The organism is Micromonospora sp. NPDC048999 (assembly GCF_040649295.1).
Lineage (GTDB): Bacteria > Actinomycetota > Actinomycetes > Mycobacteriales > Micromonosporaceae > Micromonospora.
Window position 1 is genome coordinate 1 of the sequence record NZ_JBEZFI010000005.1, and the last position, 224,357, is coordinate 224,357.

Genomic DNA, 224,357 nt, shown 5'->3' on the forward strand with positions numbered 1-224,357 from the left:
ATCGACCAACTCCACCAACTCGGCTACCAAGTCACGGTCCAACCCGCACAAGCAGCCTGACCTGATCACCACGACCGCCCGATTTTCGTATCAGATGGTGCAGTTGATTAGGACGGGTTCGGGGTGGAGGGTTACGGCGAAGCGGTCGTGGACGGCGTCGCGGATTTCTCGGGCCAGGGCTATCAAGGCGGCGGTGTGGGCGGTGCCGCTGCGGTTGGTGAGGGCGAGGGTGTGTTTGCTGGAGATCGCCACGCCCTCCGGGCCCGGGTGTCCCTTGCCGAAGCCGGCCTTGTCGATCAGCCAGGCGGCGCTGATCTTGACCACGTCTCCGGCGCCCGGCCAGGAGGGTGGCTCACCCAGGTCGGCGGCGCGCTCCCGGAGCAGCTCGTACGCCTCGCGCTCCAGCACCGGATTGGTGAAGAACGAACCCACCGACCAGGTGTCCGGGTCGTCCGCGTCGAGCACCATGCCCTTGCCGGCGCGCAGCCGCAGCACGGTGGCCCGGGCGTCGGCCAGCGGCACCCGGTCGCCCACCTCGACGCCGAGCGCCCGGGCCAGCTCGGCGTAGCGCACCGGGGTCGACAGCGGGGAGCGGGCCAGCCGGAAGTCGACCGACAGCACCACCCAGCGGTCGCTGTACTTGAAGATGCTGCCCCGGTACGCGAACCCGCAGTCAGCCGCCGCGATCCGCACGATCTCGCCGTGGGTGCGGTCGTACGCCTCGACGGCAGTGATCGTCTCGGCCACCTCCTGGCCGTACGCGCCGACGTTCTGGATCGGCGTGGCCCCGGCCGAGCCGGGCACGCCGGAGAGGCACTCCAGCCCCGACCAGCCCCGCTCGATCGTGGCGGCGACCAGGTCGTCCCAGCGCTCGCCGGCCTCGACCCGTACGGTGACCGTGTCGGGGTCCTCGGCGATCACCTGAAACCCCCGGGAACGGATCAGGACGACGGTGCCGGGAAAGCCCTGATCGCCGATCACCACGTTGCTACCGCCGGACAGGATGAGAACCCGTTCGTCCCGCGCTTCCGCTTCCTGAACTTTTTGTACTATTTCTGCGGCACTGGTGGCTGTTTCAAGGCGGGCGGCGGGGCCACCCAGGCGGAGCGTGGTGTAACGGGCCAGGGCGGCCGGGCCGTCCTGGAAGGTTCCGGTCGTCGGTTCGGCGTAGACGTCTGACACGCCTTTCACCCTAGGCTGAGGGGTAGCCGCGGCACCCACTGGTGGCCCGGTCACCCCCGGGAGGATTGCGATGGGCAGACTGCACGTCACGAAGGACTTCTGGATCGGCGCGCTGCGGACCGAGGGCCCCGCCTTCGCCGCCGCCGTGTCGGAGGCGCCCCCGGAGACACCCGTGCTCTCCTGTCCCGGCTGGACGGTCTCCGACCTCGCGCACCACCTCGCCCGGGCCTACGTCTGGACCCGTACCGTCCTCGCCCCCGGGACGACCAGCCGGCCGGAGCGGCACGACCCCGAGCCACCGACCGGCCTGACCCCGGCCGAGTGGTACTTCCGGGAGTACGACCAGCTCGTGGCGGCCTTCGAAGCGGTGGACCCGGAAGCGCCCGCCTGGAACTTCGCCCCGCAGCCGAAGAAGGCCGGCTTCTGGCCGCGCCGGATGGCGCTGGAGACCGCGGTGCACCGCTGGGACGCCCAGCTCGCGATCGGCGCCGGCGAGCCGGTCGAGGCCAAGCTCGCGGCCGACGGGGTGAGCGAGGTGCTCGACACCTGGCTGCCGGCCGGGAGGCGGATCCACTCCGGCCAGTGGCACGGCGTGGTGCAGTTGGCCGCGACCGACGCCGCCCAGGAGTGGTACCTGCGGCTGCGCGGCGACGGGGTGGCCCTGCTGGACACCGCGACCATCCTCGACCACGACGACCACCGGGCCCGGGTGCAGGTCACCGGGACCGCCAGCGACCTGCTGCTGGCCCTGATGGGGCGGATCAGCTTCGACGCTCTCGGCGTGGCCGGCGACCGCCAACTCCTCGACGGCCTGCGGGTGGGGGTGTAAGGAGGGGCCCTTGTTAACACGTCGCGGTCGGGCGGGCCACCCACTACGGTCGGCCGGTGACCGGCAACCTGATCCGCCCCGCCCGCCCCGACGACGCGCCTGCCGTGGTGGCGCTGCGCACGGTGGTCTTTCCATACCTGGTACGCGGGGTCGAGTCGACCCGCCGCATGATCGCCGAACCGCCGCCCGGGGAGGACTGGACCGCCTGGGTGGCCGAGGTCGACGGTCAGGTGATCGGCTGGGCGTCGGCGTACCGGAACGGCCAGACGTCGACGCCGGACGTGGGGGAGGTCTCCACTCTGCACGTGCACCCGGCGCACCGGGGTCGGGGCGTCGGCACGGCGCTCCTGGACACCGCGCTCGGCCACCTGCGCGTCGTCGGCGCGCGACGGGTGCGCACCTGGTCCCAGCCCGGGTCCCTGCCGTTCGCCCGTCGGCACGGCTTCACGCCCAGTCGGGAGCTGCGTTATTCCGCGCTCGACCTACGGCCCACCCCGCCGATGCCCGAGCCGCCGCCGGGCGTACGACTGCTCCCGGCCGCCGAGGTTGATCCGCGCCGGATCTACCAGGTGGACGCCGAGTCGTCGCTGGACGAACCGGGCGACATCCCGACCGACGCCATGGGCTACGACACCTGGCGTTACGAGGTCTGGGACAACCTGGGGCTGGACCGGGACGCCAGCACGGTGGCCGAGGTGGACGGCACGCCGACGGCGATCAGCCTGGTCATCAGGGACGGCGACCGGATGTGGTCGGGATACACCGGCACCGTGCCGGCGCATCGCGGGCGCGGGCTGGCCCGGCTGGCGAAGCAGGCCGCGCTGCACCGGGCCGCGACGGCCGGGGTACGGACCGCGTACACCTCCAACGACGAGGCGAACGCGCCGATGCTGGCGGTCAACGCCCGGCTCGGCTACCGACCGGTGGCCGCCCAGTGGTCCTGCCTGCGCGAGCTCAGCTGAGTTCGGCGGCGACCCGCTCGGCGACCGCGTACGTGTCCGCGCCGAACAGAACCAGCCGTGCCTCGGTGACGTGCCTCGGGGTGGCGCCGGCCAGCGCCGTCAGCGCCTGGCGTACCGCGTCCTCGATCGGCCAGCCGTAGACGCCAGCGGAGATGAGCGGGAAGGCGACGCTCGCCGCCGCCAGCACGTCGGCGACCTGGAGACTGTTGGCGTAGCAGTCCCGCAGCAGCACCGACCGGTCCTCTCGCGGGGAGAAGACCGGGCCGACGGTGTGCACCACCCAGCGGGCCGGCAGGTTGCCGCCGGTGGTGGCCACCGCCTGGCCGATCGGCAGGCCGTCCGGGTAGCGGGAGGCGCGCAGCGCCCGGCACTCCTCGAGGATGGCCGGTCCGCCCTTGCGGTGGATCGCGCCGTCCACTCCCCCGCCGCCGAGCAGCGAGGAGTTGGCGGCGTTGACGATCGCGTCGACGCGCTGGGCGGTGATATCCCCGTCGACCAGGGTGAGCTCCATGTCAGACCTCCTCGGTGGGCTGGCCGAGCGAGCGGCGGGCAAGCAGGGTGGCCCCGGCGACGGCGGCCGGCATGACCAGCACCGCGCCGAGCGGGATCAGGAAGCAGACGAAGACGGCCACCCCGAAGCCGAGCGTGGTGGGCCGGTCGGCCCGCAGCAGCGAACGGCGTTCCGCCAGCCCCATGCCGCGCCGGTAGAAGGGCGCGCCGACCAGTTCCAGGGCGAGGAACCAACCACCCACGGCGGCGCCGATCACCGGGACGATCGTCTGCCCGACCAGCGGGATGAAGCCGGCCGCGAAGAGGGGTACGCCGATCAGCGCGGTGACGGCCACCAGCCGCAGCGAGTCGGCGAGGCTACGGCGCAGCGAGGCCCAGAACGGCACCTCCACCGCGCCCGGGGTGCCGCCGAGCCGGTCCTCGACCCGCTCGGAGATCGCCTCGTAGAACGGGTCGCCGACGATCAGGGTGACCGCGGTGAAGGTGAGCACCCCGAGCAGCCCGCCCAGCCCCAGGAAGGCCAGCTCGGCGACCACCCGGACCAGACCCCGCCAGGTCGTCGACCAGTCGTCGGCGAACGGGGTCACCAGCGCGGCGAGGTCGGCCACGAAATACACCAGGGCGGCGAAGGCGGCGACGAAGAGGGCGCCGGAGATCAGCGCCGGCACGACGCCGAGCAGCATCAGGCCGGGGCTGCGCACGTACAGGCCGATGCCGCGCAGCAGCAGCCCGACGCCGGAGAAGAAGCGGCCGACCGCCCCGGTCACCGGACGCGCGATGCTCGTCACGTCCACGACTGAGAGCGTAGTCAACCGATTGGTGGATCGCTGGGGTCAGCCCACGCCGGTCCTGCTCGTCTCCGGCCGGTCGATGTCCCGCCGGGCTGCCGCCGCGACCCTGAACGGGTACGAAACGCGACGGTGAAGGGCGGCGTGATGCCGGTCATCGAGGTGACCAATCTGCACAAGCGGTACGGCGATCTGGTGGCGGTGGACGACGTGTCGTTCACCGTGTCGGCCGGCGAGATCTTCGGCGTGCTCGGCCCGAACGGCGCCGGCAAGACCACCACGGTGGAGTGCCTGGCCGGGCTGCGCGTCCCGGACGGGGGCGGGGTGTCGGTCCTCGGGCTCGACCCCCGCCGCGACGCGACCCGGCTGCGGCAGCGCCTCGGCGTGCAGTTGCAGGAGAGCCAACTGCCGGACCGGCTCCGGGTGGCCGAGGCGCTGGAACTCTACGCCTCGTTCTACCCGGAGCCGGCCGACCCGGCCCGGCTGATCGACGAGCTGGGCCTCGGCGACAAGCGGAACACCCCGTACAAGAAGCTCTCCGGCGGCCAGAAGCAGCGGCTCTCGGTCGCGCTGGCGCTGGTCGGCAACCCGGAGGTCGCCATCCTCGACGAGCTCACCACCGGGCTCGACCCGCAGGCCCGCCGGGACACGTGGGGCCTGATCGAGCGGATCCGGGACCGCGGGGTGACGATCGTGCTGGTCACCCACTTCATGGAGGAGGCCGAGCGGCTCTGCGACCGGGTGGCGGTGATCGACAGCGGCCGGGTCGTGGCCCTGGACACCCCGGCCGGCCTGGTCTCGCGCGTGGCGCCCACCCAGCGGGTCCGGTTCCGGCCGTCCGCGCCGCTGGACGACCAGTTGCTCACCGACCTGCCCGAGGTGAGCGAGGTGACCCGCACCGGTAGCCAGGTGGTGGTGACCGGCACCGGCGAGCTGCTGCACGCGGTCACCGCGGTGCTCGCCCGCAACCAGATCGTCGCCGCCGACCTGCGGCTGGAACAGTCCACCCTCGACGACGCCTTCGTCGAGCTGACCGGGCACCGGCCCGCCGACTGAGGGAGAAGACCCATGCACGCCTTCGGGCAGATCCTCAAAATCGAGGCGAGACTGTACCTGCGGGACCTGCCGACCCTGTTGTCCACCGTCGGGGTGCCGACCCTGATCCTGGTGGTGCTCGGGCTGATCCCCGCGCTGCGCAAGCCGGACCCGCTCTTCGACGGGCAGTCCTTCGTCGTCTACTTCGCCCCGTCGCTGCTGGTGATCACGCTGGCGATGGCGGGGTTGAACGCGCTGCCCACCGTGCTGGCCACCTACCGGGAACGTGGGGTGCTCCGGCGGCTGGCCACCACCCCGGCCAGCCCGGCGGCGCTGCTCGCCGCCCAACTCGTCATCACCCTCAGCGCGATCCTGGCGAGCGCGGTGCTGCTCGTCCTGGTCGCCCGGCTCGCGTTCGGAGTGCCGTTGCCCCGGCACCCGTTCGGCTTCGCGGCTGCCTTCGTCCTGGGCACGGCGGCGCTGCTCGCGTTGGGGCTGCTGGTGGCGGCGGTCGCCCGGACGACCAGGGCGGCGCAGGCCCTGGCCGTGCCGCTGTTCCTGCTGACCATGTTCTTCGGCGGGGTCTACCTGCCCCGGTTCCTGCTGCCGGACTTCCTGGTCCGGGTCGGGGACTACACGCCACCCGGCGTGCAGGCTCTGCTCGACACCTGGACCGGCACCGCGCCGCAGCCACTGCACCTGCTGACGATGGCGGTGGTGGCGGTCGCCGCGGGTAGCCTGGCGGCCAGATTGTTCCGCTGGGAGTGAGCCGACGCCGATGAGCAGCATCTCCGAACGGGTCGACCGGCTGGCCGCCTGGGAGTCCCGCGAGGTGACCTTCAGCCGCAGGTTGCCGTACTTCGGGCTGGCCGTCGGGACGTTGCTGGCCATCTTCGCCCCGGTACCCGGCGCGCTGCCCGTCGCGCCCACCCTCGCCGTCACCGTCGCCGCCGGGTGCTGGGTCGCCTGGTTCGTCACCCTGCACCCCGACTGGCTGGGCCGGCGGAGGCTGATGGCGGCCTACTACGTCGGGCTGATCGCGTTCGCCGCCGTGCTGGTGCTCGCCAGCCCGTGGTACGCCTTCTTCGCCTGGGTTGGTTTCCTGCACGCGTTTCTCATGCTGCGGGGCGGGTGGCGGTTCGCCGGGGTGGCCGTCACCGCCGCGCTGCTCGCCACCTCCCAGGGCGGGGGGCCGCCCAGCACCCCGGCGCACTGGCTGCTCTGGTGCGTGCTGGCGCTGTTCAACCTGGGGGTGGCCAGCGGGATCAGCTGGGTTACCGACCGGCAGAACACCAATCGGAAACAGCTCATCGAGGCACTCGCCGAGGCCAACCGCCGGCTGGCCGAGACGGCGCGGGAAAACGAGGGACTGCACGCCCAGCTGCTCACCCAGGCCCGGGAGGCCGGCGTGCTGGATGAGCGGCAACGAATGGCCCGGGAGATCCACGACACGCTGGCCCAGGGGCTGACCGGCATCATCACCCAGTTGGAGGCGGCCGAGCAGAGCCGGGACCGGTCGGCCGACTGGCGGCGGCACGTGGACAACGCCCTCGCCCTGGCCCGGGAGAGCCTCACCGAGGCCCGGCGCTCGGTGCGGGCCGTACGCCCGGAGCCGCTGGAGACGGCCCGGCTGCCCGACGTGCTCGCCGAGCTGACCGAACGGTGGTCGGCGCTCAACGGGGTACGGGGTGAGATGAGCACCACGGGCGACCCCTGCCCGCTGCACCCGGAGGTCGAGGTGACCCTGCTGCGCGCGGCTCAGGAAGCACTGGCCAACGTGGCCCGGCACGCCGAGGCGTCCCGGGTCGGGCTGACCCTGTCGTACATGGCGGACGTGGTCACCCTCGACGTACGCGACGACGGGGTGGGCTTCGACGTCGCCGCGCAGTCCGGGACGCCGCAGCGGCCGGACGGCGGGTACGGGCTGACCGCGATGCGGCAGCGGGTCGCCCGGGTCGGCGGCCGACTGGCCGTGGAGTCCGAGCTGGGCGAAGGCACAGCCCTGTCGGCGTCCGTTCCCGCGCTCTCCGGAGGTGCCGGTTGACCACCCCGATCCGGCTGCTGATCGTCGACGACCACCCGGTGGTACGCGACGGGCTGCGCGGCATGTTCACCGGCGATCCCGGGTTCGAGGTGGTCGGCGAGGCCGCGGACGGGGCCGAGGCGCTGGCCCGGGCCGCGACGCTGCACCCGGACGTGGTGCTGATGGACCTGCGGATGCCCGGCATGGACGGGGTGACCGCGATCGGCCGGCTGGTCCGCTCCGGCAGCACGTCCCGGGTGCTGGTGCTGACCACGTACGACACGGACGCGGACGTGCTGCCGGCGATCGAGGCCGGCGCCACCGGCTACCTGCTCAAGGACGCGCCCCGGGAGGAACTGGTCCGGGCGGTGCGGGCCGCCGCCCGGGGTGAGGCGGTGCTCTCGCCCAGCGTGGCCGGCCGGCTGATGGGACGGCTGCGCGCCCCCGCCGAGGAACCGCTGAGCCAGCGGGAGCTGGAGGTGCTGACCCTGGTGGCGCGGGGAGCGTCCAACCGGGAGGCGGCCGCCCGGCTGTTCATCAGCGAGGCCACGGTCAAGACCCATCTGCTGCACGTCTACGCCAAGCTCGGCGTGAACGACCGGGCGGCAGCGGTCGCCGTCGCATACGACCGGGGCCTGCTCACCCCCGGCGGGCGGTGACCGGGCCCGGGGCAGGATGGACGGGTGCGGGCGTCCCGGCTGATCTCGGTGGTGTTGCTGCTCCAGTCGCGGGGCACGATGACCGCGGCCGAGCTGGCCCGCGAGTTGGAGGTCTCGGAGCGGACCGTCTACCGGGACGTGCTGGCGCTCTCCGCCGCCGGCGTGCCGGTGTACGCCGACCGGGGCCGCGCCGGCGGCTACCGCCTGCTCGGCGGCTACCGGACCCGGCTGACCGGGCTGACCCGGGACGAGGCGGAGGCGCTCTTCCTGGCCGGCCTGCCCGGCCCGGCCGGCGACATGGGGCTCGCCGACGCGGTGGCCGCCGCCGAGCTGAAGGTGCTCGCCGCGCTCCCGCCGAGCCTGCGGGACGCGCCGGCCCGGACCGGGCAGCGGTTCCACCTCGACGTGCCGGGCTGGTTCCGCGAGTCCGCCCCGCCACCGTGGCTGGCCGAGCTGGCCCGGGCGGTCTGGCGGGACCGGGTGGTGGAGCTGCGCTACCGGCGGGGCGAGCGGGAGGTGGCCCGCACGGTCCAGCCGTACGGGCTGGTGTTGAAGGGCGGTGTCTGGTATCTCGTCGGCCGGGTCGGCGACGGGTACCGCACCTACCGGGTGGACCGGGTGGTCGGTGTCGAGGTGGGCGAGGAGGGCTTCGACCGGGACGAGAGCTTCGACCTGGGGGCGCACTGGCAGGAGCAGGCCGAGGCGTTCCTGCGGGAGCTGCTGCGGGCCGAGGTGACCGTCCGACTCAGCCCCGCCGGCCGGCGCGCGCTCCGGCACGTGGCGGAGGCCCCCTTCGCGTACGAGGAGGCGATGGCCGGGGCCAGCGAGCCCGACGGAGCGGGGTGGGTGGTGACGCGCCTGCCGGTCGAGTCCGTGGCCGTCGCGTACGACGTGCTGCTCCGGCTGGGCCCGGAGGTGGAGGTGCTCGACCCGCCGGAGCTGCGTGCCCGCTTCGCCGAGGCAGCCCGCCGCTCGGCCACGCGCTACGGCGTTGGGCCGGAGGGTCAGCGGTAGCCGGTGTCGTCCGCCGGTTTGCCGGTCGCCACGATCTCGTCGTGATAGCGGGACCAGTGCGGCCGGGTGCCGTCGAGGTCGGTGAAGCCGTACACCTGGGCCAGCCCGCCGCTGTCCACGGACTGCCCGTTCCAACGGGCCCGGTCCGGGTCGGCGGCCAGGGCGGCCACCGCGCGCCCGACGAAGGCCGGCGTCTCCGACATGACGAAGTGTGGATCCTTCGCCGCGCCGTCGCGCCAGTTGGCCTCGGTGACGCCGAAGTGCGCCAGCATCGCCTCGGAGCGCAGCCAGCCGGGGGTGAGCGCCACCGCCGTGCACCGGTGCGGCGCCAGCTCGTGCGCCTGGGTGAAGGCGAGCCGGTTCACCGACACCTTGGCCAGGTCGTAGAAGACCGAGAGCCGGTACGTGGTGTCGTTGTACTCCTTGGTGCCGTCGCCGATCTCGACGACCAGCCCGCCCGGGTTGCGGATCAGCAGCGGCAGGGCGAAGTGGCTGGTGATGATGTGGGTGTCCACGGCCAGCCGGAGCATGCGGAAGCCGGCGTCGAGCGGCTGCTCCCAGACCGGCTTCTCCCAGGTGATCAGCGGGTCGGCGCCCCAGATGTCGTTGACCAGCACGTCGAGCCGGCCCTGCTCGGCGTCGATCCGCTCGACCAGGCGGCGTACCTGGTCGGGGTCGAGGTGGTCGACCGGGACCGCGATGCCGGTGCCGCCGGCCGCGGTGACCAGCTCGGCGGTCTCCTCGATGGTCTCCGGCCGGTCCATCTCGGAGCGGCGCTCGCGGGTGCTGCGGCCGGTGGCGTAGACGGTGGCCCCGGCGGCGCCGAGCTGGACGGCGATCTGCCGGCCGGCACCCCGGGTCGCCCCGGCGACGAGCGCGATCTTCCCTGTCAGCGGTTGCGTCATGCGGACGACGATGGCAGCAATACCTGACAGCCGAAGTCCGGTTTTCCGGCCGATCGGGATCCGCCATCATGGCCGCATGCGCCTACTGCTCTCCGGGATCGTCGGCTCGGTCGCGTACGGGCTGGCCGGCCCCGGCTCGGACGTGGACCGGATCGGCGTCTTCGCGGCGCAGACGATCGCCTTCCACGGCCTGCACCCGCCCCGGGAGTCGGTGGTCACCACCAACCCGGACGTGACTTCCCACGAGGCCGGGAAATACTGCCGCCTCGCGCTGAGCGGCAACCCGACCGCGACCGAGCTGATGTGGCTGCCGGACGACTGCTACGAGACCCGGACCGAGTTCGGCGAGCGGCTGATCGCCATCCGGTCGGCGTTCCTCAGCGCGAGCCGGGTCCGGGACGCCTACCTCGGGTACGCCTCGCAGCAGTTCCGGAAGCTGACCACCCGCGACTCCAGCGTCGGGGGCCGGACGCGCTCGGCGAAACACGCCCGGCACCTGGCCCGACTGCTGCACCAGGGTCGGGTGCTCTACGCGACCGGGGTGCTGGAGATCCGGCTGGCCGACCCGGAGTGGTTCCGCGCCTTCGGCGAACGGGTCGCGGGCGGCGCGCTGGACGAGGCGGAGTCGCTGGTGGCGGCGGCCGAACGAAACTTCGACGAAATCCGCACGCCACTGCCGGACCGCCCGGACGAGGAGACCGTGGAACGCTGGCTGCTCGACGTCCGGGCCGCTCACCTGCCGCCGGCGTGGTACCGGGACTGAGCCCCGACCGGTTGGCGCGGCGAGGGGCCGGTCAATCCGCCAGGCGTACGCGGACCCGGCGGTTGGCCCGGCCCTTGCTCTCCACCTTGACCACCTGGACCTTGCCGATCTGGGCGGTGGAGGCGACGTGGGTGCCCCCGTCGGCCTGCACGTCCAACCCGACGATGTCGACGATCCGGACCTCCTGCTCGTCCGGCGGGATCAGGTTGGACTGGGTACGGATGATGTCCGGCAGGACCAGCGCCTCTTCCCGGGGCAGCACCCGCACGGCGACCGCCCGGTCGGCGACCACCTCGGCGTTGACCAGCTCCTCGATCCGGGTCTTGAAGTCGGGCGGCACCTCGGGCAGGTTGAAGTCCATCCGGGCCTCACCGGGCTCCATGTTGCCGCCGGTGACCAGGGCGCCGAAGTCGCGGAACACCACCCCGCAGAGCACGTGCAGGCCGGAGTGGGTGCGCATCAGCATGGTCCGGCGGGCGTCCTCGACCGCGCCGGTGACCGCGGTGCCGACCCGCGGCAGCGGGTCACCCTCGGCCGGGATCAGCCACAGGTCGTCGCCCTTGCGGGTGCCGACGATCCGGGTCTGCGCCCCCTGCCAGAGCAGCACCCCGTGGTCCGGCGGCTGGCCGCCGCCGCCCGGGTAGAAGGCCGACCTGTCCAGCACGATGCCCTGCTCGGGATCGGCCGCCAGCACCGTGCACGCCCACTCGCGCAGGGTGGGGTCGGCGAGGTCGAGGCGGTGCGTACGGCCGTGATGTGTGACGCCCATGACAGGGGAGGTTACCTACCCGTTGAGGAAGGTGGAGATCCGCTCCCGCAGGTCGGCGCGTTCCGTCCAGAGCACGCCGGGCCGGTCGTACACGTGCAGGGTGGCGTGCGGGAGCGCGGCGGCCAACTGCTCGGCGACCGCCACCGGGTGCAGGTCGTCGCCGGCGCAGCCGATCACCAGCGCCGGCGCGGTGACGGCGGCCAGCGCGCCGGCATCCCGCAGCGGGGCCTGCTCCGGCAGGCTGGCCAGCCCCGGCGCGAGCCCGTCGCGCAGCAACTGGTCCAACCGCTGCCGCAGGTACGCCCACCCCGCAGGAGTGTCGCGCACGTCCGGCGGCAGCTCCAGCGACACCGCGTCGGCCAGCGCCGCGGCGTCCCCGTCCGCCACGGCGTCGAGCAGATTGGACAGTCGAGCCCGGGCCGTCTCGCCCCGCGGGGTGTCCAGCACGGCGGGCAGGAAGAAGACGAGCTTCTCGAAACGTTCCGGGCTCTCGGCGAGCAACCGGCACAGCGCACCCGCGCCGAGGCTCACCCCGAAGGCCCGGGTGGCACCGCCGAGGTCGGCTATCGCCCGCAGGTCGCGGGCCAGGTCCAGGTAGGTCCACGGCCCGGGCGGCGAGTCGGAGCGGCCGTGCCCCCGGAACTGGAAGAAGATCTTGCGGCCGGTGACCGCACTGCCGAACGGCCGGGTGGTGGCGATGCCGCTGCCGAGCCCGTGCGCGAACACCGTCACCGGAGCACCGACGCCGGTGACCAGCCGTTCCAGTCCAACGCCGTGTGGGGTGGCGACCAGTTCGGTCTCCGGCTCGGGCAGCGCCGGCCGGCCGGTGCGGGGCGCGCCGGGGCCGGGGCCCCACGTGCGCGGGCCGCCGTCCGGCGGCGGGGGCCAGCGAAAGCTCCTCACCAGGAGCCTCGGCCGTCCTGCAGGTCGCGCAGCCCGACCCGGACGTCCAACAGGTAGATCAGTGCTGCCGCGATACCGACCAGGCCGAAGATGCTCAGCGGGCCGAAGCCGAACGCCGGCAGCGTCAGGATCAGGCAGACCGCCAGGATCGCGATCCAGCCGCCCTTGGGCAGGGTGCCGATCGCGGCGAACGCGTCGGAGCGCTGGGTGATCGCGTGCACCAGGGAGACGCCCTCGATCACCAGGGCGAAGACGAGCACGATCAGCTCGATCACGGCGGTCACATGGAACACGAAGATCGGCGCGGCGTAGGCCATGTCGGCAAGCTTATGCCCAGACCCCGGAAACGTCCGAGAGGACGCTGTCCGGGGTCCGGGTCGAGGATCGACCTACTCGACGGCCGGGCGGGCCCGGCTGGTCGTCTCGATGTCGGTGTTCACCGTGTCGGCGGCCCCGAGCACGCCGGCGCCCACGACCCGCTCACCCCGGGCGACCAGCTCGGCGTAGGCGGCCAGGGCACGCTCCTGCGCCTCGGCAACGGCGCGCCCGGCCCGGGCCTGAGCGGCCTGAGCGCCGGCCCGCACCGCGGCCGCGTTACGGGTCGCCGCCTTGCGGAGCTTGTCCAGGTCGAGGTCGGCGGTGGTGGCCTTGCCGCCGAGGTCGGCGGCGACCCGGGTGCCCAGTTCACCGACCACCGTGGGCAGCTTGCGCAGCTGCCGCAGGGCCAGCTCACCGGCACCGGCGGCGGCGTAGAGCGGGGCCGGAATGCGGTTGGTCTTCGGCTGGGTCATGACTCCTCCTCGTCAGGGACGGCGGTGGTCGGGGCGGGCGTGGCACCCGCCTCGGTGACGGCGACCGACTCGAGGACCGCCTCGGTCGGGCTGCCGCCCGGCGTGGTGGGGCCGGTCGCGGCCGGCGTGACGGTGGCCGGGGCCTGCGGTGCCTCGCTCGGCGCGCTGGCCCTCGCGGTCGGCTCGGTGGCCGCCTGCGCCGCGGCGGTCGCCTCGGCGAGCCGGGCGTTCTCCCGGCGGAACGTCTCGTAGATCTGGGTGAGCGACTGCTTCTGGGCCATGGTCAGCTCGGGGTCGACAGCGATCGCCGCGAGCACGCCCTGCCCCTCCTTGGCATCCAGCAGCCCGGCCCGCAGGTACATCGCCGGGGTGGAGACCCGCAGCGCGCTGGCGAGTTGCTGGAGCACCTCGGCGCTCGGTTTGCGCAGGCCGCGCTCGATCTGGCTGAGGTACGGGTTGCTGACGCCGGCCTGCTCGGCGAGCTGGCGCAGCGAGATCTTCGCATTGCGGCGCAGGTCGCGAATGAACCCGCCGACATCGGGAAGGTCTTTGCTGGTGGCCATGCTTCCAGCGTAACGGGCCCTGCTAGCTATTGCAAGCAGAACGCTAGCCAGAGTTAGCGGCGGAGCAACTTGCCGGTTGCGCGCCCGGTGTCCGGTCCGTACCGTTCTCCCGTGGCCAAGATCGAAGTCAACGGCGCTCTGCTCGCGTACGACGAGGCCGGCAGCGGCAGCCCGGTGCTGCTGGTGCACGCCGGGATCGCCGACCGGCGGATGTGGCAGGCTCAGCTTCCCGCGCTCGCCGCCCGGCATCGGGTGATCGCCGTCGACCTGCGCGGATACGGCGACTCCGAACTGCCGCCCGCGCCGTTCGCACACCACGACGACGTAATCGGGCTGCTGGACGCCCTCGGCATCGGGCAGGCCGCCCTGGTGGGCTGCTCGTTCGGCGGCCGGGTCGCGGCGGACACCGCGCTGGCGTACCCGGAGCGGGTCTCCGCGCTGGCCCTGTTCGGCGCGCCGGTCTCCGGCAACGAGTGGTCCGAGGAGACCGAAGAGCTCTGGGAGGAGCTGGTCGGCGAGGTGGACCCGGAGGACTTCGCGGCGACCGCGGCCGGCGAGGTGCGATTCTGGGTGGTCGGCCCGACCCGCCGCCCCGAGGACGTCGATCCGGAGCTGATCCGGTTCGCCGAGGAGATGGACCGGCGGGCGCTCGCCGCCGAGCTGGCGCTCAGCGCCGTCGACGCGGGCGAACTCGACCCACCGGCGATCGAGCGGCTGGCCGAGCTACGGATGCCGGTGCTGGTCGCGGTCGGCGCGGACGACCTCGGGGACATTCGCCGGCTCGCCGACCGGATCGCCGCCGAGACCCCGCAGGGCGTACGCCTACCGGACGTTCCGGACGCCGCCCACCTGTTGCCGCTTGAGCGCCCCGAGCCGGTCAACGCCGCCCTGCTCGACTTCCTGCCCTGAAGGCTGAACCGGCCGAACCCAACGTCACCAGACCGGACGGACCGCGCCGACCGGGAGTCCACCGCCGAGCAGCGGCACCTCGGCGTACTCGGTCAGCACCGGGGCCTCCACGCCGAGCCGGCGCAGCGCCGACACCAGCACCGGCATCCGGGCCCGGCCGGCGCCGTCGTCGATCTTGAGGGCGACCGCGCCGACCCCCGGGACCGCCGCCGCGATCACGCCCTCCGCGCCGATCTTGGCCAGCAGCCCGGGTACGCCCCGCATCAGCCGGGTGTCGTCCGCCTGGGTACCGCCCACCAGCTCCGGGAACGCCCGCATCGCGTCGGCCACGGTTCGCTCGACCGTGCCGGGCTCGGCCGAGACCAGCCGCAGGAACGCCCGCGCCAGCCCGGTCAGCGAGACGGCGAGCACGGGCGCGCCGCAGCCGTCCACCCCGACGGCTGCCGCCCGTTCCCCGGTGAACTCCTCGATCGTGGCGGTCAACCGCTGCTGGAGCGGGTGCTCGGGCCGCCAGTAGCCGTTCACCGGCCAGCCGGCGGCGAGGCAGGTCAGCAGCATTCCGGTGTGCTTGCCGGAGCAGTTCATCTGGATCCGCCGCGGACCGCCGCCGGCCCGTAGCACCGCCTCGCGGGCCGCCTCGCCGACCGGCAGGTCCGGCGGGCAGTGCAGCGCCTCCTCGGTCAGGCCGGCGCCGCGCAGCAGGGCGGTCACCCGCTCGACGTGGAACTCCTCACCGGCGTGGCTGGCCGAGACCAACGCCACGTCGGCCCGGTCGGTCAACGAAAGCCCGGCCCGGAGCATCCCGATCGCCTGCATCGGCTTGTTGGACGACCGGGGGAAGATCGGCGAGGTCGGGTCCCCCGCACCGGCCACCGGCGCGCCGGCCACGTCGAGCACCACCACGGATCCGCGGTGGAAGCCCTCCACGAATCCGGACCGGACCACATCGGCGAGCGGCACGCCGCCCTCGTACGTCTTTCCCACGAAATGGACGGTACCGACGGGTCCGGCGGGCCCGACACCGGGGTGACCAGCAACTTCGGCCGGAGGCGTACAGGGCCGCCGGCCGGGGCCGCGGCTTACAGGCCGAGCAGCTGCCGGGCCTCGGCGGTGGTCAGCGGCGGGCGCTGGGCGAGCTGGGCGAAACCGACCGCGCGGGCGACCAGCTGCATGTTCGACTCGACAGGCTGCCCCTTGGCGTAGGTGACGGTGTCCTCCATGCCGACCCGCAGGTGCCCGCCGGTCGAGAGCGACGCCAGCATCACCGGGATCGTGCTGCGGCCGATCCCGGTCGCCGAAAAGGTGGTGCCCTCCGGCAGGTCGCGCAGCATCTGCTGAGCGGCGACCAGGGTCGCGGTGGTGCCCGGCATGCCGCCCGGCACACCCATCACGAAGTCGACGTGCACGTGCCCACCGTGCGGCAGGCCGTACTTGCCGAGCAGGCGCTGGAGGGCGGTGAGGTGGCCGAGGTCGAAGATCTCGTACTCGGGGACGACGCCCTTCTCCTGCATCCGGGTGTGCAGGTCGACGATGAACTCCGAACGGTTCAGGAAGACGTCGTCGCCGAAGTTGACCGTGCCCATGGTGCAGGAGGCCATGTCCGGGCCCGCGTCCAGCACGGCCAACCGGTTGGCCTCCGGGTCGGTCACCGCGCCGCCGGAGGAGAGCTGCACGATCAGGTCGGTGCCCTCCCGCAGCGCCGCCACGGTCGCCCGCAGCCGGCCCTGGTCGAGGGTGGGCTTCGCCTCGTCGTCCCGGATGTGGACGTGGATCACGGCAGCGCCGAGCGCCTCGCACTCCTTGGCGGTCAGCAGCAGCTCGTCGAGGGTCACCGGCAGCGCCGGCACCTCCGACTTGGCCGACTCCGCGCCGGTGGGGGCAACCGTGATCAACGTCCCTGTCGTCATGTCGGCGATCCTAGACCGCCGGCCCGTCTCCGGTCGACGGCCGTAGCGCGTCGCGACGGAAGATCGCCCGCATCCGCCACCAAAGACGGAAAAATTTCCGCCTTACCAGCGTCAGCCCGGCACCCTTACGCCGGTTCGATGGCGGCGGCGGACTCGCCCACCAGCAGGCGGGCATCGTCGGGGACGTTGCGCTTCACCACGGCGAGGGCGATCTGCCCCAGCTCGTGATGCTGCACCGCGGTGCCGACGAACCCGACCGCCCGGCCATCGAGGGTCACCGGCGTGCCGGCGGCCGGCGGCTGGTCGGTGGTCACCCCGTCCAGGTGCAGGAGTACGAGGCGACGCGGCGGCTTGCCGAGGTTGTGCACCCGGGCCACCGTCTCCTGCCCCCGGTAGCAGCCCTTGTCCAGGTGCACCGCCGGCGCAATCAGGTTCACCTCAGCGGGGATGGTGCGGTGGTCGGTATCCACCCCGGCCCGGGGCCGCCGGGCGGCCACCCGGACCGCCTCGTACGCCCACAGCCCGGCCACCGGCACGCCCGCGCCGCGCAGCTCGGCCACCACCTGGGCCATCGCGTCCCTGGGCACCAGCAGGTCAACGCCGAGCGCCACCCGCCGGGCCCACCCGCCGATCGGCAGCGGCTTCACGTCGTACACCACGGTGGGCCGTGGTGGCAGCTCGCCGGAGCGGAACTTCGGGCCGGGCACCGCGACCTGGTCCGGCGCGGCCAGCCCGGTGACGCCGAGGGTGTCGAGCGCGCCGGTGGCGTCGGGCCCGACCAGCGAGAGCAACGCGTGGTCGGCGGTTGCGTCCCGCGGGTCGACCTTGCTGAAGAACCGCATCCTCTCCAGGTACGACAGGAGCCCGTCGGTCATCCCGGGTTCGGTGTCCAGCCAGGTGGTCTCGCCGTCCTCGACCACCAGGGCGTGCTGCTCGACATGCCCGTGCGGGGAGAGCACGAGCAGTTCGGTGCCCTGCCACGGGCCCAGGGCGGCGAGGTGCTGGCTGGTCAGCGTGTGCAGCCAGCCCATCCGTTCCTCGCCGGGCACCGCCACGACGCCCCGGTGCGACCGGTCGACCAGGCCGACGCCGGTGTCGAGGGTGCGCTGCTCCCGCAGCGGGTCGCCGTAGTGGGCGGCCACCGGCCCGACCCCGGCCGCCCGGTGGGCCGGCTCGGGCTGGTCCCGGGTCTCCTCGTCGATCGCCTCGGCGGCCACCGCTCCCGCGATGTCGATCATTTGGCCTCCCCGTTTCTGCACCGGCCGCAGACGCCGAAGAGCGCCACGTGCCCGATGTCGACCTGGAATCCACGCTGCGCGGCCAACTGGTCGGCGAGCGGGTGGAACAGCTCGGGCTCGATCTCGTCGATCGCGCCGCACTCCCGGCAGACCAGGTGGACGTGCTGGTGCTCACCGGCCGCGTGGTAGGTCGGCGAGCCGTGCGACAGGTGGGTGTGCGTCACCAGACCGAGCCGCTCCAGCAGCTCCAACGTCCGGTAGATGGTGGTGATGTTGACCCCGGCGGCCACCTCTCGGACCGCCGTGTGCACCTGTTCCGGCGTGGCGTGCCCGAGCTCCAGCACCGCCTGCAGGACCAGCTGCCGCTGCGCCGTCAGCCGCAGCCCACGGGAGCGGAGCAGTTCCGCGAGGGAGGATTCGGACACCATCCGATCATAGTTCGGCGGCCGCGCCGGCCCGGCCGCCGCCGTCGTACCCGGCTACCCTCGGCGCTCATGGAGACGTCGCGGGTGGCCGTGCTCGGCCGGGGCCTGGTCCCGTCCGGGGAGGCGGTGCTGCGCGGCGACGACCGGGGCGTGCTGCACGGGGACGGCCTCTTCGAGACCATGCACCTGCGCGGCGGGGAGCCCTGGCTGCGCGACGCCCACCTGGCCCGGCTGCGGTCCGGCGCGGCGGCACTCGAGCTGACGCTGCCGTCCACCGACGCGCTGGTGCGACTGATCGACGAGGTCCGGGCCGGCTGGCCGGCCGAGGTGGAGGGTGCGCTGCGGCTGGTCTGCACCCGGGGGCCGGAGGGCGGCGGGTCGCCGACGGTCTACGCCACGCTGGGCGAGGTGCCGGCGATCGCGAAGCAGGCCCGGTGCAATGGGGTGACCGTGGCCACCCTGCCGCTCGGGGTGGCCGCCCGGTCCCGCCCCGAGCTGGGCTGGCTCCCGGTCGGCGTCAAGTCCACCTCGTACGCGGTGAGCACCGCCGCTCGCCGCTGGGCGGCCCAGGCCGGGTTCGACGACGTGCTCTGGGTCTCCACCGACGGGTACGCGCTGGAGGGGCCGAGCGCGAACGTGGTCTGGCTGGCCGGGGGGACGCTGTGCACGGTGCCGGCGACGGCCACCGGCGTGCTGCCCGGAGTCACCGCCCGCTGGCTCCTCGACCACGCCCCCAAGCTGAACCTGACCCCCGACGAACGCCTGATCACCCTGGCCGAACTGGCGGCCGCAGATGGCGTCTGGCTCACCTCGTCCCTACGCGGCCTAGCGGAGATCCGATCCCTGAACCGAACCCCCCTGCCCCCCTCCCCCCACACCCCCGCCCTGCAGACCCTCCTCGGCTTCCCCCTCCCGGCCCCCGATCCACAGCGTTGATCAAGGAGTTTGCGTCGACACGGAGATCAACTCCGACGCAAACTCCTTGATCAACGGGACTGGGTGGGGGGTGGGGGGTGGGGGTTAGCCGGCGGTGCGGGTTAGGCGGGCGGAGAGGTGGGGGCTCAGGGCATGGCCCATGGCGGCCATCTCCTGGGCGTAGAGCAGGGCGCCCTCGACGATGCCGAAGAGCCGGGCGCCGGCGGTGACCTCCTTGGCGGTGGCCGTACGGACCACCGCGTCGGTGGCGAACTCGATCTGGGTGCCCCGGCGCTTGCCGATGTGCAGCTCCATCACGCCGGTCGGCGTGGACATCAGGGCTTCCAGCTCGTCGGTGACCCGGTCGCCGTCCATCACCGGGCGCCACCAGCCGACCTCACGACCGGCCGGACGGACCGGACGGCTCTGCTCGTCGAGGATCCAGGCGCGGGACTCGTAGAACAGGAACGGCCGGCCGTCGTGGCTGATCCGGATCTCCTGCGCGTAGTCGAAGTCCTCGATGGTCGGGAAACCGCCCCGGCCGCGCCCACGCCACACCCCGATGTACGGCAGCAGGCCGTCCAGGCTCGGGTGCAGCTTCGGGCCGACGCGCAGGTCGTGGCTCTCCTCGTACGGGTACGGGTCGACCGGCGGCGCGTTCAGCCACGGCGGCTGCAGCGGATTTTCGCTCACCGGGCCACCTTCGTTCGCGACTGCGGGGCTCGCAGACCCGGCTCACTCCTCGCGCTCACCATTTTCCTCTCGAAATCCTCACGGCCAGATAGACCAGGCCACCGGCGAGCGCGCCCAAGCCGGCGACCAGCAGGCTGACGAACCCGATCTCGGTAACCATCCCGGCCATCCTATGCTGGCGCCATGGCCCGCTTTCTCGTCGTCAAGGCCACCGCCGGCGCGGACTCTCCCGAGCGCTGCGCGCAGGCCTTCACCGTCGCCGCCACCGCGGCGGCCGCCGGAGTCGACGTGTCACTCTGGCTCACCGGGGAGTCGACCTGGTTCGCGCTGCCCGGGCGCGCGAAGGAGTTCGAGCTGCCGCACTCCGCGCCGCTGGCCGAGCTGCTGCACGTGATCCTGGCGACCGGCAGGGTCACCGCCTGCACGCAGTGCGCGGCCCGCCGGGACATCGGCCAGGACGACGTCATCCCCGGCGTACGCATCGCCGGCGCGGCGGTCTTCGTCGAGGAGGCGATGGCCGAGGGCGCCCAGGCCCTGGTCTACTGACGCCCTCCCGGCGGGGGCGTGCCGGCGGTACGGGTCAGCCGGCGCAACCGGTCGAGGCGGCCACTTGGAGCTGATCCCCGCTGCCGTCGACCAGCACGACCACCGGCCCGCTCCGGTAGGCGTACGTCTCGGGGCGGTCGACCAGGGCGGTGCCGAGCTGGCGCAGCGGCGCCAGCGACAGCGGCTCGGCACCGGCCGCGACGCGGATCGTGTTTGCCGTCCCGCCAGCCGGGCAGCGCGTCACCACGACCGCATCGGCACCCGCCGGGGCCGGCCGGCCCAGTGCGCGCAGCGCCGCCTCCAGGTCCGATCCGAGCGGGTACTCGGGCAGCAGGTCGGCGTAGTCGGTGTCGGCGGGTCGACAGCCGGTCGTCGCGGAGAGCCGCACCCGCCCGTCGGTCACCACCCGCCCGTCGACCGCGATGAACTCTCCCGCGTCGGCGCGCAGTCGGGGGCCTTCCGGATCGGTGTGGACCCCGGCCCGCCAGTCGGCCGGCAGTCGTTGGGCCACCCGCTCCAGCAGTGCCCGCTCGCTTCCCCCGGCGACCAGCACGTCCAGGCCCCGGGTCAGGGTCGCCCCGTCGGCCAGCGGGGTGAGCCGGCAACCTCGCCGCATCCGGGCGGGGGTCAGCTCCCAGGCCTCGCCGTCCACGGCGGCCACCAGGCGCCCCACCGCGCCGTCCACCATCGGATCCGCCTGGCTCAGGCTGCGCTGCTCCTTCACGGTCGGCGGGTCGTGCCGCACCGACCACCAGGTCAGCCCGGCGAGCAGCACCCCCCACGCCACCGTCGCGGCCACCAGCCGGCGCAGCCCGCGCCGCCCCGGCGCCGGCTGATCGGGACGGGTCGGCGGGGCGTACCCCGCCTGAACAGCACCACTCACCGGGCCATCGTGTCACGCGCCGCCGACCCCCACTCACGGCGCTCGGCGGGCAATGGCGTGGCCCGCCGCCCCCGGCGGGGGGACGGCGGGCCACGGTCGGAGCGTGGGTCAGTTGGCGACCGTGACGGTCACCTCGTTGATCCCCCGGGCGGCGGTGACGGGGGTGTCGCCGTTGCCGTGCCGGGAGAGCGCCCGCAGGGTCCAGGCGCCCGGCGCGGCGAAGAACCGGAACTGACCGGCCGGAGAGGTCACCACCTCGGCGGTGAACTCGCCGGTCGAGTCGAGCAGCCGGACGTAGGCACCCGGCACGACATCGCCGGAATCGGCCTTGACCAGGCCGGTGATGACGGTCTCCTTCTCCAGGTCCAGGCTGGCCGGCAGCGGGGCGGCCTGGTCCGGAGCGGCGCAGCCGGCGGCGGTGGGCGCGGTCATCACGCCTCCCCCGGCTCGTCGCCGAGCGCGACCGGCACGCCGACCAGCGAGCCGTACTCGGTCCAGGAGCCGTCGTAGTTCTTCACGTTGCGGTGGCCGAGCAGCTCCTGGAGCACGAACCAGCTGTGCGAGGAGCGCTCGCCGATCCGGCAGTAGGCGATGGTCTCCCGGCTGTCGTCCAGCCCGGCGTCCGCGTAGATCTTGCGCAGCTCGTCGTCGGACTTGAACGTGCCGTCCTCGTTGGCCGCCTTGGACCACGGGACGCTGATCGCGGTCGGCACGTGCCCGGCCCGCTGCGCCTGCTCCTGCGGCAGGTGGGCGGGGGCGAGCAGGCGGCCCGCGTACTCGTCGGGGCTGCGCACGTCGACCAGGTTCTTGACGCCGATCGCGGGGACGATCTCGTCGCGGAAGGCGCGGATCGAGGTGTCCGGCTCCTGCGCGACGTACTGCGTCCGCTCGCGCTCCACCCGGTCGGTGACCAGCGGGCGGCCGTCCAGCTCCCACTTCTTGCGGCCGCCGTCGAGCAGCTTGACGTCGCGGTGGCCGTAGAGCTTGAAGTACCAGTACGCGTACGCGGCGAACCAGTTGTTGTTGCCGCCGTAGAGGATCACGGCGTCGTCGTTGGCGATGCCACGCTCGGAGAGCAGGGCCTCGAACTGGGCCTGGTTGACGAAGTCCCGGCGCACCGGGTCCTGGAGGTCGGTCCGCCAGTCGAGCTTGACCGCACCGGCGAGGTGGCCGGTGTCGTAGGCCGAGGTGTCCTCGTCGACCTCGACGAAGACGACGCCCGGGGCGCCGATGTTTTTCTCGGCCCACTCGGCCGAGACGAGTGCGGTGTCGCGACTCATCAGATCACTCCCTGGTGAGGATTGGATGGTGAGCCAGCGCGTGGGGATCGAAGTCGGTGATTGTCGCACCACGCGCGGGACCCAGAGCTAGAAACGGATCACGGGTACGTGCGACGGCGCCGCTGCCGGGCGATCAGGGGAAACACCGGAGGGTACGCGGACCCTGCGTGCCGGTGGCCGCTAAGCGGCCGAGGACAGCCCCGCCGTCAGATGACGGGGCGACACAGGCAGGTGGCCACGCGGCACAGGTCGACCGCGCGCCGTTTGGTGAGGAGCGTCCCCATGGGCAGGGAGCCTATCAGCCACTTCGGCCGTTGCCACCGGTCCGACCAGCATCCGGGACGCGGCAGGGTCACCCGGCGGCGTTGATCGGCACGTCCTGCGCGTCGGCGGTGACCAGCAGGCCGTCCGGCTTCGGTTCCACCTTGCGGACGGTCAGGTCGAACGGCAACTCTGGCAGGGGCACGTCGATCGAGATCGCCTTGGCGTAGTTGGTCAGCAGCGTCCGGGCCAGCGGCAGCTTCGGCAGCCCCTCGGCGGTCAGGTCCTTGAACTTCAGCGCCACCTCACCGTTGGCGATCGTCACGTCCGCGGTGCCGTTGACGGTGAGCTTGTTGCCGAGGATGTCCACCGGCGCGGTGACGCTGAGCTTGCCGTCCCGCTCGCCGAGCGTGAGCCCCGGTCGGTCGAGGAGCTTCGCCACGCTGTCGTAGGAGATGGTGGCGCGGCCGTCGACGCTCTCCGCGACCACGTCGCCCCGGCGGGAGCGGAGAGTGTCCAGCGACGCCCGTACGTTGTGGGCCTCCACGTCGAGCCGGGGCACGCTGACCGTGTCGCCCCGCACGGAGCCCTGCACGTCGGTCAGCACGATCGAGATGCGCTCGTACCTACCGGCGACCACCTGGGTGAGGAAGGGGAAGCCGCCCACGTCGACCCTGGGCGGCGCGGACTGCACGTCCTGCCGGGCGACCTCCTGCCGCACCTGGTCGGCGATGGCCCGCTCGGCCACCCCGGCCGCCACCCGGTCGGCGACCACCAGCAGCCCGGCCAGAACCAGCAGCAGCACGACGAAACCGATCAGCACCTTCCGGCCACGTCGCCGAGGCCGGCCTTCGTACGCCGGGTACGCCTGTGCCACGCCGCCTCCTCCTCGCCGGGTAGCGCGCGATCCTCGCCGTGCGCCGCCGTCTCGCGGCGCAACGGTACTTACCCGAGACGTGAAATCCCCAACCGTTCGGTCAGAGGAAGAACACACACATCGCGTACGCGGCCGGCGCGGCGAGCGCGAAGCCGCCCAGCGGCCCCTGCATGTGCCGGGCGATCCACATGGTCGGCGGCTCGCCGGCCATCAGTCGGCCCGCCTCGGCGTACCCGACGGCGAGGTCGGCCAGCACGGCGGTGGCCGCGGTGACCAGACCGACCAGGGCAGCGCTGGTCGGGCTGAAACCGACCAGGTAGACGCCGAGCACCGCGCTGGCCAGGGTGCCGAGCATGGCGCCCACGACCACGCCGGCGGCACCCCGGGGCACCTGCGGGGCGAGCCGGGGCCAGGGCGCCACCGCGTCGGTCAGCCGGGCCACGAGCAGCGCGACGCCGGCGGCGGTGAGGCAGACCGTGATCGCCTGGGTGCCCTTCGGGATCCGGCCGAGCACGATCAGGCTGGCGAACGCGACCACGCCCACCACGATCAGCAGGGTGCTGCCGAGCGAGTCGGTCACCCGGACCCGGTCCACCCGGCGGACGAGCTGGCCGAGCACGCCGAGCACGAAGCCGGCGGCTGCGGCGTACCCGAGCGGGGCCAGGCCGGCGATCTCGGACTGCACCGCCGCGGCGTCGGCGATGACGGCCACCCCGGCGCTGATCAGCGCCACCACCAGCAGCGCCGGCGGGCGCATGGCCATCGTCCAGGCGAGTACGAAGAGCAGTTGCACGCCGAAGACGATGAACGCGAAGGGCAGCCGATGCCCCGGACCGGCGGTCTGCGCGCCGAGCACCAGGCCGACGCCGAGCAGCGCGGCGAAGCCCGCGATGGTCAACGCCAGCGGCCGGCGTACCGGGACGGGCGGCTCCTCCTCGTCGACCTCGTCGGCGGACTCGTCGTCCGGGCGGCGCCCCGGGCCGCCCTTGCGCAGCCGGCGCGGCCCCTTCCGCTCCGGCCGGTCCCCGTCGTCGTCGGCCGGGCCGGTGCGCGGGCCCGGCGGATAGCCACGAGACGGGCCGGCCGGCCCCGGAGGCGCGTTGTCGGCCCACGGGTCGCGGCCGGTGTCGGGCGAGGTCGAGGGAAACACGCCCCGATCGTGCCAGACCGGGCCGCGCTGGCGGAGGTCACGGTTTCGGCAATGTTAAAACCTGAGCCGGGAGCGGGGGCAGAACGGACAAACGGGAAATGCGGCGGAGGTGAAGGACGGGCGATCCGTTACGCTCGACCCGCTACCCGCCCCCGCCAGCGACGCCGGGACCACGCAAGTTCTCAGCGCCGCCCTACCTGAGGAGTGCCGCTGGCCACGCGCGGCCGGAGGGCCGCCGGGACGGAGGTGATCGTGTGGAGATCCTGCTGCTGGTGACCGCACGGGCTGGTGAACCCTCCGCGGTGCTGCCGGCGCTCGACCTGCTTCCGCACTCGGTCCGCACCGCGCCGCGCGACGTCCGCACGCTGGTCTCCGGACCGACCCCGGACGCCGTGCTGGTGGACGCCCGCTCCGAGCTGAGCGAGGCCCGGGCGACCTGCCGGATGCTGCACGCCACCGGGCTGGGCGTGCCGCTGGTCGCGGTGGTCACCGAGGCCGGCCTGATCGCACTGAACGCCGACTGGGGCGTGGACGACGTGATCCTGGCGTCGGCGGGGCCGGCCGAGGTGGAGGCCCGGCTACGGCTCGCGGTGGGCCGGCGGAACAACGCGACAGCCGGGGCCGGTGGCTTGATCCGGGCCGGCGAGCTGACCATCGACCCGGACACCTACGCGGCCAAGCTCAAGGGCCGTCCGCTCGACCTGACCTACAAGGAGTTCGAGCTGCTGAAGTTCCTGGCCCAGCACCCGGGCCGGGTGTTCACCCGGGACCAGTTGCTCCGCGAGGTCTGGGGGTACGACTACTTCGGCGGCACCCGGACCGTCGATGTGCACGTCCGGCGGCTGCGCGCCAAGCTCGGCTCGGAGTACGAGTCGATGATCGGCACCGTACGCCAGGTCGGCTACAAGTTCGTCGTGCCGCCGTCGCGTTCGCTGCCGGAGTCGGAGCCCGCCCCGCTGCCCACCTGAGCTCACATCCCTTTCGTGAGATTCGCTTTTATTTAGCCCGCCCATCCGCCCGATCCGCCCTACTGTGAGGCAAATCGGGCGAAGGGGGAGACAGTGGGCACGGGGACAGTAGGGGAAACGGCGAGCCGGCACCAAGAGCCGAACGGGCGGTGCCGCTGATGTCGAACAGGACGATGCGGGGTCTCGGGCTCGTGACCCTGGTGCTGGCCGCACTGCTCGGCTCGGCGTACGCGCTCGGCCGGGGCCTGGTGGCGGAGATGGGGGTCATGCCCAACGGTTCACCCGCCAACGCCAACGTCAACAGCACGCGATACGCCGACCAGCCACCCGCCACCCCGCCCACTCCCACGCCGTCCGCCAGCCCGAGCCCGTCCCCCCGGGACCGCGAGCTCGTCAACAACGGCGAAGGCGACGGGCCGAACGGCAGCATGATGAGCACGGGGTCGTCGGGGGTCGCCCTGACCTTCGACGACGGACCCGACCCGCAGTACACCCCGCAGGTGCTCGCCCTGCTCAGGGAGTACGGGGTGAAGGCGACCTTCTGCATCGTGGGAGAGAACGCGGAGAGCAACCCGGATCTGGTCCAGGCGATCGTGTCCGAGGGACACACCCTCTGCAACCACTCCTGGGACCACGACGAGAACATGGGCAAGCGGTCACCGGAGGCGATCCGGAACGACCTGCTCCGCACCAACGCGGCGATCCGGGCGGCGGTGCCGGACGCCCGCATCGCGTACTACCGGCAGCCCGGCGGCAACTGGACGTCCCCGATCGCGTCGATCGCGCAGGACATGGGCATGACCCCGCTGCACTGGGCGGTGGACCCGTCCGACTGGCAGGCGCCCAGCGCGACGCGGATCATCCAGACGGTGCTGAGCCAGACCGAGCCGGGCTCCATCGTGCTGATGCACGACGCTGGCGGCGATCGGCGGGGCACGATCACGGCGCTGGAATACCTGCTGCCCGAGCTGCTGAGCCGGTTCAAGCTGGAGGCCCTGCCCACCGGAACCACGTGACGACCGCCACCGGCCGCTGCCCGGGTCCGGCCCGACCGGCGACCGACCGGCCGCTACCTTGATGGGATGAGCAGCACGGAGCCGACCGCCGACCGAGTCGTCCGCGCCGACCGGCTGGCCCCGGTCGAGGTGGCCGAGGTGCTGGCGCTGGCCCGCGTCGCCGGCGACATCGACGGCGCGGACCCACTCGACGAGCACGTGCTGCTGCGGCTGCGGGACCCGGAGGCGTCGGCCGTGCACCTCACCGCCCGGGCCACCGACAACACCCTCACCGGCTACGCCCACCTCGACACCACCGATCCGACGAACGGCATCGGGGTGGAGCTGGTGGTGCACCCGACGTACCGGCGACGCGGCACCGGTCGGGCGCTGGCCCGGGGTGTGCTGGCGGCGGCGTCCGGACCGCTGCGCGCCTGGGCGCACGGCGACCACCCGTCCGCCGCCGCGCTCGCCGTGGACCTGGGCTTCGCCCGCGCCCGGGTGCTCTGGCAGCTGCGCCGCCCGCTGACCGCGGCGCTGCCCGAGCCCGCGCTGCCCGACGGCGTCCAGCTACGCGCGTTCCGCCCGGGCGAGGACGACGAGGCCTGGCTGGCGGTCAACAACGCCGCCTTCGCGCAGCACCCGGAGCAGGGCCGGTGGACCCCGGCGGACCTGCGAGTACGCCTGACCGAGCCGTGGTTCGACCCGGCCGGCTTCCTGCTCGCGGTGGACTCGGTCACCGGCCGGCTGCTCGGCTTCCACTGGACGAAGGTCCACGAGCGACCCGGCTCGGCCCGGATCGGCGAGGTCTACGTGCTCGGGGTGGATCCGTCCGCGCACCGGGGCGGGCTCGGCCGGGCGCTCACCACCGCCGGCCTGACCTACCTGCGGGACCGGCGGGGGCTGGACCGGGTGATGCTCTACGTCGACGAGTCGAACACTCGCGCGGTCGCCCTCTACGAGGGCCTCGGCTTCGCCCGCTGGTCCGCTCACGTCAACTACCAGCTCGGCTGACCGACGAGCCGGCTCCGCCAGCCGGATATGAATGGATAAAGGGGACACCTCCCCGCCCGTTCATGTAGTGGACAACACACCCTCAGCAGACCGTCGACTGACGGAGTGGGCCTGTTCACCCCCCGTTCATTTTCCGCGGGCGAGCCGGCTACCTGGGACTTTTAGCTTCATGTCAGCCGGTCAGCGCCGGCACCCGGGCCAGCCCCGGGCGTCCTGACCAAAGACGTGAAGGGAAACCCCTCAGGTGAAGCTCCAGCGGCACGGCGCCATTGCCTGCCTCGCTCTTACCGCGGCGCTCGGTCTCAGCGCCTGCGGCTCGGACAACAACGAGCCGGGGGCCGGCGCGTCCGCGTCCGCCTCGGCCGCTGACTGCGGCAAGGGCACGCTGAACGCGCAGGGCTCCTCCGCGCAGAAGAACGCGATGGCCGAGTGGATCAAGGCGTACCAGCAGAAGTGCGCCGGCACGACGATCAACTACGAGCCGACCGGTTCGGGCGCCGGCATCCAGGCGTTCATCGCCGGCACCGCCGACTTCGCCGGTTCCGACTCCGCCCTGAAGGAGGAGGAGCAGCCGCAGGCCGACGCCAAGTGCGCCGGCGGCCAGGCCCTCAACCTGCCGATGGTGATCGGCCCGGTGGCGGTCGTCTACAACGTCGACGGCGTGGACAACCTCCAGCTCACCCCGGCCACCCTGGCGAAGATCTTCGCCGGCAAGGTCACCAAGTGGGACGACGCGGCGATCAAGGCCGACAACCCGGACGCCAAGCTGCCGTCGACCGCGATCCAGACGGTGCACCGCTCCGACGAGTCGGGCACCACCGACAACTTCACCAAGTACCTCTCCAAGACCGCCGAGGCGGACTGGACCTTCGACCACGCCAAGGCGTGGATGGCCCCGGGCGGCGTCGGCGCGGCCAAGTCCGACGGTGTGGCCGGCAAGGTCAAGAGCACCGAGGGCACCATCAGCTACGTCGAGTGGTCGTACGCCGAGAACGCCGGCCTGAAGAAGGCCAAGATCCAGAACGGTGCCGGTGAGTTCACCGAGCTGACCGCCGAGTCGGCCGGCAAGACCATCGCCGGGGCCACGATCGAGGGCCAGGGCAACGACCTGAAGATGTCGATCGACTACAACACCAAGGAGGCCGGGGCGTACCCGATCGTCCTGGTGACCTACGAGATCGTCTGCAGCACGGGCCTCCCCGCCGACAAGCTGCCGCTGGTCAAGGGCCTGTTGACCCACGCCGCCAGCGCCGAGGGCCAGGCCGACCTGGTCGAGCTGGGCTACGCGCCGCTGCCCGACTCGGTCCGCACCAAGGTCGAGACCGCCGTCAAGAGCCTCTCCTGACGCACTGACCGACACCACCACCCTTTCCAATACGAAGCGAGCGAGCAGATGGGTGACGACCCTCACCGCTCGGCAGACGCCGGCACCGGCGGGACCCGCGTGGCCACGAGCCACGAGTGGCCCGCCGGTGCCTCGGCGCGTGTGGCCGAGACCTCCGGTAACCCCCGTACGACCGACCCTGGCCTGGGTGGCGGCGGGGCGCTGCCCCGGGCCCGGGCCTTCGGCGCGGAACGGGCGTTCCGCGGCCTGACCCTGGCGGCCGGCACCACGGTGCTGGTCATCATCGCGGCAATCGCGATCTTCCTGATCGCCAAGGCGATCCCGGCGCTGCGGGCGAACACCGAGTCGTTCTGGACCTACGAGGGCTGGTTCCCGAACGAGAACCCGCCGAAGTTCGGCATCGGCGCGCTCGCCTTCGGCACCGTGCTCAGTGCCGCGCTGGCGCTGCTCATGGCGGTGCCGGTCGCGCTGGGCATCGCCCTCTACCTCTCGCACTACGCCCCCCGCCGGCTGGGCAACGGCCTCGGCTTCCTGATCGACCTGCTGGCCGCCGTCCCCAGCGTGGTCTTCGGGCTCTGGGGCCGGGACTACTTCGCCAAGCCGGTCGCCGACCTGTCGGCCTGGCTGCACGAGTACTTCGGCTGGATCCCGATCTTCGGCGAGGGCCCGTACGGCAGCTCGGTTCTGCTCGGCTCGGTGGTGCTGGCGATCATGGTGCTGCCGATCGTCACCTCGCTCTCCCGCGAGGTGTTCCGGCAGACCCCGACCGCTCACCAGGAGGCCGCCCTCGCGCTGGGCGCCACCCGCTGGGAGATGGTCCGCACCGCCGTCCTGCCGTACGGGCGGCCGGGCGTGATCGCCGCGGTGATGCTCGGCCTGGGCCGCGCGCTCGGCGAGACCATCGCCCTGGCGTTGACCCTCGGCTCGACGTACGCCATCTCGTTCAACCTGCTGCAGAGCGGTGGCAACAGCATCGCGGCGAACATCGCGCTTCGGTTCGCCGAGGCGAACGACACCGGCCGGGGCGCGCTGATCGCCTCCGGCCTGGTGCTCTTCGCGATCACGCTGATCGTCAACATCACCGCCCGCGTGATCATCCACCGCCGTCGCGAGTTCACGGAGTCGGCCGCATGACCTCCACCGTCACCAGCCACCGCCCGCGGCCCCCGGCGCAGCCGATCACGCTGCGGGCCAAGCGGCTTCCCGGGTACGCCGCGCCCGCCATCGCCGTCGCGGCCCTGCTGGTCTCCACCGGCATCGTGTACGGCGCCGGCATCGGCGGCCCGGTCCTGGTCGTGGTCGTCGGCGCGCTGCTCTACCTGGCCGGTCTCTTCCTCGCCACGAACGCGGTGGAGGGCCGGCGGTCCGCCCGCAACCGGACCTGGAGCGCGCTGATCCACTCCGCCTTCGTACTGGCGGTGCTGCCGCTGGCGTCGGTGGTCTGGACCCTGGTCAGCAAGGGCGCCGAGCGGCTGGACGCGAACTTCTTCTTCACCTCGATGAACAACATCGGGGCCCGGGACGCGAACGGCGGCGCCTACCACGCCATCATCGGGACGCTGGAGCAGGTCGGCATCGCCACCCTGATCACCGTGCCACTCGGCGTGCTCTGCGCGATCTACGTGGTCGAGTACGGCCGGGGCCGGTTCGCCTTCACCATCCGCTTCTTCGTGGACGTGATGACCGGCATCCCGTCGATCGTCACCGGCCTGTTCGTGCTGGCCTTCTGGGTGCTGATCGTCTCCCCGGTCTTCAACAACGGCCGGCCGGGCTTCTCCGGCTTCGCCGCCGCGCTGGCGCTGAGCGTGCTCATGCTGCCGACCGTGGTCCGCTCCACCGAGGAGATGCTCCGCCTCGTCCCGGCCCCGCTGCGCGAGGGCGCGTACGCCCTCGGCGTGCCGAAGTGGAAGACCATCCTGCGGGTCGTGCTGCCGACCGCGCTGCCCGGCATCGTCACCGGCATCATGCTCGCCGTCGCGCGGGCCGCCGGCGAGACCGCCCCGGTGCTGCTCGTCGCCGGTGGCGGCGCGGCGATCAACTTCAATCCGTTCGAAAACAACCAGTCGTCGCTGGCCCTCTACGTCTACCAGCAGGCCGGCGAGGCCTCGAAGTACTCGCCGGCGCGGGCGTGGACCGCGGCGCTGACCCTGGTCGCCCTCGTCCTCATCCTGACCGTCGCGGCGAAGTTGCTGGCCCGCCGCAACCAGCTCAGCCGATGAACCCCGGAGGTACCACCACCATGGCCAAGCGCATCGAAGCCACCGACGTCACCGCCTACTACGGCGGTTTCAAGGCGATCGAGAACATCAGCCTGACCGTCGAGCCGAAGACGGTCACCGCCCTGATCGGGCCGTCCGGCTGCGGCAAGTCCACCTTCCTGCGGTCGATCAACCGGATGCACGAGGTGCTGCCCGGTGCCCGGGTCGAGGGCAGCCTGACCATCGACGACCAGGACATCTACCACCGGGACGTCGACGTCACAGCGGTCCGCCGCGTGATCGGCATGGTCTTCCAGCGGCCCAACCCGTTCCCCACCATGAGCATCTTCGAGAACGTGGTGGCCGGTCTGCGGCTCAACGGCGTCCGCAAGAAGTCGATCCTGGAGGAGGCGGCCGAGAAGGCGCTGCGCTCGGCCAACCTCTGGAACGAGGTGAAGGACCGGCTCGGCAAGCCCGGCGCCGGCCTCTCCGGCGGCCAGCAGCAGCGGCTCTGCATCGCCCGGACCATCGCGGTCGAGCCGCAGGTGGTGCTGATGGACGAGCCCTGTTCGGCGCTGGACCCGATCTCCACGCTGGCCATCGAGGACCTGATGTTCCAGCTCAAGGACAAGTTCACCATCATCATCGTCACGCACAACATGCAGCAGGCCGCCCGGGTGTCGGACCGGACCGCGTTCTTCTCCATCGAGAAGACCGGCGACCCGGGCCGCCTTATCGAGTACGACAACACCCAGAAGATCTTCAGCAACCCGAGCATGAAGAAGACCGAGGACTACATCACCGGCCGCTTCGGCTGAGCTGTCAACGGGGCAACCGCCGGGTGCACGGCCCGTCATGGTCGGGCCGGAGCAGACAGCGGCGGCCGTTGTGCGAGCAGCAGGGCGACCAGCAGGCCGCCGAGGCCGAGACGCCGCGGGCAGAAGGCAGGATGCCGTACCTCCGGGTTGTTCTCCGCCGCGACGTGCGCGTCGTCGCACTCGACCAGCCCGTGGAAGCTGAGCGAGCGGGCAACGACGCGTACGGCGGTGGCCAGGTCGTCGGCGGCCACCGGTAGCTGGATGACGTAGCGCTGGTCAGTCACCAGGGTGTCGCCTCTCGGTTCGCATCGCGGGTCTGGAAGGGGCGGGCCCGTCCCACGGCCGGCTGCGGACGGACCCGCACCGGCCCCACCACCGCAGCTTCAATCAGCGGTACGGCAGCAGAGCTGGTCCGGGTGGGGGCTGGTAGCTGATCGGGCGCTGGTTCGCGTTCCGCGATTGGTCACGATTGCGTGCCTGCTCGGACTGCCAGCTACGAAGGGCGTCCTTGATCCGACGGGTCTCGTCGCGCGCCCGTTCGGCTGCGGCATGGGCGGCAGCCAGTTCGGCGGCGACGCGGTCGAGGAAGACCCGTACGTCGGCGGGGTCAAGGCCGCGCCGGCCGAGGCGGGTGCGACGGAACCGGCGGGTCCGCACCTGGGCCGGATGCAGGGGTACGCATGACACCGACCAGTCGGCTTGTTCAGACAGGGCGAGGTGGGCAGCGGTCGGTGCGTCCGCCCACGCAGGCCGGGTAGGCGCCGGCTCGGCCGGTGGCGGCATCCGGTGTCGGTCTGGGCAGGTCCGCCAGAGCAGGCCACAGATGCAGCGCCGGGACCAGCGGCGGCGCTGGTGAATTAGATCCGAGGGTATCGGCTTCGTCGCTCGGCGTAGGCGCATGGCTTCGATACTCTCGATCCACCCAGCCCCTTGTCAAGGTGCAGGTTGCTGTTTGACAGGCTGCGGTTTGCCCGGAGCCCGCGTGGCTAACCTGCGCCCATGCCGAGGCACCTGTACGGACGGGGTGAAATCGCCCGTCGCCTTGGTGTGAGCAGGCAGCGAGCGGCGGAGATCATGGCGCGGCCTGAATTCCCTGAGCCGTACGACGTGCTCGGCATGGGCGCGGTCTGGCGCATCGAAGACGTCGAGGGGTGGATCCGCCAATACCGCCCACACCTCGCCGACGACGCGGGCTGACGCCACCAGGCGCTGCGGTCAATGCTCGGCCAAAGGGTCACCCCGTGCCACGTCAGCCGCTACGCGTGATTGGAACCGCTGAGATCGCGGACTATCTCGGCGTATCCCGGCAGTGGGTGGAGGTCCTGAGCAAGCGCCGAGACTTCCCTGAGCCGGCGGCGGTCCTGAAGGCTGGCCGCATCTGGCGGACCGAGGACATCGAGCAGTGGGCGGCTGAGCACCGGCCCCAACCCGAGCCGGACGAGCCCGCGTAAGATATCGACTCAGTTCGTCATGCGGGCCGACCTCAACGGCTTGGACTACGAGATGCCGGTTGAAGACTGACCACCAGGGCGTCACCCGGGCGGGTGCTGCCCGGATGATGGCCTTGGCGCTGCTCTGGGGCTCCAGCTTCCTGTGGATCAAGCTCGCCCTGCGCGGCTTCAGCCCCGTACAGATCGTCTTCGCCCGCCTCCTGCTCGGCTTCGTCGTGCTGGCGCCGCTCGCCCTGTCACGGGGCCTGCGCTTCCCGAGGGGCTGGACCACCTGGGCGCATCTGTTCTTCGCCGCGCTGGTCTCCAACGCCATGCCGTACGTGCTCTTCGGCGTCGGGGAGCAGACCGTCGGGTCGAACGTGGCCGGCGTACTCAACGCCACCACGCCGCTGTGGACGCTGCTGCTGGCCTTCCTCACCGGGACCGACCGGTCCGTCACCGCGCCGAAGGCTGCCGGCTTCGTGCTCGGATTCGTCGGCGTGGTCGTCATCTTCTCGCCCTGGCAGTCGGCCAACGAGATCGCGAGCTGGGGCGGTATCGCGTGCCTCGTCGCGGCGGCCTGCTACGCGGTCGGCTTCATCTACATGGGCCGCCACCTGATCGGGCGCGGCATCAGCCCGCTCATGCTGTCGGCCAGCCAGCTCGGCGCGGCCACGATTCTGCTGGCCGTGGCGATGCCGCTCGCCGGGACGGCACTGCCCGTCTGGCGGGCCGACGCGGTTGCCGGGCTGGTCGTCCTCGGCGCCATCGGCACCGGAATCGCGTACGTCCTCAACTACCGGATCATCCAGGACGACGGCCCGACCGTGGCCTCCACCGTCACCTACCTGCTGCCTGTCGTAGCCGTGATCCTGGGTTGGCTGGCCCTCGACGAAGCCATCACACCCGCCGTCCTGGCCGGCATCACCCTGGTTCTCCTCGGCGTCGCTCTCACCCGGAAGCCGAGCATCGGCCGAGCCACCTGATCGGCGCTCGAAATGCCGATTCTGTGTCGGGCCGGATCCCGATCCGGCCGATAGGTTTGGGCTGCCGCGCCCGTCTATCTGTCGACACCACCTGACTCGAAGGGGAGCACCCGATGGCAAAGGTCATCTCCACGCTGTTCATCTCGGCCGACGGTGTGGCCGAGATCGATCCCGATTGGCACTTTCCGTACTTTGACGAGAACATGGGCCGCGCCGCCGCCGAGGACTATGACGCCGCTGACGTGCTGCTCATCGGCCGTGAGACCTACGACAGCTTCGCCGGAGCCTGGCCCGACCGCGAGGCCGCGGGTGGGGACGACGCACCGTTCGCCAAGCAACTCGGGGACATGCGCAAGGTCGTCGTCTCGCGCCAGCCGCTGAAGTTCTCCTGGCGCAACTCCGAGCTGATCCAGGGCGATCTCCTCGATGCCGTCACCTCGCTCAAGGCCGATGTGGGCAGCAGAGGCATCCTGATCCCCGGGTCGATCTCCGTGGTGCAGCAACTACTCGCCGCGGGCCTGGTCGATGAACTGCGCCTGCTGGTGCATCCGGTGGCGGCGCGTAAGGGTCGCAGGCTGTTCGACGACGGCGACGCGCCGTACCACCTGACCATGACGGCGATGGAGGCGTTTCCGACGGGCGTGATCCGGGTGATCTACTCGCCGGCCGCAGCACCCGCCAAGGTCGGCTACGACGAGGTCACGGACCGCGTACCCGCAGGAAACCAGCCCTTCGGGGAGGGGTAGCCGCAACCGCCGGTCAGTCCAGCACGAACCGGGGTTCGCCGGTGAGGTCGAGGCGGGGGGTGATCGGGGTGGCGGCGTCGCGGGTCGCCGCAGCCTCGGCCACGCCCGGCAGGTCGCCGGCCGCGGCCACCTGGGCCAGGGAGACCATCGTCGGCGGGAGCATGTTCAGCTCCCCGGCCTCCGCCCGGGCCAGGGCGTCCGCCGGCCGAATCCACAGCGTGCGGTCGGCCTCACCGGAGACGTCCCGGGTCCGCTGCCCCTCCGGCAGCAGAGCCACGAAGAAGTACGTGTCGAAGCGGCGCGGCTCGAACTCCGGCGTGATCCATCGGCTCCACGGCAGCAGCCGGTCGGAGCGGAGGGTGAGCCCCCGGCCGGCCAGCAGGTCGGCGAAGCCGGTCCGGCGGGCCTCCAGATCCTGTCGGGCGGTCTCCCAGTCGTCGCCGCTCACGTCACCGACCACGGTGGCCGGGTCCGGGCCGGCCAGCAGCACGCCGGCCTCTTCGAACACCTCGCGGGCGGCGGCGCAGATCACCGCCTGCGCGGCGTCCGGGTCGAGGGCGAGGCGCTCGCCCCACTGGGCCGGTTCCGGGCCGGCCCAGTTCAGGTGTGTCTGCGAGTCGGAGCGGTCCACCCCGCCGCCGGGGAAGGCGTACATCCCGCCGAAGGCCATCGCGGCGACCCGGCGGATGACGTACACCTCGAAGTCGGCACCGGTGGGGCGGAGCAGCAAAACGGTGGCCGCGACCCGGGGCACGGCCGGCACGCCACCCTCGGCGCGGAACCGGCGAGCGTGCTCCACCAGGGCGGGGGGTGCGGCGAAACCGTCGATCGTCATCCCGCGAGCCTAGTTCCCGACCAATGGATCATCCTTCCGAGTGTGGGGCGGGCCGGGATAGCGTGCCGCCATGACGCGTTGGGGCATTCTCGCCACCGGGCACATCGCCGGCCAGTTCGCCGAGGATCTGCGGCTGGTGCCCGGGGCGGAGCTGGTCGCGGTCGGCTCGCGTACCCGGGAGAGCGCCGAGCTGTTCGCGGCCCGGCACGACGTCCCCCGGGCGTACGCCTCCTGGGCGGAGCTGGCCGCGGACCCGGACCTGGACGTGATCTACGTGGCGACCCCGCACGCCGCACACCACGAGGCGACCATGACCTGCCTGGCCGGCGGCAAGGCCGTGCTGGTGGAGAAGCCGTGCACGCTCGACCTGGCCACCAGCACCGAGCTGGTCGAGACGGCCGGCGCCCGAGGCCTCTTCCTGATGGAAGCCATGTGGATGCGGACCAACCCGATCATCCTGCGGGTCGTCGAGCTGATCGCGGAGGGAGCGATCGGTGAGGTGACCCACGTACGCGCCGACTTCGGGGTGGCCGGGCCGTTCCCGCCGGAGCACCGGATGCGGGCCCGGACGCTGGGCGGCGGCGCGCTGCTCGACCTCGGGGTCTATCCGGTGAGCCTGGCCCACCTGCTGCTCGGCGTGCCGCATCACGTGCGGGCATGGTCGAAGCTGAGCCCGGAGGGCGTGGACGAGAACACCGGCATCGTGCTCGGCTGGGACTCCGGCGCGGTGGCGACGCTGAGCTGCGGCATGGTCGGGGCCACCGCGATCACCGCCTCGATCACCGGAACGACCGGCCGGATCGACCTGCCCGAGCCGTTCTTCCGGCCGGGGTCGGCGGTACTGCACCGGCTCGGCGCCGAGCCGGAGATTATCCCGGCCGACCTGACCGGCGGCGGCTACCAGCATGAGGCCACCGAGGTGCAGCGCTGCCTGGCCGCCGGGCTGGTCGAGAGCCCGCTGGTGCCGCACTCCGCCACCCTCGAGGTGATGGCCCTCCTAGACGACATCCGCGCCCGTATCGGCGTCTCCTACGCGTGAGGGCTCCCTGCCCGGCGGCAGGGAGCCCTCACGGCGTCAGCCTCAGAACAGCGGGCGGACCACTAGGTACGCCAGGCAGGCGATCGCCGCTGCCGCCGGGAAGGTGATGATCCAGGCGATCACGATGTTGCCGGCCACGTTCCAACGGACCGCCGAGAGCCGCTTCGTCGAGCCGACACCCATGATCGCCGAGGTGATCGTGTGGGTGGTGGAGATCGGGGCGTGCAGCACCAGGGCGTTGAAGTAGAGCACCGCGCTGGCCACCGTCTCGGCCGCGAAGCCCTCCGGCGGGCCCAGGTCGATGATCTTCCGGCCGAGGGTACGGATGATCCGCCACCCGCCCGCGTAGGTGCCGGCCGCCAGCATGGCCGCCGAGGTCCAGAACACCCACTGCGGGATGTGGGTCTTGTCGGACTGGAAGCCACCGGTGTAGAGGGCCAGCACGATGATGCCCATGGTCTTGGCCGCGTCCTGCATACCGTGACCGACGGACATCGCGGCGGCGGAGAGGGTCTGCGCCCAGCGGAAACCTCGGTTGAGCTTGCCCGGCTGCCCCTTACGGAAGAGCCACAGGATCGCCAGCATCACCAGGAAGCCGAGCAGCAGGCCGACCACCGGCGAGACCACCATCGGGATGATGACCTTGTCGATGATGTTGCCCCACTGCACGACGCCGTCGGCGGCGAAGAGGGTCGCCCCGACCAGGCCGCCGAAGAGGGCGTGCGAGGAGGACGACGGCAGGCCGAAGTACCAGGTGATCAGGTTCCAGGCGATCGCGCCGAGCACGCCGGCGAAGACCACCCCGAGGCTGGTCACTCCGGTGGGCAGGGTGATCAGGCCGTCGCCGACCGTCTTGGCCACCCCGGCGCCGAAGTGCGCGCCGACGAAGTTGCCGACGGCGGCAAGGGCGAGGGCGACCCGGGGGGTCAGCGCGCGGGTGGAGACGCTCGTGGCGATGGCGTTGGCCGCGTCGTGGAAGCCGTTCGTGTAGTCGAACGCCATCGCGACCACGATCACCGCCAGCACGGCGATGAGTTCGGGACTCACGGGCTCAGGACTCCTTGACCGCGATGGTCTCGACCGTGTTGGCCACGTGCTCGAAGGAGTCGCAGGCGGCCTCCAGCTCGTCGGCCACCTCCTTCATCTTCAGCACGGTCAGCGCGTCGTACTCGCCGGAGAAGAGGCGGACGAGCAGCATCCGGTACGCCTGGTCACCCTCGTTCTCGAGGCGGTTGCACTCGATCCAGTAGGGCTCGAGGTTCTTCATCGACCGCAGCTGCGGCATCGCCTCGGCAGTCAGCTTGGCCTGCTGGTCCAGCACGCTCACCAGCTCGTGCAGCTCGCGCGGCAGCGCGGGGAGCTTGGTCAGGCCGTACAGGTAGAGCAGGTTGCCGACCGCCTCCAGGTGGTCCATCACGTCGTCGAGCAGCGAGCCCAGCCGGTAGATGTCCTCCCGATCGAACGGGGTGATGAAGGTAGAGTTGATCTTCTTGTACAGCTCGTGGGTGATCTGGTCGCTGTCGTGCTCGACCTCGGTCAGCCGCTCGCTGACCGACTGCACGTCGACCCCGGGCAGTGCCAGCTCGTTGAGGAGTTCGGTTCCCCGCACCAGGTTCTGCGCAGCCCTGGTGAAGAGCTCGTAGAAGGCGCCCTCGGTGGGACGGAAGGAAAACTTCACAGCACGGACCTCGTCGTGTCGGTGGAAGGGTGGCCGCCGCCCCACTGGGCGCCTGCAGAGGGCATGCTAGGGACCACCCGTGACCTTGCATTAGCCGGCCCACCCCTGGTCAAAGCCGATTTACCGGCCGTTCACCCGCTGTTCACCTTCACCTTTTGGCACGCCTAGGCCCGCAGCCGCTCGCGCTCCCGCTCCACGTCGAAATCGGCGGCCGGATACCCCAGATCGAACGCGTCGAACGTTTCCCGCAGCAGGTGGGCCACCGCCCAGTCGCGGTACCACTTCCGGTCCGCCGGCACCACGAACCAGGGCGCGGCGTCCGTGTCGCACCGCCGCAGCGCCTCGGCGTACGCGGCCTGGTAGTCGTCCCACCGGGCCCGGGAGTCCAGGTCGCTCGGGCTGTACTTCCAGTACTTCGTCGGGTCGTTGAGCCGCTCCATCAGCCGCTCGCCCTGCTCGACGTACGAGATGTGCAGCATCACCTTGACCAGGGTGATCGAGTTGTCGGCCAGGTCCCGCTCGAACGCGTTGATGACGTCGTAGCGGCTTCGCCAGGTGGTCTCGTCCACCAGTGACTCGACCCGGGCGATCAGCACGTCCTCGTAGTGCGAGCGGTTGAAGATCCCGACGTACCCGGGCGGCGGCAGGGCACGCCGGATCCGCCAGAGGAAATCGTGCCGCAGCTCCTCTTCCGTGGGCGGCCCGAACGAGCAGATGTGCAGGCGGCGTGGGTTCATCGCACCGGCCACCCGCTTGATCGTGCCATCCTTGCCGCCGCAGTCGATCGACTGGAGCACCAGCAGCACCCGGCGGGGGCGCTCGCCGGCCAGGTCGACGCCGGCCTGGCTCGGGGTACTGGTCGGCGCCTGCGGGCCGGCTGCCTGTTTCGCAGACGCGTACAGCATCTCCTGCTGCCGGCCGAGCCCCGCGCCGAGCAGCTCGACCTGCCTGCGCGCCCACTTCCGGCGGCGCTGCCCGCCACCGGCCGCCGCCGGCAGCCCCGGCGTCGACCGGGGGTCGACGGCCGTCAGATCAACCACCCCGCTGCCCGGCGCCACCCGCAGCAGCTCCTGCATCGACCCGCCCTCGGGTCGCGCCACCTCATCGACTCCGCTCATCCCCCGATCCTCGCCCACCTCGCCCACCTCCGCCTCCCGAGCATCCGAGTCGGAGGCGGACGCCAGCTGGCCGCCGCGCTGGTGAGGCCGGCTCAGACCACCAGGGCCAGCCATTTTCGGTACGACGTGGCGAACGGCTCGGTGCCGTCGTCGAGCGCGTCGAGGAGCCAACGGGCCGCGGCCTCCGCCTCGACGACCAGGTCGTCCGGGTAGCCGAAGCGGGCCCGGTGCTCGGCGAACTCGTCCTCGTCGCGCAGTTCCACGATGCCGGTCTCCCGGCGGCGCACCACGTCCAGGTCGAGGTCGATCAGGTGGACGGTGCGCTCGTCCTCCCACCGGGCGGGGGTGGTGATGTCGCAGTAGACCTCACTGGTCCGCGGCGGCGGGTTGAACATCCCGGTCCACCAGCCGTGCCGCGGCACCAGCAGGACGAACGGGATCTGCTCGACCGAGGGCCGGCCGTGGTAGACCGATTCGGTGCCCTTCGGCACACCGAGCCAGACGCCGAGGTCGTCCTCGGCGAGCCGGCGGGCCGGGTAGTCGCGGTGGGCGCTGCCGTCGTACTTGCGGTAGATCACGCGGACCACATCGCTCGGCATGACTGGCACCTTAGCCGATTTCGGCCACTCGGCGCTGTCGGCAGGTAACCGGACGCGATCCCACCCCGGGCCGCGCCACGACGCGGATCGGCGCGGCCGCTGTCGGCGGCGGCGGGTACGGTCGCACGGTGACCCTGCCCCGTACCGCCACCGGTCCCGCCCCGAAGAAGAAGCGCCGGGGCAGCCGGCCCAGCGGCGGGGAGCTGCTGGCCGCGGCGATCGGCGCGGTCCCCGGCGGCGCGACCCGCCCGGGCCAGCAGCAGATGACCGAGGCGATCGAACAGAGCATCGCCTCCGGCGAGCACCTGCTGGTCCAGGCGGGCACCGGCACCGGCAAGTCGCTGGCCTACCTGGCCCCGGCGCTGACCGTGGACGGCCCGGTGGTGATCTCCACCGCCACCCTGGCGTTGCAGTCCCAGCTGGTCGACCACGACCTGCCTCGGCTGGCCGATGCGGTGGAGCCGCTGCTCGGCCACCGTCCCACCTTCGCGGTGCTGAAGGGCCGGCACCACTACCTCTGCCTGGCCCGGCTGGACAACTCCGTCGAGGAGGAGCCCGGGGACACCCTCTTCGACGCGCCCCGGCCCGGCGGCGGCACCGGGTGGCTCGGCGAGGCGGGCCGGCTGGGCAAGCAGGTCCAGCGGCTGCGTGACTGGGCGGAGGAGACCGTCACCGGCGACCGGGACGAGCTGGACCCGGGCGTGGACGACCAGGTCTGGCGGACCGTCTCGATGCCGGCCCGGGAGTGCGTAGGCGCGGCCCGCTGCCCGTTCGGTCAGGAGTGCTTCGCCGAGGCGTCGCGGGCCCGGGCGCGCGAGGCCGACCTCGTCGTGACCAACCACAGCCTGCTCGCCGTCGACATGCTCGCCGGCCGGCACATCGTGCCGCCGCACCGGCTGCTCATCGTGGACGAGGCGCACGAGTTGGCCGACCGCGTCTCGTCGGCGGCCCAGGCCGAGCTGGTTCCCGAGCTGATCGACCGGTCCACCCGCCGGGCCCGGCCGCTGCTCCGCCCGGAGCTGGCCGATCGGCTCACCGAGGCCGGCGACGCCCTCGCGGTCGGGTTGGGCGAGACGCCGGCCGGGCGGCTCACCGCCGGCCTGCCACCGGCGCTGCGCGAGGCCTGCACCCTGCTGGACGGGGCGACCCGGGCCGCGCTGGAGGCGATCGGCGACGTCAAGTCCGACGACCCGGACCCGGTCCGCAAGCAGCAGGCCAAGGCGGTGCTGGACGAGCTCTCCGCCACCGCGCAGCGGCTGCTGGAGGAGGCGGACCACGACGTGGCCTGGGTGGAGAAGCCGGAGCAGGGCAACCGCCGAGCCCTGGTGGTCGCGCCGCTCTCCGTCGCCGGCACCCTCGCCGACCACCTGTACGACGAGCGTACGGTGGTCGCCGCCTCGGCCACCCTGGCGCTGGGCGGTCGCTTCGACACGGTGGCCCGCTCGCTGGGGCTGGAGGCGCCGCCGCCCGGCCCGCCGTCCCCGGCCGCCGCCGCGCTGGCCGCCACGGCCGCCGGCCGTCCCCAATCCGGGGTCGCGGACACTGCGGACCAGCGGGCCGCAACCGGCACGGCACCGGCCACCGAGGGTCCCGGCTGGCGTTCGCTCGACGTCGGCTCGCCGTTCGACTACGCCCGGCAGGGCATCCTGTACGTCGCCGCGCACCTGCCCCGCCCCAGCGTCTCCGGGCTGCCCGAGGCGGCCGGCGAGGAGCTGCTGGCGCTGGTCGGTGCGCTCGGTGGGCGTACCCTCGGGCTCTTCTCGTCGCGCCGGGCCGCGCAGCAGGCGGCGGAGCTGCTCCGCGCGCGGACCGACCTGCCGGTGCTGCTCCAGGGTGAGGAGGCGCTGCCGCTGCTGGTCCGTCGGTTCCGGGAGGAGCGGGAGAGCTGCCTGTTCGGGGTGATGTCGCTCTGGCAGGGGGTGGACGTGCCCGGTGAGTCCTGCCAGCTCGTGGTGATCGACCGGTTGCCGTTCCCGCGGCCGGACGAGCCCCTCGCCGCGGCCCGCGCGGCGGCGGTGGACGCCGGCGGGGGCTCCGGCTTCGCCGCGGTCAGCGTGCCGATCGCGGCGGTCCGGCTGGCTCAGGGCGTGGGCCGGCTGATCCGGGCGACCGGCGACCGGGGGGTGGTGGCGGTGCTCGACTCCCGGCTGGAGACGGCCCGCGGCTACGGCCCGTTCCTGCGGCGCTCTCTCCCGCCGTTCTGGTACACCACTCGGGCGGACGTGGCCCGGGGCGCGCTGGAGCGCCTCGCCAAGTCCTGACCACCACCCGCCGGGCCCGGCGTCAGGGGGCCTGGGAGGCGACCACCACAGCGTCCGGCGGGGTGTCCGGCACGGTGCGGGCGGCGAGCCGGCGGACCGCGGTGTTGAGCACCGCGATCAGCGGCACCGCGACCACCGCGCCGGCGATGCCGGCGAGGATCACAGCGGCCGCGATCCCGATGATCACGGCGAGCGGGTGGATGGCCACCGCCCGCCCCATGATCAACGGCTGGAGCACGTGCCCCTCCACCTGCTGCACGGCGATCACCGCACCGAGGATTATCAACGCGGTCACCGGGCCGCTGTCGACCAGCGCCACCAGCACGGCCACCACACCGGAGAGCGCCGCACCGACGATCGGGATGAACGCCCCGAGGAAAACCAACGCGGCCAGCGGGAACGCGAACGGGATGTGGAAGATGACCAGGAAGATGCCGATGCCGACGGCGTCGATGAAGGCGACCAGCACGGTGGCCCGGACATACGCGCCCAGCGTCGCCCAGGAGGCCCGACCGGCGTCGTCGACCTTCCACCGGGCGGCCACCGGCAGCAGCCGGACCAGGAAGCGCCAGATCTTGTTGCCGTCACGGAGGAAGAAGAAGGTCGCGAAAAGCACCAGGACGACCCCGGTCAGCACCTCGGCCAGCGTCGCCGTGGCGGAGAGCGCGCTGGTGGTGACCGTCCTGGAGTTACCGCTTATCCAGGTCTGCACCTCGTCGATGTAGTGGTTGAGCTGATTGTCCGAGACGTGCAGCGGGCCGGTCTTGAGCCAGGTCTGGATCTGCCGGACGCCCTGCGACGCCTTGTCGCTCAGCTGTGGCAGGCCGTCGATGAACTCGTTCACCACCAGGGTCAGCGTGCCGACCACCGCGGCCAGGCCGCCGACCAGCACCACACCGGTTGCCAGTGAGCGCGGAAAACGGGCCTTGAGCAGCCAGCCGACGGCCGGGGCGAGCAGCGCCGAGAGCAGCAGCGCGATCGCCAGTGGGATGATCACGATGCGGACCGTGCCAATGATCCTGAGCAGCGCCCAGGCCACGATGCCGATCGCGATCAACCGCCAGGACCAGGCCGCTGCGATCCGCAGCGCGTGCGGCACGTCCGCATCGTCCTGGCTGATGATCGACGGGTGCGGGGCGAACGGTGGCTCGGCGGCCGGGCTCGGAGCCGCCCCGGCGCCCGAGGAGGCCGGGCCTGGCGCAGACGGCGAGGCGACGTCGGACTCCCCCGACGGTTTACCGGACCCGGCCCGGTCGGCCCGGGCCGACACGCGGCCGGACTCGTACGCGCGGCGGAGCCGTCCGCGCATCCGCTCGAAGCGGCTCAAACGCACCTCCCGCAAACCTGGTCCGCCCACGAACAGGGGGGACAGGATAGTCGTTCGTACCACCCTAGGTCGGCTCCGCCACACATTGCCCGTCTCCGTTCCCACCAACCACGCCGACGATCGACCATGGCGCACGCGGTAGCGTCTTCGCGTGACCGCCGACCAGAACCTCGACTCGGGCCTGCCGATCCGTCTACTGCACGACCGCGTGCTGGTGCGGACGGAGAACGGCGAGGGTGAACGCCGGTCCACCGCCGGCATCGTGATCCCGGCCACCGCTGCCGTGGGCAAGCGGCTGGCCTGGGCGACCGCGGTGGGGGTGGGCCCGAACGTACGCTCCATCGTCTCCGGGGACCGGGTGCTCTTCGACCCCGACGACCGCTCGGAGGTCGAGCTGCACGGCCGGGCGTACGTGCTGCTGCGCGAGCGCGACGTACACGCGGTCGCCGCCGAGCGGGTGGAGAAGGAGCCCACCGGCTCGACCGGCCTCTACCTCTAGATTCGGCCCGACCCACCCCCGGCCGCCGTTTGCGTCACTGCCCGGCGGGAAAACCCAGGCACCTCAGCGCCCTGGGGAGGGACCATGCCGATTGTGCTCAAAAAGCTACTGGCCTGGGGACTCGTCGCGTTCCTGATCTACTTCGTGGCCTTCCGTCCGGACGGCGCCGCCCAACTGGTCCGGACGATCGGGGCGGGCCTGATGGCCATCGCCCAGGGCATCAGCGACTTCCTCAGCACCATGATGACCTGACCGCCCGGCGGGCCCGTTTCGGGCGCCGGGTGGCGGATCAGGCACCGGGTGGCGGATCAGACGCCGGGCGGCCAAGGCGCCCCGGGTCCCGAGCCGTACCAGCCGGGCGGACCGTAGGCGGCCGGGTATGCCGGGGGCGGCGGCGGGGCGAGCACCACCGGGATCGGCACGACCGGCTCGTCCGGGGCCTCCACCGCCCGCCGCGAGCCGTCCGGGAAGCGCAGGTGGTAGCGCTCCCCGTCCCAGACTCCGACCGGCGCCTGCGGATCCCGGCCCACGAAGAACGCCCGGTACGCAGCGATCGAGTCCAGCAGCTCGCGTTCCTCCCGCGCCGTTCGCTCCCGATCGGCCGGTTTCCGGTCCAGCCCCCGGCGCATCCCGTCGCGCAGCAGCGCCAGCCGGGTCGCGGCGAACTGGTAGCCCCGCATCGCGTGCGCCCCGCCGTCGCCGGCCACCCGCCGGGCCCAGGTACGCGCGGCGTGCCGCCGGCCGAGACTGCCCAGGGCCGCCACCTCCGGCGGGGTGAGCCAGCCGGCCCGGACGTAGTCCGGCAGGGTGCGTTCGGTGAGCCGCCCCTCCCAGGCGCGCAACCAGACCGCCAGCCCCACCGTCGCGAAGAAGATCGGCACCATCACGCCGAGGTAGCCGTACAGGGCGATCACCGGCTGCCCGGTGCTGGCGACCAACGAGGGCAGCAGGTTCCAGGTGCCGTGCAGCATCATCGCCACCAGCAGGCCGGCGATCGGGGCGAGGACGCGGACCCGTCGGTCGGCGGTACGGGCGGCGACGCCCAGCCCCACCCCGGTCATCGAGGTGAACAGCGGGTGGGCGAAGCCGAAGAGCAGGATCCGGACGATGAAGATGGCGATCACCTGCTGGGTGCCGGTGGCCGGGCCGTACTCCTGGACGCCGGCGCGGTAGCCGTACCCGCCGAGGTAGAGGATGTTCTCCACCATGGCGAAGCCGATCGCGGAGAGTCCGCAGTAGACCAGCCCGTCGGTGATCCCGGAGAACTCCCGGCGCCGGAAGATCAGCAGCAGGATCGGGCCGGCCGCCTTGGTCAACTCCTCGATGAACGGGGCGACCAGCACGGCGGTCAGCGCCGCCGGCAGCCCCAACTGCTTGAGCAGGCCGACAGAGTTCTCGTTGACCACCAACGCGATCGACGTCGCGACGAACGCGCCCCAGACAAAGCAGAAGATCAGATACGGCATCGGCTCCGGTTCGTACCGGTCCAGCCAGAGGAAGCAGGCGACGAGCACCGGCACCGGCAGGATCGCCGCGATCACACCGACCAGCAGGGCCTGCGGGCCGAGCCCGGTGCCGAGCGTGTAGAGAATGAAGGTCGCGCCGGCGGCGATCACCAGCACCAGCCCGACGAGCGCCACGATCCGCCACCACTTCAACCGGCGCGACGGCCTCCCGGGGGTCGACGACCCCGGCGGCGGCAGCGGGGGCGCGGACGGCGGCGGCAGGGCTCCGCCGGGCGGGGTGTCGGCCATGCCGCCAGCGTAGTCACCCACGGCGCTGCCGTTCGGCCGCATCGCCCACCTGTGGGCGTGGGTCAGCCGACGGGCGGGGCGGTGGGTCGGGGTTCGGGCTGGCCGCCCGTGCGCCGCTCCCGTTCACCGAAGGACTGCCGGATCAGCCGGTTCGCCTCCTCCTGATCGATGCCGGAGGCCACCAGCAGGTCGCTCGCCGCGGTGCGGACCTGCGCGATCACCACGCTGCCCGAGAAGCCGACCCCGTCGACGTACGCGCGGCCGGCCTCGCTGACCGCGCGCAGCGACCGCTCCCGGGCCTTCTCCGGCTCCTGCCCGGCGGCGAACTCGTGCCGGAGCAGGCGTACCGACTCGGCGAGGTGGGCGATCGCGTCGGGCATCGGCTCCGGGATGGGCTCCTCGTCCTCGATCAGGGTGACCGACCGACGGATGAGGGTGCCGCTGTTGCGCATCGCCCGGTCGATCGGCTCGGCCGCGTCGGCGTAGTGCGTCAGCTCGCCGCGCCGGTGCCAGCGGGCCGGCGAGATGGTGGCGGTCTCCTTGGCGCCCTCGATCGCCTCATCGAGCGCGGCCAGCTCCCCCTTGTTCTCCCGAAGCCGGAACAGCGCCCGCTGCGTGGCGTCCCGGTCCCGTCTGCGCAGCGCCTCCGCGCAGGCGTCCAGCTGATCGGCGAGCAGGTCCAACGCCGGCCGGGCGGCCCGGTTGATCACGCGTAACGGGTTCAGCGGCAGCAGGATCGAGGTGACCAGCAGCGCGATGCCGCCGCCGACGGCCGCGTCGATGAAGCGGGGAACCTCCAGGTTTTTCGTGGACGGGCTCAGTGTCACGATCAGCACGGCGGTGGCCGCCGCCTGGATCACCACGGACACGCTCGCGCCGGCGAAGATGCTCAGCACGATCGCCGCGGTCACCACCAGACCGAGCTGCCAGGCGCCGGTGCCGAGGACGTAGACCAGGCCGTCACCGAGCAGCACCCCGATGGCCACCCCGGCGATCAGCTCCACGGTCCGGCGGGTCCGCTGGCCGACGGAGGCGGCCAGGGTGCCCACCGCGGAGATCGGGGCGAACACCGGTTGCGGGTTGCCGAGCACCCGGTGGGAGAACAGGTAGGACAGGGCGGCGGCGAGACCCGCCTGGACCGCGAGACCGGTCACGGTACGCACCCGGTGCAGCCGGTCGTGCCAGGTGGCCTTGCCCCGGTTCCGGAGCTCGTCCATCGCCTCGCCGACCCGAGCCGCGTCGACGTCGACCAGCCCTTCCCGGATCGGGGCACGCCGCAGGAAAGACAGTCGTCGGTCCCGGGCCACGGCCATGGTCCGGGACTACCCGGCCCGCACCCGCTGAATCCTCCGGTGCGCCGTCAGGTCGTCGTGGTCCGGTCCGCCGCGAAGCCGCGGACGTCCGGGGCGCCCAGCCGGGCCGCGTCCGCGGCGATGTCGTCGGGCATCAGCTGCGACCGCCGCTCGGCCTCCACCCGCGCCCGGTAGTGGGCCACCTCGCGGGCCCGGATGGCCTCGTCCCAGCCGAGCACCGCGCCCATCAGCTCCGCGGCGTGCTCCGCCGATTCCAGGCCGCGGTGGCTGGTCTCGAAGGAGATCCGGGTACGCCGGGTAAGCACGTCCTCCAGGTGCAGCGCCCCCTCGGCGCGGGCCGCGTACGTCACCTCGGCGGCCAGGTATTCCGGGGCGCCGGCCAGCGGTGAGCCGAGCAGCGGATCGGCGTCGATCAGGGCGAGCAGGTCGCGGGTGAGGGTGCCGTACCGCTCCAGCAGGTGCTCGACGACCCCGACCGGCAGCCCGTGCCGGCGGGCCAGGTCGGCCCGGTCCCGCCACATCGCCGCGTACCCGTCGGCGCCCAGCAGCGGCAGGTCGGCGGTGCGCGACCGGCGTGCCCCGCCCAGCCGGTGCCCGGCCCGGTCGACCACATCCGAGGCCATCACCCGATACGTCGTGTACTTGCCGCCGGCGACGAGGAGCAGGCCGAGCATCGGCTCGACGACGGCGTGCTCCCGGGACAGCTTCGAGGTGGAATCCGCCTCGCCGGCCAGCAGCGGGCGCAGCCCGGCGTACACGCCCTCGATGTCGTCGGTGGTCAGCGGCCGGTCCAGCACCGTGTTGACCTGCTCCAGCAGGTAGTCGATGTCGCGGGCGGTGGCCGCCGGGTGCGACCGGTCCAACTGCCAGTCGGTGTCGGTGGTGCCGATGATCCAGTGACCGCCCCACGGGATCACGAAGAGCACGCTGCGGGCGGTACGCAGGATCAGCCCGGTCTCGCCGGTGATCGCCGAGCGGGGCACCACCAGGTGCACGCCCTTGGACGCCCGGACCCGCAGCCCGGGGCGCAGCCCGACGTCGTTGAGCATCCGCGACATGTCGTCGCTCCACACGCCGGTCGCGGCGATCACCGTACGGGCGTGCACCTCGAACTCGGCGTCCGGCGAGCCGGCGGGCGCCTCCAGGTCGCGGACCCGGACCCCGGTGACCTCGCGGGCCTGCCGGATCAGGCCGACCGCCCGGGCGCTGGTGACCACGGTCGCCCCGAGGCTGGCCGCCGTCCGGGCCAGCGTCACCACCAGACGCGCGTCGTCGACCTGCCCGTCGTAGTAGCGGATCGCCCCGGCGAGCCGGTCGGCCCGCAGGCTCGGGAAGGCCCGGCGAGTGCCCTCGCGGGTCAGGTGCCGGTGCAGCGGCATGCCCCGCCCGCCGCCGAACACTCCGGCGAACGCGTCGTAGGCGGCCACACCGGCGCCGTAGTAGGACCGGCGGAACACCCGCCCCGGCAGGTCGCGCAGCCCACCCTCGGCGGGCAGCGGGACCAGGAACGGCACCGGGCGCACAAGGTGCGGGGCGAGCCGGGTGGCGAGCAGCCCGCGCTCGGTGAGCGCCTCGTGGACCAGGTGGAACTCCAACTGCTCGAGGTAGCGCAGGCCACCGTGGATGAGCTTGCTGGACCGGCTGGAGGTGCCTGCGGCGAAGTCCCGCGCCTCCACCAGGGCCACCTTGAGCCCCCGGGACGCGGCGTCGAGGGCGGCACCGGCCCCGGTCACCCCACCGCCGATGACCAGCACGTCGAACCGCTCGGCGCGGAGTCGGCGCAGGTCGTCGGCGCGGCGCTCGACGGAGAGCTGACCGGCCGCGGATCGGGACACGTTGGGGTCGCGCACCCGTCCACCGTAGCCGCCCCACCCCCCAGGCGACATGTGCCGACAAGCCGTACGGTGAGGGGTCATGGAGATACCGCCCGCCGCGACGCCGGTACCCGCCCGCCGCGAGCCCGGGCCGTGGCCGGTGGTCGCGGCGGTGCTCGTCGGCGGCTGGGCCGTCCTGGTGACCGTGTCGAGCCAGGTCGTCGGCTGGGCGGTCGATCAGTTGGTGCTGGTCGAAGGCCTGCACCGAGCGGTGTGGATGTGGCCGGTGGTCGCGCTGGCCACCGTGCTGCTGGTAGGCGCGCCCAGCCTCGGGCTCGCGCTGCTGCCCCGCGCTCCGGCGGTCCGGGCGACCGGCCGCGCCTGGCTGGGCGCGACGCTCGTGCTGGGCGCGCTGACCCTGCTGCGCACGGTGCCGCCCGTGCACAAGGAGGCCTACCTGGCGGCACTGGCCGCCACCGCCGCCGCGCTCACGCTGCTCGTCGGTCGGTTGTCGCGCCCTCGCCGGGACGCCGAGACGCCCGCAACTTCGGGGGAGTTGCTGCCTCGGGAAGCCGACAGGCAGCAAGTTCCCCGAAGTTCTGCAGATCTTGGCAGGCCCCGCCTGGGCCCGGTGGCCCTGCTTGCGATCGCCGCCGGGTTGGCGTCGCTGGTGCCCTGGGCGTGGGTGGGCGCGCTCGGTGGGGCGCTGGAGACGCTGCTCGCCGGCCTCGCCGCCGCCGCGCTCGGCGCCCTCGCCGGGGCGCTGCTCGACGCCCCGTTCTGGGCCCGGTTCGCGGTCGGCGCGCCACCCCGACCAGCCCGGCTGGTACTGGTCGGCGGGCTGGTCGCCGGGGTCACCCTGGTGCCGCTGGCCGGCGCGGCCGGGCAGTCCGGGGCGCAGTTGCCGGCCCTGGTGCTGCTGCCGCCGCTCGGTTTCGTGCTGGGCGCGCTGGAGGCCGCGGCCCGCCGCTCCGGCCGGTCGGCGGGTCGCGCCCCGGCCCGCTGGCTGGTCGGGCTCGCGCTGGCCGGGCCGCTCGCCTTCGCCGACCCGGAGGAGATCACCGTTCTGCTGACGGGCAGTCGCGACGTCCCCTACTGGGTCGCCGTGGGGTCCGGCGCCGCGTTCGCCGTCGCGGTGCTGCTCGCCATCGCGTACGGCGTCCTGCTCGCCCGGCCACGCGCGGGCTCGCCCCGGCGCGGGGCGGCCGGCCTGACCGCCGCGGCCCTGCTCGCCGCCGTGGCCGTGGTGTACGTCGTCCCCGGCCACCCCGGCCTGTACGGGGAACGGCTGCTGGTGGTGCTGCGCGAGCAGGCCGACCTGACCGGGCTCCCGACCGGCGCGGCGGGGCGCGAAGGGCGGAACGTCCGCGCCGCGGAGGTCTATCGGCGGCTGGTGGCCACCGCCGACCGTACCCAGGGCGACCTGCGCCGGAAGCTGACCCGGCTGCACCTGCACCCGACGCCGTACTACCTGGTCAACGCCATCGAGACGGACGGCGGCCCGGGGGTCCGCGCCTGGCTCTCCGCCCGGCCGGAGGTGGCCCGGGTGCTGATCAGCCAGCGGCTGCGCCCGCTTCCGGCGATGGCGCCCCCGGCCCGGGGCAGCCAGCCGGCGCCCACCGGTCCGGTCTGGAACGTGTCGTTGATCGGCGCGGACCGGGTCTGGTCGGAGCTGGGCGTGACCGGCTCGGGGATCGTGGTCGGCACGTCGGACTCCGGGGTGGACGGCCGGCACCCGGCGCTGGCCGCCGGCTTCCGGGGCGGCGACGACTCCTGGTATGACCCGTGGGAGCACCGGCGCACGCCCGGCGACCGGGACGGTCACGGCACCCACACGATCGGCAGCGCGGTGGGCCGGAACGGGATCGGCGTGGCTCCCGGCGCGCAGTGGGTGGGCTGCGTCAATCTGGACCGCAACCTGGGCAGCCCCGCCCACTACCTCGACTGTCTCCAGTTCATGCTGGCCCCGTTCCCGGCCGGCGGGAACCCGTTCACCGATGGCCGGCCGGACCGCGCGCCCGACGTGCTGACCAACTCGTGGGGCTGCCCGCCGATCGAGGGCTGCGACCCGGGGGCGTTGCGACCGGCAACCGCGGCGCTCGCCGCCGCCGGCATCCTGCTGGTGGTCGCCGCCGGCAACAGCGGCCCGCACTGCGGCTCGGTCACCGACCCGCCGGCCCCGTACGCCGACGTGCTGACGGTCGGGGCGGTCGACCGGGCGCGCCAACTCACCGGCTTCTCCAGCCGGGGCCCGGCCGCCGGTGGTCTCGCCAAGCCGGACCTGGTCGCGCCCGGGGCCGGGGTGCTGTCGGCGTTCCCTGGGGGCGGCTACGCCACCCTTGACGGCACCTCGATGGCGACCCCGCAGGTGGCGGGGGTGGTGGCGCTGATGTGGTCGGCGAACCCGGCGCTCATCGGCGACCTGGCCCGCACCCGGCAGATCATCCTCGACACCGCCACCTCCGCCGGCACACCCCCCGGCACCGAGCAATGCGGTGGCACCCAAAACCTGACCGGTGCCGGCCTGGTCGACGCCGACGCCGCCGTCCGCGCCGCGATGAAAGCAGGGGCCCCTTCGTAGCGCCTCCGGCCCCTGTTGACACCCCCGACCGGTCAGGCGGTGCCGGACGGGCGCGGGATGGCCTAGGGTCGGCCACCATGGACGTCGAGATCATCGAGCTGGGCCAGGACCGCCTGCCGGCGGTCGTCGACCTCTGCCGGCGGGCCCTCGACCTGCCCGAGGACGCGGCCGAGGCTCCGGCCATCGTGGACGCCCTCGCCGCTCGGGCGCCCGCCGGCCGCCCGGTGCTGCGGCTCGGGGCGGTACGCGGCGCCGAGCTGATCGGCGTACTCATCGGCTCGGTGTCGCAGCGGGATTCGCGCCTCGGCCACGTCGACCTGCTGGCGGTGGCACCGGAGGTGCGCCGCCAGGGCGTCGGGCGGGCCCTGCTGGCCGAGGCGGAGCGGCCCCTGGCCGGGCTCGGCGCGGCCGAACTGCTGCTCGCCGGAAACCCGCCGTACTACGCCTGGCCGGGCATCGACGTGCGGTACACCCCGGCGGTCTGTGCCGCGCTGCGGCTCGGCTACCGGCAGGACCGTACGGCGTGGAACATGACGGCGGACCTAGCGGCGGGGTCGGCGGCGTTGCGCCCGACGGACGCTGCCGAGCGCCGGCTGGCCGACGGGGGCGTGACGGTGCGCCGGGCCGAGTCGGCCGACCTGCCGGCGCTGGCCGCCTTCGCCCGCGCCACCTTCGGCGGGGCCTGGGACGCCGAACTGGCCGGCTCGCTGGGCCGACCGGACGCGGGTGCGCACCTGGCCGAGCGGGACGGCGAGATCCTGGGCTTCGCCGCGTACGGCTCGTCCCGGCCGGGCTGGTTCGGGCCGATGGGCACGGCTCCGGCGGCCGAGGGCTCGGGCATCGGCGGGGTGCTGCTGCGGCGCTGCCTGCGCGACCAGGCGGCGACCGGCCTCGGGTCGGCGCAGATCGGCTGGGTGGGCCCGGTGCCGTTCTACGCGAACGCGGCGGGAGCGTGCATCGAGCGGGTGTTTTTCCTGTACCGCAAGGCGTTGACCGGACAGGAATGACTAAAAGAGCGAAAGGTGCATAGACACCTATAATGCCATTCCGGCCCGCCGGTCATTGACCGCCGCCTACGGTCATGCGTAGAGGAGGCAGGCCATGACGACGGATGACGAATTGACCGGCGACCCGCCGGCGAGCTGGCGCCCGATCGGTGAGCTCCCCGGCCAACTGCCGTTCGACCGGCTCGACTACGGCGACGCCGAGCAGTTGGCGGAGATGGCCCGCGTCGACGAGCCCACCGCCGAGGAACCGCTGCAACTGGTGGACGAGCCGATCCGCATCGCGCCCCCCTACGACCGGACCCACAAGCGGCGCAACCAACGGCCGCTGCCGACGTGAGCAGACGAAGAGGGGCGGACCGCTGACGCGGCCCGCCCCTCTCGGTGGAGCTGGACTCAGAAGTCCATGTCCCCGCCACCCGGGCCAGCCGGGGCGGCCGGGGTCTTCTCCGGCTTGTCCGCCACAACGGCCTCGGTGGTGAGGAACAGCGCGGCGATCGACGACGCGTTCTGCAGCGCGGAACGGGTCACCTTGGCCGGGTCGATGATGCCCGACGCGAGCAGGTCCACGTACTCGCCGGTCGCGGCGTTGAGGCCGTGACCCGGCTCGATGTTGCGGACACGCTCGACGACGACGCCACCCTCCAGGCCGGCGTTGACGGCGATCTGCCGCAGCGGGGCGTCCAGCGCGATCTTGACGATCTGGGAGCCGGTCGCCTCGTCGCCGGTCAGGTCCAGCTTGTCGAAGGCGGTCTTGCCGGCCTGCACCAGCGCGACGCCACCACCCGGGACGATGCCCTCCTCGACGGCCGCCTTCGCGTTGCGGACGGCGTCCTCGATGCGGTGCTTACGCTCCTTCAGCTCGACCTCGGTGGCCGCGCCGACCTTGATCACCGCAACGCCGCCGGCCAGCTTGGCCAGCCGCTCCTGCAGCTTCTCGCGGTCGTAGTCGGAGTCGCTCTTCTCGATCTCGGCCCGGATCTGGTTGACCCGACCCTGGATCTGCTCGGCGTCGCCGGAGCCGTCGACGATGGTGGTCTCGTCCTTGGTCACCACGACCTTGCGGGCGCGGCCCAGCATGTCGAGGCCGACGGCGTCCAGCTTGAGGCCGACCTCCTCGCTGATGACCTGGCCACCGGTGAGGATGGCGATGTCGGCCAGCATGGCCTTGCGGCGGTCACCGAAGCCCGGCGCCTTGACGGCGACCGACTTGAAGGTGCCGCGGACCTTGTTGACCACGAGGGTGGCCAGGGCCTCGCCCTCGATGTCCTCGGCGATGATCAGCAGCGGCTTGCCCGACTGCATGACCTTCTCCAGGATCGGGAGCAGGTCCTTCACCGACGAGATCTTGCTGTTGACGATCAGGAGGTACGGGTCGTCGAAGACGGCCTCCATACGCTCCGGGTCGGTCATGAAGTAGGCGGAGATGTAGCCCTTGTCGAAGCGCATACCCTCGGTGAGCTCCAGCTCCAGGCCGAAGGTGTTGCTCTCCTCGACGGTGATGACGCCTTCCTTGCCGACCTTGTCCATCGCCTCGGCGATGATCTCGCCGACGCTGGTGTCACCAGCCGAGATGGAGGCGGTGGAGGCGATCTGCTCCTTGGTCTCCACGTCCTTGGCGAGCTTGAGCAGCTCCTCCGAGACGCTGGCCACGGCGGCCTCGATGCCCCGCTTCAGGGCCATCGGGTTGGCACCGGCGGCCACGTTGCGCAGGCCCTCACGGACCAGGGCCTGGGCCAGGACGGTCGCCGTCGTCGTGCCGTCGCCGGCCACGTCGTCGGTCTTCTTCGCGACCTCCTTGACCAGCTCGGCGCCGATCTTCTCGTACGGGTCCTCGAGCTCGATCTCCTTGGCGATGCTCACACCATCGTTGGTGATGGTGGGGGCACCCCACTTCTTCTCGAGCACGACGTTGCGGCCCTTGGGGCCGAGGGTCACCTTCACGGCGTCGGCGAGCTGGTTCATGCCCCGCTCGAGGCCACGGCGCGCCTCTTCGTCGAACGCGATCATCTTGGCCATACGGCGTTGTCCTCCTGGACACTCACGGGCCACCCGAGTCTGTGTCCCCGGATGGGCCGCCTGGTGTACGCACCTTGGGACGTCGCCACCTGGCGACGACGACGTCCGTCGGCCGGGCCGGATAGCCCGCGACGACCGGCCTCGTGCCACCCCGGCGCCTTCGAGACACCGGCGTGGCCGTGGCCCTACCGCCCCGACCATTGGCACTCAACGTATGCGAGTGCCAATGACTTGTTTAGCACTCTCCCTAGCCGAGTGCAAGCAGGACGCCTCCGCTCAGCCGAGTTCCGCGGCCAGTCGAGCGGTGTTCACCGGGCCTTCGTGGGCCCGCTGTTCGGCGTACGTGACCAGCAGCCCGACGAGTTGCGCCAGGTAGACGGGGGTGCCCAGCAGGACGGAGAGCACGGCGACCACGACGGCCACCGCCGCCGTGCCGGCCGAGCCCATCGGGTCGGTGCCGTACGCCAGTTGGCCGAACACCTCCACCACCGCGCTGAGCAGGCTGCCGACGACCAACACAGCGGCGACCAACGCGACCCGGCCCACCACCATCCCGAACCGCTGGTGGAACATCTGGAAGGAGCGGCCGACCGGGTTCTCCCGCTCGAACAGGTAGACCGGGCCGGCCAGGGCCAGGGCGAACGCCACGTAGATCCCGGGCAGCACACAGAAGCAGACGCCGACCGAGATCAACACGCCGGCGACGAGGATCCAGCCCCAGAGGCCGAGGGCGCGGCGCAGGCCGTACCGGAGGGCGGCGCCGACCCCGACGGCCTCGCCGGCCGCCTGACGGGTGACCACCCACGAGCCGGCCGCCCAGCCGATGGCCTGCACCCAGGCGAGGAGCAGGCTGGCCCCGAGGAACGCGCCGTAGAACGTGAAGGCGTCCGCGAAATATCCCGTCGGCAGGATCGGGGCGCCGTCCGGCCCGGTGGCGAGCTGTCCCGACGGGGCGAGGGCGAGCGAGAGGACCGAGGTCACCGCCGCCGGAAGCGCCTGGGTGAGCAGCATGATCGGCAGCAGTTGCCGCCAACTACGGCGCAGCGCCCCGGTGCAGCGGGAGAACCAACCGCCGACCCCCGCGTGCGGCGGCGTGACCAGTGGATCATTCGGGTCGACGCCGGGGCCGGAACCCGACGGCGGCTGGTCGAACATGAGCCCTCCTCAGCAGCGGTAGCTGGAACGGCTCACGATCTTCCCTGGTGCGCGCCCGAACCGCAGCCCCTGATCGGGGTGGACGGGCCGCCGGACGGGCAGCGACGGGATCAGGCGATGACCCGGACCCGCTCGGCCTGCGGGCCCTTCTGCCCCTGCGCGATCTCGAACTCGACCCGCTGGCCGTCGTCCAGCGCCTTGTAGCCGTCCATCTCGATCGCGGAGAAGTGGACGAAGACGTCCTGCCCGCCGTCGACGGCGATGAAGCCGTAGCCCTTTTCGGCGTTGAACCACTTGACGGTGCCCTGTGCCACGGTGCACTTCCTCACTCTGCGCGGCGTTCCCACAATCCGGAGACCGGCGGACCGGCACCGGCGAACCACCCGGTTCGGCGATCGTCAGTGGTCGCTGAATCGGTGACCAAAATCGCACGGTACACGAGGCGTGACGAGCGCGCACGACCACAAATCGGGCATAATCCGACCCGTATCCGACCCGGACAGTCGGGAATCCGCCGCTCTCCGGTATGCATGCCACATGACCAGCGCGCCGACCACGACCGCGACCGTCCGCCGGGTACGTCAGGAGGACGCCGCCCGAATGCGGGCGCTCCGGCTGGAGATGCTCGCCGACTCGCCGCTGGCGTTCCTGGAGACCGTGGCCGAGGCCGCTGCCCGGCCGCACGCCGCCTACGCGGCCCGGATCGCCTCAGTTGCCGACGGCCAAGAGACGGCCCAGTTCGTGGCCGATCCGGGCGGTCGCCTGGTCGGCCACGCCGGTGGCTCGGTCGCCCCGGGTGAGCCGGGGCTGACCGTGATCCACGCCGTCTACGTCACGCCGGCCCGGCGCGGCAGCGGCCTGCTCGGCGCGCTGCTGGACGAGGTGGCCGCCTGGTCCAGCGCCTGCGGCCGACCGGAGCTGATGCTGGAGGTGGTGGTCGGCAACGACCGCGCCTACCGGGCTTATCAGAAGCTGGGCTTCGTGGACACCGGGGTGCGCGTCCCGCACCCCAGGTTCCCCGCCCTGAGAGAGCTCCAGATGCGCCGGTCGGCCTGACCACCACCCGCCAGCAGCAGACCGTCAGACGTGCCGGCGGCTCTGCACGATGCGGAACCGGTTGGCCACGTACGCGCCGTCGGTGAGCGCCGAGTTCGCCGCCGGGTTCGCCCCGGAACCGTGGAAGTCGGAGAACGCCGCCGACTGGTTGACGAAGACCCCGCCGGTGAGGTTGCAGGACAGGTGGACCCCGACCTCGACCGCCGCGGTCTCGGCGGCGTCCAGCACCGCCTCGTCGGTGGAGTAGACCCCCGCGGTCAGCGCGCCCTTCTCCCCGACGGTCGCCCGAAGGATCTCCAGGCTGTGTGCGGTGGAGTTGGTCGCGATGGCGAACGAGATCGGCCCGAACCACTCCCGGGAGTAGGTCGCGGTGTCGGTGGCGTCGAGCTTGACGACGGCCGGCGTACGCACCACCGCGTCGGGGAACGACGGGTGCTCGACGGCCCGCGACTCCAGCACCGGCTCGCCGACCTTGGTGACCTCCTCCAGCCGCTCCAGCACGCTGTCGTTGACGATCGCGCCGGTCAGCTCAACCCCACGGGCCGGGTCGGCGGTGAGCTTGGCGACCGTACCGGCGATTCCGGCGGCCACCTCGTCGAAGCTCTTGTGCCCCTGGTCGGTCTCGATGCCGCCCCGGGGGATCAGCAGGTTTTGTGAGGTGGTGCACATCTGGCCGCTGTAGAGGGTGAGCGTGAAGCCCAGGTTGCGGCACATCCCGGCGAAGTCGTCGGTGGAGTCGATCACCACCGTGTTCAGGCCGGCCTTCTCGGTGTAGACCGCGGCCTGCCGGGCGTTCTCCTCCAGCCAGTCGCCGTACTCGGTGGAGCCGGTGAAGTCGACGATCTTGACGGCCGGGTGCAGGGCCAGGGTCGAGGCGAGCTTCTCCCCCGCCGCCTCCGGGGCGAGCTGCACGAGGTTCGGGTCGAAGCCGGCCTCGGCGAGCACCTGACGGGCGTACTTGACGGTGATGGCGAGCGGCAGCACCGCACGCGGGTGCGGCTTGACGACCACCGGGTTGCCGGTGGCCAGCGAGGCGAACAGACCCGGGTACGAGTTCCAGGTCGGGAAGGTGTTGCAGCCGATCACCAGCGCCACGCCGCGCGGCACCACGTGGAACGTCTTGCTCATCCGCAGCGGGTCGCCCTTGCCGGCGGCCTTCTCCCAGCCGGCCGTGCCCGGGTGGCGGGTCATCTCGGCGTACGCGTAGGCGATCGCCTCCAGCGCCCGGTCCAGCGCGTGCGCGCCGCCGGCCTGGAAGGCCATCACGAACGCCTGGCCGCTGGTGAACTGCACCGCGTTGGCCAGCTCGAAGACGTTCTTGTGCAGCCGGTCGAGGATCTCCAGGCAGACGCCCGCCCGGGCCTGCGGGCCGGCGTCGCGCCAGGCCGGCAGGGCGGCGGAGGCGGCGGCCACGAGCTGGTCGGCGGCGGCGTGCGGGTAGCGGACGTTCAGCTCCACGCCGAACGGGCTGACCTCGGTTGCGACGGTTTCGCCGTCGGTCGGCTGGTCGAGCGGGAATTCCTGGTTCAGGTACGCCTCGAAGGCGGCCTTGCCCTCGGCGGCGGCGTTCTCGCCGTACACCCGGGGGCTGGGCGACTCGGGATAGGCGGACCAGTATCCCCGCTCCGTGATCGCGGTCAGGGCACGGTTGAGGGTCTCGGCGTGCCTGTCGTACAGGGGGTGCGGCGTCTCCGTCATGCCGCAATCATGCAACAGGTAGCCACCAGATCAGTAGGGGCGTGTCACAACTCAGATCGTCAGCTGCCAGTCCGTCGAGCCGGCCACCGGGCGGCAGCCGAGCTGCTCGTTGATCGCGATCCTGCGGGTGGCGCCGTGCACAGCGAAGGGGGCCAGCGGTTTCCGCTGGCCCCCTTCGGACGTTGGTCGGGAGGGACGTCCGCGCAACGCCTCCGGCGCTGGGTCGAAAGACCTTAAAGTCTTCGGCGGATGCCCTCCCGCACCGAGCATCTTCCGCCGTCCCATTCCTGCCGTCAAGTCCTTGTCGGTACTTTTTCCACACTCACAGCGAATAGCCAGCTACCCAGCCAAACGCCCCGATCCCCCACCCGGGCGATCCACCCTCCCCCGCCCAGCCCGCCTCCGTCACCCATCCACCCCGTCATGATCAACGCCAGTTGCGGGACATCGTGGTGTCAGGGCTCCGGGACACCCCCATGTACCGCATCCGGAGCCGATCATGGATGGGCGGGACGGGCGGCCGTCCGAGTCGGATCCGGTCGGCCGGCGAGCGCGGGGTCAGCCGAGCAGGCCGGCGTCGCGGGCGGCCCGGAGGGAGGGCTTGATGTGGTGGGTGGGGCCGAGGTGGGGGGCCACGGCGTCGAGGGTCTTGAGGCCCTCGCCGGTGTTGAAGACGACCGTCTCGGCGGCCGGGTCGAGGCGGCCGGACTCGACCAGCTTGCGCAGCACCGCCACGGTGACACCGCCGGCGGTCTCCGCAAAGACCCCGGTGGTACGGGCCAGCAGCCGGATGCCGGCGCGGATCTCCTCGTCGTCGGCGTACTCCATCCAGCCGCCGGTGCGGCGGACCGCCTCCAGCGCGTAGAGGCCGGCGGCCGGGTCGCCGATGTTCAACGACTTGGCGATGCCGGTCGGCTTCACCGGGACGATGGTGTCGGTGCCGGCATGCAGCGCGGTGGCGATCGGGTTGCAGCCGGCGGACTGGGCGCCGAACACCTTCCAGCCCTCGGCCGGCGCCTCGACCAGGCCGATCTCGACCAGCTCCGAGAACGCCTTGTCGATCTTCGTGAGCAGCTCGCCGCTGGCCATCGGGATGACCACCTGCGCGGGGATCCGCCAGCCGAGCTGCTCGGCCACCTCGTACCCCAGGGTCTTGGAGCCCTCGGCGTAGTACGGCCGGACGTTGACGTTGACGAAGGCGGTGTCCTCGAATTCGTCGGTCTCCACCAGCTCGCCGCAGAGCCGGTTGACGTCGTCGTACGAGCCGTCGATGGCGACCAGGTCGCCGCCGTAGACGGCGGTGGTCACCACCTTGCCCGGCTCCAGGTCGCTGGGGATGAAGACCACCGAGGGCGACCCGGCCCGGGCCGCGTGGGCGGCCACCGAGTTGGCGAGGTTGCCCGTGGAGGCGCAGGCGTAGCGGGTGAAGCCGAGCGCCCGCGCGGCGGTCAGCGCCACCGAGACCACCCGGTCCTTGAACGAGTGGGTGGGGTTGGCGCTGTCGTCCTTGACCCAGAGTGGGGCGGTGATGCCCAGCTCGGCAGCCAGGTGCGGGGCGGCGACCAGCGGGGTCAGCCCGGGGTCGAGGGTGACGCGGGTGGCCGGGTCCTGACCGGCGGGAAGCAGGGCCGCGTACCGCCAGAAGTTCTTCGGTCCGGCCTCGATCTGCTCGCGGGTGACCGTGGCCAGGGCGGCGGAGTCGTAGTCGACCTCCAGCGGCCCGAAGCACTCGTAGCAGGCGTGCTGGGCGGCCAGCGGATAGCGTGCGGAACAGCCGCGGCAGACCAGGGCGCGGGCCGGGCTGAGGGTGGTGTCGATGCCGGAGGCGGCGGGAAGCGTCGACGTCATGTCGAGGGTCCTCTCATCTTTCCCCGCATCGCCTTGTGCGGCGGGGACGGAATTGGCACCTACCGGCGTCGCTCGTCATCGAGCGCGCGGGTGGTTGCCGGGGCGTCGTCGGGCCGTATCCCTCAGCCCCTCTGGATGAGGTATGCAGTTGTGCCACCGAGTCTATGCCCGGGTCGCGCCGCCGCCATGGCGGATTCCCACGCTGTGAACTGCCCGGCGCGGCGCGGCCCCAGCTCGCCGGGCGACGGCGGCGCGGGGGTTGACCACCACCGGGCGCGGGCTACGCGCTCCTTCCGGGTACGAGCTTGCGGGGGTGGCTGGGTGTGGTGGGTGGAACGCTATGGAGGTCACGGGGGCCCGGAGACATCCATGGCGTTCCACTGACGGGGTCTGGCGCGCGGGTGCTGCGGGGTGGCGGCGCCTGGCATGATCAACCGGGTGAAGATGACGGCGCGGTTCGGCGCGCTGGCAGGAGTCGCTCTGCTCGCCGCCTGCACCTCCGCACCGGCCGCCGACACCGGCGCACCGACCCCGTCCACCACCGCCGGCCCGGGCCTCACCGCCTGCCCCGCCGAGGGAATACGCATCACCGAGCTCGGCGTGGACGCCGCGATGGGACTGCGGGCAATGGGCCTGGAACTGGTCAACTGCGGGACCCAACCGTACGAGTTGGAGGGGCACCCGGTGCCGCGGCTCTGGGACGCCGACCGGGACCCGCTGGCCGTCGAGGTCGTGCCCGGAGCCCGTTCGATCACCTCGGGCTTCGACTATCCGCCCCAGCGGATCATGCTGCGCCCCGGCGAACGGGCCACCGCCGCCCTGCTCTGGCGCAACCTGGTCACCGACCCCACGGTGGTCGCGAGCAACGGCGCGTACCTGGAGATCAGCCCGGTGGCCGGGCGGCCGGCCCTCCCGGTGGACCTGGACGCCCCGATCGACCTCGGCAACACCGGCCGGCTCGGGGTCAGCGCCTGGAAGCCAAACGCCTGAGGCGACCAAGCCGAGATCTTGGCAGGAATGCGCTCCTCCAGGGGCCTTTTCCCACCAAGATCTCGGCGAGGCGCCAGGGTCAGGCTGAGTGGTGGGCGGGGTGTGGTGGGGCGGGGAGCACATGGCGACGCCACAACATCCTGTCGAGTGCCCAGGCGCCGGGGCCGAGCACCGCGATGAGCACGAACGCCCAGCAGAAGAGGGCGGCCATTTCACCGCCGTTGCGCAGCGGCAACAGCCCGTGCGGCTGGTGCACCACGAAGTACGCGTACGCCATCGAGCCGGAGGCGAGCAGCGCCGCGGGACGGGTCACCAGGCCGACGAGCACCAGGACGCCGCAGACGAGCTGGATCAGCGCGGCCCACCAGCCGGGCCACTGACCAGCCGGGAGCGCCTTGCCGCTCATCTGGTTGCCGCCCAGCACGCCGAAGAGCGACGCCGTGCCGTGACAGAGGAAGAGCAGGGCGATGACCATGCGGAACAGGGAGAGCGCGGGACCGTTCAATCGTGCCGGAACCATCAGAAACCTCCACTGAAGGGGATAGATGTTTCCAGCATGCGCCGCCAGCATATCGATGTTAATAAATTCCTTACTGGTGGGACGGCTCGCAACGCCCCTGTTCAAGGGACTGGGAACGCTCCCATGATATCGCCGTTCGTCAACCGCTCCGGGCGGGGGCGTCGGCGAGGACCGCACGTAGCGGCCGGCGGCCGTTTCGTCGTTGCCGGCGTCGCCGCCCCTGCTGACCGCCCCTCGCCATCCGTCAGTGGAACTCCATAAACGTCAAACTGCGCCGTTGACCTCAATGGTGTTCCACTCACCGCCCGGGCGATGACCTCCACGGCGTTCCACCAGGCGGCAGACATAGCAGTGGTACGCACCCACTAGCTTTCGGGCTCGCGGTCGGCCTCCCGAACGAACACTCCCCGACCAGGTGCGCCAACGACCACGCCCCGGTCACGCAGGAGCGCCACCGCTCGCGCAGCAGTAGAGAACGACACCGAGTAGAGGTCCGCAAGCTGGGAGTAGGAGGGAAGCTTGGCTCCCGGCTCGTACTCACCGGCCTTGATCCGGGCGGCAATGTCAGCGGCAATGTCGGTGTAGCTCAATGGAATCGCGGGCATGTTGATCCTCCCGGGTTGGCGATTCCATCTGATCACGCCACACAAGTTCACCTCAAGCGCTTGGTTGACCTATGTCACTAGGCGCAATAGCGTTGCGATGAACCGCCCGGGTTGGCACCAGGGTGGGTTCACCCTCCGGGAGACGAGGCCCGGACAGCGCCGGGGTGGCGCGTGTACATCACAGCCGGAAACCCCCTCCGGCTGGTCGACGCGCTGCCCCGGCAACCACCCACGATCAGGAGGTTTGACGTGACGGTGTCGGAGGCGAGTTCGGTGGTGCCCGCCGCCAGCGCGATCTGGGCGGTCGAGCAGGTGACCGGTGAGCTGCGGGAGACGTACCTCGCGGTGGCCGCCGCCGCCGTACTGCTGGAACGCACCGGCGCGGGCTGCACGCACCCGGCGATCAGGCTGGCCCGGCGCAGCGGCGAGGACGCGCTCGACCTGGCCGGCGACGCGGAGCGGCAGCTCAGTGACGGGGTACGCCGGCTCCGCGCGGAAGCCGGCCACCAGGATCCCGCCACCATCTGCGACCTGATCGAGGTGCTGGACACCGCCCGGGACCAGTTGGACGCAGCAGCCGCCCGGATCGGCCAGCTCCCGGCCCGGATCACCGCCGCCGGACAGCAACTCCTCAATACCGACCGGGCCGACCCGACCGACCGGGCCAACCCGGCCGACCAGGCCACCGCGACGGCCGCCGGGCAGTGGAACCGCGCGGCCGAACAGCTCGACCTGATGGCGGCGAGCCTGGCGTCGGCCGTGGCCGCGCTGTCGTCGTATGCCGGTGGGTTGTCGGGGGCGGAACCCGCGACCACCTGAAGCCTGCTCGCGGACGCCGCGAGGAGGAGAAGGGCCCGGGGCGGGTGCCGGGCTCCGGCCGGTACGCCACGCGCGGTCGTGCCGGTCGCCCCCGCCCGCCTCGGCGCCGCAACCGGCCGGCCCCTCCAACCCAGGATGCCAGTCCACTACGACACCGACGGACCCGGAAAGGCGAGACATCCGTGATCTACCGAGCCATGCAGCGTCTGCTCCCGCGGCACGTCCGCACCGCCACCTTCGACCGACGCCGGTGGCGCGGCCTCGACCCCGACCAGGTGTACGCCTACCTCGGCCGGGTCGCCGACGAGATGGAACGCCTCACCCGCGACCTGGCAACCGTCGACGCCGAAGGCCAGCGCATCCGGCAGGCGCTGAAGCAGTGGCAGTCCCGGCACACCGAATGCCGACACACGTCGGTGGCCGCGAACAGCCGGTGGTACCGGTGAACGACCCGCACTGGATCATCCACCTGCCGACCACCCTGACCCGGGTCGACGACGCCGCCGCCCTGGCCATGGCGCTGCGCCGCTCTCTGGGCCACGTGCTCGCCGTCGACTTCGGCGAGACGACCCTGTCCGAGGAGGATCGCCAATTCGTGCGTACCCGGGTCTGGTGTGACGCCCCGCTGGCCGGCACCGACCGTTGCCGGCTGCCCGACATCCACGAAGGCCCGTGCACCTCGCTGGGCCGATGACCGCTGCGATGGTGCGGTGAAGTGGCAGCGCTTGGCGGTTAGTAGGGCCGGGCTCCTCGTCCTCCGCATGGAGTGGTACGAGAAGCCCGGCCCGCGTTTCACATCGTGGTGCCCCTGGATCCGGCTACAGACCCGCGCACTGTCCCGTCTTCGGACCGGACACGGTGTTGGGCCGGCCATCGTTGCTGGGCGCCGGGGAGTTCCCGCTGCACGACAACGGCCCGCTGATCTTGTTGCCGGCCACGGTCGGCGCGTCGGTCACCTTGTTGTTCTGCAGGCTGACCGGCCCGCTGATCGACGAGCCGTGGATCGCCAACGTGTCGGTGCTGCCGTTGATCGTCACCGGGCCGCTGATCGTGCTGTCGAGCAGCGCGAAAACGGTGGCTCCGGACGCCGTCACCGGACCGCTGAGCCGGGCGCCGGTCACGTAGAGCCCGGCTCCCTTCTTCACCGTCACCGGGCCGGACACCGTGGCGCCCGCCAGGCATGTCACACCGGACGTGACCTGCAGCGGACCGGAGTAGCTCCCGGTGATCGTCCGCGTGCAGGCCGGCATCGGTACGCTCTTGACGTCCAGCGGGATCTGCACCGTCACCTCGGTGCCGGTGGTCACGCCCGTGACGACCAGGTCCCGAGTCGCCGGCGCTCCCTGAGTCGCTGCCACGGGAACCTCGAAGGTAACCGTGGCCCGACCGACCTCGTCGGTGTTGTCGGTGCTCGCGTCGGCGGTGCCGTTGACCGCGAACACACCGACGTCCTGGCCGGCGAACTTGGCGGAGACCTTCTCGTCCTTCGGCTCGTTCGTGCTGAACAGCAGTGAGGAGAGGTTGACGGTCACGGTGTCACCCGACTTGAACCCGGCCGCCGGCGCGTCGAAGTGGACGCCAACCGCCCGCTGCGCCAGCTTCAGCGATACGGGCGAGTTCGCGCCGAGGTAGGCGACCATCGACTGAAGGTCGACCTGGCCGGTGTCCCGCTTGTCCGCCCCATTGCCGAGGGTGAAGAAGTTGTCTCCACCGGAGGCGAGGAACGAGTTCACCACCACGCGGTAGGCGGCGGTCCGGTCCAGCTTCTTGCCGTTGAGCGTGATCGAGGTGATGTGGTGACCCTTGGGTGCGGTCGGGTCGTAGGTGTAGAAGAGCCCCTTGGACACGCCGAGCTTGAGGAATGGCCGGCTGGCACCGTCCGGCTGCCACTGCTCCTCGAGCACCTGAACGACCTGCTCGCCGGTAAGGGTCATCGTGACCAGCGTGTTGGCGAACGGCTGAACCTCCGCCGCCTCCTTGTAGGTCACCGTGCCGTTGGCCTTACCCGCGGCTGCGTACTTCATATCCGTGCGGAGACCACCGGGGTTCATGAAGGCGATCTCAGTCGACGGGTCGGTGCCCCGCGCACCGGCAAGTTGCGCATCGGCCACGAGGTTGCCCAGGGTCGACTCGCCGCCGCGGTTCTCCGTCGTGCCGTTCGACTGGCGCGCGCGGTTGAAGTCCGCGCTGATCTCACCGAGCTTCTTGCTGCCCTCGACCTGGGCGACGGCCACCGCGTCGTCCACGATCGCCTTGGCCGTCGGGTCCGGGCCGTAGAGCGGCTTCCACGAGCCGTCTGCCTGCAGTTGGGTCAATGGGACGATCTTCGAATCGACCGAGGTGGTCTGATGCTTGTTCTTGTCGTAGGCGAAGGTGACCTTGTTCAGGTTGTAGCCGTACTGGCCGGCCGACACTACGGGCCGCACGGTCACTGGGCGGTTCGCGTCCTGCCATTCCTTCACCGGGATCTGGTGGTTGTAGGCCAGGTGTGTGTGCCCGGAGATGATCGCGTCGAAGTGCCCGTTGACCCCGGTGACGATCTTGCCGAAGTCGCTGTTCGGGTCGGTCGACGACGCCAGCGCGGTGGTTGCGGCCCCCTCGTGGACGAGCAGGACGAGGATGTCGGCCTCACCCTTCTGCTTCATCTCGTCGGCCACCTCGTTGACCGTGCTCGGGATGTCCAGGATGTCGAGCATCGAGATGCCCGCCGGCGTGACCAGCTCATCCAGGTGCTCGGTCACCGCGCCGACGAAGCCGACCTTGACGCCGTCGACCTCCTTGACCCAGGACTCCATGAGCTCCTTGTACCTGTCCTGGAGCTCCTTCTTGACCTTGACGTTGGCACCGATGTATTCCCATGTGGCCCGTGGGATGACGCGGTTCATCAGGTCGTCGTAGCCCTGGTCGAACTCATGGTTGCCGACCGCGCTGACCTCAAGCGATGCCGCGTTGAGGGCGTCGATCGTGGGGTTGTCGCGCTGGATGAAAGAGGTGAACGTCGAGGCTCCGATAAGGTCTCCCGCCGCGGCGAAAACCGTATTCGGGTTCGCAGCCCGCATCTGTTTGACTGCGGTGGTCAACGCCGCAGCTCCCGCTTCCTGGCCGTTCATTTCCAGCCGGCCGTGGAAGTCGTTGATGCCGAGAATGTCGATCGTGACGGGGTCTCCTGCAGCCGCGGCGGGCGTGCCGAGCAAACCGATGCCCGCCGCAGCCATCATCACGGCTGCGACGAGTGGGACGAGACGCCTCTTCAGGCGCATCTGATGCCTCCGAGGGGATTCTGAGGATAGGAATGGCCAAGGCCGAAGTTCGGCCAACCATAAGCGATGATCCTGACCAGGCGAGAACTGGTCAGGTAGCCAAGATCTAACGTTTCATGGCACAGCGGGTGTGGGACGCCGTGCCAGGTCCAGCGCCGCGACGCCCGCTCACTGCCCCGCTGGAGCCGCTCAGCTCGTGATGTCCTTGCGGGTGAAGCGCCAGAAGGCCAGCCCCCAGAATGCGGTGGCGTAGGCGATCGCCGAGATGGCGCCGCGTACCAGGCCGTCGGTCTGCACCGGGGTGGAAAGCAGACCCAGCCAGGCGGTGCTGAAGTGGGTGGGCAGGAACGCGCGCAGCCCGCCCAGCGCGGTGATCTGGTCCAGGATGCTGGACAGGATCCAGAGCAGCACCGCCCCGCCGACCGCACCGAGCGCCGCGTCCGTGGTCACCGAGAGCAGGAAGGCCAGGCCGGCCACGACCAGCAGGACGACCGCCAGGTAGCCGAGCACCGCGAGCAGGCGGAGCAGCCCCTCGGCCGGGGCCAGCTCGGCGGAGACCTGGCTGCGCAGCGGGGACCAGCCGTACCGGAGGGTGCCGGCGAGCAGCGCGGTGCCGGCGAGCAGCAGCAGGGCCAGCGCCGAGTACGCGAGCGCGACCAGCAGCTTCACCGCCAGCAGCCGGGCCCGGGGCACCGGGATGGCCAGCAGGTAGCGCAGGCTCCCCCAGCTCGCCTCGCTGGCCACCGTGTCCCCGCAGAACAGCGCCACCACCACGACCAGCAGGAACGACGACGACACGAAGATCGAGAACAGGGCGAAGTTCAACCCGCCGGATACGGCCAGGTCGACCAGGCTGCCGAACTCGTTGTTCCGGTTCCGGGTCTCGTTGCCGGAGTTGAACTGGAACGCGACCAGGATGACCAGCGGCAGCAGCACCATGAACCCGAGCGCGAGCTGCGTACGCCGCCGCGACGCCTGCCGGCGGAACTCGGCCCGGAACGGCAGGGTCGCCGACGGCCGGTAGCCCGACGCCGCGCCGGGGCCGATCCGGCCCGCACCAACAGACTCCCCCATCACCGGTCTCCGCTTCCCCGAGAGTTCTCGCCGACCAGGGCGAGGAACGCGTCCTCCAGGCGGCGCCGGGGCACCACCCGGTCCACCCCGATGCCGGCCCGGACCAGTTCGGCCACCACCTCGCTGCGGGCCGTCCCGTTGGTGTCCACCACCAGCCCACCGTCGCCGCTCTCCGGCAGCACCCGTACGCCGGTCAGCCGGTCGAGCACGTCGCGCGCCGCGTCCGGGTCGTTCACCTCGAACAGCACGCTCGACGACTCGCCGACGATGTCCTCGACCGGGCCCGAGGCCACGATCCGCCCCTTGTTCACCACCACCGCGTGGGTGCAGGTCTGCTCCACCTCGGCCAGCAGGTGGCTGGAGACCAGCACGGCTCGGCCGTCGGTGGCGTACCGCTGGAGCACCCGGCGCATCTCGGCGATCTGCGGCGGGTCCAGGCCGTCCGTCGGCTCGTCGAGCACCAGCAGTTCGGGCAGGCCGAGCATGGCCTGCGCGATGGCGAGCCGCTGTCGCATGCCGTGGCTGTAGTTTTTCGTCCGCCGGTGCACCGAGTCGCCCAGTCCGGCGATCGCCAGCGCCTCGTCGAAGTGCGCGTCCGCCCAGGGCCGCCCGGTCGCCCGCCAGTACGCCTTGAGATTTTCCAGGCCGGACAGGTGCGGCAGGAAGCCCGGCCCCTCCACCAGCGCGCCGATCCGGGAGAGCACCGGCGAGCCGGGCACCAGCCGGTGCCCGAAGACGTAGATCTCGCCGGCGGTGGGCTGGGTCAGCCCCATCAGCACCCGCAGCGTGGTGGTCTTGCCGGCGCCGTTCGGGCCGAGCAGGCCGACCACCTGACCGGGATGCACCTCGAAGTCCACACATGAGACGGCGACGAAGCCGTCCGCGTACTCCTTGCGGAGGCGGCGGACGGCGAGCGGGACGCCCGCGTACTCCGGGTGGACCGAGCTGTCCTGGCGGCGGTGCCGGCGGCGGACGAGCAGGACGACCACGACGAGCCCGACCGCGATCGCGGCGAGCAGGCCGGCCAGTGCCCAGCGCCAGACCGTGGCCGTGGTCGGGATCGGCTGGGCGGCGACCGTGGGCAGGGTCAGCGGGCCGCCGCCGAGGGCGACGGTGTGCACGGCCGGCTCGGCCGGGGTCGTGTACGCCTGGTCGGAGGTGGCCACGACGACCCGCAGCCGGTGCCCGGACTCGATCCGGCGGACGATCGCCGGCAGGGTGACGGTGACCGGCTGGGCGGCGTCGATCGTCGCCGGCAGGCCGGTCAGTCGGACCGGGGCGACCAGGCCGTCGGGGAGGGTGGCCGCGCCCTTCGGGTCCACGTCGTAGAGCTTGACGAAGAGCACCGCCTCGCCGGTGGGCGAGGCCGCCCGGATCCGGACGGTCGGCGTGCCGACCACGTCGACCGGTTCGGTCAACGGCGCGGACTCGAACCGGGCGTGCTGGCCGGGAATGTCGCTCGCCACCCCGCTCAGCAGCGAACCGATCGCCCCGGCGAACGGCACCGAGGAGATCGCCGCCGGGTTGCCGTTGGGCGGGTTGGCGACCGGCTGGGCCGACCCGGTCAAGTTGACCTCGCGGTGGCCCTGCCCGGCCAGGCCGGGGTAGTCGTCGGTGTGGTAGCCGGTGGCCACCAGTCCCCGGTCGAGCGCGTCGAAACCGGCGATCCGGGAGAACGTGAATGATTCGCCCGGCGCCGGGCCCTCGCCCTTGACGTAGTGGTCGAGCCACTGCGCGGTCAGGAACCGCACCCGGTCGGAGTCGGAGGTGGGGCCGGTGCCGCCGTCGTGGCCGCCGGTGAACCAGGCGACCCGGACGGGGGTGCCGGCGGCGGCGATGCCGCGCGCGTTGGCGTCCGCCTCGGTGAGTGGGAAGAGGGTGTCGGCCTCACCCTGCACCAGCAGGGTCGGCGCCTTGATCTGGTCGAGCACCCCGGCCGGGGAGGAGCGGCGCAGCAGGTCGACCGCCTGGTCGTCGGCCCGCCCGGTGGTGGCGATCCGCAGGTACGCGGCGCAGACGTCTTCGGCGAACCGGCCGCAGGAAGGGTTGGCTGCGCCGCCGGGTGCGCGCCCGGAACTGGTGCCGGGGCCGGCGCCGGGCTGCGGACTGGGCGCGCCGGCCGACGCGGGAGCGCCCTCGGGCTGGCCGCCGGTGGTGCCGGAGACGCCGGCCGGGCCGGAGCCGACGGTGCCGCCACCGCCGAAGAAGAGGCCGGCCCAGCCCTTCTTGAACACGCCCTCGGCGGGCGCCTTGCCGGTGCTCTCGGGCAGGAACGCCCGGGACAGGTCGTTCCAGGTGATCATCGGGACGATCGCGTCGACCCGGTGGTCCTGCGCGGCCAGCAGCAGGGCCAGGCCGCCGCCGTACGAGCCGCCGACCACGCCGACCCGGGGATCGCCGGCGGAGTCGAGGAGGATGTCCGGACGGGCCGCGAGCCGGTCGAGCAGGCGTTGCGCGTCGCGCACCTCATAGTCCGGGCTGTCCAGATGGATCTCGCCGCCGCTACGGCCAAAGCCCCGCGCGGTCCAGGTGAGCACGGCGTACCCCCGGTCGGCCAGGTCCTCCGCGTCGGCGCGGACCGACTCCTTGGTGCCGCCGAAGCCGTGCGCCAACAGCACCGCCGGGACCTGGCGCCGGGCCGAGGCGTCCCGGGGCAGGTAGAGCGTGGTGTCCAGCTCGACCGGCTCGTCGCCGGCCGGTCCGGAGCGGACGGTCACCAGCGCCGACTCGGTCCGGAAACCGGGCCGCTGCGGCTGGGCCGCCCAGGCCACGGCGGCGGCCACCAGGACGACCGCCACCACCCCGGCGACCACCCGGCGACGGCGGGTGGCCAGGGCACGCCGGATCCGCGTGGCGGCGAGCGGTGATCTCATGCGGCACACGGTACGGCCCGAACGCTGAGTGGTACCTGAGATCCGCCGCACGCGAGAACGGCCGGCGTGGCACAGGCGGCTACTGTCGGGCGGGTGGCGGAACCCGAACTGACCCTGACCGCGAGCCTGCGGCCGGCCGCGCTGGACGCCCGGCGCGGCGTCGTCCGCCTGCATCCGAAGGTGCTGGCCGCGCTGGCGCTGCGCCCCGGCGATCCGGTCCGGCTGACCGGCCGGCGGGTGACCGCCGGCATCGTCGCCCCCGCCGAGCCGACCGCGAGCACCGCCCTGCTCTACGCCGACGACCTGATCCTCGGCAACCTGGGCCTGCGGGACGGCGGGCAGGTGCGGGTGAGCCCGCTGCCGGTGGTCCCGGCCCGCACGGTGACCCTGGCCGGCCCGGCCGGGATCGTCGCCGTGGTCTCCCCGGAGATGCTCCGCCTCGCGCTGCTCGGCAAGCCGGTCACCACCGGGGACGACGTCTCGCTGCTGCCGCAGGACGTGCTCCCCGACGCCGCGCTCCGCGGCCTGGTCGAGACCGCGCGGCGCACCCTCGCCAACACCGTGGGATACGCCTGGACCAGCACCCTGCTCACCGTGGTCGGGGCCGAGCCGGAGGCCGGCGCACTGGTCACCATGGACACCGTGGTCGGCTGGGAGCACGGCCCGGTCAACCGACCGGCCGGGGCCGGGACCGAGTGGGCCGCGCCCGAGCCGGAGCCGGCCGAGCCGGTGCCGGCACCGGACCTCGACGAGCTGCCCGGGCTGCGGACCCAGGCCGAACAGCTGACCGAACTGCTCGACCTGGGCTTCCACCACCAGGAGGTGCTGGGGCGGCTCGGCACCACCGTCTCGCTGGGCGTCCTGCTCGCCGGGCCGGCCGGTTCGGGCAAGGCGACGCTGGTCCGGGCGGTCGCCGCCCGGGTACGCGCCCGGGTGTGCTCGCTGTGGGCGCCGGAACTGGCGGCGCTGAGCAACGACGCGGCGGCCCGCCGGCTGCGCGAGGCGGCCGAAACGGTACGTGCGGACGGCCCCGCGGTTCTGCTGGTCACCGACGTCGAGGCCCTCGCGCCGGCCGACGAGCCGGGCCCGGTGGCCACGGTGTTCCGACAGGTCGTCGCCGAGACGGTCCGGGCCGGGGCGGCCGTGGTCTGCACCACCGGCCGTCCGGAGGCGGTGGACGCCGCCCTGCGCGCCCCGGACCTGCTCCCGCTGCGGATCACCGTCCCGCTGCCCGACCAGGCGTTGCGCCGGGAACAGCTGACCGTGCTCACCCGACACGTGCCGCTCGCCGAAGACGTCCGGCTGGACGAGGTGGCCGCCCGTACGCCGGGGTTCGTCGCCGCCGACCTGGCCGCGCTGATCCGCGAGGCCGGCGTGCGCGCGGCCCTGCGGCAGAAGACAACCGCGTCACCGACGGTGGCGATGACCGACTTCAGCGCCGCGCTGGAGGTGGTCCGCCCCACCACGATGGCCGGGTCCACCCTGGAGCTGGCCTCGGTGACCCTCGACGACGTCGGGGGCCTGCACGAGGTGAAGGGGACGCTGACCGAGTCGGTGCTCTGGCCGCTGAGCTACCCGGACACCTTCGCCCGGCTGGGCGTGACACCGCCACGCGGGGTGCTCCTCTACGGGCCGCCCGGCTGCGGAAAGACCTACCTGGTCACCGCGCTGGCCGGCTCCGGGCGGGCGAATGTGCTGTCGGTGAAGGGCGCGGAGTTGCTCTCCAAGTGGGTGGGCGAGAGCGAACGCGCGGTCCGCGAGCTGTTCCGCCGGGCCCGCGAGGCGGCCCCCACGCTGGTCTTCCTGGACGAGGTGGACGCGCTCGCCCCGGTTCGCGGCCAGGCCACCGACGGAGGTACGACCGATCGGGTGGTGGCCGCCCTGCTCACCGAGCTGGACGGGGTGGAGGCGCTGCGCAACGTGGTGGTGGTCGGCGCGACGAACCGGCCGGACCTGGTCGACCCGGCGCTGCTGCGCCCCGGCCGCCTGGAACGCCTGGTGTACGTGCCGCCGCCGGACGGTCCGGCCCGGGCCGAGATCCTCAAGGCGGCGTCCCGGAACGTCCCGCTGGCGCCCGACGTGGATCTGGCCGCGCTCGGCGGGGAGCTGGACGGCTTCTCGGCCGCCGACTGCGCGGCCCTGGTCCGGGAGGCGGCGCTCGCGGCGATGCGTGAGTCGCTGACCGCCACCACGGTCACCGCCGCCCACGTCGAGGCCGCCCGCACCCGCGTCCGCGCCTCCCTGGACCCGGGCCAGGTCGCCCACCTCGCGGCGTACGCCGAGAAGCAGACGGGCTGAGCCGGCGCCGTCCTCCTGGCTGCGTCAGCGGGCCGGCAGCACGGAGTCCAGACACATCCGCGCGTGCAGCTTCCCGCTCTCTTCGCGCAGTTCCGCGCCGCATTTCCGCAGCACGGAGACGGCACCCTGGTTGTCCGGCGTCGTCTCGGCCACGACGGTGTGCATGCCGGCCGCGGCGGCGACGTTCAGCAACTCGCGCAGGGCCGCCGCGCCGAGCCCACGGCCCCGCGCCGAGCGCCCCAGCCACATTCCGGTCTCCACCGTCCCGGGCTCGTCGCGGCGGCTCATCCGGACCATGCCGACCACCTCGCCACCCGCGACGATCGCGTACATCAGGGTGCGGGTGGGGCCGTCCAGGCCACCGAAGCTGGCCCGGTGGAACTCCCGGAACGCGTCCCGACGGGCCAGCGACCAACCGGCCGGGGCGTCCACCGGGGGCATGACGTGCTCCGGCTCCGCCTCGGCAGCCGCTACGGAGAGCAACGGCTCCAGGTTCTGCTCGTCCACCGGCTCCAGTCGTACCGCACCCGTCACGAGCCGCAGTCTGCCGGCCGAACCGGCCCAAGTCCACCCCTTTGGCCCCGGACTGCCGGTCCGGACGAGCGGACCGGCCGGTCGTACCGCGTCCGGGTTCTACCTCACGCTCCGTTGTCAGCCGACCGGGTCGAACTCGCAGAACACCACCGAGGCGTCGTCGGTCCGCTTCTGCCGACGCAGCCGGTCCGGGTGGTCCCGCTCGGCGGCCCGGACCCGGCCGATCAGCCCTTCCGGCCCCTCCGCCGCCGTCACGTCGAGCAGGCCGGCCCAGTCGAAGAGGCCGAACTGCTCGACCGCGCAGGAGGCCCCGTCGCTGAGCAGCGCCGCCCGCCGAAGCGCCCCCGGTCCGCGCAGCGGCAGGGTCCCGGTCATCGCGTGGTAGGCAGCGTCCGGGTCGGCGGCGGCGACCCAGTAGCCGTGGGTCCGGTTCATCTGCTCCCGCTGCACGAGCACCGACTGACGGAGCCGGGTCGCCGGGTCGACGTCGGACCCGGGCAGCAGCCCGGCGGTACGACGCAGGTCCGCCATCGCCGCGTCGAGCCGCCCGTCGGAGATCACGCTGACCTGCCCACCGGCGTCCAGCACCAGCGGGCTGTCGCAGAGCACCAGGTAGTCCACCTGGTCGCCGCCCTCGCGGAGCAGACAGACGGTGGAGGACGGGGTACCCGGGTGGTCGAGGTCGCACTCCCCGCCGTGATCCGCGCGGACTGCCAGGATGGCCGCCGCCAGGCTGCTCATCAGCGTCGCCGCCGGCCGGGCCGCGACGGCCAGGCCGATCCGGGCCGCCAGGTGCCGGACGTACCAGGCCGGCCCGTGCACGCAGCCGGTGTCGAAGCCCTCCGGCACGGTGGCGCCGTCGAGGACCCCGACCAGCGGACCGAATCCGAAGACCACGTCCTCGTTCGCCAGCCGCCCGGGGGCCGGGTCGGAGGCGGAGCGTACCCGCATCAGCGGTGCCGTCCCGATCGGCCGCGCCGGCCGGCTGCCGGTCGGATACCGGCGATCTGGTGCCCCCATCCGTCGACTCCCTCCGTCGCCGCCGCCTACCCGCAACCGGCGGACGCCATGCCCGGGACCCGACCGGAGCCCGTCCCGCAACTCACCAACGCGGACCGCATCCCGCCGGTAGCGTCGGGAGCGGTCGTCCTTCTGCGGGGGCCGTACGACGCGACAGGGGGATCGCATGTTGGCACGTCTGCACGAGTCAGGGATCAAATCCGAGCACGCCTACCTGGCCGGATTTGTGAGCATCGGCCTCGCCTTCGGCAGCTGGTTCCTGTCCCGCCAGCTGGAGCGGGCCGGAATCGACCGGGCGGACCGCTGGGGCATCTTCGTCGGCGAGTGGGCACCCACCTTCTTCGCGATCGGCAACGGGCTGCGCAGTTACGAGAAGTAACCGGTCAGCGCCGCCGGATGCGCGTACGCGAAGAGCGCAGCCGACGCAGTCGGCCGACCAGCACCGGCTCGGCGGCCAGCGCAGCCGGATGATCGAGCAACGCGTTGAGCAGTTGGTAATACCGGGTCGCGGAAAAGCCGAAGGTGTCCCGGATCGCCTGTTCCTTGGCACCGGCGTGCTTCCACCACTGCTGTTCGAAGGCGAGGATCCGCTGGTCCCGTTCGGTCAGCCCGGCCGGCCGCCCATCCCCCGAGGCCGGCTCAGCGGCCGGCACCGCCTCGACGGCCGGGGCGGGGCGAGGCGGGGGGACGGCGGTCTCCCGGCGCCCGACATCGACGCGTCCGGACGACTCGAGCCGGTCGGCGGCGTCGGCGGGCATGGCCCTCCTCAGGTCCTCGGGGCGGGCGGCCGGCAGGACGGCGCCGGACCGGGGGACCCCCAGCCTAACCAGGGCCCGCCCCAGCCGCATTCGACGCGGCGGCCGGGGCGGGCCGGTGTCAGGCGATGTCCCGGCGCCGCATCGTCCAGAGCGCCGCGCCGAGGAACACCGCCACCCCGACCGCCATCAAAATGGAGGAGTGCTGCCAGGTGATGTCGAGGATCTCCGGCTTGCACTCCCCGGTGTAGGTGGCCTGGCAGGCCTGCCAGTTCTCCAAGGTGACCTTCTGCCGCATCCACGCCGCCAGGTAGGTGGGCAGCAGCCAGGCCGCCGCGAATTTCACCCCGGCCATCTGGAGCAGAATGCCGAGTCCGGCCTGGCCGACCACCACCGCGCCGATCGACCCGCCCAGGGCCATCGCGGTGTGCCGGCCGAGCGAGGCCAGCGCGAACCCGGCCGTCGCCATGACCAGCACCAGCACGATGCCGCGCAACCCGGTCAGGGCGAACGACTGCCAGACACCGGAGGTCATTTTCTCCGTGTTACCCCGGTAGGTGCCGGCCAGCCAGAACCCGCCGAGCCAGAGCAGCGCAGTGGGCAGCGCCACCGCGAACGCACCAGTCAGCAACGCTGCCAGCTTGGTCAGCAGGACGGTCAGTCGCTTCGGCCGCCAGAGCAGCAGGTTCATCATCCCGCCGGTGTTCCATTCGGCACCGACGAAGGACGCGCCGACCACGAACCCGACCAGCGCCAGGATCGCGGCGAATATCGTCAGGCTGTCGCCGAACTGCTTGCGGAAGTCGAAGGTCGGGGGTAGGTACCACCGCGCCTCGAACGCCTCCCGAGGCGGCGGCGAGATCACCGAACAGTCCTCGGGGTAGCGGCCCTCCTCCGCCGTGCCACCGGCCTTGGCCTGCTCGCACGCGGTGCGTTCCTGCTCGCTGTAGCGCACCTGCTGCTGGTAGTCCTGCTCGGCCTGGCGTTCGGCGCGCGCCATCGCGGTGGCGTCAATCTTGTGGTTGGTGGCGAAGATCCCGACGACCACGGCCGCCAGGATCAGCAGGCCTGCCGCGGTCATCCAGCGGGTGAACCGCCGCTTGGCCAGCCTGCGCAGCTCCGCACGGTAGAGACTCACGCGCCCCACCCTCCCGTGGTGGCACCGGGCTGCCCCGCGTCACCGACCTTCGTGGACTGGTCGACCTGCCGGTGCTGGCCGGGTACCGGCGCGGTGGCGGTCAATTCGAGGAAGACGCTCTCCAGGTCGACGGCGACCGGGGCGAGCTCACTGACGTAGAGGCCCTGTTCGGCGAGGAGCCGGGTGACCGTGGCCGGCTTGTCGACCCCGGCGAGCATCAGGTGGTCGGGGTGCCCGGTCACCCGGATCCCGGCCCGGGTCAGCGCGTCGGCGGCGGCCGGCAGGTCGGTGGCCGCCTCCAGCCGCACCCGGACGCCGCCGGTGGCGTGCTGCGCGAGCACCTCGTCGACCGGGCCGAAGGCCACCCGCCGGCCCAGCGAGATGATGGTGACCGAGTCACAGATCAGCTGGATCTCGCCGAGGATGTGGCTGGAGAGCAGCACGGTCATGCCGGATTCGGCGAGGTTGCGCACCAGCGTACGCATCTCCCGGATGCCGCCCGGGTCGAGGCCGTTGGCCGGCTCGTCCAGGATGAGCAGCTTCGGGTTCTTGAGCAGCGCGGACGCGACGGCGAGCCGCTGCTTCATACCGAGCGAGTACGTCTTGACCCGCTCCCCGGCCCGGTCGCGCAGCCCGACCAGCTCGAGCACCTCGTCGATCCGCTGCCGCGGCACCTCGCCGGCTTCGGCGAGCAGGGACAGCGTGTCCCGGGCGGTGAAGTGCGGGAAGAACTGCGGACTCTCCACGATGGCGCCGACCTGGCCGGCCACCGCCGGGAGCGCCGCCGGCACCTCCTGGCCGAGAATCGTCATCCGACCACCGTCGGGCCGGATGAGCCCGAGCAGCGTACGCAGGGTGGTGGTCTTGCCCGAGCCGTTCGGGCCGAGGAAGCCGTGCACCTGGCCGGCCTCGACCCGCATGTCGAAGCCGTCGAGCGCGTGGCGTGTCCCGCGCTTTCGACTCCGGTATGTCTTACGGAGACCCTCGATCTCCAGGACAGCCGTCAAGCTGACCTCCCCCGATGAGTAGGTGTCGCCGGACACCATACGCGGTATGCAGCCGCACATGATACCCGGTATGCATCGGGGTTTTCCCTGATTCGGCCTCAGGCACAGACGACGTGTACGCCGGCGTCGCGGAACGCCTGCACCACCGCCGGGGCGGCACCGGAGTCGGTCACCAGCGTCTCGATCCGGTCCACCGGGCAGATCCGGGCGAAGGCGTGACCGCCCAGCTTGGACGAGTCGGCGATCACCACCACCCGCTTGGCCCGGGCCACCATCAGGCTGTTCATCGCCGCCTCGCCCTCGTGATGGGCGGCCGCGCCGAGCTGCGGGTCGATCGCGTCCACGCCGAGCAGCGCGACGTCGAGGGTCACCTCGCGCAGCAGCGCCCCGCCCAGCGGGCCGACCAGCTCGAACGACTTGGGCCGGACCACGCCGCCGGCCACCACCACCTTCATCCGCGAGCGCACCAGCAGCTCGTTGGCGATGTTCAAAGCGTTGGTGACCACGGTGAGCTGGGCACCCTCGGCGCTGGTGTTGAGATCCGGCCGGACGGCGAGCGCCCGGGCCACCTCGGTGCTGGTGGTACCGCCGTTCAGGCCGACCACGGTGCCCGGGGAGACCAGCGCCGCGGCGGCGGCGCCGATCCGCTGCTTCTCGGCCGAGTGCTTGGCCGTCTTGTAGCGCAGCGGCAGGTCGTACGAGACGCCGTTGGCGACCGCCCCGCCCCGGGTACGGGTGATCATCTGCTGCTGGGCGAGCTGGTCGAAGTCACGCCGGATGGTGGCCTGGGAGACGTCCAGGCGCTCGGCCGCCTCCTCGACGCTGACCCGGCCGCTGTCGGTCAGCATCTCGAGCAGCGCGTTCCATCGGGCGTACCGGTCCACCGCGGGAACCTCCACTGACTCTGCACGAACGGTGATTGATTGCGTGCACAGTAGTGCGCGAAACTACGAAGGCGCAAAACCCTGACCTGCGCGATCTCGGGGCCGGTTGCCACGGCCACCCGACTTCGCGCACAATAACGCGCGAAAGATGGCCCTAACGCGCCGAATTGCGCAAGGTCTCCCCCGGGAGGAGTTGTCATGGCGTACGTGCCCACGGAAATCGCGAGCCAGCCCGACTGCTGGCGGGAGGCGGCCCGACTCGCCCCGACCGCCGCCGACCGCCTGCCGCGCCCCGGCGAGCGGGTCGCCGTCGTCGGTTGCGGCACGTCGTGGTTCATGGCGATGGCGTACGCCGGGCTGCGCGAGCGCGCCGGCCAGGGCGAGACCGACGCCTTCCAAGCCAGCGAGTTCCCCACCGGCCGCCACTACGACCGGCTCATCGCCATCACCCGCTCCGGCACCACCACCGAGGTGCTGGACCTGCTCGCCGCACTGCGCGGCCAGGTCCCGACCACGGTCCTGGTCGGCGATCCGGCCGCCCCGGCGATCGAGGTGGCCGACGCCGCGGTCCCCATGCCCTTCGCCGACGAGCGCTCGGTCGTGCAGACCCGGTTCGCCACCACCGCGCTCGCCCTGCTCCGCGCCCACCTCGGCGACGACCTGGGCCGGCTGGCCGCCGACGCCGAGGTGGCAGTCCGGGCCCCGCTGCCGATCGACCCGGCCGGCATCGAGCAGGTCACCTTCCTCGGGCGCGGCTGGACGGTCGGGCTCGCCCACGAGGCCGCCCTGAAGTGCCGCGAGACGGCCACCTTCTGGGCGGAGGCCTACCCGGCGATGGACTACCGGCACGGCCCCATCTCCGTCGCCGGCCCGGGCCGGCTGGTCTGGGCGTTCGGCGCGATCCCGGAGGGGCTACCCGAGGACGTGGCCGCCACCGGCGCCGCCTTCGTGCACAGCCGTACGCACGGCTGGCGCACGGTGCTGACCAGTTGGGCGGCCGGGCGCACCCCGGTCGACCCGATGGCCGACCTGATCCTCGCCCAGCGCTTCGCCGTCGCGCTGGCGACCAGCCGCGGCCTCGACCCGGACGCGCCCCGGCACCTGACCCGCTCCGTGGTGCTCGCGTGAGGCCAGGCGACGAGGTCGTCGTCGCGCTGGATGTGGGCGGCACCGGGATGAAGTGCGCCCTGGTGCACCCGGACGGGACAACCGCCCACGCCGAACGGCACGCCACCGACGCGGCGCGCGGCCCGGCGGCGGTGGTCGACACGATCCTCGACGTCGCCGAGGGGCTGGCCGGCAAGGCCCGCGCCGCCGGGCTGACCCCGACGGCCTGCGGGATCGCCGTACCGGGGGTGGTCGACGAGGCCCACGGGGTCGCGGTCTGGTCGGCGAACGTGGGCTTCCGGGACGTACCGCTGCGGGAGCTGGCGCGGGCGCGGCTCGGGCTGCCGGCGGCGCTCGGCCACGACGTGCGGGTGGGTGGCCTGGCGGAGGCGCGGCTCGGCGCCGGCCGCGACGGCGGCCACGTGCTCTTCGTCGCGATCGGCACCGGCATCGCCGCCGCCCACGTGGTGCACGGGTCGGCCGCCGCCGGCGCGCACGGCGCCGCCGGCGAGATCGGCCACATCCTGGTACGCCCCGACGGTCCGCCCTGCGGCTGCGGCCGCCCCGGCTGCCTGGAGGCGGTGGCCTCGGCCTCGGCGATCGGCCGCCGGTACACCGAGCTGTCGGGTGTTCCGGTCACCGCGGCCGAGGTGGCGGACCGGGCGGCGGCCGGTGAGCCGCTGGCCGGTCAGGTCTGGCGGTACGCCGTCGAGGCGCTCGCCGACGGGTTGGCCACCGGTCAGGCGCTCTACGACGTCGAGACGATCGTGGTCGGCGGCGGGCTGGCCCAGGCCGGTCCCCGGCTGTTCGATCCGCTGCGCGCGGCACTGCGCGCACGGCTGACCTTCCACCGGGAGCCGCGCCTGGTGGCGGCGTCCCTCGGCGACGAGGCCGGCTGCCTCGGCGCCGCCCTGCTGGCCCTGGACACCCTGAAGATGGAGAGCCGATGACCCTGCGCGTGACCGGCAAGGTGGTGACCCCGACCGGCGTGGTCCGGCAGGGCTGCGTGGAAATCCGGGCCGACCGGATCAGTGCGGTCGCCGAGTACCCGTCGGTACACGACGGGCACTGGATCGTGCCGGGCTTCGTGGACATGCACACCCACGGCGGCGGCGGGCACACCTTCACCACGGGCGACGCCGACTCGGCCCGCGAGGCGGCCGCGTTCCACCTGCGGCACGGCACCACCACCCTGCTCGCCAGCCTGGTCAGCTCCCCGTTCGCGGTGATGCGGGAGGCGACCGCCGCGTACCGGCCGCTGGTCGAGTCCGGGGTGCTGGCCGGGGTCCACTTCGAGGGGCCCTACCTGTCGACGGACCGCTGTGGCGCGCAGAACCCGGAGTTCCTCCGCGATCCGTCCACCGACGAGCTGGCGGAGCTGATCGAGCTGGGCGGGGGCGCGATCCGGATGGTCACCCTGGCCCCGGAGCGGGACGGCGCGCTGGAGGCGATCAAGCTGCTCGTCTTGCGGGGCGTGGTGGCGGCGGTCGGGCACACGGACGCCACCTGGGAGCAGACCCGGGCGGCCGTGACGGCCGGGGCGAGCGTCGGCACCCACCTGTTCAACGGGATGCGCCCGCTGCACCACCGGGAGCCGGGGCCGGTGGTGGCCCTGCTCAACGCCCCGAGCGTGGTCTGCGAGTTGGTCGCCGACGGGGTGCACCTGCACGACGGCATGCTGGGATTCGCCGCCTCGGTGGCCGGCCCGGAGCGGGCGGCCCTGATCACCGACGCGATGGCCGCCGCCGGCATGCCCGACGGCGAGTACGAGCTGGGCGGCCAGGCCGTCTCCGTGGCCGACGGGGTGGCCCGGCTTAGCCGGGACGGCGCCATCGCCGGCAGCACGCTGACCATGGACGCGGCCCTGCGGCACGCCGTCGCGGCGGGCATCACGCTGCCCGACGCCTGCCGGATGGCCGCGACCACCCCGGCCCGGGCGATCGGCCTCGGTGACCAGCTCGGAGCGCTGCGGACCGGCCTGCGGGCCGACCTCGTCGTGCTGGACGACGACCTCAACGTGGTCCGGGTGATGCGCGGCGGCACCTGGGTGAAGTGAACCCGGCTGTGGGGAGCGGGGAGCCATACTTGTCGCTCCCTTTGGAGCTGACATCACGAACGAATCGCCGCGCCTGCCGGGTCCGCCCGGCCGGCCCCGCGCCGCGTCCCGGTGATTCGTCTACGACATCAGCTCCGAAGGCGCGCGGAACCCATGTCCCCGCTCAGCCGGGACCCGGAAGGCCGGGTCGCGGGGCACAGCGCCGCAATCCGTCGGCAGCCGACTCGGCCGTCAGCCGGCGGTGGGGACCGCGACGCCGAGCACGGCCTGCTCGTCGGGGCGGTGCACAAGCACGTCCGACAGGTACGACTGCACGGCGTGGCGCATGCCCACGTCCCGGCCAGCCCCCTCGGAGAGCAGCCACTTGTGCTCGATGATCTGGGTGAACAGCTCCTGCGGCTCCAGCTTGCTGCGCAGGTGCGCGGGCACTGCCCGGACCACCGGCTCGAACACCTCGGTGAGCCAGCGGTGCGCCGCCTGCTGCTCCTCGGTCAGGTCGCTCTCCGACCGGTACGCGTCCAGGTCGTTGAGGAGCTTGCGGGCCTGGTTCTCCTCGGCGTCCAAGCCGGTGAGGCGGAGCAGCCGGCGGGTGTGGTAGCCGACGTCGACCACCTTCGGCCGAAGCAGGTACCGCCCGTTGTCGGCGGTCGACATGGCCACCTCGGCGACGTCGAAGCCCAGCTCGTTGAGGCGGCGGATCCGCCCCTCGATGTCGTGCCGGGCCTCCCGCTCGACCTGCTGCTCGTAGGTGATCTCGTGCCAGAGCCGCTCGTACCGCTCCACGACCTCCTCGCAGACCATTTCCGGGTCGATCGACTCGTGCAGCAGCCCGGCGGCCGCGAGGTCCAGCGCCTCGCCGAAGATGTTCACCCGGGCGATCTCCAGGTCCTCGCCACGCTGGCCGTTGGAGAGCGCGCGGTGCAGCGCCCCGGTCTCGGCGTCCACCAGGTAGGCGGCGAACGCGCCGGCGTCCCGCCGGAACAGCGTGTTGGACAGCGAGCAGTCGCCCCAGAAGAAGCCGGTCAGGTGCATCCGGACCAGCAGCACCGCCAGCGCGTCGAGCAGCCGGTTCATGGTCTCCGGCCGCAGCATCCGGGAGAAGAGGGCCCGGTAGGGCAGCGAGAACTGGAGGTGCCGGGTGATCAACACCGGGTCCAGCGGCCGGCCGTCGTCGGTCTGGCGGTCTGCCACGATCGCGACCGCCTCTACCGACGGGAAGTCGATCCGCTCCAAGGCCCGGAGCAGGTCGTACTCCCGCTCGGCGACCCGCTCGCCGGTCTCCTTCACCGCGTAGACGTAGTCGCCGAGGCGGACGAAGCGCACGATGTGCCGCGAGATGCCCTGCGGCAGCGCGACCAGGTGTTGTGCCGGCCACTCCTCCAACGGGGTCGACCAGGGTAGGTCGAGCAGTGCCGGGTCGACGAGGGCCGAGGTGATCCGCACGGAGACAAGTGTGACTGCTGACCCCAACCGAGCGCCTCTCATCGTGGGCGGGCACACACAGCCGCCGATGCCCGCGAGGGGTCGGGCGCCGCCGGCGGCCGGTAGCGTGGTCGCGTGCGGCAGACCACTGGGGTACGCGAGAAGCTGCGGCTCCGGCCCGTCCGGCCGGCCGGCTGGTGGTTCGACGGGCTGCTGCTCGCCGCTCTGGTGGGCCTGACCGTGGCGCTCGCCACCGGTCACCTCTTCGGCCTCGACCGGGCCACCGCCGACTGGGCCGCCCAGCACCGACCGACGGCCGCCCGGTGGACCGCGATGATCCTCAACTACCTGGGCCAGGGCACCCCGCTGACGCTGCTCGCGGCCGGGCTGGGGGTGCTGGTGGCGATCCGGCTCCGCTCGGTCCGCGCGGTGCTGCCACCGGTCGTCGCGTTCGTGCTGACCTTCCTGACCATCGGGCCGTTGAAGGTGTGGACCGCCCGGCCGGCGCCCAGCGCCAGCGTCAAGGAACCGTTCCTGCCACCCGACCAGACGTTGCCGCTGTTCCAGCACGACCTGCCGGTGCGCTTCGCCCAGTCGTACCCGTCGGGGCACGTGGCCAACGCGATCGTCTGGTACGGGGTGCTCGCCCTGCTCGTGGCGCCACTGTTGCGCACCTTCGGCCGGGCCGTCCCGCCCCGCCTGGTCACCGTGGTCCGGGTGCTGCCGCCGCTGATCGTGCTCTGCACCACGACGTACCTCGGCTGGCACTGGCTGACCGACTCGGTCGCCGGTCTGCTGCTCGGCCTGCTGCTGAACCGGCTGCTGAGCCGGGTGCCCTGGGACGACGTGCCGCTGCCCCCCGCGCTGCGCAACTGGAACCGCCCGTTCACCTCCACCCCGTAGCCTGCGCCCGTGGTCGAACTGGCGCGGCGGCTGGCCGTACCCGACGCGGTGGTCATCGGTCTGGGGTCGATGCTCGGCGCGGGCGTCTTCGTGGTCTTCGCCCCGGCCGCGGCGGCGGCCGGCGGCCTGGGGCTGCTGATTGCGGTGGCCCTGGCCGGCTTCATCGCCTACTGCAACGCGACCAGCTCGGCCCGGCTCGCCGCCCGCTACCCGGAGTCCGGCGGCACCTACGTCTACGGCCGGGAACGACTGCACCCGTTCGCCGGGTTCCTCGCCGGCTGGGGGTTCGTGATCGGCAAGACCGCGAGCTGCGCGGCGATGGCGCTCACCATCGGGGCGTACCTCTGGCCGGGACAGGCGCGGCTGGTCGCGGTCCTCGCGGTGGTGGCGGTGACGGCGGTGAACCTGCGCGGCATCGGCAAGACCGCGACCGTCACCCGGGTACTGGTCGGCCTCACCCTCACGGTGCTCGCCGTGGTGGCGGTGGCCGGGGCACCGCACGTCACGCTCGGCCGGCTCGACGGTCTCAGCGGGACCGGGGGGCAGGGCGTGCTGACCGCCGCCGGCCTGCTCTTCTTCGCCTTCGCCGGGTACGCCCGGATCGCCACCCTCGGCGAGGAGGTCCGCGACCCGCAGCGAACCATCCCGCGCGCCGTGCCGCTGGCGCTCGGCATCGTGCTGGTCATCTACCTGGTGCTGGCCGTGGTCGCGCTCGGCGTGCTCGGCGAGGAGCGGCTGGCCGCCTCCGCCGCGCCGCTCGCCGACGTGGTCTCCGCCGCCGGGCTGCCCGGCCTGGCCTGGCTGGTTCGGGCCGGGGCGACCGTGGCCGTGACCGGGGTGCTGCTCTCCCTGATCGCCGGGGTCGGCCGGACCACACTCGCCATGGCCCGCCGCCGAGACCTGCCCGGCGTGCTGGCCGCCGTGCACCCCCGCCACCGGGTGCCGCACCACGCCGAGCTGGCCGTCGCCGCCGTGGTGGTGGTCGTGGTGGCCCTCGGCGACATCCGGGGCGCGATCGGCTTCTCCAGCTGCACGGTGCTGGTCTACTACGCGATCGCCAACGCCTCGGCGCTCACCCTGGGCCGCGAGCCGGCCCGGAAGGTTCCGGTGCAGTTGCTGGCCGCGCTGGGGCTGGTCGGCTGCCTCGTGCTGGCGGTCAGCCTGCCGCTGGGCAGTGTGCTCGCCGGGTTCGGCGTGCTCGCCCTCGGCGCCCTCGGGTACGCGCTTCGCCACGCCGTCGGCCGCGCCTGACCCCGGTCACTCCTCGGATTGCCGTGGGGCCGGTGCCCCGGACGGCTCCGGCGGGACCGGCGTGGTCTCCCGGAGCAGGGCGGTCAGCCCGGCCCGCCGGGCCACCACGGTCAGCCGGTCCCCCGCCTGGATCACCATGCGCGGGTCGGCGGACCAGTCGGTCCGCTGCCCGGCCCGGGTGTACGCGAGCAGGCGCACCTCGCCGGGGCGGGCCACCGCGGCCAGCGGGCGGCCGTCCAGTGGCGAGTCGGCCACCACCGGCACCTCGCTGACCAGCAGCGCGTGCCGGTCGACCGGAATGGTGGCGATCACCGCGCGGTCCAGCAGCGCCGCCGCGAACGCGGGCGCGGCCAGGTACGACACGCTGCGCGAGATGCCGATGCCGAACGCCCGCTGGATCCGTTCGGCGAAGTCACCGTCGAAGAGGCGGAGCACCACCCGCAGATCGGGGTCGAGTGCACGGGCGTTCAACGCGGCGCTCAGGTTGGCCCCGTCGTCGGTGGAGACCACCACCAGCGCCTGGCAGGTCGCCACGGAGGCGGCCCGCAGCGTCTCTTCCAGGCCGGCGTCCCCGACGATCAGCGGTACGCCGAGCCGGCGCGCCAGCGACGCCCCGCGCGCGTCGGAATTCCGATCGACGGCGACCACCTCGACCCCGAAGTCGCGCAGCTGGGCCATCACCCGGGTGCCGATGTTGCCCAGCCCGACCACCACCACGTGGCCGGAACGGTCGAGTTGGATCCGGCCGTTGTGCAGGGCGATCCGGGCGTTGACGATCCCGTCGATCACGGCGGCCGTGATCAGCGGGATCAGCGCCAGCCCGGCCAGGTTGAGCACCACCTGCATGACCTGGGCGGCGGCCGGCTTGGTGACGTCCGGATCCTGGCCGGTGAGCGTGGTGACCAGGGTGAGGTAGAGCGACTCGTTCCAGCTGACGTCCGCCGCGCGGCCGTTCAGCCAGCCGAGCACCGCGATCATCGCCAACAGCAGGAGCACCGCGATGCCGATCTTGCGGGTGGCGAAGCTGCGGATCGCCCGGAGCAGCACCCTGACCGGCTGGCGTCGCCGCCGGGCCCGGGCCAGCCGGCGGGCGGCCAGCTCGGTGCCGGCCGGCTGCCCGGTCGCCTCCGCCAGCACCAGGTCGGCCGTCGCCTCGTCGGCGGGCAGCACCCGGACCAGCTCCGGCTCGGTAGTGACGGCCAGCCCGCAGACGACATCCTGGGGACGCACGTCGACGCGCCGGGCCAGGTAGAGGATGCGGCCGGCGTGCCGGAAGTAGGTGGGCGCCAGTTCCCCGAGCGCGGCGGCGACGAACGCCGGGGCGGCGATCGAGGCGTCGGAGAGCACCGCCGAGTCGGGGAAGAGCTGCTGCACCCCGTTGGCGAGGCTGGTGTTGAACATCCGTACCACCAGGCGCAGCCGGGGCTCGACCTCCTGGGCGCAGAGCGCGGCGTGCATGTTGCCCACGTCGTCCTGATGCAGCAGGGCCAGCCCGTCCGCACCGGCCAGCCCGGCCCGGCGGAAGGCGGCCTCATCGAGCCGGTCGGCCAGGACCACCTGGACGCCCTCGATGTCCCGGCCGTCCGGCCCCTCGGAGCGGCGGCGCTTGGGCACGACCAGAGTGACCCGGACCCGCCCGGTGGGCGACTGGGTGGCGAGCAACGACCGGACCACCCAGTAGGCCAGCGGGTCCGATCCGCAAACCACGTAGTGCGGCCGGGCATCAGCGTTCATCCGGAGCCGCTCGGCGGCGCGGCGTGCGCGCTCACGCAGGGGCTCGACCATGCCCGGATGGTAGTCAGCCGCTCGCGGTACGCGCAGCCCTTCGATCATGAACGCATGGTGTCGCCGAGTGCGGGTAGAGCAGCCGCATGCAGACCTTCCTCCCGTACCCGGACTTCCTGGCCAGCGCGCGGGCGCTGGACCAGAAGCGGCTGGACATGTGCGCCGTGTGGTGCGAGCCGGGCCGGGCGGACACCTGCGCGGCCACGATGACCACCGATCTCGCGACCGCCTGCGGCATCGACCTCGTGCGTACCCAGGCGGAGCTGGCCGAGGCCGGCGAGCTGCCGCCCTGGCTGGGCCGGGAGGACCTGCACCGCAGCCACCGGTCGTCGCTGCTGCGCAAGGACCCGGGGCACTACGGCCCGCGGTTCGGCGACGTCCCGCCCGACCTGGAGTACGTCTGGCCCCCTTCCGACCGGGACCGGCGTTGTCGGCTCTGATCGGTCGGCTCGTCGGCGTACGTCGGCATGTGGTGGACCCGGGCGGCAGTGGTGCCTCCCGCGTGCCGCGCCCGGTGCGGGCGGTGGTGGTCGGGGGCGGGATCGCCGGCATGTCGGCGGCGGTGGTGCTGGCCGAGCGCGGGGTGGAGGTGACCGTGCTGGAGGCGGCGCCGACCCTCGGTGGCCGGCTCGGCGCCTGGCCGGAGGAGCTGCCGGACGGCACGCAGCGCAACGAGCACGGCTTCCACGCGTTCTTCCGGCAGTACTACAACTGGCGGTCGATTCTGCGGCGGATCGACCCGGCGCTGGGGTTCCTCAGGCCGGTCCCCGGCTACCCGATCCTGTCGGTCGAGTGGCCGACGGAGGAGTTCGGCCGGCTGCCACCCGCGCCGCCGGCCAACCTGCTCGCCCTGCTGCTGCGCAGCCCGAGCCTGCGGCTGGCCGACCTGCGCGCGATGGACCGGGACGCCGCGCTGCCGCTGCTCTCCTACGACCCGGTTGGCACCTACGCGGAGTTCGACGGGCGGACGGCCGACGAGCTGCTCACCGCGCTGCGGCTGCCGGACCGGGCCCGGGCGATGCTCTTCGAGGTCTTCGCCCACTCGTTCTTCAACCACGAGGCGGAGATGTCGGCCGCCGAGATGATCGCCCAGTTCCACTTCTATCTGCTCGGCAACCCGGAGGGGCTGGCCTTCGACTGCCCGGATCGGGACTACGCCACGGCGATCTGGGAGCCGCTGACCCGGCACGTGTGCCGGCACGGCGGCCGGATCCACCCCGGCACGGCCGCCGCCCGGCTGGACCGGATCCCCGACGGCTGGCGGGTGACCAGCGCCGACGGCGCGGGCCACGACGCCCGGCACGTGGTGCTCGCCGTCGACCCGCCCGCGCTGGCCGCGCTGGTCGCCGCCTCCCCCGGCCTGGTCGCGGCGGCACCCGAGCTGGTGGCGCGGATACCCGCGTTCGGCCGGCCCGGCCCGCCGTACGCGGTGGCGCGCTACTGGGCGGACGGGGACGTACGCCCGGAGCGGGCGGTGTTCAGCGGGGTGTCCCGGCAGCCCACCCTGGACTCGGTCACCCTCTATCACCGGCTGGAGGACGAGCCGCGCCGCTGGGCGCGACGGACCGGCGGCTCGGTGATCGAGCTGCACGCGTACGCCTGCGAGCCGGACGTGCCGGCGAAGGAGCTGGCCGAACGGATGCGGATCGAGCTGACCGCGCTCTGGCCGGAGGCGGCCGACCTGCGGGTCCGTGAGCTGCGCGCCCGTGTCGAGGCGCGGGCACCGGCGTTCGGCCCGGGCAGCCACGCCGAGCGCCCCCGGGTACGCACCGACGCCGACGGGCTCTACCTGGCCGGTGACGGGATTCGGACGGGCTTCCCCTGCGCGCTGATGGAACGGTCGGCAGCGACCGGGATCCTCGCCGCCAACCACATCCTGCGGTCGGCGGGCGTCGCAACCGAGCCGGTCCACTCGGTCCGCCCGCGCGGGCTGCTGACGTAAGGAAGGGGATCGAAATGCGTTGCCCGCCTTTCTGCCACCGATCTACCGTGAGCGCGCAAGGTCAACCACCGCTCCGGGAGCCGTCGATGTCGCTGCGACACGCCACCACCGTGCCGTCGTGGCTGCTCAGCGACGGTTGCCGAGCCGAAGGTCCCCGCGCCGGATGGCCCGACTGACGCGTACCGCGTAGCCGTCACAGCCGCCCGTCCCGTGGACCAGGGCGGCTTTTTGCTGCCGTACCGATGATCGTGAGAGGAGAAGCCCGGTGGACGCCGTCCTCGTCATCAACGCCGACCTCGGCCCGCTGCACCGGGTCACCGTCCAGCACGCGATCCGGATGCTCTGCCGGCGGGTCGCCGAGATCCACGAGGCCGAGCCGGACCGGGTGATCGGGATCTTCCCGGTCCCCCGGGTGGTCCGCCTCGTCCGCTACGTCGTCACCCGCTGGCGGTTCAACGCCGGCCCGGCCTGGTCCCGGGGCGCGGTGCTGCGGCGCGACGGCCACCGCTGCGCGTACTGCGATCGCGCGGCCAGCACCATCGACCACATCCTGCCCCGCTCGCGCGGCGGCCGGAACACCTGGAAGAACACCACCGCCGCCTGTTACGAGTGCAACCAGCGCAAGGGCGACCGGACGCCGGCCGAGGCGGGCATGCCGCTGCGGCGCGAGCCGGCGACACCGAGCTGGGCGGTGCTCGCCGCGCGGTAACGGGCCGGCCGGCGGGCACAGGGGGTCGCGTCGGGGGTACGCCTCCGACGCGGCGTCCGCCGGCCCCGGGCAGCGGTCAGGGGCGTACGGACGGCTCCCAGCCGAAGCGTGGCGGCCGGCGCTCGTTGGCCGCCGCCACCCCCTCGCGGGCCTCGCCGCTGGCCCGGACCTGCCCGTGCCACCAGGCGACCCGCGCGTCGTCGGCGCGCCCGTCGATGATCTCCTTCGCCGCCGCGACGGTGAGCCGCGACCGTTCGGCGATGGCGGCGGTGACCGCGTCGACCCGAGCGGCCAGCGCCTCGGCCGGCAGCACCTCGTCCACCAGCCCGATCCGCAGCGCCCGCTCGGCGTCGACCAACTCGCTGGTGAACAGCAGGTGCTTGGCGGCGGACGGGCCGACCAGCCGGGCCAGCCGCCGGGTGGTCGGCGCGGGATAGACCAGCCCCAGCCGCGCCGGGGGTACGCCGAACCGGGCGTCCGCCGTGGCGAGCCGCAGGTCGCAGGCGACGGCGAGCTGGCACCCGCCGCCGACGCAGGCCCCCTCGATCGCGGCCACGGTGGGCTTGGTGAAGGCCGCCAACCGCTCCTCGGCGGCGACCGCGATGCTGTCGTCACCCGCATCGAGCAGCTCGTCCAGGTCACCGAGGTCGGCACCGGCGCAGAACGTGCCGTCGGCGCCGGTGAGCACCAGCGCGCGCACCGCCGGGTCGGTCTCCAGACCGTCGAGCAGCACCGGGAGCTGCCGCCACATGGCGCTGGTCATCGCGTTGCGGCGGGCCGGGTTCCGGATCACCACGATCGCCACCGGGCCGGTCACCGTGACGGTCAGCTCCGCGTCCGACATGTGTCCTCCATCAGGGTCCGGCCCGACCATAACGGCGCGGGCCCGACGACCACCCGGATGGGGTGGCCGTCGGGCCCGCCGACGGTACGGCCAGGTCAGGAAACGTCGACCGCGGTGTCGTCAATCACGAAGGACGTCTGGTACAGGACGTCCTCGGTGGCGGTGAACTTCAGGGTGACGGTCTGCCCGGCGTACGCGGCCAGTGAGAACGACTTCTGGCTGTACCCGGCGGCCTTGTTCAGGTTCGAGTAGTTGGCCAGGGTCGCCAGCACCGTTCCGGAGGAGTTGAGCACCTGCACCGTGAGCTTGTCGTACGCGGTGGTGGTGGTCGTCTCCGAGCTGTCGATGTGCAGCCAGAAGCTGAAGTTGTACGACGTGCAGCCGGCCGGCAGGCTCACCGACTGGGAGAGCGTGTCGGTGTGCGTGGTGCCGTAGCCGTCCATCCAGGCGTTCCAGGTGCCACCGTGGGTCGGCTGGCCGCTGGAGCCGTACTGGCCGATGACACCGGACGACGCCGTCCAGACGGTGCGGCCGGACTCGAAGCCGGGGTTGCCCAGCTTCTGGCCGGCGCCGGTGCAGCCACCGCTGCCGCCGTTCACGGTCAGCGTGTACGCCGCCGTGCGGTTCCCCGAGGTGGCGGCGCCGGTGACGGTGACGGTGTAGGTGCCGGCCGGCGTGCTGGTCGAGGTGGTGATGGTGAGGGTGGACGAGCCGCCCGAGGTCACCGAGGCCGGGCTGAACGACGCGGAGGCGCCGGTCGGCAGGCCGGACGCGGAGAGCGTCACGGTCTGCGCGGTCCCGCTGGTGGTCGCGCTGGACACGGTGATGGAGACGGCCCCGCCCGTGGTCACCGAGCCGGAGGTCGGCGAGAGCGAGACGGAGAAGTCGTTGCCGGTCGACCCGCAGGCCGCGTCGCTGCCGGCCACGTTGACCGCGGTCCACGCCGCCTGGACGGTCTTGTACTCCGTGGAGCAGTTGCCGTACAGGTCGGTCGCCGCCTTGAGGGTGTACGCCCGGGCGGTGTTCCCCGGGTTGGTGGTGTTGACGTACGTGGTGTTCGAGGTGAAGTACAGGTCGAGCGCCCGGTACCAGATCTTCTCGGCCTTGGCCCGGCCGATGCCGGTCACCGCCGGGGCCGATCCGCAGACCGGCGAGGTGCCGTACGCGGTGGCCCCGGTGCCCTCGGCGAGGTTGAAGAAGAAGTGGTTCCCCGGGCCGGACGAGTAGTGCACGTCGACGTTCTTGGTCGTGCTGGACCAGCAGGAGTGCGACGAGCCGTCCAGCGCCGGGTTGTACATGTAGCGCAGCGGCTTGCCGTTGCCGTTAATGTTGATCTTCTCGCCGATGTCGTAGTCACCCGGGTCGCTCGGCGCGTCGGCGTAGAACTCCACCATCGTGCCGAAGATGTCGCTGGTGGACTCGTTGAGGCCGCCGGACTCGCCGGAATAGACCAGGCCGGCGAGCGCCTCGGTGACGCCGTGGCTCATCTCGTGGCCGGCCACGTCGAGCGACACCAGCGGACGGGCATTGCCGGAGCCGTCGCCGTAGGTCATCTGGGAGCCGTCCCAGAACGCGTTGACGTAGTTGCTGCCGTAGTGGACCCGGCTCGGCACGCCGGTGCCGTTGCCGAAGATGCCGTTGCGGCCGTGCACGTTCTTGAAGTAGTCGAACGTCACCGCGGCGCCGAAGTGCGCGTCGACCGCAGCCGACTGCCGGTCAGAGTTGGTGCCGTTGCCCCAGGTGTTGGTCGAGCTGGTGAACGTCGTGCAGGTGCCGCTGGTCTTGTTGTTCATGTCGCAGGTGCGGCCGTTGCCGTGCGACGGGTCGACCATCTGGTAGGTGCTTCCGGAGAGCGTCGTGTCGATGCTGACCGTGCCGGAGTAGATGCTGTTACCGGTGCCCGCGACGGTCTCGATCTCGTCGTACGAGCCGATCAGCCCGCCGGTGGTGGCATCGGTGACCACGTGCAGCCTGGACGGGGTCTGCTTGTCGGCCTTCCAGCCGAAGGCGACGGTTTCCCAGGCCAGGCGGCCCCGGCCCGAGCTGGCGTCGACGAAGAGCTCCGGGGAGCCCACCGAGGTGAGGGTGCCCGAGAACACCTTGCGCGCGCTGGCTGCGGCGGCGGCCGAGCTGACCTTGGCGGTGGTGCCCAGGGTGAGCGGCGCGGTCAGACCGACCGAGGTGCCGGACATGGTGCCGTTCGGGGCGGTGTGGATGACGAAGTCACCGCCGTAGACGCGCAGGCCGTGGTAGGTCCGGGTGTACCGGGTGTGGGTGGCACCGGAGGCGTCGACCTTCGTACGCACGGCCTGGTAGGCCTCTCCGCCGGCACCCTGGACGGCACCGGGGTTGGCACGGAGCAGACTGTCCGCTCGAGCCGCCGCGGTCTGCGGGGCCGGGGCGGTGGGTGTTGCCGCATGCGCCGTGGTGGTGACGCAGGTCAGCACGCCGCTGGTGAGCAACGCTGCACTGACGGCGGCGAGGGATCTCTTCACGGGCCCTCCTGACAGGGGAAGTGTGACAGGTAGAGTCACCCATGTAGATATAGCGATACATCGAAGAAAGGGGAAGGGGGTCCGGCGATTCCTGCCGGGGCCACTGGCCGTTCGGAGGAGTCAACGCAGGTGGGCGGAACCGAATGGCCCCGCCGTGCGTCCGATCGGCATGAGAACCACCCCGTACGCGGCAGCCCTCCTCGCCGCGTTCCTCGTCCCCGTCGCCGCGTGCGCCCAGACCGGCGAAACCAGTGCCACTCCGACCAGCACGGCGACCAACGCGTCGGCGAGCACGCCGAGCACCGCACCGACCGACGCCGCCGATGCCGGCACCGAGCCGCCCGGCAGGGCGGGCGTGGACGTGGTGCTGGTCACGTCCGGCGGCTTCGCCGGGTTGAACGACACCCTGACCGTGACGCCCGACGGCCGCTGGGCCAAGGTCGACCGGGCAGGTGCCACCCGTACCGGCCAGCTCGACCCCGCCGACCTCGACCGGCTCCGGCAGCTCACCGCCGATCGGCGCCTGCTCACCGAGCCCACCGCCACCACGTCGGCCACGTGCGCGGACGCCTTCACCTACCAGCTCGCCGTGGGTCCGGTCACCTCCGGCTACGTGGACTGCCCGGCGGACGGGGCGCCACCGGCCGCCACCGCCGCGGTGGTGGAGCTGCTCACCCGGGCCACCGACTGACCGCGCCGGTCAGATCAGGTAGTCCGGCGGAAGACCGGTGGCCCGCAGCTCGGACGGCAGATGGGCGACGTCGTTGACGGCGATCAGGCTCGGCGGCCGGGTCGAGCTGTAGCGGATGACGGTCAGCCCGCAGTTGTGGTGGTTCAGCCCGAGCCAGCGTCGCTCGGGGGCGTCCAGCGCGTGCCGGACAAGCCAGCCGATCAGGAAGTTGTGGGTGATCACCAGCTCCCGGACGTCGCCCTCCGCGGGCGCGGTCGCGAACCGGGCCACGGCCTCCGCCGTCAGGCGCGGCCCGTCGGCCCGTTCCTGCTGGGTGAAATCGGCCAGGAAGTCCGCGTACGCCGGGGGCAGGTCGGCCGGGTCGGTGTCGTGCGGCAGGTGGTCCCCGACGCTTTCCATGCGATGTACGGCCACGCCCGGCAGCGCGGCGGTGACCAGCTCCGCGGTCTCCACGGCCCGGCGCGCCGGGCTGTGGAGGACGGCTGCGAACGACGTGCCCCGCAGCCGGCCCCCCAGCAGGGTCGCCTGCCGCCGTCCCCGCTCGGAGAGGCCGGTGTCCCCGCCGGCCTCCGCCCCGTCCTGCTCACCGCGCCGGACCAGGTAGAGAAGTCGACTCGCCACCACATACCTCGCCATCGTCGGGCGGCGCGAGCCTAGCCCGCGCCGCCCGACGACCGCTGCCCCGCAAGCCTCGGCGAACCGCCCGCAGCAGGGTCACCGGCACCGCCCCTCAGGACTGCGGGAACATCTGGCCGATACGGATCTTGTTGCCGAACGGGTCGCGGACGCCGAAGTCGATGCCGTACGGCCGCTCGGTCGGCTCGTCGTAGGCCTCCACGCCCTTCGCCACCAGTTCCTCGTACGTCTTGTGGGCGTCGTCGGTGGTCATGAAGAGGTGACCGCCCAGCGCGCCCTTGGTGAGCAGCTCCCGGACCTGCTCGGCGGTGGCCGGGTCGAGGGCCGGCGGCCCCGGCTTCTCCAGCAGGATCTCGCGCTCCGGGTCGCCCGGCAGGTTGACCGTGAGCCAGCGCATGAAGCCGAGATCGGCGTCGGTGTTGACCTCCATGCCGAGCTTGCCCACGTAGAAGTCGAGGGCCTCGTCCTGGTCGAGGACGTAGATCTGGGAGCGGGAAATCGCGTTCATCGTCATGCCGGAAACGTTAGAGCAGGGCGGTGACCTGCTGCTTATCCAAAACTGATCAGTTGGCCGCGCTCGGCCGCATCCACGCCTTGATGAAGCAGCTCGGTACGTGTGCCGTGACCGCCTTCCGCCGCCGGTATTCCGACGGCGGCTCGCCGACGATGTCCCGGAACGTACGGCTGAACGTGCCGAGGCTGCCGAAGCCCACCGCGTAGCAGATCTCGGTGACCGACTGGTCGGTCTGCACCAACAGGTACATCGCCCGTTCGACCCGACGGCGCTGCAGGTAGCGGTGCGGGGTCTCGCCGAAGGTGGCGCGGAACGTGCGGATGAAGTGCGCCTCGGATACAAGCGCGATCCGGGCCAGCGCCGGCACGTCCAGCGGTTGCGCGTACGCCCGGTCCATGGCGTCCCGGGCGCGCAGCATCGCCCGGTTGGACTCCTCGGCCGCCCGACTCACCGAGCCGCCTCCCTCGACGCCTGCTGGGCGGCCTCGATGACCTCGGTCAGCGCGGCGTGCAGCTTCCGCAGGTCGGCCAGGGGCATGCCGAGCCGTTCGACGATGGCCGGCGGAATCCGCTCGGCCTCGACGCGCAGGGCCCGCCCCTTGGCGGTGAGGGTCACCGCGAGGCTGCGCTCGTCGGCGGGGTTCCGCTCGCGCTGGAGATAGCCGATCGCCTCCAAGCGCTTGAGCAGTGGCGACAGGGTGCCCGGGTCCAGCTGCAACAGGCGGCTCAGCTCGCGTACGGACAGCGGCGCGTGTTGCCAGAGGGCGAGCATCACCAGGTACTGCGGGTGGGTCAGGCCCATCGGTTCGAGCAGCGGACGGTACACGGCCACGACGCCTCGGGCCGCGACGGAGAGGGCGAAGCAGACCTGCTGTTCGAGCGCCAGCGGGTTGTAGATCTGGCTCAGGTCGCCTTCACCGGTTTCTGCCACGGTGCTACCGTACCAATCGTTGGGGCACCAACCATTTGACCACCAACGAGCGGTCGCGGGACGGAGAGTGGACGATGGCTGCCGACGAGAAGAAGGTGCCTGGTGAGGGTGGACGCCTCCTGGGCTGGGTGTTCCGCAACCTCGCCGGCCCGCCGACCGTGGATGGTGCCGTCCAGGGCGGCTCCCGGCAGGCCCGTGACCTGTGGAAAGAGGACCTTGAGCGGCGTAAGCAGTGGAGCCGCGAGCAGCGCGAACGCAAGCGCGCCGAACGCGAGGCCCGCCGCGGCCACTGACCGTACGGCGGGATCGAACCGGCTGGATCAGCATCCGCGCCTGGCCCACGGATCGGTTGCAGCTCAGCTGGGTTCGCCTCGGCGTGTCGGCCTGCTCAGCCGTCACTGATCCACGGGTCGAGCCATCCGGCCGCCGCGCGGCGGCCACCATCGCGAAACGCCTGATGGAATTGGAGCCCCCGGCCGGGATCGAACCGGCGACATCTCGCTTACAAGGCGAGTGCTCTGGCCAGCTGAGCTACAGGGGCGCGTGGTGCCGGGGTCAGCATAGCGACTGACGCTCGGTAATCCCGCTCGGCAGGGCTCCCGAGCATGGAAAACGTCAATTTTCTGGCCACGGCGCCGACGTATCGCCGCCGCCGCGAGGGCGAGCCGTGAGGATTGCTGCCTCACCGTGCTCGTGTGACCGTTTTGCGGTATGCGATCCATCCCACCCGATGATCCCCATCTTGGCAGGGTCGGAAAACCCGTTTACCGTGCAGTGACACGGACGACACCTCGGGCAGTCTCAGCTGCCCCCGGCGGCGCCCGTTGACCGGCACCGTGGGTGCCGGTCGCTCCTTCACTCGGATCGTCCGGCACGTTCCTGCCGGTGAAAGGAAGCGCTCCACCATGGCTACGGTCACCTACGCAAAGGCGTCCCGCATCTACCCGGGCACCGAACGCCCCGCGGTCAACAAGCTCGAGCTGGAGATCGGCGACGGCGAGTTCCTCGTCCTGGTCGGCCCGTCGGGCTGCGGCAAGTCCACCAGCCTCCGGATGCTCGCCGGTCTGGAGGACGTCGACGACGGCGCCATCTACATCGACGAGCGGGACGTCACCCACCTGCCGCCGAAGGCTCGCGACATCGCGATGGTCTTCCAGAACTACGCCCTCTACCCGCACATGACGGTGTACGAGAACATGGCGTTCGCGCTGAAGCTGCGCAAGACCTCGAAGACGGAGATTGACCGTCGGGTCAAGGAGGCGGCGGCGCTGCTCCAGCTCGAGGACTTCCTCAACCGCAAGCCGAAGGCGCTCTCCGGTGGCCAGCGTCAGCGGGTCGCCATGGGCCGCGCGATCGTCCGCGAGCCGCAGGTCTTCCTCATGGACGAGCCGCTGTCGAACCTCGACGCCAAGCTCCGGGTGCAGACCCGTACGCAGATCGCGTCGCTGCAGGCCAAGCTGGGCGTCACCACGGTCTACGTCACCCACGACCAGGTCGAGGCCATGACCATGGGCCACCGGGTCGCGGTCATGCTCGACGGCGTCCTGCAGCAGGTGGACACCCCGCGCGCGCTCTACGACACCCCGGCCAACGTCTTCGTCGCCGGCTTCATGGGCTCCCCCGCCATGAACATCAAGACGGTGTCGCTGAACGAGCAGGGCGCGGCGTTCGCCGAGCTGCAGGTCCCGCTGACCCGCGAGCAGGTCGCGGCGGCCAGGGCCGAGGGTGGCGACGGCAAGGTCACCGTGGGCTTCCGCCCGGAGGACTGCGACCTAGTCAGCCCGACCGAGGGCGGCATGCCGGTCGTGGTCGAGCTGGTCGAGGACCTGGGCTCCGACGCCAACATCTACGGCCACGCCGCGCTCGACGGGCACAACGAGCGCTTCGTCGTACGGACCGACCGGCGCTCCATGCCGAACATGGGTGACACCGTGTTCGTCAAGCCGCGAGCGGGCCGCAGCCACGTCTTCCACGCCGCCACCGGCAACCGGATCTGACGTACGCGAAAAAGGGCGGTCCGTCTCGGCGGACCGCCCTTTCCGTGTCTGTGAACCCCGGGTTATGCCTCGACGGCGCGCCGGCGGGCGACCTCGGCGAGGGTGACCGCGGCGGCGACGCTGGCGTTGAGCGACTCGACGTCGGAGACCATCGGGATGCTCACGGTCAGGTCGCAGGTCTCGCCGACCAGCCGGGACAGCCCGCGACCCTCCGAGCCGACCACCACGACCAGCGGGCCGACCGCGGCCTCCAGGTCGTACAGGTCGGTCTCGCCGTCGGCGTCCAGGCCGACCACCATGAAACCGGCGTCCTTGCACGCCTTCAGCGACCGGGTCAGGTTGGTGACCTGGGCGACCGGCACCCGCGCGGCCGCGCCGGCACTGGTCCGCCAGGCGGTCGCGGTGATCCCGGCGGCCCGCCGCTCGGGTACGAAGACCCCCTGCGCGCCGAACGCGGCGGCGGACCGGATCACCGCGCCGAGGTTGCGCGGGTCGGTGACCCCGTCCAGCGCGACCAGCAGCGGGGCGGCCTGCTCCAGCGAGGCCGCCACCAGGTCCTCGAACGGCTCGTACGCGAACGGCGGCACCTGGAGGCCGACGCCCTGGTGCAGCACGCCGCCGGTCATCCGGTCCAGCTCGGCCCGGCTGACCTCCAGGATCGCGATGCCCCGGTCGGCGGCGGTCCGGACGATCTCGTTGACCCGGTCGTCGATCTCGATGCCCTGCGCGGTGTAGAGGGCGGTCGCCGGCACCTGGGCCCGCAGCGACTCCAGCACCGGGTTGCGCCCGACCAGCAGCTCCGGGCTGTCCTTGGACGGGGTGGACTTGCGGCCCGGGGCGACCCGGGGGCCACCTCGGCCGGCGGGCTTGCCCTTGCCGCCCTTCAGCGGCACGCCAGCCCGGGTGCCCTTGCCCCAGGTGGTGTCCTTGGTGCCCGGCTGGCCGATCTTGGGGGCGCGCCCCTCCTCGGCCGCCGCGCGCCGCTCCTTGTCCTGCTTCCAGGCGGTGCGCTGGGGCAGCTTCTCGGTGCCCGAGTACCCCTTGTGCCAGGGTCGTTCGTCGGCGGGCAGGGTGCGGCCCCGGCCCGCGAGGGAGTCCTTGTTCTTGCCACCGGAGCCCTTCGGGGCACCCGCCTTCGGCGTCAGTCGCCGGCCACGGCGCTGCGAGTTGCCGGCCATCAGTCCTGCTCTCCAATAGTCCAACGGGGGCCCTGGGGGGTGTCCTCGACCACCACGCCGGCCTGCTTGAGCTGGTCGCGTACGGCGTCGGCGGCGGCCCAGTCCTTGCGGCTGCGGGCCTGGGCACGCTGCTCCAGGGCGAGCGCGATCAGGGAGTCCACCACGCCGCGTAGGTCGCTCGCGTGGCCGCCACCGGTCCAGGCCGGGTCCAGGGGGTCGACGCCGAGGATATCCAGCATCGCCCGCACGGCGGCCAGCGCCGTGCGGACGGTCACATCGTCGTCGGCGGTCAGCGCGGTGTTGCCGTCGCGCAGGAGGTCGTGCAGCACGGCCAGAGCGGCCGAGGTGTTCAGGTCGTCGTTCATGGCCGCCACGAAGCCGGCCGGCAACTCGCCGAGCTGCCCGGGGCCGACCCGCTCGGCGGCCCGCTGCACGAAGCCCTCGATCCGCCGGTACGCGACCGCGGCCTCGCGCAGCGCGTCCTCCGAGTAGTCGATGCGGGACCGGTAGTGCGCGGCGGCGTAGTAGTAACGCAACTCGACCGGGCGCACCCCGAGGGCGGCCACGTAGTCGAGGTCGAGGGTGTTGCCCAGCGACTTGCCCATCTTGGTGCCGCCGATGCCGAGCAGGCCGTGGTGCACCCAGTAGCGGGCGAACGGCAGGTCGGCCGCCTGCGACTGGGCGATCTCGTTCTCGTGGTGCGGGAAGGTCAGGTCGAGACCACCGCCGTGAATGTCGAACTCGGGCCCGAGGTAGCGCCAGCACATCGCCGAGCACTCGATGTGCCAGCCGGGCCGACCCCGGCCCCACGGCGACGGCCAGTACGCGTCGGCCGGCTCGTCCGGCTTGACGCCCTTCCAGAGCGCGAAGTCCCGCGGGTCACGCTTGCCCCGCTCCGGGGCGTCCCCGGCGGACTGCATGTCCTCCGGGGACTGGCCGGAGAGCGACCCGTACGCGGGCCAGGATGCCACGTCGAAGTAGACGTCGCCGGAGCCGTCGGTGGCCGGGTAGGCGTGCCCGGTCTCGATCAGTCGGGCGATCAACTCGTGCATCTCCGGGATGTGCCCGGTGGCCCGCGGCTCGTACGTCGGCGGCAGCACGTTCAGCGCCCGATAGGACTCGGCCAGGATCTGCTCGTTGGCGTACGCGATCGACCAGAACGGGTGGCCCCGCTCCATCGCCTTGACCAGGATCTTGTCGTCGATGTCGGTCACGTTACGGATGAAGGTGACCTCGAAACCGGACGCGATCAACCAGCGGCGCAGCACGTCGTAGTTGACGCCGGAGCGAAGGTGACCGATGTGCGGCGGGGCCTGGAGGGTGAGACCACACAGGTAGACGCCCACCTTGCCGGCTTCCCGGGGGACGAAGTCCCGGACCGTTCGAGTGGCGGTGTCATACAGGCGTAGCGTCACCGTACAAGGGTAGCCGCACGCACGATTCCGGGTCGCTCGGTGCCGGGTCGTACGCTGCGTGCTGTGGACACGGCGGCGCGCACGGGAGAGACGGCTCAGACCCTGGACCGGGGCCTGCGCCTGCTGCACCTGGTCGCCGACGCGCCCGGCGGGCTGACCGTCACCGAGGCGGCGAACCGGCTGGGCGTCGGCCGGGCGGCGGTCTACCGGCTGGTCGGCGCGCTGACCGACCACGGCATGCTGCGTCGCGACGGTACGGGCCGGCTCCGGCTCGGCGCGGGCGTGCTGCACCTGGCCCGGCGCGCCCAGCCGCTGCTCGCCGAGGGGGCGTTGCCCGCGCTGCGCCGGCTGGCCGAGCAGGCCGGCGCGACGGCACACCTGACCGTGGTCGAGGGCGGCGAGGGGGTCGCCCTAGCGGTGGTGGAGCCGAGTTGGACGTCGTTCCACGTGGCGTACCGGACCGGCTCCCGGCACCCGTTGGAGCGGGGAGCGGCGGGGCGGGCCATCCTCGCCGGCCGGGCGGGCGTCGCCGGCCCGGTCAGCACCAGGGGAGAGCTGCAGTCCGGGGCGTACGGGGTGGCCGCGCCGGTGCTCGGGGTGCCCGGGCTGGAGGCGAGCGTCGGCGTGGTGTCCCTGGCCCCGCTCGACGTCGAGGTGGTCGGGGCCCAGGTGGCCGCCGCCGCTGCCGCCATCACCACCGCCCTGGCCTGACCCCATGGCCGGGCTTGATCGACTCTGTGTGCGGCAACGTGTGGTCTCAGGCGGCCCGGAGACCACCATCTGCCGCACATTGAGTCGATCTCGCATAGCACGGCCGACGGCTGTGGTGCCGGTTGTCCACAGGCCGGCGGGGACGGCCGGGCGGCGGTTGTCCACAGGCCGGCGGGGACGGCCGGGCGGCGGTTGTCCACAGGGGTATCAGTAGGCGGTCCCAGGTCGGCAGGCTGGTCGGCATGCCTCCTCAGCCACACCGGCCCGACCTCCTGGCCTGGCGGGTGTTCCGTGGCTCCGACGTGGTTCGGCGTGGTTTGCTCACCCGGTATCAGCTCCGCAGTTCGGCGTGGATACGCGTGCGCCACGACGTCTACGCCGACGCCCGCCTCGATCGGGATCATGCGCTCGCCTGTCGGGCGGCAACGCTTCAACTGCCGCCGGAAATACTGATCGCCGGGCCGTCGTCCGCGTACCTGCACGGCATCGAGCACGCCGCCGATTTCACCGACGACGTCCATGTTCTCGCGCCCCGCCCGACCGGGCTGCGTAGTCAGCGCGGGCTCCGGGTTCACTCGACGCTGCTCACGGTGCCGCCGCCCGCGCCGGTCCAGCCCGGTCAAGGGCCGCGCGCACCCTCGCGACTGCTCCGGGTGGCCGACGCGCCCCTGATGTCCGCGGCTGACCCAGCGGCGGAGGCCGGGCCGGTGCCCACAGCGGCGGAGGCCGGGCAGCTGCTCGGCCCGCCCCTGACGTTCGCGGCAGACCCAGCGCCGCCCGCCGGGCAGTTGCTCGACGCGCCCCTGACGTTCGCGGCCGACGCACCGATGCGGACCGGGCCGGCGGAGGCTGCCTGGGAAACCGCCGCCTGGCTGGATCCGATCCGCGCGGTCGGGATCATCGACACGTTGCTCGGCCGGGGCCTCACCAGCCCGGCGGCGCTCGCCGAGATCGGTGACCGCAATGCCGAGCGTCCGGGCGGGCGGCGGGCCCGTTGGGTATTCGGCCTGGCCGACGCACGAGCGGAGTCTCCGGCCGAGTCGGCGCTGCGGGTTCGCCTGGTGCTCGCCGGGCTGCCCAGGCCGCTGGCACAGCACCCAGTTTGCTTGCTCTCCGGTCTGGTGCTGCATCCGGACCTGGCCTGGCCCGAGTTCCGGGTCGCGGTCGAGTACGACGGCCACTGGCACGCCGACCCGGACCAGCTCCACCGGGACCGGCGGCGACTGAACCAACTCGTCACGGCCGGCTGGCTGGTGCTGCACGTGACGAGCCGCCGCCTGCATCACGAGTTCCCCGCAGTCGTCCGTGAAGTCCGCGCCGCCCTGGCCTCCCGCGGCTGGCGCCCCTGAGATCAACGCGGTGTGCGGCATGTTGGGGTCAAATCCGATGACGAGACCACGTTTTGCCGCACACCGAGTTGATCAGGAGGGCCGGGAAAGCCGGAGAGCGAGCCCCGCGATCCGGGCGAGCGCCTCGGGCAGCTCGGTCAGCGTGGGCACCTCGGCGTCCGGGACCAGCCCGGACGGGCGGGGCAACCCGGCGCGGTTCAGCCAGATCGCTCGCAGTCCGGCCCGCTGCGCCGCCACCACGTCGTGCGCCGGCGAGTCCCCCACGTAGACGATTCGCTCGGCCGGCACCCCGGCCGCTGCCACCACTGCGGCGTAGAACTCCGGCGCCGGTTTCTTCGGCAGGCCGTCCTCGTGCGCGTACAGCTCGAACGAGAACTGGCCGGCGAGCCCGCAGCGCGCGGCGCGGCTGTTGCCGTTGGTGGCGAAGCCCAGCAGGTGGTGTGGGCGCAGCGCGGCGAGCGTGGGCACCGCGTCCGGGAATGGCCGGCTCAGCGCGAACCGCCGGGCGAAGAAGATCGTCGCGAACCTTTCCAGTTGGTCGCCGAGCCCGACCCGGGCCAGCGACCGGGCCAGCGCCGCCCGCCGGATCTCAAGCACCGGCGCGGCGAAGAGCGCGCCGAATGCCTCATTCCAGTCCGACTCCAGGTCCGCGAGGGATACCCCCGCCGCCGCCGGACTCCACCGCCGCATCTCGTCGAGCACTGCCACCAGCGCACCGGTGACCGCCGGCCGCAGGTCGACCAGGGTCTCGTCGGCGTCGAAGACGACCGTGGTACGTGGTTCGTTCATCGCTCGCAGGCGAGGGCCGGCTCGGCCGGGGCGGGCGGGACCACCGCCGGCGTGGCGCGCAGTTCGTCCAGCCGGACCACGGCGACCCCGATCACGATCAGCGCCCCGCCGAGCAGTTGAACGGCGCTCGGCAGCTCGCCCAGCACCAGCCAGGCGATCAGCACGGCGAACATCACCTCGGTCAGCCCGACGAACGAGGAAAGCCGCGCGCCGAGCAGCCGGGCCCCGGCGACGCCGGTCAGATACGCGACCACGGCCGCGATCAGCGACAGGCCGGCGATCGGCACCAGCCAGCTCACCCGGTGCCCGGCGAAGGTCACGTCGGCGGCGCTCGCCGTCAGCGGCAGCACCCCGAGCACACCGAGCAGGATCAGCGCCAGCGCACCGACGGCCATGCCCCCGCTCGCCATCACCACGGACGGCAGCGCGGCGTCGAGCCGGCCGGCGATGACGTAGTAGCCGGCCAGGCCGACCCCGGCGCCGAGCCCCCAGAGCACCCCGACCGGGTCGAGCCGCTCGGCCCCGGTCAGGTCCAGCACGAACACCAGCCCGCCGAGCGCGGTCAGCGAGCCGGCCACGGTGAGCAGCCGGGGCCGCTGGCCGTGGACCAGCCACATCCAGCCGACCACCAGCACGATGCCGAGGTATTCCAGCAGGAGCGCGACGCCGACCGGCAGGTAGCGGACCGCGTTGAAGAAGCACGCCTGAGCGACCGCCACACCGAGCACTCCGAACACGACGATCGTGCCGGCGTTGCGGCGCAGCACCGGCCGCCGACCGCGCAGCGCCAGCACGGCCGGTACGGCCAGCACCAGCGCCGCGATGCCGACCCGGGCCACCACGACGGCCTCGGCGGACCAGCCACCGTCGATCAGCGAACGGGCGAAGGTGCCCGAAGTGGCGAAGGTGACCGCGGAGATCAGGGCCAGGCCGAGGCCGACGCCGGACCGTTCACGCATCAAGGCTCCTAGATCAAGGCCACCGGTCATCGGTGAAACAAGGTTATGCTGATGACGCTAGGCCGGCATCCTGACAGGAGTCAAGTTGCTTTTCGCCCATGACACCGAGTGCAGCCTGGTCGCCGCCGCGGGGCTGGTCAACACCGCCGGTCCCGACCGCGAGGGGCTGCCGGACGTGGCCGCCCTCGACGACTTCGTCGCCTCGCACGGCTGGACCGGCCGGCACGAGCACACCGACGGAGAGTTGGTCGAGGTCCGCACCCTGCGCCCCCGGCTCCGCCGGATCTGGTACGCCGACACCGACGAGGTGGTGGCCATCGTCAACGGGCTGCTCCGCGAGTCGCACGCGCTGCCGCAGCTGATCCGGCACGACGACGAGCCGTACCACGTGCACGCCGTGCCCCGCGACGCGCCGCTGGCGACCCGGATGGCCGTCGAGGCCGCCATGGCGCTGGCCGACCTGGTCCGGATGGGCGAGCTGAGCCGGCTGCGCATCTGCGACCACCCGGACTGCGACAACGTCCTGGTCGACCTGTCGAGGAACCGGTGCCGCCGGTTCTGTGACGCCGGCTGCGGCAACCGCGCCGCGGTGAGCGCCTACCGGGCTCGCAAGGCGGCGTCCCACCCCTGACGCACCGCAGGCCAGTCCTCCCGGCGCAGCTCGTACTCGACCTCGCCGTGCTCGGTGCCGGGGATCGGGTCGTCGAAGGTCAGGTGAAAGGTACGGACGTAGCGCAGGCCGGCCTTTCCCATGACGGCCCGGGACCGGGCGTTGACCGCCATCGTCTCCGCCCAGACCCGCCGGACGCCCACGGTCTCGAAGGCGTGTCGGACCAGGGCCCGGGACCCCTCGGTGGCCAGACCGTGCCCCCAGGCCGACCGGCGCAGCCGGTAACCCAGCTCCGCCTCGGTCCCGTCGGCGGACGGATCCAGCGCGAACCAGCCCAGGAACTCCCCGCCCGCGCCGTCGAGGGCCGCCCAGCGGCCGAGGCCGGGATGGCGGTCGTACTGCGCGAGGGCCCGGGGCAACTGCTCGTCCCGTACGGCGGCCAGCGGCGTCGGTTGCCCGCCGGTCAGGAAGCGCATGACCTCCGGGTCGCTGTCCAGCTCGACCAGGTGATCCACGTCGGCCGTGGTGAACCGGCGCAGCCGCAACCGCGCGGTCTCCAGCAGCATCCCAGCGTCGTCAGGCACCGTCGGATCATGCCGACCCCGACGCCGCCGGTCGACGGATTTAGGCCGCTTCGGCATGGCAGCCGCCCGACGGACGCCCCTCGTTCCGGCCGAATATGGGCCAAGTCTGATATGCCTCTCAGGCATAATCATGACTCCGAGGCATATCGCTCTCAGGTGGACTCTGTAGCTGGGCCGTCAACGATCAAGGGCTGAGCCGGAAGCGTCCAGCAGGTTCGCGTCAGGAGGGCTGCTCGCTACGCCGCGGCGCCGCAGTCACAAAAACCCGCCAGGCGTACGGGTCGAAGGTGAGCACCGGACCAGCCGGATCCTTACTGTCCCGCACCCCGACCACCCCCGGAAGATTCGTCGCCACCTCGACACAGTCGTTGGTCTGGGCGCTACGCCTGCTCTTCCGCCAAGTGGCACCCGTCAAATCCATGACTCCGCCACTTCCCTCACCAGCTCGATGGACTCCTGCGGGGGCAATGCCTCGCCAAGGGTAGCCTCCCAGACCCGTTGCAGCCGACCGAGATCCGCCGGTTGATCAAGCTCCTGCCCACCCACCTGCGTGCCGAGGAACGCCAGGTCGATTCCCTCGCGGAGAGTCGCAAGGATGAACGGGCCACCGAGCCCCGGATACTCCTGGGCGGACAACGGCACGACGTGCAGCCGGACGCGGGGGTGCTCGGTCGCGATCCGGGCGAGGTGTGTCGTCTGGTCACACATGACCTTGCGCATGCCGACTTGACGGCGAAGAGCGGCCTCGTCCACCACCGCCATCAATCGTGGCGGCTGCTCCTCGTAGAGGATGCGCTGGCTCGCCATTCGCTCGTTGAGTCGGCGCTCGACATCCTCCGGTTCGAGCAGCCCACCCGCCTCGAAGACGGCACGGGCGTATGCCTCGGTCTGGAGCAGGCCGGGCACGTAGAGCGGCTCGAACCAGCGCAGCACCTTCGCCTGCGCGACGATCGCGCCTCCGCCGCGTAGCCAGGGTTGGGCTCGGTCCAGGCTGACCAGGTCGGTGAGCATGCGACCGAAGAGGCCGCCGGTGTCGAGGGCCTGGTCGAAGAGTTCCAGGTATTTCGGGGTGGGTGGCTGCTGGCCCAGCTCGACCGCGCTGACCATGGACGGCGAGTAGTTCATCGCCTTGGCCAGCTCCTCCTGACTCCAGCCTCGTCGGGTCCGCGCGCGGCGCAACTCCGCCACCAGGAACGCCGCCGCTGTCATCCGACCGTCCGCCATCTCCAGCCGCCCTCCACCATCGCGGTGATCGACTCCAGTGCCGCGCCACCGGCCACCCGGCTCCGCTCCACAGGGCCTCGGACAGCGCGGGCAAACCCTTCCGACCGTAGTCGTGTCGTCAGCAGACTGTGAAACGCGACGCTCGCCGCTCAATCCCCCGAGCGCGGGTTCGCGGTGGGACCGCCCGCTCCCCCGGCTGGGCGGTCCCACCAGCCGGGGTGATGTCGCAGACGACTCAGCTCCATAGGAGGGGCAACAGACATGCCTCGAAACCAACGCCCGATCCCGCTCGCGCCCCGGCACCGCCGCATCTGGCGGGGGTTGCGGCTCTACTGCTCCTGCGGCCTGCGCTGGCGCACCTGCCCGGACCGGCACACGGCCGTGCCGACCGAGCCCGCCACGCCGCCGCCCCCGAACCGTCCGCCCTGGGCTCAGGCCACCGTGGCGAACCCACAGGTCGGCCGCGCCGGGTGGCTCACCCTGGCCCAGTCCTGGCGGGCTAACGGCGGCCGGTGGTGACCGGTGCGGGGCTGCCGGCCCGGCCGCACCTGCCGCTGCGCCCGCTCTGGCTCTGCCGGGTGTGCGCCGCGCCCTGGCCGTGCGCCGCCGCCCGGCTCTCCCTGACCGCCGAGTACGCGGCCGACCCGATCGGGCTCAGCGTCTATCTCTGCGGGGTGCTGTACGAGGCGACGGCCGACCTGCACCGGCTGAACCCGGACGACGCGCCCGACCCGGCCGCGCTCTTCGACCGCTTCCTCGCCTGGGCGCGGCGGCGAAGCACCCGGTGAACCGGGTCAGGGATGGGTCATCCGGAGCAGGTCGAGGGCCTCGTCGAGCTGGGTCTCGCTGAGCTTGCCCGAGGCGACGTGCCCCCGGGAGATCACCACCTCGCGGATGGAGACCTGCTTGGCCAGCGCCTCCTTCGCGATCGAGGCGGCCTCGTCGTACCCGAGGTGGCGGTTGAGCGGGGTGACGATCGACGGCGAGCCCTCGGCGTACGCCAGGCAGACCTCGGCGTCCGCGACCAGGCCGACCACGAGGCGGTCGGCGAAGAGCCGGCTCGACGCGGCGAGCAACTTGATCGACTCCAGCAGGTTGCGGCCCATCACCGGGAGCATCACGTTCAGCTCGAAGTCGCCCTGCGAGCCGGCGAACGCCACCGTGGCGTCGTTGCCGATCACCTGGGCGCAGACCTGGCGCATCGCCTCGGCCACCACCGGGTTCACCTTGCCCGGCATGATCGACGAGCCGGGCTGAAGGTCGGGGATGCGCAGCTCCCGCAGGCCGGCACGCGGGCCGGAACCCATCCAGCGGATGTCGTTGGCCACCTTGTAGAGGCCGACCGCGATGGTGCGAAGCTGGCCGGAGGTTTCCACCAGCGCGTCCCGGGCACCCTGCGCCTCGAAGTGGTTACGCGCCTCGGCCAGCGGCAGGCCGGTGGAGGTGCGCAGCTTCTCGATCACCTTGCCGGCGAAGCCCAGCGGGGTGTTGATGCCGGTGCCCACGGCCGTGCCGCCGAGCGGCAGCTCGGCCAGCCGGGGCAGCACCGCCTCCAGCCGCTCGACGCCATAGCGGACCTGGGCGGCGTACCCGCCGAACTCCTGGCCGAGGGTGACCGGCGTGGCGTCCATCAGGTGGGTACGGCCCGCTTTGACCACCGTCTCGAACTCGGCCGCCTTCTCCTCCAGCGCACCGGCGAGGTGCTTCAAGGAGGGGATCAGATCTTCCACCACGAACTGGGTGGCGGCCAGGTGGATCGACGTCGGGAAGACATCGTTGCTGGACTGCGAGGCGTTGACCTCGTCGTTGGGGTGCACGTCCCGGCCCAGCTCGCGGCTGGCCAGGGTGGCGATCACCTCGTTGGCGTTCATGTTCGACGAGGTGCCGGAGCCGGTCTGGAAGACGTCGACCGGGAACTGGTCGTCGTACCCGCCGTCGGCAACGTGGGCGGCGGCGGTGGCGATCGCCTCCGCCACGTCCGCCCCGATCACCCCCAGCTCGCCGTTGACCTGGGCGGCGGCCCCCTTGATCTGCGCCAGAGCCTTGATCTGGGCCGGTTCGATGCTGCGCCCGGAGATCGGGAAGTTCTGCACCGCACGCTGGGTCTGCGCCCGCCACAGGGCCTCGGCGGGCACCTCCACCTCGCCCATCGAGTCGCGTTCGATCCGGTAGCCAGCCGCCTCTGGAGTCGTCACGCGTACCATCCTGCCGCGCCCCTCGCCGACGCGCAGATGATCGCTCAGGCCAGCTCGGCCAGCAGCTTCTCGACCTCGCCCTGATCGGGTGACTCGACCTGCCGGAACAGCGCCAGCGCCCGGGTCCAGTGCGAGCGGGCCGCAGCCTGGTCGGTGGCTCGCAGGCAGCGGGCGATGCCATCCAGCGCCCGGGCCTGCTCGTAGCGGGCGGCGAGTCGGGTGGCATCGGCGAGCACCCGGCGGTGCAGGTCCAGCGCGCTGGCTACATCACCCTGATCGAGGACGGCCCGGCCCAGCAGGTTCCGCGAGGCGAGCTGACCGATCCAATCGCCGGACTCGCGCATCGCCACCAGCGCCTCGCTGTGCAGGAGCACCGCCTCCCCGGGATGGCCGGCCTGGCGCTCGAGCACGCCGATCTCGTTGAGCACCTCACCCTCGCCGAAGCGGTTGTGGCCCCTGCGCTTGAGGAGCAACGCCAGCCGCAACAGCCGCCGGGCCGGCCCCAGATCGCCCATCCGGTGCCGGATCATCCCCAGGTGACCGAGGGCGTTCGCCGACCCGCGAAGGTCACGGGCGACCCGGGCCAGCAGGAGGTGCTGCCGGGCCACGCGCAGCGCCTCCTCGTACCGGCCGAGTTGCATCAGCGGGACCGCCAGGTTGTTGCACATGTTTCCCAGCACCGTGGCCTCGTCGGGATACCGGGTCAGCCGAATTGCTTCACGGATGTGCTCCACAGCGCGGCAATACTCGTCGGCACCGATGTAGGCACCGCCCAGGTTGCCCACGCTGTTCCGTATGCCGCGACGCAGTCCGAGTCGGCGGTAGCGGTCGACCACGGCCTCCATCAGACGGGTCACCTCGGAGAACCGGGCCAGCCGGTAGTGGGCCGACGCGAGATAGTTCATGGCCATCGCCACCGCCTCGTCGTCGCGCAGCGTCTCAGCGGCGCGTAGAGCGATGGTGTGAGTCTCGATCAACTCGTCGAGATGTCCCCCGTCGAAGTGCGACCGCCAGCACGCCCGGGTCAGCTGCCAGCAGTGCCGGAGGAAGCCCTCGGCCTCGGCAAGCCGGACCAGGGCGGTCAGCGCCGACCGGTTCTCGTCGAACCAGCTACAGCCCTGGTCCACGGTGGCCTCGACCAGGTCCGGACGGGCCGGCGGAGGGAAGCGGTGGAGGTCGTAGCCGGCCTCGATCGTTCGGGCGATCGCGGCCGCCACCTGCAGGTGGTGATCGAGCAGCCGCTCCACGCCGGCCCGGCGCTCGTCGGCCCGCTCGGGTGCGGCCAGCAGCCCTCGGGCGTACTCCCGCAGCAGGTCGTGCAACCGGTACCGGCCGGGCTCCACCTCATCCGCCAGGTGCGCGTCGATCAGTTCGTCGAGCGGGTCGCGCACGTCCGGTAGGGGCAGCTCGATGAGAGCTGCGGCCACCCGATTCTCGAACCGGACGCCTGGATGCAGCCCGAGCAGCCGGAACAGCCGCTGCGCCGAGGGCGAGACCTGGGCGTACGACAGGGCGAAGGCCTGCCCCACCGAGCGCTCGCCGGCCGCGAGTTCGGCCAACGGGTCCGGCCCGGCGGCCAGCCGCTCGGCCAGGTCGGCGATCCGCCAGCGGGGCCGGTGCGCCAGGCGGGCGCCGGCCAGGCGGATCGCGAGCGGCAGGTATCCGCACCGGCGGGCCACCTCGGCGGCGGCCAACGGCTCGGCGGCCACCCGCTCCCGGCCGGCGACCCGCGCGAGCAGCTCCACCGCCTCGTCCGGATCAAGCACCGGCAACGACGATGGCCGCCCGTCGTCGAGCCCGACCAGCCGGCGGCGGCTGGTGATCAGCACCAGGTTGTCCGGCCCGTTGGGCAGCAGCGGTGCCACCTGCGCGGTGCTGGCCGCGTTGTCCAGGACCACCAGGGCGCGCCGGCTGGCCAGCTCGGTACGCCACATCGCCAGCCGGTCGTCCAGGTCGAGCGGCACCCGCTCGGCTGGCACGCCGACCTGTCGGAGCAACGTGGCCACCGCAGCGGTCGGGGCCAGCGGGGTGCGCTCGCTGTGCCCGTGCAGGTCGACGAAGAGATGCGCGTCGGGATAACGGTCACCAAGGGCGGTCGCCACGTGCACGGCCAGGGTGGTCTTGCCGCTGCCGGGCATCCCGTCGATCAGCTGGATCCGGGCCCCGTCCTCCTCGATCTCCTGCACCAGCCGAGCCACCGTCTGTTGCCGGCCGGTGAAGTCGCCGATCGCCCGGGGCAGCGAGCGGACCGGCACCGTGGCATCGCTCTCCAGGCCGCCCGACGCCACGTCCCCGGCGAGCACCCGCTGATGCAAATCCTGCAACGCCGTACCGGGCTCGATGCCGAGTTCCTCGGCGTAGATGCGGCGGCCCTCGCGGTAGACGACGAGCGCGCCCGCCTGCCGTCCCACTGCGGCGAGGGCGAGCATGAGCTGGCCGCGCAGCCGCTCCCGCAGCGGATGCTGATCCACGGTCTCGGTCAGCTCGTCGATCAGATCGGCCGCCCGGCGCAGCCGCAGCTCGACGTCAACACACTCCTCCAGCGTGGCCAGGCGCTGCTCGTCGAGGGCCTGCGCCCGCCGCCGTACGCTCCGGCTCGCGATTCCGCTCAGCGCCGGGCCGCGCCAGAGCGCCAGCGCGGCCCGGTAGTGCCGGCGCGCCTCGGCCGGCTGACCGGCAGCCACCGCCGCCCGACCGGACTCGACCGCCCGGGCGAAGACCTCGGCGTCCAGATCGGCCGGGTGAACCCGGATGCCGTAGCCCACCGGATCGGTGACGATGGTGTCCGGGGGCAGCCCGAACCCGGTGAGTCGCTGCCGCAGCCGGGACACGCAGATCTGAAGCTGGGTCCGAGCGGTCGCCGGCGGCCGTTCCTCCCAGACCGCGTCGATCAATTCCTCGACGGGCACCACCCGGCCGGAGCGGAGCAGCAGCATGGCGAGCACGGTCCGGTCCCGTCCCGCGGTGACGGTGGCCTCGCCACCGCCCAACTGCAGGGCGCCCAGGATCCGGAAGCGCATCTGTGTGTCCCCGAACGCCTTCCCTGTGTGCAACGTTCAGCAGCGTAGCCCGGCCACCACGGATCGCCGCCGCTGGCCGATAGCGATTTGATAGCGGATCGACAGGGAAAGCCCCGAGACTCGTCCCGGGATGTCGGTGACGGCATCTGACGGGGGCGGTGCGCCCACCGGGGATCCCCCCTCCCGGTTGGGCGCACCGACGTCGCTGGACGGCAGACACACGAGGGGTGCCCCGGGCACCCCTTTCGCGTACGCGACGGTTCAGCGCCGGCCGACGGTGAGGACCGGCTTGGTGACCTCGGCGAAGAAGTCGTCACCCTTGTCGTCGACGACGACGAAGGCGGGGAAGTCTTCCACCTCGATCTTCCAGACCGCCTCCATGCCCAGCTCGGGGTATTCGAGCACCTCGACGTGCTTGATGCAGTCCTGCGCCAGCCGGGCGGCCGGGCCGCCGATCGAGCCGAGGTAGAAGCCGCCGTGCTGCTGGCAGGAGCGGGTGACCTGGGCGGAGCGGTTGCCCTTGGCGAGCATGACCATCGAGCCGCCGGCCGCCTGGAACTTCTCCACGTACGCGTCCATCCGGCCGGCCGTGGTCGGGCCGAACGAGCCGGAGGCGTAGCCCTCGGGGGTTTTGGCCGGGCCGGCGTAGTAGACCGCGTGGTCGCGCAGGTACTGCGGCATCGGCTCGCCCGCGTCCAGGCGCTCGGCGATCTTGGCGTGGACGATGTCCCGGGCCACGACGAGGGGGCCGGTCAGCGACAGCCGGGTCTTCACCGGATATTTCGACAGCTCGGCGCGGATCTCGTCCATCGGCCGGTTGAGATCGACCCGGACCACCTCGGACGAGTCGAGCTGCGCCTCGGTGACGTCCGGCAGGTAGCGCGCCGGGTCGGTTTCGAGGCGCTCCAGCCACACGCCCGACGGGGTGATCTTCGCAACCGCCTGCCGGTCGGCGGAGCAGGAGACGGCGATCGCCACCGGGCAGGAGGCGCCGTGCCGGGGCAGCCGGATCACCCGTACGTCGTGGCAGAAGTACCGGCCGCCGAACTGCGCGCCGATGCCGAAGTTGCGGGTCAACTCCAGCACCTCGGCCTCCAACTCCAGGTCCCGGAAGCCGTGCGCGCTCATCGAGCCCTGCGTCGGAAGCGTGTCGAGGTACTTCGCGGAGGCGTACTTGGCGGTCTTCAGCGCGTATTCGGCGGAGGTGCCGCCGATGACGATGGCCAGGTGGTACGGCGGGCAGGCCGAGGTGCCGATCAGCCGCAGCTTCTCCTCCAGGAACTGCATCATCCGCGTCGGATTCAACAGCGCCTTGGTCTCCTGGTAGAGGTACGACTTGTTGGCCGAGCCGCCGCCCTTGGCCATGAAGAGGAACTTGTACGCGTCCGAGTGCCCCTCCGGGTCCTCGGCGTACAGCTCCACCTGCGCCGGCAGATTGCTGCCGGTGTTCCGCTCGTCCCACATGGTCAGCGGGGCGAGCTGGGAGTAGCGCAGGTTCAGTCGGGTGTACGCCTGGTAGACGCCGCGCGAGATGGCCTCGGCGTCGGTGCCGTCGGTGAGCACGTGCCGGCCGCGCTTGCCCATCACGATCGCGGTGCCGGTGTCCTGGCACATCGGCAGCACGCCGCCGGCGGCGATGTTGGCGTTGCGCAGCAGGTCGAGCGCGACGAACCGGTCGTTCGGCGAGGCCGCCGGATCGTCGATGATCGACCGGAGCTGGGCCAGGTGCGCCGGGCGCAGGAAGTGGGCGATGTCGTGCATCGCCTCGGCGGTCAGCACGGTCAGCGCGGAGGGCTCCACGGTGAGGAACCGACGGCCACCCGGGCCGTTGACGACATCGACGCCCTCGTCGGTGACCAGGCGGTATTCGGTCTGGTCGGGACCGGTCGGCAGCAAGGGGGCGTACGAGAACGCGGCGGCACTGCTCATGACGAAAGAGCCTAGGGCAGAGGCGTCGATCGTGGCACCCGCCGGGGTCGTCCTGGGATACCGCTCTCACCCGCTGCCGGCGCAGAGTTCCCGCTTCGGCCCGCAGCTGCCCTGGCCCGACGGGGGAAAGAGGCTGCCGTCCGGATTCGACCCGGGCGCGCCGCCGGCGGCGGGCGGGGACGCGTCCGAGGTGCCGGCGCCCCAGCGGACGTATCCGATCTCCCGCCCCTCGCCGATGATCATGCCGTTCGGGCCGACCGCCAGGGCGTTCGCCGAGGTGCGCAGCGCCACCAGCTCCCGCCCGGTGCGCGGCTCGACCGCGACCAGCCGGGACGGCTTCTCCTCGACGATCACCGCCGCGTACGGGGTGAGCGCCGCGCCGCTCGCGCCGCCGGTCGGTCGGGTCCACCGGTCACGGTCGACCGACAGCTCCCGCCCCAGGATGGCGCGCTTGTCGGCGCTGCTCACCAGCGCGTAGCGGTCGTCGACGGCGAGCAGCTTCTGCCCGTCCGCGCCGATCTGGAGCAGCCGGCCGTCGTACCCGTCGATCACCACTTCGCGGCCGTCCGGGCCGACCCCGATCAGCACGTTCCGGGCGCCCTGCGGGTCTTCCCGCTGCACGCAGCCGGCGTAGTCCGCGGTCCGCAGGTTAACCCCGGACCGCTTCCACACCTCCTGCCCGGTGCCCGGGTCGACGGCGGAGATCACGAAATAGCAGTTTCCGTCCCGGGAGGTGGCGCCGATCCGCAGCAGCCGGCCGCCGATCACCGCCAGCCGCTCGTCGCGGCCGGGCTCGACGTTCTGCAGCACCCGGCCGGTGGCGGTGTCCACCACGTGCACCCGCCCGTCGGCCGGGAAGCCGAGCAGTGGCGGGACCGGCTCCGGCCCGGCCACCCCGCCGTCAATACGCGACGCGCCCAGCCGTCGGGTGCCGAGCAGTTCGGGGTTGTCGGCGAGCAGTCCGGTGTGCACGCCGGGCAGGAACGCGCTCCACAGCGGCTTCGTGCCGCGCGGCTCCCAGGCGTTCAACGTGCAGTCGGTCGCCTGCACGCAGCGCGCGTCGAGGAGCAGGTCGCGGTATGTCCAGACGGCCACCGCCTGGTCGTCGCGGCGACGGACCGCGCCGGTGGTCGGATCGAGCAGCTCGTATCCCTTGGTCAGGAGCTTGCCCACGGCGACGACCGGGTCCCGGTCGCCGCCGGCTACCGCCGCCCAGTCCGCCTTGCGGTCCCAGAGCTGCGCGCCGGTGGCCAGGCTGCGCGCCTCGACCCGGGTACGCTGCTCGACGACCACCGTGTCGCCGGCGATGGTGACACCTCTCGGCGTGCCGCCGACCCGCTGCTGCCAGGTCACGTCCGGCTCGGAGATCGGTGCACTCCGGTCGATCCAGTCCCACATGCCCGGGAACGGGTTCCAGACGCCGGTGGCGGCGAGCACGACCACGGTGATGAGCCCCAGCAGCAACCAGCCGCGTACGCCAAGGCCCTTCACACCGCACACGGTAGCGACGATCACTGCCGCGCCAAGCCCGTGCGCGTGCGTGTCGCGCCGCTTTCTCCACTGGGCGGCGTGTTAAGAGGGAGCCCCTGCTCTACCGGAGGCGCTAAGAAGGGGCCCGCCTTACCGCTGGGCCGCGGAGCGGACCAGCGGCAGGACGCGGTACGGAATCTGCTCGGCCAACGCGATGATCGTGGAGGCCCGCCGGATCCCCTCGCAGGCGACGATCTGGTCGATCACCCGCTGGAGATCGGTGTTCGACCGGGCCACGATGCGGCAGAGCAGGTCGCTGGAGCCGGTGATGGTGTGCGCCTCCAGCACCTCGGGGATGGCAGCCAGATGGGTGGTCACCGGATCGTGGCCGTGCCGCTGGCTGATCTCCAGGGTCACGAAGCTGGTCACCCCGAAGCCGATCGCGGCCGGGGAGATGTCCGGACCGAAGCCGCCGATGACCCCCCGGTCGACCAGCTTGTCGAGCCGGGCCTGGACGGTGCCCCGGGCCACGCCGAGCCGGCGGGAGCACTCCAGCACCCCGATCCGCGGTTCCTCGGCCAGCAACTCGACCAGTCGAGCGTCAAGCCCATCCAGCTGTACATCCTGACCAGCGCTCATGGGGTTTCACTTTACCAAATGCGCAACCTGACCAGCATTTCGACGAACTATTGCCCAACCGGCAGCGAAACAGAGATCCTCGCCGCACCAGCACCGGAACGGCGGCCCGCGTGGCCGGCCGGTACGCAAGGGAGGCCATCATGACCCAGGCGATCGACCGACCCGAGTCGACCGAGAATGTCGACGTCGACGCCCTCGTCGGCGCCGTCGACCACGACATCACCCGGGACCCGTTCCCGGTCAAGGGGCTCGACCACGTGCACTTCCTGGTGGGCAACGCCAAGCAGGCCGCCCACTACTACTCCACTGCGTTCGGCATGACCTGTGTGGCGTACCGGGGTCCGGAGCAGGGCTACCGGGACCACGCCCAGTACGTGCTGACCAGCGGCTCGGCCCGGTTCGTGCTGACCGGCGCGGTCCGCCCCGACGCCGAGGGCGCCGAGCACGTGGCCAAGCACAGCGACGGTGTCTCCGACATCGCGCTGGAGGTGCCGGACGTGGACGCCGCGTACGCGTACGCCACCGCCCAGGGCGCGACCGGCCTGGTCGAGCCGCACGACGTCGCCGACGAGCACGGCACCGTCCGGATGGCGGCCATCGCCACGTACGGCGACACCCGGCACACCCTGATCGACCGGGCCCGCTACACCGGCCCGTTCCTGCCCGGCTTCGTGGCCCGTGGGCCGATCGTGGACCGGCAGCCGATGATCGACGCCGGCATCCAGCCGAAGCGCTTCTTCCAGGCCGTCGACCACGTGGTCGGCAACGTGGAGCTCGGCAAGATGGACGAGTGGGTCGAGTTCTACAAGCGGGTCATGGGCTTCAGCAACATGGCCGAGTTCATCGGTGACGACATCGCGACCGACTACTCCGCGCTGATGAGCAAGGTGGTCGCGAACGGCACCCGCAAGGTGAAGTTCCCGCTCAACGAGCCGGCCGTCGCCCGGAAGAAGTCGCAGATCGACGAGTACCTGGAGTTCTACCAGGGCGCGGGCGCCCAGCACATCGCCGTCGCCACCAACGACATCCTGGCCAGCGTGGACGCGATGCGGGCCGCCGGCGTCGACTTCCTGGACACCCCGGACTCGTACTACGACGACCCGGAGCTGCGCGCCCGGATCGGCAAGGTGCGGGTGCCGATCGAGGAGCTGAAGGCCCGCAAGATCCTGGTCGACCGGGACGAGGACGGCTACCTGCTCCAGATCTTCACCAAGCCGGTGCAGGACCGGCCGACCGTCTTCTTCGAGCTGATCGAGCGGCACGGCTCCCTCGGCTTCGGCAAGGGCAACTTCAAGGCCCTGTTCGAGGCGATCGAGCGGGAGCAGGAGAAGCGCGGCAACCTGTAACACTGTCCGCGTGACGCAGCCTCCCCCGAACGCGTTTCCGCCGCCCGCCGGACCCCCGCCGGCGGGCGGCGGCTTCGCGCCGCCGTCCCCGCCGCCGTACGTACCCCCCGCGCAGCACACCCCGCCGACGTACGCCGTACCCCCGGGCTATCCCCCGCACCCCGGCCCGCCGCCGCTGGCGCCGAACGGCCAGCCCCTGGCGAGCTTCGCCGACCGGCTGCTCGCCTGGCTGATCGACACCGCGGTGGCGAGCGCGGTGACGGTGGTGCTTTTTGTGCCGGTCTTCATCTGGATCTGGTTCCGGATGTTCAGCGAAGTGATGAGGGTGAACCCGGACGGCACCGTCCCGGCGCCGGACCCGGCAATAATGATCACCGACTTCATCCTGCCGCTGCTGCTGGCCGAGCTCGGGATCCTGCTGCTGCTGTTCGTCTTCTACTGGATCTACCACGTCGAGTACGCCCGCCGGACCGGCCAGACGCTCGGCAAGCGGGTGATGAAGCTCCGGATCATCCCGGTCGATCCGTCCGCCACCCTGACCCGGGGCATGTTGGGCCGACGCTGGCTGGTCGAGTTCGGCGCCGGCTCGCTGGTGCCCTTCTTCAACTACCTCGACGGGCTCTGGCAGCTCTGGGACAAGCCCTGGCAGCAGTGCCTGCACGACAGGTTCGCCGGCACCGTCGTCGTTAAGGTTGCACCGTGAGCGTGAGGAGTGAGATAGCGCCGTGAGTGTGCAGCCCGGCTGGTACGTCGACCCCGCCGACCCCGAGACCCGCCGGTACTGGGACGGCGAGGGCTGGATCGGCGCGCCGATCCCCGTCGACGCCACCCCGCCCGAAGGTCCCCCGCCGCCCGAGCCGGCGCCCGCCGCCGAACCGGCGACCGCCGCACCCGAGCCGCAGCCGGGCCAGCCGGCCGTCGGGCCACAGCCGGGGCAGCCGAGCACGCCAGGGCAGCCGGGGCCCGGGGGGCCGGCCGGTGGACAGTGGCCGGGTTACCCGGCCGCGCCCGGACACCCGCAGGGGCCACCGCCGGGCTGGCCGCACCCGACCTGGCCGGGCCGGCAGCCTCCGCCGCGCCCGCACGGGCTGCCGCTCGCCTCGTACGGCGCCCGGCTGGCCGCCCGCCTGATCGACCTCGGCCTGCTGTTGCTGCTCAACGCGGTGGTGAACGGCTGGTTCGTCTATCGCTTCATCCAGGAGGTCGCGCCGGCCCTGCGCGAAGTGGTAAAGCGGTCGCTGGCCGGGAACAACTCCACCGAAGGGCTGCCCACCTTCGGCGAACAGGCCGACGGGCTCGTGATCGCCATCCTGGTGATCGCCACCGCGCTCTGGTTCGCGTACGACGTGCCCTCGATGGCCGCCCGTGGCCAGACCTTCGGCAAGCGGGTGATGCGGGTACGCGCCCTGCCGGTCGAGGCCGACGAGCCGCTCGGCTTCGGTCGGGCCACCCGGCGCTGGAGCACCCTCGGCATGCCCACCCTGCTCTGGTACTGCTGCGGCTTCGGCCTGCTGCTGCAGTTCCTCGACGCGGTCTCCCCGCTCTTCGACCAGCCGCTGCGCCAGGCACTGCACGACAAGCGGGCGCAGACCGTGGTGGTCCAACTGCCCCGTGAGCGCAAGCAGCACCGCGCCACGCCCGACACCCGTACCACCCCGCGCGACCGCGCCAATCCCCCGGGAGACACCCCATGACCGATACCGGACGTCACCAGCCTTCGCTGCGGCTGACCCGCGCCGACCTGGACGCACTGCCCAACTACGTGCCCGGGCGCAGCCCCGCCGACCTGGCCCGCGAACTGGGCCTGCCGGAGGCGATCAAGCTGGCCAGCAACGAGGTTCCCTACGGCCCGCTGCCGGGCGTGGTGGAGGCGGTCACCGCAGCGGTGGCCGGCTCGCACCGCTACCCGGACATGGGCGTGGTGGCGCTGCGCCAGGCCCTCGCCGAGCGGTACGGCGTGGACGCCGACCGGATCGCCACCGGCTGCGGCTCGGTGGCGCTGGCCGAGCACCTGGTCCGGGCCACCTGCCTGCCCGGCGATGAGCTGCTCTACTCGTGGCGGTCGTTCGAGGCGTACCCGATCATCGCGGCGACCAGCGGCGCGACCAGCGTGCGGGTGCCGAACGACGCCGGCCACGGCCACGACCTGGCCTCGATGGCGGCGGCGGTGACCGACCGGACCCGGATGATCCTGGTCTGCAACCCGAACAACCCGACCGGCACCGCCGTCCGCAAGGCGGAGCTGGAGCGCTTCCTCGACGCGGTGCCGGACGACGTGCTCGTGGTGATCGACGAGGCGTACCGGGAGTTCGTCACCGACCCCGAGGTGCCGGACGCGCTCGGCTACCTGGACCGGCCGAACGTGGCGGTGCTGCGCACCCTCTCCAAGGCGTGGGGGCTGGCCGGCCTGCGGGTCGGCTGGCTGGCCGCCGCCCCGGCCGTGGCCGCGGCCGTGCGCAAGGTCGTCACGCCGTTCTCCACCAGCATGGCCGCCCAGGCCGGCGCGCTGGCCGCGCTGGCCGAGGCCGACGAGGTCGAGCGGCGCTGCGCGCTGGTCGTCGCCGAGCGGGACCGGGTCACCGAGGCGGTACGCAAGCTGGTCCCCGACGTGCCGGCCAGCCAGGCCAACTTCGTCTGGCTGCCGCTGGGCGAGCGGGCTGTGGAGTTCGGCAAGGCCTGCGAGGCGCGCGGCGTGATCGTCCGCCCCTTCGCCGGCGACGGGGTCCGGGTCACCATCGGCACCCCGGCCGAGAACGACGCATTCCTCGCCGCCGCCGAGTCCGCCCTCGCCTGAGATGTAAGGAGGGGCCCCTGTTAACGCCTGGCGTTGTACAGGGGCCCCGTTTCGACAGCGGCAGCGTCACGTCGCGACGAGCAGCACCGGCTCGGGCACCAGGAAGTACGCCTGATCGTCGTCGTCCGGGACGGCCCCCTCGCGGGCCCGCTCCACCGCCACGTAGCCGCCCGTGGCGTACGCCTGGCCGGGCTGCCAGTCGATCCCGTCATGGCCGATGGTCAGGGCGGAGCGGGAGCGCTCGGCACCGGTGGACGGGTCGAGGGTCACGAGTTCCCGCTGCTCGGTGAGCAGGTGCACCCGGCCGGGCTCGACCGCGATGATCCGCACCGGGCCGAGGTCGGCCCGGCGCCACAACTCCGCACCGGTACGCGCGGACCGGCCGGTCACCACACCCGCCGAGGTGCCGACGGCCCGCTCGCCGTCGAGTGCGGTGTCCACCCCGTCGAGACCCGGCGCGGCCTGCGGGCCACCGGCGCCCACCAGCCAGCCCCGGCCGCTGCCCGCACCCTCCGAGATGCGCAGCCCACGGCAGCCGGAGCGGCCCTGCCGGCAGCCGAGCGGCGTCATCACGAACGTCTCCGAGGCATCCGGCGGACGCCAGCGGGCGCGGACCGCACCGGTGACGGCGTCCCGGAACTCGACCGTCTCCGGCCCGTCACACTTTGTCAGCCCGAGCACCTCACCGTCGGCGGTGGTGCCCGCGGCGCCCAGGCAGCCCCGTTCGCGGTCGACCCGCCACAGCCGGTGGCCGTCGACCAGGTCGTACGCGCTGAGCTGGCCGGGCCCGGCCACGACCAGGACGGTCCGGCCGGTCGGGGTGCGGGCCACGGAGAGCCCGGACGGCTCCCAGACCGCCGCGGCGTAGGTGCGGCGGGGTTCCGGCAGCACGCCCGGTTCCACGTCGTCGGCCCGCCAGGCGACCCGCCCGGTTCGGGCGTCCAGCGCCACCAGCTTCCCGTCGGACCAGCGGCTGACCACCGTGGTTCCGTCGGCCACCACGCCGCTCAGCCGCGCCGGCCAGCGCCGGTACGACCAGTACGGGGCGGCCCGGTACCCACGGTCGGCCGGCTGGTCGGCGTACACCTGGCGGGCGGCCGCGTAGACGCGGAGCCGGCCGTCCACGATCAACGGGGCCGCCGACAGCCGGCCCACCACCCCGACGGTCGGCGTGACCGCCGGCGGGTAGCCGGCCCGGGCGACCGTCTCGACCTCGGCCGGGGCGAGCACCCGGTACCCGACGGCCGCGACCGCACCGGCGCCGAGCAGCGCCGCGACCACTGCCGCGGCCACCCGCCACCCCTTCGGGAACCTCATGCCGCACCTCCGGTCGGCACCCTACCGACGGCGGCTGTGGGTGACCCGGTGAGGTCGCGCCGGCTCAGGCGGCCAGCGCGGGGGCCGGGGGTCGGGCGGCGCGGGCGAGGTCGGCGAGGTCACGCCGGAGCGCGGCCTCGACCGCGCGGGCCGCCAGCCCGCCGAAAAGCAGAGCGAGGAGCCGGCCGTACGGGGCGGTGGGCGTCGCCTCCTGCCACACGGTGACGGCGGTGCAGGCGCGGCGGCGGCGCCGCGCCGCACGCAGGGTCCAGGTGATCCGGTAGTCCGTTCCGGTGCCGGGCGAGGTGAGCACCAGGCGCTGGGGCGGGACGGCCTCCAGCACAACGAACTCCTCCACCTGGGTTCCCCCGTCCGGCCGGGTGCGGGTCTCGCGCCAGCTGGTGCCGGTCGCGAGACTGCCCGGCGTGAGCAGCTCGACCGTGCCGACCGTGGAGAGCCAGTCGGCACGGGCCGGCAGATCGACCAGCAGCCGCCAGAGATCGACGGCGGGTGCCTCGATGAACTGGGTGACCGCGACCGTCGACATGGCACCTCCCGTGTCTTTCACCGTACGGGGAGTGAGGGCGCGACGGCACCCCGGCGGCGGAATTCCCGCCGCCGGTGGCCACTTCAGCGAGGTGGCGGGCCGCCTGATCGCCGGCCACGAGGTCAGACCCGGAACCGACCGCCCTGGATCGCCTCGACAAAGGCGGACCAGCCCAACGGGCTCACCGCCAGCGTCGGGCCGGACGGGTCCTTGGAGTCGCGTACCGCGACCACGCCGGCCGTTCGAACCAAGTTGTCCGCCACCTCGACGCACAACCCCTGATCATTCGAGCGGCTGCTGGTGCGCCAGACGGCGTTCGTGAGATCGGTCATGCTCGGTGCCTCCTTCTCCGCTGGGACGTTCCCGATGACGGACCGGCGGCGCCTTGCCGCGCCGCCGGCCCGGGCCGCCGCGCAAGCTGGCGACGGACCCGGCACGATCAACGCGGATGCGCAGAACCCCGGTCGCACAGCGGGTGCGACCGGGGTCGGCGTACGGAAGGACCGGTTCAGCGGGGCGGGAGAATGGTCCCGGTGACCTCGCCGAGGGCGATGGTGGAGCCGTCCGGGCCGGGAGCGGTGGCGGTGATGGTGACGGTGTCGCCGTCCTCCAGGAAGGTCCGGGTGCCCCCGTCGGCGAACTTGACCGGCTCGCTCCCGCCCCAGGTCAGCTCCAGGAACGAGCCGACCTGGCCGCGCTCCGGCCCGGACACGGTGCCGGAGGCGTAGAGGTCGCCGGTACGCAGCGACGCGCCGTTGACGGTGAGGTGGGCGAGCTGCTGGGCGGGCGTCCAGTACATGGTGGCGTAGGGCGGCTCGCTGACCCGTTCGCCGTTCCACTCCACTGCCAGGGCCAGGTCCAGCCCGAGGTGCGGGACGGCATGCAGGTAGTCCTGCACCGGCGGGTCCTGGTCGGGGGCGGGCACGAAGGCGTCGGCCAGCGCGTCCAGCGGGGTCACCCAGGCCGAGACCGAGGTGGCGAAGGACTTGCCGAGGAACGGGCCGAGCGGCTGGTACTCCCAGGCCTGGATGTCCCGGGCGGACCAGTCGTTGACCAGCACCACGCCGAAGACGTGGTCGGCGAAGTCCGCGACGGCGACCCGGTCACCGAGCCGGCTCGGCACCCCGACCACGAAGCCGACCTCGGCCTCGATGTCCAGCCGTACGGAGGCACCGGTGATCGGGCCCTGCGCGCTGGCCCGCTGCCCGGTGGGGCGGACCACCGGGGTCCCGGCGACCACCACCGTGCCGGCCCGACCGTGGTAGCCGATCGGCACGTGCTTCCAGTTGGGCAGCAGCGGCGGCTGACCCGGCCGGAAGATCTGCCCGACGTTGGCCGCGTGGTGCTCGGACGAGTAGAAGTCGACGTAGTCGGCCACCTCGAACGGGAGCAGCAGCTCCACCTCGCGCAGCGGCACCAGCAGCGGCTCCACCGCCGGGCGGTGCGCGGCGTCGGTGAGCAGCTCGGTGACCCGCTGCCGGACGGCGGTCCACTGCGGACGGCCGAGCGCCATGAAGTCGTTGAGCGTGGGGCGGCCCAGCGCCCCGGCGGCCAGCACCAGCCCGGCCGCCTCCGCGCCGGCCAGGTCCAACACGAAATCGCCGATGCGTACGCCGATCCGCGGCTCGCGGTCGCCGTGCCGGAACACCCCGTACGGCAGGTTGGTCACCCCGTACGCCGAGCCGTCAGCACCCGTCACCCAGGTCATTTCTCAAAGGCTCCCGTTCATCAGGCCAAGCCGGATCAGGTCGGTCAGTGGTTCGGAGACGCTGCACGAGCCGTACCCGACCCAGAGCGGGCGCTCGGCATCCCGGTGCGCCCGGACCAGCTCGACCACCCGTACCGCGTCGGTGGCGGCGAGCAGGTCGGCGACGCCGTCCACCTCCGCGCCCCCGGCGGCGGCCAGGGTCGCGGCGAGCACGTTGACGAAGCCGTGGTGGGTGAAGCCGGTCTCCGGGTCCCGGTGGCGGATCGCGTGGTGCAGCCCGGCGGTCAGCTTGAACGGCAGCTCTCGGTCACGGCAGGCGCAGATCACCGCGGCCAACTCGACCGGGGTGGGGAAGAGCTCGGCGGCCAGCCCGCCGGTGCGGAACTTGGCCGCGATCGGCAGCCCGCCGGCCCGCGCCTGCGCCACGGTGTCCAGGGCACCCATCAGCCCGAAGGTCAACGGGATCTCCGCGTAGACCGGGGTGTCGCCCAGCCGCTCGGCGAGGGCGACCAGCTCGGCCAGCCCGGGCTGCGGGTCCTCGCCCCGCTTGGCGACCGGCGCTTCGACCTGCCGGGTGGTCACGCCGTCCGAAGCCAGGGCCGACAGCGCGGACGGCAGTCGCTCGATGCCGGTGTCGCCGATCAGCCCGATCACGAACCCCGCGCCGAGCAGCCCGTTCAGCTTGCCGGTGGCGATCGCGGAGGCGGGCAGCAGCAGCGGGCCGACCAGGTCGGTGTACCACGCGGCGCGATGCCGGTGGTGCGCGGTCACCGCGTCCGGCGGCGACGCGCTGCCGGGCGGGAAGACCGCGGCGTCGTCGACCAGGCCGGCGAGGAGGTGGGGCACCTGCGTTGACACGAGACAAGAATGTACGGGACGCTACGAGGAACGGACAACAGCGTCCGATTATCGGACGTCACCGGCCGGAGAACGGGACATATCGGGAGGCGAGATGCCGTACTACCGCAGCATCGGCGAGGTGCCACGCAAGCGCCACACCCAGTTCCGTCAGCCCGACGGCAGCCTCTACGCCGAGGAACTGGTCGGCCAGGAGGGCTTCTCCTCCGACTCGTCGCTGCTCTACCACCGGTACGCGCCGACCGCGATCGTGGCCGCCGAGGAGTTCACCCCGCCCGCCTTCACCCGGGTGCCGAACCTGCCGCTGAAGCCGCGTCACCTGCGTACCCACAAGCTCGACGGGGCCGGCGCGGACCCGGTGCTCGGGCGGCAGTACCTGCTCGCCAACGACGACGTGCGAATCGCGTACGTGCTGGCCGACCGGCCGTCCCCGCTGTTCCGGGACGCCACCGGCGACCACTGCCTCTACGTGGAATCGGGGTCGCTGCGGGTCGAGTCGCCGTTCGGCGTGCTGGACGCGGTGGCCGGCGACTACGTCATCATCCCCACCTCGACCATCCACCGGCTGGTGCCGACCGGCGACGAGCCGACCCGGCTGCTCGCCATCGAGGCGGCCGGTCACGTCGGCCCGCCCAAGCGCTACCTGTCGGTACGCGGGCAGTTCCTGGAACACTCGCCGTACTGCGAGCGGGACGTCCGGGGACCTGACGCGCCGCTGCTGGTCGACGACGAGGACGTCGAGGTGCTGGTCCGGCACCGCCGCGGCTGGACCCGGTACACGTACGCTCACCACCCGTTCGACGTGGTCGGCTGGGACGGTCACCTCTACCCGTGGGCCTTCTCCATCCACGACTTCGAGCCGATCACCGGGCGGATCCACCAGCCGCCGCCGGTGCACCAGACCTTCCAGGGCCCGAACTTCGTGATCTGCTCGTTCGTGCCCCGCAAGGTGGACTACCACCCGGACGCCATTCCGGTGCCGTACAACCACCACAACGTCGACTCGGACGAGATGCTCTTCTACACCGGCGGCAACTACGAGGCCCGGCGCGGCTCCGGCATCGAGCAGGGCTCCATCTCGCTGCACCCATCCGGGTTCACCCACGGCCCGCAGCCGGGCGCCGCCGAACGCTCGATCGGGGCGGACTTCTTCGACGAGCTGGCGGTCATGGTCGACACCTTCCGCCCGCTCGACCTCTGCGACGCCGCGTCCACCTGCGAGGACGAGGCGTACGCCTGGACGTGGGCGCGGCGCGGCTGACCCCACCGTCCATGTCGGACACCCGACGCCGCAGCGCCTTGAAGCTTCAGCCAGTGACCTGGATCATCGTCGCCACCAACCCCACCAAGGTCCGACCGGACCTATTGACGGAGGCGAAGGATGGAACGAGGCAGGGCAGTGCAGGCTGGCGCGACGGCACTCGTGGTCGCCGTACTGCTGACCGCGTGCGGGCCGGAGGACGTCGACCAGCGCACCCGGGAGGCGGTGGACGCGGCCGCTTCGGCCGGTGTCAAGCCGGACGCACAGCCCGCCGGCGCGGGCACGATCGACATGGTGATCACGGGCGACCTCCCCCGGACCGAGCTGCGCGAATCGATCACGGACACCTTCGGGGAGCACTGCCGGCTGGGGCGTACCCCGCCGTTCACCAGCGGGCGGGGCGCGGACGTGGTCAAGTCGACGGTGGCCATCGGCAACGACCCCGCCGTGGCGCTGAAGGTGTGGTCGCCCCGGCAGGCCGAGGCCGGCGAGTTGCAGGGCGACCCTCAGGTGATCGTCGAGCTTGACCTGGAAACCGCATTCGTCACGGCGCTGCCCGCCGGGGCGGTCGACGGCAGCACGCTCCGGCTCGACCTGGACCTGCCCGGTGTCGACGCGCACGCCGGAAAGAGCGTCCACGTGGCCGGCACGGTCACCTGCGCCGCCGACTGAGAGCGGCCCCGACAACGGCCGGGTGGCCCTGAGCGCGTACTGGGAGCCGGGGGGCGCACACCGCCGGCTTCTACTCCGCCGGCACCTCGTACACCAGGGCCACCGCGATGCCGGTCAGCCCCTCGCCGCGCCCGGTGAAGCCAAGGCCGTCGGTGGTGGCGGCGGAGACGGTGACCGGCGCCCCCACCGCCGCCGAGAGCACGCGCTGCGCCTCCTCCCGGCGCGGGCCGATCTTGGGCCGGTTACCGATCACCTGGACCGACACGTTGCCGATCCGGAAACCGGCCGCCCGGACCCGCCGGGCGCTCTCGGTGAGCAGCGCCACGCCCGAGGCCCCCGCCCACTCCGGCTGGTCGACGCCGAAGTTCGCGCCCAGGTCGCCGAGGCCGGCCGCGGAGAGCAGGGCGTTGCAGGCGGCGTGCGCCGCCACGTCGGCGTCCGAGTGACCGGCCAGGCCGTCCTGGCCCGGCCAGTGCAGACCGGCGACCCAGCACGGCCGCCCGGCCTCGAAGGCGTGCACGTCCGTGCCGATGGCCACCCGAGGAACGATCATGGCCCGAGCGTACGCGTCAGCTGGATGCTCGCCACCCGCAGCGGCGCGAACACCTTAACGCGAGGCGGAGGCCGGCATACCGCGATCCAACCTTGATCAACTCCATGTACGGCACATTGCGGTCACACCTGACGGGTGAGACCACCTTTTGCGGCACACCGAGTTGATCAATGAAGCCGGTTCCGGGGAACGACTTTCGGCCGGGTGGGCGATCTCGACGGCCGACCTTGATGGGACCGGTACGAGTCAGGCGCCGGCGGTCAGCAGGTGCTCGGCGAGGGCCAGGTCGAACGGTCGGGTGACCTTGAGCGCGTACTCGGAGCCGGGGACGCACACCACCGGCACCCCCTGCTTCTCCACGAGGCCGGCGTCGTCGGTGAGCGGGTCGCCGGCGGCCGCGTGCGCGGCGGCCAGCACGGACCGGCGGAAGCCCTGCGGCGTCTGCACGGCCCGCAGGGCAGAACGGTCCACCGTGCCGAGGACCACCTCGCCGGTGCCGACCTCCTTGATCGTGTCGACCACGGGCAGCACCGGAATCACCGCGTCGTGCCCGGCGCGGACCGCCTCGGCGACCGACTCGACCAACTCGGGCGGGGTGAGCGCGCGGGCGGCGTCGTGCACCAGAACGATCTCCGGCCCGGCCGGTACGGCGGCCAGCGCGGCGGCCACCGACGCCTGGCGCTCCGCGCCGCCGGCCACCACGGTCACCGGGGCGACCGGCGCGAGCATCGCCCGGACCGCCGTGACGTCGGCGGCCGGGGCGGCCACCACGATGGTGTGCACCGAGGGCGCCGCCGCGATCCGGCGTACCGCATGTACCAGCAGGGGCTCCCCGGCGAGTGGTCGGAGCGCCTTCGGGGCGCCGGGGCCGAGGCGTACGCCGGCACCGGCCGCAGGAACCAGGACCGCGACGTCACCGCGCGGATTGAGCTGCGCGGTCACGTCGCGGTCCTCGGATTTCCTTGCTATGGGATGGGTACGACGATGCGGTGCGGATCAGGCCTCGGTCAGCACCTTGTCGAGCAGCGTCTCCGCCTCGTCCTTGGTGCTCTTCTCAGCCAGCGCGACCTCGCCGACGAGGATGTCGCGAGCCTTGGCGAGCATGCGCTTCTCACCCGCGGACAGACCCCGCTCCCGCTCCCGGCGCCACAGGTCGCGAACGACCTCGGCGACCTTCAGCGGGTTACCGGAGGCCAGCTTCTCCAGATTCGCCTTGTAACGCCGCGACCAGTTGGTCGGCTCCTCGGTGTGCGGTGCGCGGAGCACGTCGAAGACCTTGCCCAGGCCCTCTTCGCCGACCACCTCACGCACACCCACGATCTCGGCGTTCTCGGCGGGCACCCGGACCGTCAGGTCACCCTGCGCGACCCGCAGGACGAGGTACTGCTTGGGCTCGCCCTTGATGACCCGAGTCTCGATTGCCTCGATGAGTGCGGCCCCGTGGTGGGGGTAAACAACGGTCTCGCCGACACTGAAAACCATAGGTTCGAAACCCCTTTCGCTGTGTCTAGGGTAACACGCTCAGGCACCGATGTCTCACGGCTGTCCTGACCGTTGGCGCAGCTCAGGGGCCCTGTGAGAGGTATTTCTTCAGCTTGACAGGCAGTCAAACCGATGGTTCCGACACGTTCCGTAACCGATAGATGACAACCCGACAAGGGCGGTAGGAGTGTCGATATCTAGGGCGTTGCGCTCCTTCCATGGTAGCCCTGGAATCCCGAGTGCGCCCAGGTGTGGCGGTACGCCGGCCAGTGCGGGACGCTGGAGGTGGACGCGACGTCCGCTCACCGCGACGGTTGCTGGGGGTCCGATGGGCATGCCTGACGCTGAAGGCCAAGGGCCACCGGACGGGCTGCCCGACCTGCCCCCGGAGTGGGGTCGGGTGATCGTCCCCGACGACGCCTCGGCGCTCGCCCACGAGGCGCGACAGGTCCGCCGTGAGCTGCGTCGACTCCGTCGACGGACAGTGTGGCGCGGCCGACTCGGCCTCACCCCGCGGCCGGACGGTCGCCCGCCGCTCGGGCTGCCGGTGCTGATCGTGCTGGTGTCGGTGCTGATCACCCTCGCCGGGCTGGCCACGGTCACCTGGCCCCGCTCGGCGCGCTCCGGTGACGGTCCCACCGTCGTCCCGTATCCGACGGCCGCCCCGGCGGCGGTCGGGCCGCTGCCCGCGTTGGACCTGGTCGACGCCACGCAGTCCCCGGTGCCGCTGCGCAGCCTGCTGCCGGCGATGATCATCCTGGTGGACGCCTGCGCCTGCGCCGATCAGGTGACCCAGGCGGCGGCCGCCGCGCCCCCGGGCGTCACCGTGGTCACCGTCACCGGGGGCCGCACGGTCGGCACGTCGCCCACCCCCGGGGTACGCCCCCTCGCCGACCCGGCTGGCGGCCTGCGCGACTATGTCCGTCTCGCTGCCCACCCGAGCGCGGCCCCCGCCATCCTCGTGGACCGGGAGGGAACCCTGGTCCGGCTGGTGCCGGAGCTGGGCCCGGTCGAGGACTACCGCGCCGACCTGGCTCGCATCGCGGCCTGACCGGGGGTCAGAACATTGACGCGAGCCGAGCGTCCAGGTCAATCGCGCCGTCGTGCGCGGTGAATTGCAGCAGCAACGGCCCGCCGCTGGCGGTGAGCGCAATAGTCAGCTGGGCGGTGGGGCAGGTGACGGCCCCTTCCGACTTGTCCGCGTCGACGCCGGAATACGTCACCATCAGCGTGCCCTCACCGGTGCAGTCAATGGTGAGTAGAAAGGTGTCATCCGGTGCCGCGTTAACCTGCCGGACCAGCGGATCGGCGTCGGGACGCAGGTGGGAGCGGTCCTGCCAGATTGTTCGCGACCGGTTCACCTGGGCAGCGTCGACCTCCTCGGGGAGGATCTCCGGGTCCTCCGGGTCTGTCTGCCACACGCCCACCACCCCTCCGGTCGCCGGGTCGATCTCGAAGGTTCGGCCCATCAGCGGCTCAAGCGTCGACGGGCTCGGCGTCGGGCGGATCGGCCCGGTGGCCGGGGCGGCCTCCCGCCACCACCAGCCGCCGACGGCCAGCGCGGCCACGGTCAGCCCGGCCAGCAGTGCACCCCGCGTTCGGTCGCCGGCATCCATCCGGTGAGCGTAGCCGCGCGCCAGGACCGTCACCGCCCCGACGAATCGGCGGATCCGTCAGTCGACGCGATCGAGCAGGGCCGCGTACAGGGTCAGGCCCGGCCCGAAGGCGAGCATCACGACCCGGTCCGGCGGCGCGTACGCGCGGCATAGCCGGTCCAGGATCAGCAGCACGGTCGGCGACGAGCAGTTGCCGTGCTCGTCCAGGGTGGCCCGGGACGCCGCGAGGGCCTCCGGCGGGAGGGCGAGTTCCCGGTCCACCACGTTGAGGATGCGCGGGCCGCCCGGGTGCACCGCCCAGCCGTCCACCTCGGCGGACGTCCGTCCGTGCCGGGCCAGCAGGTCGTCGACCAGGCCCCGGACGTGATGCGAGAGCACCTGTGGAACCTTCGGCGACAGGCCCATCCGGAAGCCGGTGTCGGTGACGTCCCAGGTCATGTGGTCAGCGGTCGAGGTGTCGGTGACCGAGGCGACCTCGCGCAGCGCGTACCCGGGGCCGCCGGGGAGGAGCACGGCGGCGACCGCGGCGTCCGAGAAGAGCGCGTGCGACACGATCTGCTGGGTGTCCACCCGGGCCCCGGCCGGCTGGATGTGCAGGCTGGTCAGCTCCGCGCAGAGCAGCAGCGCGGGGCGCCCCCGGGCGGTGACGAAGTCACTCGCCGCGCCCAGCCCGGGCAGCGCCGCATAGCAGCCCATGTGACCGACGAACATCCGCTGGGTGTCCGGAGCCATGCCCAGGTCCCGGGCGAGCAGGATGTCCAGCCCCGGGGTGGCGTACCCGGTGCAGGAGCAGACCACGAACAGACCCACGTCGCGGGCGTCCAGCCCGGCGGCGGTGAGCGCCCGGCCCACCGCCTCCTTGCCGAGCGGCAGCGCCTCCACCTGGTAGCGCCGCATCCGGCGTTCGGTCGGCCACTCCGAGACGTCCTCCAGCAGCGGGTTCACCGCGGCCTGCCGGCGGGACACGCCGGAGTTGGCGAAGATGCGCTCGGCCAGCGCCCGGGTGCTGCCGGAGAAGTGCTTCGCGAAGAAGCCCTCCCAGAGCTCGTCCTGCGCCGCGGCCGGCGGCTGCGCCGTACCCAAGCCCGCGATCACCGGCACGGCCATGTCCCCCACCTCTCGCTTCCGATCCCCACGCATCACCAACGAGCGCCCTTCGTTCGCGACTGCGGGGCTCGCAGAACCGGCTCACTCCTCGCGCTCACCGCGCCGCCTTCCGTTCGCGACTGCGGGGCTCGCAGAACCGGCTCACTCCTCGCGCTCACCAACGAGGGGCCGAGCCGTCGCGGTCCGGGTCGCCGCCCAACGCGGCGATGCCCAGCCAGTCGGCGCAGACGTCGGAGGTGGCCGGGTGCAGCGAACCGCACCGGGCGTCCCGGTAGAGCCGTTCCAGCGGGTGGCCCCGGCGGGTGGCCGAGGTGCCGGCGGCCTCCAGCATGGACGCCGCCACGTCGGCGGCGGTGATGCCGGCGAGCAGCTTGGCCCGCCACACCCAGCGGTTGGTCTCCGCGTCGCCGGGCGTCTCGTCGACCCGGCGGGCCGCCTCGGCCACCACCAGCTCGGCCGCCGCGACCGCCGCGTCCGCCCGGCCCAGCCGGGCCCGGACCGCCGGCAGGCCGGCGAGGTTACGCGCGTTCAGGTGCTCGGCTGCGGCGTCGATCGCCGCCCGGGCCACCCCGACGTAGACGGCGGCGTAGCTGGCCACCAGCCAGTGCGGCATGAGCTGGGCGACCACCAGGGCCAGCCCCTCCACCCCGCCGAGCAGCCGGTCGGCCGGGACGGTGACGTCCAGGTGCAGATCGTGCGAGGAGGTGGCGCGCATGCCGAGCGAGTCCCAGGTGGGCTCCACCGTGATCCCCTCGCCGGCCGGGACCAGGAACTGGGAGACCATCGACTGGTCGGCGGCGCTTCGCGCGGCCACCAGGTAGCCGTCCGGGTGCCCGGCGCCGGAGCAGAAGGTCTTGCTGCCCTTGATGTGCCAGCCGCCCTCGACCGGCTCGTAGACCGTGCTGAGCTGCGACAACCGGGCACCGGCCCCGCGTTCGCTCATCGCCACCGCGTACCAGGCACCGTCGGCCGCCGCGCGGAGCAGCCGGTCACGGGCGGCCAGCGCCTCGTCCGGTACGCCGAGCGCCTCCGCCAGTTCCTCGGTCACCGCGCCGAGCGCCCCGGTGACCGAGGCGTGCATGTTGAACACCAGCGCGGTGGCGCCGTTGCCCCGGGCCAGCTCGGTGGCGACGGCGGCGTACTCGGCGAAGCTGGCCCCCGCCCCGCCCAGTTCCCGGGGCACCATCAGCCCGAACAGCCCGGCGTCCCGCAGGTCGGCGAAGTCGTCGACCGGGAAGGAGCCGTCCCGGTCGTGGTCGGCGGCGCGGGCGGCCAGTCGCGGCGCCAACCGGCGGGCCGCCTCGAGCGCGTGCACAGTCATGTAGCTCCCTTCTCGGCGTTCCCTCCGCCCCGGCGGCTCCGGCTGCTATCCGTTCCGGCGCCCGTGGCCCTGGTAGAGCACGGCGGTGGACCGGGTCGGCACGATCCGTGGCTCCCTCCCGCCCGGGCGGCCGGCGGCACCCGCGCGGATGCGGCGCAGCAGCCAGGCCAGCGTCCCGCCCAGCTCGGGGCGGACTCCGCGCAGCCTCAGCTCGACGCCGTGCCGGGCGCACTCGGCAATCAGCGCGCGGGCGTCCACGAACAACCGTGGATCGTGGATGCCGCGCGGCACGGTGGGCAGCCGTTCGCCGATCTCCACCGCGATCAGCCGGGCCAGCAGGGTGTCGTTGAGGGTGTCCAGCACCAGCAGACCGCCCGGACGCAGCAGGCGGCACGCCTCGGCGACCGCTCGGCGCCAGTCCGGCACGTGCTCCAGCACCTCACCGGCGGAGACCACGTCGGCGCAGCCGTCGGCGAGCGGAAGCGCGGTGACGTCGCCGTTGATCACGGTCACCCCGTGCGCGGCGGCCTGGTCGAGGGCCGAGCGGGTGAGGTCCACCCCGACGTGCCGGTAGCCCTTGCCGGCCAGGTGCGGGGCGAGCAGGCCGGCACCGCAGCCGAGGTCGACCAGGAGCGCGTCCCTGGTGGCGGCCGGCGGCACCAGCGCGGCGCGGGCCCGGGCCAGCCAGTGCAGCATCGCGAACGCGCCGTCCGGTCGCCACCACTCGCCGGCCAGCTCGTCGTACTGGCGGGGGTCGTTGGGCGGCAGCACCCGGTACGGAGTGGACACCGGGGCCACTTCTCGCATGAACTGAGCGTGGCACGACTCCCCGGTAACGACCAGACTTCCCTTATGCCGTCTTCGGTGTTAGGGCTGGTCAAGGCGAGCCATCCGGAACCGGCCGCCGCGGTGACCGTGGTGGCCGGGCTGCTGGCGGCCGGGGTCGGGCACCGGCCGGCCGGGGTGGCCGCCGTGGTGCTCACCGTGCTGGCCAGCCAGCTGGCCGTGGGCTGGAGCAACGACGCGCTCGACGCGCACCGGGACGCCGCGGTGGGGCGTACCGACAAACCGGCGGCCAGCGGGGTCGTACAGCGGCGGCACCTGGCGTACGCGGCCGTCGCGGCCGCGGTCGCCACCCCGCTGGTGGCGCTGCTGACGGGCGGCGTCGCGGCGGCGTGCGCGACGGTCGGCCTGGTGTCCGCGCTCCTCTACAACTGGCCGCTGAAGTCGACCCCGGTCTCCGTGCTGCCCTATGCGGTCTCCTTCGGCGCGCTGCCCGCCTTCGTGGTGCTGGCTCTGCCCGGCGCGCCGTCGCCCCCGGTCTGGCTGGTGGCCGCCGCCGCCTGTCTGGGTGCCGGGGCGCACTTCGCCAACGTGCTGCCGGACCTGGCCGACGACGCGCGTACCGGCGTGCACGGGCTGCCGCACCGGCTGGGGCCGGCGGGCAGCCGGCTGGCCGCCGCCGGGCTGCTCTTCGCCGCCACCGTGATCCTGGTCGTCGGGCCGCCCGGGCCGCCGTCGTGGGCGGGCCTGTCGGCGATCGCGGTCGCCGCCGTGGTGCCGCTCCTCGGCTGGTACGCGGGACGCGTCGCGGCCCGGGCCGGCGGCCGACCGGTGGCCGCCTTCCGGGCGGTGATGGTGGTGGCCCTCATCGACGTGGTCCTGCTGGTGGTGAACGGCCGGGTGGTCTGACCGGCCCCCGCAAGGTGGCATTGCCGGGTCGGCGTGCGGGCCCGGATCAGCCCCAACTACCCTGGAGCGCGGTCTGCGCGGGTATGGCCAACCCCGTGCCCGGCGTACGGCCGGGTGGGGATCGTGACGAGGAGGACCGACGTGACGCGCTCGATCAGGGGTTCCGGGCGGGCGGCCCTGCTGCTGGCCGGTACGGCGGCGGCGGCGAGCCTGCTGCTGTCCGGGTGCGGCGCCGGCCAGGTGGCCGAGACCGCCATCAAGGTCCCGTCGGTGCAGGGCGCCAACGTCCAGACTCCGAACAACCTCTACCTGCTGCGCAGCCTGTACGTGCAGTACCCGGGCACCGAGGGCTACCAGCGGGGCAGCAACGCCCCGCTCAACGTCGTGATCTACAACGACAGCAAGGAAGCGGTCACCGTCACGGTCACCACCGACAGCGCCCGCGAGATCCTGCTCAGCGGCAGCGACGCGGGCGGCCCGCAGGCGAGCCCGACCAACTCGCCGACCGAGCCGGCTTCCGCATCGCCCGCCCCGAGCACCCCCAACGCCTCGCCGAGCGAGGCGCTGGGGTCGGGCGAACCCTCCCCGGCCAGCCCGTCGGCCTCGCCGAGCGAGTCGGCCGCGACCGGCCTGCCGGCCCGGATCGAGATCCCGGCCGGGGGTTACGCCCAGCTCGCCCCCAGCAGCGACCGGTTCCTGCAGCTTGTCGGCCTGAACGACAGGCTGCTCACCGGCCAGGAGGTCCGCCTGACCTTCGACTTCGGCAACGGTCAGATCATTCGGACCGCGGCCCCGATCGGCGTGCCGCTCACCCCGGCCCCGGCCCCCACGGCGATCGTCCACCCCCGCGAGGAGGCAGGCGCCGCGACCGGCGGCCCGCACGGCTGACCCGCCGACTCATCGCCTTCGACACCGCCGGTGTGGTTACCGCCACCCGGCGGTGTCGCCGTTTCCGGGTGGGCTTTCGTCGTACCGTCCGGTTAGCGTCCTGGGGTGAGCACGTCCCGATCGACCTCCCCCCGCGCCACCAGCACCGGCCGTGGCCGTGGCGCCGCCCGCGAGCCGCGCCCGGCGTACGAGTGCGACGCCTGCGGCCACCAGCCACCCAAGTGGGTGGGGCGCTGCCCGGAGTGCGGCGAGTGGGGCTCGGTGGTCGAGTGCACCGTCACCGGGCCGCTGGTCTCCGGCCGGGTGGTCAGTTCCCGGATGCCCGCCGAGCCGGCCCGCCCGATCGCCACCATCAGCGCCGCACCGGCCCGGGCCCGGCCCACCGGGGTCAGCGAGCTCGACCGCGTGCTCGGCGGCGGCCTGGTCCCCGGCGCGGTGGTGCTGCTCGCCGGCGAGCCCGGGGTCGGCAAGTCCACCCTGCTGCTCGATGTCGCCCAGCAGTGGGCGGCCAACGCCGGGAGCCCGTCGCTGGTGGTCAGCGGCGAGGAGTCGGTCAGCCAGGTGCGGCTGCGCGCCGAGCGGATGGGCACCCTGCACGAGCAGCTCTACCTGGCCGCGGAGAGCGACCTCTCGGCGGTGCTCGGCCACCTCGACGCGGTCAAGCCGGGGCTGCTGGTGCTCGACTCGGTGCAGACCATCTCCACCACCGGCACGGAGGGCGTGCCGGGCGGGGTGACCCAGGTCCGGGCGGTCACCGCGGCCCTGGTGGCGGTCGCCAAGGAGCGCGGCGTCGCCACCGTGCTGGTCGGCCACGTGACCAAGGACGGCCAGGTCGCCGGCCCTCGGGTGCTGGAGCACCTGGTCGACGTGGTGCTGCACTTCGAGGGCGACAAGCACTCGTCGCTGCGCATGGTCCGGGGGGTGAAGAACCGATTCGGCGCGGCCGACGAGGTGGGCTGCTTCGAGATGCACGAGGGGGGCATCAGCAGCCTGGCCGACCCGTCCGGGCTCTTCCTCACCCGCTACTCGGAGCCGGTGCCGGGCACCTGCGTGACGGTGGCGATGGAGGGGCGACGGGCCCTGGTGACCGAGGTGCAGGCGTTGATCGGCGCCACGGTCGCCGGGTCGCCGAGGCGTACGGTCTCCGGGCTGGACGGGGCACGGCTGGCGATGGTGCTGGCGGTGCTCCAACGGCGCACCGAGCGGCTCACCCTGCACGACCGCGAGGTGTTCGCCGCCACGGTCGGCGGCATCCGGGTGGTGGAGCCGGCCGCCGACCTGGCCGTGGCGCTCGCGGTCGCCTCAGGCGGCCTCAACCTGGCCATCGCCCCGCACCTGGTGGCGATCGGCGAGGTCGGGCTCACCGGTGAGGTACGCCGGGTCGGGGCGGTGCCGCGTCGGCTGGCCGAGGCGGCCCGTCTCGGCTTCCGGCTGGCTCTGGTGCCGCCCGGCTGCGGCCCGGGCAGCAGCGGGGTGGCCCCGGAGAACATGCGGGTGATCGAGGTCACGGACGTGCGCGGAGCGCTCCAGGCTGCCGCCCGCGCTTCCGTCGAGTGACGCACGGTGAGTGTGCGCCGGGATCGGCCGGGCGATACCGGACAGCGGGCGCACCCGCTGGACGACCGGGAAAGCCGGGCATCGTGACACATCACAGTAACCACGAGAGCACCCACCGCAGGGCAGTCCGTAGACTGTGCCCGTGCCGATCGACCGCGATGCCACCAAGTCCGCCGCGGCGACGCCGCACGCCCGCACGGGCGCCGTGGGCTCGTCCGCCCGTCCGATCAGCGTGAGCGTCACCGGGAGCGTCGGCGGGGCCGGCGGTGACCCGCTGCGGGCCAACCTCGCTCTGATGGCGCCGGGCACCGCGCTGCGTGACGGTCTGGAGCGCATCCTGCGCGGTCGCACCGGCGCACTGATCGTCCTCGGCTACGACAAGGTGGTCGACTCGATCTGCACCGGCGGCTTCCCGCTGGACGTCGAGTTCTCCGCGACGCGGGTCCGTGAGCTGTGCAAGATGGACGGCGCGGTGGTGCTCTCCAGCGACGGCACCCGGATCGTGCAGGCGGGCGTGCACCTGATGCCCGACCCGTCCATCCCCACCGAGGAGTCCGGCACCCGGCACCGCACCGCCGAGCGGGTGGCCCGACAGACCGGATACCCGGTCATCTCGGTCAGCCAGTCCATGCGGATCATCAGCCTCTACGTCAACGGTCAGCGGCACGTGCTCGACGACTCGGCGGCGATCCTGTCCCGGGCCAACCAGGCCCTGGCCACCCTGGAGCGCTACAAGCTCCGCCTGGACGAGGTCTCCGGCACCCTGTCCGCCCTGGAGATCGAGGACCTGGTCACCGTACGCGACGCGGTGGCGGTGGTGCAGCGGCTGGAGATGGTCCGCCGGATCGCCGACGAAATCGCCGGGTACGTGGTGGAGCTGGGCACCGACGGCCGGCTGCTCGCCCTCCAGCTCGATGAGCTGATGGCCGGCGTGGACGCCGACCGCACCCTGGTCATCCGCGACTACCTCCCGGTCGGCCGGAAGTCGCGCACGCTCGACGAGGCGCTGGTCGAGCTCGACCTGCTCGGCGCCACCGAGCTGATCGATCTGGTCGCGGTGGCCAAGGCGATCGGCTACCCGTCCGCCTCGGACGCCCTCGATGCCGCGGTCAGCCCGCGCGGCTTCCGCCTGCTGGCGAAGGTGCCCCGGCTTCCTGCGGCGGTGGTGGACCGGCTGGTGGTGCACTTCGGCAGCCTCCAGCGGCTGCTCGGCGCCACCGTGGAGGACCTCCAGGCCGTCGAGGGGGTGGGCGACGCCCGGGCCCGGGGCGTCCGCGAGGGGCTGTCCCGGCTCGCCGAGGCAAGCATCCTGGAGCGGTACGTCTGACCCGCCGCCCGGCCGGGTCGCCGGTCAGTCGGTGATGGTCAGCTTCACCGGGTCGCTGATCTTGGTGCCCACCCGGGCGAACACGCGGTACGTGCCGGCGGGGACGAACTCACCGGCGGCGACCTGGCCCGTGCAACGGTTGCTGTACCGGCCGTTCCACTCCAGCTGGTAGGAACGCTCGAAGCTCGGGGTGAACGACTGGACGTCCGAGTCCCTGGCGGTGCCGCAGATGTCCGACGACCAGACCGTCTCGGCACCCGCCTTGAGGTAAAGCTCCTGCGGGCCGGAGCCGACGTCCCGGCTGCACGTGCGCTCCGACACGTTCTTGATCTTGAGACCCAGGGTGACCACCGTGCCCCGCTGCGCCTTGGCCGGCACCACCACCGGCGTCACCCGGATCTCGGAGTCGGCGCAGGTACCGTCGTCGGCCACCGGGGCGGGTGAGATGTCATCCGTTCCGCTGCCGCCACCCGCCGGACCGCCCTGCACACCCGCCGGACCGCCCTGCCCGCCTGCCGAGCCGTCATCGGAGTCTTCCGGCGTCGGGGACGGGCTGCCGGGCGTCGGGGTCAGCACCGAACTGCTCGGCTGCGGGGCCGAGGCGGCGGAAGGCGTCCCCGAGGGAAGCGTGCCACCCGCGCGGGTCTTGTTACGCTCCGTACCGGTGCAGGAATAGAGCAGCACAATCAGGAGCAGAAGCCCCGCTCCGAGTACGACGGCACGACGCCGCCAGTAAACGGCGGATGGCAGGGGACCGACCGTCAGACGCATGATGCGTTCACCGTAGCGGCGTGGCGTACGGCACGGGGAACGACGCGCCGGTACGGATCCCCCGCGCCCGACCAATCCTCCACAGTCGACCTCCCGTAATCGCCGAACGACTCTGGACGGGCGCGCAGCGCCACCACGACCTCCCTGGATCCGGACCGATCAGAGGTAGACCTTGCGCTGGTAGACGGCGCGCGCACCGGCCACCCGGTCAAGGAAGAGCAAGCCCGCGCAGTGGTCGATCTCGTGCTGCAGCGCCCGCGCCTCGAAGCCGTCGGTGACCAGCCGCACCTGCTCCCCGGTGCCCGGGAGCGCCCCCTCGACCACCAGCCGGCTGGCCCGTTTCACGTCACCGGTCAGGTCGGGCACCGACATGCAGCCCTCCCTCCCGGCCTTCCAGCGGGTCGCCTCGACCACCCGTGCGTTGCAGAGCACGAAGGTGCCGTGCACGGTGACCGCCTTCGGGTGGCCGATGATGTCCACCGCGAACACCTGTGCGCTCACCCCGACCTGCGGCGCGGCCAGGCCCACGCAACCCGGCGAGACCCGCATGGTGGCGACCAGGTCGGCGGCGAGGCGAACCACCTCGTTCGAGGTGGGGTCGACCTCCGGCCCGGGCCGGCTGAGCACCGGGTCGGGGGCGGTCACCACCGGCCGTACCTCACCCGACACCCCCAGCGCCGCCGGCGTCCAGCCGCCCAGGCCGACGTATTCCGCCGTCACAGCAGGTCCGTGTCCGCCGGGCGGAGGCTGACCCCCACGCCCAACTCAGCAGCGGTACGGGCGAGCCGGCCGGCCACCTCGTCGGAGCTGCCCGGCGGCAGCTCCACCTCGGCGACCACCACGTACAGGGTGCCGGTCAGCCGGGCGCTCAGATCGGTCACGTTGCCGCCCGCGTCGGCCAGCACCCGGGTCATCGCCGCGACGATGCCCATCCGGTCCGCGCCGTGCACCGCCATCACGTACGGCTCCCCGGCCGCCGGCGTCTGCCCGTCCGGGGTGACCGCACGTACGGTCGCCAGCAGTTGGCCGTCGGCGGCGAGCGGGGCCAGCGCGGCCTCGACGTCGGCGGCGGCCGGGCCGACGCAGATCAGGGTCATCGCGAAGTGCCCCCTCAGCCGGGTCATCGTGGAGTCGGTGAGGTTCGCGCCGAGCCGCGCGAGCGCCTCGGCGACGTCGGCCACGATGCCCGGCCGGTCCCGGCCGATGACGGTGATCGCGAGCTCGTTCATCCGGACATTCTGCCCCGTCGCTTCCGGACGGCCGGGTCGACCCCACCTCGCCCGCCCATCCTGCGGGAAAGCGACTCGTGACATGATCGGCGGTGCGATGTCCGAGCCCACCTTCGCCACCCTGGTCAGCCGCTGGTACGAGCGCAACGCTCGCGACCTACCGTGGCGCGAACCGGGCGTGGGCGCGTGGGCGATCCTCGTCAGCGAGGTCATGCTCCAGCAGACGCCGGTGGTCCGGGTGCTGCCCGCCTGGACGGCGTGGCTGGACCGCTGGCCCACCCCGGCCGCGCTGGCCGAGGACACCCCGGCCGAGGCGATCCGGATGTGGGGGCGGCTCGGCTACCCCCGTCGGGCCGTGCGGCTGCGGGACTGCGCGGTGGCGATCGTGGAGCGACACGGCGGCGAGGTGCCGGACCGGTTGGACCAACTGCTGGCGCTGCCGGGCGTCGGGACGTACACGGCCCGGGCGGTGGCGGCCTTCGCCTTCGGGCAGCGGCACCCGGTGGTCGACACCAACGTACGCCGGGTGGTCTGCCGGGCGATCGCCGGAAAGCCGGACGCCGGCCCGGCCACCCGTCCCGCCGACCTGGTCGCAACCGAGGAACTGCTGCCGGCCGAGCCGGCCGCTGCGGCACTGGCCAGCGCGGCGTTCATGGAACTCGGCGCCGTGCTCTGCACCGCCCGCGCGCCTCGCTGCACGGGGTGTCCCGTGGAGTCGAGCTGTGCCTGGCGGGCGTCCGGCCAGGAGGCGCCAGCCGGCCCGACGCGCCGGCCCCAGCGCTACGCCGGCACCGACCGCCAGGTACGCGGCCTGCTGCTCGCGGTGCTTCGCGAGGCGACCGGCCCGGTGCCGCACCAGCGGCTGGACCAGGTCTGGCACGACGACGTGCAACGCGCCCGGGCCCTGGCCGGGCTGGTCACCGACGGCCTGGTGGAGTCGGCCGGCGAGGAGTCCTTCCGCCTGATCGGCGACGGTCCCCCGGTCCCTCTCCCCCACGCCTGACCCCGCCAGCACGGCGCGCCCCGCTCGCTGATCCACCTGTGATGTTCCCCGCACGTTGATCCACTCGGGTTACGGCAACTGGTGGTCTCCACGGCCGTGGAAGCCACACCTTGCCGCACAGCGAGTCGATCAATGCCAGGCGGGCAAACCCAGGAAAGGCGACGGCCCCGGCAGGCTTTCGCCTGCCGGGGCCGTCGCCCGGTCACATCTGCCCGGCGTTACGCCGCGTCGTCGGCACCTGCGGTGGCCGCGCCACCGAGGTCCGCCGGGACGGCGTCCGGCACGGCCATTGGCCGTTCGGCGCCCCGGAAGACGAGCTTGGACTTGTCGATGTTGCTCGGGTCGCCCTCGCAGTCCACCACCACGATCTGACCCGGGGTCAGCTCGTTGAAGAGGATCCGCTCGGAGAGGTTGTCCTCGATGTCGCGCTGGATCGTGCGACGCAGCGGCCGCGCGCCCAGCACCGGGTCGAAGCCCTTCTTCGCCAGGTACTTCTTGGCGTTGTCGGTCAGCTCCAGACCCATGTCCTTGTTGCGCAGCTGGGTCTCGATGCGGGCGATCATGATGTCGACGATCGACAGGATCTCGTTCTCGCGCAGCTGGTGGAAGACGATGGTGTCGTCGATCCGGTTGAGGAACTCAGGCCGGAAGTGCTGCTTGAGCTCGTCGTTGACCTTCTGCTTCATCCGGTCGTAGTTGGACTCGGAGTCCTCAGAAGCCTGGAAGCCCAGCGAGACCGCCTTGGCGACATCGCGCGTGCCGAGGTTGGTGGTCAGGATGATGACCGTGTTCTTGAAGTCCACGATCCGACCCTGACCGTCGGTGAGCCGCCCGTCCTCCAGAATCTGGAGGAGCGTGTTGAACACGTCCGGGTGGGCCTTCTCGATCTCGTCGAAGAGGACCACCGAGAACGGCCGACGACGCACCTTCTCGGTCAGCTGCCCGCCCTCGTCGTAGCCGACGTAGCCGGGCGGGGCACCCACCAGCCGGGACACCGTGTACCGGTCGTGGAACTCGGACATGTCCAGCTGGATGAGAGCGTCCTCGCTGCCGAACAGGAACTCGGCGAGCGCCTTGGACAGCTCGGTCTTACCAACACCGGACGGGCCGGCGAAGATGAACGAGCCGGACGGGCGCTTCGGGTCCTTCAGGCCGGCCCGGGTACGCCGGATCGCCTTCGAGACCGCCTTGACCGCGTCCTCCTGGCCGATGACGCGCTTGTGCAGCTCGTCCTCCATGCGCAGCAGACGCGAGGTCTCCTCCTCGGTCAGCTTGTAGACCGGGATGCCGGTCCAGTTGCCGAGCACCTCGGCGATCTGCTCGTCGTCGACCTCGCTGACGACGTCCAGGTCGCCGGCCTTCCACTCCTTCTCCCGCTGGGCCTTCTGGCCGAGCAGCTGCTTCTCCTTGTCCCGGAGCTGGGCGGCCCGCTCGAAGTCCTGCGCGTCGATCGCGGACTCCTTGTCGCGGCGCACCTGGGCGATGCGCTCGTCGAAGTCACGCAGGTCTGGCGGCGCGGTCATCCGGCGGATCCGCATCCGGGCACCGGCCTCGTCGATCAGGTCGATCGCCTTGTCCGGCAGGAAGCGGTCGGAGATGTACCTGTCGGCCAGGGTCGCGGCGGCCACGAGAGCGGCGTCGGTGATGCTCACCCGGTGGTGCGCCTCGTAGCGGTCGCGCAGGCCCTTGAGGATCTCGATGGTGTGGGCCAGCGACGGCTCACCCACCTGGATCGGCTGGAAGCGGCGCTCGAGAGCGGCGTCCTTCTCCAGGTGCTTACGGTATTCGTCGAGGGTGGTGGCACCGATGGTCTGCAGCTCGCCACGGGCCAGCATCGGCTTGAGGATGCTCGCCGCGTCGATCGCGCCCTCGGCGGCACCCGCACCCACCAGGGTGTGGATCTCGTCGATGAACAGGATGATGTCGCCGCGGGTGCGGATCTCCTTGAGCACCTTCTTGAGGCGCTCCTCGAAGTCACCGCGGTAGCGGGAACCGGCCACCAGGGCACCGAGGTCGAGCGTGTAGAGCTGCTTGTCCTTCAGCGTCTCGGGCACCTCGCCCTTGATGATCTTCTGGGACAGCCCCTCGACCACGGCGGTCTTGCCGACGCCGGGCTCACCGATCAGGACCGGGTTGTTCTTGGTACGGCGGGAGAGCACCTGCATGACCCGCTCGATTTCCTTCTCGCGCCCGATGACCGGGTCGAGCTTGCCCTCGCGGGCGGCCTGGGTCAGGTTACGGCCGAACTGGTCCAGCACCAGGCTGGTCGACGGCGCGGCCTCGCCCGGCGCGGTGCCCGCGGCGGCAGGCTCCTTGCCCTGGTAGCCGGAGAGCAGCTGGATCACCTGCTGGCGGACCCGGTTGAGGTCGGCGCCCAGCTTGACCAGCACCTGGGCGGCGACGCCCTCGCCCTCACGGATCAGGCCGAGCAGGATGTGCTCCGTGCCGATGTAGTTGTGGCCGAGCTGCAGCGCCTCACGCAGCGACAGCTCCAGCACCTTCTTGGCCCGCGGCGTGAACGGGATGTGCCCGCTCGGCGCCTGCTGGCCCTGGCCGATGATCTCCTCGACCTGCTGGCGGACGCCCTCCAGGGAGATGCCGAGGCTCTCCAGGGCCTTTGCCGCGACGCCCTCACCCTCGTGGATCAGGCCCAGCAGGATGTGCTCCGTACCGATGTAGTTGTGGTTGAGCATCCGGGCCTCTTCCTGGGCCAGGACGACAACCCGTCGCGCTCGGTCGGTGAACCGCTCGAACATGCCCTCGTGCTCCTCACGTGCCGTGCGCCTTGATGGTCTAGATCTCGGCGGGGCCGGTGCGCGGACGTCCGGGACGGGCGTCCGTGCCTCCTTACTCTATCGCCGCGGACCGGTTCCGCTGAGGTCGTGTGTCCCCGCGAAAGGCCGTTCTCACGTCGTTTCTGACAACCGTCCACGCTCAGGAGGTGTTCCGGTACCCCTGCCTGTACGCGTAGAGCGAAATTCGACCGTCGGTGGAAAAGCCCGGTCGGGGCTTCCCGGAAGGCCTCCGGGGCCAGGACGGGCGGCATCGGCGCCACCGTCGTCATCCACAACCTGTGGACAGCATCTCCACCGCCTGTGGACAACCCGGCCCGAGCCCGTTTTCTTCCCGCGCCCGCCCCGGCCTCACGACCCGTCCAGCCGGCGCGTTCGGCCCTTCCCGCGCAGGCCGGACAGACGGCGCACCCAGGCGAAAACGGCGACGCCGGCCCGGAGTGGCACTCCGGTCCGGCGTCGGTTGTCGCCCGTACGGCCCGTCGGATCAGTGACCCGCCTTCGCGTGGAACTCGTCGACGATCTCCTGCGGGATGCGGCCCCGGTCGGAGATGTCCTTGCCGACCCTCTTGGCCCAGGCCCGGATGGCCTTGTTCTGCTCGCGGTCGGCGGTCGCACCGCCCCGGCCGCGCGCGGCCCGGCCGCCGACGACCACGCCACCGCGACCGACCTTGGTCCCGTGCGCGACGTACTGAGCGAATACGTCACGCAATTTCTCGGCGTTCGCGGCAGAGAGGTCGATCTCGTACTGCACGCCGTCCAGCGCGAACTTGACGGTCTCGTCAGCGTCCCCGCCGTCCAGGTCATCGACCAGCTTGTGAATGATCTGCTTGGCCACGTCCCACATTCCTTTCGAGCAGGGTTGTGCTCCTGCAATACAGGAGCACAATAACCCGCCCGGCGCTTGCCTCGTCAATAGGATGCGGTAACGACCCGCAGCGGTCGGCGGCTACTCTGGCCGGACCAACGGGAACAGGATGGTTTCCCGAATTCCCAGGCCGGTCAGCGCCATCAGGAGCCGGTCGATTCCCATTCCCATGCCGCCGGCCGGTGGCATTCCGTACTCCATCGCCCGGAGAAAGTCCTCGTCCAGTCGCATCGCCTCGTCGTCACCACGGGCGGCGAGCTGCGCCTGGGCCACCAGCCGCTCCCGCTGCACGACCGGGTCGACCAGCTCGGAGTACGCGGTGCCGAGCTCGAAACCGAGGACGTAGAGGTCCCACTTCTCGGCCAGCCCCGGCTCGCCGCGGTGGGCCCGGGTCAGCGGGCTGGTCTCCTCCGGGTAGTCGAACACGAAGGTGGGCGCCTGCAGCGACGGCACGACCAGTTCCTCGAAGAGCTCCTCGGCCAGCTTGCCGGGCCCCCACTTCGGGTCGACCGCGAGCCCGACCTTGTCGGCGTACTCGACCAGGCGGGACCGTTCGGTGCGGACGGTGACCTCCTCGCCGAGCGCCTCGGAAAGCACACCGAACAGCGTGACCGAGCGCCACTCGCCGCCCAGATCGAACTCGTGCCCGCCGGCGTGGGTGACCACCGTCGATCCACTGACCGCGATCGCGGCCTGCTGCACGAGATTTCGGGTCAGCTCGGCCATCGTGTTGTAGTCGCCGTACGCCTGGTAGGCCTCGAGCATCGCGAACTCGGGCGAGTGCGACGAGTCGACGCCCTCATTACGGAAGTTACGGTTGATCTCGAACACCCGGTCAACGCCACCCACCACGGCGCGCTTGAGAAACAGTTCCGGCGCGATTCGAAGATACAGATCAGTGTTCAGGGCATTGCTGTGAGTCACGAATGGGCGGGCCGCCGCGCCACCGTGCAGCAACTGGAGCATCGGGGTCTCCACCTCGATGAAGTCCTGCCCGTGCAGGGTGTCGCGGAGGCTACGCACCGCAGCCGCCCGGGTACGCACCATCTCCCGCGCCTGCGGCCGGACCACCAGGTCCACGTAGCGCTGGCGGACCCGGGCCTCCTCGCTCAGCGGCTTGTGCGCCACCGGCAGCGGACGCAGCGCCTTGGCGGTGACCGCCCACTCCTGCGCCAGCACCGACAACTCGCCACGGCGGCTGGTGATCACCTCACCGGTGATGCCCACGTGGTCGCCGAGGTCGACCAGGCGCTTCCAGTCCTCCAGCCGCTGCGCGCCGACCCGGTCCAGCGAGAGCATCGCCTGGAGTTCGGTGCCGTCGCCGTCCCGCAGCGTGGCGAAGCAGAGCTTGCCGGTGTTGCGTACGAAGATCACCCGGCCGGTGACCGACACCCGGTCGCCGGTGGCGGTGTCGGTGGGCAGGTCGGCGTACTGCTCGCGGATGCGGGCCAGGGTGCTGGTCCGGGGGTAGCCGACCGGGTACGGCTCGACGCCCTCGGCGAGCATCCGGTCCCGCTTCTCCCGGCGGACCTTCATCTGCTCGGGAAGGTCGTCGGCGGGGTCTACTGGCAGGGCGTTCTGCTCGGTCACGGCACGCTTCCTCAGGCCTTGGGGATATCGGCGGGGTCGACCCATGAGCGTACTCAAGCCGCCAGCGGGTCGTTACCGGATAACCTGCCGCCCATGACGGACCCCACTCACGCACTCTCCTTCGGTGCCGCCGCGGCCGAGTACGACCGGTTCCGGCCCCGCTACCCGGAGGCGGCGCTGCGCTGGGCGCTCGACGGCCTGGCCGCGCCCGCCCGGGTGATTGACCTCGGCGCGGGCACCGGCATCCTCACCCGTGACGTGCTGGCGCTCGAACACCGAGTCGTACCCGTGGAACCGGATCCTGGGATGCGGGCGCAACTGGCGGTCGCCACGCCGGGCACGACGGCGCTGGCTGGCAGCGCCGAGGCCGTGCCGCTGCCCGACGACTCGGCGGACGCGGTGCTGGTGGGGCAGGCCTACCACTGGTTCGACCGGGAGCCGGCGCACGCCGAGATCGCCCGGGTGCTGCGGCCCGGCGGCACCTTCGCCCCGGTCTGGAACGTCCGCGACGAGCGGGTGGCCTGGGTGGCGGAGCTGAGCCGAGTGGCCGACCTCCGCGACAACGCCGGCGATCTCACCGAGAAGTACGGCGACTTCGGCCCGGCGTTCGAGCCGGTCGAGGTGGGCGAATTCGCCCATTCGACCACGCTCACCCCGGACGAGGTGATCGACATGCTGCACACCCGCTCGTACTGGCTGACCGCCTCGCCGGAGGAGCGGGACCGGGTCGACCGCGGGCTGCGAGAGCTGTTCGCCACCCATCCCGACCTGACGGGCCGGCAGACCGTCGAGCTGCCCTACCGGACGCTCGTCTTCCGCTCCCGCCGCCACTGAGCACGATGTTAAGAGGGGGCCCCTGCTCTACCGGAGGCGTTAACAGGGGGCCCTTCCTTACACGTTGCGGTCGTAGACCATGCGGAGGCCGATGAGGGTGATCATCGGCTCGTGGTGGGTGATCGTGCGGCACTCGTTGAGGACCAGCGCGGCGAGGCCGCCGGTGGCGATCACCGCCTTCACCTCGCCCAGCTCCTCGGTCATCCGCTCGACGATCCGGTCCACCTGGCCGGCGAAGCCGAAGTAGAGGCCGGCCTGGAGGCACTCGACGGTGTTCTTGCCGATCACCGAGCGGGGCTTCGTGGCCTCCACCTTGCGCAGCTGGGCGGCGCGGGCGGCGAGCGCGTCGAAGGAGATCTCGATGCCCGGCGCGAACGCGCCACCGAGGAACTCGCCCCGGCCGCTGATCACGTCAAAGTTGGTGGTGGTGCCGAAGTCCACCACGATCGACGGCCCGCCGTAGAGGGTGTACGCGGCCAGGGTGTTGACCACCCGGTCGGAGCCGACCTCCTTCGGGTTGTCGATGGCGAGCTGCACCCCGGTGCGTACCCCGGGCTCGACGACCACGCTCGGCAGGTCCGCGTAGTAGCGGGCCAGCATGGTACGCAGCGAGCGCAGCGCGGCCGGCACGGTCGAGCAGGCGGCCACCCCGGTGATCTCCACGGCGTCACCGGCCAGCAGCCCCCGGAACATCAGACCCAGCTCGTCCGCGGTGGACCGGGCGTCGGTCTTGATCCGCCAGGAGTGCACCAGCTTGTCGCCGTCGAAGGTCGCCAGCACGGTGTTGGTGTTTCCGATGTCGATGCAGAGCAGCACGCTGGCAGCCTAGACGGCGCTCGCGTCGCGCAGATCCAGGGCGATGTCCAGGATCGGCGAGGAGTGGGTCAGCGCGCCCACCGAGATGAAGTCGACGCCGGTCGCGCCGTACTCGGTCGCCATCGGCAGGGTCAGCCCGCCGGTCGCCTCCAGCTCGGCCCGGTCGCCCACCGCGGCGACCACCTCGCGCAGCTGCGCCGGGGTCATGTTGTCCAGCAGCAGAAAGTCGGCACCCGCCTCGACCGCCTCCACCGCCTCGGCCGGGGTGTCCACCTCCACCTGCACCGGCACGTCGGGGAACGCCTCCCGGACCCGGCGGTAGGCGGCGGCGATCCCGCCCGCGGCGACCTTGTGGTTGTCCTTGATCATCGCGACGTCGTACAGGCCCATCCGCTTGTTGGTGCCGCCACCGGCGCGGACCGCATACTTCTCCAGGGCGCGCAGGCCGGGGGTGGTCTTGCGGGTGTCGAGCACCATCGCCTTCGTGCCGGCCAGGGCATCGGCCCAGGCCCGGGTGTGGGTGGCCACCCCGGACATCCGGCAGAGCAGGTTGAGCGCGGTCCGCTCGGCGGTGAGCAGCAGCCGGGTCGGGCCGGTCACCGTGGCCAGCACGTCGCCACGCGCCACCCGCTGCCCGTCGTGGGCCACCAGCGACACCTCGACGGTACGGTCCGCCCCGGTCACCTCGCCCACCAACTCGAACACCGCCGCCGCCACGGACAGCCCGGCCACCACCCCGTCGGCGCGGGCGACCAGGTCACCGGTGTCGTGCTGCCCCTCGGGGATGGTGGCGACGCTGGTGACGTCGAGGAAATCCGGGCCCAGGTCCTCGGTGAGCGCGTCGACGATCACCCGCCGTACCCGCTCCGGGTCCAGGCCACCGGCCCGCAACGCCCGCTCCGTCGACGCCCTCATGACAGCTCCTCCCACCGCTCGCTCAGCAAGCCCTCCGCCCCGAACCCCGCGACGAGGTGGCCCAGCCACCGGTCGTCGGCCGTCGGGAAATCCTCCCGCCAGTGGCAGCCCCGGGTCTCCCGACGGGCGTACGCGGCGGCGACCAGCATCGACGCCACCGTGATCAGGTTCGTCGCCTCCCAGTCGGCGGTACGCGGGGTGCCCCGGCCCTGGCCCAGATCGGTGAGAGTGGCGGCGGTCGCGGCCAGGCTCTCCGCCGAGCGGAGCACCCCCGCCCCCCGGGTCATCGCCCGTTGCAGGGCCGAGGTGGTCTCCGCCGGCACCACCCAGCCCTGGCCGCCCACCCAGGCGCCGATCTCGGCCGGCTTCGCCTGCTCGGGCAGCCCGGCGGCGATGTCCTCGGCGATCCGGCGGGAGAACACCAGCCCCTCCAGCAGCGAGTTGCTGGCCAGCCGGTTGGCGCCGTGCACGCCGGTGCAGGCGACCTCGCCGCAGGCGTACAGGCCGGGGATGGAGGTGCGGCCGTGCAGGTCGGTACGGACCCCGCCGGAGGCGTAGTGGGCGGCCGGGGCGACCGGGATCAGGTCGGTCGCCGGGTCCACCCCGATGGCCAGGCAGGACGCCACGATGGTCGGGAAGCGCCGGGCCAGGAACTCCCCGCCCAGGTGGCGGGCGTCCAGCCAGACGTGGTCCGCGCCGGTGGCCAGCAGCACCCGGTGGATGCCCTTGGCGACCACGTCCCGGGGGGCCAGCTCGGCCAGCTCGTGCTGGCCGACCATGAACCGCTTGCCGTCGCCGTCGACCAGGTGGGCGCCCTCACCGCGCAACGCCTCGGACACCAGCGGCTGCTGGGCCCGCGTCGCGCCCGCCGCCCCGGCCGGCACGATCAGCGCGGTCGGGTGGAACTGGACGAACTCCACGTCGGTGACCGCCGCGCCGGCCCGCACGGCGAGCGCCACCCCGTCGCCCGTGGACACCGCCGGGTTGGTGGTGGCCGCGAAGATCTGGCCCATGCCACCGGTGGCCAGCACCACGGCCCGGGCCAGGATCGCGCCGACACCGTCCGCGCTGCCCTCGCCGAGCACGTGCAGGGTGATTCCGCAGGCCGGGCCGAACCCGTCCGGGCCGTCGCCGGGGGCGCGCAGCAGGTCCAGCACCAGGGCGTGCTCGACCAGCCGGATCCACGGGTCGCGGTGGACCGCCGCGTGCAGGGCCCGTTGCACCTCCGCCCCGGTGGCGTCGCCGCCGGCGTGCACGATCCGGTCCGCCCGGTGGCCGCCCTCCCGGGTGAGCATCAGCGAGCCGTCCGGGTTGCGGTCGAACTCCGCCCCGATCCGCATCAGCTCGCGCAGCCGGGTCGGGCCCTCCTCCACCAGCACCCGGACCGCCGCCGGGTCGCACAGGCCGACGCCGGCGACTGCGGTGTCGTACGCGTGCGCCGCCGGGGTGTCGGCCGGGTCGAGCACGGCGGCGATGCCGCCCTGCGCCCAGCGGGTCGAACCCTCATCTATGTTGACCTTGGTGACCACGGTGACGTGCAGGCCCGCCTCGCGCAGGTGCAGCGCGGCGGTCAGGCCGGCGACCCCGGAGCCGACGACGACCACGTCGGTGGTCTCCACCCAGCCGGGTGCGGGCGCGGCGAGCAGCCCGGGCAGGGCCGGCAGGTCGACGGTCGGAAGGTCCATGAGCACAGTCAACCTGAAGGCACCTCACCCCGGGCAGCGGGGGCGGGACGAGTGGTTCCGGCTACTTCGTCCGGACCGGCAGGCCGGCTTCCCCGGCGCCCTTGAGCGAGGCGGTCACCGTGCGGTCGCTGAGCCAGAGATAGCAGCGGACGCCCCGGTCGCCGACGGCCCACCGGCCGCTGCCGGGCGGGCGGACCACCACCCCGCTCCGGAACCGGAGCATCGCATCGTCCGGCACCCCGACGTACCTCGCCAGGATGCTGTTGCAGCCGGCGTAGAGCGGGACCCAGTCGGCGTTCTTCGTCGGGTACGGGCCCTCCGGCGCCGGCCACACGCCGACGAACTCGGCGTCGTGCGAGGTGCCGCAGTCGATTGGGGTCAGCTTCTGCACCCGGAGGTCGCCGCCGGTGCGCTGGCAGCCCAGCCGCAGCGCGGACGGACCCTTGAGCGCGTCGCGCAGGCTGCCCGTCCGGGTCACCACCTGCGCCGCCGTCTCGACCGTGGTCAGCTCGGTCAGGTCACAGCGATACCAGCGCAGACCGGTCGTCCAGCCGGGACCGGTGGGCAGCGCCACCGCCAGCCGCAGCCGCCCGGCCCGCCAGTTGTCGCCGACGTAACCGCTGGCCCGGGTGTCGCAGTCGGCGAACGCCGTACGCAGCTCCACGGAGCCGACGGCGGGTGGGGCGGACCGGTCGACGGTGAAGGCACCCACGTGCACCGTCTCCACCCGGTGCGGCAGGTCGCAGCCCACCGGGTCGTACCCGTCGAGGGTGACCGTCGGGGTGAAGTCGGCGACCTGGCAGACCCCGACCGCCGGAGTGAACGGCCCGGCCTGCGGCAGTGCCGGCCAGTCGTCGGTGAGGTCCCCGTCCAGCCCGTCGGTGGCGCAGCCCGTCAGGGCGGCCCCCACGACCAACGCGGCGATCAGGACCCTCATCGCACCACGCATCGCGGCCTCCCCCAGCCGACGACCGTCAATCCGACGGTGCGCCCAGGGTAGCCGCAACCGGCCTTCCGGTGACAGACCGCGTTGCCCGCCCGGGATCAGTTCAGGGCGGCGGCGAGGGGGTTGGGGACCGGGTCGCCGGCGGTGCCGGGGGCGGCGCTGGTCGGGTCGGCGGTGAGGTCGACCACCTTGTTGTCGGCGTCGACGTGCACCACCCGGGGCTGATACGTCCGCGCCTCGGCGTCGTCCATCTGCGCGTACGAGATGAGGATGACCAGGTCACCGGGGTGCACCAGATGCGCGGCGGCGCCGTTGATGCCGATCACGCCGCTGCCCCGCCGCCCCGGGATCACGTACGTCTCCAGCCGGGACCCGTTGGTGACGTCCACGATCGCCACCTGCTCGCCGGGGAGCAGGTCGGCCGCGTCGAGCAGATCCTCGTCCACGGTCACCGAGCCGACGTAGTGCAGATCGGCCTGGGTCACGGTGGCCCGGTGGATCTTCGACTTGAGCATGGTCCGGAGCATCGAATGCCTTTCCGAAGGGTCAGGAATGCGGGGCGAGAAGAACCGCCGCGTTGTCGATCAGGCGGGTGGTGCCGACCCAGGCCGCGATCAGCAGCCGCGCCGGGCCGGCGACCGGCCCCGGCTCCAGGTCGGCGTCGGTGAGCACCAGGTAGTCGAGGCGGGCGCCCGGCGTACCCGAGTCGAAGGCGCGGTGGGCGGTGGCCAGCACCATGCCCGCGTCCGCGCCCTGCTCGGCGGCCTCGACGCCGGCCCGCAGCGCGGCGGAGAGACTCAGCGCCACCTGCCGCTCCTGCGGGGACAGGTAGCGGTTACGGCTGGACAGGGCCAGGCCGTCCGGCTCGCGTACGGTCGGCACGCCGACGATCTCCGTCGGCACGTCCAGGTCGCGGACCATCCGCCGGACCAGGGTGAGCTGCTGATAGTCCTTCTCGCCGAAGAAGGCCAGGTCGGCACGGGTGAGCTGGAGCAGCTTCAGGACCACGGTGAGCACCCCGTGGAAGAAGCCGGGGCGGCTCAGCCCCTCCAGGTCCTCGCCGAGCGGGCCCGGGTCGAGCCGGACCGCCGGCTGACCGTCCGGGTACATGTCGGCCACCGAGGGGGCGAACACCACGTCGGCGCCGGCCCGCCGGCAGATCTCCAGGTCGGCGTCGAGGGTGCGCGGGTAGCGGTCGAAGTCCTCGTTCGGGCCGAACTGGAGCGGGTTGACGAAGATCGTGACGAGGACGTGGTCGGCCCGCTCCCGGGCGGCCCGCAGCAGCGTCTCGTGCCCGGAGTGCAGCGCGCCCATGGTCATCACCACGCCGACGGTGCCGGTCAGCCGCTCCCGCGCCGCCGCCAGCTCCTTGCGCGTGTGCACCAGCTCCGTCATGCGGCAACCTCCCCGTGGATCCCACTCAACACGTCCAGCAGCGACTCCGCGTCGGCCGGGCGCAGCCGCCCGGCCGCGATGGCGCGGTCCGCCGTCCGTCGGGCCAACGCCAGGTAGGGGGGCAGGGATTCCGGTGCGGCCGCCGCCAGCCGGACCAGGTGCCGGCGTACGGTGCCCGCGTCGCCCCGGGAGACCGGGCCGGTGAGCGCGTCGTCACCGAGCCGCAGGGCGTTCTCCAGGGCGGCCCGCAGCAGCGGGGCGAGCACCTTCTCCGGCCGGTCCACCCCGGCGTCGCGCAGCCGGTCGGCCGCCTCGTTGACGAGGGTCACCAGGTGGTTCGCGCCGTGCGCCAGCGCCGCATGGTAGAGCGGGCGATCGTCCTCGGCCACCCATTCGGGCACGCCGCCGAGGTCGGCGACCAGCCGGGCGGCGAACGGGCGCAGCTCCGCCGGGGCGGTCACCCCGTACGAGCTGCCGGCGAGGCGGGTCAGGTCGTCCGGCGTACCGGTGAAGGTCATCGCCGGGTGCAGCGCGAGCGGCCGGGCACCGACGGCGGCGGCCGGGGCGAGAACGGCCAGCCCGTGCGCGCCGGAGGTGTGCGCGACCACCTGGCCGGGCCGCAGCGCGCCGGCCTCGGCCAGCCCGGCGACCACGCCGGCGAGGGCGTCGTCGGGGACCGCCACGATCAACAGGTCGGTGGCCGCGCGAGCGACGGCGGTCGCGGTGCGGGTCGGGATCTGCGGCAGCAGCAGCGCCAGCCGGGCCTGGGCGGCACCGGACCGATCGGTGACGGCGACCACCCGGTGGCCGGCGGCGGCGAGGGCCGCGCCGAGCACGGCACCGACCCGGCCGGCGCCGATCACGCCGACGGTGAGGGTACGGGGAAAGGCGAGCGGGGCGCCGTTCGAGGCGCCACCCGACGGTACGGCGGCCCCGGGCGGGGCGGCCGGACGCGGGCGCAGCGGTGCGCTCATGGCAATCGATCCAGTCCTCGATGGGGGTACCGGTCGATCGCAAGTATGCGCCGGGGTGACGGAGCCCGAACAAGCCTGTGTGAAAACCTTCACCGACGGCTCGAACAGGGACCTGAGCGAGGAATGAACTGATGGCACTCCGCTGGCGGGCGGCGATGGAACTCGCCCTGTACGGCCCGGATGGCTTCTTTGTCACGGGTATCGGGCCGGCTGCCCATTTCCGCACCAGCGTGCACGCCTCGCCGTTGTTCGCGTCCTGTCTGCTTCGCCTGCTCAACTCCCTTGATCGCGCGCTGGGCCATCCCCCTCGTCTCGACGTGGTGGATGTCGGCGCGGGTCGGGGTGAGTTGCTCCGGGCGCTGTTTTCGGGGGTTTCCGGAGAGTCCGCCCAGCCGTCTCCCGCTGCCCCGATCCCGCTCGCGGATCGAGTACGCCTCACGGCTGTCGAGAAGGCATCCCGCCCCGAGGACCTCCCGGCTGAGATCGACTGGCTGGACGAGACACCCGAGGGGATCACCGGCCTTCTGGTGGCCACCGAGTGGCTGGACAACGTCCCGCTCGACCTGGCCGGGCACACCGGTGACGGCTGGCGCTACCTAATGGTCGACCCGCTGACCGGCGCTGAGTCACTGGGCACCCCGGTGACCGCCGAGGACGCCGATTGGCTGACCCGCTGGTGGCCCATCCCCACCTCCCGACCGTTGATCAAGGAGTTTGCGTCCGTCGGAGGCCCGGAACCAGACCCAAACCTGTTGATCAACAGGGTGGTGGCGCGGGGGGAGATCGGGCGGGCGCGGGATGAGGAGTGGGCGGGGGCCGTCAGCAAGGTTGAGCGGGGGGTGGCGCTGGCGGTGGATTACGGGCATTTGCGCGACGACCGACCGCTCGACGGGACGGTGACCGGGTACCGGGGTGGGCGGCAGGTGCCGCCGGTGCCGGACGGGTCATGCGACGTCACCGCGCACGTCGCCATCGACTCGGTCGCCTCTGCCGGTGAGCGAATTGCCCGGTGTGCGTACACCCTGGTTTCGCAGCGGGAGGGGCTGCGGGCGCTCGGGGCCGACGGCGGGCGACCGCCGCTGAGCCTGGCCTCGCGCGACCCCGCCGGGTATGTCCGGGCGCTGGCCGCCGCGTCGGCGGTGGCCGAGCTGACCGACCCGGCCGGCCTCGGCGGGCACTGGTGGCTGCTGCAACCGGTCGGCGTCACCCTGGATCGGGTCATGGCACGATGACGGTCATGACCACGGACGCCGGCGACCTCCGCGAGCTGACCGTCGGCACCGGCGCCGGCGGGGAGCAGTTGGGCACCGACATGGTGCTGAACATCGGCCCACAGCATCCGTCCACGCACGGGGTGCTGCGGCTGAAGCTGGTGCTCGACGGCGAGCGGGTGGTCTCCGCCGAGCCGATCGTCGGCTACATGCACCGGGGCGCGGAGAAGCTCTTCGAGGTACGCGACTACCGGCAGATCATCGTGCTGGCCAACCGGCACGACTGGCTCTCGGCCTTCTCGAACGAACTCGGCGTGGTGCTCGCCGTGGAACGGCTGATGGGCATGGAGGTGCCCGAGCGCGCCGTCTGGCTGCGCATGGCGCTGGCCGAGCTGAACCGGGTACTCAACCACCTGATGTTCCTCGGCTCGTACCCGCTGGAGATCGGCGCGATCACGCCGATGTTCTACGCCTTCCGCGAGCGGGAGACCCTCCAGACGGTGCTGGAGGAGGTCTCCGGCGGCCGGATCCACTACATGTTCAACCGGGTCGGCGGGCTCAAGGAGGAGGTGCCGGCCGGTTGGACCGGGCGGGCCCGGGCCGCCATCGGCGAGGTCCGCCGGCGGATGCCCGACCTGGACAACCTCATCCGACGCAACGAGATCTTCCTGGCCCGCACGGTCGGGGTGGGCGTGCTGTCGGCGGCGGACGCCGCCGCGTTCGGCGCGTCCGGGCCGGTGGCCCGGGCCTCCGGGCTGGACCTGGACCTGCGCCGGGACGAGCCCTACCTGGCGTACGACCAGCTCGACGTGCCGGTGGTGACCCGGAGCACCGGGGACTGCCACGCCCGCTTCGAGGTGCTGCTCGACCAGGTGTACGTCTCACTAGACCTCGCCGAGCAGTGCCTGGACCGGGTGGACCGGCTCACCGGACCGGTGAACACCCGGCTGCCCAAGGTCGTCAAGGCCCCGGAGGGGCACACCTACGCGTGGACCGAGAACCCGCTCGGCATCAACGGCTACTACCTGGTCTCCCGGGGTGAGAAGACCCCGTGGCGGCTCAAGCTGCGCACCGCCTCGTACGCGAACGTGCAGGCGCTGGCGACCCTGCTTCCCGGCTGCCTGGTGCCGGACCTGATCGCCATCCTGGGCTCGATGTTCTTCGTGGTCGGCGACATCGACAAGTAGGTTCGGCCCGCACAAGATCTTGGCAGAAAACGGCCCCTGGAGGGGCCACCTTCTACCAAGATCTCCGCGAGGGCGGGGCGTCGCGCGGCGGGTCGTCGGAGTATCGGGGTGGGGCAGGGTCGGGCCGCCGGTCGGGGTGGCTGCTGTGGGGTGGGCGCCAGTCGTTCGGCACCGGCACCCCGCCCGCCGGCAGTTCCGGCCGGCGTTCCTCCGCCCAGCCGGGCCCGGCCGTCCTGGGCGCACCATGGTCACGGCGGGGCTCGCGGACGGACGCCCAGCGGTCCTCGACCCGATACTCGGTGCCCGCCTCGGCGGCCTGCACTGCGGCGTGCCGCTCGCCGACCCGGATCTCCCGGCCCCGTTCGTCGTCCCGGACCGAGGCCCAGCGGTTGCCGGCGCGCAACTCCGACCAGTAGTCGCCGTCCGGGTCGTCGGCGGCTACCCGGCCGGCCCGGTCGTCGCGCCGCCCGTCCCGGCCCGCCGACCAGGACTGCTCGTCCCGCCTCGTGTCCCGGCTGCCCGGCTGCCACCGTTCGTCGGCCGGCCCCTCCGCTGCCGCCGGCCAGGAGCGCTCGTCGGCCGGCCCCGACCAGGAGCGCTCGTCGGCCGGCCCCGACCTGGGGCGCTCGTCGGCCGGCCCCGACCAGGAGCCGCCGTGCCAGGACCCGCCGTGGGCGGGCCGGGCGTGGTCGCCGCCGGACCGGTCGCGGTCGTCCGCCGGCTCCCGGTACCCGGGCCGGGGGCGCTCCTGCGAATCCACGCCGTTCCCCGGCCGATCCTCCGAAACCGGCGACCAGCGGCCGGCGTATCCGCCGTAGTGGGTGCCGGCCACCGGGTCGGCACCGCCGTCCACGATGGTGTGCCGGGTGGTGACGTGCACGGTCTCCGTGTGGTGCACCACCCCGACCGGACGGGGTTCCGGGCGGACGTCCGGCTCCGCCGCACGCGAAGCGCCGTAGACGCCGGGCTGCGGGCGGTCGGCGTCGTAGCGGGCGCCCGGCTGCTGGCGGCGGGGCCGCTCCTCCTCGTCCCAGCCGGCGGGTCGCCCCCCGCCGGTCGGTGCCGGCTCCTGGGCAGCACGGTGACGGGACCGCCCCTCGTCGTACGTCTCGGCCGCGGGCACCCGGGCGCGGTCGCCAGGCGGCTGCTCCGCGACCGGCGCGGGCCTGCCCGCGGCGGCGGCCATCCCGGCGGCTGCGGCGTCCAATCGGCGGCGCAGCGCGGTGACCGTCTCCTGCGTACGTTGGGCCTGGTCGAGCGCCTCGTTGCCCCGGTGCGCGGCGGCCACTATCTCGCTGCGCAGCTCGTGGCGGAGCTGCTCGATCTCGTCGCGCAGCTCCTCGGTGCCGGCCGCCCCGTCACCGCTCTCGGCCCGCAACGCGATGGACAGGCCGATCAGCACCACGGCGAGGATCGCCAGCACCACGCCGATCCGCAGCGAACCGCCGCCGTCGGCAACCAGGATGAACAACGCGGCCAGGGGCGCGAGCCCCACACCGACCCAGAACAGGACGGTCAGCGACGACGAGGTGCGTTTCTCGGCGGGAGCGACCGGGGCGGGCATGGCTGAGCAGCGTACCGAGATTTGCCCCGGTAGGGAACGCTTCCAGGCGCAGTCCCGACGAGCCCGGTCGCCGACGGACCGCCGGGGTCCGTCGGCGACCGGCGACTGCTCCGGGTCGCGGCGCGGCGTCTCCCACGCCGAGCCGGAACGGCGCGGGTCAGCTCGCGGCGAGCGCCGCGTCGGAGGAGAGCACCAGGCCGACGCTGGCCGCGCCGGTCTTCAGCGCGTTCTTGGTCTGCGGGCCACCCGCGTCCAGCGAGCTGAACGAGCCGGCCTTGAAGTCGTAGACCTGGACCAGCCCGGCCTGGCATTTCGGCCGCTGCGGGCACTCCGGCGGGCCGGCCAGCACCGTCGCCTCGCCGGAGCACTTGGCGGCGAGGTCGGAGAGCGTGGTGACCTGGTACTTGTCGGCAAACGCCTGGGTGACCGCGAAGGCGTTCTGATCCTGGGCCTGCGACGGCTGGCCGAAGGTGATGCCGGCCTTGTCGCCCGCGGCCTTCAGCGCGCCGACCGTCTTGTCCAGCTCCGGAGAGGAGATGGGCTCGGCGTCCTTGCCGTTGGCCTTGGTGTTGAGGAACTCGGCCATGGTGGCCGCGTACTCGGGAACGATCTGGATCTCGCCCTTCTCGAGGGCCGGCTCGTAGAGCTCGCGGCTACCGATGGTCTGCACCTTCACCTGGTAGCCGGCCGAGGTGAGCGCGATCTTGTAGAGCTCGGCGATCAGCTGGCTCTCGCTGAAGTTGGCGGCCCCGACCGTGACCTGCCCGCCCGGGCCCCTGTCGGCCTGGCCGAGGCCGTTCGCGTCGGCGAACTCCTTCGCCGCGACCTGCGGGGTCTTGCGGTCGACGTCGACCATTCGGTTCAGCTCGATCAGCTTGGTGGTGTCGAGCGCCGCCGAGACCTTGTCCAACGCGGCGACGAGCTCTGGGGTGGCCGCCTTCGCGTTGATCGCGGGAATGACGTTGTCGGTGTTCTGGAGCTTCTTGTCGTCGGTGAGGACGACCAGCTTGTCGCCCGCGACCGGGGCGCAGCCGGCCCCGGAGGCGCCCTGCGCGGGGGCCTCGGTGCCGGAGGAACCGGCGTCGCCGCAGCCGGCGAGCAGTGCCGCCGAGGTGAGGGCGCCGAGCGCCCCGACGGCCATGCGTGTGCGTGCGCGCGCGTGCATCTGTGCCCGCCTTCCGTGTCCCGGCGCGACCCACTCGGGCCGGCCGCGTGTCCGACAGGCGATCCGATCGGCCGCCCGCTCTTGCCTCGGGCGATCCCTTTCGCCACCCGCGACTTCAGCCAATATCCTCCGGACGGGACCGACAAACCCGAAGCGGATTTCGTCACCGGATCGTCACCCGACGCCGATTCACCCGGTTCAGGAACCCGCCGTCGCGTCGGCCGGACGACGGTTCGCCGCTCGCCGGGCCCGTCGCAGCGGACGCGGGGTGACCACCCGCTCCAGCAACGCCAGCGCCCCTTCGACCAGCAGCGCCAGCCCGGCGACCAGCACCCCGCCGGCAAGGATCTGCCCGCCCCCGGCCGCGATGTCCAGCCCGAAGCCGGCTCGGATGATCTGCCCCAGCCCGCCGCCGTTGACGAAGGAGGCCAGGGCCGCGGTGGCGACCACCTGCACTGCGGCGGTACGGAAGCCGGCGGCCAGGTACGGCACCGCCAACGGCAGTTCCACCTGGCGCAGCACCTGCCCGCCGGAGAGGCCCATGCCCCGCGCCGCGTCCCGGGCCTCCGGGTCGGCCTGCCGCACCCCGGTGTACGCGTTGGCGAGCAGCGGCGGCACCGCGAACACCGCGAGCGCGACCACCACCGCCGGTCGGCCGAAGCCGAGGAACGTCAGGGGCAGGATGGTCAGCAGCGCCAGGGTGGGAACGGCGAGGGTGACGTTGGAGACCAGCAGCACCAGACCGCCGCCCCGGCCGGTGTGCCCGAGCCACAGCCCGATCGGCCAGGCCACCAGGCAGCCCAGCAGGACCGCCAGCGCGGACATGCTCAGGTGCTCGCCGAGCCGGTCCAGAATGCCGCCCGGGTTCGTCCAGTTCAGCGGATCGTTCAACCAGACGACCGCCTCGCGGAGGTGGTTCATGAGGCGCGTCCGCGCAGCCAGGGGGTGAGCAGCCGGCCCACCCCGGCCAGCACCAGATCCAGCACCAGCGCGAGCAGTACGCAGAGCACTGTGCCGGTCATGATCTGGGCCTTGTAGAAGTTGTTCTGGAAGCCGGCGAAGATGATCTGGCCCAGGCCACCCCGGCCGATCACCACCCCGACGGTGACCAGGGCCACCGTGGAGACGGTGGCCAGCCGGAGACCGGTGAGGATGCCCGGCAGGGCCAGCGGCAACTCGATCCGGAACAGGCGGGCCCAACGGCCGTAGCCCATTCCCTCGGCGGCCTCCAGGACCTCGGGCGGCACCTGGTGCAGCCCGGCGAGCGCGTTGCGGACGATGGTCAGCAGCGCGTACAACACCACCACGGTCAGCACCGTCACCGCCCCGATGCCCAGGGTCGGTCCGAGGAACGCGAACAACGCGAGCGACGGAATCGTGTACAGCACACCGCTCACCGCGAGCACCGGCCCGGCCAGCGAACGGAACCAGTACGCGACCACCGCCAACGGCAGCGCCACCAGCGCGGCGAGCAGCACGGCCCGGGCGGTCAGCCAGGTGTGCTCGCGCAGCGCGGCCAGGATCGTGTCAGAGTTGTCCCGCACGTACTGCCAGGAGAACCACGGGTTGCCCGGCGCGGTCCGGTGACTCAGGTGAAGGGACACGCGTGAACGTTACCCCGGGAGCCACCACCGGACACGGCGCCGCATCGATCACCCTCGAACACATCCGCAAACGCTACCCGGACGGGACGGAGGCGGTGCGGGAGCTCAGCCTGGAGGTGAAAGCCGGCGAGCTGGTGGTGCTGATCGGCCCCTCGGGCTGCGGCAAGTCGACCGTGCTCCGCATGATCAACCGGCTGATCGAGCCGTCCGGCGGCCGGATCCTGCTCGGCGACGAAGACGTCACCCAGGTCGACCCGGTGAGACTGCGCCGCCGCATCGGATACGTCATCCAGAACGTGGGCCTCTTCCCGCATCAGACGGTGGCCGCCAACGTGGCCACGGTGCCCGGTCTGCTCCGCTGGCCACGGCAGCGGACCCGGGAACGGGTTGACGAGTTGCTGGAACTGGTCGGGCTCGACCCGGGGCAGTTCGGCCGCCGCTACCCGCACGAGCTCTCCGGCGGCCAGCGGCAGCGGGTCGGGGTGGCCCGCGCACTCGCCGCCGACCCGGTGGTGCTGCTGATGGACGAGCCGTTCTCGGCCGTCGACCCGATCGTGCGGACCCGGCTGCAGGAGGAGTTCCTGCGGCTTCAGGCCGAGGTCCGTAAGACCATCGTGCTGGTCACCCACGACCTCGACGAGGCGGTACGGCTGGGCGACCGGATCGCGGTGCTCTCCGAGGGCGGCCGGCTGGAGCAGTACGACACCCCCGCCGCCCTGCTCGGATCACCCGCCGCGCCGTTCGTACGCGAGTTCGTCGGGGCCGATCGGGGCATCCGCCGGCTGGCGGTCACCCCGGTCACCCGGGACGCGCTCGACCCGCTCCCGGCCGGCGCCCCGGCCGGCCTGCCGGCGGTGCCGCTGGGCGGTTCGGCGTACGACGCGCTGGGCACGCTGCTCACCTCGGCCGCCGAGCATGCCGTGGTGACCGAGGACGGCCAACCGGTCGGGTTGCTCAGCCGGTCTCGGCTGCTCGACCTCGGCGCGCTGGCCGACCGACCGGCCCCGCCCGCCGGCGAACGGCCGTCCGCGGTCAGTGCTTCATCAGTCAGTGCTTCATCAGGTAGTCGATGAAGGCGGCCCGCAGCAGCGGCGCGGCCTCCTGGTAGCCGTGGCCGGTCAGCTCCCGCCAGAGGGCGTTCGCCTCGTCGACGGTCGGCCCGACCGAGTTGGGTGCGCCGTCCAAGGCGGCAGCCTCATCCGCGTTGGGCAGGTGCCGCAGCACCGACCAGAAGAACCCGACGTCACGCCGGTGCCGGGCCAGGGCGAAGGCCTGCTCGCGCAGCTCCTCAGTGGAGAGCTTGTCGAGTTCGTCGAAGGTACGGCCGCCGGGCCCGGTGGCAGGAGTCCCGGTCATGCCACCGCCTCGCTTCGCTCGGCGACGGCATGAGGTGCGACCGGCCTGTGCTGATGATTCGCTCGCTGACGCTCGCTCATGCGCCGAGCCTAACCGGCGAGATCAGGTTCGGCCCGCCGGACGCGTCGCGGTCAGCGGTCGTCGGCGTCCCAGCGACGCGGTTCGTGCTCCCAGCGCGGGGTTTGCCACGCATCGAGGGTCTCGGTGGTTTGCACCGGCAGCACCGGTGGCCAGGCGTCGGCCGGCTCCGGCGGCCGGGTCAGCGCCCAGCCGGTGCTGATCGTGCCGTCGCCGGACGGTCCCGCCTCCAGGTCGGCGGCCGAACGCGGCCGACCGAATCTCTCGACCAGCCGGGTGACCAGCAGCCCTACCCCGAGCACGGCGCCGCCGATGGCCCACCGGTTGATCGTCCAGCCCCCGGCCCGGGACCAGATCAGGAAGACCGTTACCAGGCTGACCGCGAACAGGGTGCCGAAGATCCCGCCGCGCCGGCCGTACGCGCTGGTGCCGGCGAGCAGCGCGGTGCCGACCGCGAGCACCGACCAGTTCAGCCCGGAGCCCGGCGTGATCGGGCCGCTCCGGTTCGCCGCGAGGAGCACCCCGCCGAGCATCGCCAGGACGGTGGAGCCGATCAGGGCAAGCGTGGCCACCGTGGCGGCGACACCGCCCCGGCGGCGGGCCGGGTCGGCGACCGCCCGGAACCGTCCGACCAGCCGTCGGATCGGCCGCATCGCGCCGAAGAGCCCGCCGAGGACGGCCAGCGCGGCAAAGCCGACGAAGAGGTAGATCGCGGTGGGCCGGGGGTCGTAGCCACCCTGGACCGGCACCGGATCGGTACGCCGCTCGATGTACGCGATGACGCCCGCCGCGCCGGCCAGGCTCGCCGCCCAGCCGGGCACGTGCAGCACCACCACCGCCAGCCCCAGCGCCAGCCCGCCGAGCGCCGCCACCGCCAACGCCGGGAGCAGCACCTCCCCGAGGCCCCGGTCGCCCTGCTCGGCGAAGTGCAGCGCGGCGGCCAACGCGACCGGGCCGATCGCCAGGTTCACCACGGCCGTGCGCAGGCTCAGCCCGGCGGCGAGGGCGAGCAGCCCGAACCCCGCCACGTCGACCAGGAGCGACCGGAGGGCGTCCCCGCGCAGCGCGTCCGCGTCGTCCCGCCACAGCAGCCAGGTGACCGTGGCCAGCCCGACCAGCAGCAGGACCTCCCAGACCACGTGTACGGCGACCCGGTCCCGGCCCGGCTCGCCGTGCGCCGGGTCGTCGAAGACGTTCTCCAGTACGGCGGCCGGCACATTCGACGACGACTCCGCCGGCGCGCCCCGGCCCGTCTCGTCGTACCCCATGGCCGCGCCTCCCACGTCGCCGGCCGCACAGGGTCCGACGCGCGGCGGACCGGCGGCGGCCGTTGCTCTCCGGTCGCCAGGGACGGTACCCGCGGGGTGGGGTGGGTGGGAACCCCTCCCGGATCAGCGCTGCCCGGGCCGGCTCTCGCGGTCGCCGGAGGGGTGGTCCTCGTCGTCCTTCTGCTCCGGCACCCGGCAGGCCCGTTCCAGCCAGAGCGCCGCGGCGACCAGCGCGAGTGAGGCGACGGTCCCGCTCAGGCCGGCCGGCCGGTCACCGACGGCCGCGTTCGTGTGTTCGATGAAGAGCCAGCCGGTCAGGCCGGCGTAGAAACCGGCGAAGATCGCGCCGGCCAGCGCGGATGCCTTGGCCAGCACCACGAACCGGGCAACCAGCAGCGGGTTGAGCGGCTCCCGCCCGGGGCGGCCCTCGATCTTGCCGCGGGTGTTGACCGCCGCGTATCCCTCCAGCACGGCCAGGCCGGCGAGCGTGACCACCGGCAGCCAGGGCAGGCTGGGCGCGACCTCGTAGTAGAAGGTGCTGATCAGCAGCCAGGCCACCGCCGCGGCGGCCAGGCCGGCCACGAACAGCGTCGAGATCCGGGTGGGACCCATCCGGAAACGGTCGGGGTCGCGCGGGGATTGCGCCTGACTCATGCGTCCGACTCTAACGTCAGATCCGGTCGAGGGCCGAGTTCCAGGGCGTCGGAGGCCAACGGCTCGGCGTTGAGCAGGTCGGTCAGCCAGCCGTGCCCGGGCAGCTGGCCGTGCGGCTCGATGTCGATCCACGGCCGCAGCACGAAGGCCCGCAGCTGGGCACGGGGGTGCGGGAGGGTCAACTCGGGGTCGTCGCTGAGCACCGGCTGCCCGTCCTCGTGCCACACCGCGATGACGTCGACGTCGAGGGTGCGCGGCCCGTACCGGCGCTGCGGGTCGCGGGTCCGCCCGGCCGCCGCCTCAGCGGCGTGTGCCCGGGCCAGCCAGTCGCGCGGGCCGGCCGCCGGGTCCGCGACCATGAGGGCCGCGTTCAGGTACGCGGGCTGGTCGGCGTCCCCCCACGGGGCAGTCTCGTAGACACCGGACACCACCAGCACCGCATCGCCGAACGCGGCCACCGCCGTGCGCAGGTGGGCGAGCCGGTCGCCAAGGTTGCTGCCGATCGACAGCACGGCCCGGGTCACCGGGTACGCCGCATCGTCACGGCCACGTCCCGGAAGGCGTGCGGGATCGGGGCCTCGGGCTTGTGCACGGTGACCGTGGCGGCGGCGACCAGCGGTTCGGCCAGGCAGACCGCGAGCAACCGGTCGGCGAGCGTCTCGATCAGGTTGACCGGCTCGCCGGTGATCACCGCGACCAGCTTCTCGGCCAGTTCGCCGTAGTGCACGGTGTCGGTCACCTCGTCGGAGCGCGCGGCCGGGGCGAGGTCGAGTTCGAGCACCGCGTCCACCACGAACTCCTGCCCCTGGGCGCGCTCGAAGTCGTAGACCCCGTGCCGGCCGTGCGCGCGGAGACCGGTCAGCTCGATCCGGTCGGTCACCGGTCTCCCTCCCCGGCGGCGGGCAGCATCAGGCGCGGGCTGCCGGTGGCCCGCCAGACGGCCAGCGCGTCGGCCGTGCCCCGAACGTCGTGCACGCGTACGCCCCAGGCGCCGGCCGCCACCGCGAGCAGACTGGTGGCGATGGTGGCCGCCTCGCGACCCGAGGTGGGCCGCGGGGTGCCGTCGGAGTCGGCGAGCAGCCGGCCCAGGTATGACTTGCGGCTCGCCCCGAACAGCAGCGGGAAACCCAGGTCCGCCAGTTCGGGAAGGCGGGTGCTGAGGGCCCAGTTGTGCGCCGCGGTCTTCGCGAAGCCGAGCCCGGGGTCGATGATGATCTTCTCAGCGGCGACCCCGGCGGCGAGCGCCTCGTCGACCCGCTGGCTCAACTCCGCCCGGACCTCGGCCACCACGTCGGTGTAGGTGGCCAGGTCGCGCATCTCGCGGGCGTGTCCCCGCCAGTGCATGAGCACCCAGGGGCAGCCGGCGTCGCGGACCACCCGGGCCATGTCCGGGTCGGCGAGACCGCCGGAGACGTCGTTGACCACGTCGGCGCCGGCGGCGAGGGCCGCCTCGGCCACCCGGGCCCGGCTGGTGTCGATGCTGGTCGGGATGCCGGCTGCGGTCAGCGCGCGGATCACCGGCAGCACGCGCGCGATCTCGGACTCCGCGTCGACCCGGTCGGCGCCGGGCCGGGTGGACTCGCCGCCCACGTCGACCAGGTCCGCGCCGTCGGCGCGGAGTCGCACCCCGTGTCCGACGGCGGCGTCGAGATCGGCGTATCTGCCGCCGTCGGAGAAGGAGTCGGGCGTGACGTTGAGGACGCCCATCACCACCGGGGCCTGCGCCCCTACCAGCTCGGTCACGACCCGACAGTACCGGGCGCTGGCGGGGCTTCCGGCGGCCCGGGGGATCGCCACCAGCGAAGGCCCTGACATGCGAATTGGAACAGGCGTACGGTCGGTCGTCCGGGCCACTTCCGGTCGAGTCTTCGCGGCTTGTCGCAAAGGTGCCCGGCCCGTACGCTTTGGAATTGCCCGGCATCGACATGGCGAAGCCTGGAGGGAGGGCCGAAGCGGGAGAAATCCCCCCAAAGCCCGCCACTCTCCGTGGTGGCTGACGAACGCAGCGTTGGGGGACACTGTGCGCCCATTGAGCACCATCCCGCCGGGTTTGCCTACTGCACCATGCGGCACCGCCGGCCGCGACATGGGGAGGTTTCAGTGATCGCCATCGAGCTCATGGGGACGGTGACCGCAACCGTCGACCACGCGCTCCACACCCTGGCGTCGACTCCACTCGCCGAGCCGGCCCCCAAGGGCATCAACACCGAAGGCGTCGTCACCTTCTTCGCCAGCAAGATCGCGCCGATCCTGCTCGCGGTACTCGGCGTCATCTTCATCGGGCGGGCCGGCCGGGGCGAGATCTCCAAGGTGCTGACCAGCTCCGCCATCGCGATCGTCGGTCTGGCCTTCATCGCCGGCGCCGCCACACTCTTCTTCGTCGGCGACTACCTGATCAACCTGATCTTCCAGTAGGCGCGGGCGACCATGCGGCTGCGCACCGACGACGACATCTACCGGGCTCGTCTCGTCTACCTCGGGCCGCCCGGCTACACCCTTCCCGTCCACCTGCCGTACGCCCAGTACGGCGTGTTCATGCTGCTCGTACCCCTCTACATGTTCGTCCACTGGTTGTTCACGCTGCAGGTCGAGCTCTTCCCGGCCTGGGAGATCGCCCTCGCCATCGTGACCACCTCGTTCATCTTCCGGCACGTCGACCCGGACCGGCCGGCGCGCATGGTCATCCGGACCGCGCTGACCGACTGGCGACGCACCCGGGAGCCGGCGGCCGAGCAGCGCGACCCGCGCCTGGTGGCGAGCCGGATCAGGATCCGGGAGGAACTGGCATGACCGGGCGTACGCCGATGGCGCAGCCGAACGACGCGGGTGAGGCGGTCGCATGAGTCGCTCTTCCACGCCGGGTTCCCCGGCCGGACGTCCGGCCGGCCCGCACGGTCACCGAGCGCGATCGTTCGACTACCCACAGGGTGAGGAGTTGGACGAGGCCACCCTGGATCCGGCCCTGGTGACCAGCCCTGGGCACGGTCGGGTCGGGGTCTTCCAACCGCCCCGACCGGCGGCGCCGCGCGCGTCCGGCCATGAGCAGCGGGTGCCGACGGTCGGCGACAACCCCGACATCGATTCGCCGTTCCTCGACCTCTTCGGCGGCGCGCAGCCCGGCGTACGGCGTCCCGCCAGCCGCCCCCCGAACCAGAGCCCGCCGGTCGCGGCCGAGCCGACCCCGGTGGTGGCGCCACCCCGTCGCGGCATCGGGCGGGAGGCGCCGCCGATTCCGCACCAGCCCGCAGCCCCGGCCGAGCCGGTCACGCCGCCCCCACCCGCCGGCCGCGACGAGCCGCCGGACGAGCCGCCCGCCGCCCGACCGGGGGAAACCGCCCCCGGCGTACGCCCGGTGAGCCACCCCCGCGACGGGTCGGACGCCGGGCACCGTGCCGATCCGCCGGACCGGCCCACCGGACGCACCGCGCCCGATCCGGAGCCCGCCACCCGCGCCCGGGTGCCGCACCAGCCCGGCGAGCGGCTCCCCTCGCTCCGGCCGACCACCGAACCCGAGCCGGCCGACCCGGAATCCACGGTCGACGTTCCGGCCCGCCGAGGCGATCGGGGCACGGTGGAGGGGGTCCGGCCGCGCGGCCGCGAGGTCACCACCTCCGCCACCCGGGAGATGACGCCGCCACGGCAGCGATCCGCGGAGCGCAGCGGCAAGCCCGTGAAGCCGGTCCGGGTACGCCCACCAAAGATCAAGTTCGGCGACCGCGACCCGTCGGTCGAGCTGGCGATCACCGAGATCGCCGGCCACCTCACCTTCACCCCGAACACCGTCACCGCCTGGTACTGGCTGCCCGAGGTGCGCTGGGCGTTCCGCCCCGACGCCGAACGGGAGGCACTGCTCTCGGCGATCTCCGAGCAGTACGCCGGCCTGGCCGGCTTCCGGCTGCACCTGCGCCGCACCACCCGGCCCTTCCCGGCCGACGAGTGGGCGCGCACCATCGACGCGCACACCGCGTCGCCGCTGGCCGACGTGCCCGGCACACCCGGTTGGGCCGACCATCTGGTCGCCGCCCAGCGGCACCTGATGGCGGTCAACCACGCGGAGGGGCAGACCTACCTGGGCGTCACCTTCGCCCGCCGGTCGCTGGGCGACTCGCTCACCGAACGGCTGCTGCGCGCCTTCGGTCGGGGCACCGCCGACGGCGAACGACGCAAGCTGGGCCGTACCGTCGAGCAGTTCGACGAGGTGCTCGGAGCGTTCGGCATGCGCGGGCGCCGGGTGACCGCGCAGGAGCTCGAGTGGCTGCTCTATCGATCCGTCGCGCTCTGCATGGCACCGCCGGGCGCCCTCTCCCCGGTGACCGACAGCCGGTGGGAGCGGGGCGACCTGCTCGCCCTCACCGAGCAGGTGGAGCGCTACCGGACCCCGTACGGCTCCACCGTGAAGCTGGTCAACCGGATGACCGGCGAGGAGCGGCACGTGGCCGTGCTCGCGGTCGGCCGGATGGAACCGCTGGAGATCCCCGAACGGCACGAGCCCTGGTTGCACTTCCACGAGCGGCTGCCGTGGCCGATGGAGCTGTCGACCCGGGTGGACATCCTCGGCTCAGGCGACTCCTTCCGAAACCTGGAACACCGGCTCCGGATGATCCGGTCGCAGCAGCTCGACTACGCCGAGCACGGCATCGACGCGCCGCCGGAGCTGGAACGGCTCGCCAAGCGTGCCCTGGTGATCGGCGACGAGATGACCACCGGTCTGCCGGTCGACTCGGCCCGGGCCCACGGCTGGCACCGGATCGCGGTCGGCGGCCGGACCCGCGAGGAGTGCCTGGAGCGGGCCCGCCGGCTCATCCAGCTCTACTCCCGCGAGCTGCGGATCTCGCTCCAGCACCCGAAGAACCAGGACTGGCTGGCCCGCGAGTTCATCCCCGGCGAGCCCATCGCCAACACCGGCTACGTCCGGCGGATGCCGGTCAACCTGCTCGCCGCAGCGCTGCCACAGGCCGCCTCCACGGTCGGCGACCGGCGCGGTGACCTGATCGGTCGGACCGCCGGCACCTGCCGCCGGCCGGTCTTCCTCGACCTGCACTTCCCCATGGAGGTGCGCGAGCGCTCCGGCCTCGCAGTCTTCGTCGCCGAACCGGGTGGCGGCAAGTCCACCCTGCTCGGCGCGCTCGGCTACCTGGCCGCCCGGCGCGGCGTCCAGGTGACCCTGCTCGACCCGTCCGGCCCGCTGGCCCGGCTGTGCGCGATGCCGGAGCTGGCGCCGTACTCGCGGGTGCTCAACCTGACCGGCTCCGAGCAGGGCACTCTTGCCCCGTACGCGCTGATCCCGACGCCGCTGCGCAGCGAGTTCAGCGCGGGAACGGCGGGCGACCGGGAGTTCGAGATCGCAATCTCCAACGCCCGGGCCGAGCGCCGCATGCTGGTGCAGGACATCTGCATGATGCTGGTGCCGCCGCAGGTGGCCCGGGAGGCGTCCACCGCGACCCTGTTCCGGCACGCCGTACGCCAGGTGCCCGCCGAGGAGACCTCCACCCTGGACGACGTGGTCGCCTGCCTGCAAGAGCTGGACGACGAGCCCGGCCGGGAGTTGGCGCACCTCCTGCTGGACACCGCCGAGATGCCGCTGGCCATGCTCTTCTTCGGCCGCCCGCCGGAGGGCCTGCTCGGCGCCGACGCGGCGCTCACCGTGATCACCATGGCCGGGCTCCGGCTGCCCGATCTCAAGATCGAGCGCGAGTACTGGTCGGCCGAGGAGGCGCTCGCCCTGCCGATGCTGCACACCGCGCACCGGCTCGCCGTTCGACGCTGCTACGGCGGCTCGATGTCCTCACGCAAGCTGGTCGGCCTGGACGAGGCCCACTTCATGGAGGGCTGGCGTTCCGGGCGGTCGTTCCTGGTCCGCCTCGCCCGCGACTCCCGCAAGTGGAACCTCGCCGCCCTGGTCGCCTCGCAGAACCCGAAAGACATCCTCGGCCTCGACGTGCAGAACCTGGTCTCCACCGTGTTCGTCGGCCGGATCGCCGAGGACAACGAGATCGCCTCCGAGGCGCTGCGCCTGCTCCGAGTGCCGGTCGACGACGGCTACGAAGCCACCCTGGCGTCGCTGTCCCAGGCCGACTCCGGCTCGGCCGCTCGCCTCGGCTTCCGCGAGTTCGTGATGCGCGACGTCGACGGGCGCGTGCAGAAGGTACGGGTCGACGTGTCGTACGTCGACGGGCTACTGGAACACCTGGACACCACCCCCGCTGCGGTCGCCCAGTCGGCCGCGGCACTGCCGACCGTCCTGGCTGATCTGGAGGCGTGACATGGCTTGGCCGTGTTTCATGAGGCACGCCCGAGCGAGCCGAGGCCCAGGCGGCGGTCCGACAACGCCGCCGGCCGTCGTCTGGGTCCGGCGCAGCCGGGCAGGGTCTCATGAAACACGGCCTGGGGCCCGGGCAAGGATCACTGCGCTCCTCCTCGTGCTCGGCGTACTCGCCGTGGCCACCATCTCCTGGCCGCTGGTCGGGGCCACACCCGCGTACGCCGCCGAGCCCACCCCGGCACCTGCTGAGCTGTGCACCACCAAGGAGTGGCAGGCCGACTTCCGCGCCTGCGTCGCCAAACTGCACTCGGTTGCTGACGATCAGGTCACCTGCCGCAACGCCCCCGTACCCAGCGCGCCGGACTCGGGCCTGGCCGGTTGGTTCGCGTCGCGTCCCGACTCCGCGAAGCTGCCCGGGCCGAAGGGGCTCTACAGCGACTACGGCTACGCCGGATACAGCTACACCACGTACGACATCGACGGCGGCTGCGCATCGTCGGTCCTCCATCCGGACTACCGCTTCACCAACATGGTCGCGAACGGCGAGTTCATGTTCGCCGACGCGGTGATCGGGGCGTCCAACGCGCTACGTGAACGAGCCTGGGACCCGCGCTCGATGTGGCGCTGGGCAGACCCGCTGGTGGAGCAGGCCACCAAGGCCGTCTACCAGAAGGTCTTCAGCGTCTTCGGCATCATCACGCTCTGTGTGGTCGGCCTCTATCTGATGTGGCGCTCCCGCCAGTCGGACATGAGCAACGCGATGACCACGGCCGGGTGGGCGGTGCTGGTGATGGTGGCGGTGACCGCGCTGGCGGCCTGGCCAGTGAAGTCGGCGAACATCGCCGACAACGCCCTCGTCACCACGCTCGGCGTCGTACACGACGCCGTCGGCCCGGCATCCAGGGACATCCCGGCGGACAAGTGTGTGCTGCCAAATCCCGATGCATGCGTCGACAAGCGCCCGCCTGCGGTCCGGGCCAGCGACACCGCCACCGAAACAATGCTCTATCGGAACTGGCTGCGGGGCGTGCTCGGCTCGGCCGACAGTGAGACCGCCCAGAAGTACGGACTGGCGCTCTACGACGCCAAGTCGCTCTCCTGGGAGGAGGCGGAAAAGCTCCGCCAGAACCCGGCGACACGCGAGGCCACCATCAAGGCCAAGCAGCAGCAGTGGGCCCGCGTGGCCGAGCAGATCAAGACGGAAGACCCGGAGGCGTACGAGTACCTCACCGGCGTCCGGGACATGGACCGGGTCGGGGCCGGCTTCATCGCCGTGCTGGCCTCGCTGCTCTTCGCGATGTTCGACCTGACCGCCTCGCTACTGGTGCTGCTCGGCTTCCTGATCTTCCGCTGGGCGGTGATCGCCGCGCCGATCCTCGGCACGGTCGGTCTGATGCGTCCGGCGAGCGCCGGCCTTCGCCGGCTGGCGAACGCGGTGGTGGCGGCCATCTTCAACATCGCCATCTTCGGCACCGGCGCGGCCATCTACCTGTTCGCGGTCGACCTCATCATGAACACCCCGACCCTGCCCGGCTGGCTGCAGGTGGTCCTGGTCTGGCTCTGCGGCGTGGTGGGTTGGCTGCTGCTCCGCCCCTACCGGCGGATCACCCAACTAGGCGGCAAGGACAGCAGCGAGGCGATCAGCTCGGCCGGTTCGTGGCACCGCCGGTTCTTCCGCGACATGCGAATCGCGGCCCGGTTGGACGTGGCCGAGCCCGGCGGCACCGCGGAGCCCCGGACCGGCCGGCGACGCGGCGTGGCGCTCGAGCAGAGCAGCCTGCGGCCGGAGGCCCGGCACGAGGACCCGTCGCACGCCGCCACGGCCACCGAACGAGAGCGGCCGAACGGACGGGAAGGGGTCGATGAGGCTCCCGCGCCCGAGCGGAAGGGCGGACGACCGGCACCACGCCAGCGCCGACAGCCGGCGAGCTGGACCGAACCCGACGTACCGGAGGAGGCGCCCTCCTTCGCCATCTACCGGCCGGACTCGGCCGGCCGGGAACCTGCCAAACCGGCGCCCCGGGTGCGCTCCGAGGCACGGTGAAACCGATGCGTCGAGCGCTGGAGTTCCTCTTCACCCGGGTGCTGAGGTCCCGGCTCGGCATCGCGCTCGTGATCGCCGCCTTGGTCTTCGGCGTGATCGGCGCGGCACGGCTGGTGTCCGAGCCGATCGACCCGGCGTCCGGCCTCAACAACCGGCCGCGCGAGCCGATCAGCACAGTCGATCCGCAGACCGGTGACGACGGGGTGCTGTCGAGCCCGGGAGTGCCCACCCCCAGGACCCCCCCGGGTGACCTGCCCCCCGAACAGGCCGCCGACCGCTTCACCGCCGCCTGGCTGACCGGCCCGGGCAGCAGTGCGAACGATTGGCAGGCCCGCCTGCGGCCGCTCTCCACGCCCGCGCTGACCGAGAAGCTGACCGACGCGGACCCGGAGCGCGTGCCCGCTCGACGGGTCGTCGGTCAGGTGACCCTTCGACCCCGGACGGAGTCCTTCGTGGAGGCGCTGATCCCGCTCGACAACGGTCAGCTCCGGCTCGAACTGGTGGCACCCGACGGTCACTGGCTGGTGGACGCGGTCGACTGGACGCGGCCATGAGCGCGGCGACGGGCCAGCCGACGGGCCGGCGGAAGCTGCGGCTGGGCGCCGTGGCCGCCGCGGTGACCGCGGTGCTCACCCTGCTCTGCTGCGTCGGCGGCGCCGGGGCATTCTTCCTCACCGAGCTGGGCGGCGACGACCAGACAAGGCTGACCGCCGGCCTGGCCTGCGACCCCTCCTACCAGGTCGACCTCACCGGGGACATGCCACGGTTCAGCGAGTACGGCGATGGCCAGCTCCGCAACGCGGCAATCATCATCAAGGTCGGCCAGGACATGCACGTGCCCGCTCGCGGCTGGGTGATCGCACTGGCCACCGCGATGCAGGAATCCGCGCTGCGCAACCTGGCCAACAGCGCGGTGCCGGCGTCGCGGATGCTGCCGCACGACGGCGTCGGCTCCGATCATGATTCGCTCGGGCTGTTCCAGCAGCGGCCCGGCTGGGGCAGCGTCCAGCAGCGGATGACGCCTTCGTACGCCGCGCGGAAGTTCTACGAGAAGTTGCTCAAGGTGCCGAACTGGCAGCAGCGACCGCTGACTGTGGTGGCACAGCAGGTCCAGGTCAGTGCCTTTCCCGATGCGTACGCCAAGCACGAGGACCTGGCCGGCCGGATCGTTGACGCGCTCGCCGGTGGCGCCGCCCGCACCGTGGAGATCGCCGGCAAGGCGGTCTGCGATGCCGCAGCCGGCGCTCGGATCGCCGCTTCCGGCTGGACCGCTCCGATCGTTGGTGGCGTCGGCTCCGGCTTCCGCACCGCCGAGCGCCCCAACCACAACGGCGTCGACATCGCAACGGGCAAGGCAACCCCGATCCACGCGGCGTCCGCCGGTCGAGTGCTGGTCGCCCGCTGCGATCCCGACTTCTCAGGGCGACGGGACTGCGACCGGGACGGCTGGCCGGGCAAGGGTGGCTGCGGCTGGTTCGTGGACATCCTGCACGCCGGCGGCTACATCACCCGCTACTGCCACATGGTGGAGCGCCCCCGTGTGGTGCCCGGACAGTCGGTAGGGGCCGGCCAGGTGATCGGCCTCTCCGGGACCAGTGGAAACTCCTCCGGCCCACACCTGCACTTCGAAGTGCACGTCAACGGCGACCGGTCGAACCAGGGCGCGATCAACCCGGTGCCGTTCATGCGGGACCGGGGCGCACCACTGGGCGACACGGCGTGAGTGACCCGCTGCCCGACCCTTTCGCGGATCAGCCCGACTGGGCGCCGCTGCCGCCCCGGCCCATTGAGATCGTGCCCGCCACCGGCCGGATCGAACTGCGCGGCCAGCGGGTGCTGGTCGGCCTACCCGGTCTCGGTTGGCGTGGTGACCTCCGCGCCGACGAGCGGGTCGTGCAGGGCAGCCGCACCTACGTGCCGGTCATCGCCGAGCACGAGTGGTACCGCGCCGAGTCCGAGCAGGTGGAGGTGTTCGCACCGCTGGTACCGGTGGAGCGGGTCTGGGTGGAGACGGTGGGCGAACGTCTGCCGGCCAGCCGGCCGGCAGAGCCGGGCCTCCGGCTGGTCTCCCTCGACGCGCCCGCCCATCGCGCGCCCACCCCGGTCTTCGAGGCGGACTCGGTGGCCGGCCGGCGCGTGGTGCAGGTGACGGGAGCGGCCGATCAGCGCGACCTCCGAGCGGTGACCGAGACCTACTCCGGCACGGACGGGGACATCTGCGTCCGCGTGGCAGCCGAGGTGGAGTGGTACCGCTGGGCGTGGCGCGGCCAGGCACCGACCACCCTGGAGGTCCCGGTCCACCTGCTATGGATCGAGTGAGCGTGCTCAGTCGGTCCTTTGCCCCGTGCAGACTCGCCAACCGTCGCCGTGCCGAATTCCGAACCGCCAGCTTTGCCGGTCGCTTTGAGAGATGCCATCGAAATACGCCGAGATAATGAGAGCTACATCGACCATAGCGGCGTCACCCGTCTGCTTCGCGCTCAACGCGCCCCAGCTCACCGAGATCGTCGTGCCGAACTTCTTCTCACGCGCCGCGAGATCATCGCGGAACAATCGCAGGTCGTTGAGGTCAGCCTGGCCTTCGCAGGCGTACTCATTCGCCTTCACGTCGTTTCGATCGACCAAAAACGCACGAAGGTAGTTGTCCACCACAACGTCGGGGGCGCTGCGGTCCGGGGCGGTGGCTCGGTCGTACAGCACGAAGCCGACGACGGCACCGCTGCCGCAGAGCAGCGCCAGCACCCCGGCGACGACGGTCAGAACCGTACGCAGCCGCCGACGCGGACGTTCCGGCGCCGGAGCCGGCGCGGGGGGCGCCATCTGCTCGGGCGGGGTCCGCTGCGCCGGTACGCGGGATACCTGGGAACCGGCGGGGGGCTGCACTGATTCCACCTTCTGAGGCTATCGGCTGGGCCCCGCGTACCCAATGCCCCAGATCGCTGGATCGTGGCGACCCGCCGGGCGGTCGGAGGCGGCGCGGACAAGCCGGCCGGGCAGGGCGGGCCGTCGGCCGGGCCGCCGCCGCCACCGAGGTGAGCCTGCTCACCGCCGGCGCAAAGACCGGCGCAGCGCCGACCGACATCCCGGAGGACGCCCTTCGGCTGGGATACCGTCTCAGCTCGGGGAGGAGATGTCGGCCTCGGGAAAGTGAGGTGGACGCGGTGGCGAGTCCGAGGGCGCGAGCCGGGCGGGCCGCTGCGCTGCACCGACGGGCCGAGGCCATCGCGACCGCGGCGGCTCGCATTCTCGACGAGATCCGGCCGGCCCCGGCCGACCATCACCGCCAGTACGAGCTGGCGGAGCGGCTCCGGGCGGCGGCGGTGCTCGCCGCGCCGGGCTGGGCCGGCGCCCCGTTGGGGACATTGACCCCGACCACCCCGCCCGGGGACGGCCCACCGTCGGTGGTCCGGGTCGGCACCGCCGCGCCGCTGGACGACGCGCGGTTCCCCGCGCTGGTTCCGTTGTTCGGCAGCGGGCATTTGAGCGTCGACACCGACGCCCGCGACCCCCGGGTCGCCGGGCTGCTCCGGGCCCTGCTGCTCCGTCTGTTCGCCGCCACCCCGACGGGCGCCCTGCTGGCCCGCGCGGTGGACGGCACCGAAGCCGAGGGCACGTTCACCGGGTTCGCGGAGCTGACCGACGCGGGACTGCTGCCGCCACCCGCCACCGACGTGGTCGGGCTCCGAGCGGTCCTCGCCGAGGCCGAGCAGTGGGTGGCCGCCGGCGCCGCCCGGCAACGTGGGCGGCGACAACTCGGCGCGTCTGACGCCGCGCCGCGACCTGACGCCGTCGCTGGAGCCGCCGACCGTACGCTGCTGCTGATGGTGGCCGCCCTGCCCGACGGCACCGCCCCCTCCGACCTCGCCCGGATCGGCGAACTGGCCGCCCAGGGCCACCGGTCCGGCCTGCACCTGGTGGTGGCCGGCTGGCCGGCCGACGCGCCGTTGCCCCAGGCCACCCCGGTGACGGTACGCACGGCGTACGCGCTGGTGGGCGATCCGCCCGCTGCCGGGCTGAGCAGCCCCGGCGCCGAGCCACCCGGCGGCCTGAACTCGCCGGTCTTCGTCGAGGAGGACCCGCCGCAGGAACTGGTCACCGAGGTCTGCCGCCGGCTGGCCCGGCAGATCGAGGACGGCTCCCGGCTCGCCCTGGCCGACCTGCTGCCTACGGGCGAGCTGTGGACGTCGGAGTCCGTCGACGGGCTCGCCACGGTGGTCGGCGACGCCAGCGGCCGGCCGGTCAGTCTCGGTTTCACCGAGTTGACTCCGCACTGGCTGGTGAGCGGCCGCTCGCAGGCGGGGCGGTCGGCGTTCCTCACCAACGTGCTGTTCGGCCTGGCCGCCCGGTACGGTCCCGGCGAGCTGGCCCTCTATCTGGCGAACCTCGACGAGGGCGAGTCCTTCGTGGAGTTCCTGCAGACCGAACGGGACCGCTCCTGGGTGCCGCAGGTCCGGGCCGCCGGGATGGCCGCCGACCGGGAGTACGTGGCGGACCTGCTCGGCGAGTTGGAGGCGGAGCTGCGCCGCCGGGAGGACGCGGGCCGACGGGCGGGCGGGCAGCGCTACGCTGAGCTGCGCCGGCACCAGCAGCTGCCCCGGATCGTCTGCGTGATCGACGGTTTTCCGCTGCTGCTGCGGGAACGGGACCGGCTGGCCGTCGACATCCTGGCCCGGTTGGAGACCCTGGCCCGCGCCGCGCGCGCGTACGGAATTCACCTGGTGCTGGCTGGCGAGGGTGACCTCGGCCTCGGTGGCCCGCGGGACCCGCTGCTCGGCCAGTTCCCGGTCCGGGTGGCGTTGCCCGGGGGTGCGGCGGTGCTGGAGCCGACGAACGACGCGGCGGCCGGCCTGCCGGTGGGCAGCGCGGTGGTGAACACCGCCGGCGGGCTGGGCGGGCCGCGCGGCGCGACCCGGGGCCACGAGCGGATGATCCGGTTTCCGGACCCGCACCAGGACTCGGACGTCGTCGCCGGGCTGCGGCAGCGGCTCTGGTCGGCCCGCCCGGAGGACAGCGTCCCGCCCGTGGTCTTCGCCGGGTACGCTCGCCCGCTGCTCGCCAACGATCCGCGCTACCGCGCCGCTCTGGCCGGTCGGGCGCACGCCCCGGCCGCGCTGCTCGGTCGGGCGGTGGACGTACGTCGGTCCACGGCGACCGTGCCGCTCGGGCCGGCCGCCGGCCGCAACCTGGCTGTGCTGGGCCGGGACGAGGAGGCCGAGCGGCTGTTGGTCACGGCGGTTCGGAGCGTGGCCGCGCATCACGGCTCGGCACGCTTCGTGCTGGCGCCGCTGGCGAATGGGTCTACCGGGCCGGCCGCGTCCCTCGCCGCCGAACTGGCGGAGCGGCACGAGGTGTCGACGGTCGACGTGGCGGGTCTGCGGGCCGCGCTGGAGGCCGACGAGCCGGGCTATCTGGTGGTGTTCGGGCTGGACGTGCCGGATGGGACCGAGTTACCGGCCGACCGGCTACGGACGCTGCTGTTGGAGGGGCCGCCGGCCGGGCGGCACCTGCTCGGCTGGTGGCGATCCGTGGCACCGCTGGCCGGGCTGCTCGGCCCAGGGGGCGAGGTGGACAAGCTGACCGCCGTGGTGGTGACCGATGTGCCGGGCGGCCGGCTGGAGCAACTCTTCGACCGGCCGGTGCGGTGGCGGCCCCGCCCGGGACGGGCGATGCTCTGGGACGGCTCCGGTGAGCAGGTCCTGGTGCCCTTCGGGCAGGAGGCGTGAACTGATGAGCGAGGCCGTGCCCGCCCCCCGGTCCGGTGGTTCGACAGCCGAGGTGCACCCGGTCGAGATGGCCTGGACGGACTATGTCGCCGCTGCCCGGCAGCTCGACGGGGTACGCCGGTCCGCGGCGACCGCCGCCGGCGAGCAGGCCCGGTCGGTGGCGGCGGCCCGGGAGGAACTGACCGCGGTACGGGAACGACTGGCCGCACAGCAGTCGCGGCTGCGGGAGCGGGGCGTACCGGCGATCTCGCTGGCGCCGACGCCGCCGGAGGTCGGCGAGGCGGCCCGGTCGATGACGGCCGGACCGGCGGCGGTGCTGACCTGCCTGCGGACCGCCAGCGGCTGGGTGGACGCCGCGGACGACACGCTCGCCGCGCGCGGGCTGCCCCGGTTGGCGCGTTGGCCGGTGCGCCCCCGCAACCTGCTGGTGTACGGGCCGCTGGCGCTGGTGGTCCCGTTGGTCCAGCTGATGCTTTTCCTGATCGCCGGCACCGGCCCGGTGAGCGTCACGGCCCTGGTGGTGGGGCTGCCGATGCCGGCGGTCGCGGTCATGGTGGGCTGGCTCGCGGTGGGTCGGCTGTTCCGGCCCCGCCCGGAGGACCGGGTGGATCGGACGCCCCGGTTCGGCGCGCTGGTGTGCCTGGTCCCGGCGGTGCTGACCACCGCCGGGATCCTGCTGGCGATGCTGGCCGGCTGACGTTACCGGGGGATGATCAGCGCCATCGCCTCGGCGCGGGACTTGGCGTCGTGCTGGAGGGTGCCCCGAACCGCCGAGGTGATCGTTTTGGCGCCGGCCTTCTGGATGCCCCGCATCGCCATGCACATGTGCTCGCATTCGAGCACCACCACGACGCCGCGCGGGGCCAGCTTGCTCATCAGCAGGTCGGCGATCTGCGAGGTGAGCCGCTCCTGCACCTGGGGGCGGCGAGCGAAGACCTCGACCAGTCGGGCCAGCTTCGACAGGCCGGTGATCCGCCCGTCCGGCCCCGGGATGTAACCGATGTGCGCGCTGCCCCGGAACGGCAGCAGGTGATGCTCGCAGAGGCTCATCACGTCGATGTCCCGGACGAGCACCAGCTCTTCGTGGTTGGCCTCGAAGGTGGTGCTGAGCACCTGCGCCGGGTCGACCCGCAGACCGGCGAAGAGCTCGGCGTACGCGCGGGCGACCCGGGCCGGCGTCTGCTGGAGGCCGTCGCGTTCCGGGTCCTCGCCGACGGCGATGAGGATTTCCCGGACGGCCTTCTCGATCCGGGCCAGGTCCATGGTTTCCTCGACCGGCCGGCCGGTGAGCTTGCCGCTGATCAGGCGCGCGGCGACGTAGTCGAGGGCCTCGTCAACGTCGGGCTCGGTCGACGAGGCGGCCAGCCCCTTGTCGGGGCTGGCCGCGGCGTCCGTGTTCAGTGCGTACCGTCCGAGTTGTTCGAGGAGCCGCCGACCGAGGCGCCGTCGGCCTGGGCCTGCGCCTTCAGCGCCTCCTTCTCGGCCGGGGTGAGCACCGGCGGTTCGGTGGAGGGCTGACGCTTGCCGAAGCCGTGGTAGGGGGCCATCGGCGGGCGCTTCGCCACCCGGGCGCAGATCCGGGCCATGTCGGCGGTGGAGAGGGTTTCCTTCTCCATCAGCTCGAGCACGATGTTGTCCAGGACGTCCCGGTATTCCACCAGGATCTCCCAGGCCTCGTCGTGGGCCAGCTCGATCAACGCCCGCATCTCGCCGTCGATCTCGGCGGCCACCGTGTCCGAGTAGTCCCGCTCGTGGCCCATGCTGCGGCCGAGGAACGGCTCGTCACCGCTGGTGCCGTACTTGATCGCACCGAGCTTGGAGCTCATGCCGTACTGGGTGATCATCGCGCGGGCCAGCTGGGTGGCCTTTTCGATGTCGTTGCCGGCACCCGTGGTGGGCTCGTGGAAGACCAGCTCCTCGGCGGCCCGGCCGCCCAGCGCGTACGCCAGGGTGTCGACCATCTCGGCCCGGGTCTGGGTGTACTTGTCCTCGGTCGGCAGGACCAGGGTGTGGCCCAGCGACCGACCCCGGGACAGGATGGTCACCTTGTGCACCGGCGCGGCGTGCGGCAGCGCCCAGGCGACCAGCGCGTGCCCACCCTCGTGGTACGCGGTGATCTTCTTCTCCTGGTCGCTCATCACCCGGGTCCGGCGCTGCGGGCCGGCGATCACCCGGTCGATCGACTCCTCCAGGGAGTCGTTGGTGATCGCCCGCTGGTCCTTACGGGCGGTGAGCAGCGCGGCCTCGTTGATCACGTTGGCCAGGTCGGCACCGCTGAAGCCGGGGGTACGCCGGGCGACCGAGTCGAGGTCGACGTCGGGCGTGAACGGCTTGCCCTTGGCGTGCACCCGCAGGATGGCCTTGCGGCCCTCCATGTCGGGGGCGTCGACCGGGATCTGCCGGTCGAAGCGGCCCGGGCGCAGCAGCGCCGGGTCGAGGATGTCCGGCCGGTTGGTGGCGGCGATCAGGATGACGCCGCCCTTGGTGTCGAAGCCGTCCATCTCGACCAGGAGCTGGTTGAGGGTCTGCTCCCGCTCGTCGTGGCCGCCGCCCATGCCGGCGCCGCGGTGTCGGCCGACCGCGTCGATCTCGTCGACGAAGACGATCGCCGGCGCGTTCGACTTGGCCTGCTCGAAGAGGTCGCGGACCCGGCTGGCGCCGACACCCACGAACATCTCGACGAAGTCGGAGCCGGAGATGGAGTAGAACGGCACCCCGGCCTCACCGGCGACCGCCCGGGCGAGCAGGGTCTTACCGGTGCCGGGCGGGCCGAAGAGCAGCACACCCTTCGGGATCTTGGCGCCCAGGGCCTGGTACTTCGCCGGGTTCTGCAGGAAGTCCTTGATCTCGTGCAGCTCCTCGACGGCCTCGTCCGCCCCGGCCACGTCCGCGAAGGTGGTCTTCGGCGTGTCCTTGGTGATCATCTTCGCCTTGGACTTGCCGAAGTTGAGCACCCGGGAGCCGCCGCCCTGCATCTGCGACATGAAGAACAGCAGCAGGAGCACGAGCAGCGCGATGGGGAGCAGGTTGACCAGCAGGCTGACCCAGATACTGTCCGACGACACCTTGGTGTCGACCGGTCCAGTGATCTTGCCGGCCGCCTCGGCGTCGCGCACCTCGGTGAAGACCTGGCTGCCCGCCTCGTAGGGGAACTGGGCCTGGATCTTGTCCGTGGTGGTGTCGTCGAACTTGGCCTTGTCCTTCAGGTCAATCTGGAGCGTCTGTTCCTTGTCCTGGAAGACGACCTTCTCGATACCGCCCTTGTTGAGCTGGGCGAGCGCGACGGAAGTGTCCACCCGGTGGTAGCTAGGACCAGCGGTGAACAGTTGACTGAGTACAACGGCGCCGAGGATGACCAGGATGATCCAGACCACCGGTCGGCGGAAGAAACGCGTACGTTCCATACTGTCGTCGGGCATCGAGACGCCCGCATCCTCCTGATCGACGTCCTGATCGTCTTAATGGTGTCGCCGCCTCGGGCGGCGCCGCAGCCGCCGTGCGAGCCGGCCCCGACCCCGAGGCGCGCCAACTGCCGCGCCGCGGTCATTCGACGGTACACCGTTCGGGCCACATCTGAGCTTGCGAGCCCGGCACTTACGCGTACGGCGAACCGGGTCTCCGAGCCGGCGAGGCGAAGAGTTCCGCACCCAGCCACCCGAACGCCCGGTCACGCGCGTCGAAGGCTGGGCGTGGAAGAGTGCCTCCACGTCACCGCCCACCACCGTAGGCCGGAAGGCTGAGAGTCAGCTGTACGTCCGTCTGGCGGACCCGGCTTGGCCGGGCCGGGCGTCAGGCGCGGGCGTACACCTCGGGCTTGAGCACACCGACGTAGGGCAGCTCCCGGTATCGCTCGCCGAAGTCGAGGCCGTAGCCGACGACGAACTCGGTCGGGATGTCGAAGCCGACGTACTTGACCGGAACCTGCACCTTGACCGCGTCCGGCTTGCGGAACAGGGCGACCACCTCGACGCTGGCCGCAGAGCGGGACTCCAGGTAGCGCAGCAGCCAGGAGAGCGTCAGGCCGGAGTCGACGATGTCCTCGACGACCACCACGTGCCGGCCGGCGATGTCCCGGTCCAGGTCCTTGAGGATCCGGACCACCCCGGAGGACGTGGTGCCCTGGCCGTACGACGAGACGGCCATGAACTCCAGCTCGGCGGGCGGTCCCTGGCGGCCCAGCGCGCGGGCGAAGTCGGCCATGAACATGACCGCGCCCTTGAGCACGCAGACGAGCAGCAGACCGTCCTCGACGTGCGCGTAATCCGCCGAGACCTGCTTGGCCAGTTCCGCGGTCTTCTCGCGGATCTGCGCCTCGGAAATGATCACGTGGTCGATGTCGGCGTCGTACCAGGAGCCGTCAGCCATGCTCCTAGCCTGCCGTACGTCGGATGGCCTCCGTCGGCGGGGCCGCCCCTTTGGAGGCGGCTCGGCCGGGAATATTCGCCACAGAAGGTACAAGCCACATCAGCAGGCACGGGAAGACCAACGGCGGCCGTCGTCGGTCGGCTTCCAGTCGGCCGAGTCCCGGGTGTCCACGGTCAGGCCGACGGCGCCCGCAACGGCGAGGACGAGCAGGAAGAGCAGGAGCAGCAGGGTAGTCATGGCGGCGCTCGCTTTCACATGATTGGTGTCGGTTTCGCCGCCGGTGCGCACCGGATGTAACCAGTCTGCGTCGCAGCGCACCGCCCGAACAGTGGCAGGATTGCCAGAGGTCATCGATTTCCTGCCACCCGGCGGGTTACCCTCGTCACATGCTCCGATCCGTGGCCGTCATCGCGCTGGACGAGGTCGCCGCGTTCGAACTCGGCGTCCTCGCCGAGGTGTTCGGCACCGACCGGACGGCTGACGGTTTTCCCGGCTACCGCTTCGACCTGTGCACGACGGACGGTCGACCGGTCCGCAGCCGGTCCGGGTTCCTCCTCACCCCCCACGCCGACCTGGCCCCGGTCGAGGAGGCGGACCTGGTGGCCGTGCCGGCGCACACCCCGGGGGCACCCGTCCCCGCGCCGGTCCTGGAGGCCCTGCGCCGCGCCGCCGACCGGGAAGCCTGGGTGTTGAGCGTCTGCTCGGGCGCGTTCGTGCTCGGCGCGGCGGGCCTGCTGGACGGGCGGAACTGCACCACCCACTGGCGGCACGTCGACGACCTGCAACGGCGGTACCCGGCGGCCCGGGTCCGGTGCGACTCGCTCTACGTGGCGGACGGGCGGCTGCTGACCAGCGCCGGCACCGCCGCCGGGATCGACGCCTGCCTGCACCTGGTCCGCCAGGAGCACGGCTCGACGACGGCCACCCGGTTGGCCCGGCGGATGGTCGTACCGCCGCACCGTGACGGCGGCCAGTCGCAGTACGTTGAGACACCGATCCCGAAGACGCCGGAGGCACCCACCCTGGCACCGGTGCTGGCCTGGCTGATGGGCCACCTGGACCGGACGGTGACCGTGGACGAGTTGGCCGCCCGGGCCGGGATGGCCCCGCGTACCTTCGCCCGCCGGTTCCGCGCCGAGACCGGCACCACCCCGCACGGCTGGCTGACCAACCAGCGGGTGCTGCTGGCCCGGCGGCTGCTGGAAGAGACCGGGCTGAGCGTGGAGAGCATCGCCGACCATGCCGGCTTCGGCGACGCGGCGGCGCTGCGGCACCACTTCACCCGCCGGGTCGGCACCACCCCGCACGCCTACCGGGCCACCTTCCGGGACCGGGTCGAGGCCTGACCGCCAGCCGGCACCGCGCCGCCGGGGCCGGCGGGCATCAGGCCGTGGCGGTCAGGCGGGCGTCGCGGCGGGCCACCGGCAGCCCGCCGGGCAGGTGCACGGCACCCTGCCCGTGCCAGTCGGTGACCAGGGCGTCCAGCGCGGCCACGTGCCGGTACGACAGGGCGGCCGGTGGCGCGCCGAGCTCCCGCGCCCAGGCGTGCAGCACCCGCGTACGGACCGCCGCCGGCAGCGCGGCCAGCGCCTCGACCGCGAGCCCACCCCCGGCGGCCCGCACCTCGGCGAGCGCGACGGCGGCCAGGTCGTCGAGGGCGGCGGTGTCGGCCGCGAGCAGGCGGGCCGTCCGGGCCAGGTTGTCCACCACACCGGGGCCGAGCGCGTCGACCAGGGTCGGCAGCAGGTCGGCGCGGACCCGGGACCGGGCGTACGCCGGGTCAACGTTGTGCGGGTCTTCCCAGCAGGTCAGGCCGAGCGCTGCGCACGCCTTACGGGTGTCCTCCCGGGCGACGTCAAGCAGCGGCCGTAGCAGCGGCACCCCGGCCAGCTCGCGGCGCTCCGGCATACCGGCCAACCCGTGCGGGCCGGCACCCCGGGCGAGCGCGAGCAGCACGGTCTCGGCCTGGTCGTCGCGGGTGTGGCCCAGCAGCACCGCGGCGGCGGCGTGTCGCCGGGCGGCGTCGACCAGCGCCTCGTAGCGGGCCTCCCGGGCAGCCGCCTCCGGGCCGCCGGTACGCCCGACCCGCACGGGCACCGCCTCGACCGGGTCCAGGCCCTGCTCGCGCGCCCAGTCGGCGACCGCCTCGGCGCGCTTGGCCGAGCCGGGTTGCAGGCCGTGGTCGACGGTCACCAGGCCGGCGCGCCGGCCAAGGCGGGGTGCCACGAAGGCGGTCGCGGCGGCCAGCGCCAGCGAGTCGGCGCCCCCGGAACAGGCCACCAGCACCGGGCCCACCCCGGGCAGCCCGGTCAACGCCCGGCGTACGGCGACACGGACGGCGGCGACCGGTGGGGCGAGCGCGGCCACGGCAACCGGCGGCTTCAGTCGACGGCCGGGGTGGTGCGAGCCGGCCCCCCGTGCACCCGGGCCACCCAGGCGTCCGGGTCACTCAACTCGTCCAGCCGGGGCAGGGTCAGCGGCGAACCGAAGATCTTGTTGAAGCCCGCCATGCCGACCCGGTCGACCACACCGTGCACGAACTTGCGGCCCTCGGCGTACTGGCGCATCTTGACCTCGACGCCGAGCAGCCGGCGGATCGCCTTCTCCAACGGGTTGCCGGACTCCCGGCGGCGGTTGAACGCCGCCCGGATCGACTCGACGCTGGGGATCACCTGCGGGCCGACGCCATCCATCACGAACTCGGCGTGCCCCTCCAGCAGGGTCATCAGCGCGGTGAGCCGGTCGAGCACGGCCCGCTGCGCCGGGGTCTGCACGATGTCCAGCACGCTGGCCCGGCTGTCCGGATCCTTCACCACGTCCGACAGGGTGGCGACCCCGCGCCGCAGCCGCTCCAGCAGGTGCTCGCCCCCCTGCGCGGCGTCCACGAACGCCTGCACCTCGCTGAGGAAGTAGGCCCGCATCCACGGCACGGCGGTGAACTGGGTCCGGTGGGTCACCTCGTGCAGGCACACCCAGAGCCGGAAGTCCCGAGGGTCGGCCTGCAGCTTCCGCTCCACCTCGACGATGTTCGGCGCGACCAGCAGCAGCTGGCCGGGATCACCGGCGAAGACCTCGTACTGGCCGAGGACCCGGCCGGAGAGGTATGCCAGCACGGTGCCGGCCTGCACTCCGGTGAGGCGGGAACCGATCGCCTCGGTCAGCGGCCCGGGACGCTTGTCGCCGGAGAGGCGGTTCACCAGCGGGCCGATCACCTCGCGCAGGCCGTCGATGTTGGCGGCGGCCCAGTCCCGGCGGTCCACCACGCGTACCGGCGGGTGGGTGACCTGGGCACGCAGGCCGGTGTAGTCGGCGACGTGCCCGGCCGCTTCCTCGGTCAGCCGCCGCAGCTCGCCGACCACCTCGGTGGCCTCCGCGTACGACACCCGAGGGCCCGACTTGCCCAGCGCCCCCGCGGTCGCGGCGGCCAGATCCCAGTCCACGAACTGCGCCATGAACCCACCGTACCCGCGCCGCGACACCCCCACCCCGGCTCGCGCCGGGCGATCGACGCCGCTCGCCCCGGGCCGGGACGGGTCAGCGGCAGCCGCAGCCGGCCAGCGCGGAGCTGATCCGGTCGAGCGCCTCCCGGGTGTCGTCGAGGGTGTCCGGCGCCCGGTCGGTGAGGACGGCGAAGGTGAGCAGCCGGCCGTCGGCGGTGGTGACCAGCCCGGCGATCGCGTTGACCCCGCTCAGCGTGCCGGTCTTGGCCCGGACCACGCCGGCGCCGGCCATCGTCGCCGCCTTCTGGTAGCGGGAGTCCAGGGTGCCGGACCAACCGCCGACCGGCAGGCCACCGAAGATCGCCGTCAGCTCCGGGTGGCTGCCGTTGCCGGCGAGAATCATCAGGTCGGTGAGCAGGGACGGGCTGATCCGGTTGGTCCGGGACAGCCCGCTGCCGTCGGCCAGGCTGATCTCGTCGGCCGGCAGGCCCAGCTCGCCGAGCACCTGGCCGGTGGCGGCCGCGCCGCCGGTGAACGAGGCCGGCTTGCCCTTGGTCACCGCCACCTGCCGGGCCAGGTACTCGGCGATGACGTTGTCGCTGTCGCTGATCATGATGTCGACCAGCCGGGCCATCGGCAGTGACTCGACCTTGCCCAGCTCGGTGCCGGGCGCCGGCGCCGAGCCGGCCGAGGCGCCGGCCGCCTCGGGCGCGGTGCCCCGCTTCACCTCGGCGGCCCCCCCGGAGAGCCCGAGCAGCTTCGCGAACTGCTGGCCGGCGGTCAGGTCCGGCTGCGGGACCCGTTCGGCGGCGCCGTGGGTGGCGTCGAAGTTCTTCCGGGCCGCCACCGGGTCCCGCCGCCCGGCGTCGGTGGTCAACCCGGTGATCGCCGCGCCGTAGCCGCCGGTGGGGATGTCGGAGTCCCAGCCGGGTTCGTACACCGGGCCGGAGAACAGGGACGAGTCGACGGTGACCTTCGTCGGCGCGGTGCCGCCGAGCGCCTTGCGTACCTGGCCGGCCAGATCGTCGAGCCGGGCCGCGCCGGGGTAGAAGCCGTTCTTGTCCACGGCGAGGGTCGGGTCGCCACCGCCGACGAGGACCACCTCGCCGGGGGCCGCGCCGGCCACCGCCCGGGTGGGAATCCGGTACGCCGGACCCCGGGCGGCCAGCACGGCCACTCCGGTCGCCAGCTTGGTCACCGAGGCGGGCACGGTGGGGTCGTCCTGCCCGTGGCCGTACAGCTCCTTGCCGGTGGTCACGTCGGCCACCGACACGTTCACCCGGTCGCCGAGCGCGGCGGCGCGGACCAGCGACTCGAGCGCGGCACGCACCCCCTCGGGCGTCGGCAGCGGCGCGTTGGCGTCGGCGCCGGCGAGCACGGCCGGCGGGGCGGGCTCGGCCGGCTCGGCGTTCAACTTCGGCCCGCCACCCAGCCAGCCGGCGACCGGGCCGGGGCGGAACACGGCCAGCCCGACGGTGGCCAGGGCGACGACCAGCACGGCCGACAGCACCGCCGTCAGCCGGAGGCGCCGGCGCGGTGGCGGCGGGGGTGGAGGCGGGGCGCTCCCGGAGGGCGGGACGGGTGGGCTCACGGGTATCCCGCCGGGCGCGTCGTGGACCGGCCAGCTCACCGGGGCGGCCGGACCCGGGCCGTACCACCCCGGGTCGGCGCCGTGGGCCCGTGGATCGGCCCGGCCCGCCGGCTCCGGGCCGTGACCCCGCGGGTCGACGCGGCCGACGGGGGCGGAGCCGTACATCCGAGGGTCGACACGACCCACCGGATCGGCACCGTACGTCCGAGAATCGTCCCGGCCTGCCGGGTGGGCACCGTACGTCCGGGGATCGGCGCCGTACGTTCGGGAATCGTCCCGACCCGCCGGGTAGGCACCGTAGGTCCGAGGATCGGCACCGTAAGTCCGGGAATCGACGCGAGGCGCCGGATCGGCACCGTACGCCCGGGGATCGACACGACCCGCCGGGTCAGCACCGTACGCCCGGGGATCGACACGGCCAACGGGGACGGAGCCGGTCGGCCGGCCCGGAACGCGCGGAAGATGCGCGTTCGGGACCGATACGCGCCCGGTGGCACCATCGGGACCGGAAGCGCCGGACCTGCGTCCGTCAACCCTCTCGGGGCGGTAGTGTGAATCTTCCCTCCCCACGACCCCCTCCTCCCCGGTTCGAAAGCACCTTGGGTGACACTACTTCGGTCCGAACACTATGCGGCGGCCGGAGTCGGCGGGGGTGATTCCCCTTGGCCGGGAGCGGCGGCACTGGTTTCCGTTAGCCAGCGTGGGCAAACGAGGGAGCGTGGGAGATGGATTTCGACGTCACGGTTGAGATCCCGAAAGGTCACCGCAACAAGTACGAGGTGGACCACGCGACCGGCCGGATCCGGCTGGACCGCACCCTCTTCACCTCCACGCAGTACCCGGCCGACTACGGCTTCATCGAGGGCACCCTCGGCGAGGACGGCGACCCGCTGGACGCGCTGGTGCTGGTCCCCGAGCCCACCTTCCCGGGCTGCCTGATCCGCTGCCGCACCATCGGCATGTTCCGGATGACCGACGAAAAGGGCGGCGACGACAAGGTCCTCTGCGTCCCCTACGAGGACCCGCGCCAGGAGCACCTGCGCGACATTCACCACTTGGGCGAGTTCGACCGGCTGGAGATCCAGCACTTCTTCGAGGTGTACAAGGACCTGGAGCCCGGCAAGTCGGTCGAGGGCGCGACCTGGGTGGGCCGCACCGAGGCCGAGGCCGAGATCCAGGCCTCGTACCAGCGCGCCCGGGAGGCCGCCGAGCGCGGCGAGCACTGATCTTCGACATCGACGGGCCCGGGCCGCTCCACCGAGCGGCCCGGGCCCGCGCGTAGGCCCTGGTCAGCCGAGCAGCCCGCGGGCCCGGTCGTAGAGGTCCAGCACCGCGCAGGCCACCGGCACCACGGAGACCACCAGCGCGGTGTCGGCCAGGTCGGCCAGCCGCCCGACGTACGGGGAGACCGGCCGCCGGGCGTACGTGGCGCCGGCCGTGACGGCGAGCACGGCCACGACGAACCCGCCGACGGCCAGGGCGAGCCGGCCGCCCGAACCGGCGTGACCGACGAGTACCGCGCCGAGCAGCGCGTACCCGGCCAGGCCGGCCGCAACGCTGGGCATCCGGTGGCGTACCGCCACGAACAGCCGGGAGCGCAGCAGCAGCACCGCGCAGCCGACCGCCGCCAGCAGCCGACCGGCCCACCCGCTGGCCGTGGCCAGCACCGCAGTGGCGGCGACCGCGAGCAGGGCGTGCCCGAGCAGCATCCCGGTGAGCATCTCCTCGGTCCGGGCCACCGCCGCGTGCACCCGGCCCCGGTCGGGCAGGTCGCGGACGCTGTCGGGCCCGCCGGCCGGGGTGGCGGCGGGCAGAGTGATCGGCGGCAGCGGCACCTTGCCGAGCCGGATGGCCAGCAGCGGCAGCCCGCCCAGCGCGAAGACCAGCACGCAGAGCAGCACCGCCGCGGTGCCCGCCGCGTCGAGCGGAAGCCCGCCGAGGGCGGCGAGGCCGCCGGCCGCCCCGGCGGTGGCGCCGGCCACGAAGACCCGGGACCGGCTCGCCACCCCGAGCAGGCCCAGCACCGACGCCAGCAGCAGCGCCACCGAGCCGACCAGCAGTTCGGGCGCACCCACCCAGGGCAGCGGCCCGAATGAGCTGACCGGGTCGCCGGAGCCGACCGCGAGCGCGCCGGCCGCAGCGGCGTACGGCAGGGCGTACCCGCCGAGGGTGGTGCCGGCCGGCCCGTCCCCGTACGCCCGGGAGGCGACGGTGGCGGCGAGCAGGAGGAGCAGGGCCACCGCGGTGGCGACCGGCCAGCCGGCCTGGTGCCCGGGACCGGCGGACAGCACGGCGAGGAGCCCCACGGCGAGCGGCACGCCCGCCCCGGCCAGGGTGGCCACTCGGGTGGCTGCGGGCGACCAGGCGGCGCCCCGGCGCCGGGCCCCGTCGGCGATCGCCTCGACCACGTCGTCGTACTCCAGCTCGGGCCACTGCGCGCGGGCCGGGACGAGGTGCAGCACCTCGCCGTCGCGTACGCCCTGGGGCAGCAGCGCCTGCGCGGTGGCCAGCACCGCGCCGTCGGTGCGGCGCAGCACCCAACCCCCGTGCCGTTCACCGTCGTCGGCCAGGCCCTCCCCGGCGTGTCGAAGCACCTCGGGCAGCAGCTCGGCCAGGGGAACCTGCTCCGGCAGGACCACGTCCACCCGCCGCTGCGGGGCACTGATCGTGAGCCGGGCAAGTCCGGTCGTCATCGGCGTCTCTCCATATCGAACGAGAACGGTGGCTGACGGACGACAGGACTTTACCTACCATGAGCCAGTCTCGGGTTACCGAGAGCCACCTCGGGGAGGGCGCAGTGTCCACTGTCGTCATCAAGCGACCGCCGCGCCGGCCGGCTCCGGAGATCCCGGCCGGCGAGCTGCCCGTCGAGGCGCCGCCGGAGATCCCCGTCGGCGTCGGCGGTCGCTGGCAGCAGGCGCTGATGGTGCTGCCCATGCTCGGCGGCTCGGTGGCGATGGCGATGATGTTCGGTCGCGGCGGCGGCGCCTACTCGTACGTGGTGGGTGGCATGTTCGGCCTCTCCTCGCTGGCGATGCTGGTGACCTCCTGGGGCAGCGCCGGCCCGAAGAAGTCGGAGATGAGGGCCGCCCGCCGGGAGTACCTGCGCCACCTGACGACCCTGCGACGCCGGGTGCGGGAGACCGTCGCGGCGCAGCGGGCCGGGCTCTACTACCGGCACCCCGATCCCGGGCGGCTCTGGTCGACGGTGGACAGCCACCGGGTGTGGGAGCGCCGGCCGGTCGACCCGGACTTCGCCGTGGTCCGGGTGGGGCTCGGGCCGCAGACGCTGGCCACCCCGCTGGCGCCGCCGGTCACCCGGCCGCTGGAGGAGTTGGAACCGATGACCGCGGGGGCGCTGCGGCGCTTCCTCGACGCGTACTCGGTGGTGCCGGACCTGCCGGTGGCGCTCTCGCTGCGCAGCTTCGCCCGGGTCTTCCTGCGCGGCCTGGTGCGACAACTCCAGCTCGGCGCGCCTGACGCCGCGCAGCGACCTGGCGCCGGTTCGCCGGCCGCGCAGGCGCTGACCCGGGCGATGCTCACCCAGCTCGCCGTCTTTCATGCCCCCGACGAGCTGCTGATCGCGGTCTGCGCGGGGCCGGAGCGGCGGACGCTCTGGGAGTGGGTCAAGTGGCTGCCGCACGCCCACCACCCGAGCCGCACCGACGCGCTCGGTCCGGTCCGGCTGGTCACCAGCTCCGCCGCCGAGCTGGAACGACTCCTCGACGAGGTGCTGGCCAGCCGGTCCCGGTTCAGCCCCGCCGGCCCGGCCACCGATGGCCCGCACGTGGTGGTGGTCCTCGACGGGGGCGACCTGACCGGGGCCACCGGCCTGGTCGGCGACGGTGGCATCGACGCGGTCACCGTCCTCGACCTGGACACCCCGCCGCCCCGCCTGCTCGACCGGTACGCCCTCCTGCTCGACCTGGCCGACGGCCGGCTGCGGTCGCACTCCGCCGAGGGTTCCGCCGAGGTGGGCACCGCCGACGGACTGGACCTCGCCGACGCCGAGGCGGTCGCCCGCCGGCTCGCCCCGCTGCGGCTCGCCGGCACGGTACGCGGACCCGACGCCCCGCCCGGCGCCGAGCCGGGCCTGCCCGAGCTGCTCGGCATCGGCGACCCGGAGAGCTTCACCGCGGAGCAGGGCTGGGCGCCCCGGGCCGGCCGGGACCGGCTGCGGGTGCCGATCGGGGTGGGCGCCGACGGGGGCGCGATCGAGCTGGACCTCAAGGAGTCGGCGCAGGACGGGATGGGTCCGCACGGCCTGCTCATCGGCGCGACCGGCTCCGGCAAGTCGGAGCTGCTGCGTACCCTGGTGCTGGGGCTGGCCGCCACGCACAGCTCGGAGCAGCTCAACTTCGTTCTGGTCGACTTCAAGGGCGGCGCCACCTTCGCGCCGTTCGAACGGCTGCCGCACACCGCTGCGGTGATCACCAACCTGGCCGACGCGCTGCCCCTGGTCGACCGGATGGTCGACGCGATCAACGGCGAGCTGATGCGCCGGCAGGAGCTGCTGCGCCGGGCCGGCAACTTCGCCAGCCTGCGCGACTACGAGCGCGCCCGGGCCACCGGCACCCCGCTGGCCCCGCTGCCGTCGCTGCTGCTGATCTGCGACGAGTTCTCCGAACTCCTCTCCGCCAAGCCGGACTTCATCGACCTGTTCGTCCAGATCGGCCGGTTGGGCCGGTCGCTCGGCGTGCACCTGCTGCTGGCGAGCCAGCGGCTGGAAGAGGGACGCCTCCGGGGACTCGATACCCACCTGTCGTACCGGATCGGGTTGCGGACCTTCTCGGCGCTGGAGTCGCGGACGGTGCTCGGGGTGCCGGACGCGTACGAGCTGCCCCGCACCCCCGGCCACGGCTACCTGCGCGCGGGCACCGACCCGCTGGCCCGGTTCAAGGCCGCGTACGTCTCGGCGCGGCACGTCGTCGCGGCGGCCCGGCGGGCGGGGCCGACACGGGTAGGGCCAGGCTGCTGACCTTCACCACCCATTTCGTGCCGGTGCCCGAGCCGGCCGCCCCGGCCACGCCGCCCGCCGCGGAGGAGGCCGCCGAGAGCCTGCTCGACCTGCTCGTCGGGCGGCTCGCCGGGCAGGGGCCGCCGGCGCACCAGGTGTGGCTGCCACCGCTGGACACCGCTCCCACCCTCGACGAACTGCTCGGCCCGATCGGGGTCGACCCGGTACGCGGGCTCACCGTCGGCAACCCGGAGCTGCACGGTGCCCTTCAGGTGCCGGTGGCCGTGGTGGACAAGCCGTTCGAGCAGCGCCGGGACCTGTTGTGGCTGGCCCTGGACGGGGCGGCCGGCCACGTGGCGGTGGTGGGCACCACGCGCAGCGGCCGGTCCACCGCGCTGCGCACGCTGATCTGTGCGCTGGCGCTCACCCACACGCCGGCCGAGGCGCAGGTCTACTGCCTCGACTTCGGCGGCGGGACCCTCGCCGCGCTGCGCGACCTGCCACATGTCGGCGGCGTGAGCGGGCGCGCCGACGACACCGCGGTACGCCGGACCGTCGGGGAGATCGCCACCCTGCTGGCCGAGCGGGAGCGACGCTTCGCCGAGGCGGGCGTGGAGTCGATGGCGGCCTGGCGACGGCGGCGGGCCGCGGCGCTGGCCGGCGGACAGCCCGGCGTCGACCCGTTCGGCGACGTGTTTCTGGTGATCGACGGCTGGAACAGCCTGCGCGGCGACTACGAGGACCTGGAACCGCTGGTCACCGAACTGGCCACCCGGGGCCTGGCGTACGGGGTGCACGTGGTGGCGAGCGCGCTGCGCTGGTCGGACTTCCGGCCGGCGATCCGGGACCTCTTCGGCTCCCGTCTCGAACTGCGTCTCGGCGACCCGGCCGACTCGGTGGTGGTCAAGCGCGCGATCGCGGCGACCGTGCCGGAGAAACGGCCCGGACGCGGAATCACCGCCGACGAGCTGCATTTCCTCACCGCCGAGCCCCGGGTCACCGGCCTGGGCGGTGAGGCCGCGGACCTGGTCAAGGCGGCCGGGGCGTGGTCCGGCCCGCCGGCGCCCCGGGTGCGGCTGCTCCCGCCGGTGCTGCCGTACACCGCGCTGGACCAGACCGCCACCAGCGGGCTGGCCATCCCGGTCGGGGTGGCCGAGGCGGATCTGCGCCCGGTGGTGCTGGACTTCGCCACCGAGCCGAACTTCGTGGTCTTCGGCGACGCCGAGTGTGGCAAGTCGTCGTTCCTGCGTGCGCTGGCCACCTCGATCGTCGGCCGGTTCACCCCCGAGCAGGCGCGGGTGATGCTGGTGGACTACCGGCGCAGCCTGATGGGGACGATCGAGACGCCGCACCTGATCGGGTACGGCACCGCGGCGCCGCACACCACGGAGCTGGTCGAGTCGGCGGCCGGCTATCTGCAGGGGCGGATCCCAGGACCGGAGGTCACCCCGGCCGAGCTGCGCAGCCGGTCATGGTGGACCGGCCCGGAGCTGTTCGTGCTGGTCGACGACTACGACCTGGTGGCCGGCGGGCCGACGAACCCGCTGCGCGCGTTGGAGGAGCACCTGCCGCACGCCCGGGACGTCGGCCTGCACCTGGTGCTGGCCCGCCGCACCGGCGGGGCCGGCCGGACCTCGTACGAGCCGATCATCCAGCGGCTGCGGGAACTCTCCACTCCCGGCCTGGTGATGTCCGGCGGCCCGGAGGAGGGACCGCTCGTCGGCCAGGTGAAGGCGGGTCCGCTGCCGCCCGGCCGGGGCCGGCTGGTCACCCGCCGGGAGGGCGTACGCCTGGTGCAACTGGCCCATCTGCCGCCCGGCTGAACGCTTCGCCGACTTGCACCGTGACATACGGGAAAACCGGTAATCTCCGAGCAGCATGTTTCGGTCGCGATGAAATGGCTGGGGACTGTGACCAGGGATCGGCAGGGAGCCTCGACCGCGGTCCGGCGATTCGCCGGTCGCGCGCTGCTCGGCGTGACGGCCGTCGTCGCCACCGTGGCCGGTCCGCTGGCCCCGCCCGCGCACGGGGCCCCGCGCCCGTACACCGTTTCGGCTCGTCCGGTCGCCACGGCACTGCCGGCCTGGCTGGCCCGCGTGGACACGACCGTGCGGGTGGACCAGGTCCGCGACGAGCAGTGGCAGCTCGAAGAGCTGCGGGCGAAGACCGCATGGCGTACGTCGACCGGGCGTGGCGTGGTGGTCGCGGTGATCGATTCCGGGGTGGACGGTTCCCACCCGGACCTCGCCGGCCAAGTGCTGCCCGGCATCGACCTGGTCTCCCCCGACGGCGCCGACGGGCCGGACCCGGTGGGGCACGGCACCACGGTCGCAGGTCTGATCGCTGGGCGCGCCGACGACGACCGCGGGGTGGTGGGGCTGGCGCCGGACGCCCGGATCCTTCCGGTCCGGGTGCTCGACGACGAGAACCGCTACGACGACGCGATGATCGTCGCCAAGGGGGTGCGCTGGGCGGTCGACAACGGCGCCCAGGTAATCAACCTGTCGCTCGGCGGCAGCGGGGACAGCCCGGCCCTGGCCGCGGCCCTGGACTACGCCTTCGCCCGGAACGTCGTCGTGGTCGCCTGCACCGGCAACCTGGCCACCTCGAACAGCCCCCGGGTCTGGTACCCGGCCCGCGAGCCGGGCGTGGTCGCCGTCGCCGGCCTGGAACGTGACACCCAGAACCTCTGGTCCGGTTCGATCACCGGTTCCGAGACCGTGCTCACCGCGCCGGCCACCGCGCTGTACGGGGCCCGCCCGCCCGCCGGTTACTGGCGGGTCCAGGGGACCAGCTTCGCGGCTCCGCTGGTCGCCGCGACCGCCGCTCTCATCCGGGCCCGCTACCCGCAGATGTCCGCCGGCGACGTCATCAACCGGATGATCAGCACCGCCCGGCATCTCGGCTCCCCCGGCCGGAACGACCGGTTCGGCTACGGCATGGTGGACCCGGTGGCCGCACTGACCACGGACGTGCCGCCGGTGGGGCGTAACCCGCTCGACGACAACGACTCCCCCGGCGTGGTGGGCTTCGGTCCGGCACCCGGCTCGGGCCGGGACGCCTCGGACACCGCCGGGCCGGGGGTCGACCCGTTCGCCCTCGCCCCTTCGCGGCAGCCGGACCGGTGGTCGGCCCGTCCGGCTGGCCAGGTCACCGACCCGGCGCCGAAGCAGCTCTGGGCCGGCCTGGCGCTGTTCGTCGCCCTGGTCACCGGTGCCGCGTTGGTGGTCCGCCGGTTCCGGCAGGCCCGCCGCTGACCCGGCACCGGGCTGATCGGACGCTGGGCTTCCGCGGTTCGCGCACCGCCATAGTGGCGCTCCCGCTGCTCGTGTCGTTCGCCCTGCTGACGCTGCTGGTGCTGGCCGCCTGGCCGCCGCTGTACCGGCTGGACGCCGCGGTGACCGACGCACTGCACCGGTACGCCCTCGACCACCCGGCCTGGGTCCGGCTGATGGCTCTCTGGAGCGACGTCTTCGCGCCCGGCCCGCTGCGGATCGTCGCCGGGGCGGTGGCCGCCTGGCTGCTGCTGCGCCGGCCGGCCTTCATTCGGTCCGGAGCGCCGTCCAGCGCCGCCGAATCATGGCCGCCGGCGCTCTGGGTGGTCACCACGATGACCGTCGGCGGCCTGCTCGGCGCGCTGGTCAAGGTGCTGGTCGGCCGGCACCGGCCGGAGCTGCTGGACCCGGTGGCCCGGGCATCGGGGTTCGCCTTCCCGTCCGGGCACGCGCTCAACGCCACCTTGGCCGCCGGCGTCCTGCTGCTGGTCTTCCTGCCGTTCGTCCGGGACCGACGGCCGCTGCGCTGGGCGCTGTGGACCGGGGCGGTGCTGGTCCCGGTGGTGACCGGGCTGAGCCGGGTCGCGCTGGGCGTGCACTGGACCAGCGACGTGGTCGGTGGTTGGCTGCTCGGGCTGGCGGTGCTCGCCGCGACGACGGCCGCCTTCGGTGGCTGGCAGGCCCGGACCGGTCGCCGGCCTCCGCGTCTCGTCCGCGAGGGCGTCGAGCCGGAGCTGGCCGAGCCGAACCCGGAGGGCACGCCGACGTAGTCCACTACTCGCGAACCGGCGCCGCCGGGCCGCTCAGGTGCAGTCGCCGGTGCCGACCGCCCGGGTACGCTCCGCGCCCGTGAGGGCCACCGGCCGGGCCTCGGCGGCGGTCACCGCGAAACCGGTGTTCGGGTCGTCGGCCGCCGCAGCGAAGATCACCCCGAGCACGAGCCCGTTCGCGGAGACCAGCGGGCCGCCCGAGTTGCCGCTGCGGACCAGCGCCCGGATCGTGTAGATCTCCCGGGTCACGTCGCCCGAGGCGTAGATGTCCGGCCCGGTGATCCGGTCGACGTCCCGGATCCGGGCCGGGCGGGCGTCGTACGGGCCGTCGAGGGGGTAGCCCAGCACGATGGCGTCCGCCCCGGTGCCGGCCTGGCCGGCGGCGAAGCGCAGGGACGGCCCGGGCAGCCCCGGCACGTACAGCACGGCCAGGTCCCGCTGTGGGTCGTAGACGACCACCTCGCCGTCGTACCGCTGGCCGCGCAGCTCCACCGCCACCGTACGGGTGCCCGCCACCACGTGCGCGTTGGTCATCACCCGGTCGTCGGCGTACACGAAGCCGGAGCCCTCGATGCGGCGGGCGCAGCTCGGCGCGGAGCCCAGCACCTTCACCACCGACCGCTGGCTGTTCGCCACCACCTGCGAGCCCTCCAGCGCCGGGTCGGGCGGGGAGACCTGGCGGGCGCGGGTCGGCGAGAGTTTGCCGAAGACGTCCGGGAAGCCGTTGGTGTCGACCGTGTCGCGCAGCGCGGTGGAAAGCTGCTGCGCCTTGTCCGGCAGGATCCGGTCGATCACGGTGAGCAGGGCGCTGTTGCGCACCGAGGAGGCCACCCAGGGCACCGACGACGAACCCAGTGGCACCGCGACCAGCCAGACCACCAGCATGACCGCAAGGACCGAGACGAGCGCGCCGCCGATGTCGTCCAGCCGCTTGACCAGGTCGTTGGTGATGGTCTGGCGCAGGTGCGAGCCGACCCAGCCGGCCAGCGCCTGCCCCAGCACGGCAATCCCGAAGATCGCCACTAGGGAGATCAACACCCGGATCCCACTGTCGGCGAACTGCCGGGCGACCAGCGGGCCGACCTGGAGGCCGACCAACACGCCCAGGAAGAACCCGGAGAGCGACAGCGCCCCGATGGCGAAACCCTGGCGGTACCCGCTGATCGCGAACACGAGCATGAGCAGGAGCAGTACGAGATCCACGACGGACACCCGTCAAGGGTACGGGCCCCGGGCGCGGCGTGGTCCACCGCTCACAGAACGTGATCTTCAGATCAACGAACGGCGCTCTCGTCGACCGCGTCGGTGCCGGCCGAGGGTGCCGGGGCGGCCCCGGTCGGCGGCAGCTCCACCACCCGGGAGCGCGGCCACGGCCGGGCCCAGCCCCCCATCTCCAGCAGGGTGTTGAGCACCCCGGCGGTGAAGCCCCAGACCAGCATGCCGCGCACCGAGAAGGCCGGGCCGATCCAGCCGCTCGGATGGCGTACCCGCATCCGGTTCTCCGGGTCGACCAGCTCGCTGACGGGCAGCCGGGCGACGTGCGCCACCTCGGCCGGTTCGCACGGACGCACCGGGTGCGGGGCGTGCCACCAAGCGAGCACCGGGGTGACCACGAAGTCGCTGACCGGGATCCACAGCTTCGGCAGTTCGGCGAGCACGGTGACGCTGGCCGGGTCGAGCCCGACCTCCTCGTTCGCCTCCCGCAGGGCGGTGGCGCTAGCGTCGGCGTCCTCCGGGTCGGCCGCGCCGCCGGGAAAGGCCGGCTGCCCGGCGTGGTTGCGCAGCGTGGCGGCGCGCTGCAGGAGCAGCACGTCCGGGCCGGCCTCCGCCGCCTCGCCGAGCAGCACCAGCACCGCGCTCTCCCGGCCGCCGCTTTCCGGGGTGGTGAGCCGGGTGAAGTCCTCGGCGCGGGCGGTGCCGAGCCGGCCGAGCAGCGGGTCCAGCCAGGCCGGCGGCTGCCGGGTCACGATCCCTGCTCCGTCCGCACCTCCACGCCGAGGTGCTCCCGGACCAGGTCGGCGAGGCGGGCGTCGTCCAGCGCGCCGGTCGCGTCGGTGTGCCGGATCCGGCCGTCCGCGTCCACGAGCACGGTCAGCGGAAAGGCCTTGCGTTCGAGCGCCTGCTCGAACGCATCTCCCTGGTCGACGAGCATGGGGAAGCGGATACCGAAGTCCTCGCCGAGGGACTGGGCCGAGTCGCGGCTGTCCCCGCTGTTCACCCCGATCACCTGGAACCGGCCGGCGGCCAACTCGCTGAGCCGCTGGAAGGCGGGCAGTTCCTTGCGGCAGGGCGGGCACCAGGACGCCCAGACGTTGATCACCGCAGGGCCCTTGATGTCGCGCAGCGCGACCGGAGCCCCGCCGGTGAAGCAGGGCAGGGCCAGCTCAGGCAGCGGCTTCCTCGGGCTGGCGTCGGGTGCCGGGACGGCCGAGGCCGGCACGGCGGTCAGCGTGGCGCAGTCGGCGAACGGCGAGGGGCGCTCCGGCCGGGCGGCCGGGGCCGGGCCCGTCGGCTGCTCGGCGGTGGCGGTGCAGCCGGCGATCGCCAGCAGCGGAACGAGGAGGTACGAGAGCCGCCGGTTCACGGCACCTCCGCCGCGACCGCCTGCTGCGGCACCAGATCCGGGTCGATGCCGACCGCCACCGCGAGGTCCCGGGCGCGCGGCCCCTTCAGCAGCTTGGCCGCCAGCGCCGGATCGGTCGGCCCGGTCCCGTACGACGGGCAGAGCTTCACCAGTGTGCAGGCGCCGCAGGCGGGCTTGCGGGCGTGGCAGACCCGCCGCCCGTGGAAGATGATCCGGTGCGACAGCATCGTCCAGTCGCGCTTCGGGAACAGCGCGCCGACGGCATGCTCGATCTTGACCGGGTCGGTCTCGGGGGTCAGCTTCCACCGGTGCACCAGCCGCTGGAAGTGGGTGTCGACGGTGATGCCGGGGACCCCGAAGGCGTTGCCGAGGATCACGTTGGCGGTCTTGCGACCGATGCCGGGGAGGGTGACCAGGTCGGTCAGCCGGCCCGGGACCTCCCCGTCGTACCGTTCGCAGAGCGCGCGGCCAAGGTTGATCAGCGAGCTGGTCTTGTTGCGGTAGAACCCGGTGGGCCGGATCAGCTCCTCCAGCTCGGCGCGGTCCGCCCCCGCGTAGTCGGCGGCGGTGCGGTAGCGGGCGAAGAGCTTCGGGGTGACCTCGTTGACCTTCTTGTCGGTGCACTGCGCCGACAGGATGGTGGCGACCGCCAACTCCAACGCGTTGGCGTGGTCGAGTTCACAGTGCGCGTCGGGATGGGTCTCGGCCAGCACCCGACCGATCCGGCGGGCACGGCGCGTACGGCCGAGGTCGGTCTCGGGGGAACTCGTGGTCACGCCGGCCAGCCTACGTCGCGCGGGCGTTCTTTCGGTGGGGCCCACACGCCGGGCGGCCGGACTAGGCGTCCGGCGTGGTGATCCGGCCGTCCGCGTCGAGCTGGGCGCTGGTCTTCAGGAAGTCGGCCTGGCTCAGTTCCCGGACCAGCCCGAGGCCGCGGTGCTGCCGGTCGATCGCCGGCCGCCCCACGCCGTCCATCGCCGTCGAGGTGAACTCACCCTCGACGAAGCTGCCGTCCGCCGCGAGCGAGACCTTCAGCACACCGCCCCAGCCGAGCCGGCCGGAGCTGTTCAACGACTTCCCGCCGCCGGCGAAGTTACCCAGGCTGTACGCGATCAGCCGCCCCTGGTAGAACTCCATGCCGCGCAGCACGTGCGGGCTGTGCCCGATCACCAGGTCGGCGCCCGCGTCGATCACCGCGTGCGAGAAGCGGATCGGGTCGCCCCGGTTCTCCCCGAGGAACATCTCGGTGCCCGACTTGACGTGCGTCTTGTCGGCGCCCTCGGCCCCCATGTGCACCTGCACCACGACCAGGTCGGCCTGCTCGGCGGCCTGGGCGACCACCTTCTTGGCCGCCGCGATGTCGGTGAGGCTGTTCGACCAGGCGTATGACGAGAAGCCGAGCACGGCGATCTTCACGCCGCGCACCTCGACCATGGTGATCTCGCCGGGCGCTCCGGTGTGCTTGAGCCCGTGCGCCTCCAGCGCCGCCTGGGTGTTCTCGTAGCCCCGCGGGCCGTAGTCGTTAGCGTGGTTGTTGGCCTGGTTGAGCAGGTGAAACCCGGCGTCGCGCAGGTGCGCCGCGTAGCCGGGGGGTGCCCGGAACTGGTAGCAGTTCGTCGAGTTGGCCGCGCACTTGCCGGTGCCGGTGTCCTCGGTGAGCGGCTCCTCCAGGTTGCCCATCACCAGGTCGGCCTTGAGCGCGGCCTGGACGTCGTCGAAGAAGCCGTTTCCCCCGTCGACCGGCAGCCGGGACGGAGCGTTGCCCATGATCACGTCGCCGGTAGCGGCGAACGAGACGGTCGTCGGCGACCCGCCCGGCGGGCTGGACGGGGTGGTGTCGGTGGGGGCCGCCGAGCCGGTGGACCCGCCTCCCTCGCCCGGCTGCCAGACCGGCCCGCTGCCGGCGGCATCGCCGCAGCCGGCCGCGAGCAGGGCGAGCAACAGCATGCCGAGGGGAGCGACCAGCCGACGACGGGGGCGAGCTGCGGAGGGGGCGGGAGTGTACATCGCCCGCGACGGTACCGTCCCGGGAACGTCCTGACGATGGCCGATCGGTCGGCGCTGCCCGGCCGGTCGAAGGGGCCTCCGTTGGGCTCAGCCCGCCCTGCGGTCGGACCAGGGGACGACGACGCCGGCGCCACCGGCCCGGACGGCCGCGTGCACGGCCCGGGCCAGCGGGGCACCCCAGGTCGACCGGGGGCCGCCGTACGGGGCGGGCTCGCCGTCGGCCGGACAGAGCACGGTGACCGCGTCCGTGGGGGTGCCGGTGGCGGGCAGCCCCAACTCCCAGATCGCCTGCGCCTTCGCCTCGGCGGCCGTGGCCACCGCGTTGACCAGGGCGGCCTCGCCGAGCCGGACCGGGACGTGCACCACGATGTTGACCGTGCCGACGCGCTGGGCCGGGGTGGCGGGCGCGGGCGCGGCGGCCCAGACCGGGGTGCCGAGCCCGACGGTCGCCCAGACCCGCACGCCGCTGTCGGTCCGGCTCATCACCTCGGCCACGTCCACCCCGGTCAGCAGCCCCACCCCGGGGCCGGCCAGGCCCAGGCCGTCGGCGAGCTCGGCCAGGTGGTCCGCCGGGTCGTCCCGGTCGTACGACATCGGCACGGTCGCGTTGACCACCCACCGGCGTACGCCGAGCCCGCCGCCGAGCGGGGCGGTGCTGACCGCCAGCAGCGGCGCCTCGGCCCGCCAGACCAGCAATGGGATGTTCCATCCGTCCTCGTCACGGGTGGTCAGGAAAGGCTCGCTCAGCACGTCGCAGAGCCTACGATCCGAGGGGTGCACCTCTGATTTCCACTCACGTGCGCCTAGACTGGCGGCGCGCGAGGGATCAGCGGACGGCGGACCCGGCCGACGGACGGCATGCGCAGGTGGAGGTGCGCGATGGACGAGGTACTGGCCCGCAGCGGGATCTTCCAGGGTGTCGACCCGGAGGCTGCCGAGGCGCTCGCCAAGGAGATGGAGACGATCGAGGTTCGCAAGGGCGAGGTCGTCTTCAACGAGGGCGAACCCGGCGACAGCCTCTACATCCTGCTCTCCGGCAAGATCAAGGTGGGCCGCCGCGCGGCGGACGGCCGGCAGAACCTGATCGCCGTGATGGGCCCGTCGGACATGGTCGGCGAGCTGTCGCTCTTCGACCCCGGTCCGCGTACGGCGACGGCGACCGCGGTGACCGACACGCGGCTGGTGCGGCTGCGCAAGCAGGCCCTGCGGCCCTGGCTGAACAACCGGCCCGAGATCGCCGAGCAGCTGCTGCGGGTGCTCGCCCGCCGGCTGCGCCGGACCAACGACTCGCTGGCCGACCTGATCTTCACCGACGTGCCGGGTCGGGTCGCCAAGAACCTGCTCCAGATGGCCGGCCGGTTCGGCACCCGCGACGGCGGCGTGCTGCGGGTTACCCACGACCTGACCCAGGAGGAGATCGCCCAACTGGTCGGTGCCTCCCGGGAGACCGTCAACAAGGCCCTGGCGGACTTCGCCTCGCGGGGCTGGCTGCGGCTGGACGGAAAGAGCATCATCATCCTCGATCCGGAGCGCCTGGCCCGTCGCGCGCGGGTCTGACCCGCCCACCCGGCCGGGTTCCCTCTGCCCACCGCAGAATCGCTGGACCGGGACCGATCGGGTCGAGGACGCTGGGGCGATGCTCGAACGTGTCGCGGTCCTCTCCGACATTCACGGCGTACTGCCGGCGCTGGAGGCCGTCCTGGCCGAGCCGGACGTGGCCACGGCCGACCTGATCGTGCTCTCCGGTGACCTCGCCGCCGGCCCGCAGCCGGTCGAGGTGCTGGACCTGCTCGCCACCCTCGGCGACCGGGCCCGCTGGGTGGGCGGCAACGCCGACCGTGAGCTGGTCGAGGCCCGGGCCGGCAAGACATCGCCGTTCGAGATCTCGAACTGGGCCGCCAGCCAGCTCCGGGACGACCAGGTGGCCCGGCTGGCCGCGCTGCCGCTGACCGTCACGCTGCCGGTCGCCGGCCTCGGCGAGGTGCTCTTCTGCCACGCCACGCCCCGGAACGACGAGGAGGTCGTGCTGGTCGACTCCCGGCTCGACCGCTGGGCCGAGGTGTTCGCCGCCCTGCCGGCCGAGGTCGGCACGGTGGTCTGCGGGCACACCCACATGCCGTTCACCCGGCTCGTCGACCGCCGGCTGGTGGTCAACCCGGGCAGCGTCGGCATGCCGTACGGCGGGGCGGGCGCCTGGTGGGCCCTGCTCGGCCCGGGCGTGCAGCTGCGCCGGACCGGATACGACGTGGACGCCGCCTGCGCCCAGGTGTCGGCCGGGTCGACCTTCCCGGAAGCCGCCGCCTGGGCCGACGAGTACCTGCGCTCCCGCCACTCGGACGCGGACGCGCTCGTCGCCTTCGGCCCCCGCGACGGCCGCTGACGCCCGGCCCCGAGGCTCCGAGAAAAAGACAGTCTTGACTGTTTGTTTTGAGGGCGGCAGGGTGACCGCGTGAACGCCCTGCGGGTCGGCAACGCCTCCGGCTTCTACGGCGACCGGTTCAACGCCTGGCGGGAGATGCTCGACGGCGGCGAGCTGGACGTGCTTACCGGCGACTACCTCGCCGAGCTGACCATGCTGATCCTCGGTCGGGACCGGTTGCGCGACCCCTCACTCGGCTACGCGAAGACCTTCCTCCGCCAACTGGAGGGCTGCCTCGGCACCGCGCTCGACCGCGGGGTGCGGCTGGTGACCAACGCCGGCGGGCTCAACCCGGCCGGCCTGGCCGCCGCGCTCACCGCGCTCGCCGACCGGCTCGGCCTCCGCATCCGGATCGGGTACGTCGAGGGCGACGCGCTCGACCGTCCGGACGCGCTGACCGCCAACGCGTACCTGGGGGCGTTCGGGATCGCCGCCTGCCTCGACGCGGGAGCGGACGTCGTGGTGACCGGCCGGGTCACCGACGCCTCGCTGACGGTCGGCCCGGCCATCGCCCGTTTCGGCTGGGGCCGGGACGACCTGGATGCCCTGGCCGGGGCCACTGTCGCCGGGCACCTGATCGAGTGTGGCGCGCAGGTCACCGGCGGCAACTTCAGCTTCTTCACCGAACTGCCCGACGGCGGCCACCGGCCCGGCTTCCCGATCGCGGAGATCCATCCGGACGGCTCGGCGGTGGTCACCAAGCATTCCGGCACCGGGGGTGCGGTCACCGTCGAGACGGTCACCGCCCAACTGCTGTACGAGGTGGGCGGGCCGGCGTACCTCGGGCCGGACGTGGTGACCCGGCTGGACACGGTGCGGCTGGGCCAGGACGGCCCGGACCGGGTACGGATCACCGGGGTCCGAGGCACGCCCCCGCCGCCCACCCTCAAAGTGGGCGTCGCCAACCTGGGCGGCTTCCGCAACTCGATGACCTTCGTGCTCTGTGGGCTGGACATCCCGGCCAAGGCGGCGCTGGTCCGGGGGCAGTTGGCAGCGGCGGTCGGCACGGAGGGGCTGGAGTTCGTGCTGGCCCGTACCGATCATCCGGACGCCAGCGACACCGAGGCGGCGAGCGCCCTGCTGCACGTACACCTGCGGGACAGTGACCGGGCGCGGGCCGGGCGGGCCTTCTCGGCGGCCACGGTGGAACTGGCGCTGGCCTCCTACCCGGGTTGCACGCTGACCACCCCGCCCGGCGAGGCGACGCCGTACGGGGTGTTCACCGCCGACACGGTGCCGCAGGACGCGGTCGCCCACGTCGCCGTGCTGCCCGACGGCACCCGCCTGCCGATCCCTCCCCCGCCCCGCACGTGTTTGCAGGGGTCCCCTGTACAACAGAATCCGTTGACAGGGGGCCCCTCCTTACACCCGACCCGGCGAGGGGCGCTCGGGGAGTTGGTGGGGGCGCGGTCGGGGGACAAGGGCGGGGACGCCAACCTCGGCGTCTGGGCCCGGACCGATGCGACCTGGGCCTGGCTGCGCGGCTGGCTCACCGTCGAACGGCTGGCCGAGCTGCTGCCGGAGACCGCCCCGCTGGCCGTCGAGCGGTACGAGCTGCCGAACCTGCGTGCCGTCAACTTCGTGCTCCGGGGGCTGCTCGGCCCGGGGGTGGCCGCCTCCACCCGGTTCGACCCGCAGGCCAAGGCGCTCGGGGAGCTGCTCCGCTCCCGGAGCGTCGACCTGCCGGCCGACCTACCCGGGAGCGGCCGGTGACCACGCTGGGCAGCGCGCTCGACCCGTCCTCACCGGCCTACCAGGCCAACCGGGAGGCCCTGCTGGCCCGCCTCGCCGAGCTGGACGCCGCGCTCGACCAGGCGCGGGCCGGCGGCGGCGGCAAGTACGTGACCCGGCATCACCGGCGCGGCAAGCTGCTCCCCCGGGAGCGGATCGAGTTGCTGCTCGACCCGGACAGCCCGTTCCTGGAACTGTCCCCGGTGGCCGGGTACGGCACCGACTTCCTGGTCGGGGCCAGCGTGGTGACCGGCATCGGGGTGGTCGAGGGCGTGGAGTGCCTGGTCGTCGCCAACGATCCGACCGTACGCGGCGGCGCGGTGAACCCGTGGTCCCTCGCCAAGACCCGGCGGGTCGGCGAGATCGCCCTGGCCAACCGGCTGCCGATGGTCAACCTGGTCGAGTCGGCCGGTGCCGACCTGCCCACCCAGGCGGAGATCTTCATCCCGGGCGGCCGGGTGTTCCGCGACCTGACCCGGCTCTCCGCGGCGCGGATCCCCACGGTCAGCGTGGTGTTCGGCAACGCCACCGCCGGCGGCGCGTACGTGCCCGGAATGTCGGACTTCACCATCATGATCCGTGACCGGTCGCAGGTCTACCTGGCCGGGCCACCGCTGGTGAAGATGGCCACCGGCGAGATCACGGACGACGAGCCGCTGGGCGGGGCGGTCATGCACGCCACCCGGTCGGGCCTGGCCGACTTCCTCGCCGAGGACGAGCGGGACGGCATCCGGCTGGCCCGGCAGTGCGTACGCCGGCTCAACTGGCGCAAGCAGGGCCCGCCACCGCGTAATCCGGCGCCCCGGCCGCCCAGGTACGACCCGGATGAGCTGCTCGGCATCGCCAGCGCCGACCTGAAGGTGCCCTTCGACCCGCGCGAGGTGCTCGCCCGCGTCCTCGACGGCAGCGAGTTCGACGAGTTCAAACCGGCCTACGGCAGCGCGCTGGTCACCGGCTGGGGCGAGCTGCACGGGTGGCCGGTCGGTGTGCTCGCCAACGCCCGGGGCGTGCTGTTCAGCGAGGAGGCGCAGAAGGCGACCCAGTTCATCCAGCTCGCGAACGCCGCCGACACCCCGCTGGTCTTCCTGCAGAACACCACCGGCTACATGGTCGGCACCGAGTACGAGCAGCGCGGCATCATCAAGCACGGCGCCCTGATGATCAACGCGGTATCGAACTCGACGGTGCCGCACCTGACGGTCAACCTGGGTGCCTCCTACGGTGCCGGCAACTACGGCATGTGCGGCCGGGCGTACGAGCCGAGGTTCCTGTTCACGTGGCCGAACGCGAAGTCGGCGGTGATGGGCCCGGCGCAGCTCGCCGGGGTGCTCTCCATCGTGGCCCGGCAGGCCGCCGCCGCCCGAGGCCGGGACTACGACGAGGACTCCGACGCCGCGATGCGGGGGATGGTCGAGCAGCAGGTCGAGTCCGAGTCCGGGGCGCTGTTCCTCTCCGGCCGGCTCTACGACGACGGGGTGATCGACCCTCGGGACACCCGTACCGTCCTCGGGCTCTGCCTGTCGGCCATCCACAGCGGACCGGTCAGGGGCGCCGACGGCTTCGGCGTCTTCCGGATGTGAGGGGTGGCCCATGATCAGTCGGTTGCTGGTGGCCAACCGGGGCGAGATCGCCCGCCGGATCTTCGCCACCTGCCGGGCGCTCGGCGTCGAGACGGTCGCCGTGCACTCCGACGCGGACACCGCCGTGCCCTTCGTCGCCGAGGCCGACCGGGCCGTACGCCTGCCGGGTGACACGCCGGCCGAGACGTACCTGCGGATCGACCTGTTGCTGGACGCGGCCCGCCGGGCCGGCGCGGACGCCATCCACCCCGGCTACGGCTTCCTCGCCGAGCACGCCGGGTTCGCCGCGGCGGTGACCGACGCGGGGCTGACCTGGGTCGGCCCGCCCGCCAAGGCGATCGCCGCGATGGGCGACAAGCTGGCGGCGAAGGCGCTGCTCGCCGACGCGGGCGTGCCGATGCTGACCACCTGGACCGAAGCCGACCAGGTGACCGACTTCCCGGTGCTGGTCAAGGCGGCAGCGGGCGGCGGCGGGCGGGGCATGCGGGTGGTCCGCGACGCCGCCGGGCTTGCCGAGGCCCTCGCCGCAGCCCGCCGCGAGGCAGCGGCGGCGTTCCGCGACGGCACGGTCTTCATCGAGCGGTACGTCGAGCGCGGCCGGCACGTCGAGGTGCAGATCTTCGGCGACACCCACGGCACGATCTTGACCCTGGGGGTACGCGAGTGCTCGATCCAGCGCCGGCACCAGAAAATCGTCGAGGAGGCGCCCGGAGTCGTCCCGCCGCAGGTGCGGCAGCGGCTGCATGAGGCGGCGGTGGCCGCCGGCCGGGCGGTCGACTACGTCGGGGCGGGCACGGTCGAGTTCCTGCTCGCGCCCGACGGGGAGATCTACTTCCTGGAGTTGAACACCCGCCTCCAGGTGGAACACCCGGTCACCGAGGCGGTCACCGGGCTGGACCTGGTCCGGCTGCAACTGCTGGTCGCCGAGGGCGAGCCACTGCCGTTCGCGGCGGCCCCGCCGACCGACGGCCACGCGATCGAGGTACGCCTCTGCGCCGAGGACCCGGCCCAGGGCTTCCGGCCGGCGGCGGGGGTCCTGCACCGGTTCTCGATCCCCGGAGTGGCCGGGGAGTTCGCCCCGCTGCGCGGGCTCCGGCTCGACTCCGGCGTGGTGGACGGCTCGACGGTGAGCGTGCACTACGACTCGATGCTGGCCAAGCTGATCGCCTGGGCACCCACCCGTGCCGAGGCGGCCCGGGCCCTCGCGGGCGCGCTCGCCCGCGCCGAGCTGCACGGCATCGTCACCAACCGGGACCTGCTGGTCCGGGTGCTACGCAGCCGGGAATTCGGCGCCGCCGAGATCGATACCGGGTTCCTCGACCGGCACCCCGAGGTATTCGCCCCGCTGCTTCCGCCGGATCAGGTGCCGCTCGCGGCGCTGGCGGCGGCGCTAGCCTCGGCCGCAGGCCGCCGGGCAACCGCGCCGGTGCTGGCCGGGCTGCCCTCAGGCTGGCGGAACGTGCCGGCGTTCCCGCAGGTCAGCCGGTTCGGTGGCCCGGGCGGTGAGATCGAGGTCCGGTACCGGCTGGATCGGACCGGCGCACTCGCCGAGTGGTCGACCACGCCAGCCGCCGGTCTCGGCCCGGCATCCGAGGACGCCACCCCGGTCGGCGAGCCCGCACCGGCCGTGGCCCTGGTCGAGGCCGCCCCGGAGCGGGTGGTGCTGAACGTCGACGGGGTGCGGCGCGGGTTCCGCGTACACCGGGTGGGGTCGGAGGTCTTCGTGGACGGCCCGGACGGGGCGGCGAGCCTCACCGAGCTGCCGCGTTTCCCGCCGCCCACCGCGAAGCTGGCCGCCGGGTCGCTGCTCGCGCCGCTGCCCGGCGCGGTCGCCCGGGTGTACGCCGAGGTCGGCCAGCGGGTCGCCACCGGTGACCTGCTGCTGACCCTGGAGGCGATGAAACTCGAACACCCCGTGCTCGCCCCGGCCGACGGCGTGGTCGCCGAACTGCCGGTGTCGCCCGGCGGCCAGGTCGACACCGGGGCCGTGCTGGCCGTGGTCATGCCCGTTACGGAGGCCCCTTGATGAACTTCGACCTCACCCCCGAGCAGGAGCAGCTCCGCGACGCCGTCCGCATGCTGGGCCGCCGGTACGGCCACGACTACTACGTGGCGAAGGCGAAAGCCGGCGAGCACACCACCGAGCTGTGGCAGGAGGCCGGCCGGCTCGGCTACCTCGGCGTCAACATCCCCACCGAGTACGGCGGCGGAGGCGCTGGCATCACCGAACTGGCCATCGTCTGCGAGGAACTGGCCGCGGCCGGCTGCCCGCTGCTGCTGCTCGTGGTCTCCCCCGCCATCGCCGCCACCGTGATCAACAAGCACGGCACCGACGAGCAGCGCAAGCGCCACCTGCCCGGCCTCGCCGACGGTACGCGGAAAATCGTCTTCGCGATCACCGAACCGGAGGCCGGCTCGAACTTCCACCGGCTCGGCACGGTGGCCCGCCGGGACGGCGACGACTGGCTGCTCACCGGCCGCAAGTGCTACATCTCCGGGGTCGACGAGGCGCAGCACGTCCTCGTCGTGGCCCGGACCGAGGACTCGGCGACCGGCAGTCTCAAGCCGGCCCTGTTCATCGTGCCCACTGACGCGACCGGGCTGACCCGCGCCAAGCTGGACATGGAGATCGTCTCCCCGGAGAACCAGTTCCTGCTCTACCTGGACGACGTCCGGCTGCCCGCCGACGCGCTGGTCGGCGAGTCCGTGGACGCCGGGCTGCCGGCGCTCTTCACCGGGCTCAACCCGGAGCGGATCACGGTCGCCGCGATGGGCGCCGGCACCGGCCGGTACGCGATCGAACGGGCCAGCGGCTACACCGCCACCCGAAAGGTGTGGGGCGGCCGGAGCATCGGCACCCACCAGGGCGTCGCGCACCCGCTCGCACACGCCGCCGTGCAGGTCGAACTGGCCCGCCTGATGGTCTACAAGGCGGCCACCCTCTACGACGCCGGGCGGGACCTGGAGGCCGGCGTCTCCGCCAACATGGCCAAGTACGCGGCCGGCGACGCCGCCGCGCTCGCCGTGGACACCGCCATCCAGGCGCTCGGCGGGGCCGGAATGACCACCGAGTACGGCGTGGCCACCCTGCTCGGCGGGGTCCGCGCCGGCCGGATCGCCCCGGTCAGCCGAGAAATGATCCTCAACTTCATCGCCCAACACGTACTCGGTCAGGACAAGTCGTACTGACCCGCTGTCTGGTCTGGCTCAGCAGGGAACACCCGCAGCGCAGTGGCGGCGACGCAGGTAGTCACGCCGTTGGACGCTACGAACTTGATGACGTAAACGAATCGCCAGAGGGCCTGATTCGCATACGTCATCAGGCGTGGCTTGGCAGGTCGCGGCCCTGAAGGCCGGGCTGCGGATCGGTGACAGCTGAGCAGGTCGACACACCGGGCAATGCCAACTGGGCTGCCACAAATCATGGGCCCGAACACGGGCCCGAGCACGGGCCCGCGCGCGAGAGGGTGGCGGGGGACACCGTGAGCGGGGCAGTGCGGGCGGCCTCGCGCTGCGAAGATCGATTCCACGACCAACCACTATGGGGGATGTTCATGGACAGAAGGTCGATCCTCAGGGCGGCGGTGGCCGGTGCGATCGCGGTGCCGGTCGCCGGGCTGCTCGGCGCGGTGCCGGCCGAGGCGGCGACGCACTACGTGATGGCGACGGAGCAGGCCAGTGGGCGGATCCTCCGCTTCAACCCCGCTTCCTGGACCAGCGGTACGGTGCTGTGGCAGGCCCCGAGCCGCACCGGCACCTGGACGAACCTGTCGGACGTCAAGCGCCGGGCCACCGCCAAGTGGGGCAACGTCATGCTGGTGACCGCCTCGGGCGCCGGTGACTACCGCGGCCAGGTGGCGATGATCCGCGAAAGCTCGATGAGCTCGTCCAAGACCGGCGGCATCGTCTGGCAGGCCACCGTCACCGGCAACCCGCACTCGATCGAGCGGATCGCGACCCAGGGTGCGATCGTGGTGGCCACCACGAAGGGGTCCAACGGCGCGACCAGCGGCGGTGGGCTGCACCTGTTCGTCCCCAGCAGCAACGGGGGGACCCCCGGCACCAAGGCGGTGCAGTTCATCAAGTTCCCCGGCGCGCACGGGGTGATCTACAACCAGAACGGCTTCATCATCGCCGTGGGCGACGGTGAGGTCCGCCTGTACGGGATCACGGGCAACGGCTCAAGCACCCGGCTGCAGTACCGGACGAAATACACCTTCAGCGACGGCACCGGCAAGGCGAGGATGGGTCACGACATCCTCCCCGACTACAAGGGTGGGGGCTACTTCTTCACCTCGTCCTACAAGGTGCGCACGCTCGGCCTGGTGTACGCCGGCAACAGCTGGCAGTTCACCGCGGTGAGCGTGGCGAGCAGTACGGCCCACGTGAAGGCGTACACCCGGCTGCCGAACGGGGTGAAGACCTGGATCGTGCCGGGTTCCGGCGAGGGTGAGTGGAGCAAGACCATCCGCTTCAGCTCCGGTAACCACAGCAAGAGCGGCGCCCGCTTCTATCGGGTGCGTTACTACACCACCGCGTTCGCCTGATCGGCCCGGGGTGCGGCGGGTGCCTGATCACCCGCCGCACCCCGGGTGCCCGTCAACGGACGGTCAGCGTGCCGGTCAGCGGCAGCGGCGCGACCACCGGCGGGAGCCGCTTCGGCTCGCCCCGGCGCGGCTCGCCCTGCTGGGCGAGGGCGCTCTTCGACACCGTCGCCCGCTCGTCCGGCCCCTCCGGGTCGTCCGGGTCCTCCGGCCAATCCGGCCCGTACACGAACGGCTGGGAGTCACCGGTGCACACGGTGCCCTTCGCCGGCAGCTTCACCTTGAGCAGGTACCTGTCGATCGCGCCGGTCACACAGTCCGACGTGCCGTACGCGGTGTGCCCCCAGCTGTCGCTGCTGAGCAGCCGGCTGTTCGGCAGCAGCTTCGCCGAGCTGACCGCGCCCTTGTAGTTGGTCGCCGGGTCCCAGAAGTTGCCGACCACCAGCACCGGGGCGCTGGTGCGCCGGTTGAACGGCCCGGTGTAGGCGTTCTTGTCGCGCACCGTCCAGGTGTTGCGGGCGCAGGACGACGTGGCCCAGGCCCACTCCCGGCCGAAGTACGGGGCTCGCTTGTCCTCGGCGGCGACGAGCTTCGGCCAGGAGCTGGCGTTCTTCGGGTGGTACGCGTCGGTGCAGTCCACCGTCAGGAACGTCTCGTACCCGTTGTCGTACGGGAAGTCGTACCCGCGCTGCTGGCGGGCCTTCGCGGCGCGCTTCGCCAGCGCGGTGCTGGCCTGCGCCCGGACGGGCGCGGGGGCGGCCGGGTCGGTCAGCTCCAGCAGCCACTGGGTGAGGCCGACGATGTCCATCCAGCCGTAGGGGCTGTAGAGCGCGCCGAGGGACGCGTCGACGAAGTCGGCGTAGCTGACCGTGAACGTTCCGAAGTCCGGGTCGTCGATCACCGCCGGCTTCTTGCGCAGCCGCTTCGCCAGCGTGTCGTACGCGGCGACCGGGTTGCCGGTGGACGCCAGCGAGCACTCATCCGCGCTGACCTTGCCGCAGCGGGTGAGGATCTCGCGCAGCGCCTTGTACGCGCCGTCGGCGCTGCGCAGCCGGGTCTCCTGGAGCTGGTTGCGGGCCTTGCCCTTACCGACCCAGGCGTTCGGGTTGAGCACCCCGTCGACCACCAACGCGCGGACCCGATCCGGGAACATGTTGGCGTAGTACTGGCCCAGCGCCGTGCCGTAGCTGAAGCCCAGGTAGGTGAGCTTCTTGTCGCCGACCGCGCGGCGCAGCACGTCCATGTCGCGGGCCACCTCGGCGGTGGACGCCGCAGCGGTCAACGGCTTGCCGGTGGTCGAGCAACCCTTGCCGACCGCCTTCGAGGAAGCGATGTACGCCTTCTCCTCGGCCTTGGTCCACGGGAAGGCGACGTTCAGCCCGGCGTACGCCTTGGTCTGGTCCTTCACCGAGCGGAAGCACTTGATGTTGTCGCTGTTAGCGACGCCACGCGGGTCGACACCGACGATGTCGAAGCGGTCGAGCAGGCTGTCGCTCAGGAACCAGGGCGCGGCGAGCGCGATGCCGGTGCCGGAGCCACCCGGGCCGCCCGGGTTGATGAAGAGGCTGCCGATCTTGTGCTTCTGGTCGCGGGCCTTGACTCGCAGCACCGCGATCTCGGTGGTCGCGCCCTTCGGCTTGTCATAGTTCCGCGGCAGCCGGACGGTGGCGCACTGGGCGTAGCCGTAGCACTTGTACCAGCGGAGCTTCGGGGTCGGCACACGGTCGACGCGGCGGGCCTCGGCGGCGCTGGTCCGGTCGGACTTGGCTGCGGCGAGCGGCGCCGCGACGGCGGGCGTGATCGCCGATCCGGCTAGGAGGACGCCGGCTATCCCTGTTGCGATCAGGGACCGGATTGCACGTGGCATGTGGACGCCTTCCGGTGGGGAACGGGTCGGTCGAGAACCCCTCGACCTTCGTCACTCTAGGGAGCGCCAACCACCTGGGCTGCCCGTCAAACACAAATCGGTCCTCTTTGTCATCAGCCTGGCGCTTCACGGTGTCGCGTTTCCGCTTCGCGCGTTGACAAGGGACCGTCCCCAGTCATGCTTGTCGAATGAGTTCCTTTCCGAAGCCTGACGCGCGGACGAAGGCCGCCGTCGCGTCGCTGGCGGCGGTGGCGGCGCTCGTGACCCTGGTGGCCTGGCGCCCCAAGGGCATCCTCTCGGTGGTTCTGGCCCTGATCTTCGTACTGCTCGGGATGGTCGCCGGGGTGCTGGTGGCCGCCGCCCGGCAGGCACGGGTCGGCGAGGCGCCGGGCGAGGACTGGCCGGCGCTCGGTGGCTACGGCGTGGACGCCGACACGCTGGAGGCGCTGGACCCCCACGCGGTGCTGAACCTACGGACGTCGGGCGGCTACGGGGTGGACGCCGACACGCTGGACGTGATCGATCCCCGGGCGGTCCGGCAGCAGCAGACGGCGCACCGGCTCAGCGGCCGGTGAGGGTGGGCACGGCGAGCGCGTCCACGCCCCGACCGGCCAGGCAGCGATAGCGGCGGTCCACGTCCGTCCCGGACGGCGGCAGCACCTCGAGGTTCCAGCCGGTCGACTCGTCGATGCCGCTGACCAGCCGGAAGGTGCCGACGTTGCAAACCTGTTGGACGGCCGAGTCGGCGGCCACCGCGGCGTGTCCCGCCCCGACCAGCGCCGCGGGCAGGTCGCCCACGACGTACGTCTCCCAGGTGTGCCGGCCGTCGCACGGCACCCGGGTCGCCTCGGCCCGGTCCCGGCGCAGCCGTACCGGCCCGAAACACTCCAACTCAGACACACAGCGGGCACCCGTCGGCAGACGTACCCCCTCGGCGGCGCAGCCCGGCAGGGCCTTCGGCCCGTTCGGGTCGGCGATCGCGCTCCCCATCGACGTCGGCAGCCCCAGGCCCGGCAGGCCGCTGGCGACCCAGGCGCCCACGCCGGCGGAGGCGGCCAGCGCGAGCGCCCCCGCGCCACCGCGGAGCCAGCGGCGCGCCCACCGCCGGTCCCGCGCGGGCACGGTCGGGCCGTCCTCCTCCGCGGCCGGGCGCGGCGCGGGCTGCCCCTGCCGGCCGGCGGTGTACGCCCCGCCCGTGCTCCGATCACTGCCGACCGGGGCACCGAAGTAGGGCACGCCGCTGGCTGGAACAGCGCCCGGATCGACCGGGAGCGCGGCGAGCAGGCCGCGCAGTTCGACGGCGGACGGGCGTTCTCCCGGGTCGTTGGACATGCCGAGCCGCAGCACGTCGATCAGCTCGGTCGGCACCCCGGGCAGGTCGGGGATCGGCTGGTGGAACATCTCCAGCAAGGTGACCAGGCTCGGGTTGCGCTCCGAATGCCAGCGCGGCGGCCGGCCGTGCATCACCGCGTACAGGGTGGCGCAGAGCGCGTAGACGTCGACCGCCGGCGACGGCGGGCTGTTGTTGAACATCTCCGGCGGCGCGTACGCCGGGGTGAGCACCTCCAGGGTGACCGAGGCGTCGCGTACCTCGGCGAGCACCGCCAGCCCGAAGTCGGCCAGCACCGCCGGGTTGAAGTGCGAGTGGAGGATGTTGGCCGGCTTGACGTCCCGGTGCAGCACCCCGGACGCGTGGGAGTGGGCGAGCGCGTCAGCGATCTTCACGCCGAGGTCGCAGGCCTCCACCGAGCCCAGCGGCGAGCTACGCATCCGCTCCGCGTACGACCCGTCGCAGAGCTCCATGATCAGGTAGGGGTGCTGGTCGACGGTGACCCCGACGTCGAAGAGATCGACCACGTGCGGGTGGGAGGACATCCGGCCCGCGGCCCGTGCCTCGCGCAGGAAGCGGGCCTGGTCCCGCTCGCTGTCCAGCGGGCGATTCTCCACCTTGACCGCGACCTCGCGCCCCACTGAGATCTGCGTGGCCCGGTAGACGGTGGCGTAGCCCCCTCGGGCAAATACCTCTAAATCGGTCAGACCGGGGACGATGGGCAGCCGCAGGGCGCCGGGCGGGGTCTCGGTCACGGCTCGAAAATACCCAACGATCCCGGTCGCTCAATGCGCCGGATCGGCCGCCGGCACGGAGCCCGCCCCGGCGGCGGTGTCGTCCGGCGCACCGGCAGGGGCCACCCGGCGGGCGTCCCACCAGAGGGCGGCGGCCGTCGCCACCGCACCCAGCCCCTCCCAGGCGGCCACTCCGAAGAAACGGCCCGGAGCCACTTCGGACAGCACCGCGATGCTGAAGACGCTGAACGTGACCAGCCGGAACCACACCGTGAACCGGTAGAACGGCCGCCACTCGGTGGCGGCGGCGAGCAGGTAGTAGACCCCCATGTTGAAAGAGGCCATCGAGGACGCGGTGAGGAACGTGCCGGTGTAGTCACCGGGAGCCCGCTCGGCCGGAATCTCGAAGCCCAGCATGCGCAGTTGAGCCTCCGGCCAGACCAGCCCGAGCGCGCCGAGCAGCAGCGCCAGGACCCCGAAGACCGCCATCGTCCAGCCGGCACCCGAACGCGGCAGCCTCATGTGTCCTCCCCACCCGCGACCCCTCGGCCCCCGAGGCTAGCCGCCACACCCGCCGCCCACATCCCCGAAACCGGCAAACCTGTCCGGGTACCCCATCCTGCCCGGCGGTGCGAGTGGCGGATCAGGCGGCGAGGCGGGCGCGGAGAGCGTCGGCGACGGCCCGCTCGCTGCGCTGCTCGGTGGCGTACGCCAGGCGGACCGCCTCCTCGGCACTGGCCAGCGCCTCGGCCGGGCGGCCACAGGCGGCCAGCGCCTCAGCCAGCACGCAGGCCCCGATCACCTGGCTGCGAACGTCCTCGGCCGGGGCGATCACGGCCCGCCGCGCCCAGTCCAGCGCCTGTTCGTGCTGGCCGTGGGCGAGCAGCGCGGACGCGTACCGGGCCATCGTCTGGCGGCGGGAGAAGAGCAGCGACGGGGTGTGCGCGGTGGCAACCGGGGCGAGCAGCCCCACCGCGGTCGCCGAGTCGCCGGCGGCGAGCCGGGCCATGGCGAGCAGCACCCGGGGCCCCACCTGGGCGGGTGCCTGCGGGTTGTGCGGCTCCACCGTGGTCAGCACCGACCGGGCGTCCCGCTCGGCGGTCTCGCTGTCGCCCAGTTCCAGGGCCACGAACCCGCGCAGCGTGCCGGCCATGCCGGTGAGCAGCGGATGCGACGTCCGGTTGGCGTACTCGAGAGCCTCGGTGAGCAGATCCTCCGCGTGCTCGGACGCACCCAGCCCGCGCGCCACCACCCCGCGGACGACCAGCGCGAACCCCTGCCCCCAGTCGTCGCCGATCTCGGCGAACTCCCGGTACGCCCGGCGCGCCCCCCGGTCGGCCTCGGCCAGCTCACCCAGTTCGGCGGTGGCGTACGCCTCGACCGCCCGGAGCGTGCCGACCGCCCACGCCTCACCGACCCGCTCCCCGAACGGCAGGAACACCTGCGCCATCCGGCAGGCCTCCCGCAGTCGACCGGCGAGCAGCCGGGCGAAGGCGGTGGTGCCGCGCAGCCAGGCCCGCCCGTACGGGTCCCGCAGCTCGGCGAAGAGCCGGGCGGCCCGGCCGAGCACCGCGTCGGCGCCGGCGAAGTCGCCCCGGGTGGTGGTCACCCAGGCCAGGTTCTGCAACGACCAGGCCTGACCGCGCGGATCCCGGGCGGAGAGGCTCAGTTGGTAGGAGGCGGCCAGCCGGCTGCCCGCCTGACTCAGCCGACCGGCGATGAAGTCGGCCATGCCGAGCCGGCGCATCGCCGAGGCGCGCATCGCCGGCAGGTCGGCTGCGGTGGCCACCTGCAACGACTCCTGCCAGCAGCGCACCGCCCGCTCGGCGTCGCCCACGGTCTGGTGGGCGAGCCCGGCGAGCAGCAGCGCGCTGGCCCGGGTGGCCGCCGCGTCGCCGGCGTTGGCGGCGATCTTCTCGGCCGAGGCGAGCGCGTCGTTCGGGCGTCCGATCTGGAGCAACGCCCGGGCGTGCACCACCTGGTCGGCCAGCGGCAGCCCGTCCCGGGCCAGCTCGGCGGCCCGCTCGGCGTACTCGACGGCCAGGGCCGGCTCCCCGGAGCGCAGCGCGCGGCGGGCGGCCCGGCCGAGCGCGGCCACGCCCAGCGGGGCCACCGCGCGGGCCGGCGCGTCGGGGCGCAGCTTCACCGCGTCGGCGAGCGCGGCGGCCCGCTCGACGTGCTCGGCGACGAAATCGTCCCGGGCGGTCTCGGTGAACCCGTTGGTCGCGGGCCCGGCGACGTCCGCGTTCTCCGGGGCGGCCCAGCGGGCCAGCGCGGCGTGCCGCTCGGCCAGCTCCGCCTTGCTCACCCCGGCGTACGCGGCCTCCCGCATCAGCGGGGTGGCGAAGGCGAACCCGGCGCGGGTGCGGTGCAGCATGCGACGTTGCAGCAACTCCTCCACGGCCCGGTCCAGCTCGACCGCGGCCACCGCCGCCGGACGGCCGTCCCGCCCGACGCGCTGCTCGCGGAGCGCCGCCAGCCCGCCCGCCGGCACGGTGTCGCCGACCACTGCGGCGTCCCGCAGCACCGACCGGGCGTCCGGCGGCAGCGCGTCGATCCGCGCCGCGAGCACGGCGGCCAGGTCCCGGGAGAGCAGCCGGCTGCCCAGCGAGCCGGGCGCGAGCCGCCAGCCGATCGGGGCGTTCCGGTCGGGGCCGGGGGTCAGCGCGCCGCGCTCCATCAGCAGGGTGATCAGCTCGGCCAGGTAGAAGGGGTTGCCCTGCGCGGTGGCGAGCAGCCGGTCGGCGTCGGCCTGCGGCAGCCTGCCGCCGCTGAGGTAGCTGGTGAGCAGCCGGGCCGCGTCCGCGCCGCGCAGCGGGGGCAGCGCGTGCACCTCGGCGTCCGCGACCCGGGTCAGCGCGCCGGCGGTACGGACCAGCTCGGGGCGGCCGAGCAGCAGCACCAGCACCGGACCGGTGAGCCGGGAGAGGGCCAACCCGAGTGCGTTGATCGTCTCGGCGGTGGCGTCGTGCAGGTCGTCCACGACGATCACCAGTGGCGCCTCGGCAGCGAGCGCGCTGAGCAGGTCGGCGACCGCGTTCGGCACCGCCTCGGCATCCGGGTGCGCCGCCGCCGCGTTCCACTCGCCGGCCTCGCTGCTGGCGGGGAGTTCGGCGTACCCGAGCAGGGCCAGCAACTGGTCGACGGCGATCGGGGGCAGGTCGCCGGGAAGCCGGCCGAGCCGCTGCCCGAGCCGACGCAGCCGCTCCTCGACCGCTGGCCGGGTGACCGCGGTGGCGGCGTCGTTGGGCAGGCCGACCGCGGCCCGGACCAGGTCGGCGAGGGGGGCCAGCCGGCGACGCTCGCCGAACGCGGCGCAGCGCACCGAGAGCACCCGGGCGCCGGTGTGCGCGGCATACCGGCCGGCGCCGACGTCGTAGCCGGCGGCGAGGCGCTCCACCTCGGCGGCGAACCGGGACTTGCCGATCCCCGCCTCGGCGGTCATCAGCAGCACCCGGGGCTCGCTCCGGTCGATCACCTCGGCGAGTCGGCCGGCGACCCGGCCGATCTCGGTCTCCCGGCCCACGAAAGGCGCCTCGTCGCCGAGGCCGGACCGGGTGCCCGGCGCGTCCAGGAGGCCCAGCAGCTCGTACGCCTCGACCGGCTCGCGCTTGCCCTTGAGCCGCAGCGGGCGCAACGCCCGCCAGGAGGCGACGTGCCGGGTGGCGGCGGCGGTTCGCGCGCCCGCGTAGACCGCGCCGACGGCGGCGGCGTCGGCCAGCCGGGCGGCGGTGTTCACCGTGTCGCCGATGACGGTGTATTCGATCGCCGCCTGGATGCCGGCGATCACGTCGCCGGTGTTCAGCCCGACCCGCAGGCCGAGCGGCGCGCCGCCGCCCCGCTCGTCGTCGAGCACCCGGCGGACCGCCCGCTGCATGGAGAGCGCGGCCCGGACCGCCCGCTCGGCGTCGTCCTCGTGCGCGACGGGTGCGCCGAAGACCGCCATGATCCCGTCACCGGTGAGCTTGTCGACGTGCCCGCCGAAGGTCTTCACCGCGCCGGCGAGGGCGGCCAGCACCCGGTCGGTGACCGCACCGACCCGCTCCGGGTCGAGGTCCTCCGACCAGGAGGTGAAGTCGGAAAGGTCGCCGAAGAGCACGGTGACCACCCGCCGTTCGGTGGCGGGCAGCGTCGCGGCGGCCGGCAACGCGGCCCCGCAGTTGTGGCAGAACCGGGCGCCGGGTACGGCGACGGTCCCACACACCGGGCAGGTCACGGCTGCTCCACACCGAGGTATTCGAGCTGCGCGCGGACCGACCACTCGGCCGCCCACCAGAGCGACCGGTCGACGTCGGCGTACACCCTGGCCACCACCTCCGGCGCGGTGGTGGCCCCCGCGGCAACCGCGGCGCGGACCTGGTCGAGCCGGGCCCGCCGGTGGGCCAGGTAGAACTCGGCCGCCGCGCCGCAGTCGGCCAGCGCCGGGCCGTGCCCCGGCAGCGCCGGGATCCCCCGGTACGTCGAGAGCAGCTCCAGGCTCGACAGGTAGTCGCCGAGGTGGCCGTCGGGGTGGGCGACCACGGTGGTGCCCCGGCCCAGGATGGTGTCGCCGGTGAGCACCACCCGCTCGTCACCGCGCTCGACGAGGAAGCAGACCGAGTCGGCGGTGTGGCCGGGGGTGCTCAGCAGGCGGATGGTGAGGCCGGCGTCCAGCGCGGCGCCCGGCGTCAGCGGCTCCCCGCCGATGGTGTGCGCCGGGTCGGCGGCGAGGACGGGCGCGCCGCCGAGCAGTTCGCTCAGGCGGGCCGAGCCCTCGGTGTGGTCGGGGTGCCCGTGGGTGATCAGCACGAACCCGACCGGCCCGTACGCCGCGATCGCGGCCAGGTGCTCGTCGTCGGCGGGACCCGGATCGACGACGACCGCGTGCTCCGTGCCGGGGGCGCGCAGCACCCAGGTGTTGGTGCCGTCGAGCGTCATCGGCCCCGGGTTCGGGGCGCGCAGCAGCGTCACCCATCCCGGCAGCTCATCAGCGAGGGCACCCACCGCCCCCGTCACATGCCCACCCATGGCAGCGATCGTACGACCCCGCCCGCCACTCCCCGCGATCTTGCACTTCCGGCCACTGGTTTGTGGTCGTTCACGGCTTTCCCGCCGAACGAAAGTGCAAGATCGCGGGGGCGAGTGGGTCAGGCGACCTCGACGATGGCCTCGACCTCGACGGGGGCGTCCAGGGGCAGCTCGGCGACGCCCACGGCGCTGCGGGCGTGCCGGCCGGCCTCACCGAAGACCGCGAGGAACAGGTCGGAGGCACCGTTCATCACGCCCGGCTGGCCGGTGAAGCCCGGCGCGCTGGCCACGAACCCGGTCAGCTTCACGATCTTGACGACGTTCTCCAGGCCGACCAGCGAATCGATCGCGGCGATGGCGTTCAACGCGCACCGCTGCGCCAGATCCTTCGCCTGCTCGGCGGAGACGCCGGCACCGACCTTGCCGGTGGCGAGCAGCTTGCCCTCTGCCATCGGCAACTGACCGGAGACGTAGACGTGCTGCCCCGACTGGACGGCCGGCACGTAGCTGGCCACCGGCGGCACCACCTCGGGCAGGGTCAGGCCCAGCTCGGCGAGCTTCGCGTGCGGTCCGTTCGCCATGGCGCTCACGCCTTCGGACGCTTGAGGTAGGCGACGAGCTGCTCCGGGTTCGGGCCGGGAACCACGGAGACCAGCTCCCAGCCGTCCTCGCCCCAGTTGTCGAGGATCTGCTTGGTCGCGTGGACCAGCAGCGGGACCGTGGCGTATTCCCACTTTTGCATCGGGTAGAAGCTCCCTTGCCTGATGGACTTCTTTCAGGCACAGCCTACGGTTCGCCGGCGCTGCCGGGCGTGGGACGCTGCTCGGGCGCCGGGGGCGGCTCGCCGCAGGGGCCCTCGTGGTCGTAGCGCTGCGGGCACCGGGTGCGGTCGGGCAGCAGCAGGTCGCAGAAGACCCGGTGCCGGTTGTTCTGGTCGTCGGCGGTGGAGACGGTCGTCTCGCCGGCATCCAGCTCGCCGAGGAAGCCGAGCGAGGTGGCCACGGTGCCGGCCAGCGCGGTCGCCGCCGCCAGATCGCCGACCCGGACCGGCAGGTGGATGACGTAGCCGGGCTCCTCCTCGTTGCGGCTCCGCTCACCGGGCCCGATCAGCGTGCGGATCCCCTCGAACGGCAGCCGGTACGACCGCTCGTTGAGCGGCAACCCCCTACCGGCCCCCTCGGCCTCGCTGGGCCGCCCCGCCCGCTCACCGGGACGGAACTGGCCTCGCGGGACGTTCTCCGCGTCGCGCATACCCTTGCCTCCGGGCCTCGTACCTGCTCAAAGTCACCATCGTCCGGCTCGGACTAACCGGCGGTCCGGCCCCGCGTGCGACGAAACTAGGACCTGGCGACAGCCCCAGCAACGGGACGCGCAGACTCGATCACGTCCAGTCACATATGCGACAGACGGCCGGTCGGCGAGGTGACGGCATCCTCACGTCGCCCTCGGCGCGCGGGCTACGCGCCCGATCACCCACGTGGGGCCGACCAATGCCCCGCGGACCGTTACCCTTCGGGTCTGGACGGGCCATCCCGCGCTCGCCCGCACGCCCGATCACGTAGGTCGCCATCGGGCGGCGACGGCATCGCACCCCGGGGGGAAGACATGACCCAACCGCCCATCGGTGGCGCCGCCAGCTCGCCCGGCGGCCCGCCGCACCCGGAACAGCCCGCTGGCGCCACGCCACCCGCTGGCGCCGCTCCTCCGCCGCCGACGTCCGGCCACCCGCCGTACCAGGCCCCCGCCGGGCCGTACCAGGACCCGCCGCCGTACCAGGCCCCGGCCGGGCCGTACCAGGACCCGCCGCCGTACCAGGCCCCGGCCGGGCCGTACCAGGACCCGCCGCCCTACCTGACCCCCTCCGGGCCACCCCAGGACCCGGCGGCGCCGAAGCAGCGGCGCGGGCTGCTGATCACCTTGATCGTGCTGGCCGCGGCGATCCTGCTCTGCGGCGGTGGCGGCACGGCCGCGTTTTTCGCCCTTCGGAACGTCGAGGACGGCGAGGGCGCGAAGGAGCCGGCGGTGGCCGTGGAGGGCTTCCTCAGCGCGGTCTACCGCGACCAGGACGCGAGGAAGGCGACCGCTCTCGTCTGCTCGGCCGCCCGGGACGACAAGAAGATCGCCGCCAAGGTCGCCGAGGTGCAGCAGTACGCGGAGCAGTACCGGAATCCACGGTTCCGCTGGAGCACCCCGAAGGTGGACAACCAGACCGATGACCGGGCGACCGTCACCACCCAGGTCACCATGACCACCTCCGACGAGCGGGTGGCCAACCAGGAGCTGCGCTTCACCGTGGTGCACAAGACGGGTTGGTGGGTCTGCGACGTCTCGTGAGCCCGGCGCCTGGGTAGGCTCGACCGGTGGCAGCAGCTGAGCAGCCGGCCGAGCCCACCGGCACCGGGTGGCCGGCCCGCCTCCACGTGGTGACCGGCAAGGGCGGCACGGGCAAGACCAGCGTCGCCGCCGCGCTGGCTCTCGGGCTGGCCGGTGGTGGCCGGCGGACCCTGCTGATCGAGGTGGAGGGGCGGCAGGGCATCGCCCAGCTTTTCGGCACCGATCCGCTGCCGTACGAGGAACGGCACCTGACCGACGCCCCGCGCGGCGGCGAGGTGCGGGCCCTGGCCGTGGACGCCGAGGAGGCGCTCCTGGAATACCTGGACATGTTCTACAAGCTCGGCGCGGCCGGCCGGGCGCTGCGCAAGCTGGGTGCCATCGACTTCGCCACCACCATCGCCCCGGGCCTGCGGGACGTGCTGCTCACCGGCAAGGTCAAGGAGGCGACCACCCGGACCAACGGGCAGCGCCGGACGTACGACGCGGTGGTGCTGGACGCCCCGCCGACCGGGCGGATCGGCCGTTTCCTCAACGTCACCGCGGAGACCGCCCGGCTGGCCAAGGTCGGCCCGATCAAGACCCAGAGTGAGGGAGTCTCCGCGCTGCTCCGCTCGCCGATGACCGCCGTGCACGTGGTGACCCTGCTGGAGGAGATGCCGGTCCAGGAGACGGTCGACGCGATCGCCGAGCTGACCCAGCTCGGCTTCCCGATCGGCCGGGTGATCGTGAACGGCGCCCGACCGCCGGTGCTGGCCGGGCGCGAGGTGACCGCGGCCGAGCTGAAGCGGGGGCTGGCCGCCGCCGGCCTGCCGACCGACGCGCAGACCGTGGCCGGCCTGGCCGAGGAGGCCCGGGATCAGCGGGTACGCCGGGAGCTGGAGGACTCCCTCCGGGCCGACCTGGTGGAGCTGGGCCTGCCCCTGACCGAGCTGCCGCTGCTCCCCGAGGGGGTCGACCGGGCGGGGCTGGAGACGCTGGCCCGGGCGCTCGTCCGGGCGGATTGACTCACACCTGCGGGCAGCCCGGGCAGACACACCCTGCCGACCGATACGCTCGATTGGTGCCTTCCGAAGCCGCGGCGCCGCCACTGGACGTCGACCAGATCATCGCCGATCCCGGCGTGCGGATCGTGGTCTGCTGCGGGGCGGGCGGGGTGGGCAAGACGACCACCGCGGCCGCGCTGGCGCTGCGGGCGGCCGAGCGGCACGGCCGGCGGACGGTGGTGCTCACCATCGACCCGGCCCGCCGGCTGGCCCAGTCGCTGGGCCTGACCGAGCTGGACAACAAGCCCCGCCAGGTCAAGGGGATCGACGTCGAGGACAGCGGCGGCGAGCTGCACGCCATGATGCTCGACATGAAGCGGACCTTCGACGACGTGGTGCTGGCGCACACCGATCCGGCGAAGGCGGCGGAGATCTTCGCCAACCCCTTCTACCAGGCCATGAGCTCCACCTTCGCCGGCACTCAGGAATACATGGCGATGGAGAAGCTGGGCCAGCTGCACGCTCGGGGCGAGTGGGACCTGATCGTGGTGGACACCCCGCCGTCCCGCTCGGCGCTGGACTTCCTGGACGCGCCGGCCCGGCTCTCCCGCTTCCTCGACGGCCGGATGCTGCGGCTGCTGCTCGCCCCCGCGCGCAGCGGAGGGCGGAGCATGTTCAGCTTCGTCACCGCCGGCTTCGGGTTGTTCTCGAAGGCGGTGCAGAAGGTGATCGGGGCACAGCTGCTGACCGACCTTTCCGGCTTCGTCGCCGCCCTGGACTCGATGTTCGGCGGTTTCCGGCAGCGGGCCGAGCAGACGTACCGGATCCTTCAGGCCCGGGAGACGGCGTT

At 72.8% G+C, this 224,357-nt stretch carries 215 protein-coding genes, 1 tRNA gene, 4 pseudogenes and 1 riboswitch (1 of these 221 running past the window's edge); of the genes and pseudogenes, 93 read left to right on the forward strand and 127 right to left on the reverse strand.

Features of this window, described 5'->3' with window-relative positions; genetic code table 11:
- Positions 1-90 precede the first annotated feature (90 nt).
- Positions 91-1,182, reverse strand: a complete 1,092-nt coding sequence (locus tag AB0C02_RS09245) for a UDP-N-acetylmuramate dehydrogenase (protein WP_357542891.1) — start codon at positions 1,180-1,182, stop codon at positions 91-93.
- A gap of 70 nt (positions 1,183-1,252) precedes the next feature.
- Here AB0C02_RS09245 and AB0C02_RS09250 point away from each other — a divergent pair, with 70 nt between their 5' ends.
- Positions 1,253-2,011 (forward strand): maleylpyruvate isomerase family mycothiol-dependent enzyme, encoded by a 759-nt coding sequence (locus tag AB0C02_RS09250; RefSeq protein WP_357542893.1) that lies wholly within the window; start codon positions 1,253-1,255, stop codon positions 2,009-2,011.
- Positions 2,012-2,067: 56 nt separating this feature from the next.
- The gene (locus AB0C02_RS09255; protein ID WP_357542895.1) at positions 2,068-2,973 is read left to right on the forward strand and encodes a GNAT family N-acetyltransferase; all 906 of its coding nucleotides are present in this window, start codon (positions 2,068-2,070) and stop codon (positions 2,971-2,973) included.
- Here the strand turns inward: AB0C02_RS09255 and AB0C02_RS09260 are convergent.
- Both AB0C02_RS09260 and AB0C02_RS09265 read right to left on the reverse strand, forming a co-directional pair.
- Positions 2,966-3,484, reverse strand: coding sequence for an O-acetyl-ADP-ribose deacetylase (locus AB0C02_RS09260; protein WP_357542897.1), 519 nt, complete (start codon positions 3,482-3,484; stop codon positions 2,966-2,968). The two genes, AB0C02_RS09255 and AB0C02_RS09260, sit on opposite strands and share 8 nt — an antisense overlap.
- Position 3,485: 1 nt before the next feature.
- The gene (locus AB0C02_RS09265) at positions 3,486-4,277 is read right to left on the reverse strand and encodes an EI24 domain-containing protein (protein ID WP_357542899.1); all 792 of its coding nucleotides are present in this window, start codon (positions 4,275-4,277) and stop codon (positions 3,486-3,488) included.
- A gap of 141 nt (positions 4,278-4,418) precedes the next feature.
- Between AB0C02_RS09265 and AB0C02_RS09270 the strand changes: the two genes are divergently transcribed.
- The 5 genes from AB0C02_RS09270 to AB0C02_RS09290 are packed head-to-tail and all read left to right on the forward strand — an operon-like array spanning position 4,419 to position 9,002.
- Positions 4,419-5,327 (forward strand): ABC transporter ATP-binding protein, encoded by a 909-nt coding sequence (locus AB0C02_RS09270; protein WP_357543333.1) that lies wholly within the window; start codon positions 4,419-4,421, stop codon positions 5,325-5,327.
- Positions 5,328-5,339: 12 nt separating this feature from the next.
- The gene (locus tag AB0C02_RS09275; protein WP_357542901.1) at positions 5,340-6,074 is read left to right on the forward strand and encodes an ABC transporter permease; all 735 of its coding nucleotides are present in this window, start codon (positions 5,340-5,342) and stop codon (positions 6,072-6,074) included.
- A gap of 10 nt (positions 6,075-6,084) precedes the next feature.
- Complete coding sequence (locus tag AB0C02_RS09280) at positions 6,085-7,350, forward strand: sensor histidine kinase (RefSeq protein ID WP_357542903.1); 1,266 nt, start codon at positions 6,085-6,087, stop codon at positions 7,348-7,350.
- Entirely contained in the window at positions 7,347-7,988 is a 642-nt protein-coding gene (locus AB0C02_RS09285; RefSeq protein WP_357542905.1) for a response regulator transcription factor, read from the forward strand. Before AB0C02_RS09280 ends, AB0C02_RS09285 begins: the two co-directional genes overlap by 4 nt.
- Positions 7,989-8,012: 24 nt before the next feature.
- Positions 8,013-9,002, forward strand: coding sequence for a YafY family protein (locus tag AB0C02_RS09290; protein WP_357542906.1), 990 nt, complete (start codon positions 8,013-8,015; stop codon positions 9,000-9,002).
- Here the strand turns inward: AB0C02_RS09290 and AB0C02_RS09295 are convergent.
- On the reverse strand, positions 8,993-9,907 hold the full coding sequence (locus AB0C02_RS09295; RefSeq protein ID WP_357542908.1) for an SDR family oxidoreductase: 915 nt from the start codon (positions 9,905-9,907) through the stop codon (positions 8,993-8,995). The two genes, AB0C02_RS09290 and AB0C02_RS09295, sit on opposite strands and share 10 nt — an antisense overlap.
- 76 nt (positions 9,908-9,983) lie before the next feature.
- Between AB0C02_RS09295 and AB0C02_RS09300 the strand changes: the two genes are divergently transcribed.
- Complete coding sequence (locus tag AB0C02_RS09300) at positions 9,984-10,670, forward strand: nucleotidyltransferase domain-containing protein (RefSeq protein ID WP_357542910.1); 687 nt, start codon at positions 9,984-9,986, stop codon at positions 10,668-10,670.
- Positions 10,671-10,701: 31 nt separating this feature from the next.
- Here AB0C02_RS09300 and AB0C02_RS09305 read toward each other — a convergent pair whose 3' ends face one another.
- The 5 genes and pseudogenes from AB0C02_RS09305 to AB0C02_RS09325 form a co-directional block, all read right to left on the reverse strand.
- Positions 10,702-11,439: an alanyl-tRNA editing protein gene (locus AB0C02_RS09305; protein WP_357542912.1), complete on the reverse strand. Its 738-nt coding sequence runs from the start codon at positions 11,437-11,439 to the stop codon at positions 10,702-10,704.
- A gap of 15 nt (positions 11,440-11,454) precedes the next feature.
- Positions 11,455-12,342 (reverse strand): alpha/beta hydrolase, encoded by an 888-nt coding sequence (locus tag AB0C02_RS09310; protein ID WP_357542913.1) that lies wholly within the window; start codon positions 12,340-12,342, stop codon positions 11,455-11,457.
- On the reverse strand, positions 12,339-12,659 hold the full coding sequence (locus AB0C02_RS09315) for a DUF2516 family protein (RefSeq protein WP_357542915.1): 321 nt from the start codon (positions 12,657-12,659) through the stop codon (positions 12,339-12,341). The genes AB0C02_RS09310 and AB0C02_RS09315 overlap by 4 nt, the downstream gene beginning before the upstream one ends.
- 93 nt (positions 12,660-12,752) lie before the next feature.
- A pseudogene (locus AB0C02_RS09320) lies at positions 12,753-13,133 on the reverse strand (hypothetical protein); the annotation flags it as partial.
- Positions 13,130-13,696 (reverse strand): helix-turn-helix transcriptional regulator, encoded by a 567-nt coding sequence (locus tag AB0C02_RS09325; protein ID WP_357542917.1) that lies wholly within the window; start codon positions 13,694-13,696, stop codon positions 13,130-13,132. The gene AB0C02_RS09325 and the pseudogene AB0C02_RS09320, both read right to left, overlap by 4 nt.
- Positions 13,697-13,807: 111 nt before the next feature.
- Between AB0C02_RS09325 and AB0C02_RS09330 the strand changes: the two genes are divergently transcribed.
- On the forward strand, positions 13,808-14,605 hold the full coding sequence (locus AB0C02_RS09330) for an alpha/beta hydrolase (RefSeq protein WP_357542919.1): 798 nt from the start codon (positions 13,808-13,810) through the stop codon (positions 14,603-14,605).
- Positions 14,606-14,629: 24 nt separating this feature from the next.
- On the opposite strand, the gene AB0C02_RS09335 is transcribed toward AB0C02_RS09330, so the two are convergent.
- From AB0C02_RS09335 to AB0C02_RS09350, 4 genes are all read right to left on the reverse strand, one after another.
- On the reverse strand, positions 14,630-15,589 hold the full coding sequence (locus tag AB0C02_RS09335) for an asparaginase (RefSeq protein ID WP_357542921.1): 960 nt from the start codon (positions 15,587-15,589) through the stop codon (positions 14,630-14,632).
- A 95-nt stretch (positions 15,590-15,684) separates the two neighbouring features.
- Positions 15,685-16,512 (reverse strand): 3-keto-5-aminohexanoate cleavage protein, encoded by an 828-nt coding sequence (locus AB0C02_RS09340; RefSeq protein WP_357542922.1) that lies wholly within the window; start codon positions 16,510-16,512, stop codon positions 15,685-15,687.
- A gap of 125 nt (positions 16,513-16,637) precedes the next feature.
- The gene (locus AB0C02_RS09345) at positions 16,638-17,750 is read right to left on the reverse strand and encodes a folate-binding protein (protein ID WP_357542924.1); all 1,113 of its coding nucleotides are present in this window, start codon (positions 17,748-17,750) and stop codon (positions 16,638-16,640) included.
- Positions 17,747-18,178: a Fur family transcriptional regulator gene (locus AB0C02_RS09350; protein WP_357542926.1), complete on the reverse strand. Its 432-nt coding sequence runs from the start codon at positions 18,176-18,178 to the stop codon at positions 17,747-17,749. Before AB0C02_RS09350 ends, AB0C02_RS09345 begins: the two co-directional genes overlap by 4 nt.
- A 66-nt stretch (positions 18,179-18,244) precedes the next feature.
- Here AB0C02_RS09350 and AB0C02_RS09355 point away from each other — a divergent pair, with 66 nt between their 5' ends.
- A complete protein-coding gene (locus AB0C02_RS09355; RefSeq protein ID WP_357542928.1) occupies positions 18,245-19,111 on the forward strand; it encodes an aminotransferase class IV in 867 nt (288 codons plus the stop codon).
- An 84-nt stretch (positions 19,112-19,195) separates the two neighbouring features.
- On the opposite strand, the gene AB0C02_RS09360 is transcribed toward AB0C02_RS09355, so the two are convergent.
- Both AB0C02_RS09360 and mtfM read right to left on the reverse strand, forming a co-directional pair.
- Entirely contained in the window at positions 19,196-19,783 is a 588-nt protein-coding gene (locus AB0C02_RS09360; RefSeq protein ID WP_357542930.1) for an FABP family protein, read from the reverse strand.
- Between the two features lie 55 nt (positions 19,784-19,838).
- Positions 19,839-19,943 carry a small membrane protein MtfM gene (mtfM, locus tag AB0C02_RS09365; RefSeq protein WP_046570768.1) on the reverse strand — a complete coding sequence of 35 codons (105 nt, stop codon included), beginning with the start codon at positions 19,941-19,943 and terminating at the stop codon, positions 19,839-19,841.
- 23 nt (positions 19,944-19,966) lie between these two features.
- On the opposite strand from mtfM, the gene AB0C02_RS09370 reads away from it, so the two are divergent.
- Entirely contained in the window at positions 19,967-20,329 is a 363-nt protein-coding gene (locus tag AB0C02_RS09370) for a DsrE family protein (RefSeq protein ID WP_357542932.1), read from the forward strand.
- Positions 20,330-20,363: 34 nt separating this feature from the next.
- Here the strand turns inward: AB0C02_RS09370 and AB0C02_RS09375 are convergent, their stop codons facing one another.
- The 6 genes from AB0C02_RS09375 to AB0C02_RS09400 form a co-directional block, all read right to left on the reverse strand.
- Entirely contained in the window at positions 20,364-21,140 is a 777-nt protein-coding gene (locus tag AB0C02_RS09375) for a hypothetical protein (RefSeq protein ID WP_357543335.1), read from the reverse strand.
- A gap of 180 nt (positions 21,141-21,320) precedes the next feature.
- Positions 21,321-21,644 carry a DUF1416 domain-containing protein gene (locus AB0C02_RS09380; RefSeq protein WP_357542934.1) on the reverse strand — a complete coding sequence of 108 codons (324 nt, stop codon included), beginning with the start codon at positions 21,642-21,644 and terminating at the stop codon, positions 21,321-21,323.
- Positions 21,644-22,492: a sulfurtransferase gene (locus tag AB0C02_RS09385; protein ID WP_357542936.1), complete on the reverse strand. Its 849-nt coding sequence runs from the start codon at positions 22,490-22,492 to the stop codon at positions 21,644-21,646. The genes AB0C02_RS09380 and AB0C02_RS09385 overlap by 1 nt, the downstream gene beginning before the upstream one ends.
- Positions 22,493-22,698: 206 nt before the next feature.
- Positions 22,699-22,776: an Ms5788A family Cys-rich leader peptide gene (locus AB0C02_RS09390; RefSeq protein ID WP_311202345.1), complete on the reverse strand. Its 78-nt coding sequence runs from the start codon at positions 22,774-22,776 to the stop codon at positions 22,699-22,701.
- A gap of 68 nt (positions 22,777-22,844) precedes the next feature.
- The gene (locus AB0C02_RS09395) at positions 22,845-23,630 is read right to left on the reverse strand and encodes a DUF2993 domain-containing protein (protein WP_357542938.1); all 786 of its coding nucleotides are present in this window, start codon (positions 23,628-23,630) and stop codon (positions 22,845-22,847) included.
- Between the two features lie 100 nt (positions 23,631-23,730).
- Complete coding sequence (locus AB0C02_RS09400; protein WP_357542939.1) at positions 23,731-24,780, reverse strand: hypothetical protein; 1,050 nt, start codon at positions 24,778-24,780, stop codon at positions 23,731-23,733.
- Between the two features lie 254 nt (positions 24,781-25,034).
- Between AB0C02_RS09400 and AB0C02_RS09405 the strand changes: the two genes are divergently transcribed.
- The 7 genes from AB0C02_RS09405 (at position 25,035) to pstB (ending at position 32,118) form a co-directional block, all read left to right on the forward strand.
- The gene (locus AB0C02_RS09405; RefSeq protein ID WP_357542941.1) at positions 25,035-25,748 is read left to right on the forward strand and encodes a response regulator transcription factor; all 714 of its coding nucleotides are present in this window, start codon (positions 25,035-25,037) and stop codon (positions 25,746-25,748) included.
- Between the two features lie 158 nt (positions 25,749-25,906).
- A complete protein-coding gene (locus AB0C02_RS09410) occupies positions 25,907-26,764 on the forward strand; it encodes a polysaccharide deacetylase family protein (protein WP_357542943.1) in 858 nt (285 codons plus the stop codon).
- Between the two features lie 66 nt (positions 26,765-26,830).
- Complete coding sequence (gene mshD, locus AB0C02_RS09415; protein ID WP_357542945.1) at positions 26,831-27,757, forward strand: mycothiol synthase; 927 nt, start codon at positions 26,831-26,833, stop codon at positions 27,755-27,757.
- Between the two features lie 244 nt (positions 27,758-28,001).
- On the forward strand, positions 28,002-29,102 hold the full coding sequence (gene pstS / locus AB0C02_RS09420; RefSeq protein ID WP_357542947.1) for a phosphate ABC transporter substrate-binding protein PstS: 1,101 nt from the start codon (positions 28,002-28,004) through the stop codon (positions 29,100-29,102).
- A 48-nt stretch (positions 29,103-29,150) separates the two neighbouring features.
- The gene (gene pstC, locus AB0C02_RS09425) at positions 29,151-30,236 is read left to right on the forward strand and encodes a phosphate ABC transporter permease subunit PstC (protein ID WP_357542949.1); all 1,086 of its coding nucleotides are present in this window, start codon (positions 29,151-29,153) and stop codon (positions 30,234-30,236) included.
- A complete protein-coding gene (gene pstA / locus AB0C02_RS09430; RefSeq protein ID WP_357542951.1) occupies positions 30,233-31,321 on the forward strand; it encodes a phosphate ABC transporter permease PstA in 1,089 nt (362 codons plus the stop codon). The genes pstC and pstA overlap by 4 nt, the downstream gene beginning before the upstream one ends.
- Before the next feature lie 20 nt (positions 31,322-31,341).
- A complete protein-coding gene (gene pstB / locus AB0C02_RS09435) occupies positions 31,342-32,118 on the forward strand; it encodes a phosphate ABC transporter ATP-binding protein PstB (protein WP_357542953.1) in 777 nt (258 codons plus the stop codon).
- Positions 32,119-32,153: 35 nt separating this feature from the next.
- Here the strand turns inward: pstB and AB0C02_RS09440 are convergent, their stop codons facing one another.
- Both AB0C02_RS09440 and AB0C02_RS09445 read right to left on the reverse strand, forming a co-directional pair.
- On the reverse strand, positions 32,154-32,402 hold the full coding sequence (locus tag AB0C02_RS09440; protein ID WP_357542955.1) for a hypothetical protein: 249 nt from the start codon (positions 32,400-32,402) through the stop codon (positions 32,154-32,156).
- Between the two features lie 103 nt (positions 32,403-32,505).
- A pseudogene (locus AB0C02_RS09445) lies at positions 32,506-32,793 on the reverse strand (DivIVA domain-containing protein); the annotation flags it as partial.
- A gap of 399 nt (positions 32,794-33,192) precedes the next feature.
- Here AB0C02_RS09445 and AB0C02_RS09450 point away from each other — a divergent pair.
- From AB0C02_RS09450 to AB0C02_RS09465, 4 genes are all read left to right on the forward strand, one after another.
- The gene (locus AB0C02_RS09450; protein WP_357542957.1) at positions 33,193-33,315 is read left to right on the forward strand and encodes a hypothetical protein; all 123 of its coding nucleotides are present in this window, start codon (positions 33,193-33,195) and stop codon (positions 33,313-33,315) included.
- 65 nt (positions 33,316-33,380) lie between these two features.
- Positions 33,381-33,569: a helix-turn-helix domain-containing protein gene (locus tag AB0C02_RS09455; RefSeq protein WP_357542959.1), complete on the forward strand. Its 189-nt coding sequence runs from the start codon at positions 33,381-33,383 to the stop codon at positions 33,567-33,569.
- 59 nt (positions 33,570-33,628) lie between these two features.
- The gene (locus tag AB0C02_RS09460) at positions 33,629-34,534 is read left to right on the forward strand and encodes a DMT family transporter (protein ID WP_357542961.1); all 906 of its coding nucleotides are present in this window, start codon (positions 33,629-33,631) and stop codon (positions 34,532-34,534) included.
- A gap of 113 nt (positions 34,535-34,647) precedes the next feature.
- A complete protein-coding gene (locus tag AB0C02_RS09465) occupies positions 34,648-35,280 on the forward strand; it encodes a dihydrofolate reductase family protein (protein WP_357542962.1) in 633 nt (210 codons plus the stop codon).
- A gap of 13 nt (positions 35,281-35,293) precedes the next feature.
- Here the strand turns inward: AB0C02_RS09465 and AB0C02_RS09470 are convergent, their stop codons facing one another.
- Positions 35,294-36,115: an NUDIX hydrolase gene (locus AB0C02_RS09470; protein ID WP_357542964.1), complete on the reverse strand. Its 822-nt coding sequence runs from the start codon at positions 36,113-36,115 to the stop codon at positions 35,294-35,296.
- A gap of 70 nt (positions 36,116-36,185) precedes the next feature.
- Between AB0C02_RS09470 and AB0C02_RS09475 the strand changes: the two genes are divergently transcribed.
- Positions 36,186-37,154 carry a Gfo/Idh/MocA family oxidoreductase gene (locus AB0C02_RS09475; RefSeq protein WP_357542966.1) on the forward strand — a complete coding sequence of 323 codons (969 nt, stop codon included), beginning with the start codon at positions 36,186-36,188 and terminating at the stop codon, positions 37,152-37,154.
- Between the two features lie 42 nt (positions 37,155-37,196).
- Here AB0C02_RS09475 and AB0C02_RS09480 read toward each other — a convergent pair whose 3' ends face one another.
- From AB0C02_RS09480 to AB0C02_RS09495, 4 genes are all read right to left on the reverse strand, one after another.
- Complete coding sequence (locus AB0C02_RS09480; protein WP_357542968.1) at positions 37,197-38,201, reverse strand: inorganic phosphate transporter; 1,005 nt, start codon at positions 38,199-38,201, stop codon at positions 37,197-37,199.
- Positions 38,202-38,205: 4 nt separating this feature from the next.
- Positions 38,206-38,832 (reverse strand): DUF47 family protein, encoded by a 627-nt coding sequence (locus tag AB0C02_RS09485; protein WP_357542970.1) that lies wholly within the window; start codon positions 38,830-38,832, stop codon positions 38,206-38,208.
- A gap of 164 nt (positions 38,833-38,996) precedes the next feature.
- Entirely contained in the window at positions 38,997-39,950 is a 954-nt protein-coding gene (locus AB0C02_RS09490; protein ID WP_357542972.1) for a PPK2 family polyphosphate kinase, read from the reverse strand.
- 92 nt (positions 39,951-40,042) lie between these two features.
- Positions 40,043-40,549, reverse strand: a complete 507-nt coding sequence (locus AB0C02_RS09495) for a DUF402 domain-containing protein (RefSeq protein ID WP_357542974.1) — start codon at positions 40,547-40,549, stop codon at positions 40,043-40,045.
- Between the two features lie 128 nt (positions 40,550-40,677).
- Between AB0C02_RS09495 and AB0C02_RS09500 the strand changes: the two genes are divergently transcribed.
- Complete coding sequence (locus tag AB0C02_RS09500) at positions 40,678-42,810, forward strand: ATP-dependent DNA helicase (protein WP_357542976.1); 2,133 nt, start codon at positions 40,678-40,680, stop codon at positions 42,808-42,810.
- Between the two features lie 22 nt (positions 42,811-42,832).
- Here AB0C02_RS09500 and AB0C02_RS09505 read toward each other — a convergent pair whose 3' ends face one another.
- On the reverse strand, positions 42,833-44,119 hold the full coding sequence (locus tag AB0C02_RS09505; RefSeq protein ID WP_357543337.1) for an AI-2E family transporter: 1,287 nt from the start codon (positions 44,117-44,119) through the stop codon (positions 42,833-42,835).
- Positions 44,120-44,288: 169 nt separating this feature from the next.
- Here AB0C02_RS09505 and AB0C02_RS09510 point away from each other — a divergent pair, with 169 nt between their 5' ends.
- Positions 44,289-44,636, forward strand: a complete 348-nt coding sequence (locus tag AB0C02_RS09510) for a co-chaperone GroES (protein ID WP_357542978.1) — start codon at positions 44,289-44,291, stop codon at positions 44,634-44,636.
- Between the two features lie 84 nt (positions 44,637-44,720).
- A complete protein-coding gene (locus AB0C02_RS09515) occupies positions 44,721-44,888 on the forward strand; it encodes a hypothetical protein (RefSeq protein WP_357542980.1) in 168 nt (55 codons plus the stop codon).
- Between the two features lie 56 nt (positions 44,889-44,944).
- On the opposite strand, the gene AB0C02_RS09520 is transcribed toward AB0C02_RS09515, so the two are convergent.
- Genes AB0C02_RS09520 through AB0C02_RS09530 form a run of 3 tightly spaced genes read right to left on the reverse strand, consistent with a single transcriptional unit; the run spans position 44,945 to position 49,538 of the window.
- Complete coding sequence (locus AB0C02_RS09520) at positions 44,945-46,432, reverse strand: PrsW family intramembrane metalloprotease (protein ID WP_357542982.1); 1,488 nt, start codon at positions 46,430-46,432, stop codon at positions 44,945-44,947.
- Between the two features lie 20 nt (positions 46,433-46,452).
- Entirely contained in the window at positions 46,453-47,697 is a 1,245-nt protein-coding gene (locus tag AB0C02_RS09525; protein WP_357543339.1) for an FUSC family protein, read from the reverse strand.
- A 53-nt stretch (positions 47,698-47,750) separates the two neighbouring features.
- Positions 47,751-49,538: a glycerol-3-phosphate dehydrogenase/oxidase gene (locus AB0C02_RS09530; protein WP_357543341.1), complete on the reverse strand. Its 1,788-nt coding sequence runs from the start codon at positions 49,536-49,538 to the stop codon at positions 47,751-47,753.
- 79 nt (positions 49,539-49,617) lie between these two features.
- Here AB0C02_RS09530 and AB0C02_RS09535 point away from each other — a divergent pair, with 79 nt between their 5' ends.
- The 3 genes from AB0C02_RS09535 to AB0C02_RS09545 all read left to right on the forward strand — a co-directional run bounded on the left by AB0C02_RS09535 (position 49,618) and on the right by AB0C02_RS09545 (position 53,442).
- Complete coding sequence (locus tag AB0C02_RS09535; protein WP_357542984.1) at positions 49,618-52,098, forward strand: S8 family serine peptidase; 2,481 nt, start codon at positions 49,618-49,620, stop codon at positions 52,096-52,098.
- 77 nt (positions 52,099-52,175) lie between these two features.
- Positions 52,176-53,105: a GNAT family N-acetyltransferase gene (locus AB0C02_RS09540; protein ID WP_357542986.1), complete on the forward strand. Its 930-nt coding sequence runs from the start codon at positions 52,176-52,178 to the stop codon at positions 53,103-53,105.
- A 94-nt stretch (positions 53,106-53,199) separates the two neighbouring features.
- Complete coding sequence (locus AB0C02_RS09545; protein WP_357542988.1) at positions 53,200-53,442, forward strand: hypothetical protein; 243 nt, start codon at positions 53,200-53,202, stop codon at positions 53,440-53,442.
- A 56-nt stretch (positions 53,443-53,498) separates the two neighbouring features.
- Here AB0C02_RS09545 and groL read toward each other — a convergent pair whose 3' ends face one another.
- The 3 genes from groL to AB0C02_RS09560 all read right to left on the reverse strand — a co-directional run bounded on the left by groL (position 53,499) and on the right by AB0C02_RS09560 (position 56,590).
- A complete protein-coding gene (gene groL / locus AB0C02_RS09550; protein WP_357542990.1) occupies positions 53,499-55,121 on the reverse strand; it encodes a chaperonin GroEL in 1,623 nt (540 codons plus the stop codon).
- Between the two features lie 276 nt (positions 55,122-55,397).
- Positions 55,398-56,276, reverse strand: coding sequence for a hypothetical protein (locus tag AB0C02_RS09555; protein ID WP_357542992.1), 879 nt, complete (start codon positions 56,274-56,276; stop codon positions 55,398-55,400).
- 110 nt (positions 56,277-56,386) lie between these two features.
- Positions 56,387-56,590: a cold-shock protein gene (locus tag AB0C02_RS09560; protein ID WP_013288855.1), complete on the reverse strand. Its 204-nt coding sequence runs from the start codon at positions 56,588-56,590 to the stop codon at positions 56,387-56,389.
- Positions 56,591-56,813: 223 nt separating this feature from the next.
- Between AB0C02_RS09560 and AB0C02_RS09565 the strand changes: the two genes are divergently transcribed.
- Positions 56,814-57,332 (forward strand): GNAT family N-acetyltransferase, encoded by a 519-nt coding sequence (locus tag AB0C02_RS09565; protein WP_357542994.1) that lies wholly within the window; start codon positions 56,814-56,816, stop codon positions 57,330-57,332.
- A 24-nt stretch (positions 57,333-57,356) separates the two neighbouring features.
- On the opposite strand, the gene paaN is transcribed toward AB0C02_RS09565, so the two are convergent.
- Both paaN and thrC read right to left on the reverse strand, forming a co-directional pair.
- Positions 57,357-59,030, reverse strand: a complete 1,674-nt coding sequence (paaN, locus tag AB0C02_RS09570) for a phenylacetic acid degradation protein PaaN (RefSeq protein WP_357542996.1) — start codon at positions 59,028-59,030, stop codon at positions 57,357-57,359.
- A 558-nt stretch (positions 59,031-59,588) separates the two neighbouring features.
- A complete protein-coding gene (thrC, locus tag AB0C02_RS09575; RefSeq protein WP_357542998.1) occupies positions 59,589-60,878 on the reverse strand; it encodes a threonine synthase in 1,290 nt (429 codons plus the stop codon).
- A gap of 10 nt (positions 60,879-60,888) precedes the next feature.
- A riboswitch (SAM riboswitch) is annotated at positions 60,889-61,020 on the reverse strand.
- Positions 61,021-61,322: 302 nt separating this feature from the next.
- On the opposite strand from thrC, the gene AB0C02_RS09580 reads away from it, so the two are divergent.
- Positions 61,323-61,868, forward strand: coding sequence for a DUF4232 domain-containing protein (locus tag AB0C02_RS09580; protein ID WP_357543343.1), 546 nt, complete (start codon positions 61,323-61,325; stop codon positions 61,866-61,868).
- A 79-nt stretch (positions 61,869-61,947) separates the two neighbouring features.
- On the opposite strand, the gene AB0C02_RS09585 is transcribed toward AB0C02_RS09580, so the two are convergent.
- Positions 61,948-62,388, reverse strand: coding sequence for a DoxX family protein (locus AB0C02_RS09585; RefSeq protein WP_357543000.1), 441 nt, complete (start codon positions 62,386-62,388; stop codon positions 61,948-61,950).
- Between the two features lie 365 nt (positions 62,389-62,753).
- The gene (locus tag AB0C02_RS09590; RefSeq protein ID WP_357543002.1) at positions 62,754-62,993 is read right to left on the reverse strand and encodes a winged helix-turn-helix domain-containing protein; all 240 of its coding nucleotides are present in this window, start codon (positions 62,991-62,993) and stop codon (positions 62,754-62,756) included.
- Positions 62,994-63,242: 249 nt separating this feature from the next.
- On the opposite strand from AB0C02_RS09590, the gene AB0C02_RS09595 reads away from it, so the two are divergent.
- The 3 genes from AB0C02_RS09595 (at position 63,243) to AB0C02_RS09605 (ending at position 64,506) form a co-directional block, all read left to right on the forward strand.
- A complete protein-coding gene (locus AB0C02_RS09595) occupies positions 63,243-63,812 on the forward strand; it encodes a hypothetical protein (protein ID WP_357543004.1) in 570 nt (189 codons plus the stop codon).
- 197 nt (positions 63,813-64,009) lie between these two features.
- Positions 64,010-64,258 (forward strand): DivIVA domain-containing protein, encoded by a 249-nt coding sequence (locus tag AB0C02_RS09600; RefSeq protein ID WP_357543345.1) that lies wholly within the window; start codon positions 64,010-64,012, stop codon positions 64,256-64,258.
- Complete coding sequence (locus AB0C02_RS09605; protein ID WP_357543006.1) at positions 64,246-64,506, forward strand: hypothetical protein; 261 nt, start codon at positions 64,246-64,248, stop codon at positions 64,504-64,506. The genes AB0C02_RS09600 and AB0C02_RS09605 overlap by 13 nt, the downstream gene beginning before the upstream one ends.
- 124 nt (positions 64,507-64,630) lie before the next feature.
- Here AB0C02_RS09605 and AB0C02_RS09610 read toward each other — a convergent pair whose 3' ends face one another.
- The 3 genes from AB0C02_RS09610 to AB0C02_RS09620 all read right to left on the reverse strand — a co-directional run bounded on the left by AB0C02_RS09610 (position 64,631) and on the right by AB0C02_RS09620 (position 71,019).
- Entirely contained in the window at positions 64,631-67,072 is a 2,442-nt protein-coding gene (locus AB0C02_RS09610; protein ID WP_357543008.1) for a bifunctional UDP-sugar hydrolase/5'-nucleotidase, read from the reverse strand.
- Between the two features lie 189 nt (positions 67,073-67,261).
- Positions 67,262-68,146 carry an ABC transporter permease subunit gene (locus AB0C02_RS09615; RefSeq protein WP_357543010.1) on the reverse strand — a complete coding sequence of 295 codons (885 nt, stop codon included), beginning with the start codon at positions 68,144-68,146 and terminating at the stop codon, positions 67,262-67,264.
- Positions 68,146-71,019 carry an alpha/beta fold hydrolase gene (locus AB0C02_RS09620; protein WP_357543012.1) on the reverse strand — a complete coding sequence of 958 codons (2,874 nt, stop codon included), beginning with the start codon at positions 71,017-71,019 and terminating at the stop codon, positions 68,146-68,148. Before AB0C02_RS09620 ends, AB0C02_RS09615 begins: the two co-directional genes overlap by 1 nt.
- Before the next feature lie 93 nt (positions 71,020-71,112).
- On the opposite strand from AB0C02_RS09620, the gene AB0C02_RS09625 reads away from it, so the two are divergent.
- Positions 71,113-73,317, forward strand: coding sequence for an AAA family ATPase (locus tag AB0C02_RS09625; RefSeq protein ID WP_357543014.1), 2,205 nt, complete (start codon positions 71,113-71,115; stop codon positions 73,315-73,317).
- Between the two features lie 24 nt (positions 73,318-73,341).
- Here the strand turns inward: AB0C02_RS09625 and AB0C02_RS09630 are convergent, their stop codons facing one another.
- Positions 73,342-73,851 carry a GNAT family N-acetyltransferase gene (locus tag AB0C02_RS09630; protein WP_357543016.1) on the reverse strand — a complete coding sequence of 170 codons (510 nt, stop codon included), beginning with the start codon at positions 73,849-73,851 and terminating at the stop codon, positions 73,342-73,344.
- A 117-nt stretch (positions 73,852-73,968) separates the two neighbouring features.
- Complete coding sequence (locus AB0C02_RS09635; RefSeq protein WP_357543018.1) at positions 73,969-74,871, reverse strand: hypothetical protein; 903 nt, start codon at positions 74,869-74,871, stop codon at positions 73,969-73,971.
- 166 nt (positions 74,872-75,037) lie between these two features.
- Between AB0C02_RS09635 and AB0C02_RS09640 the strand changes: the two genes are divergently transcribed.
- On the forward strand, positions 75,038-75,250 hold the full coding sequence (locus tag AB0C02_RS09640) for a hypothetical protein (RefSeq protein ID WP_357543020.1): 213 nt from the start codon (positions 75,038-75,040) through the stop codon (positions 75,248-75,250).
- A gap of 4 nt (positions 75,251-75,254) precedes the next feature.
- On the opposite strand, the gene AB0C02_RS09645 is transcribed toward AB0C02_RS09640, so the two are convergent.
- The 4 genes from AB0C02_RS09645 to AB0C02_RS09660 all read right to left on the reverse strand — a co-directional run bounded on the left by AB0C02_RS09645 (position 75,255) and on the right by AB0C02_RS09660 (position 78,655).
- On the reverse strand, positions 75,255-75,629 hold the full coding sequence (locus tag AB0C02_RS09645) for a DUF3263 domain-containing protein (protein WP_357543022.1): 375 nt from the start codon (positions 75,627-75,629) through the stop codon (positions 75,255-75,257).
- 118 nt (positions 75,630-75,747) lie between these two features.
- A complete protein-coding gene (locus AB0C02_RS09650) occupies positions 75,748-76,764 on the reverse strand; it encodes an ABC transporter permease subunit (RefSeq protein ID WP_357543024.1) in 1,017 nt (338 codons plus the stop codon).
- Complete coding sequence (locus tag AB0C02_RS09655) at positions 76,761-77,771, reverse strand: ATP-binding cassette domain-containing protein (RefSeq protein ID WP_357543026.1); 1,011 nt, start codon at positions 77,769-77,771, stop codon at positions 76,761-76,763. Before AB0C02_RS09655 ends, AB0C02_RS09650 begins: the two co-directional genes overlap by 4 nt.
- A gap of 98 nt (positions 77,772-77,869) precedes the next feature.
- Positions 77,870-78,655 (reverse strand): DeoR/GlpR family DNA-binding transcription regulator, encoded by a 786-nt coding sequence (locus AB0C02_RS09660; RefSeq protein ID WP_357543347.1) that lies wholly within the window; start codon positions 78,653-78,655, stop codon positions 77,870-77,872.
- 198 nt (positions 78,656-78,853) lie between these two features.
- Here AB0C02_RS09660 and AB0C02_RS09665 point away from each other — a divergent pair, with 198 nt between their 5' ends.
- Genes AB0C02_RS09665 through nagA form a run of 3 tightly spaced genes read left to right on the forward strand, consistent with a single transcriptional unit; the run spans position 78,854 to position 81,818 of the window.
- Positions 78,854-79,783, forward strand: a complete 930-nt coding sequence (locus tag AB0C02_RS09665; RefSeq protein WP_357543028.1) for a sugar isomerase — start codon at positions 78,854-78,856, stop codon at positions 79,781-79,783.
- Positions 79,780-80,712: an ROK family protein gene (locus AB0C02_RS09670; RefSeq protein WP_357543030.1), complete on the forward strand. Its 933-nt coding sequence runs from the start codon at positions 79,780-79,782 to the stop codon at positions 80,710-80,712. The genes AB0C02_RS09665 and AB0C02_RS09670 overlap by 4 nt, the downstream gene beginning before the upstream one ends.
- The gene (gene nagA / locus AB0C02_RS09675) at positions 80,709-81,818 is read left to right on the forward strand and encodes an N-acetylglucosamine-6-phosphate deacetylase (RefSeq protein WP_357543032.1); all 1,110 of its coding nucleotides are present in this window, start codon (positions 80,709-80,711) and stop codon (positions 81,816-81,818) included. Before AB0C02_RS09670 ends, nagA begins: the two co-directional genes overlap by 4 nt.
- Before the next feature lie 231 nt (positions 81,819-82,049).
- Here nagA and AB0C02_RS09680 read toward each other — a convergent pair whose 3' ends face one another.
- Positions 82,050-83,303 (reverse strand): DUF4032 domain-containing protein, encoded by a 1,254-nt coding sequence (locus tag AB0C02_RS09680; RefSeq protein ID WP_357543034.1) that lies wholly within the window; start codon positions 83,301-83,303, stop codon positions 82,050-82,052.
- A 102-nt stretch (positions 83,304-83,405) separates the two neighbouring features.
- Between AB0C02_RS09680 and AB0C02_RS09685 the strand changes: the two genes are divergently transcribed.
- On the forward strand, positions 83,406-84,143 hold the full coding sequence (locus tag AB0C02_RS09685; RefSeq protein ID WP_357543349.1) for a phosphatase PAP2 family protein: 738 nt from the start codon (positions 83,406-83,408) through the stop codon (positions 84,141-84,143).
- Between the two features lie 9 nt (positions 84,144-84,152).
- A complete protein-coding gene (locus AB0C02_RS09690) occupies positions 84,153-85,394 on the forward strand; it encodes an APC family permease (RefSeq protein ID WP_357543036.1) in 1,242 nt (413 codons plus the stop codon).
- A gap of 6 nt (positions 85,395-85,400) precedes the next feature.
- On the opposite strand, the gene AB0C02_RS09695 is transcribed toward AB0C02_RS09690, so the two are convergent.
- On the reverse strand, positions 85,401-87,179 hold the full coding sequence (locus AB0C02_RS09695; RefSeq protein ID WP_357543038.1) for an NAD-binding protein: 1,779 nt from the start codon (positions 87,177-87,179) through the stop codon (positions 85,401-85,403).
- Between the two features lie 86 nt (positions 87,180-87,265).
- On the opposite strand from AB0C02_RS09695, the gene AB0C02_RS09700 reads away from it, so the two are divergent.
- The 3 genes from AB0C02_RS09700 to AB0C02_RS09710 all read left to right on the forward strand — a co-directional run bounded on the left by AB0C02_RS09700 (position 87,266) and on the right by AB0C02_RS09710 (position 89,830).
- Positions 87,266-87,619, forward strand: coding sequence for an MSMEG_6728 family protein (locus AB0C02_RS09700; RefSeq protein ID WP_357543040.1), 354 nt, complete (start codon positions 87,266-87,268; stop codon positions 87,617-87,619).
- On the forward strand, positions 87,580-89,121 hold the full coding sequence (locus AB0C02_RS09705) for an FAD-dependent oxidoreductase (RefSeq protein ID WP_357543351.1): 1,542 nt from the start codon (positions 87,580-87,582) through the stop codon (positions 89,119-89,121). The genes AB0C02_RS09700 and AB0C02_RS09705 overlap by 40 nt, the downstream gene beginning before the upstream one ends.
- Before the next feature lie 265 nt (positions 89,122-89,386).
- A complete protein-coding gene (locus AB0C02_RS09710) occupies positions 89,387-89,830 on the forward strand; it encodes an HNH endonuclease (protein WP_357543042.1) in 444 nt (147 codons plus the stop codon).
- A gap of 76 nt (positions 89,831-89,906) precedes the next feature.
- Here the strand turns inward: AB0C02_RS09710 and AB0C02_RS09715 are convergent, their stop codons facing one another.
- Together AB0C02_RS09715 and AB0C02_RS09720 are read right to left on the reverse strand one after the other, a co-directional pair.
- A complete protein-coding gene (locus AB0C02_RS09715) occupies positions 89,907-90,674 on the reverse strand; it encodes an enoyl-CoA hydratase/isomerase family protein (protein WP_357543043.1) in 768 nt (255 codons plus the stop codon).
- A 95-nt stretch (positions 90,675-90,769) separates the two neighbouring features.
- Entirely contained in the window at positions 90,770-93,169 is a 2,400-nt protein-coding gene (locus AB0C02_RS09720; protein WP_357543045.1) for a M4 family metallopeptidase, read from the reverse strand.
- Between the two features lie 169 nt (positions 93,170-93,338).
- On the opposite strand from AB0C02_RS09720, the gene AB0C02_RS09725 reads away from it, so the two are divergent.
- A complete protein-coding gene (locus AB0C02_RS09725; protein ID WP_357543047.1) occupies positions 93,339-93,860 on the forward strand; it encodes a hypothetical protein in 522 nt (173 codons plus the stop codon).
- Positions 93,861-93,869: 9 nt separating this feature from the next.
- Here the strand turns inward: AB0C02_RS09725 and AB0C02_RS09730 are convergent, their stop codons facing one another.
- The 4 genes from AB0C02_RS09730 to AB0C02_RS09745 all read right to left on the reverse strand — a co-directional run bounded on the left by AB0C02_RS09730 (position 93,870) and on the right by AB0C02_RS09745 (position 95,907).
- Complete coding sequence (locus AB0C02_RS09730; protein ID WP_357543049.1) at positions 93,870-94,496, reverse strand: histidine phosphatase family protein; 627 nt, start codon at positions 94,494-94,496, stop codon at positions 93,870-93,872.
- Positions 94,497-94,590: 94 nt separating this feature from the next.
- Positions 94,591-95,010: a VOC family protein gene (locus AB0C02_RS09735; RefSeq protein ID WP_357543051.1), complete on the reverse strand. Its 420-nt coding sequence runs from the start codon at positions 95,008-95,010 to the stop codon at positions 94,591-94,593.
- A 49-nt stretch (positions 95,011-95,059) separates the two neighbouring features.
- A complete protein-coding gene (locus AB0C02_RS09740; protein WP_357543053.1) occupies positions 95,060-95,461 on the reverse strand; it encodes an AraC family transcriptional regulator in 402 nt (133 codons plus the stop codon).
- Complete coding sequence (locus AB0C02_RS09745; RefSeq protein WP_357543353.1) at positions 95,458-95,907, reverse strand: MarR family transcriptional regulator; 450 nt, start codon at positions 95,905-95,907, stop codon at positions 95,458-95,460. The genes AB0C02_RS09740 and AB0C02_RS09745 overlap by 4 nt, the downstream gene beginning before the upstream one ends.
- A 107-nt stretch (positions 95,908-96,014) precedes the next feature.
- On the opposite strand from AB0C02_RS09745, the gene AB0C02_RS09750 reads away from it, so the two are divergent.
- On the forward strand, positions 96,015-96,233 hold the full coding sequence (locus AB0C02_RS09750; protein ID WP_357543055.1) for a hypothetical protein: 219 nt from the start codon (positions 96,015-96,017) through the stop codon (positions 96,231-96,233).
- Positions 96,234-96,404: 171 nt separating this feature from the next.
- On the opposite strand, the gene AB0C02_RS09755 is transcribed toward AB0C02_RS09750, so the two are convergent.
- A tRNA-Thr gene (locus AB0C02_RS09755) sits at positions 96,405-96,481 on the reverse strand.
- A gap of 364 nt (positions 96,482-96,845) precedes the next feature.
- Between AB0C02_RS09755 and ugpC the strand changes: the two genes are divergently transcribed.
- On the forward strand, positions 96,846-97,937 hold the full coding sequence (gene ugpC, locus AB0C02_RS09760) for a sn-glycerol-3-phosphate ABC transporter ATP-binding protein UgpC (protein WP_357543057.1): 1,092 nt from the start codon (positions 96,846-96,848) through the stop codon (positions 97,935-97,937).
- A gap of 62 nt (positions 97,938-97,999) precedes the next feature.
- On the opposite strand, the gene rlmB is transcribed toward ugpC, so the two are convergent.
- A complete protein-coding gene (gene rlmB / locus AB0C02_RS09765; protein ID WP_357543059.1) occupies positions 98,000-99,115 on the reverse strand; it encodes a 23S rRNA (guanosine(2251)-2'-O)-methyltransferase RlmB in 1,116 nt (371 codons plus the stop codon).
- Complete coding sequence (gene cysS, locus AB0C02_RS09770) at positions 99,115-100,530, reverse strand: cysteine--tRNA ligase (protein ID WP_357543061.1); 1,416 nt, start codon at positions 100,528-100,530, stop codon at positions 99,115-99,117. The genes rlmB and cysS overlap by 1 nt, the downstream gene beginning before the upstream one ends.
- Positions 100,531-100,593: 63 nt before the next feature.
- Here cysS and AB0C02_RS09775 point away from each other — a divergent pair, with 63 nt between their 5' ends.
- Both AB0C02_RS09775 and AB0C02_RS09780 read left to right on the forward strand, forming a co-directional pair.
- The gene (locus AB0C02_RS09775) at positions 100,594-101,241 is read left to right on the forward strand and encodes a helix-turn-helix domain-containing protein (protein WP_357543063.1); all 648 of its coding nucleotides are present in this window, start codon (positions 100,594-100,596) and stop codon (positions 101,239-101,241) included.
- Positions 101,242-101,483: 242 nt separating this feature from the next.
- Complete coding sequence (locus AB0C02_RS09780) at positions 101,484-102,590, forward strand: hypothetical protein (RefSeq protein WP_357543065.1); 1,107 nt, start codon at positions 101,484-101,486, stop codon at positions 102,588-102,590.
- A gap of 72 nt (positions 102,591-102,662) precedes the next feature.
- Here the strand turns inward: AB0C02_RS09780 and AB0C02_RS09785 are convergent, their stop codons facing one another.
- On the reverse strand, positions 102,663-103,379 hold the full coding sequence (locus tag AB0C02_RS09785) for an HAD family hydrolase (protein ID WP_357543067.1): 717 nt from the start codon (positions 103,377-103,379) through the stop codon (positions 102,663-102,665).
- A complete protein-coding gene (locus tag AB0C02_RS09790; protein WP_357543069.1) occupies positions 103,376-104,338 on the reverse strand; it encodes an EamA family transporter in 963 nt (320 codons plus the stop codon). The genes AB0C02_RS09785 and AB0C02_RS09790 overlap by 4 nt, the downstream gene beginning before the upstream one ends.
- An 85-nt stretch (positions 104,339-104,423) precedes the next feature.
- Here AB0C02_RS09790 and AB0C02_RS09795 point away from each other — a divergent pair, with 85 nt between their 5' ends.
- Complete coding sequence (locus AB0C02_RS09795) at positions 104,424-104,969, forward strand: CGNR zinc finger domain-containing protein (RefSeq protein WP_357543071.1); 546 nt, start codon at positions 104,424-104,426, stop codon at positions 104,967-104,969.
- On the opposite strand, the gene AB0C02_RS09800 is transcribed toward AB0C02_RS09795, so the two are convergent.
- The 3 genes from AB0C02_RS09800 to AB0C02_RS09810 all read right to left on the reverse strand — a co-directional run bounded on the left by AB0C02_RS09800 (position 104,936) and on the right by AB0C02_RS09810 (position 106,741).
- Positions 104,936-105,532, reverse strand: a complete 597-nt coding sequence (locus AB0C02_RS09800; RefSeq protein ID WP_357543073.1) for a GNAT family N-acetyltransferase — start codon at positions 105,530-105,532, stop codon at positions 104,936-104,938. The two genes, AB0C02_RS09795 and AB0C02_RS09800, sit on opposite strands and share 34 nt — an antisense overlap.
- A gap of 220 nt (positions 105,533-105,752) precedes the next feature.
- Positions 105,753-105,953 (reverse strand): DUF397 domain-containing protein, encoded by a 201-nt coding sequence (locus AB0C02_RS09805; protein WP_357543075.1) that lies wholly within the window; start codon positions 105,951-105,953, stop codon positions 105,753-105,755.
- Positions 105,944-106,741, reverse strand: coding sequence for a helix-turn-helix transcriptional regulator (locus AB0C02_RS09810; RefSeq protein WP_357543077.1), 798 nt, complete (start codon positions 106,739-106,741; stop codon positions 105,944-105,946). The genes AB0C02_RS09805 and AB0C02_RS09810 overlap by 10 nt, the downstream gene beginning before the upstream one ends.
- Before the next feature lie 276 nt (positions 106,742-107,017).
- Between AB0C02_RS09810 and AB0C02_RS09815 the strand changes: the two genes are divergently transcribed.
- On the forward strand, positions 107,018-107,275 hold the full coding sequence (locus tag AB0C02_RS09815; protein ID WP_357543079.1) for a hypothetical protein: 258 nt from the start codon (positions 107,018-107,020) through the stop codon (positions 107,273-107,275).
- On the forward strand, positions 107,269-107,544 hold the full coding sequence (locus AB0C02_RS09820; protein ID WP_357543081.1) for a hypothetical protein: 276 nt from the start codon (positions 107,269-107,271) through the stop codon (positions 107,542-107,544). Before AB0C02_RS09815 ends, AB0C02_RS09820 begins: the two co-directional genes overlap by 7 nt.
- A 6-nt stretch (positions 107,545-107,550) precedes the next feature.
- On the opposite strand, the gene AB0C02_RS09825 is transcribed toward AB0C02_RS09820, so the two are convergent.
- From AB0C02_RS09825 to AB0C02_RS09845, 5 genes are all read right to left on the reverse strand, one after another.
- A complete protein-coding gene (locus AB0C02_RS09825; RefSeq protein ID WP_357543083.1) occupies positions 107,551-108,960 on the reverse strand; it encodes a class II fumarate hydratase in 1,410 nt (469 codons plus the stop codon).
- Between the two features lie 35 nt (positions 108,961-108,995).
- A complete protein-coding gene (locus tag AB0C02_RS09830; RefSeq protein ID WP_357543084.1) occupies positions 108,996-111,971 on the reverse strand; it encodes a BTAD domain-containing putative transcriptional regulator in 2,976 nt (991 codons plus the stop codon).
- 261 nt (positions 111,972-112,232) lie between these two features.
- Entirely contained in the window at positions 112,233-113,900 is a 1,668-nt protein-coding gene (locus AB0C02_RS09835; RefSeq protein WP_357543086.1) for a fumarate hydratase, read from the reverse strand.
- A 66-nt stretch (positions 113,901-113,966) separates the two neighbouring features.
- Positions 113,967-115,400 (reverse strand): PQQ-binding-like beta-propeller repeat protein, encoded by a 1,434-nt coding sequence (locus AB0C02_RS09840; RefSeq protein ID WP_357543088.1) that lies wholly within the window; start codon positions 115,398-115,400, stop codon positions 113,967-113,969.
- A 120-nt stretch (positions 115,401-115,520) separates the two neighbouring features.
- Complete coding sequence (locus AB0C02_RS09845; RefSeq protein WP_357543090.1) at positions 115,521-116,009, reverse strand: Lrp/AsnC family transcriptional regulator; 489 nt, start codon at positions 116,007-116,009, stop codon at positions 115,521-115,523.
- 140 nt (positions 116,010-116,149) lie between these two features.
- On the opposite strand from AB0C02_RS09845, the gene hppD reads away from it, so the two are divergent.
- Genes hppD through hisC form a run of 4 tightly spaced genes read left to right on the forward strand, consistent with a single transcriptional unit; the run spans position 116,150 to position 120,149 of the window.
- Positions 116,150-117,355, forward strand: coding sequence for a 4-hydroxyphenylpyruvate dioxygenase (gene hppD / locus AB0C02_RS09850; RefSeq protein WP_357543092.1), 1,206 nt, complete (start codon positions 116,150-116,152; stop codon positions 117,353-117,355).
- A gap of 10 nt (positions 117,356-117,365) precedes the next feature.
- Entirely contained in the window at positions 117,366-118,058 is a 693-nt protein-coding gene (locus AB0C02_RS09855; protein WP_357543094.1) for an RDD family protein, read from the forward strand.
- Between the two features lie 22 nt (positions 118,059-118,080).
- Positions 118,081-119,049 (forward strand): RDD family protein, encoded by a 969-nt coding sequence (locus AB0C02_RS09860; RefSeq protein ID WP_357543095.1) that lies wholly within the window; start codon positions 118,081-118,083, stop codon positions 119,047-119,049.
- Positions 119,046-120,149, forward strand: a complete 1,104-nt coding sequence (gene hisC, locus AB0C02_RS09865) for a histidinol-phosphate transaminase (protein ID WP_357543097.1) — start codon at positions 119,046-119,048, stop codon at positions 120,147-120,149. Before AB0C02_RS09860 ends, hisC begins: the two co-directional genes overlap by 4 nt.
- 66 nt (positions 120,150-120,215) lie before the next feature.
- Here the strand turns inward: hisC and AB0C02_RS09870 are convergent, their stop codons facing one another.
- The 5 genes from AB0C02_RS09870 to AB0C02_RS09890 form a co-directional block, all read right to left on the reverse strand.
- Positions 120,216-121,466 carry a PQQ-binding-like beta-propeller repeat protein gene (locus tag AB0C02_RS09870; RefSeq protein WP_357543099.1) on the reverse strand — a complete coding sequence of 417 codons (1,251 nt, stop codon included), beginning with the start codon at positions 121,464-121,466 and terminating at the stop codon, positions 120,216-120,218.
- A gap of 64 nt (positions 121,467-121,530) precedes the next feature.
- The gene (locus AB0C02_RS09875) at positions 121,531-122,013 is read right to left on the reverse strand and encodes an SRPBCC family protein (RefSeq protein WP_357543100.1); all 483 of its coding nucleotides are present in this window, start codon (positions 122,011-122,013) and stop codon (positions 121,531-121,533) included.
- Positions 122,014-122,135: 122 nt separating this feature from the next.
- The gene (locus tag AB0C02_RS09880; protein WP_357543102.1) at positions 122,136-122,345 is read right to left on the reverse strand and encodes a DUF397 domain-containing protein; all 210 of its coding nucleotides are present in this window, start codon (positions 122,343-122,345) and stop codon (positions 122,136-122,138) included.
- Between the two features lie 176 nt (positions 122,346-122,521).
- Complete coding sequence (gene fahA / locus AB0C02_RS09885) at positions 122,522-123,721, reverse strand: fumarylacetoacetase (protein ID WP_357543104.1); 1,200 nt, start codon at positions 123,719-123,721, stop codon at positions 122,522-122,524.
- 3 nt (positions 123,722-123,724) lie between these two features.
- Entirely contained in the window at positions 123,725-124,579 is an 855-nt protein-coding gene (locus tag AB0C02_RS09890; RefSeq protein WP_357543106.1) for a hypothetical protein, read from the reverse strand.
- 94 nt (positions 124,580-124,673) lie between these two features.
- On the opposite strand from AB0C02_RS09890, the gene AB0C02_RS09895 reads away from it, so the two are divergent.
- Positions 124,674-125,840: a homogentisate 1,2-dioxygenase domain-containing protein gene (locus AB0C02_RS09895; protein WP_357543108.1), complete on the forward strand. Its 1,167-nt coding sequence runs from the start codon at positions 124,674-124,676 to the stop codon at positions 125,838-125,840.
- Between the two features lie 120 nt (positions 125,841-125,960).
- Positions 125,961-126,512 (forward strand): hypothetical protein, encoded by a 552-nt coding sequence (locus AB0C02_RS09900; protein WP_357543110.1) that lies wholly within the window; start codon positions 125,961-125,963, stop codon positions 126,510-126,512.
- Positions 126,513-126,582: 70 nt separating this feature from the next.
- Here the strand turns inward: AB0C02_RS09900 and ispF are convergent, their stop codons facing one another.
- The 3 genes from ispF to AB0C02_RS09915 form a co-directional block, all read right to left on the reverse strand.
- The gene (gene ispF, locus AB0C02_RS09905) at positions 126,583-127,065 is read right to left on the reverse strand and encodes a 2-C-methyl-D-erythritol 2,4-cyclodiphosphate synthase (protein WP_357543112.1); all 483 of its coding nucleotides are present in this window, start codon (positions 127,063-127,065) and stop codon (positions 126,583-126,585) included.
- Positions 127,066-127,311: 246 nt separating this feature from the next.
- Positions 127,312-128,007 (reverse strand): 2-C-methyl-D-erythritol 4-phosphate cytidylyltransferase, encoded by a 696-nt coding sequence (gene ispD, locus AB0C02_RS09910; protein ID WP_357543114.1) that lies wholly within the window; start codon positions 128,005-128,007, stop codon positions 127,312-127,314.
- Between the two features lie 54 nt (positions 128,008-128,061).
- On the reverse strand, positions 128,062-128,547 hold the full coding sequence (locus AB0C02_RS09915) for a CarD family transcriptional regulator (protein ID WP_007073334.1): 486 nt from the start codon (positions 128,545-128,547) through the stop codon (positions 128,062-128,064).
- A 328-nt stretch (positions 128,548-128,875) separates the two neighbouring features.
- On the opposite strand from AB0C02_RS09915, the gene AB0C02_RS09920 reads away from it, so the two are divergent.
- Positions 128,876-129,598 (forward strand): hypothetical protein, encoded by a 723-nt coding sequence (locus AB0C02_RS09920; protein ID WP_357543116.1) that lies wholly within the window; start codon positions 128,876-128,878, stop codon positions 129,596-129,598.
- 7 nt (positions 129,599-129,605) lie between these two features.
- Here AB0C02_RS09920 and AB0C02_RS09925 read toward each other — a convergent pair whose 3' ends face one another.
- The 4 genes from AB0C02_RS09925 to AB0C02_RS09940 all read right to left on the reverse strand — a co-directional run bounded on the left by AB0C02_RS09925 (position 129,606) and on the right by AB0C02_RS09940 (position 133,398).
- Positions 129,606-130,163, reverse strand: coding sequence for a hypothetical protein (locus tag AB0C02_RS09925; RefSeq protein WP_357543118.1), 558 nt, complete (start codon positions 130,161-130,163; stop codon positions 129,606-129,608).
- Positions 130,164-130,220: 57 nt separating this feature from the next.
- Positions 130,221-131,270 (reverse strand): type III polyketide synthase, encoded by a 1,050-nt coding sequence (locus tag AB0C02_RS09930; RefSeq protein WP_357543119.1) that lies wholly within the window; start codon positions 131,268-131,270, stop codon positions 130,221-130,223.
- Between the two features lie 154 nt (positions 131,271-131,424).
- Positions 131,425-132,591: an acyl-CoA dehydrogenase family protein gene (locus AB0C02_RS09935; RefSeq protein WP_357543121.1), complete on the reverse strand. Its 1,167-nt coding sequence runs from the start codon at positions 132,589-132,591 to the stop codon at positions 131,425-131,427.
- A gap of 45 nt (positions 132,592-132,636) precedes the next feature.
- On the reverse strand, positions 132,637-133,398 hold the full coding sequence (locus AB0C02_RS09940) for a methyltransferase domain-containing protein (RefSeq protein WP_357543123.1): 762 nt from the start codon (positions 133,396-133,398) through the stop codon (positions 132,637-132,639).
- 45 nt (positions 133,399-133,443) lie between these two features.
- Here AB0C02_RS09940 and AB0C02_RS09945 point away from each other — a divergent pair, with 45 nt between their 5' ends.
- The 4 genes from AB0C02_RS09945 (at position 133,444) to disA (ending at position 138,055) form a co-directional block, all read left to right on the forward strand.
- On the forward strand, positions 133,444-134,283 hold the full coding sequence (locus AB0C02_RS09945) for a UbiA family prenyltransferase (protein ID WP_357543125.1): 840 nt from the start codon (positions 133,444-133,446) through the stop codon (positions 134,281-134,283).
- A 141-nt stretch (positions 134,284-134,424) separates the two neighbouring features.
- A complete protein-coding gene (locus tag AB0C02_RS09950; protein ID WP_357543127.1) occupies positions 134,425-135,171 on the forward strand; it encodes a hypothetical protein in 747 nt (248 codons plus the stop codon).
- A 105-nt stretch (positions 135,172-135,276) separates the two neighbouring features.
- Complete coding sequence (radA, locus tag AB0C02_RS09955) at positions 135,277-136,728, forward strand: DNA repair protein RadA (protein ID WP_357543129.1); 1,452 nt, start codon at positions 135,277-135,279, stop codon at positions 136,726-136,728.
- Between the two features lie 142 nt (positions 136,729-136,870).
- Positions 136,871-138,055 (forward strand): DNA integrity scanning diadenylate cyclase DisA, encoded by a 1,185-nt coding sequence (gene disA, locus AB0C02_RS09960; protein WP_357543131.1) that lies wholly within the window; start codon positions 136,871-136,873, stop codon positions 138,053-138,055.
- A gap of 24 nt (positions 138,056-138,079) precedes the next feature.
- Here disA and AB0C02_RS09965 read toward each other — a convergent pair whose 3' ends face one another.
- The 3 genes from AB0C02_RS09965 to AB0C02_RS09975 form a co-directional block, all read right to left on the reverse strand.
- A complete protein-coding gene (locus AB0C02_RS09965) occupies positions 138,080-138,826 on the reverse strand; it encodes a hypothetical protein (RefSeq protein ID WP_357543133.1) in 747 nt (248 codons plus the stop codon).
- A gap of 159 nt (positions 138,827-138,985) precedes the next feature.
- A complete protein-coding gene (locus AB0C02_RS09970) occupies positions 138,986-139,546 on the reverse strand; it encodes a peptide deformylase (protein WP_357543135.1) in 561 nt (186 codons plus the stop codon).
- The gene (locus tag AB0C02_RS09975; protein WP_357543137.1) at positions 139,543-140,055 is read right to left on the reverse strand and encodes an ACT domain-containing protein; all 513 of its coding nucleotides are present in this window, start codon (positions 140,053-140,055) and stop codon (positions 139,543-139,545) included. Before AB0C02_RS09975 ends, AB0C02_RS09970 begins: the two co-directional genes overlap by 4 nt.
- Positions 140,056-140,152: 97 nt before the next feature.
- Between AB0C02_RS09975 and AB0C02_RS09980 the strand changes: the two genes are divergently transcribed.
- Complete coding sequence (locus AB0C02_RS09980) at positions 140,153-141,058, forward strand: A/G-specific adenine glycosylase (protein ID WP_357543139.1); 906 nt, start codon at positions 140,153-140,155, stop codon at positions 141,056-141,058.
- A gap of 218 nt (positions 141,059-141,276) precedes the next feature.
- On the opposite strand, the gene AB0C02_RS09985 is transcribed toward AB0C02_RS09980, so the two are convergent.
- The 3 genes from AB0C02_RS09985 to lysS form a co-directional block, all read right to left on the reverse strand.
- On the reverse strand, positions 141,277-143,814 hold the full coding sequence (locus AB0C02_RS09985; protein ID WP_357543140.1) for an ATP-dependent Clp protease ATP-binding subunit: 2,538 nt from the start codon (positions 143,812-143,814) through the stop codon (positions 141,277-141,279).
- Positions 143,815-144,337: 523 nt separating this feature from the next.
- Positions 144,338-144,688: an Lsr2 family protein gene (locus AB0C02_RS09990; protein ID WP_357543142.1), complete on the reverse strand. Its 351-nt coding sequence runs from the start codon at positions 144,686-144,688 to the stop codon at positions 144,338-144,340.
- Positions 144,689-144,799: 111 nt separating this feature from the next.
- A complete protein-coding gene (lysS, locus tag AB0C02_RS09995) occupies positions 144,800-146,308 on the reverse strand; it encodes a lysine--tRNA ligase (protein ID WP_357543144.1) in 1,509 nt (502 codons plus the stop codon).
- Positions 146,309-146,401: 93 nt separating this feature from the next.
- Between lysS and AB0C02_RS10000 the strand changes: the two genes are divergently transcribed.
- Positions 146,402-147,142, forward strand: coding sequence for a class I SAM-dependent methyltransferase (locus tag AB0C02_RS10000; RefSeq protein WP_357543146.1), 741 nt, complete (start codon positions 146,402-146,404; stop codon positions 147,140-147,142).
- 57 nt (positions 147,143-147,199) lie between these two features.
- Here the strand turns inward: AB0C02_RS10000 and AB0C02_RS10005 are convergent, their stop codons facing one another.
- The 7 genes from AB0C02_RS10005 to AB0C02_RS10035 form a co-directional block, all read right to left on the reverse strand.
- On the reverse strand, positions 147,200-147,958 hold the full coding sequence (locus AB0C02_RS10005) for a type III pantothenate kinase (protein ID WP_357543148.1): 759 nt from the start codon (positions 147,956-147,958) through the stop codon (positions 147,200-147,202).
- A 9-nt stretch (positions 147,959-147,967) separates the two neighbouring features.
- Positions 147,968-148,873 (reverse strand): carboxylating nicotinate-nucleotide diphosphorylase, encoded by a 906-nt coding sequence (gene nadC, locus AB0C02_RS10010; RefSeq protein ID WP_357543150.1) that lies wholly within the window; start codon positions 148,871-148,873, stop codon positions 147,968-147,970.
- Entirely contained in the window at positions 148,870-150,558 is a 1,689-nt protein-coding gene (locus tag AB0C02_RS10015) for an L-aspartate oxidase (protein ID WP_357543152.1), read from the reverse strand. Before AB0C02_RS10015 ends, nadC begins: the two co-directional genes overlap by 4 nt.
- A gap of 61 nt (positions 150,559-150,619) precedes the next feature.
- The gene (locus AB0C02_RS10020; protein WP_357543154.1) at positions 150,620-151,507 is read right to left on the reverse strand and encodes a septum formation family protein; all 888 of its coding nucleotides are present in this window, start codon (positions 151,505-151,507) and stop codon (positions 150,620-150,622) included.
- 95 nt (positions 151,508-151,602) lie between these two features.
- Positions 151,603-152,031: an aspartate 1-decarboxylase gene (gene panD, locus AB0C02_RS10025; RefSeq protein ID WP_357543156.1), complete on the reverse strand. Its 429-nt coding sequence runs from the start codon at positions 152,029-152,031 to the stop codon at positions 151,603-151,605.
- Positions 152,032-152,050: 19 nt separating this feature from the next.
- Positions 152,051-152,899, reverse strand: a complete 849-nt coding sequence (gene panC, locus AB0C02_RS10030) for a pantoate--beta-alanine ligase (RefSeq protein WP_357543158.1) — start codon at positions 152,897-152,899, stop codon at positions 152,051-152,053.
- On the reverse strand, positions 152,896-153,873 hold the full coding sequence (locus AB0C02_RS10035; protein ID WP_357543160.1) for a Rossmann-like and DUF2520 domain-containing protein: 978 nt from the start codon (positions 153,871-153,873) through the stop codon (positions 152,896-152,898). Before AB0C02_RS10035 ends, panC begins: the two co-directional genes overlap by 4 nt.
- Positions 153,874-154,004: 131 nt before the next feature.
- On the opposite strand from AB0C02_RS10035, the gene AB0C02_RS10040 reads away from it, so the two are divergent.
- Positions 154,005-155,105 (forward strand): SAM-dependent methyltransferase, encoded by a 1,101-nt coding sequence (locus AB0C02_RS10040; protein ID WP_357543162.1) that lies wholly within the window; start codon positions 154,005-154,007, stop codon positions 155,103-155,105.
- A complete protein-coding gene (locus AB0C02_RS10045; RefSeq protein ID WP_357543164.1) occupies positions 155,102-156,271 on the forward strand; it encodes an NADH-quinone oxidoreductase subunit D in 1,170 nt (389 codons plus the stop codon). The genes AB0C02_RS10040 and AB0C02_RS10045 overlap by 4 nt, the downstream gene beginning before the upstream one ends.
- A gap of 52 nt (positions 156,272-156,323) precedes the next feature.
- On the opposite strand, the gene AB0C02_RS10050 is transcribed toward AB0C02_RS10045, so the two are convergent.
- The 4 genes and pseudogenes from AB0C02_RS10050 to AB0C02_RS10065 all read right to left on the reverse strand — a co-directional run bounded on the left by AB0C02_RS10050 (position 156,324) and on the right by AB0C02_RS10065 (position 160,604).
- Positions 156,324-157,835: a hypothetical protein gene (locus AB0C02_RS10050; protein WP_357543166.1), complete on the reverse strand. Its 1,512-nt coding sequence runs from the start codon at positions 157,833-157,835 to the stop codon at positions 156,324-156,326.
- Positions 157,836-157,992: 157 nt separating this feature from the next.
- Positions 157,993-159,167 (reverse strand): annotated as a pseudogene (locus AB0C02_RS10055) (glycine betaine ABC transporter substrate-binding protein).
- A 31-nt stretch (positions 159,168-159,198) separates the two neighbouring features.
- On the reverse strand, positions 159,199-159,921 hold the full coding sequence (locus AB0C02_RS10060) for an ABC transporter permease (RefSeq protein WP_357543168.1): 723 nt from the start codon (positions 159,919-159,921) through the stop codon (positions 159,199-159,201).
- On the reverse strand, positions 159,918-160,604 hold the full coding sequence (locus AB0C02_RS10065) for an ABC transporter permease (RefSeq protein ID WP_357543170.1): 687 nt from the start codon (positions 160,602-160,604) through the stop codon (positions 159,918-159,920). Before AB0C02_RS10065 ends, AB0C02_RS10060 begins: the two co-directional genes overlap by 4 nt.
- 2 nt (positions 160,605-160,606) lie before the next feature.
- Between AB0C02_RS10065 and AB0C02_RS10070 the strand changes: the two genes are divergently transcribed.
- Positions 160,607-161,677 (forward strand): ATP-binding cassette domain-containing protein, encoded by a 1,071-nt coding sequence (locus tag AB0C02_RS10070; protein ID WP_357543172.1) that lies wholly within the window; start codon positions 160,607-160,609, stop codon positions 161,675-161,677.
- On the opposite strand, the gene AB0C02_RS10075 is transcribed toward AB0C02_RS10070, so the two are convergent.
- The 6 genes from AB0C02_RS10075 to folP all read right to left on the reverse strand — a co-directional run bounded on the left by AB0C02_RS10075 (position 161,652) and on the right by folP (position 165,703).
- Entirely contained in the window at positions 161,652-161,960 is a 309-nt protein-coding gene (locus AB0C02_RS10075; RefSeq protein ID WP_357543174.1) for a hypothetical protein, read from the reverse strand. The genes AB0C02_RS10070 and AB0C02_RS10075 overlap by 26 nt on opposite strands.
- 131 nt (positions 161,961-162,091) lie before the next feature.
- Positions 162,092-163,321: an ABC transporter permease gene (locus tag AB0C02_RS10080; protein ID WP_357543176.1), complete on the reverse strand. Its 1,230-nt coding sequence runs from the start codon at positions 163,319-163,321 to the stop codon at positions 162,092-162,094.
- Between the two features lie 108 nt (positions 163,322-163,429).
- Positions 163,430-163,960, reverse strand: a complete 531-nt coding sequence (locus AB0C02_RS10085; RefSeq protein ID WP_357543178.1) for a DUF3180 domain-containing protein — start codon at positions 163,958-163,960, stop codon at positions 163,430-163,432.
- Positions 163,957-164,484, reverse strand: coding sequence for a 2-amino-4-hydroxy-6-hydroxymethyldihydropteridine diphosphokinase (gene folK / locus AB0C02_RS10090; protein ID WP_357543180.1), 528 nt, complete (start codon positions 164,482-164,484; stop codon positions 163,957-163,959). Before folK ends, AB0C02_RS10085 begins: the two co-directional genes overlap by 4 nt.
- On the reverse strand, positions 164,481-164,840 hold the full coding sequence (gene folB / locus AB0C02_RS10095) for a dihydroneopterin aldolase (protein WP_357543182.1): 360 nt from the start codon (positions 164,838-164,840) through the stop codon (positions 164,481-164,483). The genes folK and folB overlap by 4 nt, the downstream gene beginning before the upstream one ends.
- Positions 164,837-165,703 (reverse strand): dihydropteroate synthase, encoded by an 867-nt coding sequence (gene folP / locus AB0C02_RS10100; RefSeq protein WP_357543184.1) that lies wholly within the window; start codon positions 165,701-165,703, stop codon positions 164,837-164,839. The genes folB and folP overlap by 4 nt, the downstream gene beginning before the upstream one ends.
- Before the next feature lie 357 nt (positions 165,704-166,060).
- Here folP and AB0C02_RS10105 point away from each other — a divergent pair, with 357 nt between their 5' ends.
- The 7 genes from AB0C02_RS10105 to AB0C02_RS10135 all read left to right on the forward strand — a co-directional run bounded on the left by AB0C02_RS10105 (position 166,061) and on the right by AB0C02_RS10135 (position 174,585).
- Complete coding sequence (locus AB0C02_RS10105; protein ID WP_357543186.1) at positions 166,061-166,375, forward strand: hypothetical protein; 315 nt, start codon at positions 166,061-166,063, stop codon at positions 166,373-166,375.
- A gap of 12 nt (positions 166,376-166,387) precedes the next feature.
- The gene (locus AB0C02_RS10110) at positions 166,388-166,750 is read left to right on the forward strand and encodes a hypothetical protein (RefSeq protein ID WP_357543188.1); all 363 of its coding nucleotides are present in this window, start codon (positions 166,388-166,390) and stop codon (positions 166,748-166,750) included.
- A 49-nt stretch (positions 166,751-166,799) separates the two neighbouring features.
- The gene (locus AB0C02_RS10115) at positions 166,800-170,222 is read left to right on the forward strand and encodes an ATP-binding protein (RefSeq protein WP_357543190.1); all 3,423 of its coding nucleotides are present in this window, start codon (positions 166,800-166,802) and stop codon (positions 170,220-170,222) included.
- A 157-nt stretch (positions 170,223-170,379) separates the two neighbouring features.
- A complete protein-coding gene (locus tag AB0C02_RS10120; RefSeq protein WP_357543192.1) occupies positions 170,380-172,266 on the forward strand; it encodes an MFS transporter in 1,887 nt (628 codons plus the stop codon).
- Positions 172,263-172,820, forward strand: a complete 558-nt coding sequence (locus AB0C02_RS10125; RefSeq protein WP_357543194.1) for a hypothetical protein — start codon at positions 172,263-172,265, stop codon at positions 172,818-172,820. Before AB0C02_RS10120 ends, AB0C02_RS10125 begins: the two co-directional genes overlap by 4 nt.
- A complete protein-coding gene (locus AB0C02_RS10130) occupies positions 172,817-173,989 on the forward strand; it encodes a M23 family metallopeptidase (protein ID WP_357543196.1) in 1,173 nt (390 codons plus the stop codon). The genes AB0C02_RS10125 and AB0C02_RS10130 overlap by 4 nt, the downstream gene beginning before the upstream one ends.
- Positions 173,986-174,585, forward strand: coding sequence for a hypothetical protein (locus AB0C02_RS10135; protein ID WP_357543198.1), 600 nt, complete (start codon positions 173,986-173,988; stop codon positions 174,583-174,585). Before AB0C02_RS10130 ends, AB0C02_RS10135 begins: the two co-directional genes overlap by 4 nt.
- 6 nt (positions 174,586-174,591) lie before the next feature.
- On the opposite strand, the gene AB0C02_RS10140 is transcribed toward AB0C02_RS10135, so the two are convergent.
- Positions 174,592-175,149, reverse strand: a complete 558-nt coding sequence (locus AB0C02_RS10140) for a hypothetical protein (RefSeq protein WP_357543355.1) — start codon at positions 175,147-175,149, stop codon at positions 174,592-174,594.
- 269 nt (positions 175,150-175,418) lie between these two features.
- Between AB0C02_RS10140 and AB0C02_RS10145 the strand changes: the two genes are divergently transcribed.
- Together AB0C02_RS10145 and AB0C02_RS10150 are read left to right on the forward strand one after the other, a co-directional pair.
- The gene (locus AB0C02_RS10145) at positions 175,419-177,989 is read left to right on the forward strand and encodes an FtsK/SpoIIIE domain-containing protein (protein ID WP_357543200.1); all 2,571 of its coding nucleotides are present in this window, start codon (positions 175,419-175,421) and stop codon (positions 177,987-177,989) included.
- Between the two features lie 4 nt (positions 177,990-177,993).
- Positions 177,994-178,686, forward strand: coding sequence for a hypothetical protein (locus tag AB0C02_RS10150; RefSeq protein WP_357543202.1), 693 nt, complete (start codon positions 177,994-177,996; stop codon positions 178,684-178,686).
- A 2-nt stretch (positions 178,687-178,688) separates the two neighbouring features.
- On the opposite strand, the gene folE is transcribed toward AB0C02_RS10150, so the two are convergent.
- The 4 genes from folE to AB0C02_RS10170 all read right to left on the reverse strand — a co-directional run bounded on the left by folE (position 178,689) and on the right by AB0C02_RS10170 (position 182,705).
- Positions 178,689-179,354, reverse strand: coding sequence for a GTP cyclohydrolase I FolE (gene folE, locus AB0C02_RS10155; RefSeq protein ID WP_357543356.1), 666 nt, complete (start codon positions 179,352-179,354; stop codon positions 178,689-178,691).
- A gap of 32 nt (positions 179,355-179,386) precedes the next feature.
- Positions 179,387-181,393: an ATP-dependent zinc metalloprotease FtsH gene (gene ftsH / locus AB0C02_RS10160; RefSeq protein WP_357543358.1), complete on the reverse strand. Its 2,007-nt coding sequence runs from the start codon at positions 181,391-181,393 to the stop codon at positions 179,387-179,389.
- A gap of 385 nt (positions 181,394-181,778) precedes the next feature.
- Positions 181,779-182,354 carry a hypoxanthine phosphoribosyltransferase gene (hpt, locus tag AB0C02_RS10165; protein WP_091070183.1) on the reverse strand — a complete coding sequence of 192 codons (576 nt, stop codon included), beginning with the start codon at positions 182,352-182,354 and terminating at the stop codon, positions 181,779-181,781.
- A gap of 99 nt (positions 182,355-182,453) precedes the next feature.
- A complete protein-coding gene (locus tag AB0C02_RS10170; RefSeq protein WP_357543373.1) occupies positions 182,454-182,705 on the reverse strand; it encodes a hypothetical protein in 252 nt (83 codons plus the stop codon).
- A 35-nt stretch (positions 182,706-182,740) separates the two neighbouring features.
- Between AB0C02_RS10170 and AB0C02_RS10175 the strand changes: the two genes are divergently transcribed.
- Positions 182,741-183,700: a helix-turn-helix domain-containing protein gene (locus AB0C02_RS10175; protein ID WP_357543204.1), complete on the forward strand. Its 960-nt coding sequence runs from the start codon at positions 182,741-182,743 to the stop codon at positions 183,698-183,700.
- 37 nt (positions 183,701-183,737) lie between these two features.
- Here AB0C02_RS10175 and tilS read toward each other — a convergent pair whose 3' ends face one another.
- From tilS to dacB, 3 genes are all read right to left on the reverse strand, one after another.
- Positions 183,738-184,721 (reverse strand): tRNA lysidine(34) synthetase TilS, encoded by a 984-nt coding sequence (gene tilS, locus AB0C02_RS10180; protein WP_357543206.1) that lies wholly within the window; start codon positions 184,719-184,721, stop codon positions 183,738-183,740.
- A gap of 14 nt (positions 184,722-184,735) precedes the next feature.
- Positions 184,736-185,806, reverse strand: a complete 1,071-nt coding sequence (locus AB0C02_RS10185; protein WP_357543208.1) for a zinc-dependent metalloprotease — start codon at positions 185,804-185,806, stop codon at positions 184,736-184,738.
- An 82-nt stretch (positions 185,807-185,888) separates the two neighbouring features.
- Positions 185,889-187,571 (reverse strand): D-alanyl-D-alanine carboxypeptidase/D-alanyl-D-alanine-endopeptidase, encoded by a 1,683-nt coding sequence (gene dacB, locus AB0C02_RS10190; protein ID WP_357543210.1) that lies wholly within the window; start codon positions 187,569-187,571, stop codon positions 185,889-185,891.
- 539 nt (positions 187,572-188,110) lie between these two features.
- On the opposite strand from dacB, the gene AB0C02_RS10195 reads away from it, so the two are divergent.
- Complete coding sequence (locus AB0C02_RS10195) at positions 188,111-188,611, forward strand: inorganic diphosphatase (protein ID WP_091199103.1); 501 nt, start codon at positions 188,111-188,113, stop codon at positions 188,609-188,611.
- 63 nt (positions 188,612-188,674) lie between these two features.
- On the opposite strand, the gene eccD is transcribed toward AB0C02_RS10195, so the two are convergent.
- Positions 188,675-190,078, reverse strand: a complete 1,404-nt coding sequence (eccD, locus tag AB0C02_RS10200) for a type VII secretion integral membrane protein EccD (RefSeq protein ID WP_357543212.1) — start codon at positions 190,076-190,078, stop codon at positions 188,675-188,677.
- 104 nt (positions 190,079-190,182) lie between these two features.
- Between eccD and eccCa the strand changes: the two are divergent.
- From eccCa to AB0C02_RS10215, 3 genes and pseudogenes are all read left to right on the forward strand, one after another.
- Positions 190,183-194,165 (forward strand): annotated as a pseudogene (gene eccCa / locus AB0C02_RS10205) (type VII secretion protein EccCa).
- Positions 194,166-194,234: 69 nt separating this feature from the next.
- A complete protein-coding gene (mycP, locus tag AB0C02_RS10210) occupies positions 194,235-195,599 on the forward strand; it encodes a type VII secretion-associated serine protease mycosin (RefSeq protein WP_357543214.1) in 1,365 nt (454 codons plus the stop codon).
- A gap of 23 nt (positions 195,600-195,622) precedes the next feature.
- Entirely contained in the window at positions 195,623-196,387 is a 765-nt protein-coding gene (locus tag AB0C02_RS10215) for a phosphatase PAP2 family protein (protein ID WP_357543360.1), read from the forward strand.
- A gap of 33 nt (positions 196,388-196,420) precedes the next feature.
- On the opposite strand, the gene AB0C02_RS10220 is transcribed toward AB0C02_RS10215, so the two are convergent.
- The 6 genes from AB0C02_RS10220 to AB0C02_RS10245 form a co-directional block, all read right to left on the reverse strand.
- The gene (locus tag AB0C02_RS10220; RefSeq protein WP_357543216.1) at positions 196,421-197,599 is read right to left on the reverse strand and encodes a MarP family serine protease; all 1,179 of its coding nucleotides are present in this window, start codon (positions 197,597-197,599) and stop codon (positions 196,421-196,423) included.
- Positions 197,600-197,661: 62 nt separating this feature from the next.
- Positions 197,662-198,354 carry a CoA pyrophosphatase gene (locus AB0C02_RS10225; RefSeq protein WP_357543218.1) on the reverse strand — a complete coding sequence of 231 codons (693 nt, stop codon included), beginning with the start codon at positions 198,352-198,354 and terminating at the stop codon, positions 197,662-197,664.
- Entirely contained in the window at positions 198,351-198,971 is a 621-nt protein-coding gene (locus tag AB0C02_RS10230) for a TlpA disulfide reductase family protein (protein WP_357543220.1), read from the reverse strand. The genes AB0C02_RS10225 and AB0C02_RS10230 overlap by 4 nt, the downstream gene beginning before the upstream one ends.
- Positions 198,968-199,747 (reverse strand): endonuclease III, encoded by a 780-nt coding sequence (nth, locus tag AB0C02_RS10235; RefSeq protein WP_357543222.1) that lies wholly within the window; start codon positions 199,745-199,747, stop codon positions 198,968-198,970. Before nth ends, AB0C02_RS10230 begins: the two co-directional genes overlap by 4 nt.
- Before the next feature lie 61 nt (positions 199,748-199,808).
- Positions 199,809-200,978: a CapA family protein gene (locus AB0C02_RS10240; protein WP_357543224.1), complete on the reverse strand. Its 1,170-nt coding sequence runs from the start codon at positions 200,976-200,978 to the stop codon at positions 199,809-199,811.
- A gap of 87 nt (positions 200,979-201,065) precedes the next feature.
- Positions 201,066-201,728, reverse strand: a complete 663-nt coding sequence (locus AB0C02_RS10245) for an adenosylcobinamide amidohydrolase (RefSeq protein ID WP_357543226.1) — start codon at positions 201,726-201,728, stop codon at positions 201,066-201,068.
- A gap of 129 nt (positions 201,729-201,857) precedes the next feature.
- On the opposite strand from AB0C02_RS10245, the gene AB0C02_RS10250 reads away from it, so the two are divergent.
- From AB0C02_RS10250 to AB0C02_RS10280, 7 genes are all read left to right on the forward strand, one after another.
- Complete coding sequence (locus tag AB0C02_RS10250; RefSeq protein ID WP_007073398.1) at positions 201,858-202,535, forward strand: Crp/Fnr family transcriptional regulator; 678 nt, start codon at positions 201,858-201,860, stop codon at positions 202,533-202,535.
- Positions 202,536-202,614: 79 nt separating this feature from the next.
- A complete protein-coding gene (locus AB0C02_RS10255; RefSeq protein WP_357543228.1) occupies positions 202,615-203,358 on the forward strand; it encodes a metallophosphoesterase family protein in 744 nt (247 codons plus the stop codon).
- 69 nt (positions 203,359-203,427) lie between these two features.
- Positions 203,428-205,110 carry an acyclic terpene utilization AtuA family protein gene (locus AB0C02_RS10260; protein WP_357543230.1) on the forward strand — a complete coding sequence of 561 codons (1,683 nt, stop codon included), beginning with the start codon at positions 203,428-203,430 and terminating at the stop codon, positions 205,108-205,110.
- Entirely contained in the window at positions 205,107-206,708 is a 1,602-nt protein-coding gene (locus AB0C02_RS10265; protein WP_357543232.1) for a carboxyl transferase domain-containing protein, read from the forward strand. The genes AB0C02_RS10260 and AB0C02_RS10265 overlap by 4 nt, the downstream gene beginning before the upstream one ends.
- 10 nt (positions 206,709-206,718) lie before the next feature.
- Positions 206,719-208,734, forward strand: coding sequence for a biotin carboxylase N-terminal domain-containing protein (locus tag AB0C02_RS10270; protein ID WP_357543234.1), 2,016 nt, complete (start codon positions 206,719-206,721; stop codon positions 208,732-208,734).
- On the forward strand, positions 208,734-209,897 hold the full coding sequence (locus AB0C02_RS10275; RefSeq protein WP_357543236.1) for an acyl-CoA dehydrogenase family protein: 1,164 nt from the start codon (positions 208,734-208,736) through the stop codon (positions 209,895-209,897). The genes AB0C02_RS10270 and AB0C02_RS10275 overlap by 1 nt, the downstream gene beginning before the upstream one ends.
- Before the next feature lie 365 nt (positions 209,898-210,262).
- Entirely contained in the window at positions 210,263-211,255 is a 993-nt protein-coding gene (locus AB0C02_RS10280) for a hypothetical protein (protein WP_357543238.1), read from the forward strand.
- Between the two features lie 52 nt (positions 211,256-211,307).
- On the opposite strand, the gene AB0C02_RS10285 is transcribed toward AB0C02_RS10280, so the two are convergent.
- Positions 211,308-213,119, reverse strand: a complete 1,812-nt coding sequence (locus AB0C02_RS10285; RefSeq protein ID WP_357543240.1) for an alpha/beta hydrolase — start codon at positions 213,117-213,119, stop codon at positions 211,308-211,310.
- A gap of 188 nt (positions 213,120-213,307) precedes the next feature.
- Between AB0C02_RS10285 and AB0C02_RS10290 the strand changes: the two genes are divergently transcribed.
- A complete protein-coding gene (locus tag AB0C02_RS10290) occupies positions 213,308-213,694 on the forward strand; it encodes a hypothetical protein (protein WP_357543242.1) in 387 nt (128 codons plus the stop codon).
- Here the strand turns inward: AB0C02_RS10290 and AB0C02_RS10295 are convergent.
- From AB0C02_RS10295 to AB0C02_RS10325, 7 genes are all read right to left on the reverse strand, one after another.
- The gene (locus AB0C02_RS10295) at positions 213,681-215,204 is read right to left on the reverse strand and encodes a serine/threonine-protein kinase (RefSeq protein WP_357543244.1); all 1,524 of its coding nucleotides are present in this window, start codon (positions 215,202-215,204) and stop codon (positions 213,681-213,683) included. The two genes, AB0C02_RS10290 and AB0C02_RS10295, sit on opposite strands and share 14 nt — an antisense overlap.
- Positions 215,205-215,234: 30 nt before the next feature.
- Positions 215,235-215,705, reverse strand: a complete 471-nt coding sequence (locus AB0C02_RS10300) for a hypothetical protein (RefSeq protein ID WP_357543246.1) — start codon at positions 215,703-215,705, stop codon at positions 215,235-215,237.
- 121 nt (positions 215,706-215,826) lie between these two features.
- Positions 215,827-219,399 (reverse strand): adenylate/guanylate cyclase domain-containing protein, encoded by a 3,573-nt coding sequence (locus AB0C02_RS10305; RefSeq protein WP_357543248.1) that lies wholly within the window; start codon positions 219,397-219,399, stop codon positions 215,827-215,829.
- On the reverse strand, positions 219,396-220,190 hold the full coding sequence (locus AB0C02_RS10310; protein ID WP_357543250.1) for an MBL fold metallo-hydrolase: 795 nt from the start codon (positions 220,188-220,190) through the stop codon (positions 219,396-219,398). Before AB0C02_RS10310 ends, AB0C02_RS10305 begins: the two co-directional genes overlap by 4 nt.
- 119 nt (positions 220,191-220,309) lie before the next feature.
- Positions 220,310-220,771, reverse strand: a complete 462-nt coding sequence (locus AB0C02_RS10315; protein WP_357543252.1) for a RidA family protein — start codon at positions 220,769-220,771, stop codon at positions 220,310-220,312.
- A 5-nt stretch (positions 220,772-220,776) separates the two neighbouring features.
- Positions 220,777-220,932: a DUF4177 domain-containing protein gene (locus tag AB0C02_RS10320; RefSeq protein WP_013736319.1), complete on the reverse strand. Its 156-nt coding sequence runs from the start codon at positions 220,930-220,932 to the stop codon at positions 220,777-220,779.
- Positions 220,933-220,976: 44 nt separating this feature from the next.
- Positions 220,977-221,441, reverse strand: a complete 465-nt coding sequence (locus AB0C02_RS10325) for a hypothetical protein (protein WP_357543254.1) — start codon at positions 221,439-221,441, stop codon at positions 220,977-220,979.
- A gap of 354 nt (positions 221,442-221,795) precedes the next feature.
- Here AB0C02_RS10325 and AB0C02_RS10330 point away from each other — a divergent pair, with 354 nt between their 5' ends.
- The 3 genes in view from AB0C02_RS10330 to AB0C02_RS10340 are tightly spaced (at most 53 nt apart) and all read left to right on the forward strand, a layout consistent with a single transcriptional unit that may run on beyond the window.
- Positions 221,796-222,524 carry a hypothetical protein gene (locus AB0C02_RS10330; RefSeq protein ID WP_357543255.1) on the forward strand — a complete coding sequence of 243 codons (729 nt, stop codon included), beginning with the start codon at positions 221,796-221,798 and terminating at the stop codon, positions 222,522-222,524.
- Between the two features lie 26 nt (positions 222,525-222,550).
- Positions 222,551-223,528, forward strand: a complete 978-nt coding sequence (locus tag AB0C02_RS10335) for an ArsA-related P-loop ATPase (protein WP_357543257.1) — start codon at positions 222,551-222,553, stop codon at positions 223,526-223,528.
- A gap of 53 nt (positions 223,529-223,581) precedes the next feature.
- Positions 223,582-224,357 carry the 5' portion of an ArsA-related P-loop ATPase gene (locus AB0C02_RS10340; protein ID WP_357543259.1) on the forward strand. It continues 376 nt past the right edge of the window, so only the first 776 of its 1,152 coding nucleotides appear in the window; the start codon lies at positions 223,582-223,584; the stop codon falls past the right edge of the window.

What these genes read in the sequence shown, in the direction of transcription:
- AB0C02_RS09250 (WP_357542893.1), top strand. Translation starts at nt 1,253, where the DNA reads ATGGGCAGACTGCACGTCACGAAGGACTTCTGGATCGGCGCGCTGCGG.
- AB0C02_RS09260 (WP_357542897.1), bottom strand. Translation starts at nt 3,484, where the DNA reads ATGGAGCTCACCCTGGTCGACGGGGATATCACCGCCCAGCGCGTCGAC.
- AB0C02_RS09270 (WP_357543333.1), top strand. Translation starts at nt 4,419, where the DNA reads ATGCCGGTCATCGAGGTGACCAATCTGCACAAGCGGTACGGCGATCTG.
- AB0C02_RS09275 (WP_357542901.1), top strand. Translation starts at nt 5,340, where the DNA reads ATGCACGCCTTCGGGCAGATCCTCAAAATCGAGGCGAGACTGTACCTG.
- AB0C02_RS09280 (WP_357542903.1), top strand. Translation starts at nt 6,085, where the DNA reads ATGAGCAGCATCTCCGAACGGGTCGACCGGCTGGCCGCCTGGGAGTCC.
- AB0C02_RS09295 (WP_357542908.1), bottom strand. Translation starts at nt 9,907, where the DNA reads ATGACGCAACCGCTGACAGGGAAGATCGCGCTCGTCGCCGGGGCGACC.
- AB0C02_RS09300 (WP_357542910.1), top strand. Translation starts at nt 9,984, where the DNA reads ATGCGCCTACTGCTCTCCGGGATCGTCGGCTCGGTCGCGTACGGGCTG.
- AB0C02_RS09305 (WP_357542912.1), bottom strand. Translation starts at nt 11,439, where the DNA reads ATGGGCGTCACACATCACGGCCGTACGCACCGCCTCGACCTCGCCGAC.
- AB0C02_RS09315 (WP_357542915.1), bottom strand. Translation starts at nt 12,659, where the DNA reads ATGGCCTACGCCGCGCCGATCTTCGTGTTCCATGTGACCGCCGTGATC.
- AB0C02_RS09325 (WP_357542917.1), bottom strand. Translation starts at nt 13,696, where the DNA reads ATGGCCACCAGCAAAGACCTTCCCGATGTCGGCGGGTTCATTCGCGAC.
- AB0C02_RS09340 (WP_357542922.1), bottom strand. Translation starts at nt 16,512, where the DNA reads ATGACGACAGGGACGTTGATCACGGTTGCCCCCACCGGCGCGGAGTCG.
- AB0C02_RS09345 (WP_357542924.1), bottom strand. Translation starts at nt 17,750, where the DNA reads ATGATCGACATCGCGGGAGCGGTGGCCGCCGAGGCGATCGACGAGGAG.
- AB0C02_RS09350 (WP_357542926.1), bottom strand. Translation starts at nt 18,178, where the DNA reads ATGGTGTCCGAATCCTCCCTCGCGGAACTGCTCCGCTCCCGTGGGCTG.
- AB0C02_RS09355 (WP_357542928.1), top strand. Translation starts at nt 18,245, where the DNA reads ATGGAGACGTCGCGGGTGGCCGTGCTCGGCCGGGGCCTGGTCCCGTCC.
- mtfM (WP_046570768.1), bottom strand. Translation starts at nt 19,943, where the DNA reads ATGGTTACCGAGATCGGGTTCGTCAGCCTGCTGGTCGCCGGCTTGGGC.
- AB0C02_RS09370 (WP_357542932.1), top strand. Translation starts at nt 19,967, where the DNA reads ATGGCCCGCTTTCTCGTCGTCAAGGCCACCGCCGGCGCGGACTCTCCC.
- AB0C02_RS09380 (WP_357542934.1), bottom strand. Translation starts at nt 21,644, where the DNA reads ATGACCGCGCCCACCGCCGCCGGCTGCGCCGCTCCGGACCAGGCCGCC.
- AB0C02_RS09385 (WP_357542936.1), bottom strand. Translation starts at nt 22,492, where the DNA reads ATGAGTCGCGACACCGCACTCGTCTCGGCCGAGTGGGCCGAGAAAAAC.
- AB0C02_RS09390 (WP_311202345.1), bottom strand. Translation starts at nt 22,776, where the DNA reads ATGGGGACGCTCCTCACCAAACGGCGCGCGGTCGACCTGTGCCGCGTG.
- AB0C02_RS09410 (WP_357542943.1), top strand. Translation starts at nt 25,907, where the DNA reads ATGTCGAACAGGACGATGCGGGGTCTCGGGCTCGTGACCCTGGTGCTG.
- mshD (WP_357542945.1), top strand. Translation starts at nt 26,831, where the DNA reads ATGAGCAGCACGGAGCCGACCGCCGACCGAGTCGTCCGCGCCGACCGG.
- pstC (WP_357542949.1), top strand. Translation starts at nt 29,151, where the DNA reads ATGGGTGACGACCCTCACCGCTCGGCAGACGCCGGCACCGGCGGGACC.
- pstA (WP_357542951.1), top strand. Translation starts at nt 30,233, where the DNA reads ATGACCTCCACCGTCACCAGCCACCGCCCGCGGCCCCCGGCGCAGCCG.
- pstB (WP_357542953.1), top strand. Translation starts at nt 31,342, where the DNA reads ATGGCCAAGCGCATCGAAGCCACCGACGTCACCGCCTACTACGGCGGT.
- AB0C02_RS09450 (WP_357542957.1), top strand. Translation starts at nt 33,193, where the DNA reads ATGGCGCGGCCTGAATTCCCTGAGCCGTACGACGTGCTCGGCATGGGC.
- AB0C02_RS09465 (WP_357542962.1), top strand. Translation starts at nt 34,648, where the DNA reads ATGGCAAAGGTCATCTCCACGCTGTTCATCTCGGCCGACGGTGTGGCC.
- AB0C02_RS09470 (WP_357542964.1), bottom strand. Translation starts at nt 36,115, where the DNA reads ATGACGATCGACGGTTTCGCCGCACCCCCCGCCCTGGTGGAGCACGCT.
- AB0C02_RS09475 (WP_357542966.1), top strand. Translation starts at nt 36,186, where the DNA reads ATGACGCGTTGGGGCATTCTCGCCACCGGGCACATCGCCGGCCAGTTC.
- AB0C02_RS09490 (WP_357542972.1), bottom strand. Translation starts at nt 39,950, where the DNA reads ATGAGCGGAGTCGATGAGGTGGCGCGACCCGAGGGCGGGTCGATGCAG.
- AB0C02_RS09495 (WP_357542974.1), bottom strand. Translation starts at nt 40,549, where the DNA reads ATGCCGAGCGATGTGGTCCGCGTGATCTACCGCAAGTACGACGGCAGC.
- AB0C02_RS09505 (WP_357543337.1), bottom strand. Translation starts at nt 44,119, where the DNA reads ATGCGCGGACGGCTCCGCCGCGCGTACGAGTCCGGCCGCGTGTCGGCC.
- AB0C02_RS09515 (WP_357542980.1), top strand. Translation starts at nt 44,721, where the DNA reads ATGCCGATTGTGCTCAAAAAGCTACTGGCCTGGGGACTCGTCGCGTTC.
- AB0C02_RS09520 (WP_357542982.1), bottom strand. Translation starts at nt 46,432, where the DNA reads ATGCGGCCGAACGGCAGCGCCGTGGGTGACTACGCTGGCGGCATGGCC.
- AB0C02_RS09535 (WP_357542984.1), top strand. Translation starts at nt 49,618, where the DNA reads ATGGAGATACCGCCCGCCGCGACGCCGGTACCCGCCCGCCGCGAGCCC.
- AB0C02_RS09540 (WP_357542986.1), top strand. Translation starts at nt 52,176, where the DNA reads ATGGACGTCGAGATCATCGAGCTGGGCCAGGACCGCCTGCCGGCGGTC.
- AB0C02_RS09545 (WP_357542988.1), top strand. Translation starts at nt 53,200, where the DNA reads ATGACGACGGATGACGAATTGACCGGCGACCCGCCGGCGAGCTGGCGC.
- groL (WP_357542990.1), bottom strand. Translation starts at nt 55,121, where the DNA reads ATGGCCAAGATGATCGCGTTCGACGAAGAGGCGCGCCGTGGCCTCGAG.
- AB0C02_RS09555 (WP_357542992.1), bottom strand. Translation starts at nt 56,276, where the DNA reads ATGTTCGACCAGCCGCCGTCGGGTTCCGGCCCCGGCGTCGACCCGAAT.
- AB0C02_RS09565 (WP_357542994.1), top strand. Translation starts at nt 56,814, where the DNA reads ATGACCAGCGCGCCGACCACGACCGCGACCGTCCGCCGGGTACGTCAG.
- paaN (WP_357542996.1), bottom strand. Translation starts at nt 59,030, where the DNA reads ATGACGGAGACGCCGCACCCCCTGTACGACAGGCACGCCGAGACCCTC.
- thrC (WP_357542998.1), bottom strand. Translation starts at nt 60,878, where the DNA reads ATGACGTCGACGCTTCCCGCCGCCTCCGGCATCGACACCACCCTCAGC.
- AB0C02_RS09580 (WP_357543343.1), top strand. Translation starts at nt 61,323, where the DNA reads ATGACGGCGCGGTTCGGCGCGCTGGCAGGAGTCGCTCTGCTCGCCGCC.
- AB0C02_RS09585 (WP_357543000.1), bottom strand. Translation starts at nt 62,388, where the DNA reads ATGGTTCCGGCACGATTGAACGGTCCCGCGCTCTCCCTGTTCCGCATG.
- AB0C02_RS09590 (WP_357543002.1), bottom strand. Translation starts at nt 62,993, where the DNA reads ATGCCCGCGATTCCATTGAGCTACACCGACATTGCCGCTGACATTGCC.
- AB0C02_RS09600 (WP_357543345.1), top strand. Translation starts at nt 64,010, where the DNA reads ATGCAGCGTCTGCTCCCGCGGCACGTCCGCACCGCCACCTTCGACCGA.
- AB0C02_RS09610 (WP_357543008.1), bottom strand. Translation starts at nt 67,072, where the DNA reads ATGCGCCTGAAGAGGCGTCTCGTCCCACTCGTCGCAGCCGTGATGATG.
- AB0C02_RS09615 (WP_357543010.1), bottom strand. Translation starts at nt 68,146, where the DNA reads ATGGGGGAGTCTGTTGGTGCGGGCCGGATCGGCCCCGGCGCGGCGTCG.
- AB0C02_RS09620 (WP_357543012.1), bottom strand. Translation starts at nt 71,019, where the DNA reads ATGAGATCACCGCTCGCCGCCACGCGGATCCGGCGTGCCCTGGCCACC.
- AB0C02_RS09635 (WP_357543018.1), bottom strand. Translation starts at nt 74,871, where the DNA reads ATGGGGGCACCAGATCGCCGGTATCCGACCGGCAGCCGGCCGGCGCGG.
- AB0C02_RS09640 (WP_357543020.1), top strand. Translation starts at nt 75,038, where the DNA reads ATGTTGGCACGTCTGCACGAGTCAGGGATCAAATCCGAGCACGCCTAC.
- AB0C02_RS09645 (WP_357543022.1), bottom strand. Translation starts at nt 75,629, where the DNA reads ATGCCCGCCGACGCCGCCGACCGGCTCGAGTCGTCCGGACGCGTCGAT.
- AB0C02_RS09665 (WP_357543028.1), top strand. Translation starts at nt 78,854, where the DNA reads ATGGCGTACGTGCCCACGGAAATCGCGAGCCAGCCCGACTGCTGGCGG.
- nagA (WP_357543032.1), top strand. Translation starts at nt 80,709, where the DNA reads ATGACCCTGCGCGTGACCGGCAAGGTGGTGACCCCGACCGGCGTGGTC.
- AB0C02_RS09680 (WP_357543034.1), bottom strand. Translation starts at nt 83,303, where the DNA reads ATGAGAGGCGCTCGGTTGGGGTCAGCAGTCACACTTGTCTCCGTGCGG.
- AB0C02_RS09695 (WP_357543038.1), bottom strand. Translation starts at nt 87,179, where the DNA reads ATGGTCGAGCCCCTGCGTGAGCGCGCACGCCGCGCCGCCGAGCGGCTC.
- AB0C02_RS09700 (WP_357543040.1), top strand. Translation starts at nt 87,266, where the DNA reads ATGCAGACCTTCCTCCCGTACCCGGACTTCCTGGCCAGCGCGCGGGCG.
- AB0C02_RS09715 (WP_357543043.1), bottom strand. Translation starts at nt 90,674, where the DNA reads ATGTCGGACGCGGAGCTGACCGTCACGGTGACCGGCCCGGTGGCGATC.
- AB0C02_RS09725 (WP_357543047.1), top strand. Translation starts at nt 93,339, where the DNA reads ATGAGAACCACCCCGTACGCGGCAGCCCTCCTCGCCGCGTTCCTCGTC.
- AB0C02_RS09730 (WP_357543049.1), bottom strand. Translation starts at nt 94,496, where the DNA reads ATGGCGAGGTATGTGGTGGCGAGTCGACTTCTCTACCTGGTCCGGCGC.
- AB0C02_RS09735 (WP_357543051.1), bottom strand. Translation starts at nt 95,010, where the DNA reads ATGACGATGAACGCGATTTCCCGCTCCCAGATCTACGTCCTCGACCAG.
- AB0C02_RS09750 (WP_357543055.1), top strand. Translation starts at nt 96,015, where the DNA reads ATGGCTGCCGACGAGAAGAAGGTGCCTGGTGAGGGTGGACGCCTCCTG.
- ugpC (WP_357543057.1), top strand. Translation starts at nt 96,846, where the DNA reads ATGGCTACGGTCACCTACGCAAAGGCGTCCCGCATCTACCCGGGCACC.
- rlmB (WP_357543059.1), bottom strand. Translation starts at nt 99,115, where the DNA reads ATGGCCGGCAACTCGCAGCGCCGTGGCCGGCGACTGACGCCGAAGGCG.
- AB0C02_RS09780 (WP_357543065.1), top strand. Translation starts at nt 101,484, where the DNA reads ATGCCTCCTCAGCCACACCGGCCCGACCTCCTGGCCTGGCGGGTGTTC.
- AB0C02_RS09785 (WP_357543067.1), bottom strand. Translation starts at nt 103,379, where the DNA reads ATGAACGAACCACGTACCACGGTCGTCTTCGACGCCGACGAGACCCTG.
- AB0C02_RS09790 (WP_357543069.1), bottom strand. Translation starts at nt 104,338, where the DNA reads ATGCGTGAACGGTCCGGCGTCGGCCTCGGCCTGGCCCTGATCTCCGCG.
- AB0C02_RS09805 (WP_357543075.1), bottom strand. Translation starts at nt 105,953, where the DNA reads ATGGATTTGACGGGTGCCACTTGGCGGAAGAGCAGGCGTAGCGCCCAG.
- AB0C02_RS09810 (WP_357543077.1), bottom strand. Translation starts at nt 106,741, where the DNA reads ATGACAGCGGCGGCGTTCCTGGTGGCGGAGTTGCGCCGCGCGCGGACC.
- AB0C02_RS09815 (WP_357543079.1), top strand. Translation starts at nt 107,018, where the DNA reads ATGCCTCGAAACCAACGCCCGATCCCGCTCGCGCCCCGGCACCGCCGC.
- AB0C02_RS09825 (WP_357543083.1), bottom strand. Translation starts at nt 108,960, where the DNA reads ATGGTACGCGTGACGACTCCAGAGGCGGCTGGCTACCGGATCGAACGC.
- AB0C02_RS09830 (WP_357543084.1), bottom strand. Translation starts at nt 111,971, where the DNA reads ATGCGCTTCCGGATCCTGGGCGCCCTGCAGTTGGGCGGTGGCGAGGCC.
- AB0C02_RS09835 (WP_357543086.1), bottom strand. Translation starts at nt 113,900, where the DNA reads ATGAGCAGTGCCGCCGCGTTCTCGTACGCCCCCTTGCTGCCGACCGGT.
- AB0C02_RS09845 (WP_357543090.1), bottom strand. Translation starts at nt 116,009, where the DNA reads ATGAGCGCTGGTCAGGATGTACAGCTGGATGGGCTTGACGCTCGACTG.
- hppD (WP_357543092.1), top strand. Translation starts at nt 116,150, where the DNA reads ATGACCCAGGCGATCGACCGACCCGAGTCGACCGAGAATGTCGACGTC.
- hisC (WP_357543097.1), top strand. Translation starts at nt 119,046, where the DNA reads ATGACCGATACCGGACGTCACCAGCCTTCGCTGCGGCTGACCCGCGCC.
- AB0C02_RS09870 (WP_357543099.1), bottom strand. Translation starts at nt 121,466, where the DNA reads ATGAGGTTCCCGAAGGGGTGGCGGGTGGCCGCGGCAGTGGTCGCGGCG.
- AB0C02_RS09875 (WP_357543100.1), bottom strand. Translation starts at nt 122,013, where the DNA reads ATGTCGACGGTCGCGGTCACCCAGTTCATCGAGGCACCCGCCGTCGAT.
- AB0C02_RS09880 (WP_357543102.1), bottom strand. Translation starts at nt 122,345, where the DNA reads ATGACCGATCTCACGAACGCCGTCTGGCGCACCAGCAGCCGCTCGAAT.
- fahA (WP_357543104.1), bottom strand. Translation starts at nt 123,721, where the DNA reads ATGACCTGGGTGACGGGTGCTGACGGCTCGGCGTACGGGGTGACCAAC.
- AB0C02_RS09895 (WP_357543108.1), top strand. Translation starts at nt 124,674, where the DNA reads ATGCCGTACTACCGCAGCATCGGCGAGGTGCCACGCAAGCGCCACACC.
- AB0C02_RS09900 (WP_357543110.1), top strand. Translation starts at nt 125,961, where the DNA reads ATGGAACGAGGCAGGGCAGTGCAGGCTGGCGCGACGGCACTCGTGGTC.
- ispF (WP_357543112.1), bottom strand. Translation starts at nt 127,065, where the DNA reads ATGATCGTTCCTCGGGTGGCCATCGGCACGGACGTGCACGCCTTCGAG.
- AB0C02_RS09915 (WP_007073334.1), bottom strand. Translation starts at nt 128,547, where the DNA reads ATGGTTTTCAGTGTCGGCGAGACCGTTGTTTACCCCCACCACGGGGCC.
- AB0C02_RS09920 (WP_357543116.1), top strand. Translation starts at nt 128,876, where the DNA reads ATGGGCATGCCTGACGCTGAAGGCCAAGGGCCACCGGACGGGCTGCCC.
- AB0C02_RS09925 (WP_357543118.1), bottom strand. Translation starts at nt 130,163, where the DNA reads ATGGATGCCGGCGACCGAACGCGGGGTGCACTGCTGGCCGGGCTGACC.
- AB0C02_RS09930 (WP_357543119.1), bottom strand. Translation starts at nt 131,270, where the DNA reads ATGGCCGTGCCGGTGATCGCGGGCTTGGGTACGGCGCAGCCGCCGGCC.
- AB0C02_RS09935 (WP_357543121.1), bottom strand. Translation starts at nt 132,591, where the DNA reads ATGACTGTGCACGCGCTCGAGGCGGCCCGCCGGTTGGCGCCGCGACTG.
- AB0C02_RS09940 (WP_357543123.1), bottom strand. Translation starts at nt 133,398, where the DNA reads ATGCGAGAAGTGGCCCCGGTGTCCACTCCGTACCGGGTGCTGCCGCCC.
- AB0C02_RS09945 (WP_357543125.1), top strand. Translation starts at nt 133,444, where the DNA reads ATGCCGTCTTCGGTGTTAGGGCTGGTCAAGGCGAGCCATCCGGAACCG.
- AB0C02_RS09965 (WP_357543133.1), bottom strand. Translation starts at nt 138,826, where the DNA reads ATGCGTCTGACGGTCGGTCCCCTGCCATCCGCCGTTTACTGGCGGCGT.
- AB0C02_RS09975 (WP_357543137.1), bottom strand. Translation starts at nt 140,055, where the DNA reads ATGAACGAGCTCGCGATCACCGTCATCGGCCGGGACCGGCCGGGCATC.
- AB0C02_RS09980 (WP_357543139.1), top strand. Translation starts at nt 140,153, where the DNA reads ATGTCCGAGCCCACCTTCGCCACCCTGGTCAGCCGCTGGTACGAGCGC.
- AB0C02_RS09985 (WP_357543140.1), bottom strand. Translation starts at nt 143,814, where the DNA reads ATGTTCGAGCGGTTCACCGACCGAGCGCGACGGGTTGTCGTCCTGGCC.
- AB0C02_RS10000 (WP_357543146.1), top strand. Translation starts at nt 146,402, where the DNA reads ATGACGGACCCCACTCACGCACTCTCCTTCGGTGCCGCCGCGGCCGAG.
- nadC (WP_357543150.1), bottom strand. Translation starts at nt 148,873, where the DNA reads ATGAGGGCGTCGACGGAGCGGGCGTTGCGGGCCGGTGGCCTGGACCCG.
- AB0C02_RS10015 (WP_357543152.1), bottom strand. Translation starts at nt 150,558, where the DNA reads ATGGACCTTCCGACCGTCGACCTGCCGGCCCTGCCCGGGCTGCTCGCC.
- AB0C02_RS10020 (WP_357543154.1), bottom strand. Translation starts at nt 151,507, where the DNA reads ATGCGTGGTGCGATGAGGGTCCTGATCGCCGCGTTGGTCGTGGGGGCC.
- panD (WP_357543156.1), bottom strand. Translation starts at nt 152,031, where the DNA reads ATGCTCCGGACCATGCTCAAGTCGAAGATCCACCGGGCCACCGTGACC.
- panC (WP_357543158.1), bottom strand. Translation starts at nt 152,899, where the DNA reads ATGACGGAGCTGGTGCACACGCGCAAGGAGCTGGCGGCGGCGCGGGAG.
- AB0C02_RS10035 (WP_357543160.1), bottom strand. Translation starts at nt 153,873, where the DNA reads ATGAGCGCACCGCTGCGCCCGCGTCCGGCCGCCCCGCCCGGGGCCGCC.
- AB0C02_RS10040 (WP_357543162.1), top strand. Translation starts at nt 154,005, where the DNA reads ATGGCACTCCGCTGGCGGGCGGCGATGGAACTCGCCCTGTACGGCCCG.
- AB0C02_RS10045 (WP_357543164.1), top strand. Translation starts at nt 155,102, where the DNA reads ATGACGGTCATGACCACGGACGCCGGCGACCTCCGCGAGCTGACCGTC.
- AB0C02_RS10050 (WP_357543166.1), bottom strand. Translation starts at nt 157,835, where the DNA reads ATGCCCGCCCCGGTCGCTCCCGCCGAGAAACGCACCTCGTCGTCGCTG.
- AB0C02_RS10060 (WP_357543168.1), bottom strand. Translation starts at nt 159,921, where the DNA reads ATGAACCACCTCCGCGAGGCGGTCGTCTGGTTGAACGATCCGCTGAAC.
- AB0C02_RS10075 (WP_357543174.1), bottom strand. Translation starts at nt 161,960, where the DNA reads ATGACCGGGACTCCTGCCACCGGGCCCGGCGGCCGTACCTTCGACGAA.
- AB0C02_RS10085 (WP_357543178.1), bottom strand. Translation starts at nt 163,960, where the DNA reads ATGAGTCAGGCGCAATCCCCGCGCGACCCCGACCGTTTCCGGATGGGT.
- AB0C02_RS10110 (WP_357543188.1), top strand. Translation starts at nt 166,388, where the DNA reads ATGCGGCTGCGCACCGACGACGACATCTACCGGGCTCGTCTCGTCTAC.
- AB0C02_RS10115 (WP_357543190.1), top strand. Translation starts at nt 166,800, where the DNA reads ATGAGTCGCTCTTCCACGCCGGGTTCCCCGGCCGGACGTCCGGCCGGC.
- AB0C02_RS10130 (WP_357543196.1), top strand. Translation starts at nt 172,817, where the DNA reads ATGAGCGCGGCGACGGGCCAGCCGACGGGCCGGCGGAAGCTGCGGCTG.
- AB0C02_RS10150 (WP_357543202.1), top strand. Translation starts at nt 177,994, where the DNA reads ATGAGCGAGGCCGTGCCCGCCCCCCGGTCCGGTGGTTCGACAGCCGAG.
- ftsH (WP_357543358.1), bottom strand. Translation starts at nt 181,393, where the DNA reads ATGGAACGTACGCGTTTCTTCCGCCGACCGGTGGTCTGGATCATCCTG.
- hpt (WP_091070183.1), bottom strand. Translation starts at nt 182,354, where the DNA reads ATGGCTGACGGCTCCTGGTACGACGCCGACATCGACCACGTGATCATT.
- AB0C02_RS10170 (WP_357543373.1), bottom strand. Translation starts at nt 182,705, where the DNA reads ATGACCTCTGGCAATCCTGCCACTGTTCGGGCGGTGCGCTGCGACGCA.
- AB0C02_RS10175 (WP_357543204.1), top strand. Translation starts at nt 182,741, where the DNA reads ATGCTCCGATCCGTGGCCGTCATCGCGCTGGACGAGGTCGCCGCGTTC.
- AB0C02_RS10185 (WP_357543208.1), bottom strand. Translation starts at nt 185,806, where the DNA reads ATGGCGCAGTTCGTGGACTGGGATCTGGCCGCCGCGACCGCGGGGGCG.
- AB0C02_RS10195 (WP_091199103.1), top strand. Translation starts at nt 188,111, where the DNA reads ATGGATTTCGACGTCACGGTTGAGATCCCGAAAGGTCACCGCAACAAG.
- eccD (WP_357543212.1), bottom strand. Translation starts at nt 190,078, where the DNA reads ATGACGACCGGACTTGCCCGGCTCACGATCAGTGCCCCGCAGCGGCGG.
- mycP (WP_357543214.1), top strand. Translation starts at nt 194,235, where the DNA reads ATGAAATGGCTGGGGACTGTGACCAGGGATCGGCAGGGAGCCTCGACC.
- AB0C02_RS10240 (WP_357543224.1), bottom strand. Translation starts at nt 200,978, where the DNA reads ATGTACACTCCCGCCCCCTCCGCAGCTCGCCCCCGTCGTCGGCTGGTC.
- AB0C02_RS10250 (WP_007073398.1), top strand. Translation starts at nt 201,858, where the DNA reads ATGGACGAGGTACTGGCCCGCAGCGGGATCTTCCAGGGTGTCGACCCG.
- AB0C02_RS10255 (WP_357543228.1), top strand. Translation starts at nt 202,615, where the DNA reads ATGCTCGAACGTGTCGCGGTCCTCTCCGACATTCACGGCGTACTGCCG.
- AB0C02_RS10270 (WP_357543234.1), top strand. Translation starts at nt 206,719, where the DNA reads ATGATCAGTCGGTTGCTGGTGGCCAACCGGGGCGAGATCGCCCGCCGG.
- AB0C02_RS10275 (WP_357543236.1), top strand. Translation starts at nt 208,734, where the DNA reads ATGAACTTCGACCTCACCCCCGAGCAGGAGCAGCTCCGCGACGCCGTC.
- AB0C02_RS10280 (WP_357543238.1), top strand. Translation starts at nt 210,263, where the DNA reads ATGGACAGAAGGTCGATCCTCAGGGCGGCGGTGGCCGGTGCGATCGCG.
- AB0C02_RS10285 (WP_357543240.1), bottom strand. Translation starts at nt 213,119, where the DNA reads ATGCCACGTGCAATCCGGTCCCTGATCGCAACAGGGATAGCCGGCGTC.
- AB0C02_RS10290 (WP_357543242.1), top strand. Translation starts at nt 213,308, where the DNA reads ATGAGTTCCTTTCCGAAGCCTGACGCGCGGACGAAGGCCGCCGTCGCG.
- AB0C02_RS10300 (WP_357543246.1), bottom strand. Translation starts at nt 215,705, where the DNA reads ATGAGGCTGCCGCGTTCGGGTGCCGGCTGGACGATGGCGGTCTTCGGG.
- AB0C02_RS10310 (WP_357543250.1), bottom strand. Translation starts at nt 220,190, where the DNA reads ATGGGTGGGCATGTGACGGGGGCGGTGGGTGCCCTCGCTGATGAGCTG.
- AB0C02_RS10315 (WP_357543252.1), bottom strand. Translation starts at nt 220,771, where the DNA reads ATGGCGAACGGACCGCACGCGAAGCTCGCCGAGCTGGGCCTGACCCTG.
- AB0C02_RS10320 (WP_013736319.1), bottom strand. Translation starts at nt 220,932, where the DNA reads ATGCAAAAGTGGGAATACGCCACGGTCCCGCTGCTGGTCCACGCGACC.
- AB0C02_RS10325 (WP_357543254.1), bottom strand. Translation starts at nt 221,441, where the DNA reads ATGCGCGACGCGGAGAACGTCCCGCGAGGCCAGTTCCGTCCCGGTGAG.
- AB0C02_RS10330 (WP_357543255.1), top strand. Translation starts at nt 221,796, where the DNA reads ATGACCCAACCGCCCATCGGTGGCGCCGCCAGCTCGCCCGGCGGCCCG.